Source organism: Pseudomonas alcaligenes (assembly GCF_014490745.1).
Classification (GTDB): domain Bacteria; phylum Pseudomonadota; class Gammaproteobacteria; order Pseudomonadales; family Pseudomonadaceae; genus Aquipseudomonas; species Aquipseudomonas alcaligenes_C.
Window position 1 is genome coordinate 282,030 of sequence record NZ_LZEU01000001.1, and the last position, 225,650, is coordinate 507,679.

General features: G+C 66.4%; 206 protein-coding genes and 1 riboswitch (2 of these 207 cut by a window edge). Of the genes, 110 read left to right on the top strand and 96 right to left on the bottom strand.

Annotation, left to right across the window (positions count from 1 at the left end; all coding sequences use genetic code 11):
- From tauD to tauA (A9179_RS01305), 5 genes are all read right to left on the bottom strand, one after another.
- Window positions 1-11, bottom strand: partial view of a taurine dioxygenase gene (tauD, locus tag A9179_RS01285; protein ID WP_187804056.1) — the beginning only. The gene continues 823 nt to the left of window position 1, outside the view; only the first 11 of its 834 coding nucleotides appear in the window; the start codon lies at window positions 9-11; the stop codon falls past the left edge of the window.
- A gap of 61 nt (window positions 12-72) precedes the next feature.
- A complete protein-coding gene (gene tauC / locus A9179_RS01290; protein WP_187804057.1) occupies window positions 73-903 on the bottom strand; it encodes a taurine ABC transporter permease TauC in 831 nt (276 codons plus the stop codon).
- Window positions 900-1,682, bottom strand: coding sequence for a taurine ABC transporter ATP-binding subunit (gene tauB, locus A9179_RS01295; protein WP_187804058.1), 783 nt, complete (start codon window positions 1,680-1,682; stop codon window positions 900-902). The genes tauC and tauB overlap by 4 nt, the downstream gene beginning before the upstream one ends.
- Before the next feature lie 54 nt (window positions 1,683-1,736).
- The gene (gene tauA / locus A9179_RS01300) at window positions 1,737-2,708 is read right to left on the bottom strand and encodes a taurine ABC transporter substrate-binding protein (protein WP_187804059.1); all 972 of its coding nucleotides are present in this window, start codon (window positions 2,706-2,708) and stop codon (window positions 1,737-1,739) included.
- 57 nt (window positions 2,709-2,765) lie between these two features.
- On the bottom strand, window positions 2,766-3,746 hold the full coding sequence (tauA, locus tag A9179_RS01305) for a taurine ABC transporter substrate-binding protein (protein ID WP_187804060.1): 981 nt from the start codon (window positions 3,744-3,746) through the stop codon (window positions 2,766-2,768).
- A 303-nt stretch (window positions 3,747-4,049) separates the two neighbouring features.
- Between tauA (A9179_RS01305) and A9179_RS01310 the strand changes: the two genes are divergently transcribed.
- Complete coding sequence (locus tag A9179_RS01310; protein ID WP_187804061.1) at window positions 4,050-4,631, top strand: RBBP9/YdeN family alpha/beta hydrolase; 582 nt, start codon at window positions 4,050-4,052, stop codon at window positions 4,629-4,631.
- Window positions 4,632-4,749: 118 nt separating this feature from the next.
- On the top strand, window positions 4,750-5,658 hold the full coding sequence (locus tag A9179_RS01315) for a sigma 54-interacting transcriptional regulator (RefSeq protein ID WP_187804062.1): 909 nt from the start codon (window positions 4,750-4,752) through the stop codon (window positions 5,656-5,658).
- 80 nt (window positions 5,659-5,738) lie between these two features.
- On the opposite strand, the gene A9179_RS01320 is transcribed toward A9179_RS01315, so the two are convergent.
- Window positions 5,739-6,371 (bottom strand): glutathione S-transferase family protein, encoded by a 633-nt coding sequence (locus tag A9179_RS01320; RefSeq protein ID WP_187804063.1) that lies wholly within the window; start codon window positions 6,369-6,371, stop codon window positions 5,739-5,741.
- Between the two features lie 327 nt (window positions 6,372-6,698).
- On the opposite strand from A9179_RS01320, the gene A9179_RS01325 reads away from it, so the two are divergent.
- Window positions 6,699-8,039, top strand: coding sequence for an OprD family porin (locus A9179_RS01325; RefSeq protein ID WP_187804064.1), 1,341 nt, complete (start codon window positions 6,699-6,701; stop codon window positions 8,037-8,039).
- Window positions 8,040-8,272: 233 nt separating this feature from the next.
- Here the strand turns inward: A9179_RS01325 and A9179_RS01330 are convergent, their stop codons facing one another.
- From A9179_RS01330 to A9179_RS01345, 4 genes are all read right to left on the bottom strand, one after another.
- Entirely contained in the window at window positions 8,273-9,955 is a 1,683-nt protein-coding gene (locus tag A9179_RS01330; RefSeq protein ID WP_187804065.1) for a GspE/PulE family protein, read from the bottom strand.
- Window positions 9,956-10,129: 174 nt separating this feature from the next.
- On the bottom strand, window positions 10,130-10,519 hold the full coding sequence (locus tag A9179_RS01335) for a response regulator (RefSeq protein ID WP_187804066.1): 390 nt from the start codon (window positions 10,517-10,519) through the stop codon (window positions 10,130-10,132).
- A 6-nt stretch (window positions 10,520-10,525) separates the two neighbouring features.
- Window positions 10,526-12,361 (bottom strand): sensor histidine kinase, encoded by a 1,836-nt coding sequence (locus A9179_RS01340; protein ID WP_187804067.1) that lies wholly within the window; start codon window positions 12,359-12,361, stop codon window positions 10,526-10,528.
- 265 nt (window positions 12,362-12,626) lie between these two features.
- The gene (locus A9179_RS01345; protein WP_187804068.1) at window positions 12,627-13,622 is read right to left on the bottom strand and encodes a sulfate ABC transporter substrate-binding protein; all 996 of its coding nucleotides are present in this window, start codon (window positions 13,620-13,622) and stop codon (window positions 12,627-12,629) included.
- Between the two features lie 237 nt (window positions 13,623-13,859).
- Between A9179_RS01345 and A9179_RS01350 the strand changes: the two genes are divergently transcribed.
- The 10 genes from A9179_RS01350 to A9179_RS01395 all read left to right on the top strand — a co-directional run bounded on the left by A9179_RS01350 (window position 13,860) and on the right by A9179_RS01395 (window position 24,645).
- A complete protein-coding gene (locus tag A9179_RS01350) occupies window positions 13,860-14,498 on the top strand; it encodes a peroxiredoxin (protein ID WP_187804069.1) in 639 nt (212 codons plus the stop codon).
- Window positions 14,499-14,507: 9 nt separating this feature from the next.
- Window positions 14,508-15,101 (top strand): NADPH-dependent FMN reductase, encoded by a 594-nt coding sequence (ssuE, locus tag A9179_RS01355; RefSeq protein WP_187804070.1) that lies wholly within the window; start codon window positions 14,508-14,510, stop codon window positions 15,099-15,101.
- Between the two features lie 90 nt (window positions 15,102-15,191).
- Window positions 15,192-16,154, top strand: coding sequence for a sulfonate ABC transporter substrate-binding protein (locus A9179_RS01360; RefSeq protein ID WP_187804071.1), 963 nt, complete (start codon window positions 15,192-15,194; stop codon window positions 16,152-16,154).
- A gap of 137 nt (window positions 16,155-16,291) precedes the next feature.
- Complete coding sequence (ssuD, locus tag A9179_RS01365) at window positions 16,292-17,440, top strand: FMNH2-dependent alkanesulfonate monooxygenase (RefSeq protein ID WP_187804072.1); 1,149 nt, start codon at window positions 16,292-16,294, stop codon at window positions 17,438-17,440.
- A gap of 155 nt (window positions 17,441-17,595) precedes the next feature.
- Window positions 17,596-18,390: an aliphatic sulfonate ABC transporter permease SsuC gene (gene ssuC, locus A9179_RS01370; RefSeq protein WP_187804073.1), complete on the top strand. Its 795-nt coding sequence runs from the start codon at window positions 17,596-17,598 to the stop codon at window positions 18,388-18,390.
- On the top strand, window positions 18,387-19,187 hold the full coding sequence (ssuB, locus tag A9179_RS01375) for an aliphatic sulfonates ABC transporter ATP-binding protein (protein ID WP_187804074.1): 801 nt from the start codon (window positions 18,387-18,389) through the stop codon (window positions 19,185-19,187). Before ssuC ends, ssuB begins: the two co-directional genes overlap by 4 nt.
- 173 nt (window positions 19,188-19,360) lie before the next feature.
- A complete protein-coding gene (locus A9179_RS01380; RefSeq protein WP_013793202.1) occupies window positions 19,361-19,576 on the top strand; it encodes a TOBE domain-containing protein in 216 nt (71 codons plus the stop codon).
- A 310-nt stretch (window positions 19,577-19,886) separates the two neighbouring features.
- A complete protein-coding gene (gene desA, locus A9179_RS01385; protein WP_187804075.1) occupies window positions 19,887-21,071 on the top strand; it encodes a delta-9 fatty acid desaturase DesA in 1,185 nt (394 codons plus the stop codon).
- Between the two features lie 159 nt (window positions 21,072-21,230).
- Window positions 21,231-23,141: a CASTOR/POLLUX-related putative ion channel gene (locus tag A9179_RS01390; protein WP_187804076.1), complete on the top strand. Its 1,911-nt coding sequence runs from the start codon at window positions 21,231-21,233 to the stop codon at window positions 23,139-23,141.
- A gap of 187 nt (window positions 23,142-23,328) precedes the next feature.
- The gene (locus A9179_RS01395) at window positions 23,329-24,645 is read left to right on the top strand and encodes a methyl-accepting chemotaxis protein (RefSeq protein WP_187804077.1); all 1,317 of its coding nucleotides are present in this window, start codon (window positions 23,329-23,331) and stop codon (window positions 24,643-24,645) included.
- A gap of 61 nt (window positions 24,646-24,706) precedes the next feature.
- Here A9179_RS01395 and A9179_RS01400 read toward each other — a convergent pair whose 3' ends face one another.
- The 7 genes from A9179_RS01400 to gshB form a co-directional block, all read right to left on the bottom strand.
- The gene (locus A9179_RS01400) at window positions 24,707-25,978 is read right to left on the bottom strand and encodes a dihydroorotase (RefSeq protein ID WP_187804078.1); all 1,272 of its coding nucleotides are present in this window, start codon (window positions 25,976-25,978) and stop codon (window positions 24,707-24,709) included.
- On the bottom strand, window positions 25,978-26,979 hold the full coding sequence (locus A9179_RS01405) for an aspartate carbamoyltransferase catalytic subunit (protein ID WP_187804079.1): 1,002 nt from the start codon (window positions 26,977-26,979) through the stop codon (window positions 25,978-25,980). The genes A9179_RS01400 and A9179_RS01405 overlap by 1 nt, the downstream gene beginning before the upstream one ends.
- A 9-nt stretch (window positions 26,980-26,988) precedes the next feature.
- Entirely contained in the window at window positions 26,989-27,498 is a 510-nt protein-coding gene (pyrR, locus tag A9179_RS01410) for a bifunctional pyr operon transcriptional regulator/uracil phosphoribosyltransferase PyrR (RefSeq protein WP_187804080.1), read from the bottom strand.
- A 17-nt stretch (window positions 27,499-27,515) separates the two neighbouring features.
- Complete coding sequence (gene ruvX / locus A9179_RS01415) at window positions 27,516-27,956, bottom strand: Holliday junction resolvase RuvX (RefSeq protein WP_187804081.1); 441 nt, start codon at window positions 27,954-27,956, stop codon at window positions 27,516-27,518.
- Complete coding sequence (locus A9179_RS01420) at window positions 27,953-28,519, bottom strand: YqgE/AlgH family protein (protein WP_187804082.1); 567 nt, start codon at window positions 28,517-28,519, stop codon at window positions 27,953-27,955. The genes ruvX and A9179_RS01420 overlap by 4 nt, the downstream gene beginning before the upstream one ends.
- A gap of 52 nt (window positions 28,520-28,571) precedes the next feature.
- Window positions 28,572-29,468, bottom strand: coding sequence for an energy transducer TonB (locus A9179_RS01425; protein WP_187804083.1), 897 nt, complete (start codon window positions 29,466-29,468; stop codon window positions 28,572-28,574).
- Window positions 29,469-29,555: 87 nt separating this feature from the next.
- Complete coding sequence (gene gshB / locus A9179_RS01430) at window positions 29,556-30,527, bottom strand: glutathione synthase (protein ID WP_187804084.1); 972 nt, start codon at window positions 30,525-30,527, stop codon at window positions 29,556-29,558.
- A gap of 243 nt (window positions 30,528-30,770) precedes the next feature.
- On the opposite strand from gshB, the gene pilG reads away from it, so the two are divergent.
- The 8 genes from pilG (at window position 30,771) to A9179_RS01470 (ending at window position 44,442) form a co-directional block, all read left to right on the top strand.
- Complete coding sequence (pilG, locus tag A9179_RS01435; protein ID WP_043310982.1) at window positions 30,771-31,178, top strand: twitching motility response regulator PilG; 408 nt, start codon at window positions 30,771-30,773, stop codon at window positions 31,176-31,178.
- Window positions 31,179-31,226: 48 nt separating this feature from the next.
- Window positions 31,227-31,592, top strand: coding sequence for a twitching motility response regulator PilH (gene pilH / locus A9179_RS01440; protein WP_183087484.1), 366 nt, complete (start codon window positions 31,227-31,229; stop codon window positions 31,590-31,592).
- A gap of 47 nt (window positions 31,593-31,639) precedes the next feature.
- Entirely contained in the window at window positions 31,640-32,176 is a 537-nt protein-coding gene (locus tag A9179_RS01445) for a chemotaxis protein CheW (protein WP_187804085.1), read from the top strand.
- Between the two features lie 84 nt (window positions 32,177-32,260).
- On the top strand, window positions 32,261-34,303 hold the full coding sequence (locus tag A9179_RS01450; RefSeq protein ID WP_187804086.1) for a methyl-accepting chemotaxis protein: 2,043 nt from the start codon (window positions 32,261-32,263) through the stop codon (window positions 34,301-34,303).
- Window positions 34,304-34,371: 68 nt separating this feature from the next.
- On the top strand, window positions 34,372-35,235 hold the full coding sequence (locus A9179_RS01455; protein ID WP_187808469.1) for a CheR family methyltransferase: 864 nt from the start codon (window positions 34,372-34,374) through the stop codon (window positions 35,233-35,235).
- A 24-nt stretch (window positions 35,236-35,259) separates the two neighbouring features.
- Window positions 35,260-42,930, top strand: coding sequence for an Hpt domain-containing protein (locus A9179_RS01460; protein WP_187804087.1), 7,671 nt, complete (start codon window positions 35,260-35,262; stop codon window positions 42,928-42,930).
- A complete protein-coding gene (locus A9179_RS01465) occupies window positions 42,923-43,951 on the top strand; it encodes a chemotaxis protein CheB (protein WP_187804088.1) in 1,029 nt (342 codons plus the stop codon). The genes A9179_RS01460 and A9179_RS01465 overlap by 8 nt, the downstream gene beginning before the upstream one ends.
- 23 nt (window positions 43,952-43,974) lie before the next feature.
- Window positions 43,975-44,442, top strand: coding sequence for a chemotaxis protein CheW (locus tag A9179_RS01470; protein ID WP_187804089.1), 468 nt, complete (start codon window positions 43,975-43,977; stop codon window positions 44,440-44,442).
- A 106-nt stretch (window positions 44,443-44,548) separates the two neighbouring features.
- Here A9179_RS01470 and A9179_RS01475 read toward each other — a convergent pair whose 3' ends face one another.
- Complete coding sequence (locus A9179_RS01475; protein ID WP_187804090.1) at window positions 44,549-45,268, bottom strand: 16S rRNA (uracil(1498)-N(3))-methyltransferase; 720 nt, start codon at window positions 45,266-45,268, stop codon at window positions 44,549-44,551.
- 106 nt (window positions 45,269-45,374) lie between these two features.
- Complete coding sequence (locus tag A9179_RS01480) at window positions 45,375-46,781, bottom strand: adenosylmethionine--8-amino-7-oxononanoate transaminase (protein ID WP_187804091.1); 1,407 nt, start codon at window positions 46,779-46,781, stop codon at window positions 45,375-45,377.
- Window positions 46,782-46,933: 152 nt separating this feature from the next.
- On the opposite strand from A9179_RS01480, the gene A9179_RS01485 reads away from it, so the two are divergent.
- The 3 genes from A9179_RS01485 (at window position 46,934) to A9179_RS01495 (ending at window position 49,813) form a co-directional block, all read left to right on the top strand.
- Window positions 46,934-48,406: a flavin monoamine oxidase family protein gene (locus A9179_RS01485; protein ID WP_187804092.1), complete on the top strand. Its 1,473-nt coding sequence runs from the start codon at window positions 46,934-46,936 to the stop codon at window positions 48,404-48,406.
- Window positions 48,407-48,664: 258 nt separating this feature from the next.
- A complete protein-coding gene (locus A9179_RS01490; protein ID WP_187804093.1) occupies window positions 48,665-49,219 on the top strand; it encodes a cytochrome b in 555 nt (184 codons plus the stop codon).
- 18 nt (window positions 49,220-49,237) lie between these two features.
- Window positions 49,238-49,813, top strand: coding sequence for a YceI family protein (locus A9179_RS01495; protein WP_187804094.1), 576 nt, complete (start codon window positions 49,238-49,240; stop codon window positions 49,811-49,813).
- Window positions 49,814-49,883: 70 nt separating this feature from the next.
- Here the strand turns inward: A9179_RS01495 and A9179_RS01500 are convergent, their stop codons facing one another.
- From A9179_RS01500 to ahcY, 4 genes are all read right to left on the bottom strand, one after another.
- Window positions 49,884-51,761, bottom strand: coding sequence for a DEAD/DEAH box helicase (locus A9179_RS01500; RefSeq protein WP_187804095.1), 1,878 nt, complete (start codon window positions 51,759-51,761; stop codon window positions 49,884-49,886).
- 187 nt (window positions 51,762-51,948) lie between these two features.
- Window positions 51,949-52,719 (bottom strand): substrate-binding periplasmic protein, encoded by a 771-nt coding sequence (locus A9179_RS01505; protein WP_187804096.1) that lies wholly within the window; start codon window positions 52,717-52,719, stop codon window positions 51,949-51,951.
- 148 nt (window positions 52,720-52,867) lie between these two features.
- Window positions 52,868-53,713 (bottom strand): methylenetetrahydrofolate reductase [NAD(P)H], encoded by an 846-nt coding sequence (metF, locus tag A9179_RS01510; protein ID WP_187804097.1) that lies wholly within the window; start codon window positions 53,711-53,713, stop codon window positions 52,868-52,870.
- Window positions 53,714-53,779: 66 nt separating this feature from the next.
- Window positions 53,780-55,168, bottom strand: coding sequence for an adenosylhomocysteinase (gene ahcY / locus A9179_RS01515; RefSeq protein WP_262410501.1), 1,389 nt, complete (start codon window positions 55,166-55,168; stop codon window positions 53,780-53,782).
- A 23-nt stretch (window positions 55,169-55,191) separates the two neighbouring features.
- Window positions 55,192-55,299, bottom strand: a riboswitch (S-adenosyl-L-homocysteine riboswitch).
- A 411-nt stretch (window positions 55,300-55,710) separates the two neighbouring features.
- Here ahcY and A9179_RS01520 point away from each other — a divergent pair.
- From A9179_RS01520 to A9179_RS01530, 3 genes are all read left to right on the top strand, one after another.
- Entirely contained in the window at window positions 55,711-57,300 is a 1,590-nt protein-coding gene (locus tag A9179_RS01520) for a methyl-accepting chemotaxis protein (protein WP_187804099.1), read from the top strand.
- 96 nt (window positions 57,301-57,396) lie between these two features.
- A complete protein-coding gene (locus tag A9179_RS01525) occupies window positions 57,397-57,801 on the top strand; it encodes an acyl-CoA thioesterase (protein ID WP_187804100.1) in 405 nt (134 codons plus the stop codon).
- A gap of 60 nt (window positions 57,802-57,861) precedes the next feature.
- The gene (locus tag A9179_RS01530; protein ID WP_187804101.1) at window positions 57,862-58,314 is read left to right on the top strand and encodes a c-type cytochrome; all 453 of its coding nucleotides are present in this window, start codon (window positions 57,862-57,864) and stop codon (window positions 58,312-58,314) included.
- Between the two features lies 1 nt (window position 58,315).
- Here the strand turns inward: A9179_RS01530 and ligB are convergent, their stop codons facing one another.
- On the bottom strand, window positions 58,316-59,989 hold the full coding sequence (gene ligB, locus A9179_RS01535; RefSeq protein ID WP_187804102.1) for an NAD-dependent DNA ligase LigB: 1,674 nt from the start codon (window positions 59,987-59,989) through the stop codon (window positions 58,316-58,318).
- 108 nt (window positions 59,990-60,097) lie between these two features.
- Between ligB and A9179_RS01540 the strand changes: the two genes are divergently transcribed.
- Window positions 60,098-60,346, top strand: coding sequence for a hypothetical protein (locus A9179_RS01540; protein ID WP_187804103.1), 249 nt, complete (start codon window positions 60,098-60,100; stop codon window positions 60,344-60,346).
- 220 nt (window positions 60,347-60,566) lie between these two features.
- Here A9179_RS01540 and metK read toward each other — a convergent pair whose 3' ends face one another.
- From metK to A9179_RS01555, 3 genes are read right to left on the bottom strand one after another with little or no spacing between them, the layout of a single operon-like run.
- Window positions 60,567-61,757, bottom strand: coding sequence for a methionine adenosyltransferase (gene metK, locus A9179_RS01545; protein ID WP_187804104.1), 1,191 nt, complete (start codon window positions 61,755-61,757; stop codon window positions 60,567-60,569).
- Window positions 61,758-61,770: 13 nt separating this feature from the next.
- Window positions 61,771-62,766, bottom strand: coding sequence for an ArsR/SmtB family transcription factor (locus A9179_RS01550; protein ID WP_187804105.1), 996 nt, complete (start codon window positions 62,764-62,766; stop codon window positions 61,771-61,773).
- A gap of 20 nt (window positions 62,767-62,786) precedes the next feature.
- Window positions 62,787-62,948 carry a hypothetical protein gene (locus A9179_RS01555; RefSeq protein ID WP_187804106.1) on the bottom strand — a complete coding sequence of 54 codons (162 nt, stop codon included), beginning with the start codon at window positions 62,946-62,948 and terminating at the stop codon, window positions 62,787-62,789.
- Window positions 62,949-62,979: 31 nt separating this feature from the next.
- On the opposite strand from A9179_RS01555, the gene tkt reads away from it, so the two are divergent.
- The 9 genes from tkt (at window position 62,980) to A9179_RS01600 (ending at window position 71,926) form a co-directional block, all read left to right on the top strand.
- Window positions 62,980-64,980, top strand: coding sequence for a transketolase (gene tkt / locus A9179_RS01560; protein ID WP_187804107.1), 2,001 nt, complete (start codon window positions 62,980-62,982; stop codon window positions 64,978-64,980).
- Between the two features lie 111 nt (window positions 64,981-65,091).
- A complete protein-coding gene (gene epd, locus A9179_RS01565) occupies window positions 65,092-66,138 on the top strand; it encodes an erythrose-4-phosphate dehydrogenase (protein ID WP_187804108.1) in 1,047 nt (348 codons plus the stop codon).
- 24 nt (window positions 66,139-66,162) lie between these two features.
- A complete protein-coding gene (locus tag A9179_RS01570; RefSeq protein WP_187804109.1) occupies window positions 66,163-67,323 on the top strand; it encodes a phosphoglycerate kinase in 1,161 nt (386 codons plus the stop codon).
- A 33-nt stretch (window positions 67,324-67,356) separates the two neighbouring features.
- Window positions 67,357-67,674: an MliC family protein gene (locus A9179_RS01575; RefSeq protein WP_187804110.1), complete on the top strand. Its 318-nt coding sequence runs from the start codon at window positions 67,357-67,359 to the stop codon at window positions 67,672-67,674.
- Between the two features lie 109 nt (window positions 67,675-67,783).
- Window positions 67,784-68,848: a class II fructose-bisphosphate aldolase gene (gene fba / locus A9179_RS01580; RefSeq protein WP_187804111.1), complete on the top strand. Its 1,065-nt coding sequence runs from the start codon at window positions 67,784-67,786 to the stop codon at window positions 68,846-68,848.
- Between the two features lie 56 nt (window positions 68,849-68,904).
- On the top strand, window positions 68,905-69,345 hold the full coding sequence (locus tag A9179_RS01585; protein ID WP_187804112.1) for a hypothetical protein: 441 nt from the start codon (window positions 68,905-68,907) through the stop codon (window positions 69,343-69,345).
- Window positions 69,346-69,349: 4 nt separating this feature from the next.
- The gene (locus A9179_RS01590) at window positions 69,350-69,850 is read left to right on the top strand and encodes a M48 metallopeptidase family protein (protein ID WP_187804113.1); all 501 of its coding nucleotides are present in this window, start codon (window positions 69,350-69,352) and stop codon (window positions 69,848-69,850) included.
- A gap of 231 nt (window positions 69,851-70,081) precedes the next feature.
- Entirely contained in the window at window positions 70,082-71,140 is a 1,059-nt protein-coding gene (locus A9179_RS01595; RefSeq protein ID WP_187804114.1) for a cyclic nucleotide-binding domain-containing protein, read from the top strand.
- A gap of 36 nt (window positions 71,141-71,176) precedes the next feature.
- Window positions 71,177-71,926, top strand: coding sequence for a substrate-binding periplasmic protein (locus A9179_RS01600; protein ID WP_187804115.1), 750 nt, complete (start codon window positions 71,177-71,179; stop codon window positions 71,924-71,926).
- A 190-nt stretch (window positions 71,927-72,116) separates the two neighbouring features.
- Here A9179_RS01600 and A9179_RS01605 read toward each other — a convergent pair whose 3' ends face one another.
- From A9179_RS01605 to A9179_RS01630, 6 genes are all read right to left on the bottom strand, one after another.
- A complete protein-coding gene (locus A9179_RS01605) occupies window positions 72,117-72,587 on the bottom strand; it encodes a transcription elongation factor GreAB (RefSeq protein ID WP_187804116.1) in 471 nt (156 codons plus the stop codon).
- Window positions 72,584-73,051 carry a GNAT family N-acetyltransferase gene (locus tag A9179_RS01610; protein WP_187804117.1) on the bottom strand — a complete coding sequence of 156 codons (468 nt, stop codon included), beginning with the start codon at window positions 73,049-73,051 and terminating at the stop codon, window positions 72,584-72,586. Before A9179_RS01610 ends, A9179_RS01605 begins: the two co-directional genes overlap by 4 nt.
- Window positions 73,052-73,083: 32 nt before the next feature.
- Entirely contained in the window at window positions 73,084-73,773 is a 690-nt protein-coding gene (locus A9179_RS01615; protein WP_187804118.1) for a hypothetical protein, read from the bottom strand.
- A gap of 76 nt (window positions 73,774-73,849) precedes the next feature.
- Window positions 73,850-74,224 carry a hypothetical protein gene (locus tag A9179_RS01620; protein WP_187804119.1) on the bottom strand — a complete coding sequence of 125 codons (375 nt, stop codon included), beginning with the start codon at window positions 74,222-74,224 and terminating at the stop codon, window positions 73,850-73,852.
- A 53-nt stretch (window positions 74,225-74,277) separates the two neighbouring features.
- The gene (locus tag A9179_RS01625) at window positions 74,278-74,586 is read right to left on the bottom strand and encodes a hypothetical protein (RefSeq protein ID WP_187804120.1); all 309 of its coding nucleotides are present in this window, start codon (window positions 74,584-74,586) and stop codon (window positions 74,278-74,280) included.
- On the bottom strand, window positions 74,583-74,894 hold the full coding sequence (locus tag A9179_RS01630) for a hypothetical protein (protein ID WP_187804121.1): 312 nt from the start codon (window positions 74,892-74,894) through the stop codon (window positions 74,583-74,585). Before A9179_RS01630 ends, A9179_RS01625 begins: the two co-directional genes overlap by 4 nt.
- Before the next feature lie 496 nt (window positions 74,895-75,390).
- On the opposite strand from A9179_RS01630, the gene A9179_RS01635 reads away from it, so the two are divergent.
- From A9179_RS01635 to A9179_RS01645, 3 genes are all read left to right on the top strand, one after another.
- Complete coding sequence (locus A9179_RS01635; RefSeq protein ID WP_187804122.1) at window positions 75,391-76,248, top strand: HDOD domain-containing protein; 858 nt, start codon at window positions 75,391-75,393, stop codon at window positions 76,246-76,248.
- Window positions 76,223-77,134, top strand: coding sequence for a type 2 periplasmic-binding domain-containing protein (locus A9179_RS01640; RefSeq protein WP_187804123.1), 912 nt, complete (start codon window positions 76,223-76,225; stop codon window positions 77,132-77,134). Before A9179_RS01635 ends, A9179_RS01640 begins: the two co-directional genes overlap by 26 nt.
- Window positions 77,135-77,211: 77 nt before the next feature.
- Window positions 77,212-78,078 (top strand): type 1 glutamine amidotransferase domain-containing protein, encoded by an 867-nt coding sequence (locus tag A9179_RS01645; RefSeq protein ID WP_187804124.1) that lies wholly within the window; start codon window positions 77,212-77,214, stop codon window positions 78,076-78,078.
- 100 nt (window positions 78,079-78,178) lie between these two features.
- On the opposite strand, the gene A9179_RS01650 is transcribed toward A9179_RS01645, so the two are convergent.
- Entirely contained in the window at window positions 78,179-79,363 is a 1,185-nt protein-coding gene (locus A9179_RS01650; protein WP_187804125.1) for a BaiN/RdsA family NAD(P)/FAD-dependent oxidoreductase, read from the bottom strand.
- 155 nt (window positions 79,364-79,518) lie between these two features.
- Window positions 79,519-81,702 carry a YccS family putative transporter gene (yccS, locus tag A9179_RS01655; RefSeq protein WP_187804126.1) on the bottom strand — a complete coding sequence of 728 codons (2,184 nt, stop codon included), beginning with the start codon at window positions 81,700-81,702 and terminating at the stop codon, window positions 79,519-79,521.
- Window positions 81,703-81,923: 221 nt separating this feature from the next.
- Between yccS and A9179_RS01660 the strand changes: the two genes are divergently transcribed.
- Window positions 81,924-82,670, top strand: coding sequence for a substrate-binding periplasmic protein (locus A9179_RS01660; protein WP_187804127.1), 747 nt, complete (start codon window positions 81,924-81,926; stop codon window positions 82,668-82,670).
- A 12-nt stretch (window positions 82,671-82,682) separates the two neighbouring features.
- On the opposite strand, the gene dbpA is transcribed toward A9179_RS01660, so the two are convergent.
- The gene (dbpA, locus tag A9179_RS01665) at window positions 82,683-84,056 is read right to left on the bottom strand and encodes an ATP-dependent RNA helicase DbpA (RefSeq protein WP_316851808.1); all 1,374 of its coding nucleotides are present in this window, start codon (window positions 84,054-84,056) and stop codon (window positions 82,683-82,685) included.
- Window positions 84,057-84,187: 131 nt separating this feature from the next.
- Here dbpA and torT point away from each other — a divergent pair, with 131 nt between their 5' ends.
- Complete coding sequence (gene torT, locus A9179_RS01670) at window positions 84,188-85,219, top strand: TMAO reductase system periplasmic protein TorT (RefSeq protein ID WP_187804128.1); 1,032 nt, start codon at window positions 84,188-84,190, stop codon at window positions 85,217-85,219.
- A 6-nt stretch (window positions 85,220-85,225) separates the two neighbouring features.
- Here the strand turns inward: torT and A9179_RS01675 are convergent, their stop codons facing one another.
- Window positions 85,226-86,113: an acyltransferase gene (locus A9179_RS01675; RefSeq protein ID WP_187804129.1), complete on the bottom strand. Its 888-nt coding sequence runs from the start codon at window positions 86,111-86,113 to the stop codon at window positions 85,226-85,228.
- A 175-nt stretch (window positions 86,114-86,288) separates the two neighbouring features.
- On the opposite strand from A9179_RS01675, the gene A9179_RS01680 reads away from it, so the two are divergent.
- From A9179_RS01680 to creB, 4 genes are all read left to right on the top strand, one after another.
- Window positions 86,289-87,536 carry an HD-GYP domain-containing protein gene (locus A9179_RS01680; protein WP_187804130.1) on the top strand — a complete coding sequence of 416 codons (1,248 nt, stop codon included), beginning with the start codon at window positions 86,289-86,291 and terminating at the stop codon, window positions 87,534-87,536.
- Between the two features lie 243 nt (window positions 87,537-87,779).
- Entirely contained in the window at window positions 87,780-88,001 is a 222-nt protein-coding gene (locus A9179_RS01685) for a hypothetical protein (protein WP_187804131.1), read from the top strand.
- A 79-nt stretch (window positions 88,002-88,080) separates the two neighbouring features.
- Window positions 88,081-89,187, top strand: coding sequence for an HAF repeat-containing protein (locus A9179_RS01690; protein ID WP_187804132.1), 1,107 nt, complete (start codon window positions 88,081-88,083; stop codon window positions 89,185-89,187).
- A 174-nt stretch (window positions 89,188-89,361) separates the two neighbouring features.
- Complete coding sequence (gene creB / locus A9179_RS01695; protein ID WP_187804133.1) at window positions 89,362-90,051, top strand: two-component system response regulator CreB; 690 nt, start codon at window positions 89,362-89,364, stop codon at window positions 90,049-90,051.
- Here the strand turns inward: creB and A9179_RS01700 are convergent.
- A complete protein-coding gene (locus A9179_RS01700; RefSeq protein ID WP_187804134.1) occupies window positions 90,048-93,854 on the bottom strand; it encodes a BTAD domain-containing putative transcriptional regulator in 3,807 nt (1,268 codons plus the stop codon). The genes creB and A9179_RS01700 overlap by 4 nt on opposite strands.
- A gap of 267 nt (window positions 93,855-94,121) precedes the next feature.
- On the opposite strand from A9179_RS01700, the gene creC reads away from it, so the two are divergent.
- The 7 genes from creC to A9179_RS01735 all read left to right on the top strand — a co-directional run bounded on the left by creC (window position 94,122) and on the right by A9179_RS01735 (window position 99,851).
- Window positions 94,122-95,552, top strand: coding sequence for a two-component system sensor histidine kinase CreC (gene creC / locus A9179_RS01705; RefSeq protein WP_187804135.1), 1,431 nt, complete (start codon window positions 94,122-94,124; stop codon window positions 95,550-95,552).
- Between the two features lie 77 nt (window positions 95,553-95,629).
- On the top strand, window positions 95,630-96,064 hold the full coding sequence (locus A9179_RS01710) for a CBS domain-containing protein (protein WP_187804136.1): 435 nt from the start codon (window positions 95,630-95,632) through the stop codon (window positions 96,062-96,064).
- 279 nt (window positions 96,065-96,343) lie between these two features.
- Complete coding sequence (locus A9179_RS01715) at window positions 96,344-97,003, top strand: hypothetical protein (protein WP_187804137.1); 660 nt, start codon at window positions 96,344-96,346, stop codon at window positions 97,001-97,003.
- Window positions 97,004-97,216: 213 nt separating this feature from the next.
- Window positions 97,217-98,566 carry a cell envelope integrity protein CreD gene (gene creD, locus A9179_RS01720; protein ID WP_187804138.1) on the top strand — a complete coding sequence of 450 codons (1,350 nt, stop codon included), beginning with the start codon at window positions 97,217-97,219 and terminating at the stop codon, window positions 98,564-98,566.
- 56 nt (window positions 98,567-98,622) lie between these two features.
- Window positions 98,623-98,928: a hypothetical protein gene (locus A9179_RS01725; protein ID WP_223123156.1), complete on the top strand. Its 306-nt coding sequence runs from the start codon at window positions 98,623-98,625 to the stop codon at window positions 98,926-98,928.
- Between the two features lie 118 nt (window positions 98,929-99,046).
- Window positions 99,047-99,319, top strand: coding sequence for a hypothetical protein (locus A9179_RS01730; protein WP_187804139.1), 273 nt, complete (start codon window positions 99,047-99,049; stop codon window positions 99,317-99,319).
- A gap of 7 nt (window positions 99,320-99,326) precedes the next feature.
- The gene (locus A9179_RS01735) at window positions 99,327-99,851 is read left to right on the top strand and encodes a hypothetical protein (protein WP_187804140.1); all 525 of its coding nucleotides are present in this window, start codon (window positions 99,327-99,329) and stop codon (window positions 99,849-99,851) included.
- Between the two features lie 60 nt (window positions 99,852-99,911).
- Here A9179_RS01735 and A9179_RS01740 read toward each other — a convergent pair whose 3' ends face one another.
- The 5 genes from A9179_RS01740 to A9179_RS01760 all read right to left on the bottom strand — a co-directional run bounded on the left by A9179_RS01740 (window position 99,912) and on the right by A9179_RS01760 (window position 105,280).
- The gene (locus A9179_RS01740; protein WP_187804141.1) at window positions 99,912-100,532 is read right to left on the bottom strand and encodes a glutathione S-transferase; all 621 of its coding nucleotides are present in this window, start codon (window positions 100,530-100,532) and stop codon (window positions 99,912-99,914) included.
- A gap of 53 nt (window positions 100,533-100,585) precedes the next feature.
- Window positions 100,586-101,293 carry a 3'-5' exonuclease gene (locus tag A9179_RS01745; protein ID WP_187804142.1) on the bottom strand — a complete coding sequence of 236 codons (708 nt, stop codon included), beginning with the start codon at window positions 101,291-101,293 and terminating at the stop codon, window positions 100,586-100,588.
- Complete coding sequence (locus tag A9179_RS01750; RefSeq protein WP_187804143.1) at window positions 101,290-103,215, bottom strand: DUF294 nucleotidyltransferase-like domain-containing protein; 1,926 nt, start codon at window positions 103,213-103,215, stop codon at window positions 101,290-101,292. The genes A9179_RS01745 and A9179_RS01750 overlap by 4 nt, the downstream gene beginning before the upstream one ends.
- Before the next feature lie 68 nt (window positions 103,216-103,283).
- Entirely contained in the window at window positions 103,284-104,408 is a 1,125-nt protein-coding gene (locus A9179_RS01755) for a YbfB/YjiJ family MFS transporter (RefSeq protein ID WP_187804144.1), read from the bottom strand.
- Window positions 104,405-105,280 (bottom strand): LysR substrate-binding domain-containing protein, encoded by an 876-nt coding sequence (locus A9179_RS01760; RefSeq protein WP_187804145.1) that lies wholly within the window; start codon window positions 105,278-105,280, stop codon window positions 104,405-104,407. Before A9179_RS01760 ends, A9179_RS01755 begins: the two co-directional genes overlap by 4 nt.
- A gap of 109 nt (window positions 105,281-105,389) precedes the next feature.
- Here A9179_RS01760 and A9179_RS01765 point away from each other — a divergent pair, with 109 nt between their 5' ends.
- Window positions 105,390-106,433 (top strand): NAD(P)H-dependent flavin oxidoreductase, encoded by a 1,044-nt coding sequence (locus A9179_RS01765; protein ID WP_187804146.1) that lies wholly within the window; start codon window positions 105,390-105,392, stop codon window positions 106,431-106,433.
- Between the two features lie 83 nt (window positions 106,434-106,516).
- Window positions 106,517-107,443: a LysR family transcriptional regulator gene (locus A9179_RS01770; protein ID WP_187804147.1), complete on the top strand. Its 927-nt coding sequence runs from the start codon at window positions 106,517-106,519 to the stop codon at window positions 107,441-107,443.
- Window positions 107,444-107,499: 56 nt separating this feature from the next.
- Here A9179_RS01770 and A9179_RS01775 read toward each other — a convergent pair whose 3' ends face one another.
- A complete protein-coding gene (locus tag A9179_RS01775; protein WP_187804148.1) occupies window positions 107,500-107,967 on the bottom strand; it encodes an OsmC family protein in 468 nt (155 codons plus the stop codon).
- 154 nt (window positions 107,968-108,121) lie between these two features.
- On the opposite strand from A9179_RS01775, the gene A9179_RS01780 reads away from it, so the two are divergent.
- From A9179_RS01780 to A9179_RS01795, 4 genes are all read left to right on the top strand, one after another.
- Window positions 108,122-109,297, top strand: coding sequence for a M20 aminoacylase family protein (locus tag A9179_RS01780; RefSeq protein WP_187804149.1), 1,176 nt, complete (start codon window positions 108,122-108,124; stop codon window positions 109,295-109,297).
- Between the two features lie 3 nt (window positions 109,298-109,300).
- A complete protein-coding gene (locus A9179_RS01785; protein WP_187804150.1) occupies window positions 109,301-110,599 on the top strand; it encodes an MFS transporter in 1,299 nt (432 codons plus the stop codon).
- An 18-nt stretch (window positions 110,600-110,617) separates the two neighbouring features.
- Complete coding sequence (locus A9179_RS01790) at window positions 110,618-112,087, top strand: CapA family protein (RefSeq protein ID WP_187804151.1); 1,470 nt, start codon at window positions 110,618-110,620, stop codon at window positions 112,085-112,087.
- Between the two features lie 162 nt (window positions 112,088-112,249).
- Window positions 112,250-113,341, top strand: coding sequence for a M14 family metallopeptidase (locus A9179_RS01795; protein ID WP_187804152.1), 1,092 nt, complete (start codon window positions 112,250-112,252; stop codon window positions 113,339-113,341).
- A gap of 4 nt (window positions 113,342-113,345) precedes the next feature.
- Here the strand turns inward: A9179_RS01795 and A9179_RS01800 are convergent, their stop codons facing one another.
- Together A9179_RS01800 and A9179_RS01805 are read right to left on the bottom strand one after the other, a co-directional pair.
- Window positions 113,346-114,053, bottom strand: a complete 708-nt coding sequence (locus A9179_RS01800; RefSeq protein ID WP_187804153.1) for a substrate-binding periplasmic protein — start codon at window positions 114,051-114,053, stop codon at window positions 113,346-113,348.
- Complete coding sequence (locus A9179_RS01805) at window positions 114,040-115,719, bottom strand: ABC transporter substrate-binding protein (RefSeq protein WP_187804154.1); 1,680 nt, start codon at window positions 115,717-115,719, stop codon at window positions 114,040-114,042. The genes A9179_RS01800 and A9179_RS01805 overlap by 14 nt, the downstream gene beginning before the upstream one ends.
- A 260-nt stretch (window positions 115,720-115,979) precedes the next feature.
- Here A9179_RS01805 and A9179_RS01810 point away from each other — a divergent pair, with 260 nt between their 5' ends.
- The 3 genes from A9179_RS01810 to A9179_RS01820 are packed head-to-tail and all read left to right on the top strand — an operon-like array spanning window position 115,980 to window position 119,194.
- Complete coding sequence (locus tag A9179_RS01810; RefSeq protein ID WP_187804155.1) at window positions 115,980-117,599, top strand: methyl-accepting chemotaxis protein; 1,620 nt, start codon at window positions 115,980-115,982, stop codon at window positions 117,597-117,599.
- Window positions 117,600-117,620: 21 nt separating this feature from the next.
- Window positions 117,621-118,778 carry a hypothetical protein gene (locus A9179_RS01815; protein ID WP_187804156.1) on the top strand — a complete coding sequence of 386 codons (1,158 nt, stop codon included), beginning with the start codon at window positions 117,621-117,623 and terminating at the stop codon, window positions 118,776-118,778.
- 11 nt (window positions 118,779-118,789) lie between these two features.
- Window positions 118,790-119,194, top strand: coding sequence for a phosphate ABC transporter substrate-binding protein (locus tag A9179_RS01820; RefSeq protein WP_187804157.1), 405 nt, complete (start codon window positions 118,790-118,792; stop codon window positions 119,192-119,194).
- Window positions 119,195-119,324: 130 nt separating this feature from the next.
- Here A9179_RS01820 and A9179_RS01825 read toward each other — a convergent pair whose 3' ends face one another.
- From A9179_RS01825 to A9179_RS01835, 3 genes are all read right to left on the bottom strand, one after another.
- Entirely contained in the window at window positions 119,325-120,686 is a 1,362-nt protein-coding gene (locus A9179_RS01825; RefSeq protein ID WP_187804158.1) for a DUF1329 domain-containing protein, read from the bottom strand.
- Between the two features lie 25 nt (window positions 120,687-120,711).
- Window positions 120,712-122,526, bottom strand: a complete 1,815-nt coding sequence (locus A9179_RS01830) for a DUF1302 domain-containing protein (protein ID WP_187804159.1) — start codon at window positions 122,524-122,526, stop codon at window positions 120,712-120,714.
- Window positions 122,527-123,006: 480 nt separating this feature from the next.
- Window positions 123,007-125,184 (bottom strand): malate synthase G, encoded by a 2,178-nt coding sequence (locus A9179_RS01835; protein ID WP_187804160.1) that lies wholly within the window; start codon window positions 125,182-125,184, stop codon window positions 123,007-123,009.
- A gap of 174 nt (window positions 125,185-125,358) precedes the next feature.
- Between A9179_RS01835 and A9179_RS01840 the strand changes: the two genes are divergently transcribed.
- Both A9179_RS01840 and A9179_RS01845 read left to right on the top strand, forming a co-directional pair.
- Window positions 125,359-125,826 carry a GNAT family N-acetyltransferase gene (locus tag A9179_RS01840; RefSeq protein WP_187804161.1) on the top strand — a complete coding sequence of 156 codons (468 nt, stop codon included), beginning with the start codon at window positions 125,359-125,361 and terminating at the stop codon, window positions 125,824-125,826.
- Window positions 125,827-125,836: 10 nt separating this feature from the next.
- Window positions 125,837-126,355 (top strand): glycine cleavage system transcriptional repressor, encoded by a 519-nt coding sequence (locus A9179_RS01845; RefSeq protein ID WP_187804162.1) that lies wholly within the window; start codon window positions 125,837-125,839, stop codon window positions 126,353-126,355.
- A 1,088-nt stretch (window positions 126,356-127,443) separates the two neighbouring features.
- Here the strand turns inward: A9179_RS01845 and rarD are convergent.
- From rarD to A9179_RS01860, 3 genes are all read right to left on the bottom strand, one after another.
- On the bottom strand, window positions 127,444-128,331 hold the full coding sequence (gene rarD / locus A9179_RS01850) for an EamA family transporter RarD (protein WP_187804163.1): 888 nt from the start codon (window positions 128,329-128,331) through the stop codon (window positions 127,444-127,446).
- Window positions 128,332-128,499: 168 nt separating this feature from the next.
- Window positions 128,500-129,474, bottom strand: coding sequence for a serine/threonine protein kinase (locus A9179_RS01855; protein ID WP_187804164.1), 975 nt, complete (start codon window positions 129,472-129,474; stop codon window positions 128,500-128,502).
- Between the two features lie 76 nt (window positions 129,475-129,550).
- Window positions 129,551-130,288 (bottom strand): ComF family protein, encoded by a 738-nt coding sequence (locus A9179_RS01860; RefSeq protein WP_187804165.1) that lies wholly within the window; start codon window positions 130,286-130,288, stop codon window positions 129,551-129,553.
- 102 nt (window positions 130,289-130,390) lie between these two features.
- Between A9179_RS01860 and bioB the strand changes: the two genes are divergently transcribed.
- The 18 genes from bioB to A9179_RS01950 all read left to right on the top strand — a co-directional run bounded on the left by bioB (window position 130,391) and on the right by A9179_RS01950 (window position 153,523).
- The gene (gene bioB, locus A9179_RS01865) at window positions 130,391-131,449 is read left to right on the top strand and encodes a biotin synthase BioB (RefSeq protein ID WP_187804166.1); all 1,059 of its coding nucleotides are present in this window, start codon (window positions 130,391-130,393) and stop codon (window positions 131,447-131,449) included.
- A gap of 118 nt (window positions 131,450-131,567) precedes the next feature.
- Window positions 131,568-132,737 (top strand): 8-amino-7-oxononanoate synthase, encoded by a 1,170-nt coding sequence (bioF, locus tag A9179_RS01870; RefSeq protein WP_187804167.1) that lies wholly within the window; start codon window positions 131,568-131,570, stop codon window positions 132,735-132,737.
- Complete coding sequence (locus A9179_RS01875) at window positions 132,730-133,461, top strand: alpha/beta fold hydrolase (protein WP_187804168.1); 732 nt, start codon at window positions 132,730-132,732, stop codon at window positions 133,459-133,461. Before bioF ends, A9179_RS01875 begins: the two co-directional genes overlap by 8 nt.
- Window positions 133,454-134,257, top strand: coding sequence for a malonyl-ACP O-methyltransferase BioC (bioC, locus tag A9179_RS01880; protein ID WP_187804169.1), 804 nt, complete (start codon window positions 133,454-133,456; stop codon window positions 134,255-134,257). Before A9179_RS01875 ends, bioC begins: the two co-directional genes overlap by 8 nt.
- Window positions 134,258-134,311: 54 nt before the next feature.
- The gene (bioD, locus tag A9179_RS01885; RefSeq protein ID WP_187804170.1) at window positions 134,312-134,998 is read left to right on the top strand and encodes a dethiobiotin synthase; all 687 of its coding nucleotides are present in this window, start codon (window positions 134,312-134,314) and stop codon (window positions 134,996-134,998) included.
- Between the two features lie 97 nt (window positions 134,999-135,095).
- Window positions 135,096-135,374, top strand: a complete 279-nt coding sequence (locus tag A9179_RS01890) for a hypothetical protein (protein ID WP_187804171.1) — start codon at window positions 135,096-135,098, stop codon at window positions 135,372-135,374.
- A 46-nt stretch (window positions 135,375-135,420) separates the two neighbouring features.
- Window positions 135,421-136,221, top strand: a complete 801-nt coding sequence (locus A9179_RS01895) for a putative metalloprotease CJM1_0395 family protein (protein WP_316851809.1) — start codon at window positions 135,421-135,423, stop codon at window positions 136,219-136,221.
- A 169-nt stretch (window positions 136,222-136,390) separates the two neighbouring features.
- Window positions 136,391-138,196, top strand: a complete 1,806-nt coding sequence (locus A9179_RS01900; RefSeq protein ID WP_187804172.1) for a phenylacyl-CoA dehydrogenase — start codon at window positions 136,391-136,393, stop codon at window positions 138,194-138,196.
- Between the two features lie 182 nt (window positions 138,197-138,378).
- Window positions 138,379-139,671, top strand: a complete 1,293-nt coding sequence (locus A9179_RS01905) for a GGDEF domain-containing protein (protein WP_187804173.1) — start codon at window positions 138,379-138,381, stop codon at window positions 139,669-139,671.
- A 121-nt stretch (window positions 139,672-139,792) separates the two neighbouring features.
- Window positions 139,793-141,586 (top strand): acyl-CoA dehydrogenase C-terminal domain-containing protein, encoded by a 1,794-nt coding sequence (locus A9179_RS01910; protein ID WP_187804174.1) that lies wholly within the window; start codon window positions 139,793-139,795, stop codon window positions 141,584-141,586.
- A 187-nt stretch (window positions 141,587-141,773) separates the two neighbouring features.
- Window positions 141,774-143,552, top strand: coding sequence for an acyl-CoA dehydrogenase C-terminal domain-containing protein (locus A9179_RS01915; RefSeq protein WP_187804175.1), 1,779 nt, complete (start codon window positions 141,774-141,776; stop codon window positions 143,550-143,552).
- A gap of 416 nt (window positions 143,553-143,968) precedes the next feature.
- Window positions 143,969-147,568, top strand: a complete 3,600-nt coding sequence (locus A9179_RS01920; protein WP_187804176.1) for a DUF2339 domain-containing protein — start codon at window positions 143,969-143,971, stop codon at window positions 147,566-147,568.
- Window positions 147,565-148,923 carry a DUF3999 domain-containing protein gene (locus tag A9179_RS01925; protein ID WP_187804177.1) on the top strand — a complete coding sequence of 453 codons (1,359 nt, stop codon included), beginning with the start codon at window positions 147,565-147,567 and terminating at the stop codon, window positions 148,921-148,923. The genes A9179_RS01920 and A9179_RS01925 overlap by 4 nt, the downstream gene beginning before the upstream one ends.
- Before the next feature lie 137 nt (window positions 148,924-149,060).
- A complete protein-coding gene (locus A9179_RS01930) occupies window positions 149,061-150,893 on the top strand; it encodes an autotransporter domain-containing SGNH/GDSL hydrolase family protein (RefSeq protein ID WP_187804178.1) in 1,833 nt (610 codons plus the stop codon).
- A 130-nt stretch (window positions 150,894-151,023) separates the two neighbouring features.
- Entirely contained in the window at window positions 151,024-152,034 is a 1,011-nt protein-coding gene (locus A9179_RS01935; protein WP_187804179.1) for a class 1 fructose-bisphosphatase, read from the top strand.
- Window positions 152,035-152,037: 3 nt separating this feature from the next.
- Entirely contained in the window at window positions 152,038-152,637 is a 600-nt protein-coding gene (locus A9179_RS01940) for a DUF924 family protein (RefSeq protein WP_187804180.1), read from the top strand.
- Between the two features lie 70 nt (window positions 152,638-152,707).
- Window positions 152,708-152,962: a hypothetical protein gene (locus A9179_RS01945; protein ID WP_187804181.1), complete on the top strand. Its 255-nt coding sequence runs from the start codon at window positions 152,708-152,710 to the stop codon at window positions 152,960-152,962.
- A gap of 3 nt (window positions 152,963-152,965) precedes the next feature.
- The gene (locus A9179_RS01950; protein WP_187804182.1) at window positions 152,966-153,523 is read left to right on the top strand and encodes a lipocalin family protein; all 558 of its coding nucleotides are present in this window, start codon (window positions 152,966-152,968) and stop codon (window positions 153,521-153,523) included.
- Between the two features lie 3 nt (window positions 153,524-153,526).
- Here the strand turns inward: A9179_RS01950 and A9179_RS01955 are convergent, their stop codons facing one another.
- Window positions 153,527-153,964 carry a DUF2141 domain-containing protein gene (locus A9179_RS01955; protein WP_262410507.1) on the bottom strand — a complete coding sequence of 146 codons (438 nt, stop codon included), beginning with the start codon at window positions 153,962-153,964 and terminating at the stop codon, window positions 153,527-153,529.
- Window positions 153,965-154,050: 86 nt separating this feature from the next.
- On the opposite strand from A9179_RS01955, the gene A9179_RS01960 reads away from it, so the two are divergent.
- Genes A9179_RS01960 through darH form a run of 4 tightly spaced genes read left to right on the top strand, consistent with a single transcriptional unit; the run spans window position 154,051 to window position 157,514 of the window.
- Window positions 154,051-154,914: a dialkylrecorsinol condensing enzyme gene (locus A9179_RS01960; RefSeq protein WP_262410508.1), complete on the top strand. Its 864-nt coding sequence runs from the start codon at window positions 154,051-154,053 to the stop codon at window positions 154,912-154,914.
- A 19-nt stretch (window positions 154,915-154,933) separates the two neighbouring features.
- Window positions 154,934-156,091 carry a beta-ketoacyl-ACP synthase III gene (locus A9179_RS01965; protein WP_187804184.1) on the top strand — a complete coding sequence of 386 codons (1,158 nt, stop codon included), beginning with the start codon at window positions 154,934-154,936 and terminating at the stop codon, window positions 156,089-156,091.
- A 5-nt stretch (window positions 156,092-156,096) separates the two neighbouring features.
- Window positions 156,097-156,504: a DarG family dialkylresorcinol biosynthesis protein gene (locus tag A9179_RS01970; protein WP_187804185.1), complete on the top strand. Its 408-nt coding sequence runs from the start codon at window positions 156,097-156,099 to the stop codon at window positions 156,502-156,504.
- Window positions 156,501-157,514: a BtrH-related acyltransferase DarH gene (gene darH, locus A9179_RS01975; protein WP_187804186.1), complete on the top strand. Its 1,014-nt coding sequence runs from the start codon at window positions 156,501-156,503 to the stop codon at window positions 157,512-157,514. Before A9179_RS01970 ends, darH begins: the two co-directional genes overlap by 4 nt.
- Window positions 157,515-157,534: 20 nt before the next feature.
- On the opposite strand, the gene A9179_RS01980 is transcribed toward darH, so the two are convergent.
- From A9179_RS01980 to A9179_RS02005, 6 genes are read right to left on the bottom strand one after another with little or no spacing between them, the layout of a single operon-like run.
- Window positions 157,535-158,092 carry a hypothetical protein gene (locus A9179_RS01980; protein WP_187804187.1) on the bottom strand — a complete coding sequence of 186 codons (558 nt, stop codon included), beginning with the start codon at window positions 158,090-158,092 and terminating at the stop codon, window positions 157,535-157,537.
- Window positions 158,089-159,198, bottom strand: coding sequence for a beta-ketoacyl synthase N-terminal-like domain-containing protein (locus A9179_RS01985; protein ID WP_187804188.1), 1,110 nt, complete (start codon window positions 159,196-159,198; stop codon window positions 158,089-158,091). The genes A9179_RS01980 and A9179_RS01985 overlap by 4 nt, the downstream gene beginning before the upstream one ends.
- Complete coding sequence (locus A9179_RS01990) at window positions 159,195-159,461, bottom strand: acyl carrier protein (RefSeq protein WP_187804189.1); 267 nt, start codon at window positions 159,459-159,461, stop codon at window positions 159,195-159,197. The genes A9179_RS01985 and A9179_RS01990 overlap by 4 nt, the downstream gene beginning before the upstream one ends.
- Window positions 159,443-160,630, bottom strand: a complete 1,188-nt coding sequence (locus tag A9179_RS01995) for an ABC transporter permease (RefSeq protein ID WP_187804190.1) — start codon at window positions 160,628-160,630, stop codon at window positions 159,443-159,445. The genes A9179_RS01990 and A9179_RS01995 overlap by 19 nt, the downstream gene beginning before the upstream one ends.
- Window positions 160,627-161,511, bottom strand: a complete 885-nt coding sequence (locus tag A9179_RS02000; RefSeq protein WP_187804191.1) for an ABC transporter ATP-binding protein — start codon at window positions 161,509-161,511, stop codon at window positions 160,627-160,629. Before A9179_RS02000 ends, A9179_RS01995 begins: the two co-directional genes overlap by 4 nt.
- Window positions 161,504-161,911: a hotdog family protein gene (locus A9179_RS02005; protein WP_187804192.1), complete on the bottom strand. Its 408-nt coding sequence runs from the start codon at window positions 161,909-161,911 to the stop codon at window positions 161,504-161,506. Before A9179_RS02005 ends, A9179_RS02000 begins: the two co-directional genes overlap by 8 nt.
- A 69-nt stretch (window positions 161,912-161,980) precedes the next feature.
- Here A9179_RS02005 and A9179_RS02010 point away from each other — a divergent pair, with 69 nt between their 5' ends.
- A complete protein-coding gene (locus A9179_RS02010) occupies window positions 161,981-162,535 on the top strand; it encodes a methyltransferase family protein (RefSeq protein ID WP_187804193.1) in 555 nt (184 codons plus the stop codon).
- A 131-nt stretch (window positions 162,536-162,666) separates the two neighbouring features.
- Here A9179_RS02010 and A9179_RS02015 read toward each other — a convergent pair whose 3' ends face one another.
- A complete protein-coding gene (locus A9179_RS02015; RefSeq protein ID WP_187804194.1) occupies window positions 162,667-163,098 on the bottom strand; it encodes a hypothetical protein in 432 nt (143 codons plus the stop codon).
- Window positions 163,099-163,190: 92 nt separating this feature from the next.
- Between A9179_RS02015 and pip the strand changes: the two genes are divergently transcribed.
- From pip to A9179_RS02040, 5 genes are all read left to right on the top strand, one after another.
- Window positions 163,191-164,162 carry a prolyl aminopeptidase gene (pip, locus tag A9179_RS02020; protein ID WP_187804195.1) on the top strand — a complete coding sequence of 324 codons (972 nt, stop codon included), beginning with the start codon at window positions 163,191-163,193 and terminating at the stop codon, window positions 164,160-164,162.
- Complete coding sequence (gene dtd, locus A9179_RS02025) at window positions 164,159-164,596, top strand: D-aminoacyl-tRNA deacylase (protein WP_187804196.1); 438 nt, start codon at window positions 164,159-164,161, stop codon at window positions 164,594-164,596. Before pip ends, dtd begins: the two co-directional genes overlap by 4 nt.
- Window positions 164,597-164,735: 139 nt before the next feature.
- Window positions 164,736-165,527, top strand: a complete 792-nt coding sequence (locus A9179_RS02030; protein WP_187804197.1) for a transporter substrate-binding domain-containing protein — start codon at window positions 164,736-164,738, stop codon at window positions 165,525-165,527.
- 189 nt (window positions 165,528-165,716) lie between these two features.
- Window positions 165,717-166,679, top strand: coding sequence for an amino acid ABC transporter permease (locus A9179_RS02035; RefSeq protein WP_187804198.1), 963 nt, complete (start codon window positions 165,717-165,719; stop codon window positions 166,677-166,679).
- Window positions 166,672-167,406: an amino acid ABC transporter ATP-binding protein gene (locus A9179_RS02040; protein ID WP_187804199.1), complete on the top strand. Its 735-nt coding sequence runs from the start codon at window positions 166,672-166,674 to the stop codon at window positions 167,404-167,406. Before A9179_RS02035 ends, A9179_RS02040 begins: the two co-directional genes overlap by 8 nt.
- Before the next feature lie 75 nt (window positions 167,407-167,481).
- On the opposite strand, the gene A9179_RS02045 is transcribed toward A9179_RS02040, so the two are convergent.
- The 11 genes from A9179_RS02045 to ubiE form a co-directional block, all read right to left on the bottom strand.
- Complete coding sequence (locus A9179_RS02045) at window positions 167,482-167,895, bottom strand: UPF0158 family protein (RefSeq protein ID WP_187804200.1); 414 nt, start codon at window positions 167,893-167,895, stop codon at window positions 167,482-167,484.
- Window positions 167,896-167,954: 59 nt separating this feature from the next.
- Complete coding sequence (locus tag A9179_RS02050; protein WP_187804201.1) at window positions 167,955-169,874, bottom strand: methyl-accepting chemotaxis protein; 1,920 nt, start codon at window positions 169,872-169,874, stop codon at window positions 167,955-167,957.
- Between the two features lie 96 nt (window positions 169,875-169,970).
- Window positions 169,971-170,678 (bottom strand): 16S rRNA (uracil(1498)-N(3))-methyltransferase, encoded by a 708-nt coding sequence (locus tag A9179_RS02055; protein WP_187804202.1) that lies wholly within the window; start codon window positions 170,676-170,678, stop codon window positions 169,971-169,973.
- Window positions 170,675-171,478, bottom strand: coding sequence for a twin-arginine translocase subunit TatC (gene tatC / locus A9179_RS02060; RefSeq protein WP_187804203.1), 804 nt, complete (start codon window positions 171,476-171,478; stop codon window positions 170,675-170,677). Before tatC ends, A9179_RS02055 begins: the two co-directional genes overlap by 4 nt.
- Window positions 171,475-171,828, bottom strand: a complete 354-nt coding sequence (gene tatB / locus A9179_RS02065; RefSeq protein ID WP_187804204.1) for a Sec-independent protein translocase protein TatB — start codon at window positions 171,826-171,828, stop codon at window positions 171,475-171,477. The genes tatC and tatB overlap by 4 nt, the downstream gene beginning before the upstream one ends.
- A 3-nt stretch (window positions 171,829-171,831) precedes the next feature.
- A complete protein-coding gene (locus A9179_RS02070; protein ID WP_187804205.1) occupies window positions 171,832-172,077 on the bottom strand; it encodes a twin-arginine translocase TatA/TatE family subunit in 246 nt (81 codons plus the stop codon).
- Window positions 172,078-172,099: 22 nt separating this feature from the next.
- Window positions 172,100-172,438 (bottom strand): phosphoribosyl-ATP diphosphatase, encoded by a 339-nt coding sequence (locus tag A9179_RS02075; protein ID WP_187804206.1) that lies wholly within the window; start codon window positions 172,436-172,438, stop codon window positions 172,100-172,102.
- Window positions 172,431-172,832, bottom strand: coding sequence for a phosphoribosyl-AMP cyclohydrolase (gene hisI / locus A9179_RS02080; RefSeq protein ID WP_187804207.1), 402 nt, complete (start codon window positions 172,830-172,832; stop codon window positions 172,431-172,433). Before hisI ends, A9179_RS02075 begins: the two co-directional genes overlap by 8 nt.
- Before the next feature lie 104 nt (window positions 172,833-172,936).
- On the bottom strand, window positions 172,937-174,529 hold the full coding sequence (ubiB, locus tag A9179_RS02085; RefSeq protein ID WP_187804208.1) for a ubiquinone biosynthesis regulatory protein kinase UbiB: 1,593 nt from the start codon (window positions 174,527-174,529) through the stop codon (window positions 172,937-172,939).
- Complete coding sequence (locus tag A9179_RS02090; RefSeq protein WP_187804209.1) at window positions 174,526-175,140, bottom strand: ubiquinone biosynthesis accessory factor UbiJ; 615 nt, start codon at window positions 175,138-175,140, stop codon at window positions 174,526-174,528. Before A9179_RS02090 ends, ubiB begins: the two co-directional genes overlap by 4 nt.
- A 266-nt stretch (window positions 175,141-175,406) precedes the next feature.
- Window positions 175,407-176,189: a bifunctional demethylmenaquinone methyltransferase/2-methoxy-6-polyprenyl-1,4-benzoquinol methylase UbiE gene (gene ubiE / locus A9179_RS02095; protein WP_187804210.1), complete on the bottom strand. Its 783-nt coding sequence runs from the start codon at window positions 176,187-176,189 to the stop codon at window positions 175,407-175,409.
- 114 nt (window positions 176,190-176,303) lie between these two features.
- Here ubiE and A9179_RS02100 point away from each other — a divergent pair, with 114 nt between their 5' ends.
- The 3 genes from A9179_RS02100 (at window position 176,304) to A9179_RS02110 (ending at window position 177,984) form a co-directional block, all read left to right on the top strand.
- The gene (locus A9179_RS02100) at window positions 176,304-176,582 is read left to right on the top strand and encodes a polyhydroxyalkanoic acid system family protein (RefSeq protein WP_187804211.1); all 279 of its coding nucleotides are present in this window, start codon (window positions 176,304-176,306) and stop codon (window positions 176,580-176,582) included.
- Window positions 176,583-176,690: 108 nt separating this feature from the next.
- Window positions 176,691-177,152 carry a phasin family protein gene (locus A9179_RS02105; protein WP_187804212.1) on the top strand — a complete coding sequence of 154 codons (462 nt, stop codon included), beginning with the start codon at window positions 176,691-176,693 and terminating at the stop codon, window positions 177,150-177,152.
- A gap of 10 nt (window positions 177,153-177,162) precedes the next feature.
- Window positions 177,163-177,984: a phasin family protein gene (locus tag A9179_RS02110; RefSeq protein ID WP_187804213.1), complete on the top strand. Its 822-nt coding sequence runs from the start codon at window positions 177,163-177,165 to the stop codon at window positions 177,982-177,984.
- Between the two features lie 49 nt (window positions 177,985-178,033).
- On the opposite strand, the gene A9179_RS02115 is transcribed toward A9179_RS02110, so the two are convergent.
- The 10 genes from A9179_RS02115 to A9179_RS02160 form a co-directional block, all read right to left on the bottom strand.
- Window positions 178,034-178,648, bottom strand: a complete 615-nt coding sequence (locus A9179_RS02115) for a TetR/AcrR family transcriptional regulator (RefSeq protein ID WP_187804214.1) — start codon at window positions 178,646-178,648, stop codon at window positions 178,034-178,036.
- 78 nt (window positions 178,649-178,726) lie between these two features.
- The gene (gene phaC, locus A9179_RS02120) at window positions 178,727-180,409 is read right to left on the bottom strand and encodes a class II poly(R)-hydroxyalkanoic acid synthase (protein ID WP_187804215.1); all 1,683 of its coding nucleotides are present in this window, start codon (window positions 180,407-180,409) and stop codon (window positions 178,727-178,729) included.
- Window positions 180,410-180,565: 156 nt separating this feature from the next.
- Entirely contained in the window at window positions 180,566-181,423 is an 858-nt protein-coding gene (phaZ, locus tag A9179_RS02125) for a poly(3-hydroxyalkanoate) depolymerase (protein ID WP_187804216.1), read from the bottom strand.
- A 187-nt stretch (window positions 181,424-181,610) separates the two neighbouring features.
- Complete coding sequence (gene phaC, locus A9179_RS02130; protein ID WP_187804217.1) at window positions 181,611-183,290, bottom strand: class II poly(R)-hydroxyalkanoic acid synthase; 1,680 nt, start codon at window positions 183,288-183,290, stop codon at window positions 181,611-181,613.
- A gap of 277 nt (window positions 183,291-183,567) precedes the next feature.
- Window positions 183,568-183,939 carry a gamma-butyrobetaine hydroxylase family protein gene (locus A9179_RS02135; protein WP_187804218.1) on the bottom strand — a complete coding sequence of 124 codons (372 nt, stop codon included), beginning with the start codon at window positions 183,937-183,939 and terminating at the stop codon, window positions 183,568-183,570.
- Between the two features lie 54 nt (window positions 183,940-183,993).
- The gene (hslU, locus tag A9179_RS02140; RefSeq protein ID WP_187804219.1) at window positions 183,994-185,334 is read right to left on the bottom strand and encodes an ATP-dependent protease ATPase subunit HslU; all 1,341 of its coding nucleotides are present in this window, start codon (window positions 185,332-185,334) and stop codon (window positions 183,994-183,996) included.
- Window positions 185,335-185,361: 27 nt separating this feature from the next.
- Entirely contained in the window at window positions 185,362-185,892 is a 531-nt protein-coding gene (hslV, locus tag A9179_RS02145; RefSeq protein WP_187804220.1) for an ATP-dependent protease subunit HslV, read from the bottom strand.
- Between the two features lie 96 nt (window positions 185,893-185,988).
- Window positions 185,989-186,687: an SPOR domain-containing protein gene (locus A9179_RS02150; RefSeq protein WP_187804221.1), complete on the bottom strand. Its 699-nt coding sequence runs from the start codon at window positions 186,685-186,687 to the stop codon at window positions 185,989-185,991.
- Window positions 186,688-188,427 (bottom strand): arginine--tRNA ligase, encoded by a 1,740-nt coding sequence (argS, locus tag A9179_RS02155; RefSeq protein WP_187804222.1) that lies wholly within the window; start codon window positions 188,425-188,427, stop codon window positions 186,688-186,690.
- 149 nt (window positions 188,428-188,576) lie between these two features.
- Window positions 188,577-190,796, bottom strand: a complete 2,220-nt coding sequence (locus A9179_RS02160) for a primosomal protein N' (protein ID WP_187804223.1) — start codon at window positions 190,794-190,796, stop codon at window positions 188,577-188,579.
- A gap of 160 nt (window positions 190,797-190,956) precedes the next feature.
- Here A9179_RS02160 and rpmE point away from each other — a divergent pair, with 160 nt between their 5' ends.
- The 4 genes from rpmE to A9179_RS02180 all read left to right on the top strand — a co-directional run bounded on the left by rpmE (window position 190,957) and on the right by A9179_RS02180 (window position 194,795).
- Window positions 190,957-191,172 carry a 50S ribosomal protein L31 gene (gene rpmE / locus A9179_RS02165; RefSeq protein WP_187804224.1) on the top strand — a complete coding sequence of 72 codons (216 nt, stop codon included), beginning with the start codon at window positions 190,957-190,959 and terminating at the stop codon, window positions 191,170-191,172.
- 26 nt (window positions 191,173-191,198) lie between these two features.
- Complete coding sequence (locus tag A9179_RS02170) at window positions 191,199-191,996, top strand: thermonuclease family protein (RefSeq protein ID WP_187804225.1); 798 nt, start codon at window positions 191,199-191,201, stop codon at window positions 191,994-191,996.
- Window positions 191,993-193,432 carry a M48 family metalloprotease gene (locus A9179_RS02175; protein WP_187804226.1) on the top strand — a complete coding sequence of 480 codons (1,440 nt, stop codon included), beginning with the start codon at window positions 191,993-191,995 and terminating at the stop codon, window positions 193,430-193,432. Before A9179_RS02170 ends, A9179_RS02175 begins: the two co-directional genes overlap by 4 nt.
- A gap of 94 nt (window positions 193,433-193,526) precedes the next feature.
- A complete protein-coding gene (locus tag A9179_RS02180) occupies window positions 193,527-194,795 on the top strand; it encodes a malic enzyme-like NAD(P)-binding protein (RefSeq protein ID WP_187804227.1) in 1,269 nt (422 codons plus the stop codon).
- Between the two features lie 61 nt (window positions 194,796-194,856).
- On the opposite strand, the gene A9179_RS02185 is transcribed toward A9179_RS02180, so the two are convergent.
- Window positions 194,857-197,274 (bottom strand): penicillin-binding protein 1A, encoded by a 2,418-nt coding sequence (locus tag A9179_RS02185; protein ID WP_187808474.1) that lies wholly within the window; start codon window positions 197,272-197,274, stop codon window positions 194,857-194,859.
- A gap of 181 nt (window positions 197,275-197,455) precedes the next feature.
- On the opposite strand from A9179_RS02185, the gene A9179_RS02190 reads away from it, so the two are divergent.
- The 11 genes from A9179_RS02190 to hemE all read left to right on the top strand — a co-directional run bounded on the left by A9179_RS02190 (window position 197,456) and on the right by hemE (window position 213,306).
- Window positions 197,456-198,520, top strand: coding sequence for a pilus assembly protein PilM (locus A9179_RS02190; protein WP_187804228.1), 1,065 nt, complete (start codon window positions 197,456-197,458; stop codon window positions 198,518-198,520).
- Complete coding sequence (locus A9179_RS02195; protein WP_187804229.1) at window positions 198,520-199,146, top strand: PilN domain-containing protein; 627 nt, start codon at window positions 198,520-198,522, stop codon at window positions 199,144-199,146. Before A9179_RS02190 ends, A9179_RS02195 begins: the two co-directional genes overlap by 1 nt.
- A complete protein-coding gene (gene pilO, locus A9179_RS02200; protein WP_187804230.1) occupies window positions 199,143-199,820 on the top strand; it encodes a type 4a pilus biogenesis protein PilO in 678 nt (225 codons plus the stop codon). Before A9179_RS02195 ends, pilO begins: the two co-directional genes overlap by 4 nt.
- Before the next feature lie 53 nt (window positions 199,821-199,873).
- Window positions 199,874-200,344 (top strand): pilus assembly protein PilP, encoded by a 471-nt coding sequence (locus A9179_RS02205; RefSeq protein WP_223123281.1) that lies wholly within the window; start codon window positions 199,874-199,876, stop codon window positions 200,342-200,344.
- A 53-nt stretch (window positions 200,345-200,397) separates the two neighbouring features.
- Window positions 200,398-202,509 carry a type IV pilus secretin PilQ gene (gene pilQ, locus A9179_RS02210; protein WP_187804232.1) on the top strand — a complete coding sequence of 704 codons (2,112 nt, stop codon included), beginning with the start codon at window positions 200,398-200,400 and terminating at the stop codon, window positions 202,507-202,509.
- 4 nt (window positions 202,510-202,513) lie between these two features.
- A complete protein-coding gene (gene aroK / locus A9179_RS02215; protein WP_187804233.1) occupies window positions 202,514-203,032 on the top strand; it encodes a shikimate kinase AroK in 519 nt (172 codons plus the stop codon).
- A gap of 51 nt (window positions 203,033-203,083) precedes the next feature.
- Window positions 203,084-204,187: a 3-dehydroquinate synthase gene (gene aroB / locus A9179_RS02220; protein ID WP_187804234.1), complete on the top strand. Its 1,104-nt coding sequence runs from the start codon at window positions 203,084-203,086 to the stop codon at window positions 204,185-204,187.
- Window positions 204,188-204,196: 9 nt separating this feature from the next.
- Complete coding sequence (locus A9179_RS02225) at window positions 204,197-205,861, top strand: AAA family ATPase (protein WP_187804235.1); 1,665 nt, start codon at window positions 204,197-204,199, stop codon at window positions 205,859-205,861.
- Window positions 205,862-206,108: 247 nt separating this feature from the next.
- Window positions 206,109-210,557, top strand: coding sequence for a glutamate synthase large subunit (gltB, locus tag A9179_RS02230; protein WP_187804236.1), 4,449 nt, complete (start codon window positions 206,109-206,111; stop codon window positions 210,555-210,557).
- A 32-nt stretch (window positions 210,558-210,589) separates the two neighbouring features.
- The gene (locus A9179_RS02235) at window positions 210,590-212,008 is read left to right on the top strand and encodes an FAD-dependent oxidoreductase (protein ID WP_187804237.1); all 1,419 of its coding nucleotides are present in this window, start codon (window positions 210,590-210,592) and stop codon (window positions 212,006-212,008) included.
- A gap of 230 nt (window positions 212,009-212,238) precedes the next feature.
- Window positions 212,239-213,306, top strand: a complete 1,068-nt coding sequence (gene hemE / locus A9179_RS02240; protein WP_187804238.1) for a uroporphyrinogen decarboxylase — start codon at window positions 212,239-212,241, stop codon at window positions 213,304-213,306.
- A 219-nt stretch (window positions 213,307-213,525) separates the two neighbouring features.
- Here the strand turns inward: hemE and A9179_RS02245 are convergent, their stop codons facing one another.
- From A9179_RS02245 to A9179_RS02310, 14 genes are all read right to left on the bottom strand, one after another.
- Entirely contained in the window at window positions 213,526-213,984 is a 459-nt protein-coding gene (locus A9179_RS02245) for an Sbal_3080 family lipoprotein (protein WP_187804239.1), read from the bottom strand.
- Window positions 213,985-214,116: 132 nt separating this feature from the next.
- Window positions 214,117-214,560: a YbjQ family protein gene (locus A9179_RS02250; RefSeq protein ID WP_187804240.1), complete on the bottom strand. Its 444-nt coding sequence runs from the start codon at window positions 214,558-214,560 to the stop codon at window positions 214,117-214,119.
- Window positions 214,561-214,695: 135 nt separating this feature from the next.
- Window positions 214,696-215,922, bottom strand: a complete 1,227-nt coding sequence (locus tag A9179_RS02255) for a beta-ketoacyl-ACP synthase (protein ID WP_187804241.1) — start codon at window positions 215,920-215,922, stop codon at window positions 214,696-214,698.
- Entirely contained in the window at window positions 215,922-216,650 is a 729-nt protein-coding gene (gene fabG, locus A9179_RS02260; protein ID WP_187804242.1) for a 3-oxoacyl-ACP reductase FabG, read from the bottom strand. The genes A9179_RS02255 and fabG overlap by 1 nt, the downstream gene beginning before the upstream one ends.
- The gene (locus tag A9179_RS02265) at window positions 216,647-217,099 is read right to left on the bottom strand and encodes a hotdog family protein (RefSeq protein WP_187804243.1); all 453 of its coding nucleotides are present in this window, start codon (window positions 217,097-217,099) and stop codon (window positions 216,647-216,649) included. The genes fabG and A9179_RS02265 overlap by 4 nt, the downstream gene beginning before the upstream one ends.
- Entirely contained in the window at window positions 217,096-218,295 is a 1,200-nt protein-coding gene (locus tag A9179_RS02270; RefSeq protein WP_187804244.1) for a beta-ketoacyl-[acyl-carrier-protein] synthase family protein, read from the bottom strand. The genes A9179_RS02265 and A9179_RS02270 overlap by 4 nt, the downstream gene beginning before the upstream one ends.
- Complete coding sequence (locus A9179_RS02275) at window positions 218,295-218,792, bottom strand: hypothetical protein (RefSeq protein ID WP_187804245.1); 498 nt, start codon at window positions 218,790-218,792, stop codon at window positions 218,295-218,297. Before A9179_RS02275 ends, A9179_RS02270 begins: the two co-directional genes overlap by 1 nt.
- Window positions 218,792-219,517 carry a class I SAM-dependent methyltransferase gene (locus A9179_RS02280; protein WP_187804246.1) on the bottom strand — a complete coding sequence of 242 codons (726 nt, stop codon included), beginning with the start codon at window positions 219,515-219,517 and terminating at the stop codon, window positions 218,792-218,794. Before A9179_RS02280 ends, A9179_RS02275 begins: the two co-directional genes overlap by 1 nt.
- A gap of 15 nt (window positions 219,518-219,532) precedes the next feature.
- Window positions 219,533-220,777, bottom strand: a complete 1,245-nt coding sequence (locus A9179_RS02285) for an NAD(P)/FAD-dependent oxidoreductase (protein ID WP_187804247.1) — start codon at window positions 220,775-220,777, stop codon at window positions 219,533-219,535.
- On the bottom strand, window positions 220,764-221,912 hold the full coding sequence (locus A9179_RS02290) for a cation:proton antiporter (protein ID WP_187804248.1): 1,149 nt from the start codon (window positions 221,910-221,912) through the stop codon (window positions 220,764-220,766). Before A9179_RS02290 ends, A9179_RS02285 begins: the two co-directional genes overlap by 14 nt.
- Window positions 221,909-224,236 (bottom strand): MMPL family transporter, encoded by a 2,328-nt coding sequence (locus A9179_RS02295; protein WP_187804249.1) that lies wholly within the window; start codon window positions 224,234-224,236, stop codon window positions 221,909-221,911. Before A9179_RS02295 ends, A9179_RS02290 begins: the two co-directional genes overlap by 4 nt.
- Window positions 224,226-224,822, bottom strand: a complete 597-nt coding sequence (locus A9179_RS02300) for an outer membrane lipoprotein carrier protein LolA (protein WP_394354695.1) — start codon at window positions 224,820-224,822, stop codon at window positions 224,226-224,228. Before A9179_RS02300 ends, A9179_RS02295 begins: the two co-directional genes overlap by 11 nt.
- Window positions 224,819-225,244 (bottom strand): acyl-CoA thioesterase, encoded by a 426-nt coding sequence (locus A9179_RS02305; RefSeq protein WP_187804250.1) that lies wholly within the window; start codon window positions 225,242-225,244, stop codon window positions 224,819-224,821. Before A9179_RS02305 ends, A9179_RS02300 begins: the two co-directional genes overlap by 4 nt.
- Window positions 225,237-225,650, bottom strand: partial view of an HAL/PAL/TAL family ammonia-lyase gene (locus A9179_RS02310; protein ID WP_187804251.1) — the final stretch only. The gene runs 1,116 nt beyond the window's last position; 414 of the gene's 1,530 nt are visible here — the last part of the coding sequence; its start codon lies off the right edge, out of view — the gene reads right to left on this strand; the stop codon is at window positions 225,237-225,239. Before A9179_RS02310 ends, A9179_RS02305 begins: the two co-directional genes overlap by 8 nt.

Consider the following 225,650-nt stretch of genomic DNA (forward strand, 5'->3'; position numbering starts at 1 on the left):
TTCAGGGTCATGACTAAATCTCACGGCTAGGTGCGGGAGCCGGCAGGCCGGCCACCACGAAACGAGGGCGGGTCAGTGTGTCTGCCCGTGCCAGGGCACCAGCTTGCGTTGCAGGGCGCGCAGGCCGAGTTCCAGGGCGAAGGCGATCAGGGCGATGACCAGGATGCCGAAGATCACCACGTCGGTGACCAGGAACTGGGCGGCCGACTGCACCATGAAACCGAGGCCGCGCTGTGCGGCGATCAGCTCGGCGGCGACCAGGGTCGACCAGCCCACGCCGAGGCCGATGCGCACGCCGGTGAGGATCTCCGGCAGCGCGCCGGGCAGGATCACGTGGCGGATCAGCTGCGCCGAGGTGGCGCCGAGCGACTGCGCGGCGCGCAGCTTGGCCGGGTCGACATTGCGCACGCCGGTGGCGGTGGCGATGACGATGGGGGCGAAGATCGCCAGATAGATCAGCAGCACCTTGGACAGTTCGCCGATGCCGCACCAGATGACGATCAGTGGCAGGTAGGCCAGTGGCGGAATCGGCCGGTAGAACTCGATCAGCGGGTCGAAGATGCCGCGCACGATGCGGTTGCGGCCGATGGCGATGCCCAGTGGAATCGCTGTCAGCACGGCGGCCAGCAGGCCCAGGCCGATGCGCCCGAGGCTGGCACCGAGGTGCTGCCACAGGCTGGCGTCCATGTAGCCTTCGCCAACCAGGCGCCAGCCGCGAGACAGCACGGCCTGCGGGCTGGGCAGGAACAGCGGCTCGATCAGGCCGACGGCGGTCACCGCCCACCAGGCGAACAGCAGGCCGAACAGGCTCAGGCTGCTGATCGCCAGCAGGCTCAGGGGCCGCGCGGGGCGGGGGGCGGGCACCAGCAGTTTGCCCGGCAGGGGCAGTTCGAGGCTGCTCATTGGCTTCTCCTCTGACGTTGGGCGAAGACCTGGGCCAGCACGTGCTCGCGGGTCTCGATGAAACGGGGATCGGATTTGATCGCGCGGGCACTTTCACCGGCGGCGTAGCGGCGGCCGAAGTCCAGGCTCAGGCGTTCGCCGATGCGCCCCGGATTGGGTTCCAGCAGCACCAGGTCGGTGGCCAGGAACACCGCTTCCTCGATGTCGTGGGTGATCAGGAACACCGGCTTGGCGGCGCGCCGCCAGACCTGCAGGAGCAGTTCCTGCATCTGTTCGCGGGTGAAGGCATCGAGGGCGCCGAAGGGTTCGTCCATCAGCAGCACGCGCGGGTCGGCGGCCAGCGCGCGGGCCAGGCCGACACGTTGTTTCTGCCCGCCGGAGAGTTCCCAGACGCGCCGCTGTTCGAACCCGGCCAGGTCGACCAGGGCCAGCAGCTCGCGGGCTCGCGCCTCGCGCTGGGCACGTGGTACGCCGGCCAGGCGCTGGCCGAAGGCGACGTTGTCGAGCACGTTCTGCCAGGGCAGCAGGGCGTCGTCCTGGAACACCACGCCGCGTTCGGCACCGGGGCCGCGCACCGGCTGGCCGTCGAGGCTGATATGCCCGGCGCTGGGGCTGACGAAGCCGGCGATCAGGTTGAGCAGGCTGGTCTTGCCGCTGCCGGAGGGGCCGAGGGCGACCAGCAGCTGGTCGGGCCCGAGGCTCAGGGAAATGTCGGTCAGTACCGGCTCGGCCGTGCCGGGGTACTGTGCGCTGATGCGCTCCAGTTGCAATAAGGCCATGTTCGCGTGCTCGTTAGGGAGAAAGCCCCCGCCGCGGCGGGGGCGGGGTGCCGGTCAGTCGATGTACTTGGCGCTGACGTAGGGCGAGTAGTCGGCCAGTACCTTGTCGGCCTTGCCCTGCTCCTTGAGGAACAGCGCGGTGGCGGCGATGTCCTGCGCGGTCTTGCCGCCGAGCAGCTGGGCCTGGGCCGCGGCGTCGGGGAAGGCCGAGCCGGCCAGCAGTTCCGGTACGTCGGCCGGGTTGGAGCCGGTGAGCTTGGCGATCTTCTGTACCGGCGCCGAGTCGGCAGTCCACTGCTGCTTGTGCGCGGCGTAGTCGGCGAAGGCGTCGAGGCTGACCTTGGCGAAGCGGGCCAGCACTTCCGGATGCTGCTCGGCGAAGTCCTTGCGTGCCACCCAGACTTCGAAGGTCGGGGCGCCCCAGCTGCCGACTTCGGCGGCGTCGGTCAGCACCTTGCCGTTCTTCTTGATCTCGCCGAGTGCCGGCGACCAGACGAAGGCGCCGTCGATGTCGCCGCGCTTCCAGGCGGCGTTGATCTCGGCCGGGTTGAGGTTGACGATGTGCACCTTGGCCGGGTCGATGTTCCAGTGCTTGAGCGCGCCCAGCAGGCTGTAGTGCGAGGTGGACACGAACGGCGTGGCGATGGTCTTGCCGACCAGGTCGGCCGGGCTGCTGATCTGGCTGCCGTTGCGCACCACCAGGGCCTCGGCGGCATTGATCTGCGCGGCGACGATGAAGGTGACGATCGGCAGGCCGCGGGTGGCAGCGGCGGCCAGCGGGCTGGAGCCGAGGTTGCCGATCTGCACGTCGCCGGAGGCGATCGCGGTGACCACCTCGGCGCCACTGTTGAAGCGGCGCCAGTCGAGGCTCTGGCCGATGGCCTTTTCATAGCTGCCGTCGGCTTGCGCCACTTTGGTCGGGTCGATGCCGGTCTGGTAGCCGATGGTGATGTCGGCGGCCTGGGCGGCGAGGCTGCTGGCGCCCAGGGCGAGGGCGGCGAACAGCTGGCGAAGATGGAAAGTCATGACAAGCGGGCTCCTGCCGGATGGGCGTAGCGGGCAGCCGGGCTGCCCGCGCAATGGTCAGTGGGTGACGTACTGGTTGCTGACGTAGGGGCTGTAGTCCGACAGCACGGCCTCGACCTTGCCCTGTTCCTTGAGGAAGGTGGCGGTGTCGGTGATGGCGCGGGTGGTCGGCGCGCCGAGGGCGGTGGCCTGGTCGGCGGCCAGCGGGAACACGTTGCCCTGCAGCAGCGCGGGAATGTCCGCGGCCTTGGCACCGGACAGCTTCACCACCTTGGCGATGTTGTTCTGGTCGGCCAGCCAGGCCTGCGGGTTCTGCCGGTAGTCGGCGTAGGCGTCGAGGGTGACTTTGGCGAAGGCGCGCACCACCTCCGGGTGTTTCTGCGCGAAGTCCTTGCGCACGATCCAGGCGTCGAAGGTCGGCGCGCCGAGCTTGCTCAGCTCGCCGGAGGTGATCAGCACCTTGCCGTTGGCCTTGGCCACGCCGAGGGCCGGATCCCACACGTAGGTGGCGTCGATGTCGCCACGCTGCCAGGCAGCGATAATGGCCGGTGGCGCCAGGTTGAGGATCTGTACCTTGGCCGGGTCGATGTTCCAGTGCTTGAGCGCAGCCAGCAGGCTGTAGTGGCCGGTGGAGACAAAGGGCACGGCGATCTTCTTGCCGATCAGATCCTGCGGGCTCTTGATGCCGGAGCCGTCGCGGGCAACCAGGGCTTCGGCGGCGCCGATCTGGGTGGCGATCAGGAAGGTTTCCACCGGCAACTGGCGGGTGGCCGCGGCAGCCAGCGGGCTGGAGCCGACATAGCCGATCTGCACGTCGCCGGAGGCCACGGCGGTGATCACTTCGGCGCCGCTGTCGAATTTGCGCCAGTCGATCTCGGCCTTGCTGGCCTTTTCATAGTCGCCATCGGCCTGGGCCACCTTGGCCGGGTCGACGGTGGTCTGGTAGGCCACAGTGAAGTCGGCGGCCTGGGCGGCGAAACCCAGGCTGCTCAGGGTCAGTACCGCCAGCAGGCGGCGGCTGAAGGGAATGCGGGTCATGGCAGTGCTCCTCGGCAGCGGGCAGGGCCGCTTCTAAGGAGGCCGCGCCACAGGACAGATTCGTGGTTCTGGGAAATGTCCGGTGGTCCGGTGAAGACAAGCTAAACGATCTAAAAAAATTCAAATAAATACTTTTTAGTAATTAGCTTATGAGCCATGACGCTGAGGGAAAGGACGGCTGACGGCGGTTCGGCTGTGGATCTCATATAGAGCGTAAAAGAATAAATAAATAAATTCTTATTCCTTAACATATGTTTTTCCGCCACCTAGACTGGCCGCCATGCAACGCACAAGGAGGCCCGCATGAGCAGCCAAGCCCTCAGTTATCTGATTCTTCCCGGTTGGCAGGGATCGCCGGACGAGCACTGGCAAAGCCACTGGCAACGCAACCTGCCGAACGCCAGCCGGGTCGAGCAGCACGACTGGCAACAGCCGGATCCGCAACTGTGGGTCGCCGCGCTGGAGCAGGCGGTGCAGGCCGCGGCCAATCCGGTGGTGCTGATCGCCCACAGCCTGGGCTGCGTCACCGTGGCACGCTGGGCGGCCCAGGCGCCGCTGGCCTCGCTGCGCAAGGTGCGCGGTGCATTGCTGGTAGCACCGGCGGATGTCGAACGCCCCGGTTGCCCGCTCGAACTGCAGGGCTTCGCGCCGATTTCCCGCGAGCTGCTGCCGTTCCCCAGCGTGCTGGTGGGTTCCGACAACGACCACGCCGCCAGCGCCGTGCGCGCCCTGGAGCTGGCCCGCGACTGGGGTGCCCAGCCGGCGATCCTGCCGGGTGCCGGGCATATCAACGTGAAGTCCGGCCACCAGCGCTGGGAGCAGGGCTTCGTCTATCTCTATCGCCTGCAGCAGCAGGTGGAACAGTTGCAGCGGCGCCGCGCATGACGCGCAGCCTTCGCCAGTGCCGTCGTTGTTGCGCGCCGTGGCGAATGGCGCGCCGTTACCGCGCATTGCCGAGTCGTTAGCGCCGGGCCCCGCAGGGTGGCTCGGTCAGGAGTAAAGAATGAGCCATCCCCCCCATCCCGGTCAGCCGCTGCTGACCTTCCCCGATGCCGACAAGAGCCCGCTGAGCATCCGTGCCAAGGCGCTGGTGTTCGTCGATCCGCGTTCGCGCCTGCTGCGCCAGCAGGTGCAGGATCTGGCCAGCGGCAGCCAGGCGCTGCTGATCCTCGGCGAGACTGGTACCGGCAAGGAGCTGCTGGCCCGCCACGTGCACCGCGAGAGCGAGCGTGGCGGCCTGTTCGTCGCGGTCAACTGCGGCGCGATCAGCCCCAACTGGGGCGAGGCCGAGCTGTTCGGCCATGCCGCCGGCGCCTATGCCGGCGCTGCCAGCAGCCGTGCCGGCTGGTTCGGTTCGGCCAATGGCGGCACCCTCTACCTGGACGAGATCGGCGACCTGCCGCTGAGCCTGCAGGGCAAGCTGCTGGCCGCCCTGGAGAACCGCGAGGTGCTGCGCCTCGGTGCGCAGCAGGCAACCCCGGTGGATGTGCGCCTGGTGGCCGCCACCAGCATCGACCTGGCCCAGGCCGTGGCCGCCGGCAAGTTCAACGAGCGCCTCTACCTCTATCTCAACGAGGGCCGCCTGGAGTTGCCGGCGCTGCGCGAACGGCCGGGCGACATCCTGCCGCTGGCTGAATACTTCCTCGGCCTCTATGCCCAGCGCCTGGGCCTGGCCATCCCGCAGATCGGCGCGGCCGCCCAGCAGGTGCTGGAGCTGTATGCCTGGCCGGGCAACACCCGCGAGCTGGAGAACGTCATCCACTTCGCCCTGCTGGTCAGCAGTGCCACGGAAATTCTGCCGGAACACCTCAATCTGCCCAGCGCCAGTGTGCAGCTGGCCCTGATCGAGCGTCAGCTGGCGCTGTTCAGCCCGCAGCAGCGCGAGCAGTTGCGCCAGCTGCTGGCCTCCTGACGCTCTGCCACTGGGCGGGTGAAATCCGCGTCGCCACCAATGCGGTTTCACTCGCCCTACGGCTGGCCATGCGAGGAACTTCAGTCGCCCAGCTCGGCCTGCCACCGCGCATCCAGCTCCGCCGCCCGGGCCACCGAGGGTCGCGCCGCCAGGCGTTCGACATAAGCCTTGATCACCGGCAGCTCGGGCACCAGGCCGAAGCCGACCGTCCAGCGCAGGGCAATGCCCCAGAGCAGGTCGGCGCTGCTCAGGCGCTCGCCGAGCAGGTAGGGGCCCTTCTCCAGCTGCCCGGTGAGGGTGGCCAGCATGCTGTCGTAATCGCCATAGGGGCACTGCATCTGTGGTGCGGGCGCCACCTGGCGGGCGCGGTCGCTCAGGGCCGGCTCGAAGCAGGAGCCGTAGAAGGCCAGCCAACGCAGCCAGGCGCCGCGTTGCGGATCGCCGATGGCGGGCGTCAGGCCGGCTTCCGGGTAGAGATCGCTGAGGTAGATGAACAGCGCTACCTGCTCGGTGACCAGACAATTGCCGTGCAGCAGCGCCGGCACCTTGCCCATCGGATTGAGCTCCAGGTAGGCCGCCTGCCGCTGCTGGCCCTGCTTGAGGCTGAGCAGCCGCGTGCGGTAGTCGGCGTGCAGCTCCTCGAGCAGGATCACGACGCCGGTGGAGCGGCTGTTGGGGGCGTGGAACAGGGTGACGCGACGATCCTGATTCATGGCAGGCCCTCCTGGCGCGACATGGCTGAGCGCACAACCCTAGTCCAGAGCGGCGCCGCGCGCCTTGTGCGGGAGGCCTCGGCGCCCAGTGGGCGACGAATGGGGGCGGTGGGCAGGAGATTGTTTCATATTCGTTTAAGTTTTATGTATGTAAAAAACAATTCCTTTTAGGTATTAGAGAAATCCCCTAGATTGCCCACCAAGCCGACAGCGGACCACCGCACCGAGCCCGATCACGGGGCTCCCCTCTCTCAGCAGCACGGTACCTAGAACACCGGCTCGAGCCCCAGCCTACAAGACACAAGAACAGCATCTGGAGCATCGAGCATGAACAAGTCCACCCTGGCCCTGGCCGTGACCCTCGGCGTACTCGCCCAACAGGCCGGCGCCGCTGGTTTCATCGAAGACAGCAAGGCCACCCTCGGCCTGCGCAACTTCTATATCAACCAGGACACCCGCAACACTGACGCCAACACCCAGGAAGAATGGGGCCAGGGCTTCCAGTTCAACTACATCTCCGGGTTCACCGAAGGCACCGTCGGCGTCGGCGTGGATGCCATCGGCCTGCTCGGGGTCAAGCTCGACTCCGGCAAGGGGCGCCACTACAACCCGGACTCCAGCAAGTACGGCGGCACCGTGTTCCCCACCGACAGCGATGGCCGCGCGGTGGATGACTTCAGCAGCCTGGGCCTGACCGGCAAAGTGCGCCTGTCGAAGACCGAAGGCCGCATCGGCACCCTGCAACCGAAGCTGCCGGTGGTCACCTTCAACGACGGCCGCCTGCTGCCGCAGACCTTCGAAGGCGGCCAGATCACTTCCAACGAAATCGACAACCTGACCCTGATCGGCGGTCAGCTGGAACATGCCAAGGGTCGTAGCTCGAGCAGCAGCGAAGGCCTGTCGATCGGTGGCGCCAACAACGCCAAGACCGGCCAGTTCAGCAACAAGTTCTACTACGGTGGTGCCGACTACAAGATCACCAAGGATCTGCTGGCGCAGTACTACTACGGTGAGCTGAACGAGTTCTACCGCCAGCACTTCCTCGGCCTGACCCACAACCTGGCCATCGGCCCGGGCGCGCTGAAGTCCGACCTGCGCTACTTCAAGAGCGACGCCGACGGCAAGAACGACAGCGCCGCCGGCGTGGCCGAAGGTTATGCCAGCACCGGTTACTACGGCCTGAACAGCAAGGGCAAGGGCATCACCAAGGGTGAGGTGGACAACGACACCTGGAGCGCCCTGTTCACCTACACCCTCGGCGGCCACGCGTTCAGCGCCGGTTACCAGCAGGTCGAAGGCGACAGCAACTTCCCCTACCTGAACCAGGGTGATGGTGCCACCGCCTACCTGATCACCGACCGCCAGATCGGCAAGTTCCTCAGCGCCGGCGAGCGCACCTGGCTGGCCGAGTACGGCTACGACTTCGCCAAGCTCGGCGTACCGGGCCTGAAGACCACCCTGACCTACCTGTCCGGCGACAACATCGACAGCGCCGACGGCGACAAGAAGGAATGGGAACGCGACCTGCGCGTCGACTACACCCTGCAGGACGGCGCCCTCAAGGGCCTCGGTTTCTCCTGGCGCAACGCCAGCCTGCGCGGCAACACCAGCACCGCCGACGGCGACGAGAACCGTCTGATCGTCAGCTACACCCTGCCGATTCTCTGAGGCAGATCCCGGGCAGGCCAGGTGCCTGCCCGGCAGTCACGACTTCTATAGGTGGAAGCTATTTGCCGGGCCCTGGGCCCGGCATTTTTTTGCCGCTGGGAACCCGTACGACTGGCGGTGGCGCTACCGGCAAAGAACGCTCGCGAGTGGGGCCCAGCGCCTCCATAGCCCGCCATTCAGAGCCTGCAACCGGTCTATCGACCCAGGCCGCTGTGCAGGTAGAGCTGCTCTGCTCAGGCCGGGATTTCCTTGTCCAGTTCGTCGATGGTTGTCATGCCCCGCAGGACTTTCTTGAGTCCGTCATAGCGCAACGAGCGCAGTCCCAGGCGTGAGGCTGTTGCGGAAATTTCCGAGGGCCGGGCGCCGGAAATCACCAGATCCTGAAGTTCGGGCAGGAGCTCTACCACCTCATGGATCGCGATCCGGCCCTTGTACCCGGTATGTTGGCACTTCTCGCATCCGGTGCCCCGGTAGAAGCTGACCTCGGGGTTGCCCTTGAACTCGAAGTATCGAGAAAGCTCTTCCTGTGAGGGCGTGTAGGGCGTCCGGCATGCGGGGCAGATGCGGCGGACAATCCTTTGCGCGACGACGCCCAGCAGCGCGGTAGCCAGCCATTCGTCCTGTGCGCCGAGCTGGCGCAGGCGGATGATCGACTGCATCGTGTTGTTGCCATGAATCGATGCCAGCACCAGATGGCCAGTCAGTGCCGCTTCGAAGCCGATCGTCAGCGTCTCGTGGTCACGAATCTCGCCGATCAGGATGACGTCCGGATCCTGCCGCACGAAGGCCCGCAACACTTCGACGAAACCGAGGCCAACCCCCCGATTGACCGCCACCTGGGTCGCGCCGGGCAAGACGTACTCGACCGGCTCCTCGACGGTGAGGATGTTCTGCTGTGTGGCATCCAGGCTGTTGAGGGCCGAAAACAGGGTGGTGGTCTTGCCGGCACCGGTCGGTCCGACGACCAGGATCAGGCCGGCGCGCCGAGCCAGCATGGTCTCCAGGGTGCGCAGGTTGTCCGCGCCGAAATCGAGGTCGCGCAGCTTCGGAATATCGCGTCCGGACGAGGTCGCAATGATGCGCAGCACCAGGTTCTCACCGAACAGGCTGGGCACGGATGACACCCTGAACTCCACCCGCCGGGTCGGCAGATCGATACTGAGGCGCCCATCCTGCGGCAGCCGCCGCTCGGCAATGTCCATCTTGGCCAGCACCTTGATGCGTGCCGCCACGCGCTGCTGAACCGTGTGCGCCAGCACGAAACGCGTCGCCATTATCCCGTCGACGCGAAAGCGCACGGCGGCATCGGTTTCCCGGGGCGAGATATGGATATCGCTGGCGCGCTCCCTGATCGCCAGGGTTATCAGGGCCTCGGTGAGACGGATGATTTCTGCCGACTTGGCGGCGGCATTGATGTCCTCCTCGGCCTTGCGCAATTTGTCCGTCTGCAGTGCCGACGACTCGAGGTCAGCAATATCCGTCGCGCTGGGGTAGTTGAGTTGCACCGCTTCAGCGATCACTTCCGGCAGTGCCACGACGAGGCTGATCGGGGTCTTGATGATCGCCTCGACCCGCGCCACCAGCGCCCTGTCGTCGGGGTTGGCAATGACCACGGTGACCTTGTCGCCGAGCTGGTAGACCGGCATGACGCACTGGCTTTCCGCGATGTCGCGCGGCAGGCGCGACAGCGCGGAGGGATCCACCAGCGTCGCGCCCAGGTCGATCCAGGTATGGCCGAAGCCTTCCGCCCAGGCCATCAGGCATTCCTGTTGCGGCAGCCGATTGACGGCCAGCATATGCCGCACCAGCGGCAGGGCATCTTCTTCGCCACCCATCAGGCGCCGTACTTCGTCCCGCTCGACCAGGCCGAGTTCCAGCATGCGCACGACGAAGCCGGGGTTAGCAATCGCGCTCATTTTTTCCTTGCTCCGGTGTCGTCTCTGGCGTGGCAGGAGCCGTGCCCCCGCGGCGCCTCCGGGACGCAGCCAGTTTGCGGATCTGCTCCTGGCTCAGGATGTTTCGGTTGGAAGCCGGCGTTGCCAGGGCCTCGTCCCGCCGAATGTCTTCAAGCATCTGTCCGAGGTCGTATTTCACGGCGCCAGCCCATCCGCTCGGGAGTCCCAGACCTGCTCGATCTCGCGGCGCAGATCTGCCAGCGGCAAGTCCTTGCGCAGCTGATAATCCGCCCCGGCATTGAGGCAGTCCTCGACCACTTCGGCCCCAGCCAGGGAGGACAGCATGATGATCGTCACCTCTTCGGAGCGCGTTCGCAGGGCCTGCAGGGCCGCGCGCCCGTCGAGAACCGGCATGTTGATGTCGAGCAGAACGAGATCCGGGTGGTGCTGCTCGAACAGCTCGATGGCCTCCTGGCCGTTACGCGCCTCGGCGACGACATCACAGCCCATGCCGATGAGCATGGTCTTCACGAACAGGCGGATATGATCCTCGTCGTCCGCTATGAGTGTCCTGACGTTCTTCATGGTGAATCAGGCCTCCACGGCAGTGCTACGGAAATTCGGCAGAAGTACAACGAAACGGGCCCCGCCTTCCGGCGGGCTCTCGACGTCGATGTGCCCGCCATGGGCCTCGACGATGCTCTTGACGATCGAAAGGCCCAGGCCTGTGCTTTTTTCTCCGGCTGTCGGCTTGGCACTCAGCTTCTGGAAGCTTTTGAACAAGTGCTCGCGATCCGCTTCGCTGATGCCCGGCCCCTGATCCTCGACCGCAAACTCCACGCCATCGTTTCTGTCCGCGACACGCACGGTGACGACCGTGCCGGGCGGAGAGAACTTGATGGCATTGCTGATGAGGTTGTCGATGACCTGGCCGAAGCGACTCTTGTCCACGGGTAGCGCCGCGATGTCGCTGGCGATGAACTCGATACGGATCTGCTTCTGCTCGGCCTGGGGCAGCAGGTGGGCGAGGCGCTCGCGGACGAGAGCGGGCAGATCGACCGGCGCCAGCGAGAGGGCAATTTTCCCGGCCTCGATATTGGACACATCCAGCAGGTCGTTGACGAGGTTGAGCAGCTCGTCGCTGGTGCGGTGAATGACATTGACGAACTGATGCTTCTGCTCCTCCGGCAGCTGCATTTCGAGCATCAGCTGGCTTAGCCCGCGCAAGGAGCTGAGGGGATTGCGCAGATCGTGGGCGGCAATGCCGAGGTAGCGGTTCTTCTCTTCATTGGCATGCGCCAGAAGCGCATTGACTGCCCGCAGGCGCCGTCCGGCAGCGGCCCGCCGCATCTGCGCGGCAAAGAGGAAATACAGGGCGATGCCGACGGGAATACCCATGAGCCCCACGAGCGCGCCGATGAGGAGGTAGGCACGGTCGATTTCGCTCTTCTTGCGGAGACTGCTGAAGACCCCGAGCTGGTAGCCCTGATTGCCCAGCTTGGCCATGCTGAGCAGGATGGGTTTGCCGTTGAGCACCCAGTGCAGGTCATGCAGCCGACCTTCGTAGCGCGCCAGGTTGATCGTCTGCAGGTGATCCTGGTGGTAATAGCTTTTCAGCAGGTCGTCATCGGGGCGCCTGGGCGACAGAGGCCCGACATGCTGGAGAACCAGGTCGGGGTCTCCCGACGCCACGATCATGCCGTAGCTATCGATAATGATGAACTGGTAGCCCTCGCGCGACAGGTGCTCGACAAAACGCTCCACGGGCAGCCGGGCCACGACCACCCCGATTGCTGCGCCTGCGCCGTTGTCGATCCGCGAGCTGAAATTCAGGCCCAGTTTTCGGGCCGTGCGCCCGACGGAGAACATCGAGCCTTTGGCGTTCTGCATCGCCTCCAGGAAATAGGGGCGATCGCCGGAGTACAGCCCCAGCATGGAAACCTGTTTTGCCGCATCGCTGCTGGCGATGATGTTGCCGAAGCGATCCTCGACGAAAATCAGGTCATAGCGCAGGTCGTCGACGATCTCCAGCAGACCCGCACTGGTCGAGCGCACCTGGGCGTCATCCTTGAGCAGCGCAAGACGCTGCGGCAGGGCCAGGTCAGCAAAGTCGTGGCCGAGAGCGCTGTACTTTTCGGCAATGGCGAGCACGTCGGCGCGCACGGTGAGCAATGCGGTGATCTTGCTCATCTCGAGGAAGTTCTGGCTGGCGATGCGCAATGCCGAGTCGCGGTACTGGTTCGTTTGCACGGCAAGCTCGGCGACATCAGCCTCCAGCTGGCGCCGGCCATGTAGCCAGGCGAGCACGGCCACGACGGCCAGCCACAGCAGCGCGGACGAGATGACTAGGGTGCGCAGGCGAGCCAGGCCGCGCATGAGCTGCGCATCGCCGGAAAACTCGTCATGGTCGAGCGATTTCTGGAGCATCCAAAGAGCCGCCGAATCCAGGCTTACGGGGGTGCTACGGCTGCACCTGTCCGGCCCGGGCGGAAACCTTCGCCAAACAACTGTTCACTGCGGCGGGGGAGCGTTTCTCTGGGGCCTTCATCAATCTAGTAGACGCTGGACAAAACACCGCACTCGGCCGCGCGGCCCTGCCCGTCATATCGCTGAGGCCGGCTATCCCGCCCGGCCTCTGCAGGCCCATAGCAAGAAGCCCGGCATTGGCCGGGCTTCTTGGGTTTCGGGGGCCTTACTGCGCGGTATAGATCTGGTCGAACACCCCACCATCCTTGAAGTGGGTACTCTGGATCTGCGGCCAGTCGCCGAAGGTCTTCACCACGTTGAAGAAGGTGACCTTGGGGAAGCGGTCGGCGAACTCGGCGAGGATCGCCGGGTTGCGCGGGCGCAGGTAGTTGTTGGCAGCGATGCGCTGGCCTTCGTCCGACCACAGGTACTTCAGGTAGGCTTCGGCCTCCTTGCGGGTGCCCTTCTTGTCGACCACCTTGTCGACCACCGCAACCGGTGGCTCGGCCTCGGCGGAGACGCTCGGATAGACCACTTCGAAGCTGCCGCGGCCGAATTCGCGGGCGATCATCTCGGCCTCGTTCTCGAAGGTCACCAGCACGTCGCCGATCTGGTTCTGGATAAAGGTGGTAGTGGCGGCGCGGCCACCGGTGTCGAGCACCGGTGCCTGCTTGAACAGCTTGCCGACGAAGTCCTTGGCGGCCTTCTCGTCGCCACCCTTCTCCAGCACGTAGCCCCAGGCCGACAGGTAGGTGTAGCGGCCGTTACCCGAGGTCTTCGGGTTGGGCACGACCACCTGCACGCCGCTCTTGAGCAGATCCGGCCAGTCCTTCAGGCCCTTGGGGTTGCCCTTGCGCACGATGAACACGGTGGCCGAGGTGAACGGCGCACTGTTATCTGGCAGGCGGGCGGCCCAGTCTTTCGGCACCAGGCCGCCGTTGTCGGCGAGGGCGTTGATGTCGGTGGCCATGTTCATGGTGATCACGTCGGCGGGCAGGCCGTCGATCACCGCGCGTGCCTGCTTGCTCGAGCCGCCGTGGGACATCTGGATCTGCAGTGGCGCGCCGCCTTCGGCCTGCCAGTGTTTCTGGAAGGCGGCGTTGTAGTCCTTGTAGAAGTCGCGCATCACGTCGTAGGAGACATTCAGCAGGCTTGCCGCCTGGGCGTTGGAGGCCAGCAGCAGGCCGGCGGCCAGCAGGGAGGAGGGCAGTAGGCGTTTCATCGGGCGTCCTTGGGATGGTTGATCGGAGCGACTATAGAAGGCCGTTTTTATTCTTTGAAGGAATTATTAGTTCAGTACTTATTCCATCGGTCAGGTTTTTCTGCGGGTACCGATTCCGGCGGCGGACGCCTCGCATAGATCGTAAAGTTATAAATAAATTGTTATTTATTCTTTTTATTTTGCATCGCTTCTAAGCATAGTGGGCCCCACGCAACGAACCGCTAAAGGAGCAGCAGCATGAGCATTCGCCTGGGCGACATCGCCCCCGACTTCGAGCAGGACTCCAGTGAGGGCCGCATCCGCTTCCACGAGTGGCTGGGCAACAGCTGGGGCGTGCTGTTCTCCCACCCGGCCGACTTCACCCCGGTATGCACCACCGAGCTGGGCTTCACCGCCAAGCTCAAGGATGACTTCGCCAAGCGCGGGGTCAAGGCCATCGCCCTGTCGGTCGACCCGGTCGACTCGCACCTGCGCTGGATCGACGATATCAACGAAACCCAGAGCACCCGGGTCAACTTCCCGATCATCGCCGACGCCGATCGCAAGGTCTCCGACCTCTACGACCTGATCCACCCCAACGCCAACGACACCCTGACCGTGCGCTCGCTGTTCATCATCGACCCGAACAAGAAGGTGCGCCTGATCATCACCTACCCGGCCAGCACCGGGCGCAACTTCAACGAGATCCTGCGGGTGATCGACTCCCTGCAGCTGACCGACAGCCACAAGGTCGCCACCCCGGCCAACTGGGTGGATGGCGATGAAGTGGTGATCGTGCCGTCGCTGAAGGACGAGGACGAGATCAGGCAGCGCTTCCCGCTGGGCTACCGTGCGGTCAAACCCTACCTGCGCCTGACCCCGCAGCCGAACAAGTAAGGGCCGGTCATGCATGTAGTCCTGCTGTCCGGCAGCCCCTCGGAGCGTTCGCGCACCGAAGTGCTGCTGGAACATGTCAGCCAGCGCCTGCGCGAGCACCAGGTCGAAGTGACCCTGCTGCGGGTGCGCGACTTCCCGGCTGACGACCTGCTGTTTGCCCGTTTCGAAAGTGCGGCGGTGCAGCAGTTGCAAGCGGTGGTGGCCAGTGCCGACGGCCTGGTGGTGGCGACGCCGGTGTACAAGGCGTCGATCACCGGCGCGTTGAAGGTGCTGCTCGACCTGCTGCCGGAGCGTGCCCTGGCGCACAAGGTGATCCTGCCGCTGGCCAGTGGTGGCAGCCCGGCACACCTGCTGGCCGTGGACTACGCGCTGAAGCCGGTACTGGCGGCACTCAAGGCCCAGGAAATGCTGGCCGGGGTGTTCGCCGTGGATAAACAAATCGCTTATGCGCAAGGCGACCAGCCAGCGCAACTGGACAGCGAGCTGGTCGAGCGCCTGGACGAGTCGGTGGAGCACCTGCTCGCCGCCCTGGCCCGTCGCCCGCAACCGCTCGACCCGCAGTTGCTGAACGACCGGCTGGTGAATGCCCGCTGGAGTATTTGAACCAACGCGGTACCCGTAATACCCCGCCTTACTCGCCCGCCAACGGGCAAGCAGGTAGCCAACCAAGAAACCACAGCAAAGGAGAGCGCCATGCGCACCATTACTTTGCGTCGGAGCCTGGTCGCCCTGTTTGCCGCGGCCATCTCGTTCGGCGCCATCACTCAAGCTCAAGCCGAGACCCTGCGTATCGGTTACCAGAAATACGGCACCCTGGTGCTGCTCAAGGCCAAGGGCACGCTGGAGAAGCGTCTGGCCGAGCAGGGCGTGGATGTGAAATGGACTGAGTTCCCGGGCGGCCCGCAGCTGCTCGAAGGCCTCAACGTCGGCTCGGTGGACTTTGGCGTGACGGGCGAAACCCCGCCGGTATTCGCCCAGGCCGCCGGTGCCGACCTGCTCTATGTGGCCCATGAGCCGCCAGCCCCCACCGGCGAGGCGATCCTGGTGCCGAAGACTTCGTCGATCAAATCGGTGGCTGAGCTCAAGGGCAAGAAAGTCGCCCTGAACAAGGGCTCCAACGTGCACTACCTGCTGGTGCGCGCCCTGGAAGATGCCGGCCTGAAATACAGCGACATCCAGCCCGTGTACCTGCCGCCTGCCGATGCCCGCGCCGCTTTCGAGCGTGGCAGCGTCGATGCCTGGGTGATCTGGGATCCCTTCCAGTCCGCCGCCGAACACCAGCTGCAGGCGCGCAGCCTGCGTGATGGCTCGGGCCTGGTCGACAACCACCAGTTCTACCTGGCCACCCGCACCTACGCCGGCAAGAACCCGCAGGTGATCAACGTGCTGATCGAGGAAATCCGCGGGGTTGGTGAATGGGTGAAAGGCAACGTCGACGAAGCCACCGCCCAGGTCGCGCCGCTGATCGGCCTGTCGCCGGAAATCACCCGCCAGGCCGTCGAGCGCCAGGGCTACGGCGCGCAGCTGATCACCCCGGACGTGGTCGCTGCCCAGCAGAAGATCGCCGACACCTTCACCGACCTCAAGCTGATCCCCAAGAAGCTCAGCATCAAGGACGTGATCTGGACGCCGCCAGCCAAGCTGGCCCAGCAGTAAAGCCTGCCCCTTCTCCCACCGGGAGAAGGTGGCGCGTAGCGCCGGATGAGGGGGCTGGCAATTGTGCTGCGCTCTCTACCCTCACCCCCGCCCCTCTCCCATAGGGAGAGGGGAGTAAAAAGAAAGGAGACCACTCCATGAGTCTGAACATTTTCTGGTTCCTGCCCACCCACGGCGACGGCAAGTACCTCGGCACCAGCGAAGGCGCCCGCGCCGTCGACCACGGCTACCTGCAGCAGATCGCCCAGGCCGCCGACCGCCTCGGTTTTGGCGGTGTGCTGATTCCCACCGGGCGCTCCTGCGAGGACTCCTGGCTGGTGGCCGCTTCGCTGATCCCGGTGACGCAACGCCTGAAATTCCTGGTCGCCCTGCGCCCCGGGATCATTTCCCCGACGGTCGCCGCGCGCCAGGCCGCGACCCTGGATCGCCTGTCCAACGGCCGCGCGCTGTTCAACCTGGTAACCGGTGGTGATCCTGACGAACTGGCCGGCGATGGCCTCAACCTCTCCCACGCCGAACGCTACGAAGCCTCGGTGGAGTTCACCCGCATCTGGCGCCGCGTGCTCGAAGGCGAAGTGGTCGACTACGACGGCAAGCATATCCAGGTGAAGGGTGCCAAATTGCTCTACCCACCGATCCAGCAGCCGCGTCCGCCGCTGTATTTCGGTGGCTCCTCGGATGCCGCGCAAGACCTCGCTGCCGAGCAGGTCGAGCTGTACCTGACCTGGGGCGAGCCGCCCGCTGCAGTGGCCGAGAAGATCGCCCAGGTGCGCGCGAAAGCCGCTGCCCAGGGCCGCGCAGTGCGCTTCGGCATCCGCCTGCACGTGATAGTGCGCGAGACCAACGCAGAGGCCTGGGCCGCCGCCGACAAGCTGATTTCCCATGTCGACGACGACACCATCGCCCGCGCCCAGGCTTCCCTGGCGCGCTTCGACTCGGTCGGCCAGCAGCGCATGGCCGCCTTGCACGGCGGCAGCAAGGACAACCTGGAAGTCAGCCCCAACCTCTGGGCCGGGGTCGGCCTGGTGCGTGGCGGCGCGGGTACCGCGCTGGTCGGCGATGGCCCGACCGTGGCCGCGCGGGTCAAGGAATACGCCGACCTCGGCATCGACACCTTCATCTTCTCCGGCTACCCGCACCTGGAAGAGTCGTACCGGGTCGCCGAGCTGCTGTTCCCGCACCTGGACGTCAACCGTCCGCAGGTGCCGGAAGGCCGCGGCTATGTCAGTCCGTTCGGCGAGATGGTGGCCAACGACATTCTGCCTAGGGCCGCTTCGGCGAGTTGACCCATAGACCCTCACCCCAGCCCTCTCCCAAGGGGAGAGGGAGTGATCCGCGCGGCGCCCAGATTCCCCTCTCCCCCTGGGAGAGGGGCCAGGGGTGAGGGAAGTTGACCAGGCGAGAGCCTGACGTATCACGAATATAAAAAGGAGCGTTGAGCATGTCGACGCAAAAGCTACACAAAATCGGCCTGCGCCTGGCGCCCTGGGCCCTGCCGCTGACCCTGCTGGCGATCTGGCAGATCGCCGTGGTCGCCGGTTTGCTGTCCACCCGCATCCTACCGGCACCCAGTGCGGTGATCGAGGCCGGCTGGGCGCTGCTGCAAAGCGGCGAAATCTGGCACCACCTGGCCATCAGCGGCTGGCGCGCCAGCATCGGCTTCGCCATCGGCGGCGGCATCGGCCTGGCCCTGGGCTTCATCACCGGCCTGTCGAAATGGGGCGAGCGCCTGCTCGACAGCTCGGTGCAGATGATCCGCAACGTGCCGCACCTGGCGCTGATCCCGCTGGTGATCCTGTGGTTCGGCATCGACGAGAGCGCGAAGATCTTCCTGGTCGCCCTCGGCACTCTGTTCCCGATCTACCTCAACACCTACCACGGCATCCGCAACGTCGACCCGGCGCTGGTGGAGATGGCGCGCAGCTACGGCCTGAAAGGGTTCGCCCTGTTCTGGCAGGTGATCCTGCCCGGCGCGCTGCCGTCGATCCTGGTTGGCGTGCGTTTCGCCCTCGGCTTCATGTGGCTCACCCTGATCGTCGCCGAGACGATTTCCGCCAGCAGCGGCATCGGCTACCTGGCGATGAACGCCCGCGAGTTCCTGCAGACCGACGTGGTGGTGCTGGCAATCCTGCTCTACGCGGTACTCGGCAAGCTGGCGGATGTCGCCGCCCGCGGCCTGGAGCGCGTGTGGCTGCGCTGGCACCCGGCCTACCAGGCCAAGGCAGGTGCGCAATGACTGCCCTGCACAGCATTCGCCAGGGTATTCCCCTGGCCATCGAAGGTATCCGCAAAGCGTTCGGTGAGCGTCAGGTGCTGAACGATATCGACCTGCATATCCCGGCCGGCCAGTTCGTCGCCGTGGTCGGCCGCAGCGGTTGCGGCAAGAGCACCCTGCTGCGCCTGCTGGCCGGGCTGGATGCGCCGAGTAGCGGCCAACTGCTGGCCGGCAAGGGGCCGTTGTCTGCCGCCCGCGAAGACACCCGGCTGATGTTCCAGGACTCGCGCCTGCTGCCGTGGAAGCGGGTGATCGACAACGTCGGCCTCGGCCTGTCCGGCAACTGGAAACCCAAAGCGCGCGAAGCACTGGCTGCGGTCGGCCTGGCCGACCGCGCCAATGAATGGCCGGCGGCCCTGTCCGGTGGGCAGAAGCAGCGCGTGGCCCTGGCCCGTGCCTTGATCCACCAGCCGCGCCTGCTGCTGCTCGACGAGCCGCTCGGCGCCCTGGATGCGCTGACCCGTATCGAGATGCAGCAGCTGATCGAGCGCTTGTGGCAGCAGCATGGTTTTACCGTGCTGCTGGTCACCCACGATGTCAGCGAGGCCGTGGCCATCGCCGACCGGGTGATCCTGATCGAAGACGGCGAGGTCGGCCTCGATCTGCCGGTCGAGCTGCCGCGTCCGCGTCAGCGCGGCTCGGCGCGCCTGGCCGCACTGGAAGCCGAAGTACTCAACCGCGTGCTGGCGCTGCCCGAACTGCCGCCCCAGCCGGAACCCGTTTCACCCCTGCCCACGCAGTTGCGCTGGGCCCTTTGAACCTGTTTGAAGCTGCTGCGCGTCGGCGATACCGCGTTAGAAATGGCCTCGGGCTTGCTCATTTACCGCCCGTAAACTCCGCGCCCTCGGCCATTTCTGCCTTGTCTCGCTCTAGCTCGCTAGCTTCAAACCGGTTCACCAAAACCTGTAAACCCAAGCCAAGGAGCACCACCATGACCATCAAAGCCATCAACGTCCGCAACCAGTTCAAAGGCACCATCAAGGAAATCGTCGAAGGCGACGTGCTGTCGGAAATCGACGTGCAGACCGCTGCCGGCATCGTCACCTCGGTGATCACCACCCGTTCCGTGCGCGAGCTGGAGCTGGGCGTGGGCAGCGAAGTGATTGCCTTCGTCAAATCCACCGAGGTGTCGATCGCCAAGCTCTGAGCCATGCCATGCCGCAGCTGTTCAGCCGGGGGCTGGATCGGGCGCAGCGCTGCGCCAGGTCAGACCCGGGCTGCAGTGCTGCTGGCGTGAGCCGGTGGTTGTAACTCGCAGATACACGCCAGGGCGGCGTTGGCGGTGATTTCCCGCTGGCCGGCTATGGCGGAGGACGGGGCGAGCCCGCATTATAGGCGTGCAGTACAAGTGTAAGCTCAAACCAACACTTTGCTGGTTTTATCCAGGCGCATAAGGATAATGCCCACAGGCTCGTGGTTCGGGCCGACGTCTACATCCCTGCGAGGCAACACCTTCCATGTGGTACAACGGCTTTCTCGATCTGTCGGTCTGGCAACTCATCGCCGTGACCCTGGTGATGACCCACATCACCATCGTCAGCGTCACCGTCTATCTGCACCGCTACTCGGCGCATCGCGCGCTGGAGCTGCACCCCGCGCTCAAGCACTTCTTCCGTTTCTGGCTGTGGATCAGCACTGGCCAGAACACCCGCGAGTGGACAGCCATCCACCGCAAGCACCACGCCAAATGTGAAACCGAGGATGACCCGCACAGCCCGGTGATCAAGGGCCTGAGTACCGTGCTGCGCAAAGGCGCCGAGCTGTACCAGGAAGAGGCGAAGAACCAGGACACCCTGCGCATCTACGGCAAGAACTGCCCGGAAGACTGGATCGAACGCAACGTCTACAGCCGCTTCCCTACCGGTGGCATCGTGCTGATGGCGATCATCGACCTGGCCCTGTTCGGCGCCGCCGGCATCACCATCTGGGCGATCCAGATGATGTGGATCCCGGTATGGGCCGCCGGCGTGATCAACGGCCTCGGCCATGCCGTCGGCTACCGCAACTTCGAGTGCCGCGACGCCGCCACCAACCTGGTGCCCTGGGGCATCCTGATCGGCGGTGAAGAGCTGCACAACAACCACCACACCTACCCCAACAGCGCCAAGCTGTCGGTGAAGAAGTGGGAATTCGACATGGGCTGGGCCTGGATCCAGCTGTTCAGCTTCCTGCGCCTGGCCAAGGTGCAGCGCGTGGCGCCCATCGCCCACCGCGTGGAAGGCAAGCACAGCCTGGACATGGATACCGCCATGGCCATCCTCAACAACCGCTTCCAGATCATGGCGCAGTACCGCAAGCTGGTCATCGCGCCGCTGGTCAAGCAGGAACTGGCCAAGGCCGACGAATCGGTGCGCCACCTGTTCCGCCGCGCCAAGCGTCTGCTGTCGCGCGAGACCAGCCTGCTCGACGAGAGCCACCAGGCGCGCATCGCCGCCATGCTCGAGCAGAGCCAGGCACTCAAGGTGATCTACGAGAAGCGCATCGCCCTGCAGCAGATCTGGGTCAAGACCAGCAGCAACGGCCACGACATGCTCGAAGCGATCAAGCAGTGGGTGCACGAGGCCGAGGCCAGCGGCATCCAGTCGCTGCGCGAGTTCGCTGACCAGCTCAAGAGCTACTCGCTGCGCCCGGCCAACGCCTGAGCGCCAGCGTTGTGAACAAGCCCGCCACCTGGCGGGCTTTTTCATGGGCGACGTTTGGCAATGCCTGTAACCGCATGTTTCGCCCGGCGCGCCCGGCTGTTAGAGTCGGGCGCACTGCAGTCAGTCGTCTGCAGACGTCATCCCAGGGAGGGGGCAGACATGCCACACCAGAGCATTACCTGGCGCGATCAACTGCGCTATCGCTTCGAGAACACCTTGTCCAAGGGGCCGATCGCCATCATCGGCTGGCTCGGCCTGGTCTCCTCCCTGGTGGTGGCGCTGGCCACCGCCCTGCTGATGCTCCTGCACGTGAGCAGCGACCCGAGCGATCCAGCCAGCCAGCTGGGCTTCGCCGAAGGCGCCTGGCAGAGCCTGATGCACGCCATCGACAGCGGCAACCTGGCCGGCGACCAGGGCTGGCACCTGCGCGCGCTGATGCTGCTGGTCACCCTCAGCGGCATCTTCATCGTCAGTATCCTCATCGGCACCATCACCTCCGGCCTGGAAGCGCGCCTGGCCGAGCTGCGCAAGGGCCGCTCGCGGGTGATCGAGAGCCAGCACACGCTGATCCTTGGCTGGTCGAGCAAGGTCTACTCGATCATCGGCGAACTGCTGATCGCCAACGAAAACCAGAAGCAGCCGCGCATCGTCATCCTCGCCGACCGCGACAAGGTGGAGATGGAAGACGACATCCGCGCCAAGTTCCCCAGCACCGGCAACACGCGGATCATCTGCCGCCGTGGCGACCCGCTGGATCTGGATGACCTGGAAGTGGTCGACCCGCACAGCGCGCGTTCGGTCATCGTGCTGGCGCCGGAGATCGACAATCCGGATATCTACGTGATCAAGAGCGTGCTGGCGCTGACCAACAACCCCAACCGCAAGGCCGAGCCGTACCACATAGTCGCGGAGATCCGTCATGCGCGGAACCTCGAGGCGGCGGCCCTGGTCGGCGGCGACGAGGCGCTGTTCGTCCAGGGCGAAGACCTGATCGCCCGCGTCACCGCGCAGACCTGCCGGCAGTCCGGGCTGTCGGTGGTGTACACCGAGCTGCTGGATTTCGACGGCGCGGAGATCTACTTCAAGGAAGAGCCGGCGCTGCTCGGCAAGACCTTCCGCGAAGTCCTGGTGGCCTACGAAGACTCGGCGGTGATGGGCATCATGCGCGCCGACGGCGAGCCGCTGATCAACCCGCCGATGGACACCCGCATGGGCCAGGGCGACCTGGTGATCGCCATCAGCGAGGACGACGACACCCTGGTGCTGGCCGCAGAGGCACCCACCACGCCGGACAAACGCGTGATAGTGCAGGGCGCGCGCAGCGAGCCGCAGCCCGAGCGCACCCTGATCCTCGGCTGGAACGAGAAGGCCGCGGCGATCATCCGCGAGCTGGACAACTATGTGGCGCCCGGTTCGGAAGTGGTGGTGGTGGCCCAGTGCGAAGGCGCCCGCGAGGAAGGCCAGGCCCTGGCCAAGCGCCTGCAGAACCAGGGCCTGAAGTTCTCCGCCAGCGACATCACCAGCCGCGCGGTGATCAACGCCCTGCGCGTCAGCGAGTTCAACCACATCATCCTGCTCAGCTACACCCACCTGCCGATGCAGGAGGCCGACGCCAAGACCCTGATCTCCCTGCTGCACCTGCGCAGCATCGCCGAGCAGAGCGGCAAGCCGCTGGCCATCGTCAGCGAGATGATGGATCTGCGTAACCGCGCCCTGGCCGAGGTGGCCAAGGCCGACGACTACATCGTCAGCGACAAGCTGGTCAGCCTGATGCTGTCGCAGCTGTCGGAGAACAAGGGGCTGGAGCGGGTGTTCCGCGTGCTGTTCAGCTCCGAGGGCTCGGAGATCTACATCCGGCCGATCAGCGACTACGTCAAACCCGGGGTGCCGGTGGACTTCTACACCCTGATCGAGGCTGCCGCCCAGCGTGGCGAAACGGCCATCGGCTATCGCCGCGTGGCCCTGGCCAACGACAAGGAGCAGGGTTACGGGGTCAAGCTCAACACCCTCAAGCGCGAGAAGATCACCTTCGAGGCGCGCGACCAGATCGTCGTGCTGGCCGAAGACTAAGTGTCGCCCGCCGTGCAGAGCCCGCCGCCCGGCGGGCTTTTTATTGGCCGGCTGTTGGCTACCGGCGGCGCTGACTCGCCATTCGGCGCCGGCTCAAGGAGTGTTGCCTGGCGCCGATAGGTTTGGCATCTGTTACAAGATTTTTCGGCCTATGCTGAATACTCATCTCTACGGAAGGAGGACTTCCATGTTCGGTTCCGGTCTTCGCAACGAGTTGCAGCAGTGCCAGTCCCAGCTTGCCTCCAGCCAGCAGGCGCTGGCGGCCATCAAGCAGACCATGGCCATGATCGAGTTCACCGCCCAGGGTGACATCCTCGATGCCAACGAGCCGTTCCTGACGACCATGGGTTACCGCCTGGACGAGCTGCGTGGTCAGCACCATCGCATGTTCTGCCCCAAGGATCTGCTGGCCAGCCCGGCCTACAGCCAGTTCTGGCAGCGCCTGGGCAATGGCGAGAGCTTCAGCGACCGCTTCATGCGCGTGGCCAGGGGCGGCCGGGAGATCTGGCTGGAAGCCAGCTACCTGCCGGTGCGCGACGCAGACGGGCGGGTCTGCCGGGTGATCAAGGTGGCCACCGACATCACCGCCCAGGTGCATGCCGAACATCAGCACGAGAGCCTGCTCAACGCGATCAACCGCTCGATGGCGGTGATCGAGTTCAACCTCAAGGGCGAGGTGATCACCGCCAACGACAACTTCCTGCACACCATGGGTTACCGCCTGGAGGAAGTCCGCGGCAAGCACCACAGCCAGTTCTGTGACCGCGAGGAGGCCGCCAGCGACGGCTACCGGCGTTTCTGGCAGCGCCTGAACCAGGGCGAGTTCATTTCCGATCGCTTCAAGCGCATTGCCAAGTCGGGCCAGACCATCTGGCTGCGGGCCACCTACAACCCGCTGTACGACGCCAGCGGCCAGCTCTATGGGGTGGTCAAGTTCGCCAGCGACATCACTTCCCAGGTCGAGCATCGCGAGGCCGAGGCGGCCGCGGCGCAGCTGGCCTTCGCCAGTGCCAGGGAGACCGACTCCAGTGCGGTCGCCGGGGCCGGCACGGTCGAGGAGGCGGTGTACATGGTGCGCGGCATCGCCGACGAGCTGGGCCAGGTGGCCGGCAAGGTCGGCGCCCTCAGCGAGCAGTCCGAGCGCATCAGCAGCATCGTCCAGGTGATCCGTGGGATCGCCGAGCAGACCAACCTGCTGGCGCTCAACGCGGCCATCGAGGCGGCGCGGGCTGGCGAGCAGGGTCGCGGCTTCGCCGTGGTCGCCGACGAGGTGCGCAACCTGGCGGCGCGCACCAGCCAGGCCACGGTGGAGATCAACGAGGTGGTGCGCCTCAACCACGAGCTGGCCCAGCAGGCGGTCAGCGGCATGGACGGCAGCAAGAACAAGGCCGAGGAGGGCGTGCAGCTGGTCAACCGTGCCGGCGAGGTGATGCAGTCGATCCGCAGCGAGGCGCAGCGGGTGGTGGATGCCATCGGCCAGTTCACCGAGGCCATGCAGGACTGAAGCGCCGTCCGCTAAATGAAAAGCCCGCCAATCGGCGGGCTTTTGCTTGCTGGGGCTGGGCTCAGTTGCGGAAGCTGGGCCGGCCGTCCACCAGGGTATGGCGCACCTTGCCCGGCAGGCAGTGACCGATGAACGGGCTGTTGCCACCCTTGGAGTACCAAGTTTCGCCGGCCAGGGTCTGGCCTTCGGCCTCGAACAGCAGCAGGTCGGCCGGGGCGCCCACGGCCAGGCGCCCGGCGGGCAGGCGCAGGGCCTTGGCCGGGCCGCTGGTGAGGCGGGCGAGCAGGGTCGGCAGATCGAGCAGGCCGTCCTGCACCAGGGTCAGGGCCAGCGGCAGCAACAGCTCGACGCTGCTGATGCCCGGCTCGGTGGCGCCGAAGGGTGCCAGCTTGGCATCCGCCTCGTGGGGCTGGTGGTGGCTGGCAATGGCGCCGATCACCCCGGACTTCACGGCCTCGCGCAGGCCGTCGCGGTCGAAGGCGGTGCGCAGCGGCGGCTGCACGTGGTACAGGCTGGAGAAACCGTGCAGCGCCTCGTCGGTGAGGATCAGCTGGTACATCGCCACGTCGGCGGTCACCGGCAGGCCGCGGGCCTGGGCGGCGGCGATCATCTCGGCGCCACGGGCGCTGGTGATCTGGCTGAAGTGCGCGCGCACGCCGCTCTGCTCGACCAGCAGCAGGTCGCGGGCCAGGGCCACGGTCTCGGCGCTTTCCGGAATGCCCGGCAGGCCGAGGAAACTGGCGGTGGCGCCTTCGTGGGCCAGGCCACCGGCGGCGAGGTCGGCATCCTGGGCGTGGAGAATCACCGTCAGGTCGAAGGTGGCGGCGTATTCCAGGGCGCGGCGCAGGGTACGGTTGTTGGCCATCGGTGCCAGGCCGTTGGCGAAGGCCACGCAGCCGGCGTCACGCAGGGCCACCAGCTCGGCCAGCTGTTCGCCGGCCAGGCCTTTGGTCAGCGCGCCGATCGGGAATACCTTGGCATGCCCGGCTTCCTGGGCGCGGTCGAGGATCAGTTCGGCCACTGCCGGGGTATCCAGCACCGGCTTGGTCAACGGCGGGCAGCACAGGCTGGTGACGCCACCGGCCGCGGCAGCCAGGGTCTCGCTGGCGATATTGCCCTTGCGGCTGTAGCCCGGCTCGCGCAGGGCCACTGCCAGGTCGACCAGGCCGGGGGCGGCGATCAGGCCGCGGGCGTCGATGTCCTGCTCGCTGACGAAGCCGCTCGGCGCCTGGTCGAAGGCGGCGATCTTGCCGCCGTCCAGATAGAGGTCGCGTACCTGATCCAGGCCGCTGGCCGGGTCGATGACCCGGGCTCCGAGGATACGCATACGCATCAGTTGTGCTCCTCGGCATGCAGTTGACGCTGGGCGGTCTGCCCGCTCATGGCCATCGACAGCACGGCCATGCGGATGGCGATGCCGTAGGTGACCTGGTTGAGAATTACCGACTGCGGGCCGTCGGCCACCGCCGATTCGATTTCCACGCCGCGGTTGATCGGCCCCGGGTGCATCACCAGGGCGTCCGGCTTGGCCAGCTTGAGGCGCTGCTCGGTGAGGCCGTAGAGCTTGTAGAACTCGCCTTCGCTGGGCAGCAGGCCGCCGGTCATGCGCTCGCGCTGCAGGCGCAGCATGATCACCACGTCGACGTCCTTGAGGCCTTCGGCGAGGTCGGTGTAGACCTTCACTCCGTACTGCTCGATGCCCGCGGGCAACAGGGTCTTCGGCCCGATCACGCGGATGTCCGGGCAGCCCAGGGTCTTCAGCGCCAGCATGTCCGAGCGTGCCACCCGCGAGTGCAGGATGTCGCCGACGATGGCGACGGACAGGTTTTCGAAGCTGCCCTTGTGGCGGCGGATGGTCAGCATGTCGAGCATGCCCTGGGTCGGGTGTGCGTGGCGGCCGTCGCCGCCATTGATGATCGCCAGGTTCGGGCACACGTGCTCGGCGATGAAGTGCGCGGCGCCGGAATCGGCATGGCGCACCACGAAGATGTCGGCGGCCATGGCTTCGAGGTTGCGCAGGGTGTCGAACAGGGTCTCGCCCTTGCTGGTCGAGCTGGTCGACACGTTGAGGCTGATCACGTCGGCCGACAGGCGCTGGGCCGCCAGTTCGAAGGTGGTGCGGGTGCGCGTGGAGTTCTCGAAGAACACGTTGCACACGGTCTTGCCGCGCAGCAGCGGGACTTTCTTCACGGCGCGGGCGCCGACTTCGAGGAAGGAGTCGGCGGTGTCGAGGATTTCCGTCAGCAGCTCGCGCGGCAGGCCGTCGAGCGAGAGGAAGTGGCGCAGCTGGCCCTGGTCGTTGAGCTGCAGCGAGCGCTTGGCGTCGGTGGGCATGGGCAGGCCTTAGGAATCAGAGAGAGTTTGCAGCTCGAGGGCGAGCGGCGCGGGGCCGAGCAATTTTACCCGTTCGTTGGCCGCCAGGGCGAGGGTCGCACCCAGCACGTCGGCGTGGATCGGCAGTTCGCGGGCGTCCAGGTCGAGCAGGCTGACCAGGGTTACGCTGGCCGGGCGGCCGTAGTCGAACAGCTCGTTGAGGGCGGCGCGGATGGTGCGCCCGCTCATCAGCACGTCGTCGATCAGCACCAGGTGCTGGCCGTCGATCTCGAACGGCAGCTCGGACGGGCGCACCTGCGGGTGCAGGCCGCTGCGGGTGAAGTCGTCGCGGTAGAAGGATACGTCCAGGGTGCCCAGCGGGCTGTCGAGCTGCAGCTGCTCGAGCAGGGCCTGGGCGACCCACACGCCGCCGGTGCGGATGCCGATGAAGTGCGCCTGGGCGATGCCGCGGCGCTGCAGCAGGCTCTGCAGCTCGCGGGCCATGCGTGGCAGCAGTTCGGCGGGGTTGGGCAGGGTCATGGGCATTCCTCTCGCAATCATTGCGCTGGGTGTTCGGCCAGCCAGCCTTCCAGCAGCAGGGCGGCAGCCAGGGCGTCGACCGGGTTGTCGCGGTAACCGCCACGCTGGCCCTGGGCCAGGCGCTCGCCCTTGGCCTCGAAGGTGGTCAGGCGCTCGTCGTGGGTGTGCACCGGCAGGTTGAAGCGGCCATTGAGGCGGCGGGCGAACTTCTCGGCGCGTTCGCTCATCTCGCTGGGTGTGCCGTCCATGTTCAGCGGCAGGCCGACCACTATGGCGTCCGGCTGCCATTCCTTGACCAGCGCCTCGACCTTGTTCCAGTCCGGCACGCCGTTCTGGGCTTTCAAGACGCAGAGTTCGCGGGCCTGGCCGGTGATCACCTGGCCAACGGCGACGCCGATCTGTTTGGTGCCGTAGTCGAAGCCGAGCAGCAGGCGCAGGGGCTTGGCCGGTGCGCTCATGCGTGGCCGGCCTGGGCGGTGAGCAGGCTGAGGTTGACCCCCAGGCGCGCGGCGGCGGCGCCCAGGCGCTGCTCGGCCGGCGTGTCGAAGAGGATGGCGCTGTCGGCCGGGCAGGTCAGCCAGGCGTTGTCGGCCAGCTCGGCCTCCAGCTGGCCGGCTTCCCAGCCGGCATAGCCGAGGGTGATCAGGTGTCTGTCCGGGCCGCTGCCGTCGGCGATGGCGAACAGCACGTCCTGGGAGGTCGACAGGGCCAGTTCGCCCAGCTCCAGGGTGGCCTGGAAGCTGTGCCCGGCAGGGTGCAGGACGAAGCCGCGGTCGGTCTGCACCGGGCCGCCGGCGAAGATCGGCAGGCTCTGGCAGCGGGCCGGCGGCAGGTCGTCGGGGCGCAGCTGCTCGAGCACGTCGGCCAGGCACAGGTCGTTCGGCCGGTTGATCACCAGGCCCATGGCACCCTGTTCGTTGTGTTCGACCAGGTAGGTGACGGTCTGCGCAAAATTCGGATCGGCCATGTGCGGCATGGCGATCAGGAAGTGGTGCTTGAGGTAACTGGCGACGGTTTTCATGGCGCTAGTTTCGACCCTGTTGCCGTCGGCTTCAAGCGTTGTGCGGTCGCGGTCAGTTGCTGGACAGGCGGTCGCCGCGCTCGAAGCGCCAGGTGCGGATGATTTCCAGGCGGTCGATGTCGGCCAGATCGCCGGTGAACGGGGCGAACGGCGCGGCCAGGCGCACGATGCGCAGGGCGGCCTGATCCAGCACCGTCTGACCGGATGACTCCAGCACCTGCACCTCGTAGATGGTGCCGTCACGGTTGATCGACACCAGCAGGCGCAGGCTGCCGTAGACGCGCTGGCGGCGGGCTTCCTCGGGGTAGTTGAGGTTGCCGACGCGCTCGACCTTCTTGCGCCAGTCGTTCTTGTACCAGGCGCCCTTGTCGCGCATGGTCGAGGCAGCGTTCAGGCGCAGGATCTTCGGCCGTTTGGCGTAGCGCTGCACGTCCTCGGCCAGATCCGCTTCCAGGCTGGCGATTTCCGCCGACAGCTGGGTGCTGTCGAACACCGGCGCCGGCTGGGCGTCGGGTTGCGGTTCGTCTTCCTTGTGCCGGGTGGCGACTTTCTGCGGCTGCGGCATGCGGGTGGCGACGGCGGCCTTGGTGGTCGCTTCCTTGCGCTGGCTCGGTGGCGGCGCCGCGGCCGGGGTGACCTTGTTCACCTGGGTGTCCTGGAAGGGTGCCTGGTGGGTGGTCTTGGGGATGGCCTTCTTGTCCAGGCTGCCGCTGCCCTGCTGGTTGTTCTGCGCCAGGTAATCGGCGTCCTTGGGCTTCTCTTCGCTCTTGAAGGTGGCCAGGGTGATTTCCAGGCTCTTGCTGATCGTCCCCGGCTTGGCCAGGGTGAAGCTGACGCCGAGGATCAGCGCCAGGTGCAGGATGGTGGCGACGAACAGGGTGAAGCCCAGCCGGTCGGCCGGGCGGACACCGCTGCTGGGCAGTTCGGGCGGGAGGGTGGCTGCGTTCATCGGGTACCGGCAGACATCAGATTGCCGCGCAGTCTGCCGGCTCGCCATGGCTGCCGGCAAGCGCGATGCGCCAAGCTGCCACCTGCTTCAAGCTTTCGCGGCGCGGCCGCTGGCCTGCAGCTTGGCGGCGATGGCGTCCATCAGGCGTTCGCCGATGCGGGTGTCGAAGGCCTTGTCGATTTCGCGGATGCAGGTTGGGCTGGTCACGTTGATTTCGGTCAGGTGCTCGCCGATCACGTCCAGGCCGACGAACAGCAGGCCTTTCTCGCGCAGCACCGGGCCGACTTCGGCAGCGATCCAGCGGTCGCGCTCGGTCAGTGGACGGGCCTCGCCGGTGCCGCCGGCGGCCAGGTTGCCGCGGGTTTCGCCCTGCGCCGGGATACGTGCCAGGCAGTAGGGCACCGGTTCGCCGTCGATCATCAGGATGCGCTTGTCGCCGTCCTTGATTCCCGGCAGGTAGCCCTGCGCCATGCATTGCTGGGTGCCGTGAGCGGTCAGGGTCTCGAGGATCACCGAGAGGTTGGGGTCGCCCTCGCGGTGGCGGAAGATCGAGGAACCGCCCATGCCGTCCAGGGGTTTGAGAATGATGTCACGCTGCTGTTTGGCGAACTCGCGCAGAATGTCTGGCCGGCGGCTCACCAGGGTCGGCGGCATGCAGTGCGGGAACAGGGTGGCGAACAGCTTTTCATTGCAGTCGCGCAGGCTCTGCGGGCGGTTGACCACCAGGGTGCCGGCACGTTCGGCCTGTTCCAGCAGGTAGGTGGAGTAGACGAACTCGTTGTCGAACGGCGGATCCTTGCGCATCAGGATCACGTCCAGCTCGGCCAGCGGCAGATCGGTTTCGGCTTCCAGGGCGAACCACTGCTGCGGGTTGTCGAACACCTGCAGCGGGCTCATGCGGGCACGGGCTTCGCCGCCCAGCTGGTACAGATCCTTCTGCTCCATATAGAAGAGCGACCAGCCGCGGGCCTGGGCGGCCAGTAGCATGGCCAGCGAGCTGTCCTTCTTGAAGCTGATCTGCGCGATGGGATCCATGACGATCCCGAGGCGAATGCTCATGGGGAATCTCCGCAACCTGGGGCCGGCGAAATAGAGGGCCGAAGTGGCCGTGCCGGGATGCGCAAGGGTGGCTCCAGCGCTCGTGCTGGTCAAGAAAAACCCCCTACGTCAGGGGCTTATAGATTGCGCTTGTATAGTGTGCTAAAAAGACCCGACGATCGGGTCGTAGCCCGTCGGTGGCAGGGCCTCAGGCACACTGTATAACGTAAAACAACGACTCACCGAGGCAATGGTAGGGCAGACATGGAACAGCATTCCGAGGGTTTGAAGGTCATGGTGATCGACGATTCGAAAACGATTCGTCGCACCGCTGAAACTCTGCTGAAGAAGGTAGGTTGCGAGGTCATCACTGCGGTGGATGGCTTCGATGCGCTGGCCAAGATCGCCGATACCCATCCGAGCATCATCTTCGTCGACATCATGATGCCGCGGCTCGATGGCTACCAGACCTGCGCCCTGATCAAGAACAACAGTGCTTTCAAATCCACTCCGGTGATCATGCTGTCCTCCAAGGACGGCCTGTTCGACAAGGCCAAGGGCCGTATCGTCGGCTCCGACCAGTACCTGACCAAGCCCTTCAGCAAGGAAGAGCTGCTCGGTGCGATCAAGACCCACGTGCCCGAATTCGTCCCGGTGGAACAAGCTTCCTGATTCGATCCGGCCACAAGCCGGTGATGCCTATTCCGTATGGGGAACTCCATGGCTCGTATTTTGATTGTTGATGACTCTCCGACTGAAATGTACAAACTGACCGCGATGCTGGAAAAGCACGGTCATCAGGTGCTCAAGGCTGAAAACGGCGCCGACGGCGTGGCCCTGGCGCGCCAGGAGAAGCCCGATGCCGTGCTGATGGACATCGTCATGCCGGGCCTCAACGGCTTCCAGGCAACCCGTCAGCTGACCAAAGACGCGGAAACCGCACATATTCCGGTGATCATCGTCACCACCAAGGATCAGGAGACCGACAAGGTCTGGGGCAAGCGCCAGGGCGCACGCGACTACCTGACCAAACCGGTCGACGAAGATACGCTGATGAAAACCCTGAACGCGGTACTGGCCGGCTAAAGCCGCGCCAGTCCGTCGCTCAATAACAAGAAAAGGCCAAGGCCGGCATGTCGGACGCGCAATCCCCCTTCCAGCTCCTCGTCGCTATCGATCAGCGCTGTCGCCTGCTGGCGGCGGGTCTGCCGTCGCAGCAGCGCACGGTGCAGACCTGGAGCGGTATCGGTTTCCGCATGGGCGAGCGCTATTTCGTGGCGCCCATGGGGGAGGTCGGCGAAGTTCTGCATGAGCCTCGGTATACCTTGCTGCCCGGTGTGAAGAACTGGGTCAAGGGTGTGGCCAACGTGCGTGGCCGGCTGTTGCCGGTCATGGATCTGTGTGGCTTTTTCGGTTCCGAACTGTCGCCGCTGCGCAAGCAGCGGCGGGTGCTGGTGGTGGATCACCAGGAAGTGTTCGCCGGGCTGACGGTCGACGAAGTATTCGGCATGCAGCATTTTCCGGTGGACACCTTCTCCGAGCAGTTGCCACCGCTCGAGGCGGCAATCCAGCCTTTCATTCATGGTGTCTTCCAGCGCGAGCAGCCCTGGTTGGTGTTTAGCCCGCATGCGCTGGCCAAGCACCAGGGCTTTCTCGACGTAGCGGTATAAAGCTTTTCGGTTGGGTCGGCAGTTGCCGGCCCTTTGGCGTTACATGGGAACCGTAGTGCGGTCGGTCCAGGCGGGGGCCAGATAATGAAAAAATTCAATGCAGGCAATCTGTTGGCGGGTGTGCGCAGTAACACACTGATCGCAGGGCTGTTTATCGTCCTGATCGTGTCGATCGTGTTGTTGTTCGCCAACTTCGCCTACCTCAACACCCAGTCCAACTATGACAAGGAATACATCAGCCACGCCGGTGAGCTGCGTGTTCTGTCCCAGCGGATTGCGAAGAACGCCACCGAAGCCGCGACCGGCAAGGCAGCTGCCTTCCCGCTGCTGAAAGAGGCGCGCAACGGCTTCGAACAGCGCTGGGGCTACCTGACCAAGGGCGACGAAAGCACCGGCCTGCCGGTTGCGCCGGAGTCGGTCAAGGCGCAGATGGACGACGTGCAGAAGGACTGGGACAGCCTGCGGCAGAACTCCGACGCCATTCTGGCCAGTGAGCAGACCGTACTCTCGCTGCACCAGGTAGCCGCCACCCTGGCCGAAACCATTCCGCAGCTGCAGGTCGAGTACGAGGAAGTCGTCGACATCCTCCTGCAGTCCGGCGCACCGGCCGCCCAGGTCTCGGTTGCCCAGCGCCAGTCGCTGCTCGCCGAACGTATCCTCGGCTCGGTGAACAAGGTACTGGCCGGTGACGAAGACTCGGTACAGGCCGCCGACATGTTCGGCCGCGATGCCAGCCTGTTCGGTCGCGTACTCAAGGCGATGATCGAAGGCAACCAGGCCATGGAGATCTCCAAGGTCACCGACACCGAGGCGCTGGAGCGTCTGGCCGAGATTTCCGAACTGTTCCAGTTCGTATCCGGTTCGGTGGACGAGATCCTCGAGACCTCGCCGGAACTGTTCCAGGTGCGTGAATCCGCCAGCACCATCTTCACCGGTTCGCAGACCCTGCTGGACAAGGCCTCCGGCCTGACCAGCAACTTCGAGGATCTGGCTGCCGGCCGTTACTTCAACACCCTGGCCGGTTATGTGCTGGGTGCCATCGCTCTGGCCTCGATCATCCTGATCGGCCTGGTCATGGTGCGTGAGACCAACCGCCGACTGGCCTCCACCGCCGAGAAAAACGAACGTAACCAGGCGGCGATTCTGCGACTGCTCGACGAAATCGCCGACCTCGCCGACGGTGACCTGACCGTAGCCGCGACGGTAACCGAGGACTTCACCGGTGCGATCGCCGACTCCATCAACTACTCCATCGACCAGCTGCGCGACCTGGTAGCGACGATCAACTCGACCGCCGTCCAGGTGGCCGCCGCTGCCCAGGAAACCCAGGCCACTGCAATGCACCTGGCCGAGGCTTCCGAGCACCAGGCTCAGGAAATCGCCGGTGCTTCCGCGGCGATCAACGAAATGGCCGTGTCGATTGACCAGGTATCGGCGAACGCCGCGGAATCCTCCGCGGTAGCGGAACGTTCCGTAGCCATCGCCAACAAGGGTAACGAAGTCGTACACAACACCATCACCGGCATGGATAACATCCGTGAGCAGATCCAGGACACCTCGAAGCGGATCAAACGCCTCGGTGAATCGTCCCAGGAGATCGGTGACATCGTTAGCCTGATTAACGACATTGCCGACCAGACCAACATCCTCGCACTGAACGCCGCGATTCAGGCCTCCATGGCCGGTGACGCGGGTCGCGGCTTCGCCGTGGTAGCGGACGAGGTACAACGCCTCGCAGAACGTTCCTCGGCGGCAACCAAGCAGATCGAGGCGCTGGTTAAGACCATTCAGACCGACACCAACGAAGCGGTTATCTCCATGGAGCAGACCACTTCCGAAGTAGTGCGCGGTGCCCGCCTGGCGCAGGACGCCGGTGTGGCCCTGGAAGAGATCGAGAAGGTATCCAAGACCCTCGCGGCCCTTATCCAGAACATCTCCAACGCCGCCCGTCAGCAGGCTTCGTCGGCTGGCCACATTTCCAACACCATGAACGTGATTCAGGAAATTACCTCGCAGACCTCCGCAGGTACCACCGCTACCGCCAAGAGCATTGGTAACCTGGCCAAGATGGCCAGTGAGATGCGCCGGTCGGTATCCGGCTTCACCCTGCCGGAAGGCCAGGCCTAAGCGGGAGAGGGGCAGCGGCCCGCGAGGGCGGCTGCCCGGGGCACTCGGCCATGAGCGAGGGGCACGGCATGCAGCCAAGCGGCGTCTGGGCCTTGAAACCCCTGGCCGAAATGTCGCAGACGGAGTTCCGCGACTGGCAGACCCTGCTGGAAGAGCGTACCGGGGTGGTGATCAACGAGCAGCGCCGGGCCTTTCTGCAGACCAACCTGACCGCGCGCATGCGCGAACTGGAAGTTGCCGACTACGCCACCTACTACCGCCAGGTGACCGATGGGCCGCGTGGCGCGGTGGAGTGGGCGACCCTGCTGGATCGTCTGACCGTGCAGGAAACCCGCTTCTTCCGTCATCGCCCGTCTTTCGATGTGCTGGAAAGTTATCTGCGCGGGCGTCTGGCCACCGATGAGGGCCAGCAGCCCTGGGCCCTGTGGAGCGTCGGCTGTTCCAGCGGCGAAGAGCCTTACTCGATGGCCATCTGCGCCGCCGAGGTGCTGAGCGATACCGAGAGCAGCCGGCAGTTCGGCGTGACCGGTACCGATATCAGCCTGAATGCGTTGAACAAGGCGCGCGAAGCGACATACGGCGCGCGCCGGCTGGAACAGATGGACGCGGATCTGTGCGAGCGTTACTTCGCCGCCCAGGCCGATGGCCGTTGCAAGGTAGTGCCTGACCTGGCGGAGCGCATCTGCTTCGCCAAGTTGAATGTGCTGGAACTGGCCAAGGCGCCAATGACCGGCATGGACGTAATTTTCTGTCAGAACCTGTTGATCTACTTCCGCCGCTGGCGGCGCCGCGAAATCCTCAATCGCCTGGCCGAGCGCCTGGCCCCTGGGGGCATGCTGGTTGTCGGGGTGGGGGAAGTGGTCGGTTGGCAGCATCCGGATCTGGAGCCGGTAGCTGACGAGCGGGTTCTGGCGTTTACCCGCAAGGGCTAAGAAAAGCATATGACTGGAGTCGGTATGGGTGATCGGCACGACTATGTCGCCCTGGAGTGGGTCAAAGGCGAAATCGCGGAAACCCTGAAGCAGGCGCGCCAGGCCCTGGAGGCGTTCGTCGAGAACACCCAGGACGCCACGCGCATGCGTTTCTGCCTGACCTACGTGCACCAGGTGCATGGCACCCTGCAGATGGTCGAGTTCTACGGCGCGGCCCTGCTCGCCGAAGAAATGGAGCAGCTGGCCCAGGCCCTGCTCGATGGCCGCGTGCCCAACCAGGGCGAAGCCCTGGAAGTGCTGATGCAGGCCATCCTGCAGCTGCCGGTCTACCTGGAGCGCATCCAGAGCGCCCGCCGCGACTTGCCGATGGTGGTGCTGCCGCTGCTCAACGACCTGCGCGCCGCCCGCGGCGAGAAGCTGCTGTCGGAAACCAGTCTGTTCTCCCCCGATCTGTCCGGGCGCCAGCCGGCGCTGTCCCACGAGTCCCTGGACAAACTGCGTACCGCCGAACTGCCGGTACTGCTGCGCAAGCTGCGCCAGATGCTGCAGATGGCCCTGGTCGGGGTGATCCGCAATCAGGATCTGGGCACCAACCTGGGCTACATGGCGCGTGTCTTCGCGCGCCTGGAAACCCTGTGCAAGGAAGCCCCGCTCGGCCCGCTGTGGCAGATCGCCTCGGGCATGATCGAAGGCCTGGCCAATGGCAGCGTGGTCAACGGCACCTCGGTGCGTACCCTGCTGCGCCAGGTCGACAAGGAGCTCAAGCGCCTGGTCGAACAAGGTGCCGACGGCATCAACCAGGCCGCCCCGGACGAGCTGACCAAGAACCTGCTGTTCTACGTGGCCAAGGCGCCGGCGCAATCGCCGCGCATTCGCGCACTCAAGGAACAATACCGCCTGGCCGACGCGCTGCCCGACAGCGACGTGGTCGACGAGGAGCGCGCCCGCCTGGCCGGCCCGGATCGCGACGCCATGCGTTCGGTGGTCGGTGCCCTGTGCGAGGAGCTGGTACGGGTCAAGGACAGCCTCGACCTGTTCGTCCGTAGCGACCGCAAGCAGGTGGCCGAGCTGGATGCCCTGCTGGCCCCGCTCAAGCAGATCGCCGACACCCTGGCGGTGCTCGGTTTCGGCCAGCCGCGCAAGGTGATCCTCGACCAGATCGACGTGGTGCACGCCCTGTCGCTCGGCCAGCGCGAAGCCAACGACGCAGTGCTGATGGATGTCGCCGGCGCCCTGCTGTACGTCGAGGCGACCCTGGCCGGCATGGTTGGCCCCAGCGACGATGCGCAGAACGAGCAGAGCCACCTGCCGACCACCGATGTGGCGCAGATCCACCAACTGGTGATCAAGGAAGCCCGCACCGGCCTGGAGCAGGCCAAAGACGCGATCATCGAATTCATCGCCTCGCAGTGGAACCACGAGCACCTGGCCCGCGTGCCGGAGCTGCTGACCCAGGTACGCGGCGGTCTGGCGATGATCCCGCTGACCCGTGCAGCGACCCTGCTGCAGGCCTGCAACCGCTATATCGAAGAACAGTTGCTGGTGCGCAAGGCCGTACCCAACTGGCAGAACCTCGACACCCTGGCCGACGCCATCACCAGCGTCGAGTACTACCTCGAGCGCCTGGCCGAAGACCATGCCAGCCAGGGCGACCTGATTCTCGACGTGGCCGAGGAGAGCCTGGAAAGCCTCGGTTATCCGCTCAAGGAAAAACCATCGATCCTCGACCGCATCGAGGAGCCGTATCAGGAAAGCATCGCGCCGCTGGCCGATCCGCTGCAGGACATCGAAGTCCTGGCAGCCGAAGAACTGTCCCTGGGCGAGGAGCTGGAGCTGCCCGCGCTGGACGACGCACCACTCGAACTCGACGCCGGCAGCGAGCCGACGGCCCCGACTGACGACGGCGGCCTGAGCTTCGAGTTCGGCGAGCTGTCGTTGGAAGACGCTGCTCCGAGCAGCGACAACAGCGAACTGCTGGTCTCCGACGACAACTGGAGCCTGGGTGACGTGGCCCAGGACGACAGCGGTCTCGACCTCAGCCTGGATGCCCCGCTGGAGCTGGACATGTCTGCCGCGGCGCTGCCGCAGGTGGAGAGCTTCGACGGCGACCTCGAACTGAACCTGGATGCCCCGCTGGAGCTGCAGGAACTGTCCCTCGCCGACGTGGCGCAAGAGCCCGCGGCCCCGGCCGTTGAAGCCGAGGAACTGAGCCTGGAGTCCCTCGAGGGCGACGCGGCCAGCTGGGACGAACTGGAAATCGCAGCGCTGGAGCTGCCCGAGGTCGAGCTGCCGAGCGCGCCGATCGAGGCGCCGGCCAGCGAGCCGGTGGCCAAGCCGCTGTCCATGGCCGACGTCATGGCTGCGCCGGTGCAGGCGATCAACCCGCCTGCCCAGGACGTGCCGCCGAGCCTGCTGCCGCCGCCGGCCGACGAAGAACCAATCGACGAGGATCTGCTGGAAGTCTTCGTCGAAGAAGCCGCCGAAGTACTCGAAACCATTGCCAGCTACCTGCCGCAGTGGCGTGCCGACAGCACCGACAAGGAAGCCCTGACCGAAGTCCGGCGCGCCTTCCACACCCTCAAGGGTAGCGGCCGCATGGTGCGCGCCCTGGTGATCGGTGAGCTGGGCTGGTCGATCGAGAATCTGCTCAACCGCGTGCTCGACCGCAGCATCGAAGCGGGCGAGGCGGTGCATCAGGTGGTTGCCGACGTGGTGGCGCTGATGCCGACGCTGGTCGAAGAGTTCGCCGCCAAGGCCCAGCGCCAACGCGACGACGTCGACCTGCTGGCGGCTACCGCCCACGCCCTGGCCCGTGGCCAGGTGCCGCCGCAGGCGGCCATTGCCGCTGCCCCGGCAGCAGTCGCCGAGCCCGAGGCCGGCGAAGAGATCGAAGCAGTTGAAGTGGTTGAGCTAGCCGCCGCGGAGCTGGCGGATGCCGAAGCCCATGGCCTGGATCCGCAGTTGCTGGAAATCTTCCGCAACGAGGCGGAAACCCACCTGGATACCCTGGTCGGCTTCCTCGCCGATTGCGCCCAGGAGCTGCCGCAGCCGGTGACCGACAACCTGCAGCGTGCCCTGCATACCCTCAAGGGCAGCGCGCACATGGCCGGCATTCTGCCGATCGCGGAAATCGCCACCCCGCTGGAAAAACTGGTCAAGGAATTCAAGACCAACCTGATTCCCATGGATCTGGCCGAAGCCGAGCTGCTGCATAGCGCCGAGCAGCTGTTCCGCCAGGGCCTGGAACAACTGGAAAGCCGCCCGCTGGCGCCGATCGAAGGGGCCGCCGAGTTCCTCGAGCGCGCGCACAAGCTGCACCAGGATCGCCTGGAAAGCGTCGAGAGCAGCCGCCAGGATGAACACGGCGAGAGCCGCGATCCGCAGATGATCTCGATCTTCCTCGCCGAAGGCATGGATATCCTGCTGGACGCCGAGGATCTGCTGCGCAAGTGGCACGCCCACCCCAGCGAACAGCAGGAACTGAGTGCCCTGCTGGACGAGCTGACTACCCTCGGCCGCGGAGCCGAGATGGCCGAACTGCCGCAGATCGATGAGCTGTGCCAGGCCCTGCTGGCGCTGTACCAGGCTGCCCAGGATGGCCGCCTGGCAGTCAGCGAGCGCTTCTTCAGCGAAGCCGAGGCGGCCCATGAGGCGCTGATCGGCATGATGGATCAGGTCGCCGCCGCGCTGCAGGTCAGCCCGCAGCCGGAGCGGGTCGCCGCGCTCCACGCGCTGCTCGGCGAAGCCCTGGATCCCGCCGCCCTGGCCCTGCTGGAGCCGAACGCCGATCTGCAGGTGATCGAGCTCGAAGCGCCGCAAGTGGACGAGCCGAGCTGGCTGGACGCACCGCTGGTGGAAGAGTCCATCGAGCTGGTAGCCGAGCCGCAACCGGCCCCTGTCGTGCCACCCGCACCGCAGCCTGTGGTGAGCATGCCGGAGAACCTGGACGCGGAGATGGTGGAGATCTTCCTGGAAGAGGCCGTCGATATTCTCGACAGCGCCGGCCAGGCCCTCGACCGCTGGCTGGGCGACCCGGACAACAACCTGGCGTTGTCTTCCCTGCAGCGCGACCTGCACACCCTCAAGGGCGGTGCACGGATGGCCGAGATCCGCCCGATCGGCGACCTCGCCCACGAACTCGAATCGCTCTATGAAGGTCTGGTGGATCGCCGCTTCAGCCACTCGCCGGCGCTGGCCGGCCTGCTGCAGCAGAGCCACGATCGCCTGGCCGTGCTGCTGGAACAGCTGCAGCGCAACCAGCCGCTGGTCGACCCCAGTCAGTTGATCGAAGCCATTCGCAGCTTTCGCCAGGGCGGAGCCATAGCGCCGCTGGCCGCCGTGGCCCAGCCTGAGCCCGAAGCCGAAGCCGAAGCCGAAGCCGAAGCCGAAGCCGAAGCCGAAGTCGAAGCCGAGCCTGAGTGGCTGCTGGACGAAACACCGGCTGAGCTGGCGCCAGCGCCGGAGCTGGACGAAAGCTCCCAGGAAATCGACCTGGGTGAACTGGCCGAGGTGGACTTCGTCGCCCCGGTGCTGGACGAACTGCCCGCTCTGCAGCTCGAGGAGCTGTCGCTGGCCGCTGACGCCGCGGCGGACGAAGAGCTGCAGGAGCTGCCGGCCCTGAGCCAGGACGAATGGCACCTGGACGGCGCCCTGCCGGAACTGGGCGCCGAGCCCCTGGTGGAGCCGGCCGAACAGCCGGCCGCTGAGCAGGCGACGGACGAGGAAGCCGACAAGCCGGCGGAATCGCCGGGTTTTGAGCCGCTTCCGGTCGCCGCAGAGCAGCCGGAAGCCGCCGACGAAATCGAGCAGCCGTTTGCTGCCGCCCCGCAATCCCCGGTTCCGCCCCAGGCCCCGAGCGCCGCGGCGGTAGTGGACGAGCGCGATCCGGAGCTGGTGGAGATCTTCCTCGAGGAAGGCTTCGACATCATGGACAGCGCCGGCGCTGCCCTGCAGCGCTGGATGGGCGATGTCGACAACACCCTGGAAGTCGAGGCCCTGCAGCGCGACCTGCACACCCTCAAGGGTGGTGCACGGATGGCCGAGATCCGCGAGATCGGCGATCTGGCCCACGAGCTGGAGTTCCTTTACGAAGGCGTCGGCGATGGCCGCCTGCGCGCCGGCAACGACCTGTTCGGTCTGCTCCAGACCTGTCACGACCGCCTGGCCGAGATGCTCGAGGCGGTGCGCGGCAATCGTGCGGTGCCGGATGGCAACGCGCTGATCCAGACCATCAAGCAGTTCCGCGCCAACCCCGACGAGCAGCTGAGCATGCCTTCCAGCGTGCACCTGCAGCCGGTGGTGGAAGAGGACGTGGGTGCCGAGGCCGATATCCTCGACATCTTCCTCGAGGAAGGCGACGACCTGCTGGAAGCCATGGAAGCCGCCATCGGCCGCTGGGAAGCCAGCCGCGAAGACGGCAGCGCCATCGACGAGATGCTGCGCATCCTGCACACCCTCAAGGGCGGTGCACGGTTGGCCGGGCAGAAACGCCTGGGCGACCTCAGCCACGACCTCGAGCAGCACCTGACCGAGGCCCAGCAGCAGGGCGCGCCTTGGCCGGACAGCCTGTTCCTCGACGTACAGTCCGGTTTCGAGGGCCTGCAGAAGGAACTCGATCAGCTGCGCCAGCGCCTCGACGACAGCCATGTCGCCGACCAGCAGGCCGCCGCCGAAGAAGAGCAGGCCCAGGAACCGCAAGCGGCCCAGGCGCCGGTGCCGGTCAACCTGAGCACGCCGATCGTTGCTGCCAGCAGCCTGCCGCAGACCGCCCAGGAAACCCGCGTGCTGCCGTTCGTCCAGCGCGCCGCCGAGGCCGCTGCCGAAGCTGCCGCCCGCCGTGCGCCGCAGGAGCTGGTCAAGGTACCGGCCGAGCTGCTCGAAGGCCTGGTCAACCTGGCTGGTGAAACCTCGATCTTCCGTGGTCGAGTCGAGCAGCAGGTCAGCGACTTCGGCTTCACCCTCGGCGAGATGGAAGCCACCATCGAGCGGGTGCGCGACCAGCTGCGCCGTCTCGACATCGAAACCCAGGCGCAGATTCTCAGCCGCTACCAGGCCGAGGCCGAGCGTGCCGGCTACGAAGACTTCGACCCGCTGGAAATGGATCGTCACTCGCAGCTGCAGCAGCTTTCGCGCGCACTGTTCGAGTCGGCCTCCGACTTGCTCGACCTGAAGGAAACCCTGGCTACCCGTAACCGCGACGCCGAGACCCTGCTGCTGCAACAGGCGCGGGTCAACACCGAGCTGCAGGAAGGCCTGATGCGTACCCGCATGGTGCCGTTCGACCGCCTGGTGCCGCGTCTGCGCCGCATCGTCCGCCAGGTCGCCGCGGAGCTGGGCAAGCAGGTCGAGTTCCATGTCGGCAACGCCGAAGGCGAGATGGATCGTACCGTTCTCGAGCGCATCGTCGCGCCGCTGGAGCACATGCTGCGCAACGCCGTCGACCACGGCATCGAGCCGGCCGACAAGCGTCTGGCCAGCGGCAAGTCGGAGGTCGGCAATATCCGCCTGACCCTCGGCCGCGAGGGGGGCGACATCCTCCTGACCTTGAGCGACGACGGTGGCGGCATCCGCCTCGACGCCGTGCGGCGCAAGGCGCTTGAGCGCGGACTGATGGACGAGGACTCCGATCTCACCGATCACGAGATCCTGCAGTTCATCCTCGAGGCCGGCTTCTCCACCGCCGAGAAGGTCACCCAGATCTCCGGCCGTGGTGTCGGCATGGACGTGGTGCACTCCGAGGTCAAGCAGCTCGGCGGCTCGATGAGCATCGAGTCGACCGTGGGCGAGGGCACCCGCTTCCTGATCCGCCTGCCGTTCACCGTGTCGGTCAACCGCGCGCTGATGGTGCTCTCGGGTGAAGACCTGTACGCCATCCCGCTGAACACCATCGAAGGTATCGTGCGGGTTTCGCCGTACGAGCTGGAGGCTTACTACGGCCCGGATGCGCCGCGCTTCGAGTACGCCGGCCAGGCCTATGAACTGAAATACCTCGGCGACCTGCTCAACAACGGCCAGCAGCCCAAGCTGATCGGCCAGAGCCTGCCGCTGCCGGTGATCCTGGTGCGCTCCAGCGAGCACGCCGTGGCGGTACAGGTGGACAGCCTGGCCGGTTCGCGCGAGATCGTGGTGAAGAGCCTCGGCCTGCAGTTCGCCGGGGTGCACGGCATCTCCGGTGCGACCATCCTCGGTGACGGTCGCGTGGTGGTGATTCTCGACCTGCTGGCGACCATCCGTGTGCGTCACGCGCACATGCTCGGCCAGCTGCATGCGCCGCGCCTGGCCAGCCAGGCGCCGCAGACCGCCGCGGAAGTCGAAGCCGACCGCCCGACCCTGGTCATGGTGGTGGACGATTCGGTCACCGTGCGCAAGGTCACCAGCCGCCTGCTGGAGCGCAACGGCATGAACGTGCTGACGGCCAAGGACGGGGTCGACGCCATCGCCCAGCTGCAGGAGCACCGCCCGGACGTGATGCTGCTGGACATCGAGATGCCGCGCATGGACGGCTTCGAAGTGGCCACCCTGGTGCGCCATGACGAACGCCTGAAAGACCTGCCGATCATCATGATCACCTCGCGTACCGGTGAGAAACACCGCGAGCGGGCCATGGCCATCGGCGTCAACGAGTACCTGGGCAAGCCGTACCAAGAGTCGGATCTGCTCGACAATATCCTGAAACTGGTCAAACGCCATGACTGATAGCCGCACCGCTGCAAGGATTGCCGTGATCGCCGACACCTCGCTGCAGCGCCATGTGCTGCAGCAGGCGCTGTCTGGCAGTGGCTACCAGGTCGTGCTTAACAGCGACCCGGCACGCCTCGACGAAGAGGCCCTGGCCGCCTGCGAGGCCGACTTGTGGCTGGTCGACCTGGCCCAGTCGGAAGACTCACCGCTGGTCGACAGCCTGCTCGAGCGCTCCAGCGCGCCGGTGCTGTTTGGCGAGGGCCACGCTCCGGAGCGTCATTCGGAAAACTACCCGCGCTGGGAGCGCAGCCTGTTCGGCAAGCTCAAGCGCCTGATCGGCGATCCGACCCAGGCCATCGGCCCGAGCCTGGAAGCCCTGCTGGCCGAGGCGCAGCGCCCCGGTCGCCTGGAGCTGCCGGCCGCGCTGGCGAGCACGCCGCTGGTGGCCGGCGAGCCGGCCAAGCAGGTCTGGCTGCTGGCTGCCTCCCTCGGCGGCCCGGCGGCGGTCAAGGCCTTCCTCGATGCCCTGCCAGGCGGCCTGCCGGTCGGCTTCGTCTATGCCCAGCACATCGATGCCGCCTTCGAAACCGCGCTGCCCCAGGCGGTTGGCCGGCACAGCCAGTGGCACGTCAACCCGGTACGCCATGGCGACGCGGTGCGTTGCGGCGAAGTGGTGGTGGCGCCGATCAGCCATGAGCTGGGCTTTGCCGAGAACGGCCACATGCAGATCGCCGACCGTGGCTGGCCGGAGCCCTACAGCCCGTCCATCGACCAGATGATGCTCAACCTGGCCCAGCACTTCGGTGCCCACAGCGGCGTGATTGCCTTCAGCGGCATGGGCAGTGACGGCAGCGCCGCGGCGGCCTATGTGCGCCGCCAGGGCGGCCTGATCTGGACTCAGCGCGCCGACAGCTGCGCTTGCCCGAGCATGCCGGACAGCCTGCGCGAGGGCGGTTACAGTGCCTTCAGCGGCGACCCGCGCGAGCTGGCCGAGGCGCTGGTGAACCATCTCGCCGCGCAGTGCGCCGATGCCTGACAAGGCCCCGTAAAGGATCGCTCATGAGTCAAGTCGCAACTACCCAGACCCCCAGCAACCTCACCGCGCTGCTGGTGCCGCTGGCCGATCGCACCCTGATGCTGCCCAACGTGGCGGTGGCGGAGCTGATCCCCTACCGTCCGCCGCAGGTCACCGCAGGTCTGCCGGCCTGGTTCCTCGGCCAGGTGGCCTGGCGCAACCTGCAGCTGCCGCTGCTGTCGTTCGAGGCGGCCTCCGATGGCCAGCCACAGATCGGCCCGGGCGCGCGGGTGGCGGTGATCAACGCCCTCGGCGGGCGTGACCAGGTCAAGTTCCTCGCCCTGCTGGTGCAGGGGATTCCCCGTTCGCTCAAGGTCGACGCGCACCTGGCGCGCGCCAACGAGCCGCTGGCGCCGCTGGAACTGGGTGCGGTGCAGCTCGGCGAAGCAGTGGTGAAGATTCCGGATCTGATCGGTCTGGAGCAGAAGCTGGCGGACGCCGGCCTGATCTGAACCCCTGGCGCACGCTGCGTCTGGCAGCGGGCTGCCTGGGGAGCATCCTGTGCACCTGTTATGAAAAAGCCCGCTTAACGCGGGTTTTTTTGTGCCGCTCTGTTGCTCAGAAATCGCCCCATAGCTGCTGCGCCACGGCCAGCGCCACCACTGGCGCGGTCTCGGTGCGCAGCACCCGTGGGCCGAGGCGGGCGGCATGGAAGCCGGCGGCCTTGGCTTGTTCCACTTCGCCGTCGCTGAGGCCGCCTTCCGGGCCGATCAGAAAGGCCAGGGTCGCCGGGCTGGCGTGACTGGTCAGTGGTTCGGCGACCGGGTGCAGTACCAGCTTGAGTGCGGCATCGGTCTGCTTCAGCCAGTCGGCCAGCAGCAGCGGCGGGTGGATCACCGGCAGCACCGAGCGCCCGCACTGTTCGCAGGCGCTGATCGCCACCTGGCGCCAGTGGGCCAGGCGCTTGTCGGCGCGTTCGTCCTTGAGGCGCACTTCGCAGCGCTCGGAGACGATCGGGGTGATGGCGCTGGCGCCCAGCTCGGTGGCCTTCTGGATCGCCCAGTCCATCCGTTCGCCGCGCGACAGCCCCTGGCCCAGGTGCACCTGCAGGCTCGACTCGGCCTGGCCGGCAAACTGCTCGCGCAGCTCGACCCGTACTGTCTTCTTGCCCACTTCGATCAGCTCGCCAAGGAACTCCTGGCCGCTGCCGTCGAACAGCTGCACGGCATCGCCGGCGGCATGCCGCAGCACGCGGCCGATGTAGTGGGCCTGGGCCTCGGGCAGTTCGTGCTGGCCGAGGGAGAGCGGGGCGTCGATAAAGAAGCGGGATAGGCGCATGGCACAGGAACCTGGGGTCGAGGTGCGCATTCTAGCCGCAGGGGCACACCGAGTCAGTCCGTAGGGCGGGTGAAACCCGCGGGTTGCACCGCCCTACCGTCGAGGTTCAGCCCGGATCGCGATGGTTGGGGTAGAGGTCGCTGGCGACCGCCACGCTGACCGACTCGCGGGTGGCGATATCGATGCCTTCGCTGGCCACTTCGGCGAGGAAGTCGATCTGCTCCGGGGTGACCACGTAGGGCGGCAGGAAATACACCACGCTGCCCAGCGGGCGCAGCAGCGCACCGCGCGTGAGGGCATGCTGGTAGACCTGCAGGCCGCGGCGCTGCTGCCAGGGGTAGGCGCTCTTGCTGGCCTTGTCCTGCACCATCTCGATGGCCAGGGCCATGCCGGTCTGGCGCACTTCGGCCACGTGCGGGTGATCCACCAGGTGCGCGGTGGCGCTGGCCATGCGCGCGGCCAGGGCCTTGTTCTTCTCGATGACATTGTCGTCACGGAAGATATCCAGGGTCGCCAGGGCGGCGGCGCAGGCCAGCGGGTTGCCGGTGTAGGTGTGCGAGTGGAGGAAGGCGCGCAGGGTGGCGTAGTCGTCGTAGAAGGCGGCGTAGACGTTGTCGGTGGTGAGCACCGCGGCCATCGGCAGGTAGCCGCCGGTCAGCGCCTTGGACAGCACCAGGAAGTCCGGGGTGATGCCGGCCTGCTCGCAGGCGAACATGCTGCCGGTGCGGCCGAAGCCGACGGCAATCTCGTCGTGAATCAGGTGCACGCCGTAACGGTCGCAGGCCTCGCGCAGCAGCTTGAGGTACACCGGGTGGTACATGCGCATGCCGCCGGCGCCCTGGATCAGCGGCTCGACTATCACCGCGGCAACTTCGTGGTGGTGTTCTGCCAGGGTCTGTTCCATGGCGGCGAACATGGTGCGCGAGTGTTCTTCCCAGCCCATGCCTTCGGGGCGCAGGTAGCAGTCCGGGCTCGGCACCTTGATGGTGTCGAGCAGCAGCGCCTTGTAGGTGTCGGTGAACAGTGCCACGTCGCCCACCGACATCGCCGCCACCGTCTCGCCGTGGTAGCTGTTGGTCAGGGTGATGAAGCGTTTCTTGCCTGGCTTGCCGCTGTTGATCCAGTAGTGGTGGCTCATCTTCAGCGCCACTTCGATGCCCGAGGAGCCGTTGTCGGCGTAGAACACCTTGGACAGGCCGGCCGGGGTGATCTGCACCAGGCGCTCGGACAGCTCGATCACCGGCTCGTGGGTGAAGCCGGCGAGCATCACGTGCTCCAGGCTGTCGAGCTGGTCGCGGATGCGCTGGTTGATCCGCGGGTTGCCGTGGCCGAACACGTTGACCCACCAGGAGCTGACCGCATCCAGGTAGCGCTTGCCGTCGAAGTCCTCCAGCCACACGCCGTCGCCGCGCTTGATCGGGATCAGCGGCAGGCGTTCATGGTCCTTCATCTGCGTGCAGGGGTGCCAGAGCACGGCCAGGTCGCGCTGCATCCACTGGGCATTCAGGCTCATCGGGAGGTCTCCTCAATCGGTGGAGGGCAAGCCTACCAGAACCTGTTTGTCTGGCCTTGCTGATTGACCGATCAGTTCGGCGGATTCGCCTGGCCGCTGCCGTGGCCCTCACGTATCCTGCGCGCCAGTTTTTGTTCCCAGGGAATTTCCGTATGTCCGCAGTCTGGTTGCGCGCTGGTGCGCTGATGGTTTTGGCAGTTTTCAGCAGCCTGGCGCTGGGCAAGGACAAACAGCCCACGGCGATCGTGGTGGGTGGCGGCCTGGCCGGCCTGAGCGCTGCCGTCGAGCTGCAGGACAAGGGCTGGCAGGTCACCCTGCTGGAAGCCAAACCGAGCATCGGTGGGCGTTCCGGCCTGGCTACCAGCGAGTGGATCGGCAGCGCCAAGCTGCAGCCGACCCTGCATGCCTACCTCGAGCGCTTCAAGCTCAAGGCCCTGCCGGCGCCGGAGTATGTGCGCGTACCCGGCTACCTGATCGATGGCCGCTACCAGACGGCCGCCGAGCTGGCCAAGTCCGCACCGAGCACCGCCGAGGCCCTGGCGCGCTTCGACAAGAGCCTGGACGAACTGGCCGCTTCCATCGACGACCCGCTCAACCCGCTGACCAGCCACACCCTGAAAAGCCTGGACGCGATGACCACCGCGCGCTGGCTGGACAAGCTGGCCCTGCCGCCGACCGCGCGCGCCCTGGTCGACCAGCGCATCCGCTCGCGCTACGACGAACCGTCGCGCCTGTCGCTGCTCTACCTGGCGCAGCAGGCACGGGTCTACCGCGGCCTGCCGGACAGCGAGATGCGCGCCGCGCGCCTGCCCGGCGGTAGCCAGGTGCTGGCCCAGGCGCTGGCCAAGCAGATCAAGCTGGTGAAGACCGGGGCCTGGGTCTCGGCCATCGTCCAGGACAAGGACAAGGTCACCGTCAAGGTCGGTGCGACCGGCTACAGCGCCGACTACGTGGTGCTGGCCGTGCCGCTGCCGGCGCTGGGCAAGATCAACCTGACGCCGGCGCTGACTCCGCTGCAGAACAAGGCGCTGAAGGACATCAACTACGGTTGGCGCGACCAGATGCTGCTCAAGTTCAAGAAGCCGGTGTGGGGCAAGGCGCGCCTGACCGGCGAAGTATTCAGCGACAAGGGCCTGGGCGTGCTGTGGGTCGAACCGGCGCTCAAGGGCGGGGCCAACCTGCTGGTCAACCTGGCCGGCGACAACGCCCGCCTGATGAGCGCTTTCGGTGACCGCCAGCTGGTCGACCAGGTGCTGATCCGCTTCGACACCCTCTACCCGGGCGCCCGCGAGCAGTTCCAGGGCTACGAGCTGCGCCGCTTCGGTAAGGATCCGCTGGCCGGCGGTGCCTACCTGGCCTACGGCCCGGGCGAGATCAGCCAGTACTGGCGCCTGTGGGAGCAGCCGCTGGGCCGCGTGCTGTTCGCCGGCGAGCACACCGACTCGCTGTACCCGGGCACTCTCGAAGGCGCCCTGCGCAGCGGCCAGCGCGTCGCCCGCCAGGCCGCCGACCTGTACGCCGGCAAGCCAGCCGTGGTGGCGGACAAGGTGGCCAAGGCCGAGCCGACCAAGTCGGGCCAGGACAAGGACGCCAAGCCGGGCTTCTTCTCCCGCCTGTTCAACTGAGGCTCCGAGTCGTAGGGCGGGTGCAACCCGCGCAGCGCTCACGCGGGTTCACCCGCCCTGCGAGTGGCCGCTCATCCCGCGCAAAGCGCCGTCCAGGCGCCTGGCGCGGAACCGGCGCAGGTCTGCCCGGACTAAGCTGAGCCGGGCGGCATCCCGCAAAGCTATCTGTTTACTCGATATTTCGAAGCGAAATTTTCCGCTTTAAATCGATGCGTTTGCCGCTAGGCTTGGCCCATCGATTTTTACGGAAGTCTCGCAATGCAGTGGCGCAACTCTAGCTCCCGTTACGGCCTGGTCAGCATCCTGCTGCACTGGGTCGCCGCCCTGGCGGTGTTCGGCCTGTTCGGCCTCGGCCTGTGGATGCGCGGGCTGGACTACTACAGCAGCTGGTATCGCACTGCCCCTGACCTGCACAAGAGCATCGGCATTGTCCTGTTCATGCTGATGCTGGCGCGCCTGCTGTGGCGCTTCCTCAGCCCGCCACCGGGCGCCCCGGCCAACCACGGCGCGCTCACCCGCCTGGCTTCCAAGGCCGGCCACGGCCTGCTCTATCTCGGCCTGTTCGCCCTGATGATTTCCGGCTACCTGATTTCCACCGCCGATGCCCGCGGCATCGCCGTGTTCGGCCTGTTCGAGGTACCGGCGACCCTGACCAGCATTCCCGACCAGGCCGACGTCGCTGGCCTGATCCACAAATACCTGGCCTGGGGCCTGGTGATCTTCGCCGGCCTGCATGCGCTGGCCGCCCTCAAACACCATTTCATCGACCGTGACGCCACCCTGGTGCGCATGTTCGGTCGTTCCGGCAAGTAACCCACAAGGAGATTGCACATGCTCAAGAAAACCCTCGCGGCCCTGACCCTGGGCGCGGCCCTGTTCGCTGGCCAGGCCATGGCTACCGACTACGCCATCGACAAACAGGGCCAGCACGCCTTCATCACCTTCAAGATCAGCCACCTGGGCTACAGCTTCATCTACGGCAGCTTCAAGGACTTCGATGGCGGCTTCAGCTTCGATGCCGCGGCGCCGGAGGCGAGCAAGGTCAATGTCACCATCAACACCGCCAGCGTTGACTCCAACCATGCCGAGCGCGACAAGCACCTGCGCAGCGGCGATTTCCTCAACGTGGCCAAGCACCCGACCGCGACCTTCGTCTCCACCGCAGTCAAGTCCACCGGTACCGGCACCGCCGACATCACCGGCAACCTGACCCTCAACGGCGTGACCAAGCCGGTGGTGATCGCCGCCAAGTTCATCGGCGAAGGCAGCGACCCGTGGGGCGGCTACCGTGCCGGCTTCGAGGGCAGCACCAAGCTGAAGCTGAAGGACTTCGACATCCAGAAGGATCTCGGCCCGGCGTCCCAGGAAGTGGAGCTGATCATCTCCCTGGAAGGCGTGCGCGAATAAGCCGAAGGGTTTTTCGCAGACATGAAAAAGCCGGCGCTGAGCCGGCTTTTTCATGGGCGGGGGAAACGCCTCAGTCCTGCTTGCGGGTCAGCAGCGCCGGCTTCTCGCCACGCGGGCGGGAGTTGGACAGGCTATCCAGCTGCTCGGCCGTCGGCAGGCGCTCACCCTTGCGGATGATCAGCGGCTGCTTGCTGGCCCGCGAGTCCTGCACGGCTGGCTCCTGGCGCTCGCTGCGCGAGTCGTCGCGCCGGCCGCCGCCATTGCCGCGACCCTGGCCACCGCCGCTGCGGCCTTGACCGCCCTGACGCTGACCACCGCCGCCACCATTGCGGCCTTTCTGACCGCCCTGGCCGCCACCGCTACCCTGACGGGCGCCTTGGCCAGCGCCGCCACTACGGCCTTGACCGCTCTGACCCTGGCCTTGGCCGCCACGACGCTGGTTGCGTCCGGGTGCCTTCGGCGGGTTGGGGCTGACGTAGTCGGCACGGTTGCCGAAGTTGTCGAACTCGTCGTCGAGGAACTCTTCCGGGTCACGCTCCGGCGGCAGAGCCTGAGGCTGCGGGCGGGCGGCACGCTGCTCGCGCGGTTCACGCGGCTGGCGCGGCTGCTGTTGCTGTTGTTCGCCGTTGCCCTGGGGCTGGCCTTCACCTTTACCCTTGCCGCGGCGGTTGCGCGAACGCTTGGGTTTGCCTTCGCCGCCACCGGCTTCGGCATTGTTGCGCTCGCGTTGCGGGCGGTCGGCGCGCGGCTGGCGCTCCGGACGCGGGCCGCGCACTTCCGGCTTTTCCGCTTCGACGCTGGCCGGGTCGAAGCCCAGGGTGTCGCCATCGGCGATCTTCTGCTTGGTCAGGCGCTCGATGCCCTTGAGCAGCTTCTCTTCGTCCGGCGCTACCAGCGAGATCGCCTCGCCGCTACGGCCGGCACGGCCGGTACGGCCGATGCGGTGCACGTAGTCTTCCTCGACGTTGGGTAGTTCGAAGTTGACCACGTGCGGCAGCTGGTCGATATCCAGGCCGCGGGCGGCGATATCGGTGGCGACCAGGATGCGTACCTGGTTGGCCTTGAAGTCGGCCAGGGCCTTGGTGCGCGCGTTCTGGCTCTTGTTGCCGTGGATCGCGGCAGCGCTCAGACCGTGCTTGTCGAGGTACTCGGCCAGGCGGTTGGCGCCGTGCTTGGTGCGGGTGAACACCAGCACCTGCTCCCAGGCACCCTGGGTCACCAGGTGGGCGAGCAGGGCACGCTTGTGGCTGGCCGGCAGGCGGAATACGCGCTGCTCGATGCGCTCTACCGTGGTGTTCGGCGGAGTGACTTCGATGCGCTCCGGGTTGTGCAGCAACTTGCCGGCGAGATCGGTGATGTCCTTGGAGAAGGTTGCCGAGAACAGCAGGTTCTGCCGCTGTGCGGGGAGCTTGGCCAGCACCTTCTTGACGTCGTGGATGAAGCCCATGTCGAGCATGCGGTCGGCTTCGTCGAGCACCAGGATTTCCACGTGGGCCAGGTCGACGGCCTTCTGGCCGGCCAGGTCGAGCAGGCGGCCGGGGCAGGCGACCAGTACGTCGACACCTTTGGCCAGGGCCTGTACCTGCGGGTTCATGCCGACGCCGCCGAAGATGCAGGCGCTGACCAGGGGCAGGTCGCGGGCATAGACCTTGAAGCTGTCGTGTACTTGCGCAGCCAGCTCACGGGTCGGGGTCAGAACCAGCACCCGCGGCTGACGTGGGCCGTGGCGGTGCGACTTGTCTGGATGGCCGCCGGGGAACAGGCGTTCGAGAACCGGGAGGGCGAAACCGCCGGTTTTACCAGTACCCGTCTGGGCGGCGACCATCAGGTCGCGACCTTGCAACACGGCGGGGATGGCCCGCTGTTGCACCGGAGTGGGCTGGGTGTAGCCGGCAGCTTCTACGGCACTGGCTAGAGCCTCGGAGAGACCGAGGGAAACAAAGGACATGAGTCATCCTGTCTGTATAGGGCGAAGGCCCGATGGGGAAATTGCCTGGCTTGAATCGCTCTCATAGGGCGCGATCCCGTCCGGTCCTGCTGGGCGATGGGTTGCCGAGCATCCGGGCGTAAGCCTGGCGGGAGCCCCGAGTATAACAGAGCAACAGGGCTGCGCAGCTACCTGCCCGTCGGCTGGCTCAGCGGGCGGTCGAGGCCACATGGTTGTCCGGGTTGGCGTAACGGGCCTGCAGGCGGGCGTAGCTGTCTTCCCGTTTGAAACGCTGCAGCTCGCGGGCGAAATCATCGGCCAGGGCCTGCAGGCGCGGGTCGCGGCGCAGGGCCAGGTACAGGCGGTCGCTGCCCAATGGCGTGGGGTTGTAGCCGAGCTGCTGGTCGAGGCCGAGCTGGCTGGCGAGGAACAGGCCGGCACGGCGGTCGTTGACCACCAGGTCGACGCGATTGCGCAGCAGCTTGCCGAAATTGGCCTCGTGGCTGGGCGCTTCCTCGCGGCTGAACAGCCTGGAGTTGCGGAACTTCGTGTTGTTGTACCAGTAGCCGGGGGAGGTACCGATCAGCAGGTCGCGCAGGTCGTCCAGCTGGCGATAGGGATAGGGTCGGTTGCGGGCGAAGAACAGCACGAACTGCACGTCCGACAGCGGCTCCTCGACGAACAGCATCTGCGACTCGCGTTCGGGGATGCGGAAAATGTCGAGGATGGCGTCGGCCTGGCCCTGCTGGAGTTCCAGCAGGCAGCGCTTCCACGGCATGAACTGCCACTGCGCCTCGACGTTCAGGCGGCGCAGCACTTCGCGGGTGATCTCGTAGTCCAGCCCGGCCGGCTGGCCGTTCTCTTCATAGACGTAAGGCGCCCAGGCCTCGGTGACGATGCGTAGCGGTTCCGCCCGTGCCGCGAGGGCAAGGCTGCATAACAAAAGGGCGGCAATTATCTGGCGCTGGAATACTGGCATATGGCCAGAATACGAGGTTGGCCCGCATCAGGGAAGTCAGCAGTTGGTCGAATATTCGCCAGTTGAATGGCGATCATTCACGCGGCAGGAGTTGCGTGCGGGCAAGAAAAAGCCGGGCATGCCCGGCTCGTTCGAATCTGCACAAGTCTCAACGCGGCAGTTTGAGATTGTTCCAGATGGCCAGGCTCGGCTCGGCCTGGTTCAGCGTATAGAAGTGCAGACCCGGTGCGCCGCCCTGCAGCAGGCGTTCGCACATCTCGGTCACCACCTGCTCGCCGTATGCCTGGATGCTTTGCAGGTCGTCGCCATAGGCTTCCAGCTGCTTGCGGATCCAGCGCGGGATCTCGGCGCCGCAGGCGTCGGAGAAGCGCGCCAGCTTGCTGTAGTTGGTGATCGGCATGATGCCCGGCACGATCGGTAGATCCACGCCCAGCTTGCGCACGCGCTCGACGAAGTAGAAGTAGCAGTCGGCGCTGAAGAAGTACTGGGTGATGGCGCTGTCGGCGCCGGCCTTGGCCTTGCGCACGAAGTTGGCCAGGTCGTCCTCGAAATTGCGCGCCTGCGGATGCACTTCCGGGTAGGCGGCGACTTCGATATGGAAGTGATCGCCGGTTTCCGCGCGGATGAACTCCACCAGCTCGTTGGCGTAGCGCAGCTCGCCGCTGGCCATGCCCATGCCCGACGGCAGGTCGCCGCGCAGGGCGACGATGCGCTTGATGCCGGAGTTCTTGTACTGGCTGAGCAGGCTGCGCAGCTCGTCCTTGCTGTCGCCGACGCAGGACAGGTGCGGCGCGGTCTGCACGCCCACTTCGCCATCCAGCTGCAGCACGGTGTTCAGCGTGCGGTCGCGAGTGGAGCCACCGGCACCGTAGGTGCAGGAGAAGAAATCGGGGTTGTAGGTCGCCAGCTGACGGGCGACGTTCAGCAGTTTTTCATGCCCGGCTTCGGTCTTCGTCGGGAAGAACTCGAAGCTGTAACGGCGTTCTTGAGACATGGGGATTCCCTTTAGCAGCAGGCTGCAGGTGCGCGGGCACCTGCAGCCTGTGGCTTGCAGCGGCGATTAGTAGCGGTAGGCGTCCGGCTTGAACGGGCCTTCCACGGTCACGCCGATGTACTCGGCCTGCTTGCTGGTCAGCTGGGTGACCACGCCACCGAAGCCCTTGACCATTTCCAGGGCCACTTCTTCGTCGAGTTTCTTCGGCAGCACTTCCACGGTCAGGCGGGCGGCTTTCTTCTCGGCGGACAGGTTGGCGAACTTCTGCTCGTACAGGAAGATCTGCGCCAGTACCTGGTTGGCAAAGGAACCGTCCATGATCCGGCTCGGGTGGCCGGTGGCGTTGCCCAGGTTGACCAGGCGGCCTTCGGCCAGCAGGATCAGGTAGTCCTCGTTGCGCGGGTCGAAGGTACCAGCGCCGGTGCGGTGGATCTTGTGCACCTGCGGTTTGACCTCTTCCCAGGCCCAGGTTTTGCGCATGAATGCAGTGTCGATCTCGTTGTCGAAGTGACCGATGTTGCACACCACGGCGCGCTTCTTCAGGGCCTTGAGCATGTTGGCGTCGCAGACGTTGACGTTACCGGTAGTGGTGACGATCAGGTCGATCTTGCCCAGCAGGGCCTTGTCGATGCTGGCTTCGGTGCCATCGTTGAGGCCGTTCAGGTACGGCGAGGCGACTTCGAAGCCGTCCATGCAGGCCTGCATGGCGCAGATCGGGTCGATCTCGGAAACCTTCACGATCATGCCTTCCTGACGCAGGGACTGGGCCGAACCCTTGCCCACGTCGCCGTAGCCGATCACCAGGGCCTGCTTGCCGGACAGCAGGTGGTCGACGCCGCGCTTGATGGCGTCGTTGAGGCTGTGACGGCAGCCGTACTTGTTGTCGTTCTTGCTCTTGGTCACCGAGTCGTTGACGTTGATCGCCGGGACTTTCAGGGTGCCGGCCTTGAGCATGTCGAGCAGGCGGTGCACACCGGTGGTGGTCTCTTCGGTGATGCCGTGGATCTTGTCCAGCATGGCCGGGTAGCGCTCGTGGATGATCTGGGTCAGGTCGCCGCCGTCGTCCAGGATCATGTTGGCGTCCCACGGCTGACCGTCTTTCAGGATGGTCTGCTCGATGCACCACTCGTACTCTTCTTCGGTCTCACCTTTCCAGGCGAACACCGGGATGCCGGCGGCGGCGATGGCGGCAGCGGCCTGATCCTGGGTGGAGAAGATGTTGCAGGACGACCAGCGCACTTCGGCGCCCAGCGCGATCAGGGTCTCGATCAGTACGCCGGTCTGGATGGTCATGTGGATGCAGCCGATGATCTTGGCGCCTTTCAGCGGTTGCTCACCGGCGTACTTGCGACGCAGGCCCATCAGTGCCGGCATTTCCGACTCGGCGATGATCAGCTCTTTGCGGCCCCAATCGGCCAGGGAAATGTCGGCGACTTTGAAATCGTTGAAAGCCATGCAATAGCACTCCATTCGTTGTCTGCGAATGGGCGCCGTTGATGCGTATGGTTAACGCCCCATCCGAGCCTGACAGCTGGAAGCCTGATTCGAAACAGGTCTTTCAGTCTGCTGCAGCGCCCCTCGGACAGGTGGCGGGAGCGACCGGAGCTGTGCCGGCCGCGTGAAGCCCGGCGATTATAGCCAGGCCGAGGCGCCAGCCCAAGGCTTTCCGTCGGCGGTCGCGGGAGTTGCGTTGACACGGCTCGGCCGGTGCTTGCCGCTGGCGCAATCGCGGCAAGGCACTGTGACGGTGCGCCCGGCCGCGGCCGGCTGCTTGCAGGCAGCCATGGTCGTAGAGCCTGGCCGGGCAGGGCGGCGCGGCGCCATGGCAGCGGCGTGCTCCGGGCTGTGGCGCGAGCACCGCAAGTGGGCTGGCGCCTGCCCTGCGGCGGGGCGCAGCCCTTGGTCGGATGGCGCGGCCGGCGGCTCTCCCGGCCGCAGTGGGCGGACTAGTGTTTCTCTGCGGCAGGGTTGCCGCAGCTACCAGTCCGGAGGGCGCCATGTCTCCCACCCAACTCTTCGATCGCCTGCTGTGCTCGATCGGTTTGCGTACCCTGAATCAGCAGTTCCTGTTTTCCTATGCGCTGATGTTCCTGCTGGCCGTCGTTGCCTCGGTGGCGCTGTACCTGAGCATGTCGGTGTCGCCGGAGACCATCAACGTGGCCGGCGCCCAGCGCATGCTCAGCCAGAAGATGACCAAGGAGGCCCTGCTGCTGCACCAGGGCGCCATTCCCCGTAGCGCGCTCGACGCCACCATCGCCCAGTTCGACCAGGCTCACCGCGATCTGCTGGCGGGTAACCGCGCGCGCAATATCAGCGCCATCCAGGTGCCCGAGGTGCAGGCGCAGATGGCTGCGGTCGGGCGCCTGTGGGCGGATTTCCGCCCGCGCCTGGAGCAGGTCGCCGGCGGTGCTCAGGATGTCGACCTGCAGGGCCTGGAGGCGGCCTCGGTGACCCTGCTGAAGGAAATGAACAAGGCGGTCGGCCTGCTGGCCAGCCATGTGGAAAGCTCGCAGCGGCGGCAGATGTGGCTGGCCTTCGCCTGTGTGCTGGGCATCCTGGTGCTGGTGGTGCTGGGCCGCCAGTTCGGCCTCAGCCCACTGATGCGCGATCTGCGCGCCGTTGAGGTGGCGCTGACCCGGGTCGGCGGCGGTGACTTCACCAGCGGGCTGCAGGGCGGCCAGCAGGATAACGAGATCGGCCGCATCTTCGCCGGCTACAACCGCATGCAGGAGCAGGTGCGCACGCTGCTGGCGCAGGTCAAGGACAGCGGTGAGCGCACCGGTTGGCATGTCGATCAGGCCGCCAGCGCGGCGGGAGCGGCGGGCGCGGATGTGCGCCAGCAGCATGAGGATCTGGATCAGGTGGCCACGGCGATGAACGAGATGAGCGCCACCGTGGCCGAGGTGGCCCGCCATGCGGTGGGCGCGGCCGACTCGGCGCGTGGCGCCGACGGCCATGCGCGCACCGGGCAGCAGGCGGTACGCCGCAGCGCCGAGCTGATCGAGGCGCTGACCGGCCAGCTGCAGCGCAGCGGCCAGCAGATCGAGCGGCTGGAGGCGGAGACTGCCGGCGTTGGCCAGGTGCTGGAGGTGATCACCAGCATTGCCCAGCAGACCAACCTGCTCGCGCTCAATGCCGCCATCGAGGCGGCGCGGGCTGGCGAGGCCGGGCGCGGCTTCGCGGTGGTCGCCGACGAGGTGCGCACCCTGGCCAGTCGTACCCAGCAGTCCACCGGCGAGATCCAGGCGATCATCCAGCGCCTGCAGGACGGCGCGCGCCAGGCGGTGCTGGCCGTACGCCAGAGTGCCGGCATGGCGCGCGAGAACCAGACCCATATCGGCGAGGCCACGACGGTGCTGGAGCACATAGTCGGTGCGGTGGACAGCATCAGCGCGATGAACGCGCAGATCGCCACCGCCGCCGAGGAGCAGAGCCAGGTGGCGGCGGAAATCGACCAGCGCATCGTGCATATCTCCGGCCTGGCCGAGCGCAGCCATGGCGACACCGACCGGGTGGTGGAGGCCAGCTCGGAAATCCAGGCCGAGGTGCGCCGGCTCAACGAGCGGCTTGGGCATTTCCGTACCTGAGGCTGGCTATCGCGGCGATTGAAATCCTTGGCGCGACAGTAGCGCCGGGGTGCTTCATCCTGTCTCTCGAAACTGACCAGGCAGACAGGAGTGGTGATGAATTTCCACACACGCAAATGGGTCAAGCCCGAAGACCTCAACCCCAACGGCACCTTGTTCGGCGGCAGCCTGCTGAAATGGATCGACGAGGAGGCGGCGATCTACGCGATCGTCCAGCTGGGCAGCCAGACGGTAGTGACCAAGCTGATCTCCGAGATCAACTTCGTCAGCTCGGCGCGCCAGGGCGACATCATCGAGCTGGGTATCACCGCCACCACGTTCGGCAAGAGCTCGATCACCCTGCGCTGTGAGGTGCGCAACAAGATCACCCGCAAGAGCATCCTGACCATCGACCGCATGGTCTTCGTCAACCTGGGGGCGGATGGTCTGCCGGCGCCCCATGGCAAGACCGAGATCACCTACAGCCGCGACCGTTTCCGCGACGAGCCTGCGACAGCCTAGCGCTTGGCGGGCGGGCGCAGACTGGTAATACTGTCGCCCCTCCGCCCCAACCGGCTGCCGATGATGAAGTCCAAACTGCTCCTGGCCCTGCTGGCCTGCACCCTGATTGCCGGCTGCGACCGGGTCGATCCCAATTCGCCGCTGGGCAAGCGCCAGGCGATTTTCAAGCAGATGCTGAAATCCAGCGAAGAGTTGGGCGGCATGCTGCGCGGGCGAATCCCCTTCAATGGTGAGCAGTTTGCCGCCGGCGCCAAGCACCTCGATGAACTGGCGCAGCAGCCCTGGCAGCACTTTCCGCAGCAGCGCGAGGAGGGTGGCGACAGCGATGCGCGTGCCGAAGTGTGGCAGCGCCAGGAGCGCTTCCAGCAGCTGGCCCACGAGCTGGAGCAGGCCACTGGCGCCCTGGCGGCGGCCACTGCCCAGCCGCCACTGAAGGCGGAAACCCTGGCGCCGCTGGTGCAGCGCGTGGAAGACGGCTGCGAAGGCTGCCACAAGGAATTTCGCGTCTACTGACCTAAAAGCCGGCCACGCCGGCGGCTTGCAGCTGCCGGCGTAGCGCCAGCACTTCCGGGTGGTGGAAAAACGCCACCAGTTGTTGGGCGCGCTGCGCGCCGATGCCATTGAAGCTATCCCACTGCTGCGCATCCCGGGCGGCCAGGCTGTCCCAGTCGCCGTCCAGCGGCGCCGCACCGCTGGGCGGCAGGCCCAGGGCCTTGAGCCATTGGCCGAATGGCCGCTGGCGTGCGCCGGCAAAGCTCTGCTGCAGGGTGTTGGCGCTGCGCGCGGCGAAGCCGGGAGTGGTGGCCAGTTCCTGCGGCTTCAGCGTTAGCCAGTCGAGCAGGCCATTCAGTTTGCCGGCCGCCTGCAGCTTGTCCCAGGTGCCGGCACCAACGCCGGACAGCTGCAAACCCTGCTTGCCGCCGAGCCACACCAGGCGCGCGCGGAACTGGCTGGCGCAACCGGCATCCGGGTGCCAGCAGCTCAGCGCGTCATAGTCGGCGGCGCGCGGCGCCTGTACCGCTGCCCGTTCGGTGCTGCGCCAGACCACGCTATCCAGGCGGGCGATGGTCAGCCCGGCCAGGGCGATGGCCACCTGGTCGCCGGGGCGCGCATCGAGAGCCTGCCAGCGCTGCAGCGAGCCGAGGCTGACGCGCTGGATGCTGCGCCCATCCAGCTGCACCGGCTGCAGTTGCAGCACCGGGGTGATGCGCCCGCTGCGGCCGATGTTGAACTGTACCGCGCGCACCTCCGTCAGCGCCTGGGCCACCGGGTATTTCCACGCTGCCGCCCATTGCGGCGGTTCGGCAGCCCAGCTGCTGCCGGCCGGGCGCCTGCCCTGGCGCAGCACCACACCGTCGCTGGCAAAGGGTAGGGCGCTGCGGTACCAGTGCTCGCGCCAGTGGCGGGCGGCGGCCAGGTCGGTGATCGGCTGGGTGGCCTCCACGCTGTCGACGAAGCCCAGGCGGCGTAGGCCGGCCAGGCGTTCGGCCATGCTCTCCGGGCCGTTCGGCCAGTCCCAGACGAACAGGCCGATCTGCGCCGCCGTCCGGCTATCCAGGCTGTGGCGTGCCAGGGCGCCGGCCACTTTGCCGCGCGCCCCGGCGCCGCCATCGCGGGCCTGCACATGGCCGGGCAGGCGCCAGTACAGCTCACCCTGCAGGAGTAGCTCGCCGGGCTCGGCCAGCTGCTGCGGAATGGCGGCGATCAGGCGTGCCTGGCTCGTCCAGTCCTGGCCGAAGCGGCCGTCGCCACGGCTGAGGGCCTGCTGCAGGACGCCGTCGCGGTAGACCAGGGTCACCGCCACGCCATCCACCTTGGGCTGGATCCACAGCTCGTGGCGTGGCTGCAGCCACTGCTGCACGGCGGCCTCGTCGCGCAGCTTGTTCAGCCCGGTCTGCGCCACCGGCAGGCGTACCTCGCCAGCCGTACCTTGCAGTGGATTGGCGGGAGCGGAGGCCTGGGCAGGGAAGCAGGCCTGCCAGTCGTCCAGACGTTGACGGGCCTGGTCGTACAGCTCGTCGCTGATCGGCGACTGGCCCTGGCGGTGGTAGGCCGCATCCCATTCGGCGATCTGCGCGCTGAGCGTCGTCAGCTCGCGCTGGGCCCGTTCGGGCGGCCAGGCGGGGCAGGGGGCGGCAAAGGAATCGAGGGCGAACGGAAGAAGGTATAACGCGATCCAGCGTGGCATATGAGCATCCTTGCTCGATAAGGGTGGCAATAGCCTAGTCGCCCTGTGGCGTGGTGGCTGATAGCATTGCGCCGCCATGCAGGGAGTCTGCTCAACAAGGAGGTATCTATGGCGACTATCGGTTTCTTTGTGCTGCTCGGCGGCTGGATCTGGTCGGTGGCCCGGGGGATTCAGGTGTCCATGCTGTGCGTGGTACTGAACTTCATTTTCCCACCCCTGGCCCAGGGCATCTTCTCGCTGTACGAGCCGCCCATCCGCGCGCCGCTGCTGACTATGGCGGCGGGCACGGCGCTGATGTATTTCGCCGGCGCATTGCGCTTCGCCGACAGCGGCCTGGGTTTCTCCTTCAATCTCTGAGTGCGTAGGGCGGGAGCAACCCGCATGACCCGGTCGCGGCTTTCACCCGCCCTGCTACTAGCCCGCTAACATGCCCATTACATGTTGTTTGCTCGGACGAGCTGCCACCTAAGCCCAGTATTCGCATGCCAGTGCGTAAGCTGGGTGAAGCCCGCGTGAGCCAATCTCCGCCAACAAAAAGCCCCGCACTAGGCGGGGCTTTTTGCATGGCTGGGAAACCTTACAGGCCGGCAGCGGCGCGCAGGTCGGCGACCTTGTCGGTCTTCTCCCAGGTGAAGGTGCTGAAGGTGTCGTTGCCGACAGTCTTCTGCTGCGGAGTGCGGCCGAAGTGGCCGTAGGCTGCGGTTTCCTGGTACATCGGGTGCAGCAGGTCGAGCATCTTGGTGATGGCGTACGGACGCAGGTCGAACACTTCACGCACCAGCTTGATGATCTTGTCTTCGGCGATCTTGTGGGTGCCGAAGGTGTTGATCGAGATGGAGGTCGGCTGGGCCACGCCGATGGCGTAGGACACCTGGATCTCGCAGCGGTCGGCCAGGCCGGCGGCCACGATGTTCTTGGCGACATAACGGCCGGCGTAGGCAGCCGAACGGTCGACCTTGGATGGATCCTTGCCGGAGAAGGCGCCGCCGCCGTGACGGGCCATGCCGCCGTAGGAGTCGACGATGATCTTGCGGCCGGTCAGGCCGCAGTCGCCCACCGGGCCGCCGATTACGAAGTTGCCGGTCGGGTTGATGTGGAACTGGGTGTCCTTGTGCAGCAGCTCGGCTGGCAGGGCGTGCTTGATGATCAGCTCCATCACGCCTTCACGCAGGTCGGCCAGCGACACTTCCGGGTTGTGCTGGGTGGACAGCACCACGGCGTCGATGCCGATCACTTTGCCGTTCTCGTACTGGCAGGTGACCTGGGACTTGGCGTCCGGGCGCAGCCAGGTCAGCAGACCGGACTTGCGCGCTTCGGCCTGGCGCTCGACCAGGGCGTGGGAGAAGCGGATCGGTGCCGGCATCAGCACGTCGGTCTCGTTGCTGGCGTAGCCGAACATCAGGCCCTGGTCACCGGCACCCTGGTCTTCCGGCTTGGCGCGGTCGACACCCTGGTTGATGTCCGGGGACTGCTTGCCAATGATGTTCATCACGCCGCAGGTGGCGCCGTCGAAGCCGACGTCGGAGCTGGTGTAGCCGATGTCGCAGATCACGTCACGGACGATCTGCTCGAGGTCGACCCAGGCGCTGGTGGTGACTTCGCCGGCGACGATGGCGACGCCGGTCTTGACCAGGGTTTCCACGGCCACGCGGGCGTGTTTGTCCTGGGCAATGATGGCGTCGAGGACGGCATCGGAAATCTGGTCGGCGATCTTGTCCGGGTGGCCTTCGGACACGGATTCGGAGGTAAACAGGGAGTATTCGCTCATTTCAAAATCCTATTCATTCCTGGGTTTGCTTCGCATCCGGCTTGGCGAAGTGCCGTACCTGAATCTGAAAGCCGTTCTTGAGGCCCACATAGAGGCTCTCGCCGGGCGTGAGCCCCGCGGCATCGGCCCAGCGGGCCAGATCTTCCTGTTCGAAGCCGAGCCAGAGATCGCCGCAGGCCGTCCTGGCCCAACTCTGGTCATGGCTGCACAACTCGGTAATCAGCAGGCTGCCGGTCGGTCTGACCAGGCGCGCCAGCTGCTTGAGCGCCTCGGCCGGGGCAGCGAAATGGTGCAGCACCATGTTCACCACCACGCAGTCGGCGGCATCGATCTCATCATTCAGGGCATCGGCGAGCTGCAGCTCGACGTTGCCCAGTTGTTCTTTATTACAGCGCTGGCGGGCCAGTTCGAGCATCGCCGTGCTGTTATCCAGCGCCACCACCTTGCCGAAACGCCGGGCCAGCTCGGGCAGGAAACCGCCATCGCCGGGGCCGACTTCCAGGGCCGTGGCGCCAGCGCTGAAGCCCAGGGCATCGAGCAGGGCCAGCACGCTGTCGCGGTACTGCGGCAGGCCGGCGATCAGATCCTGCTGGGCCTGGAACTTGTCCGCCGTCTTGGCGAAGAAGTCGCGGCTGGCGGCGGCGCGCTGGGCATGCACGGCGGCGATGCGCGCCTGCACGTCCTCCGGCAGCTGCAGTTCGTCGACTTCCGCCAGCAGCGCACCATGCAGGGTGCCGCCGAGCAGCTCGCTGTGTGGCAGGGCGCGGCGGTAGAACACCGCATTGCCTTCGCGGCGGGTGGCCACCAGGCCGGCCTGGGCCAGCACCTTGAGGTGGTGGCTCATACCCGACTGGCCGATGGCGAAGATCTGCGCCAGCTCCAGTACGCCAAACGAGTCGTTGGCCAGCGCGCGCAGCACGTTCAGGCGCAGCGGGTCGCCGCCGGCCTTGCACAGGGCGGCGAGCTCGTCGGCAGGCTCGAAACGGAGCTGGGGCACGCGCATATTCATAAGGGCCGCAGTCTAGTCGGTCACTTTTCAGTCAGCAACAGCAATATCAAAACTTTTTGATATTGCCCGGTGAGCCGGCCGCAATGCCCTGTACAGGCGCTGCCGGGCGGCTTTCGTCGATCTTTCATTGCCCCGCAGCGCCTGGCTGGGCGAAAATGCGCGCCTTTTTCCGCCTCTTTCATTTAGCAACAGTCCTTCCCAGGAGATTTAGCGATGCCCAGCCGTCGTGAGCGTGCCAATGCCATTCGTGCCCTCAGCATGGATGCCGTGCAGAAAGCCAACAGCGGCCACCCGGGTGCCCCCATGGGCATGGCGGACATCGCCGAAGTGCTGTGGCGCGACTATCTGCAGCACAACCCGAGCAACCCGAACTGGGCCGACCGCGACCGCTTCGTGCTGTCCAACGGCCACGGCTCGATGCTGATCTATTCGCTGCTGCACCTGACCGGCTACGACCTGGGCATCGACGACCTCAAGCAGTTCCGCCAGCTGCACAGCCGCACCCCGGGCCACCCGGAATACGGCTACACCCCGGGCGTCGAGACCACCACCGGCCCGCTGGGCCAGGGCATCGCCAACGCCGTCGGCTTCGCCATCGCCGAAAAAGTGCTGGGCGCGCAGTTCAACCGCCCGGGCCACGACGTGGTCAACCACTACACTTACGCCTTCCTCGGCGACGGCTGCATGATGGAAGGCATCAGCCATGAAGTCTGCTCGCTGGCCGGTACCCTGGGCCTGGGCAAGCTGATCGCTTTCTACGACGACAACGGCATCTCCATCGACGGCGAAGTCCACGGCTGGTTCACTGACGACACCCCGGCGCGCTTCGAGTCCTACGGCTGGCAGGTGATCCGCAATGTCGACGGCCATGACGCCGACGAGATCAAGACCGCCATCGAGACCGCACGCAAATCCAGCGACCGTCCGACCCTGATCTGCTGCAAGACCATCATCGGCTTCGGTTCGCCGAACAAGCAGGGCAAGGAAGAGTGCCACGGCGCCGCGCTGGGCAACGATGAAATCGCCCTGACCCGCGCCGCGCTGGGCTGGAACCACGGCCCGTTCGAGATTCCTTCGGAAATCTACGCCGAGTGGGACGCCAAGGAAGCCGGTGCTGCCCGTGAAGCCGCCTGGAACGACAAGTTCGCCGCCTACGCCGCCGCCCATCCGGAACTGGCTGCCGAGCTCAAGCGTCGCCTGGCGGGCGAGCTGCCGGCCGACTTCGCCGAGAAGTCCGCTGCCTACGTTGCCGAAGTCGCCGCCAAGGGCGAGACCATCGCCAGCCGCAAGGCCAGCCAGAACGCGCTGAACGCCTTCGGCCCGCTGCTGCCGGAATTCCTCGGCGGTTCCGCCGACCTGGCCGGTTCCAACCTGACCCTGTGGAAAGGCTGCAAGGGTGTCGAAGCGGCTGACGCTTCCGGCAACTACCTGTTCTACGGCGTACGCGAGTTCGGCATGAGCGCGATCATGAACGGCATCGCCCTGCACGGTGGTTTCATCCCGTACGGCGCGACCTTCCTGATCTTCATGGAATACGCCCGTAACGCCGTGCGCATGGCCGCGCTGATGAAGCAGCGCGTGCTGTTCGTGTTCACCCACGATTCCATCGGCCTTGGCGAAGACGGCCCGACCCACCAGCCGATCGAGCAGCTGGCCAGCCTGCGTGGCACGCCGAACCTGGACACCTGGCGCCCGGCCGATGCGGTGGAATCCGCAGTGGCCTGGAAGTACGCCATCGAGCGCGCCGACGGCCCGTCCGCACTGATCTTCAGCCGTCAGAACCTGCCGCACCAGGCCCGTGACGCCCAGCAGCTGGCCGATGTGGCCCGCGGTGCCTATGTGCTGAAAGACTGCGCCGGCGAGCCGGAACTGATCCTGATCGCCACCGGTTCGGAAGTCGGCCTGGCCGTACAGGCCTACGACAAACTGAGCGCGCAGGGCAAAAAGGTACGCGTGGTGTCCATGCCGTCGACCAGCGTGTTTGACCAGCAGGACGCTGCCTACAAGCAGGCCGTACTGCCGCTGCAGGTGGGCGCGCGCATTGCCATCGAGGCCGCGCATGTGGACTTCTGGTACAAGTACGTGGGCCTGGAAGGGCGCATCATCGGCATGACCACCTTCGGTGAGTCCGCCCCGGCGCCGGCGCTGTTCGAGGAGTTCGGCTTCACCGTCGACAACATCCTGGAAACCGCCGCCGAGCTGCTGGACGCCTAAGTGCCAGGTGGTGGTGGATGGCTGCGGCCATCCACCCTACGTGACTCCACCCTTGCGTAGGGTGGAAAACCCGCGAAGCGGTTTTCCACCTGCCAGACCGACGAAGAAACCATGGCCAAACGCCCCTACAAAGTCGCCCTCAACGGATACGGCCGTATCGGTCGTTGCGTGCTGCGCGCCTTGCACGAGCGCGGCGCTGCGGCCGGTTTCGAGATAGTCGCGCTGAACGACCTGGCCGACCAGGCCAGCATCGAATACCTGACTCGCTTCGACTCCACCCACGGCCGCTTCCCCGGCGAAGTGCGGGTCGACGGCGACTGCCTGCACATCAACGGCGACTGCGTGAAGGTGCTGCGCCAGGCCACCCCGGAAGGCATCGACTGGGCCGGCCTGGGCATCGACCTGTTGCTGGAGTGCTCCGGCGTCTACCACAGCCGCGCCGATGGCGAGCGCTTCCTGGTGGCCGGCGCGCCGCGGGTGCTGTTCTCCCAGCCGATGGCCAGCGAGGCTGACGTCGACGCCACCGTGGTTTACGGCGTCAACCAGGCCTGCCTGTCCGGCGCCGAGCGGCTGGTGTCCAACGCCTCCTGCACCACCAACTGCGCGGTGCCGCTGCTCAAGCTGCTCGACGAGGCGCTGGGCCTGGAGTACGTCTCCATCACCACCATCCACTCGGCGATGAACGACCAGCCGGTGATCGACGCCTACCACCACGAAGACCTGCGCCGCACGCGCTCGGCCTTCCAGTCGGTGATCCCGGTGTCCACCGGCCTGGCCCGTGGTATCGAACGCCTGCTGCCGGAGCTGGCCGGGCGCATCCAGGCCAAGGCCATCCGCGTGCCGACGGTCAATGTCTCCTGCCTGGACATCACCCTGCAGGTGGCGCGTGACACCAGTGCCGCCGAGATCAACGCCTTGCTGCGCCAGGCCGCCGAAGCCGGCCCCCTGAAGAATCTCGTGGCCTATACCGAGCTGCCGCACGCCAGCTGCGATTTCAACCACGACGCCCATTCGGCGATTGTCGACGGTAGCCAGACCCGCGTGTCCGGCCCGCGCCTGGTCAACCTGCTGGCCTGGTTCGACAACGAATGGGGCTTTGCCAACCGCATGCTCGACGTCGCGGAACACTTCCTCGCCGTTTCGACTGTTTCCAACTAACCAGCCCCTTGTGAAGGACTGACCATGACCGTTTTGAAGATGACCGACCTCGACCTCGCCGGTAAGCGCGTGCTGATCCGCGAAGACCTCAACGTCCCGGTGAAGGACGGCGTGGTGAAGAGCGACGCGCGCATCCTCGCTTCCCTGCCGACCATCAAGCTGGCCCTGGAGAAGGGCGCGGCGGTCATGGTCTGCTCGCACCTGGGGCGTCCGACCGAAGGCGAGTTCAGTGAAGAGAACAGCCTGGCGCCGGTGGCGGCCTACCTGAGCAAAGCCCTGGGCCGCGACGTACCGCTGGTCAAGGACTACCTCGGCGGCGTCGAGGTCAAGGCTGGCGACGTGGTGCTGTTCGAGAACGTGCGCTTCAACAAGGGCGAGAAGAAAAACGCCGACGAACTGGCCCAGCAATACGCTGCCCTGTGCGACGTGTTCGTCATGGACGCCTTCGGCACCGCCCACCGCGCCGAGGGTTCGACCCATGGCGTGGCCAAGTTCGCCAAGGTCGCCGCGGCCGGCCCGCTGCTGGCTGCCGAGCTGGACGCCCTGGGCAAGGCCCTGGACAAGCCGAACCGCCCGATGCTGGCCATCGTCGCCGGCTCCAAGGTGTCGACCAAGCTCGACGTGCTGAACAGCCTGGCCGAGATCTGCGACCAGCTGATCGTCGGCGGCGGCATCGCCAACACCTTCCTCGCCGCCGCCGGCTACCCGGTCGGCAAGTCGCTGCATGAAGCCGAGCTGCTGGACACCGCCAAGGCCATCGCCGCCAAGGTCAGCGTGCCGCTGCCGGTCGACGTGGTAGTGGCCAAGGCCTTCGCCGAAGACGCCGAAGCCACCGTGAAAGCCATCGCCGACGTCGCCGAAGACGACATGATCCTCGACATTGGCCCGCAAACTGCTGCGCAGTTCGCCGAGATGCTCAAGGCCTCGCAGACCATCCTGTGGAACGGCCCGGTTGGCGTGTTCGAGTTCGACCAGTTCGGCAACGGCACCAAGGTACTGGCCCAGGCCATCGCCGACAGCGCGGCGTTCTCCATTGCCGGCGGTGGCGACACCCTGGCCGCCATCGACAAGTACGGCGTGGCCGCGCAGATCTCCTACATCTCCACCGGTGGTGGCGCCTTCCTCGAGTTCGTCGAGGGCAAGGTACTGCCGGCCGTGGAAGTGCTGGAGCAGCGCGCCAAGTAAGCCAATCCACCTGCGGCTGGGAAGGAGTTGCCCATGATCAGACAAGGATGCATCACCCTGGCCCTGGCCGCCCTGCTGGGCGGCTGTGCCAGCCAGCCGTCAGCCAGCGACGTGTGGACGCGCTGGGTGTGCGACAGCCAGGCCGAAGTGCTGTGGCGTCCGGTGGGCGACGACGCGGTCGACCTGCGTCTGGGCGGCGGCGATATCGTTCATCGCCTGCAGCGTGAACCCTCCGGCTCCGGCGCGCTCTATAGCGACGGCATGCTGGCCTTCCACACCAAGGGTGACGAGGGACTGGTCTACCGGGTGGCCGACGACGACCTGATCGGTCGCGGCTGCAAGGCGCAATAAACGAATAGTTGGGATGAGGGCCGACCCCTTATCCCATGAAACTTGAACATGGCCCGCCCCTGCGGCAGGCTTGCACGATTAACGACCCTTACCGGGAGACAGGAAAACCATGGCACTCATCAGCATGCGCCAGATGCTCGACCACGCCGCCGAATTCGGCTACGGCGTGCCGGCCTTCAACGTCAACAACCTCGAGCAGATGCGCGCGATCATGGAAGCGGCCGACAAGACCGACTCCCCGGTGATCGTCCAGGCTTCCGCCGGTGCCCGCAAATACGCCGGCGCGCCCTTCCTGCGCCACCTGATCCTGGCCGCCATCGAAGAATTCCCGCATATCCCGGTGTGCATGCACCAGGACCACGGCACCAGCCCGGACGTGTGCCAGCGCTCGATCCAGCTGGGCTTCAGCTCGGTGATGATGGACGGCTCGCTGAAAGAAGATGGCAAGACCCCGGCCGACTACGACTACAACGTGCGCGTGACCCAGCAGACCGTAGCCTTCGCCCACGCCTGCGGCGTGTCGGTAGAGGGTGAGCTGGGCTGCCTGGGCAGCCTAGAAACCGGCATGGCCGGTGAAGAAGACGGCGTTGGCGCCGAGGGCGTGCTGGATCACAGCCAGCTGCTCACCGATCCGGAAGAGGCCGCGGCCTTCGTCAAGGCCACCCAGGTCGACGCCCTGGCCATCGCCATCGGCACCAGCCACGGCGCCTACAAGTTCACCAAGCCGCCAACCGGCGACGTGCTCTCCATCGAGCGCATCAAGGAAATCCACAAGCGCATCCCCAACACCCACCTGGTGATGCACGGTTCCTCCTCGGTGCCGCAAGAGTGGCTGAAGGTGATCAACGAGTTCGGCGGCGACATCAAGGAAACCTACGGTGTGCCGGTCGAGGAAATCGTCGAAGGCATCAAGCACGGCGTACGCAAGGTCAACATCGACACCGACCTGCGCCTGGCCTCCACCGGTGCCATCCGCCGCATGATGGCCGAGCACCCGAGCGAGTTCGACCCGCGCAAGTTCTTCGCCAAGACCATCGTCGCCATGCGTGACATCTGCATCGCCCGCTACGAAGCCTTCGGCACCGCCGGCAACGCCTCCAAGATCAAGCCGATCAACCTGGAAGGCATGTTCCAGCGCTACGCCAGCGGCGAGCTGACCGCCAAGGTCAACTAAGCGCAGCTGCTGACAAAAGCCCCGCCATGCGGGGCTTTTGTTTTTGGGGGAAGACCATGTCGCTACGTTTGCCCGGCGCCCTGTGCGCCCTTCTGCTACTCGCCGGCTGTGCTCAGCAGCCGCCAACCGTTGCGCCGACCGCGCCGCAGCCTGCACCGCCGAGCGATCCGCTGCGCTGCGTCACGCGCGCCGAGTGCACCACCAAGGTCTCGCGCACCCTGCTGTTCGTCTTCGACTACGCGGCTGCCGGCGGTGCCCTGGTAGAGCGCGATGGGCGCCTGCTGTTCACCCCGGATACGGTGACAAGCGGTGATTGGCCGGCGCTGCAGATTCGCTTGGCCGCGGCGGCTGACAGCCACTTCGAATTCAGCAGCGCATGTCGGGCGCAGGGTTGTCGCTATCAGGATGAGCAGCTGCGCCGGGTCTACCGCAGCTACCTGGCCGGTGCACCCTGCTCGCTGCTGCTGGACAGTGCCATCCGCGGCTGCCGAGAATAGCCCCATGAATGCCCTCAAATACCTCCAGGCCTACTCGCCGCATGTGCAGCAGCAGGTGCTGCAGATGATTGCCGACGACCGCCTGGGTGATTACCTGGCCAAGCGCTATCCCAACCGCCACCAGATCCAGAGCGACAAGGCGCTGTACGGCTACACCACCGAGCTCAAGCAGGAATACCTGCGCAGCGCGCCGGCCATCGACAAGGTGCTCTACGACAACCGCCTCGACCTCACCCACCGCGCCCTCGGCCTGCACACGGCGGTATCGCGGGTACAGGGCGGCAAGCTCAAGGCGAAGAAGGAAATTCGCGTGGCCGCGCTGTTCAAGGAAGCCGCGCCGGAATTTCTCAACATGATCGTGGTGCACGAGCTGGCGCACCTGAAGGAGGCCGAACACAACAAGGCCTTCTACAAGCTGTGCCAGTACATGCTGCCGGACTACCACCAGCTCGAATTCGACCTGCGCCTGTACCTGACCTGGCGCGATCTGACGCCTGCCGGCTGAGCCGTACAAAAAACCGACAGGCGGCCGCAGGCCTTTCCCGCTGCGGCCTGTAGCCGTTCATCACCGGCTTATCCACAGGGCCATCCCCAGTCTCTGTGCACAACCTGGCGCGGGCGAGCCGAGCCGACCAGCGACGTCTCGGAACTGATGGCCAGGGGCTATGGTTAAAGCATGCCATTGGCAATGGACTCTCCCCCGTGCACGGCTGCGCGCCTTCCGTGGAGCCCCCTGATGAACAGCGTCCCGTCCACGCTGAGCTGCGAGCAGCTGAGCAGTTTCAGCCCGCTGGATTTCCTTACCCCAAGCTATCGGCAGCAGCTGCATGCCAGCCTCCAGTACCTGCAGCGCCCGGCCGGCACCCTGCTGCTGCAGAAGGGCGAGCGTTCGCTGGCGCAGTACTACCTGCTGGAGGGCAAGGTGGCGGTGGACAGCGGCCCCGGCAAGCAGACCGTCGAGGGCGGCACGCCGCAGGCACACCTGCCGCTCAACCCCGGCGCGACCAACCCGGCCTCGGTGCGGACGCTGACCGAGGTGCGCCTGTTCGCCGTCGAACACCAGCTGCTCGAGCGCCTGCTGGCCTGGAGCCAGGAGGCCGCCTACCAGGTGTCCAGCCTGGGCGGCGAGATGCTCGAGGAGCAGCACGACAGTGGCGAGGACTGGCTGGCCCGGCTGCTGGCCACGCCGCTGTTCGGCCGCCTGCCGCCGTCGCACCTGCATGCCCTGCTGGCGCGCTTCGAATACCAGGAGGTCAAGGCCGGCGACAGCGTGGTGCGCTATGGCGAACCCGGCGAGCACTTCTACGTGATCAAGCGCGGCCGCGCGCAGATCAGCCTGCCACCGGCCTACCGCGAGCAGCCGGCGCTGGTGCTGGGCTGCGGTGACTTCTTCGGTGAGGAGGCACTGGTCAGCGGCTCGGTGCGTGCGGCCAGCATCAGCATGCTGGAGGACGGCGAGCTGGCGCGCCTGCACCGCGACCACTTCGTCGAGCTGGTGCGCCCGACCCTGATCCCGCGGGTCAGCGGCGAGCAGCTGCGCAGCCTGGAGCAGCAGCCCGGGCGCAAGTACCTGCTGCTGGACGTGCGCCTGGCCGTGGAATACCGCCAGGGCCACCTGCCGGACAGTTTCAACCTGCCGGTGGCCAACCTGCGCACCCATGCCGACAGCCTGGATCGGGCCACCAGCTACATTGTCACCCCGGAGGCCGGCATCCGCAGCGAGCTGGCGGTGCACCTGCTCAACCAGATGGGCTTCGATGCCTACCTGTTGAGGGATGACTCGGCGGCCGCCTGAGCACCGCCGGGGCGCGCGTGCCGAGCGAGGACTGCCATGCTGCGTAGGCGCCTGTGGCTGCTGATTGTCTGTCTGTTGCTCGGTGGGCCGCTGCAGGCCCGTGAGTGGCTGGTGGTGGGCGCCGCCTTCCCGCAGGTGTACGAGCAGGGCGAAAACGGCCAGTTCCATGGCCTGGCCACGGATGTGCTGCGCCTGCTGGCGGCCGAACTGGGTGATGAGCTGCGCTTCGAGCTGTATCCCTGGGCCCGCGCCCAGCGCATGGTCGAACTGGGTGCGGCGGATATCCTGGTCGGCCCCTACCGTACCGCCGAGCGCGAGGCGCGCTTCGCTTTCGCCGCCGTACCCTTCTACCAGGATCGCATGGTGTTCTATGCCCGCCGCCAGGCATCGCCGCGCTGGGATGGCGACTTCGCCAGCCTGGCCGGGCAGCGTATCGCCGTGGTGCGTGGCTGGGCCTACGGCACGCGCTTCGAGGCGGCGCGCGCGCAGTTGCAGCTGGATACCGTGGAGAGCGTGCCCAACGGCCTGCGCATGCTGGCTGCCGGGCGCATCGAGCTGCTGGCCAGCAACCAGCGCAACACCCGGGCACCGCTGGCCGAGCTCGGCCTGGACGGCCAGCTGGTGCAGCTGCAGCCGGAGTTCGACGTGCAGCGCGGCTACTTCGCCTTCCCCCGCGACAGTGCCCATGCCGAACTGCGCGAGCGCTTCGACCGGGCCTTCACACGTGTCGTCGAACAGGGCCTGCTGGCCCGCCTGGCGGCGCCGCTGGAGGTGGAGGTGCCGTAGCCCGGCGTACGAATCGCCCGCCGGGTGCGCTCTGTGCACCAGCAGCCAGCTCGGGTGGCGCACCCTGCGGGATAGCATTCATTGCCACCCCAGGTACTCGAACACCCGTCATTCCCGCGCAGGCGGGAATCCAGTGTGCTATGCGAGCAACGCCTGGGCTCCCGCCTGCGCGGGAGCGACGGGGTGGCCGCTACTCCGCGTGCTCGATCAGCCAGCGCTGCTGGCCGATGCCGACCTCGTCGCCGGGGCCCTGGCCGAGCAGTTGCTGGCCCAGTGGCGCGCGCGGAGTGATCAGCATGATCTCGCCAGCCTCGCCTGGCAGCTTCAGGCCGGCACCGTCCGGGCCGAGCAGCAGGCACTGGCGCTGGCCGTCGCGGCCCAGCAGATGCACCAGCGTACCGAGCTGGATGCCCTGTTCCTCGTCATAGTCTCGCGGCACCAGGTTGCGCCAGGCGGCCAGCGCCTGGCGGATCTCCTCGACCCGCCGCGACTGCCCGGCCGCCAGGTACGAGGCCTCCAGGCCACGGGTGTCGTACTTGTTCTCGGCCTTGCTCTCTTCGTTGGTGGCCGCCTGGTGGGCCGCCTCGGCGGCGCGAATGGCCAGCTCCAGGTCAGCGGCCAGGCGCGCGCAGACCTGCTGGTGCAACTGCTGCTTGTTCATCGCGCGGCGCTGGCCGGGCGGCGCATGCCGATGTGCGGGATATCGTCTTCCAGATACACCTCGCCCACCGCCACGAAACCGTAGCGCCCGTAGTAGCCCTGCAGATGGGCCTGCGCCGACAGATAGATCGGCAGCCCCGGCCAGCGCTCGGCGCAGGCCAGCAGGGCGCGTTCCATCAACGCATGGCCGAGGCCGCTGCCGCGCGCCTCGGGGGCGATCACCACGCGGCCGATCACCACGTCGCCGCCCTGGGTGCTCGGGTCGAGCAGGCGCAGATAAGCCAGCAGCGCGCCATCCTGCCAGGCCAGCAGGTGGCAGGTATCGGCGAGCAGATCCTGCCCGTCCACATCCAGGTAGGGGCAGTTCTGCTCGACCACGAACACCCGGCTGCGCAGGGCGAGCAGGGCGTAGAGCTCATGGAGGCTGAGTTCGCTGTGGTGTTTGCTGTGCCAGGTGAGAGTCATGCTGAATGGTTGCCGCGCTTGAAGAATGCTCGCTAGCTTACCGCGCCTGCTGTGGGGGCACGCCACAGCTTTGCGCCGAGCCAGAGCATCCAGGCCAGCAACAGCAGATTGGCCGGCATGTTGATCAGCATGGCCAGCTCGGAGAAGCCGCCATAGGCCATCACCACACCGGCGCCGGCAGTAGGAATACCGCCGGCCATGGCAAGCAGGGCAAAACCGCGAGAGGCGTCACGGCTGGCCAGCAATCCGACGCCAAAGACCGTGGCGGTAAAACCCATGGCCAGGCAGAACATGCTGGCCAGGCCGATCTCGATCTGGCGCACGGCATAGGTCGCCTGGAACAGAGCGCTCTTCTGCTCTGCTGGCGCCGCGCTCCAGGCATCGACCATGGTTTTCAGCGCCACGCCATCCACCGCCTGCAGCGCCGCTGCCAGGGTCAGGCTGGCTATCGCTCCGGCGCCCGCCACCCTTGGGAAGTGGCGATGCCCGGCGGCCTGCAGTTGTCCGACAAACAGCAGCAATGCCACCACCATGGCGGTGACACCAACCAGTTGCAGCAGGTGGCTGGCGACCCAGTGATGATCCGCCGCGTACTCCGCGAAGGCCGCAGCTGGTGCATTCGGGTCTGCCTCCATAGGGTGCAGGAAGGTACCGCAGAACAGCAGGATTACCCCGATTACGGCGCTGAGCGATCCCGCTTTATTCACCAGGTTGGCTTGCATGGACGGCTCCGTTGTCCCGTGTCGAGGAATTGATGATAGGCAAGGTCGGTATCTGGCGAGGCGCTGCTAGCAGTATCTAGCAGTTGAGTTCCAGCGACTTGGCCCGGCGGTAAGTAGCGAAGGCGAGGAAGAAGGACGCGGCACCGAACAGCAGAAGGAACCACTCGGGAGTACCGGATTCGGCAAACCGGTAGATGCCGAAGCTGCTGAAGAGCAGGCCGAAGACCATCCAGATCACCACGCCCAGCGGGAACACCTTTTTCGCCCCGCCGAGGCCATACATGCGTTTTGCCCGGCTGCTCATGATGAAGGTGTCGCTGGCCTCATCGGCGCAGCTCTCCGAGCAGGTCACGGCAAAGCCTTTGTCGATTGCGCAGCTCGGGCAAACGCCCTTGCCGCAGGATTTGCAGATGGCGATGGCGGCGTCGGTATGGTGGTTGAAGCAGTTCATAAGGTTGTCTCATCCATGAAGTGGTTTTTGCTGCAGTTGGCGGCCCGAACCGGTCAGGCGTCGAGCTCGCGCAGCCGGGTTTCTACTTTTGCCTTGTCGACAAAGTTGCGGAAGAGCGGCCAGTTCCTGTGGGACTGTTTCTTGATAAAGGCATGCGCGAACAGCATGCCGAACACGAAGAAGATCACTATCAGGGCTACATGAGGCCAGCTCGGCGTGCCGAACAGGTAGAAGAAGGACAGGGTGATGACGGCCACGGATAGCCAGAGCGGCACCTCGCGCCACCACGTCATTGTGCGCATAGGCGCATCCAGTTCCTTTAACAGCTGCTGGAGCAGCTTGCGTTCCTGTTCAGGGCTCACGGGGTTCTCCATAGGGGGATGGCAAAGGGAATAAGGCCGTAAAAGGAAACCATTGCCGTTGCCCACCATGATGGTCTGAAGTCGTTCATGGAGTGCTTGACGAATATGACGAACAGCAGAACCGGCCAAATGAAGATAGCCCCGCCAAACCCCAAGAATTTATGGCTGGATAAGCTGGCCGGTAATAACAGATAGAGCGTGCCTGTGATAATGGCGACGGCGCTGAACAGGATGCAGGCAATCCCTTGGGGCGTCGACAGTAGCGGGCCTTTCAGGATGGTGGATATTGGTTGCTGCGAGAAATTCATCTATTACCTGATGCTGGAAAATGGTCGTCCATAGGGCGAATTGAAGTGTCGTAGATATATTTTTATCTGGTCAGAGCGAAGAATTTCTCCGCATCGCTGTATTCACCCGTTGTGCAGTTGGTTCTCAGGATTGTGTACTGAACGCTATGTTCGGCTACTTGATAGTCTCAGAGGGCTGCAGCGAAGCCACTACTACTTTCCCCGCAGGTGGGATATTTGCCTTCGGTGTATGGATGGCCTGTGGAGAATAGTTTTTCGGTTTTCACGTCTATGCTATTGATGGTGACCCGCTCAGGTCTTCATAGATGTTTCCACTGCGAAGCATCTGACCGGTAACAATGGGCATTAGTCTGCCGTCCATAACCGCCGTATCCGGGCTGTCGTCACTCCCGCGAAGCTACTGATTCGCCTGCACCCTGTCCATTGCCGGCCTCTGCGCTTGCCTGCCGACATCCCAGCGCCACCTACACTGCTTCTGGGGACTGGGAGGTGTGTAGTGGGCATTGAGTCGTCCGAATACTCGATCTATCGGCAAGTGGTGTCGCAGTTGATGAATGGCGAGGAGCAGTTGCCGAGCCTGCCGATGCTGACGCTGGATATTCGCCGCGCGCTGGCCAGCGACGAGGTGCGCTTGCCGGTGCTGGTGCGTTTGATCGAGCGCGATCCGGCGCTCTCGGCCTTGCTGATGAAACATGCGTCCTGCGCCATCTATCGCCATCCGGTGCCGCCCAAGACCCTGCAGGACGTGATCAACCTGCTGGGCATGGCCGAGGTGGATCGGATCACCATGGTGCACAGCATCAAGAGCCTGTTCACCCTGCACAGCCCGGCGCACAAGCGTCTGTTCATGGAGTTGTGGGAGCGCCTGATCCTCAAGGCCAGCACCTGCGCCATGCTCGCCCGCCTGCTCGGCCATGTGGCGCCGGAGCATGCGCTGCTGGCCAGCCTGCTCAGCGAGGTGGGCACCCTGGCGGTGCTCTCGGCGTTCAAGGGCGAGGCGCAGATTCCCGCCGGCGACCTGTATTACAAGCTGTGCCGCGAGTACAGCAAGTCGCTGGGAGTGATAGTGCTGAAGAAGTGGGCGGTGGATGACGAATACATCGGGGTGATCCGCGCCGCCGGCAACTGGGGCAGCAGCGAGGGCCGCGAGCTTGGGCTGATCGATCTGGTCAACCTGGCGCTGTTCCATGCCGTGCGCGAGCGCAACGCCAGTGCCGAGCTGCCACCGCTGTACGAGCTGGCGGCCTACCACAAGCTGCTGCCGCCGCTGAACTTCATTGGTGACAACGGCGAGTTGGAACTGGTGGTCAGCCACCGGGCGGATATCCATGCCATTGCTGCGACTTTGCGCTGAGCGGCATCCGGCGCCCGCAGTGTGCCTGGCCCTGCTGCTGTCTTCTGGGCTGGGCAGTGCGCCGCTGCAGGCCGAGGAAACCTGGGTGGTGGCGGTGGCCGACCTGCCGGGGCTGGTGCGTGGCGAGGGCGCCGCGCCGCTGCTGGCTATCATCCAAGCGCTGGATCGCGAGCTGCCGGACGTGCGCCTGGAGCTGCGCATCGTGCCCTTCGCCCGTTCGCTGCTGCTGGTGCAGCAGGGCGAGGCCGAGCTGCAGATGCCCTTTCTCGAGCAGCCCCTCGCCCCGCCGGGGCTGCACTACGGCCGCGAGGCGTTGGGTGAGGTGCGTTTCGCCCTGTACACCCGCCGCCAGCTACACCTGACCCGTGCCGAGCTGCTCGATCCGCGCTGGCATCTGACGGCGCAGCGCCTGGCCGGCAGCGGCCTGATTCCGGAGCAGCAGGCACGCCTGGGCGAGTTGCTGGGGCGCAGCTGGCGTCTGGATCAGCTGCAGGCACGGGTCGGCCCGCAGCATGGCCTGCAGGCCCTGGCCTATCCCTACCGGATCGAGACCGACCGCGCCCATGTCGATGCCCTCGGCCTGCCCGCGCTGCCCGGCAACAGCGTGGCCAACAGCCTGGAGAAGCTGTTGCATGGGCGCATTCAGGGCTATGTGTTCGCCGTCAATGTGGTCGACCCGGCTATCGATAGCCTGGGCCTGCGCGGGCAGCTGCGCGCGGTGCATTTCAATGATTATCCGGCGCGCTGGCTGCGGGCCGACAACCCGCGCGGGGCAATGGTCGACCGGCGCATCAGTGCCGCGTTGCAGGCAATCAAGGCCAATGGCGAGTACCAGCGCCTGGGGACGACCTTCTACCGGCAGATGGACTGGCAGCCCTGGCCCTGAACGCTGGCACGCAGGGCCATGGCGGTTGCCGGCGGAGCTGCTAAGGTCGGCTCTCCCTGACCGCGTCGAGACCCGCCATGCCCGCTCCCTGCATCGTCATCCCCCTGCCGCGCCGCGACTTCGACCCCAGCGAGGCGGCGCTGAGCTGGCAGCTGCTGCGCCAGGCCGGTTTCCGCGTGTGTTTCGCCACCCCCGATGGCCTGCCGGCCGAGCCCGATCCGCTGATGCTCAGTGGCGAGGGGCTGGATGCCTGGGGGTTGGTGCCCGGTCTACGCCGCCTGCGCCTGGTCGGCCTGCTGCTGCGCGCCCGCAGCGATGCGCGCGCGGCCTGTGCGGCGATGCTGGCTGATCCCGATTACCGCCAGCCGCTGCGCCACGAGCGCCTGCGGGTGGAAGACTTCGCCGGCCTGATGTTGCCCGGCGGGCACCATGCGCGGGGCATGCGCGAATACCTGGAAAGCCCGACCCTGCAGGCGTTCGTCGCCGACTTCTTCGCCCGCGGCAAGCCGGTGGCGGCGGTCTGCCATGGCGTGGTGCTGGCGGCGCGCAGCCAGGGCGCCGATGGCCGCTCGGTGCTGTACGGGCGCAAGACTACCGGGCTGACCTGGAAGATGGAGAAGACCGCCTGGGATCTGACCCGCTTCTTCGCCCGCTGGTGGGATCGCGACTATTACCGCACCTACCTGGAGGCGCCGGGCGAGCCGGCCGGCTACATGAGCGTGCAGGCCGAGGTCAGTCGCGCCCTGGCCAGCCCGGAGGATTTTCTCGATGTGCCGAAGGGCGCCGCGGACTTCTGGCGCAAGACCAGCGGCCTGCACCGCGACTCGCCCGCCGACCTGCGCCCGGCCTGGGTGGTATGCGACGGCAACTATGTGTCCGGACGCTGGCCGGGCGACATGCACGGGCTGATGGCGCGCTTTATCGAGCTGCTGCCCAGGCCATAGGCACAAGCCGTAGGAGCGAGCTCTGCTCGCGAAGCGGTGGAGGTGTTGCTTCGCGAGCAGAGCTCGCTCCTACCTTGGGCTGCCGCGGGTTGCGCCCGCCCTACACGAACTGCGCGGCGGCGCTGGCCGAGGCCCAGGCCCACTGGAAGTTGAAGCCGCCCAGGTGGCCGGTGACATCCAGCACTTCGCCGATGAAGTACAGGCCCGGCGACCTCTGCGACTCCATGGTCTTCGACGACACCTCGCGGGTGTCGACGCCGCCGAGGGTGACTTCGGCGGTGCGGTAGCCCTCGGTGCCGGCCGGGATCAGCGTCCAGCAGGCCAGGCGCTCGGTCACCGCATTCAGCTCGCTCGGGGTGTACTGCTTGAGCGGCTTGGAGACGAACCACTGCTCGGCCAGCAGGTTGGCCATCTTCTTGGTGAACAGTTCGCCGAGCACGGTCTTCAGTTCGCTGTTGGGCCGCTCGCGCTGCTGCTCGGCCAGCCACTCGGGCAGGTCGAGGTGCGGCAGCAGGTTGATCTGCACGCTGTCGCCGGGCTGCCAGTAGGAGGAAATCTGCAGGATCGCCGGGCCGGACAGGCCGCGGTGGGTGAACAGGATATTTTCCTTGAAGCTCTGCCCGTTGCAGCTCACCACGCAGTCTTCCACCGAGGTGCCGGACAGCTCGCCGCACAGCTCTTTCAGTTGTGGCTCGGTGATGGTGAACGGCACCAAGCCGGCGCGGGTCGGCAGCAGCTCGTGGCCGAACTGGCGCGCCACCTGGTAGCCAAAGCCGCTGGCGCCGAGGGTGGGGATGGACAGGCCGCCGGTGGCGATCACCAGCGACTCGCAGTCGAAGCGGCCGGCGCTGGTGAGCAGGCGGTAGCCGGCGTCGGTCTTGTCGATCTGCTCGATCCTGGTGTCCAGGCGCAGGTCGACGCCGGCATCGCTGCATTCGGCCAGCAGCATCTCGAGGATGTCGCTGGACTTGTTGTCGCAGAACAGCTGGCCGAGCTTCTTCTCGTGATAGGGCACGCCGTGCTTGGCCACCAGGCCGATGAAGTCCCACTGGGTGTAGCGCGCCAGGGCCGACTTGCAGAAGTGCGGGTTGCCGGAGAGGAAGTTGCCCGGCTCGCTGTACATATTGGTGAAGTTGCAGCGCCCGCCGCCGGACATGAGGATCTTCTTGCCGGCCTTGTTGGCGTGGTCGAGCAGCAGCACCTGGCGCCCGCGCGCGCCAGCTTGCGCCGCACACATCAGGCCGGCGGCACCGGCGCCAATGATGATGACCGGGAAGAAGGACACGGCAGAAACCTCGGTTATTCGCAGAAGGCGCGCATTCTAGCGGAAAGCGCTGGCGAGTCTGTGGGCGGTCGTCGGGCGGGGCAGACGAAGCCTGTAGGGCGGGTGAAACCCGCGGCGGTGGCGCATGAGAACGCGGGTTTCACCCGCCCTACGGCTCAGGCTGCCTTGGCCGCTTCCGGCTGCTTCTGCAGGTGCGCCACCAGGGTGCGCAGCGGGGCCAGCTGGCGGCAGATCAGGCCGAGCTGCACCTGCACCAGGCGGTGGCCTTCGTCCATCTCGTCCGGCAGCTGTTCCAGCTCCTCGGCCAGGCTCTGGTCGAGTTCGTCGTGCACCGCCACCGGCTGGTGCTGCTGCAGGCAGGCGGCGATGTTATCGAGGGCCGTGCTGATATGCGCCACGGCGCGCTCGTGCAGGGCGTCGCTGGCGTCGTCGGCCAGGCTCTCGCGGTGCGCGCCGAGGCCGGACAGGTAGCTGAGCAGGGTGTGCGACAGCACCAGGAAGCGGAAGCCGGTCTCGGCGTCCTTCCGAAAGTGGCCGGGCTCCATCAGCATGTTGGACAGGGTGGTCGACAGCGCCGCGTCGGCGTTGTGTGCATTGCGCCGGGCCAGGCGGTAGCTGAGGTCGTCGCGCGCGCCGGACTCGTACTGCTGCATGATCTGCAGCAGGTAGCGGCTGTTGCAGCTGAGGGTGTTGGCCAGCACCTGGTTGAGCTTGCGCCCCTGCCAGTCGGGCAGGATGAAGAACACCGCCAGGCCGGCGATCAGGGTGCCGAAGGCGGTATCCACCAGGCGCGGCCAGAACAGGGTGTAGGCATCGCTGATCTGGTTGAAGCAGAGCATCACCACCAGGGTCATGGCGCTGGTGGCCAGGGTGTAGCGGTCGACCCGGTTGATGAAGAAGGCCACCCCGGCGAGCACGGCGAACAGCGACTGCAGCAGCGGATCGGGGAACAGGCTGATCAGTGCCCAACCCAGCACCAGGCCGAGCACCGTGCCGGCCACCCGCTGCACCAGACGCAGGCGGGTGGCACCGTAGCTGGGGCGGCAAACGAACAGGGTGGTGAGCAGGATCCAGTAGCCCTGCTGCGGGTGCACCCAGTGCAGCAGCAGGTAGCCGGCGGCCAGGGCGATGGACAGGCGCACGGCGTGGCGGAACACCAGCGAGGTCGGCGAGAAATGCTGGCGCAGGCGCTCGAAGGCGTCCTTGAGGCTCTGCGGCGAACGGTCGAGCAGGGCGCTGTCCTGTTCGTCGGCCAGGGCGTCCGGGTTGCTGGCGCTGGCCAGCTTGCGCTCCAGGGTCGCCAGGTTGCCGGCCAGGGCGGCCAGCGAGCGCAGCAGGCGGCGCCAGGCCGGGTTGTTCTGCTCGCGCAGGTAGGCCATCGAGGCGTCGAGGTCGGCCATGGCCTGGCTGTTGTCGTTGTAGTCGAACGGCTGGCGCATGCGAATCGCCCGGCCCAGAGCCTGGCAGGCCTTGCCCTGCTGGCTGAGCAGGCGGCCGCAGCGGAACATCACGTCGCTGTGGAAGAAGGCCTCGGCCAGGGCGTTGTAGGGGTAGTGCGAGGAGCTGGCGCGCTCGTGGATGTCCTGGGCGATGAAGTACAGCTTGAGGTAGCGGTTGGTCTTCTGCCCGCTGCGCTTGCGGCTCATGCGGTTGAGGATGATGTCCTTGGCCAGGTTCAGCGCGCTGACCACCCGCCCGTTCTGCTGGGCCAGCAGCAGGCGCTTGCCCTCCACGTCGAGCTGGCGCAGCGGCTCGAACAGCGAGGCCTTGAGGCGCAGGTAGGCGCCCAGCTCGACGAACACCCGCGCCAGCGCCTGCTGCACCGGCTGCTGGCTGAACAGTGAGCTCCAGATCACCCCCAGCAGGCCGTACCAGGCGGCGCCGGAGATCAGCAGCAGCGGTTCCTGCCAGAAGCTGCCGAGGCTGCCGCCACGGTGTTCCAGGCCGATCGCCGTGTAGATCGCCAGGATCAGCGTGGCCTGGGCCACCGCCGCATAGCGCTCGCCGATGCCACCGAGCAGGGTCATGGCGAAGGCCGCCCCGGCCAGGCCGATGCCGAACAGCCAGGGTGTGGGAAACAGCAGCTGCACCGCGCTGGCGGTGGCGGCGAAGCAGGCCAGGGTCACCAGTAGCGCCTGCAGGCGGCCGCGCCAGTGGTCGTCGCTCTCGGCCAGGGCGCTGGCGATGCAGCCGAGGAACAGCGGAATGACGAAGGCGATGCGATCGAAGTACCAGCACAGTGCCATCGAGCCGGCCAGGGCGATGAACACGCGGATGCCGTAGGTAAATTTCTCGCGGGCCCAGAGGCGGCGCAGGGTGTGCTTGAACGATGAGGGCATGGGCGAACGGCTACCCGCCTGGAAGATAAAGGGATGGCTGTGTCGCAACAGACGGCCGGATAACCCGGCAAGGCACCATTTTATTGACCTTTCGATCAGCGTGGCCAGTGCTTCACAGGGTAGCCTGCCGGTCGTCGTTGCGGAGCAGTCGGCAGACGGTAGCGGAGAAAATCCCGCAGGCTGGCTAGGCTTGAAACATTCCCCGTAGTTGGACGTTGGGTATGCCAGTCATCCGTCGCCTCGTGCTGCTGTTCGCCCTGTTCCTGGCCGGTTCGGCCATGGCCGAGCACCTGCGCCTGGCGGGCGACTCCTGGCCGCCGTTCACCGACCAGCGCCTGGCCAACAACGGCCTGGCGGTGGATCTAGTGAGCACCGCGCTACAGCGTGCCGGCTACACCACCGAGTATGCCGAGGCGCCCTGGGCGCGGGCGCTGTACGGTCTGCAGCAGGGCGACTACGACCTGCTCGTGGCCGCCTGGTACAGCGACGAGCGCACCCGTTATGGGTTGTTCTCCGAGCCCTACCTGATCAACCGCATTCGCTTCCTGCAGCACCAGCGTACCCATATCCGTTTCGATAGCCTGGCCGACCTGCGCCCGTACAACATTGCCGTGGTGCGCGGCTACAGCTATTCCAGCGATTTCGACCAGGACGCCAGTCTGCAGAAGGTGCCGGTGCTGGAGTTCGCCATGGGCGCGCGCATGTTGGCGGCCGGGCGGGTGCAGCTGGCGGTGGAGGACGAACTGGTGGCCCAGCACTACCTCAACCGCGAGCTGAGCGAAGTGAAGAGCGGCCTGGAGTTCCTGCCCAAGCCGCTCAGCGAGAACGGCCTGCATATCCTGGTGCGGCGTAGCCATCCGCTGCACCAGCAGATCGTCCAGGACTTCAATCGGGCCATCGCCGCCATGCGCGCGGACGGCAGCTACGCGCGCATTTACCGGCGCCACGGCCTGCAGCTGCAGGAGTAGGGCGCGCCGGCCTCAGAGCATGCGCACCTTGAGCGAGCGGCCCTTGATCTTGGCTGAGTTGAGGCGCTGCAGGGCCTGGCGGGCGAGGTTGCGATCCACCGCGACATAGGCCTGGTAATCGAAGATGGCGATCTTGCCGACCTTGTCACCGGCGATGCCGGCCTCGCCGGTGAGGGCACCGAGGATGTCGCCGGGGCGCAGCTTGTCCTTGCGCCCGGCACCGATGCACAGGCAGTGCATCGGTGGCAGCAGCGCCTCGCCCTTGTCCTTCAGTTCACCGAGCAGCTGCCAGGTCAGCGGCGCGCCCTGCAGCTCCTCGATGGCCTGGGCGCGGCTGGCTTCGGCCGGCGCCACCAGGCTCAGGGCCAGGCCCTTCTCGCCGGCGCGGCCGCTGCGGCCGATGCGGTGCACGTGCACCTGGGCGTCACGGCTCAGCTCGACGTTGATCACCGCTTCCAGGCCGGCGATGTCCAGGCCGCGGGCGGCCACGTCGGTGGCTACCAGCACGCTGAGGCTGCGGTTGGCGAACAGGGTCAGCACCTGGTCGCGATCACGCTGTTCCAGGTCGCCATGCAGGGCGGCGGCGGAAATCTTCTCCGCTTCCAGGTGGGCGGCCAGTTCGTCGCACTGCTGACGGGTGGCGCAGAAGGCCACCACCGGCTGCTTGCGGAAGTGCCGCAGCAGGCGTACCACCGCCTCCAGGCGCTGGCGCGGGTCGATCTCGTAGAAACGCTGCTCGATCTGCGCGTCGTCGTGCAGGGCCTCCACCTCGACCCGCTCCGGGCTGCGCAGGAAGCGCGCGGCGAGCTGCTCGATGCCGGCCGGGTAGGTGGCGGAGAACAGCAGGGTCTGGCGCTTGCTCGGGGTCTGCTCGATGACCTCGGCAATGCTGTCGAAGAAGCCCATGTCGAGCATGCGGTCGGCTTCGTCGAGCACCAGGGTGTTGAGCCCGTCGAGCTTCAGGGTGCCCTTGCGCAGGTGTTCCTGGATGCGTCCCGGGGTGCCGACTATGACGTGGGCGCCATGCTCCAGCGAGCCGATCTGCGGGCCGAAGGGCACGCCGCCACAGAGGGTGAGGATCTTGATGTTGTCGGCGGCGCGGGCCAGGCGGCGCAGCTCCTTGGCTACCTGGTCGGCCAGCTCGCGGGTCGGGCACAGCACCAGCGCCTGGCAGCCGAAGAAGCGCGGGTTGAGCGGGCTGAGCAGGCCGATGCCGAAGGCCGCGGTCTTGCCGCTGCCGGTCTTGGCCTGGGCGATCAGGTCGCGGCCGCGCAGGATCAGCGGCAGGCTCTGTGCCTGGATCGGCGTCATCTCGGCATAACCGAGGGCGTCGAGGTTGGCCAGCATGGCGGCGGACAGCGGCAGGGTGGAGAAGGCGGTGGTCACGGGGCAAACCTGCAAGGGGGAATGGCGCGCAGTGTATCAGGCGCGCTACGGCCCCCCGTGGGAAAAACGACCGTCAGCGCCTAAGCTGCAGGACACTCCACTCCATTGCCCCCCGGCTAAGGCTGCCCTCGATGCGTGTGTGCAAGGCCCTGTTGCTGTGCCTCTGGCTGACCAGCCTGAGCGCCCTGGCGGAGTGGTTTCCGGTACAGGTGCAGGCTGACGGTCAGCTGCTGCAGTACCAGCCGCTGGCGCATGCGGCGCAGCCCTGGCGCATCTGTGCCTTGCTGCCGCACGGCAAGGATCGCTACTGGTGGGGCGTGGCCTGGGGCCTGGATGGCGAGGCCGCGCGCCAGGGCGTGCGCCTGGGCATCTACGAGGCCGGCGGCTACGAGAACCCGCAGACGCAGATCGCCCAGTTGCAGAGCTGCCGCGATCAGGACGCCGATGCCTATGTGATCGCCTCGATCAACATCCACGACCTGTGCCCGCAGATCGCCGCGCTGCGCGCCGAGCGCAAGCCGGTCATCGACCTGGTCAACCGCCTGGATTGCCCGGGGATCAGCGCCCGCTCGCAAGTGGACTTCGCCGAGATGAGCCGCGCCGCGCTGGCCTATATCAATCGCAGTCGCGAGGCCGGCTCGTTCAGCATCGGCTGGTTGCCGGGGCCGCAGGGGGCAGGTTGGGTGGCGGATCTGGAAAGCGGCCTGCAGCAGGCCCTGAAGGATCAGCCGGTGACGCTTTACCACGGCGGCTATGCCCCGGTGGATCGCGCCAGCCAGGCCCAGCTGGTGCGCCGCCTGCTCGCCGAGCACGGCGATGTCGACTACCTGCTGGGTAATGCCGAGGCGGCCGGCTTTGCCGCGCAGTTGGTGCAGACCTCGGGCAACCATTATCGCGCCCAGATCCTGGCGACCTACACCACCGAGCGCATCCTCGAGCAGATCCGCGATGGCTTCATCCTGGCCGCGCCCACCGATTCCCCGGTGCTGCAGGCGCGCATCGCCATCGACCTGGCCGTGCGCGCCCTGGAGCACCGGCTGCAGGTGAACAAGGTCAGCCCGTTGATCGAGATGCTCGACCGCCGCAGCCTGCCGGGTTTCGACATCAGCCGGCTGATGCCGCCGGAAGGGCACTGGATGATCCGCCGCGACCTGCCGCAGTAGCCTGGTCTAGAACTGCTGCTTCAGCTCGGCGATCCGCGTGTCCTTGGCTTCCCACAGGGCGCTGACCCAGCCTTGCACCAGCTGGCGGAATTGCCCGTCGTTCTCGTAGTCGCCGGCCCATAGCTGCGTATCCAGCTCGCGGGTCTGGATGTCGATGATGACTTTCGGCAGTTGCCCGCTGAGCAGCGCCCAGAAGCCCGGCGGGCGGTTGCCCGGGTAGACCACGGTGACATCCAGCAGGGCATCGAACTGTTCGCCGAGGGCGGCCAGGGCGAAGGCCACGCCGCCGGCCTTGGGCTTGAGCAGGTACTGGTAGGGTGAGCTCTGCTGGGCCTGCTTGGCCGGGGTGCAGCGAGTGCCTTCGAGGTAGTTGACCAGGGTTACCGGCAGCTCCTTGAAGCGTTCGCAGGCGCGCTTGGTGATCTGCAGATCCTTGCCGGCCATCTGTGGGTGCTTGGCCAGGTAGGCTTTGGAGTAGCGCTTCATGAAGGGGTAGTCGAGGGCCCAGAAGGCCAGGCCGAGGAACGGCACCCAGATCAGCTGCTGCTTGAGGAAGAACTTGAAGTAGGGCGTCTTGCGGTTGAACGCCTGCACCAGCGCCGGAATGTCGACCCACGACTGATGGTTGCTCACCACCAGGTAGGAGCGGTCGTTGCGCAGGCCCTCGCCGCCGCGGATGTCCCACTGGGTGGGGGTGAGCAGGGCGAAGATGGCCTTGTCGATTTCCGCCCAGCTTTCCGCCACCCACATCACCCCGCGCGAACACAGGTTGCGCAGGCGCTTGCCCGGCAGTACCAGCTTGAGCAGGGCGATCAGCAGCAGCGGGCCGATCAGGGTCAGGGTGTTGAGCAGGAGCAGCAGGAGAATGCTGGTGGCGGTTAGCAGGCGGCGCATGGGCGGGTTCCGTTCGGCCATGGATGAGCGGCCATGATAACCGCCGGTCTGCCGGTTGCGTTCCGCCTCGCTAACTATCGTCGAGTTGACTGATATCAATGTGCCCTCAGGTCGATCCATCGCATATCATGCTTCACTCACTATTATCTGTTTTCTTTGCCGGTTGGCCTTCATCGTGCTGAAGCGTATTGCCGTCTCCGAGCTGTGCCTCGGTATGTACATTCACGAATTCTGCGGCTCATGGATGGATCACCCGTTCTGGAAAGGACGTTTCCTGCTCGACAGCGAGCGCGACCTGCTGCGCATCCACGCCAGCGAGGTCAGCGAGGTGTGGATCGACGTCGGCAAGGGCCTCGACTTGGCGCCCGGGCAGAGCAGCCAGACGGTCGAGGAAGTCGAGGCGGAAACCGAGGCGCGCCTGCTGGCGGTGGAGGCGGCCAAGCTGCCGCTGGAGCGCAGCGGGCTCGACCAGGAGATGCAGCGCGCCCTCAAGCTCTGCGCCCGTTCCAAGGCGGCGGTGGTGGAAATGTTCAGCGACGTGCGCATGGGCCATGCGGTGGAGCTGGAGCATGCCGCCGAGCTGGTCGAGGAAATTTCCGACTCGGTGCTGCGTCACCCCAATGCGCTGATCAGCCTGGCGCGCCTGAAGACCAGCGACGAATACACCTACATGCACTCGGTGGCGGTGTGCGCGCTGATGATCGCCCTGGCCCGCCAGCTCGGCCTGGGGGCCGAACAGGTGCGCGAGGCGGGCATGGCCGGGCTGCTCCACGACATCGGCAAGATGGCGATTCCCGACACCATCCTGAACAAGCCGGGCAAGCTCACCGACGCCGAGTTCGGCACCATGCGCAGCCACCCCGAGGCGGGCAGCCGCATGCTGCGCGACAGCCGCTACGTCAGCGCCCTGGTGCTCGACGTGTGCCTGCACCACCACGAGAAGTTCGATGGCACCGGCTATCCGCACCGCCTGGCCGGCGAGCAGATCAGCCTGTTCGCGCGGATGGGTGCGGTGTGCGACGTGTATGACGCGATCACCTCGGATCGCCCGTACAAGAAGGGCTGGGATCCGGCCGAGTCGATCCGCAAGATGGCCGAATGGAAGGGTCATTTCGACGACAAGGTGTTCCAGGCCTTCGTCAAGTCGGTGGGCATCTACCCGGTCGGCGCCCTAGTGCGCCTGGAAAGCGGCCGCCTCGGGGTGGTCATGGAGCAGCACGAGAAGTCGCTGCTGACGCCGCGGGTCAAGGTGTTCTTCTCGGCCCGGGCCAAGCTGCCGATCCCCCAGGAAATCATCGACCTGGCCAAGCTGGCCGGGCGCGACAAGATAGTCGGGCGCGAGTCCGCCGAAGACTGGGGCTTCAAGAACGTCGAAGAACTCTGGTCGGGCATCCCGGCCGGCAAGGCCTCGCTGTTCGACTGAGCCGGCCTGACCGGCCTGGCATGCGCCGCCGTCCCGGGCGGCGCATGCACGCTGCCTCCCTCCTGCATTTCCTGTCCCGCGCCACGGCCGCCGACGAGCGGTAACGCTGGCGAACGAACCGTGAACGCTGCCTCCCTAGAGTCCGCCCCATGCCCGGCGCGCACCGCCTTGCGCAATGGGCATGACCAGCCGCCAGCAGGGAATTCGGTGGCGCACCATCTTCAGGAATCGAGGAATCGCAGCATGAACACCCTAACTAGCAACACCCTGACCCTGTTGTTCAGCGCCGTGCTGGCGCTGCCGGCCCTGGCCAGCGAGCAGCCTGGCAGCGCCCAGGGCAGTGTGACTGCGCCGCGCGAGGGCACTGCCGCGCCGGTCGAGCAGGCGACCCTGCAGGTGGCCGAGCAGGAGACCAGCGGCAAGCGCCACTGGCCGACCTCGCCGCACGCGCCCAAGCAGGACTGATGGGGGCCTGCGCCTGCCCGGCGCCGGAGTGCCGGGCAGGCCCCAGGTGGGAGTTGGAATTCGCCAAGGAAGCAGGTCGATGAGCCGGATGGCAGAAATACAGGAACAGGGCTGGTGGGGGCGCAGCCAGGCAATGGCCGCGCCCGAGCTGATCGGCCTGGAACAGATCGGCAGCAGCCATGGCCGCTGCTACACCCAGGTCACCGCGCTGAGCGGCGATGGCCGCTGGGCCGTGGGCATGAGCGCCGATGCCGACGACGTGCTGCACCTGCGCGCATTCGTGTGGAGCGCCGAGCGCGGCCTGAGCAGCCTCGGCAGCCTGAATGGCGGGCGCTACTCGACGGCCGAGGGCATCAGCGGTGACGGCCAGGTGATAGTCGGTACCGCCGAGGACGGCGCGCTGGCGGGGGCGGACCGAGCCTTTCGCTGGACGCGCCAGAGCGGCCTGCAGAGCCTCGGCACCCTCAATTACGGACGTTATTCCCAGGCCTTCGCCTGCAGCGGCGATGGCCAGGTGGTGGTCGGCGATGCCGCCGATGGCGCCGCCGGGCAGGCCTGCCGGGCCTTTCGCTGGACGCCGGGCGGTGGCCTGCGCAGCCTCGGCACCCTGCGCGAGGGCCTGAGCAGCCATGCCTGTGCCGTCAGCGCCGATGGCCGGATAGTGGTCGGCTATGCCGACGATGGCACCTGCGCCCATGCCCGGCGCGCCGTGCGCTGGAGCGAGGAAGACGGCCTGCAGAGCCTGGGCACCCTCAACGGTGGGCATTACGCCATGGCCACGGCGATCAGCGCCGACGGCCGCAGCATAGTCGGGGTGGCTGGCGACGGTGCCGCCGGTGGCGCCCTGCGTGCCTTTGTCTGGCGCGCCGAAAGCGGCATGCGCAGCCTCGGCACCTTGCGTGGCGGGCAGTTCTCGCGGGCCTGTGCGGTGAGCGGCGACGGTACCCTGGTGGTCGGCGTGGCCAGCGACGGGCGCGACGACGAACAGGAGCGCGGTTTCGTCTGGACGGCCGGCGGCGGCATGCGCACGGTCGAGGCCTGGCTCTACGAACAGGCCCTGGCCGCCGCCGCGGTGCCGGTGGTGCAGGTCAGCGGCATCAGCGCCGATGGTCGCGTGCTGGTCGGCCAGCTGGACGGCGAGCGTGCCTTTATCGCCGGCAGCCGCCCGCATGGCCCGGCGGGCTGAGCGGGCGCAACCGAGTCATGGGCCGACAGGGACGTTGCCCACCCCCATTGGCCGCTTGGCCGGTGCGTGTCTGGGCGACTGCGGTCGCCCATTTTTTTGCCGGCGGTACGGCGATTGACGGGCGCCGGCGCATCCGGCACCGTGCGGCCAAGCCACCCAGTACGCACGGACGCCATGCCGCACATCCTGATAGTCGAAGACGAAGCCGCGATCGCCGATACCCTGGTCTACGCCCTGCAGGGCGAGGGTTTCACCACCACCTGGCTGAGCCTGGCCGAGCCGGCCCTGGAACTGCAGCAGCGCAGCCCGGCGGATCTGCTGATTCTCGACGTCGGCCTGCCGGACATCAGCGGCTTCGAAGCCTGCAGGCGCCTGCGCCGTTTCTCCGAAGTGCCGGTGATCTTCCTCACCGCGCGTGATGCCGAGATCGACCGGGTGGTGGGCCTGGAGATCGGTGCCGACGATTACGTGGTCAAGCCGTTCAGTCCGCGCGAGGTGGCGGCACGGGTGCGTGCCATCCTCAAACGCATGGCGCCGCGCCAGGCCGAGCCGGCGGCCGTGGAGGCGGCCACGCCGTTCCGGGTGGACGGCGAGCGGGTGCAGATCCACTACCGCGAGCAGTTGCTGGTGCTGACCCGCCACGAGTTTCGCCTGTTGCAGGCCCTGCTGGCGCAGCCGCAGCGGGTGTTTTCCCGCGAGCAGCTGCTGGATGCCCTGGGCGTGGCTGCCGATGCCGGCTATGAGCGCAATATCGACAGCCACATCAAGAGCCTGCGCGCCAAGCTGCGCCAGGTGGCGGCCGACGCCGAGCCGATCCAGACCCACCGCGGCCTGGGCTACAGCTACAACCCGCAGAGCGCCTAGCCGAGCAGGGCGCGGGCGGCGCGCTGGTCGGCGCCCTCGTCCTCGGCCGTGAACTCGGCCAGCACGCTTTGCAGGTGCTGGCGCTGCTGCGCCGATGGTTGCCAGCGCTGGCGCAGGCTGGCCAGGCGCAGGCGCAGCGAGCCGGCACCGAGGCTCTCGGCCAGGCGCTGGGCTTCGTCGAGCAGGGCGCCAGCCGCTTCCCCCTGACCCTCGTCGAGCAGCGCCGCGGCCTGCAGGCGCAGCACTTCCGCCAACAGGTAGCGGTCGCTGCGCTGCTGGGCCATGCGCACCACCTGCGGCGCCCGCTGCAGCAGCTCCTGGCGGCGGCCGAGGCGGGCCAGGGCATCGAGCTGCAGGGTGCTCAGGGTCACCTCGATCACCGGCATGCTGCTGCGGTTGCCATCGATGCCCAACTGCAGGTCGCGCAGGCCCTCGGCGTCGCCCAGCGCCACCCGCGACCAGCCGACCATCACGGTGGCGATGTCTTCCCACAGTTGCAGGCCCTTGCCGTGGCTGTGGCGCAGGGTTTCCGCGGCCATCTGCGCCACGCTCGGGGCGTCGTCCAGCAGGCAGTGCAACATGCTGGCGAACACCAGGGCGTGGCAGATGGCGTTGGCCGTGCCCTGGCTGCGCACGTCGGCGAGCAGCTCGGCGCACAGCTGGCGGGCGCGCGCGGGATGGCCCTCGACCCACAGGCCGAGGCACAGGTAGGCGCGGCTGTGCACCAGCGGGTCTTCGCCGAAGCCGAGCAGGCAGGCCTGGCGGGTCGGCGCGTCGCACAGCGCGACTATGGTCTCGGCAATCGCCCGCGACTCGGCCAGCGGCCGGCTCCAGAAGGCACCGCCGAGGTGGCACATGTGGCCGAGCAGCTGCAGCGGCAACTGCCCGCTGTGCTGGGCGGCGGCCAGCACCTGCTGGCCGAGCAGGGTGGCCTTGTCGAAGGAGTCGCAGCAGCCCCAGACGCCGACCAGGGCGCGGAACGAGGCCTCCGGCTGTTGCAGCTGTTGGCCCAGGGCCAGGGCGCGGGCGAAGGCGGCGTGGGTACTGGGGGCGCCGTAGCCGGCCGAGGAGTTGAGGGCGCTGCCCAGGGCCAGCTGCAGGCCGAGTTCCTCGCCGTCGCGTTGCGCCGAGGCCGGCAGCTCGGCCAGGCAATCCAGCGCCCGTTGCAGGTAGGCGGCCGCCTCGCGGTTGGCGGAGAAGCGCCGGGCGGTCTCGCCGGCCTGGCGCCACAGCGGCAGGGCCTGCTCGGCGCGACCGGCTTCGCTCAGGTGATGGGCCAGCTGCGCCGGTGCCTGCTGGCTGCGCGCCGGGAAGCGGCTCTGCAGGGCATCGGCGATGCGCCCATGGGTTTCCCGGCGCTGGCTGCGCGGCTGGGCCAGGTAGGCGGCCTGCTGGATCAGCGCATGCTTGAACTGGCAGAGGCTGGCCTGGCTGCCCGGCTCGATCAGACCGGCGCGCAGCAGGGCGTCGAGGTGGCTGCGCAGCAGCGCCGGGCTGCCGGGGTACAGCGCCTCGATCAGCTCGCGGTGGAACTCGCGGCCCAGGCAGGCGGCCAGCTGGATCGTGGCGCGGGCGTCGCCGAGGCGGTCGATGCGTGCCATCAGCAGGTCGTTGAGGGTCAGCGGGATGCTGCTCTGCTCGCCGCTGTCGGCCACCCACTGCACCAGCTCCTCGATGAACAGCGGCACCCCGTCGGCCAGCGCCAGCACCTGGCGCAGCTGGGGTTCAGCGAGCTGCTGCGGCAGGCCGGCGATCAGCTCGCGGGCCCGCTCCGGGGCCAGGTGCGGCAGGCGCAGCAGGTGCACGCCGAGTTCTTCCCAGCGCTGCGTGGCGAACTCCGGGCGGGCGCTGAGCAGCAGCAACAGCGGGCGCTGGCCGGGCTCGCGCAGCAGTCGCTCGAGCAGCAGCAGGGTCGAGGAGTCGGCCCAGTGGGCGTCTTCCAGCACCAGCAGCAGGGGCTGCTTGCGCCGCACCCGGATCAAGCCGAGCAGGGTCTCCAGCATGCGCGCGCGCCACACCTCGCTGCTCAGCCCGGTCACCGGCGAGCCGTCCGGCAGCGGCAGGCCGAGCAGGTCGGCAATCAGGTCGAGGCCCTCGGCGGGCAGCGCGAAGATGCCCTGCAGCACTTCGCGCAGCCGCTCGTAGCGCTGCTCCGGGCTGCTCTCCGGGGCGAAGCCGCAGAGGTAGCCGATCAGCTCGGCCAGCGGGAAGAAGGGTTCGCTGCTGTGGCTTTCCAGGCAGCGCAGCTCCACCTGCTGGCCCGGCAGGGTGGCGCTGAGGCGCTTGCGCAACTCGTGGATCAGGCGTGATTTGCCGACCCCGGGGTCGGCCTGCAGCAACACGGCATCGCTGACCCGGCTCGCGCCGACCTGCTGCCAGCGCTGCAGCAGTTGCTGCAGTTCGCCGTCGCGGCCGGCCAGGGGCGTCAGCTGCGGCTGCACGGCCAGGCGATGGCGTGCACCGCTGGCCGCCTCGGCGCGGAACAGCGGGCCGGCGCTGGCCCCCGGCCCGGCCAGGCGCTGCGCCAGTGGCAGGCAGCGGTAGTAGCCCTCGACCAGCTTGTGGGTGACTCCGCTCAGCACCACCTGCTGGTAGTCGGCGTGCTGGCGCACCTGCACGGCGATGTCGGAGGTGAAGCCGCTGGCATCGGGAAGCCGCTGGCCCGGCGCGGTGACGATCAGCCCGGTGTGCAGGCCGCAGCGCACCTGGGCCGGGGCGCAGATCTCGGCCAGGGCGAGGGCGGCCTGCACGGCGTTGCGGGCGGCATTTTCCCGCGCCAGCGGGTAGCCGAAGTAGGCCAGCAGGCCGCCGCCATGACTGGCCAGGGCGTGGCCGCCGTGGGCGCGGATCACCTGCAGGCACTGCGCCTGGGGGGCGGCCAGGCGGGCCAGGGCTTCCTCGGGGTCGCTGCAGGCGGGCACGGAGAGTTCGCAGTAGAGCACGGTGACCTGGCGCAGCTCGGCTGGCGGTGGCGGCACGGCTACTGCGCAGGCTTCGGCCAGCGGCACTTCGGCGCGCAGCTGGCCCTGGCGAATGCTCTGCTGCAGAGCCTGGCATTCCTGGCTCGGGTGCACGCCGAGTTCCTTCCACAGCTGGTTGCGGAAGCTCTCGTACTGCGACAGGGCGGCGGCGCTCTGGCCGTTGCGCGCCAGCAGGCGCATCAGGCGTTGCTGGCCGCTTTCCTGCCAGGGGTCGAGTTCCACCAGGCGGCGGGCGTGGGGCAGGGCCTGCTGCAGCGCACCCTGCTGTTCGTAGTGATTGCTCAGGTGCTCCAGCAGGGCCAGGGCGTGGCAGCGCAGCGACTCGCGCTGCAGCAGCAGCCAGTCCTCGAAGTCCGGACAGTCGGGCAGGTCGAGGCCGGCGAGGAAGTCGCCGCGGTACAGCGCCACGGCTTCCTCCAGCTCTGCGATGCAGCTCGGGCATTGCTGGCAGGCCGGCTGCTGCTGGCAGCGCTGCGGCGGCTGGCGCAGGCGCAGGGCGTCGATGTGGCCGTGGGGCAGGAAGCGCAGGCTGTGCTTGCTGGCGTCGAACAGGCTGAGGCCGGTGGGGCCTTCCAGCACCCGCCGCAGATCGGCCAGGGTGCGCCGCAGGTTGCCGCGCCAGGCGCTGCTCGGGCTGGACTCCCAGAGCAGGGCGGCAAGGGTTTCGCGGCTGTGTTCGCGGGCGTGCTCCAGGCTCAGGTAGGCGAGCAGGGCGCGCATCTTGTCGTAGTTGAAGCCGGCGAGCGGCTGGGTGTGCCAGAGGGCGCTGAAGTTGCCGAGCAGGTTGAGCTGGAACGGCGCGGCTTGGGTGACGGCATCCATGTCGAGTTTCCCCGCCAGCAGGCGCGGACGCTGTGGCGCGTTGGGCAGATCCGATTCAGTTGTGCGGTATGCTGGCCGTCATCAGGTCGGCTGGCCCCGGCAGGGGCGGCTGGCCATCACCGCGGCCTTATTCTGCCACCAGAAGCGCGCGGGCCGCGACCGCTTCTTGACCCGTCGGCCAGCCTTTGGTCGCCTGTGCACAAGGAAGTCATGCATGTTGCTGCAGCCCCCGTCGTTTCTCCTTCGCCGCCGTCCGGGAGTGTCGCGATGCCGCTAGGTGTACGGATCTTTCTGGTCTACTTCCTGTTCGTCGGCCTGGCCGGCTGGTTCGTGCTGAGCACGGTGATGGACGAGATCCGCCCCGGGGTGCGGCAGAGCACCGAGGAAACCCTGGTCGACACCGCCAACCTGCTGGCGGAGATCCTCCGCGACGAGGTGAAGAGCGGCCAGCTGGCCCAGAGCCGCCTGCCCGAGCTGCTCAAGGCCTATGGCAAGCGCCAGCCGCAGGCGCAGATCTGGGGGGTGGAGAAGAGCGCGGTCAACCACCGCATCTATGTCACCGACGCCAAGGGCATCGTCCTGCTCGACTCCAGCGGCGTGGCCCTGGGCCAGGACTACTCGCGCTGGAACGATGTCTACCGCACCCTGCGCGGCGAGTACGGCGCGCGCTCGACCCGCGAAGACCCGCAGGACGAGGACAGCTCAGTGATGTACGTGGCGGCGCCGATCAAGGATGGCGAGCAGATCATCGGCGTGGTCTCGGTGGCCAAGCCCAACCGCAGCCTGCAGCCTTATATCGATCGTTCGCAGACCCGCCTGACCTGGCTCGGCGCCGGCCTGATCGGCCTCGGCCTGCTGATCGGCGGGGTGCTGTCCTGGTGGCTCAGCGGCTCGCTGCGCAAGCTGACCCGCTATGCCCAGGCGGTCAGCCAGGGCCAGCGCGCCGAACTGCCGGCCCTGCGCGGCGGCGAGCTGACCCAGCTGGCCGAGGCGGTGCAGAAGATGCGCACCGAGCTGGAGGGCAAGAACTATGTCGAGCAGTACGTGCACACCCTGACCCATGAGCTGAAGAGCCCGCTGGCGGCCATCCGCGGCGCCGCCGAACTGCTCGAGGGCGAGATGCCGGTCGAGCAGCGCCAGCGTTTCGTGGCCAATATCGCCAGCGAGGGCGCGCGCCTGCAGCAACTGATCGAGCGCCTGCTCAACCTGGCCCTGGTCGAACAGCGCCAGGGCCTGGAGGAGCGGGTGGCGCTGAGCCCGCGCGAATTGGTCGAGGAGCTGCTGCAGGCCCAGGCCGCGCGCATCCAGGCCGGCGCCCTGCAGGTGGACAACCGCATCGATGCGGCGCTGCGGGTGCAGGGCGAGCGCTTCCTGCTGCGCCAGGCGCTGGCCAACCTGCTGGACAACGCCCTCGACTTCACCCCGCCTGGCGGACGGCTGAGCTTCAGCGCCGAGAGCGGCGAGAACCTGCTGGAGCTGCGCCTGTTCAACCAGGGCGAGGCGATTCCCGACTACGCCCTGGCGCGCCTGACCGAGCGCTTCTATTCCCTGCCGCGTCCCGGTAGCGGGCGCAAGAGCACCGGCCTGGGCCTCAACTTCGTCCAGGAGGTGGCCGGCCTGCATGGCGGCAGCCTGCAGGTGGGCAACGCCGCAGGTGGCGTGCTGGCGTGTTTGCGATTGTCGACGGCGCTTGCCTAGCGGGCGGATGCGCCGGGCTTGGCTATTCTTGGCGAGGGCAGGCAGCCCGCAGAACAACAACTCCTGGGAGGCAGTGGATGAAAACAGTCGCCGACATCCTCAGATCCAAGCATCACACCAGCATTTTCAGCGTCAGCCCGACCACCACGGTGCTCGAGGCGGCGATCCTGATGGCGGACAAGGGCATCGGTGCGCTGACCGTAATGGAGAACGGCCAGCTGGTGGGCATCGTTACCGAGCGCGACTACGTGCGCCGGGTGGCTGCCCTGGAGCGTTCCGCCTATGCCACCAATATCGAAGAGATCATGACCTCCAACCTGTTCGTGGTTGGCCCGCGCGACAGCAACCAGTACTGCATGCAGCTGATGACCGAGAAGAACCTGCGCCACCTGCCGGTGGTGGAGAACGGCCAGCTGATCGGCCTGCTGTCGATCCGCGACCTGGTGCGCGACATCACTTCCGAGCAGGAAAGCCTGATCGAACACCTGCAGCAGTATATCCGCGGCGCCTGATGCCGCTGGCGGCGCGGGCTCGACGCGCCGCCGCCCCCCTTCTACGGGCCGGCCGGCCCGGTTTTGGCCCGCTGCCAGCCCCGCCTGGATTGCCCTGCACACCCCTTCGGACGTCCCATGTTCCCGTAGGTTGGCGCTATCCGCCTGATCGACAAGGTTTTTTCCAAGTATCGATTTGGTTGATTCTTTCTATGCCGCGGCTCAGTTTTTTAATCGAATTGCTCCGGGAGAAGATGAGCTCGCAGACAAATTCTTCCCCCAACACCCGGAGCACTGATCATGAAAAAGCACATCCTCGCCGTTAGCATCATCCTCGCCAGCCTGTCGGGCGCTGCATTTGCCGAAGGCGGTTCGCAACATGTAGGCGGCATCGCCGAGAGCGGTTACGAGCACGTTGGCCAGGGCGTCCGTGTCGCCGAAGGCGGCGCGCAACATGTAGGCGGCATCGCCGAAAGCGGTTACGAGCACGTTGGCCAGGGCGTCCGTGTTGCCGAAGGCGGCTCGCAGCATGTAGGCGGCATCGCCGAGAGCGGTTACGAGCATGTTGGTCAGGGCGTCCGTGTTGCAGAAGGCGGTTCGCAACATGTAGGTGGCATCGCCGAGAGCGGTTACGAGCGTGTCGGCCAGGGCGTACGTGTTGCCGAAGGCGGCTCGCAGCATGTAGGCGGCATCGCCGAGAGCGGTTACGAGCGTGTCGGCCAGGGCGTCCGTGTCGCCGAGGGTGGCTCGCAGCATGTAGGCGGCATCGCCGAGAACGGTTACGAACGCGTTGGCCAGGGCGTCCGTGTTGCCGAGGGTGGTTCGCAACATGTCGGTGGCATCGCCGAGAGCGGTTACGAACGCGTTGGTCAGGGCGTCCGTGTTGCTGAGGGTGGTTCGCAACATGTCGGTGGCATCGCCGAAAGCGGTTACGAACATGTCGGTGCCGACGTAGCTTGAGAGCGTGACACGGCAGATACGTACCCCAGGTAAACCGCTTCACCTCTGAGAGCAGTTCCATGCCTTACTGCCCCACCTGAAGGCGCCCCTTAGCGGGCGCCTTCGTCATTTCTGCGGCTCCACACAAGCTCCACAGAGTCTCCATATTCGCCGCATGCCGGCGCCATGGGCACGCCACAGACTTTCTGCACATCCACCGCAGGGAGTTCCGTGATGAACCGCAACCTACTACTCAAGCTCGGCGCCATCGGCGCGCTGATTCTCTTGTTGATGATCCCCATCCTGCTGATCGACGGCATGATCAGCGAGCGCCAGGATCTGCGCGATGGCGTGGTGCAGGACATCGCCCGCAGCTCCAGCTACAACCAGCAGATCACCGGCCCGGTGCTGGTGGTGCCGTACCGCAAGACCGTGCGCGAGTGGAAGACCCACAACAAGACCGGCCAGCGCTACCTGGAGGAAAGCGAGGAGCATGGGCGCCTGTACTTCCTGCCCGAGCGCTTCGTGTTCAACGGCGAGGTCAGCACCGAGCTGCGCGCCCGCGGCATCTACCAGGCGCGCCTGTACCACAGCAGCAACCGCATCAGCGGGCGCTTCGACATCCCGGCGCAGCTGGGCATCGACGAGGACTTCGCCGACTACCGCTTCGACACGGCCTTCCTCGCCGTGGGCATCAGCGATATCCGCGGGATCAAGAACGACCTGCAGCTGGAGCTGGGCAGCACCAAGGTCGGCTTCCTCCCTGGCAGTGCCGAATCGCGCCTGGGCGCCGGCGTACATGCCCCGCTGCCGGCGCTGAACGTGGTCGCCGGGCAGAGCCTGGACTTCGCCTTCGACCTCAAGCTGCAGGGCACCAGCCAGCTCGACATCACCCCGGTGGGCCGCGAGAGCCTGGTCGACCTCAAGGCCAACTGGCCGCACCCGAGCTTCGTCGGTGAGTACCTGCCGAGCGAGCGCGAGATCGACCAGAACGGCTTTACCGCACGCTGGCAGACTAGCTTCTTCGCCACCAACCTGGAAGAGGCCCTGAGCGATTGTGTCGGTGAGGGCGAATGCATGGCCTTCAACGAGCGCCACTTCGGCGTCAGCTTCGTCGACCCGGTCGACCAGTACCTGAAGAGCGACCGCGCGATCAAATACGCCCTGCTGTTCATCGGCCTGACCTTCGCCGGCTTCTTCCTCTTCGAAGTGCTCAAGCGCCTGGCCGTGCACCCGGTGCAGTACGGCCTGGTCGGCCTGTCGCTGGCGCTGTTCTACCTGCTGCTGCTGTCGCTGGCCGAGCACATGAGCTTCGAGCGCGCTTATGCCTTGGCGGCCTCGGCCTGCGTGCTGCTGATCGGCTTCTACGTCAGTCACGTGCTGCACAGCTGGTTGCGCGGTGCCGGTTTCACCGCCGCCCTGGCCGCCCTCTACGCGATGCTCTACGCCCTGCTCAGCGCCGAGGATTACGCCCTGCTGATGGGTTCGCTGCTGGTGTTCGGCCTGCTCGCCAGCGTCATGGTGCTGACCCGCAAACTCGACTGGTACGGCATCGGCAAACCGGCCGCCGGCCCTGCCGCCTGACCCTCGTCCACATGCAGGCGGGCGCGGCGGTTGCCGCGCTCGCCCGGGAGATCGCGATGATTCGTTTACTGATGCAGTTTTCCGCCTGCTTTGCCCTCGGCCTGGTGGTGGCCGGCGCGGTGCTGGTCGGCCTGATGTTCTTCGGCCTGTTCGACCTGATCCACGGCCTCAACCTGACCGGCAAGCCGCTGGCCGGCCTGGCCCTGACCCTGCTGCCGGCGTCCTTCTGGAACGACCTGACCGGCGTCCCGGATGCCGCCGCCAATGCCGACGTGCAGTCGTTCCTGCAGCTGTGCACGGCCCTCGGCCAGGTCGCCCTGGTGCTGGGTGGCGGCTTCTTCCGCCTGTGGTACTGGCGATGAGCGGGCATGTCGGTTTGCGTGAAGACGCGCGCCTGGGGCATCTGCTGGCGCGGCGCATAGCCCGCCTGTTCCTGCCGCCCGTGACCCTGAACAAACCGTTGCACAAGGAGGTGCCGCCATGTCGCTAGTCCGTCTGCATGCCTGGGATTTCAGCGTGGGGGTGATGAGCGGCAGCACCCTGGCCTACCTGCTGGCCGTGCTGCTCGGCCTGCTGCTGCCATCCTGGCCATTCAATGCCTTCTTCACCCCGCTGGCGCTGGTCAGCCTGGCCCTGCAGGGGCCGTCCTGGCGGGTGGCCGATGCGGATCGCGGCGCCTGCCTGCGCGGCGGCCTGCAGCTGGGCATGGCGCTGGTGCTGGCGCTGTGGCTGGCCTACCTGCTGTGGTTCTGAGGTGCCCATGAGCCTGTCTGTCATCGCGCTGCTGCGCCTGCTCGGCCGTCTGCTCTACCGCGCTGTGCTGCTGCACTGCTGGCTGCTGCTGGTGCTGTACCTGGGGTTCAAGTTCGTCGAGCGACAGTTCTCCATCGCCAGCTTGCCGGCCAGCATCGAGCCGGCCGGGGTGGTGCTGATCGGCGGCGAGAGCGGTCTGCGCGAAGGCTGCGGGGTGGTGGTGTTGCGCATGGCGCCGGCCCTGCAGCGGCGCCTGGCCAGGCAAGGACTGGCCGCCCTGGAAGAGGCGCGGCAGGCACGCGGCTATCCCGACGAGGCCTACTACAGCTATGCCCCCTGGCAGCCGACGCCGGTACCCGATGAGGACTCGCAGGTGGCCCTGGGGCTGAACTGCGCCGAGGCCGACGAGGCGCTGAGCCAGCGCATCAATCGCGCGCAGAACAGCCCGGGCGCGTTCTACAGCAGCAAGGACGAGGGCCTGCTGCTGGTGATCCCCGAGGAGGGGCTGATTGTCTTCGGCTACTTCGGCTAGCACCAGGACAAGGCCGGCGTGCCTTGCCTGGCGTTAGCTCGCGAGGCTGTGCGCAGGTGCTTAGAGCGGCGCGGTGGCCTGCAGCGACGGGCGCTGGCTGACCTCGGCGAACCAGCCGGCCAGCCCCGGGAAGCGCTGGCGCCAGCCCAGCTCCGGCTGGCGCAGGTCGAGGTAGCCGAGGGCGCAGGCCAGGCCGATGGCGGCGATATCGAAGTGACTGCGGATTTCCGCCAGGGCCTCGTGCTCGAAGTAGCTCAGGCTGCGTTCGATCTTCTCGCTCTGGCCGTCCAGCCAGGCGTCCCAGCGCTTGTCCGCGGGGCGCAGGAAGCTCTCGTAGCGGCTGAGCACGGCGGCATCGAGGATGGCGTCGGCCAGCGAGGCCAGGGTCAGGCGCCGCCAGCGCGCGCTGCCGCTCGCTGGCAGCAGTGGGGCGCCAACATGCTGCTGGTCGAGGTATTCGCAGATCACCCGGCTGTCGTGCAGCACTGAGCCGTCGGCCAGGCGCAGGGCGGGGAGCTTGCCGGCCGGGTTGCTGGCGACCACGCCGGCATCCGGGTTGATCGGGGTGAGCTGGGCATTCTGCAGGGCCACACGGTCGAGTTGGCCGGTCTCGTGGAGAACCACCATCACCTTGCGCACGAAGGGCGAGGAGGGCGAGTGGAACAGGGTCATGGTGCTCATGGAGTGCCTCGGGGCAGACGGACGGACGGACGCCCACTATAGCGTTGTCGCGCTCATAGCGAAGGGGCTTGCAGGCGTTGGCGGCGGGCCTGCACGGCGCGTTGCAGGGCGGCCAGGCCGTCGAGCCCCTGGCGCTTCGCGCGGCTGAGCAGGATCAGCGCCAGCTCGGCGGTGGCCAGGGCGTCGGCGCTGGCGTGGTGGCGGTTGCTGACCTGCAGCTGGAAGTGCTGCAGCCAGTCGTCCAGGTCGTGGCAGCGCGGCGGCGCTTCGGCGCACAGCAACGGCGCCAGTTCGGCGACATCGAGGAACGGATGGCGCAGGCGCAGGCCGAGGCTCTGCTTCAGGGCGCGGGCCAGCATGTGCTGGTCGAAGGCAGCGTGGAAGGCCAGCAGCGGGCTGTCGCCGAGGAACTCCATGAAACCCAGCAGCGCCTCGGCCGGTTCGCTGCCGGCGGCGATGGCGCTGGGCGCGAGGCCGTGGATCAGGGTGCTGGCGCTGGCCTGGTGGCCGGCGCGGCACAGGGTGGCTTCGTACTGCTGGCTGAAGTCGATGGCGCCGTCTTCGATCACCACCGCGCCGATGGCCAGCAACTGATCGCGCTGCAGGTCGAGGCCGCTGGTTTCCAGGTCGAGGACGACGATGCGCTGCTGCTGCAGCGGCCGCTCGTCGAGGCCCGCCGGTGCCTGCAGGCGGGCGCAGCGCTGCTGCTGGCGCTCGTTCAGTGGCGGGGCGCCGCGCTGCAGCCAGGTAAACAGTTTCATAGCTGGTAGCGCAGGCTCAGGCTGGCCTGCAGGCGCTGGGCCTGGCGGAACGACTCGCGCAGGATGCGCCGATCCAGGTGGTTGAGGCTGTCCGGATCGAGGCGGTTGGAGAACGGCAGGTTCTGGCTGGCCTGCTGCTGGTGCAGCTGCAGGCGGGTCTGCTGGATGAAGTGGTAGGCCTCTTCAAAGGCAGCGCCGTCCAGCGCGTCGATGACCCCGCGGCGCACCAGTTCGGCGAAGCGCTGCTGGGTATTGCACTCGCTCACGCCGTGGGCCAGGGCTAGCACGCGGGCGCCGTCGACGAAGGGGGTGAGGCCCTCGGCCTTGAGGTCGAGGGTGTCCTTGTCGGCGCCCTTGCGCGCCACCACGAAGTCGCGCAGGCGCCCCAGCGGCGGGCGGAACTGCAGGGCGCTCAGCGCCAGGTGGCGCTGGAACAGGCTGTGGTCGGCGATCTCGGCGAGCAGGTGCTGGCGCAGCAGGCGGGCGCCCAGTTCGTCGCCCCAGACCACGCGCAGGTCGAAGTAGATACTCGATTCCAGCAGGTTCTGCGCCGTTGCCTCGCGTACCTGGCGGCTGAAGCGGCGTGTCCATTCATGGCGCGACAGGCACAGCTGCGGGTTGCCGGCCATGATATTGCCGCTGCACAGGCTGAAGCCGCAGCGCGCCAGTTCCTGGTTGATCCGCTGGGCCAGCGGCAGCAGGCGCTGGCGGATGGCCTCGGCCTGGTCGTCGGCGGCCTCGAACAGGATGCCGTTGTCCTGGTCGGTGTGCAGGGTCTGCTCGCGGCGGCCTTCGCTGCCGAAGCACAGCCAGGTAAACGGCACGCCGGGGTCGCCCATTTCCTCCAGCGTCAGCTCGATCACCCGGCTCACGGTATGGTCGTTGAGCAGGGTGATCAGCTGGGTGATCTGCGTCGAGCTGGCGCCGTGGGCCAGCATGCGCTCGACCAGCAGGTGGATGTCGTGGCGCAGCGCGGCCAGCGTGTCGATGCGCGGCGCATGGCGGATGGTGCGGGCCAGGTGCACTAGGTCGACCCGTTGCAGGGAGAACAGGTCGCGCTCGCTGACCACGCCGAGCAGGCGCCCGTCCTCGACCAGGCAGACATGCGCGATATGCCGCTCGGTCATTGCCAGGGCGGCGTCGAAGGCGCTGGCGCCGGGAGCCAGGTGGAACGGCTGCTGGGTCATCAGCGCGCTGATCGGCTGCTCCAGCGAGCTGCCGGCGGCCACCACCCGGCGCAGGTCGCGCAGGGTGAAGATGCCTTGCGGGCGGTTGTCGGCATCGACGATGACGATGCTGCCGACATGCTGTTCGTGCATGCGCCGCACCGCCTCGCGGGTCGGCGTGGCGGCCATGCAGCTGACCGGCTGCTGCATGGCCAGCTCACGCAGTGGCGTGTCCAGCGAGTACTGCGCGCCGAGGCTTTCCGCCGCGCGCAACTGCACCTGCTGGTTGACCTGGTCGAGCAGGCTGGACACCCCGCGCAGGGCGAAGTCGCGTAGCGGCGCGGACTGGGCGAACAGGCGGGCGAAGGCGTCCTTGGGTAGCAGCAGGCAGAAGGTGTCTTCGCCGGCCAGGTGCTCGGTGCGGGTGGCGCGCTCGCCGAGCAGGGCGGCGAGGGGGAAGCATTCGCCGCCGGCGATCTCGAAGGTACTCTCGCTGCCGCGCCGTGCCGAGTGCGGGCGCTCGCCCACCACCCGGCCCTGCTTGACGATATAGAAGTGCTGCACCGGGCCGTCGTCCGGGCGGATGATGCTTTCGCCGGCCGCGTAGAAACGCAGCAGGCAGTGCTCCACCAGGTAGGCCAGGTGGGCACTTTCCATCTGGTTGAACGGCGGGTACTTGCGCAGCAGCTCCATGGTGCCATGGATGTTCTGCAGCACCGCGCTCTTGCTGGCGGCCAGGCCTTGCTTGGTCTGCATCGGGCGTTCCCTTCTAGCGGGGAGGTTGCCCGCATGGTGGGCGCTTTTGCGCCGCGCCGCCAATAGACCTAGGTCGCAGGCCGGCTGCGACAGAGCAGGGCAGCGCTGCCCAGGGTGGCCGCCGCCACCAGCAGCGCCGGGCTGAAACTGTGGCTGCGGGTGTACAGCGCGGCGGCCAGCAGCGGCCCGGCGATCTGCCCCAGGCCATAGGCGGCGGTCATGGTTGCCGGCATGTTGAAGCGCACCTGGCGGGCCCAGGCCTGCGCCGCCGGCATGGCGATGGTCACCGTGCCCATGAAGGTGGCGCCGACCAGAATGGCGCTGCCCAGGCTGGCCCAGGCCGCGTGGCTGAATACCGGCAACAGCACGCCGGCGGCCTGCAGCAGCAGGTTCAGCGCCAGGCTGCGCGGCGTGCCCAGGCGTTGCCGCGCGGCATGCCAGAGGAAGCACGAGGGAATCGCGCCGAGGCCGAAGGCGGCCCAGATCTGCAGCGGGTCGATGGTGCCGAGGCTGCCCTGCAGCAACAGTGGCAGGTAGGTGGCGGTGATGATGTAGCCGAAGCCGGCCAGGCCGTAGATCAGCACCAGGCGCCGTGGCCCCAGACTGTCGGGGGTGGCGGCCTCCGCGCCGGCCCCGGCCTTGCTCGGCACGGGTTGCCGGCGCAGTTGCCACCAGGCCGGCACGCCGAGCAGCAGCGCGGCGAGCGCCAGGCCCAGCCACAGCGCCTGACTGTGCAGGCCAGCGGCGTGGCCGCTGGCGATCAGCTCGGCCGACAGCAGGATGCCCAGGCCGACCCCGGCAAACAGCAGCGGTGCCTGGCGTGGCTGGCCGGCGGCCTGCAGCAGCCACAACGAGGCGCCGACCAGGGCCATGGCGCTGAACAGGCCGGCGGTGAAGCGGATCAGCAGGATCAGCCCCGGCTGCTCGATCCAGGCCAGCGCCGCCAGGCACAGCAGGGTGCCGCCCAGCGCCCACTGGCACAGGCGCGAGGCCTCGCTGGCGCCGCTGCGCGCCAGCAGCAGGGCGCCGAGCAGGTAGCCGGCATAGTTGGCCGAGGCCGCCAGCGAGCCGGACTGCAGGCTGAGCAGGCCGTCGGCGAGCATCAGCGGGTAGAGGCCGGTAAAGGCGAAGCGGCCGAAGCCCATGCCGATGGCCAGCAGCAGCGCGGCAGCGAGTGGCGCGGCCAGTTTCATGGGGCTTGCAGCGTGGCGCGCCACTGCTCGAAGGCGGCGCTGCGGTAGTCGCCGCGCCAGACCAGCAGGGTGTCGACGCTGAGCAGCGGCACGCATTGCACGGCCGGCGGTTCGCGCAGCAGATCGAGCAGCGAGCGCGGCACTATGCCGACGCAGGAGCCAGCCGCCACGCAGGCGAGGATGGTGTGGTAGGAGCCGACTTCCTGCACCCGTACCGGGCTGCCGGCACTGTTCAGCCAGCTCTGGGCGATCTGCCGGTAGGTGCAGCCCTGGGCGAAGCCGGCCAGGGTACGCAACTGCACGTCCTCGGGGCCGTTGACCGGCGGATGGCCGGGCGGCAGGAGCAGCAGCAGTTCCTCGCGGAACACTGCCTGGCTGAGCAGGCCCTGATCCAGCTCCTCGACCACCCAGCGCTGGCCCGCCCAACTGGTCGGCGCGGCGATCAGCGCGCAGTCCAGGCGCCGCGCCAGCACGGCGTCGAGCAGTGGCTGGCTGGGCCCGCTGCTGACCTCCAGGCTGACCTGCGGGTAGGCCTGGTGAAAGCGCGCCAGCGGCGTGGGCAGGCGCGCCGCCGCGGTGCTTTCCATGCTGCCCAGGCGCAGGGTGCCGCCCGGCTGCTGCGGGTGCATGGCCTGGCGCGCTTCGTCGGCCAGGGCCAGCAGGCGTTCGGCGTAGGCGAGGAACTCCTGGCCCTGCTCGGTCAGGCGCATGCGCTTGCCTTCGCGGAAGAACAGCGCCACGCCGAGGTCGTCCTCCAGCTGGCGGATGCGCGTGGTCACGTTGGACTGCACGCGCTCCAGGCGCTGGGCGGCGCGGGTGACGCTCTGCTCCAGGGCCACGGTGCGAAAGATGGTCAGCGTCGAGAGATCCATGGGCTTTCAATAATCTCTTAAAGAGAATAATGTTTTTAAAAGAATCTCTTTTTGAGATTTAAAGGTCAAGCCGGGTATCGCCGGCGGCAACATCACAGGAGTCAGGCCCATGGCTGCGTCGCGCATCACCGAACTGCTCGCTATCGAGCACCCGATCATCCAGGCCCCGATGGTCGGGGTCTCGACCCCGGCGCTGGCCGCCGCGGTGAGCAATGCCGGCGGCCTGGGTTCGCTGGGCCTGGGCGCCAGCACGGTGGAACAGGCCCGTGCGCTGATCGGCGAAACCCGTGCGCTGACCGCGCGGCCGTTCAACCTCAACCTGTTCTGCCACCGCCCGGCCCGGGCCGACGCTGCCCGCGAGGCGGCCTGGCTGCAGCGCCTGCGCCCGCTGTTCGACGAGTTCGCTGGCGAGCCGCCAGCGCAGCTGCGCGAGATCTACCGCAGCTTCCTTGATGACCCGGGCATGCTCGAGTTGCTGCTGGAACAGCGCCCGGCGGTGGTCAGCTTTCATTTCGGCCTGCCGCCGCAGGCCTGGATCGACGCCCTCAAGGGCGCCGGCATCCGCCTGCTGGCCTGCGTCACCACTGGCCATGAGGCGAGCCTCGCCGAGGCGGCCGGGGTCGATGCACTGGTGGCCCAGGGCATCGAGGCCGGCGGCCATCGCGGCGTATTCGCCCCGGAGCAGGGCGATGCCGGCATCGGCACCCTGGCCCTGGTGCGCCTGCTGTGCTGCCAGTCGGCGCTGCCGGTGATCGCTGCCGGCGGCATCATGGACGGCGCCGGCATCCGCGCCGCTCTGGCCCTGGGCGCGGCGGGCGTGCAACTGGGGACGGCCTTCGTGCTGTGTCCGGAGTCGGCGGCCAACGCTGCCTACCGGGCGGCGCTGCAGAGCGAGCGGGCGCAGTGCACGCAGATCACCGCGAACATTTCCGGGCGGCCGGCGCGCGGCCTGGTCAACCGCCTGTACGGCGATTTCGCCACGCCGCTGCCGGACTATCCGATCGCTTATGATGCGGCCAAGGCCCTGCATGCCCTGGCCAGCGCCCGCGGCTGCCACGACTTCGCCGCCCACTGGGCGGGGCAGGGTGCACCCCTGGCGCGCGCCCTGCCGGCCGCCGAGCTGATGGCGTTACTGATTGCCGAGATGCTGTGAAGATTTGTTGCCAGATGGCGCATGGGGCCCGTATTTTGCTTTGAAAATCCGCGTGTTACCCCGAATTCACTAGTGATTTAGCCATGAAGTTGCATCAACTGCGCGCCATAGTCGCGATCTGTGAAAGTGGCAGCATCCAGGAGGCCTCGCGCCTGCTGCACATTTCCCAACCGGCCCTGTCGAAGGGCATCAAGGAGCTCGAGGCCGAGCTGGGCGTGCCGTTGCTGGTACGTTCCAACCGCGGCATCACCGCCACCGAGTTCGGCGAGCGCCTGGTGCGCCGGGCCCGACTGATCCTCGAAGAGGTGCGCCGGGCCCGCGAGGAAATCGACACCCTCAAGGGGGTGATGGACGGCAAGGTGGCGATCGGCGTGTCGCCGGTGACGCCGGGCGCGCAGTTCATCAGCAGCCTCAACCGTTACCGCAAGCGTTACCCCAAGGTGCAGGTGCAGATCCACGAGCTGCGTCCGTCCAAGCTGATGGAGGGTCTGCGCGAAGGCCAGCTCGACCTGGTGCTGACCTCGCTGCCGGAGTCGCGCAGTGCCGACGGCTTCCACTGGACCGAGCTGTACGCCCAGCCGGCGGTGCTGGCGGTGCGCAAGGGTCATCCGCGGCGCGATGCGCGCTCGCTGCGCGAGCTGGTCGACGAGGAGTGGCTGCTGCAGGACTCTCTGGAGCAGTCCAAGGTCGGCATGATGTTCGTCGACAACGGCATCGACTACCCGCACAACGTCACCGAGTGCGCCTCGGTGGTGCTGTTTTCCGAGCTGGCGGTCAATTCCGATGCGGTCAGCTACTGGTCGCAGCGCCTGCTCGACCATGTGCAGAAGCTCGGCCAGGAACTCGACGCGCTGAACCTGGTGGAAGCGGTGCCGCCAATGAACATCTCCCTGGTCTGTCGCGACCAGGAACTGATGACCCGCGAGGCCAAGGCCCTGGCCGACGAGCTGATCTACGCCCACACCAGCCCGCACGCGCGCGCCCAGGATGGCGCATCGGCCTGCAAATAGGCGCTGCCGCCAGCAGGGTGCGGCGCGCCCCCTGCTGACGAGGCGCTGCCCCTGTCTCAGCTTTCCAGCTGCGGCTCGCAGAGCACTTCGCTGGTCACCGAGTTGGCGATGAAGCACTGCTCGTGGGCGGCGTGGTGCAGCCCGGCCAGCACCTCGGCGCTGGGTGGCGTACCGCTGAAGCGTACGGCCGGGCGCAGGGTCACGCGGGTGATGGCCAGCTTGCCGGCGGCATTCTTGCCCATCCGCCCTTCGGCGGCATCGCGGTACTGGTCGACACAGAAGCCGGCCTCGCAGGCCAGGCCGAGGAACCACAGCATGTGGCAGCTGGCCAGGGCGGCGACGAAGGCTTCTTCCGGGTCGACCGCGCTTTCCACCGACATCGGCAGTGGCACCACGCTGGGCGAGGAGGAGCCGGGCACCTCGACGCCGCCGTCGAAGCGCCACAGGTGGCCGCGGCTGTAGCGGTTGTCGAGGAAGGGTTGGTCGGCGCGCTGCCAGAGGACTTCGGCGTGATGCAGGGCCATGGGGACTCCTGTAGCTGACGGGCTGCTCAGCATACTCCGCAAGTCGCTGTCGGGTTGATAACCAAGCCTGATAGGCATGTGCAGAGGTGATTATTCAGCACCAGGCACCTGCGGCATGCTGCGCGGCATTCCAAGAACAATGGCGGGACGTGGCATGCAGTTGGTTACGCAGATTCTTGAGTGGCAGGGCGAGTTTACCGACATTCGCCGGCTGATTCACCAGCATCCCGAACTGGGCTTCGAGGAGCAGCACACCAGCACCCTGGTGGCCCGCTACCTGCGCCAGTGGGGCTACCAGGTGCATGAAGGCATCGGCGGTACCGGCGTGGTCGGCGTGCTGCACAACGGCAGCGGCAGCAAGCGCATCGGCATTCGCGCCGACATGGACGCCCTGCCGATCCATGAGGAAAGCGGCGTCGCCCACTGCAGCCAGCATGCCGGCAAGATGCACGCCTGCGGCCACGACGGCCACACCGCGATCCTGCTCTGCGCGGCGCGCTACCTGGCCGAGACCCGCGCCTTCGACGGCACCCTCAACCTGATCTTCCAGCCCGCCGAGGAGACCCTCAAGGGCGCCAGCCGGATGATCGAGGACGGCCTGTTCGAGCGCTTCCCCTGCGATGCCGTCTACGCCCTGCACAATATGCCGGGGCTGCCGGTGGGCCTGTTCGTCACCCAGGCCGGGGCCATGAGCGCCTCCTCCGACGTGGTGACCATCAAGCTGCTCGGCGTCGGCGGCCATGGCGCCATGCCGCACAAGGCCAAGGATCCGGTGGTGGCGGCCGCCGAACTGGTGCTGGCGCTGCAATCGATCGTGGCGCGCAATGTGCCGGCCGGCGAAGTCGGCGTGGTCACCGTCGGCTCGCTGCAGGCCGGCGAGGCGGCCAACGTGATTCCCGACGTGGCCACCCTCAAGCTCAGCGTGCGGGCGACCAACCCGCAGATCCGCGCCCTGCTGAAGAAACGCATCACCGAGATCGCCCAGGGTGTGGCCAAGACCCACGACATCGAACTGGATCTGGACTACGACGAGCGCATTGGCGTGCTGATCAACACTCCGGCCGAGACCGCCCTGCTGCAGAACGTGGCGCGTAGCCTGGTGGGTGAGCAGGCGGTGCTGACCAGCGTACCCAGCGGCTACCTGGGCAGCGAGGACTTCGCCTCGATGCTCGAGGTGCGCCCGGGCTGCTACATAGTCACCGGCAACGGCAACAGCGGGCCGAGCGGCTGCATGGTGCATAACCCCGGATACGACTTCAACGACCAGGCCATCCCCTTCGGCGCCAGCCTCTGGGTGCGCCTGGTCGAAACCTACCTGAACGAGGCCTGATCCATGCAGTCCCCTTCCAACCACCGACGCGGCCTGATCGTCGCCATGCTGCTGGCGGTGATGGTCATCAGCGTGCTGGACAAGACCATCTTCGCCTTCGCCGGCCCGCAGATCATCGACGAGCTGCAGCTCAGCCCCGAGCAGTTCGGCTTTATCGGCAGCGCGTTCTTCTTCCTCTACTCGGTCTCCGGGGTGCTGGTCGGCTTCCTCGCCAACCGCCTGCCGAGCCGCTGGATTCTCTCCGGCATGTCGGTGGTATGGATGGCCGCCCAGCTGCTCACCGCCATCAGCACCAGCTTCTACGCCCTGGTCGCCAGCCGCATGCTGCTCGGCGCCGGCTGCGGGCCGGGCACGGCGGTGACCCAGCACGCCTGCTTCAAGTGGTATGCGCCGCGCGACCGCGTGCTGCCGGCCGCGTGGATCCAGGTGGCGATCATGTCCGGTGCCATCCTCGGCGCCCTGTCGCTGCCGCTGCTGATCCAGCACCTGGGCTGGCGCGTGGGCTACCTGCTGCTGGCCGGCGTCGGCCTGGTGTGGCTGGGCCTGTGGCTGCTGGTCGGCCGCGAAGGCCAGCATGACGACACGGGCGGCGCCACGGCCGGCGGCACCACCTCCTACCGCCATCTGCTGCTCAACCGCACCTTCGCCTTCGTCAGCCTGGCCGGCTTCTGCACCTACCTGCCCACCGCGCTGATCTACAGCTGGGTGCCGACCTATCTGCAGAAGGGCCTGGGCATGACGCCGATGCAGTCCGGCTATGTGGTGATGGCCGCTACCCTCGGCGTGATCATCCTCAACCTGCTGATGTCGACCCTGTCGCAGCGCGCCATGCAGCGTGGCGCCAGCGTGCGCCTGGCGATGGCCGTACCGATAGCCGCCGCCTGCCTGATAGGCGGCGTGGCGATGAGCCTGATGGGCTTCGTCGAGCAGGGCATGGGCCTGACCATCGCCCTGTATCTGGTCGGCGGCTCCATCGTCAACCTGGTGCCGGCCTTCGCCAACTCGGCGGTGGCCTACATCGCGCCGCCCAAGCAGCGCGGCAGCATGCTGGCGATCCACATCGGCCTGATGACCAGCGCCGGGATGATCGCCCCGCACCTGGTTGGCCAGACCATCGGCTGGGAAGGTGGCGACCTGGTCAAGGGCTTCGAGCTGGCGATCGGCCTGTTCGGCCTGGTGCTGATCGTCGGCGGCCTGCTGGCCCTGCTGCTGGTCGATCCGGAGCGCAGCCGCCGCCAGCTGGCCGCCCTCACGCAACCCCACCACGAATCCATCACCGTGCCGGCTCCCAGCCAGGCCTGAGTCAGGAAATCTGTCCCGATGCACAAACGAGTTCCCTCGCCCCAGCAGCGCCCCGAACGTATCGGCCTGCAGGACAACTGGCGCGACGCCGACGTGGAAGACGGCTTCTGCGTGGTCGCTGTCGGCGACATCATCATCACCCATGCGATCGCCGCCAAACTGGCGCGCAAGTCGCCCGAGCTGCTCGCCATCCTCAAGCGCGGCGACGCGGTGGTGGGCAACTACGAATGCACCGCCATCGACTTCAACAGCTACGACGGCTACCCCGAGGCGCTGTCCGGTTTCTCCTGGCTGATCAGTGATGCCGACGCGCCGGCCGACCTGGCCAGCCTCGGCTTCAACCTGATGGCGCGGGCCAACAACCACGCGCTGGACTGGGGCGTGGCCGGCCTGCGCATGACCGACGCCCTGCTCGACGAAGCCGGCATCGCCCATGCCGGCACCGGTGACAGCCTGAGCGCCGCGCGCGCGCCGGCCTTTATCAACACCGACAAGGCGCGGGTGTCGCTGATCTCCTACGCCACCACCTTCGAGGCCAACGCCCCGGCCGCCGACGGCCTCGGCGTGGTACCGCCGCGTCCGGGCATGAGCCCGCTGCGCACCACTCCGCATCGCCTGGTCAGCGCCGAAGACTTCGCCGTGCTCAAGCGCCTGGATGCCCAGGAGGCCTTCCAGGATCACTACCTGCTGCGCACCCTGCATGGCGAGCACAGCGTGCACCTGGGCATGGCCCTGCATTACCGGGTCGACCCCAACGCTGCGCCGGGCACCGTGCGCCTCCACTACGAGTGCGACAAGCTCGACCAGGCCGACATCCTGCGCAACCTGCGCCAGGCCAAGCAGTCCAGCGACTTCACCATCGTTGCCCAACACACCCACGAGCCGGACAACCTCTGCCAGGAAGTGCCCAACTACCTGCCGGGCCTGGCCCGCCAGCTGGTCGACAGCGGTGCCGACATGCTCTGCGGCCACGGCCCGCACCAGATCCGCGGCATCGAGGTCTACAAGGGCAAGCCGCTGCTCTATTCGCTGGGCAACTTCTGCTTCATGGACAACAGCATGGCGGTGATGCCGGCGGACAAGTGGGAGAGCCGCGAGTGGCTGGCCGCCGAGGCGTTCGTCGGGCCCAAGGGCATCACCAACCCGCGCATCTCCACCCCGGCCGAGTTCCTCGAGTGGAAGCGCGTGGTCGGCATCTTCAGCGAGCCGATCTGGTTCGAGAGCGTGGTCGCCGAGTGCCACTTCAAGGCCGATGGCACCCTCAAGGAGCTGCTGCTGCACCCGATCGAGCTGGGCTTCGCCGGGCGCGACGCCGAGCGCGGCATTCCACGCCTGGCCTTCGACAGCGCGGCCAACGACAACCAGGCACGGCGCATCCTCGAGCGCCTGCGCGAGTTGTCCGCCGAGTTCGGCACGCAGATCGAGCTCGAGACCGTGCCGTTCGGCGAGCGCCAGAGCAGCGTCGGCCGCGTGATCCTCGCGTCATAACCCGGCACTGATGCCAGGCGGCCTACAAGGTCGCCGGCATGGGGCATGGCCCCGCACTGCAGAACCTCATGCCGTCGTCCGGCACCGGCCACAAGCCTGTGCCGCGGGCCCGGCCGTGCCCGCCAAACCCGGCGGGCACTCTTTCCGCACAAGGAACCTTGCATGGATCTTTCCAGCTTCTCGCAAAGCTACGCCGAAGCCCGGCAGAAATTCCTCGATGCCTGCGCCGCTGCCGGCCTGAGCGTCGAATCCCATGTTCACCCGCTGCGCGGCCGCGATGGCGAGGAGCTGGCGATGGACGTCGCCCGCCTGGGGGCGGCGGACGCCGCCAACCTGCTGATCCTCAGCAGCGCCTGCCACGGCGCCGAGGGCTTCTGCGGTTCCGGCATCCAGGTCGAGCGCCTGCGCGACAGCGCCTGGATCGAGCGCTGCAAGCGCGACGACCTGGCCGTACTGTTCATCCACGCGCTCAACCCCCACGGCTTCTCCTGGCTGCGCCGGGTGACCGAGGACAACGTCGACCTCAACCGCAACTTCATCGACTTCGCCCAGCCGCTGCCGGACAACGCCGACTACCGCGCCGTCGCCCACTTGCTGCTGCCCAAGCGCCAGCCGCCCACCCTGCTCAGCACCCTGGGTCTGATCGGCTACGCCCTGCGCCACGGGCGCATGGCCCTGCAGGGCGCCATCTCGCGTGGCCAGCACAGCGACCCCGAGGGCATGTTCTTCGCCGGCACCGCGCCGACCTGGAGCAACCTCACCCTGCGCAAGGTGCTGGGCCAGCACGCCCAGCAGTGCCGGCGCATCGGCTGGATCGACATCCACACCGGGCTCGGCCCGCGCGGTGTCGGCGAGCGCATCTACAAGGGCCGGCAGACGCCGGAAGACATCGCCCGCTGCCGCCGCTGGTGGGGCGAGCAGGTCACCAACAGCGCCGAAGGCAACTCGGTATCGGCCAAGCTCAACGGCACCATCGACAACCTGGCCCTGGAGCTCTGTGCGCAGGCCGAATACAACGGCCTGACCCTGGAGTACGGCACCCTGCCGGGCCTGCAGGTGCTCAACGGCATGCGCGGCGACCACTGGCTGTACCGCAACCCGCAAGCCCCGGCGGCCCAGCAGCAGCGGATCAAGCAGCGTCTGCGCGATGCCTTCTACGTCGATGCCGACGACTGGAAGCGGCAGATTCTGGAGCAGGCGCACAAGGTGCTGGAGCAGACCCTGAACGGTCTGGCCTCGCCACTGCCGAACTAAGGCCTTACTGCAGGCTCAGGCCGTGGCGCTGGTACAGCGCCAGCACCCAGCCTTCGCGGTACATCTGCCGCAGGTTGTCGCGCAGGCGCTGGGCCAGCGCCGGGTCGAGACGGGGATGGCAGGCGATGTCTTCCATCAGGGTGAGGAAGGGCAGCACCTCGCGCGGCGGCGGATTGGCCGGCAGCGCGGCGACCACTGCCGAGCTGGTCGCCCACAGCCGCGCGCGGCTGCGCTGCAGCATGCTCAGGTTGAGCGATTCCTTGTTCGAGTAGACCACCTCCAGGCCGACCCGCTGCAGGTAGTCGCCGGCCCCGGAACCCTGGTGGCTGAGGATGCGCAGGCCACGGGCCTGCTCCAGGCTGCGCAGCTGCAGGGGGTCGTCGGCCTTGGCGTACAGCCCCAGGCGCGAGATCAGCAGCGGGCCGATCCAGGCGTAATAGGGTTCGCGCTCCTGCTGGCGCTCGACCAGCAGCACGCAGCTGTCCGGTTGCTGCTGCACCTGGTGCAGGGCCCGTTGCAGGGGCAGAAAGCTCAGTCGATAGGAGGTCTGCGTGCGGCGCAGCAGCTCGGCGGTCAGCTCGATCACCAGGCCCTGGCCGTTGCCATCGGTACCCTGTTCCACCAGCGGCGGGCGCTCCCAGGCGAACAGCTGCAGCTCGGCGTGCAGCGGCAGGCTCAGCACCAGCAGGAGCAGCAGGCTAATCCCACGCATGCAGGGCCTCCTGGTAGGGCAGGGTGCGTCCCGGCGGGTGTTCGTTGTCGCGCTGCGGCCAGGGTGCGCCGGGTTGCAGCAGCCAGAACTGCGGGTTGCGTGGCGGGTTGAGCTGCGGCGCGCAGGCATGCTGCTGGCGCTCGCCGACCGTCTGTAGGTGGCGATCGAAGGCCGTGGCCAGGTTGTGCAGGGCTTGCGCCACGCTGAGCTGGCCGGCCACCGCCGGGTGCAGCTCGCGCCACCACAGGCTGGCCATGCCGGCATAGTCCGGCACATTGGCCCCGGTCGGCGTCCAGCGCCGCGCTGCCGCGCTGCGGTAGAACTCCACCAGGCCGCCGAGGCGCGGCGCCTCGGCGAGCAGGGCCGGCGAGTCGAGGTCGCTGCGGCGGATCGGCGTCAGGCCGACCAGGGTCTTGCGCAGCGAGGCACTCTTCGAGGTAACGAACTGGGCGTACAGCCAGGCGGCCTGACGCTGGCGCAGTGGGGTGCTCTTGAGCAGCGTCCAGGCGCCGACATCCTGGTAGCCGGATTTCATCCCGTCCTGCCAGTAGGCGCCGCGCGGCGAGGGGGCGACCCGCCACTTGGGCTTGCCGCCGGCATCCACCACGGCGCTGTCGGGGCGGGTGTAGTCGGCGGTGAAGGCGGTGTACCAGAACACCTGCTGGGCGATATGGCCCTGGGCGGCGACGTTGCCGGCCTGGTTGAAGTTCATCTGCTGCGCTTCGGGCGGCGCGTAGCGTTGCAGCCAGTCGATGTACTGCTGCACCGCGTAGACCGCCGCCGGGCTGTCCAGGGCGCCGCCGCGGGCCATGCTGGCACCGGCCGGGCGGCAGCCTTCGACGCGGATGCCCCAGTCGTCCACCGGCAGGCCGTTGGGCAGGCCGCTGTCGCCGACCCCGGCCATGCCCAGCCAGGCATCGGACAGGCGCCAGCCCAGCGACGGGTCGTAGCCGCCGTAGTCCATGTGCCCGTAGACCCGCTCGCCATCGATCTCGCGCACCTGCTCGCTGAAGAACGCGGCGATGTCCTCGTAGGCCGTCCAGTTCTGCGGCACGTCCAGCTCGTAGCCATAGCGCTGCTTGAACGCCTGGCGCAGTTCCGGGCGCTCGAACCAGTCCTGGCGGTACCAGTAGAGATTGGCGAACTGCTGGTCGGGCAGCTGGTACAGCTTGCCGTCCGGGGCGGTGACGAAGGGCAGGCCGATGAAGTCGGCCAGGTCGAGGGTCGGCGAGGTGACGCCGGCACCTTCGCCGTGGATGAAGTCGGACAGCACCAGGGCCTGGTCGTCGCGAAAGTGCTGGCCGAGCAGATCGCTGTCGCTGATGTAGGCGTCATACAGCGGCAGGCCGGTTTCCTGCTGGGTGCGCAGCTTGTTGACCACGTCGTCTTCACCGCTGATCTCGTGGATCACGCGGATGCCGGTGAGCTGGCTGAACAGCGGGGCGAGGACGTTGGCCTCGTACCAGTGGGTGGGGATGTGCTCGGCGATCACCCGTACCTGCAGGCCGGCAAAGGGCTTGCCGGCTGCGGCGAACCAGTTCAGCTCGGCGCGCTGCTCGGCGGCGCTGAGCGAACTGGGCTGCAGTTCAGCCATGGCTTCCTGCAGCGGATCGGCGGCGTGCGTGGCAGCGCTCAGCAACAAGCCGAGCCACATCGCGGCGCGCATTCAACTCTCCTTCTTGTTATGCGGCTAATCCTAGCCTTGCCCGCCCCCCGCCGTCACACAGGAATTCACTGAGCGACAAATGGACGCATTTTCGGCAAAAACAGGCGCGACGGCGGAATTCTGGCTATAGCAATAGCGGGCGCTGCCGAAAACCATCTAAGACCACCGCATTAAAGAGTGGTCATGGCGTGACCGATATGTGGCTTTTAGCCACTGTGTGGTTTCCGCTACAATCCGCGCCCCCGATTTGGGTACTAACCATGAAAAACCTGTCGTTGACCCTGAAGTTGTCGCTGCTGCCGGCTGTTGCCCTGCTCGGTTTGCTGCTGTTCGTGGGCTATACCTCGTTGCAGCTGTCGGCCAACGACTCGCGTCTGGTAACCCTGGAAACCCACAGCTTTCCCACCCTGGAAAAAGCCGATGCGGTGATTTTCCAGTTCTCCCGCCTGCCCGGCCTGCTTAACAGCGCAGTGGCCGCCGGCGAGCTGGAGACCTTGGGCGATGCGCGCAAGGTGCTCGAAGAGATCGCCAGCAAGCAGCAGGAACTGGACAACCTGGCGCGCGGCAACAGCCAGCGCAGCGAGGAACTCGCAGCCTGGCGCTCGGCCATCCAGCGCTATGCCGACAACGCCTTGTCCGCCTCCGAGCAACTGATCAAGGGCAGCGCCAGCTTCGAAGACCTGCGCCCCAACCTGGATCGCATGGCCAGCGACCTGAGCGCCGCGCAGAAGGTCGCCAGCACCTTCCGCAGCAACGCCTACGAGGACTTCCAGGCCGCCCTGGTGCAGACCCGTACCGACAACGCCACCACCACCCGTGTCGGTTTCATCCTCACCGCGCTGCTGGTCGGCCTGGTCGGCCTCGGCGCCTGGGTGATCATCCGCGGCATCATGGGCAACGTGCATGGCGTGATCGACTCGCTGAAAGCTATCGCCCGTGGCGACGGCGACCTGACCCGGCGGGTCAACGTCGACTCGCGCGACGAGATCGGCGAGATGATCCAGTTGTTCAACGGCTTCCTCGACAAGCTGCAGGGTACTATCCGCCAGATCATCGAGGCGGCCAGCCCGCTCGGGCAGATGTCCCAGGAGCTGTACCGCCTGACTCAGGGCGCGGAAGAAAACGCCAAATCGCAGCAGGGCCACACCGACTCCATCGGTCGCGACATCCAGACCATGACCAGCAGCATCCAGGAAGTCGCCCAGCGCTCCCAGCAGGCCTCGGAGGGTGCCGGCGATGCGTCGCGCCAGGCCGATGCGGCGCGCACCAGCATCGGCAGCCTGTCCAGCAGCATCAGCGACCTCGGCAGCAGTGTGATGGGCGCGGTGCAGGCCATGCAGCAGCTGGAGGAAGAAACCCAGCAGGTCGGCTCGGTGCTCACCGTGATCCGCAGCATCGCCGAACAGACCAACCTGCTCGCGCTCAACGCCGCTATCGAAGCGGCGCGGGCCGGTGAACAGGGCCGCGGCTTTGCCGTGGTGGCTGACGAGGTGCGCAATCTGGCGCAGAAGACCGCCGCCTCTACCGCCGAGATCCAGCAGATTATCCAGCGCCTGCAGAACAGCGCCAACGGCGTGCTCAACGTGATGACCGCCAACGGCGACAAGGCCCAGACCAGCATCGAGCGCTCGGTGGAAGCCACCCGCATGCTGGAAACCATCGCCGAGGCGGTAGGCCAGATCGACCAGCTCAATGCCGGTATTGCCCAGCTCACCCAGGAGCAGATCGGCCTGTCCAGTTCCATCCAGCAAGACACCCAAGTGTTGCAGCAGGACGCACAAGCAACCGCCAACGGGGCCGAAGCCACCGCACGCCTAGGCGAGCAGCTGGTCAGCACAGGGGATCACCTGCGCGCGGCGACAGCCCAATTCCGCGTTTAACTTTCAACGGAGCATCACCGCATGACCCATGTTCGAGTCCTCGGTATGGCGATCTGCCTGGCCAGCGTCCCGGCGTTCGCGCTGGAGCAAGGCGAATACACCCTCAACGGTTTCGGCACCGTCGGCGTCACCCACCTGGGTGGTGAAGACGATGGCCGCAGCTACGGCCTTTCCGGTCAGACCAACGATTCCTGGCGCGGCGATCAGCTGAGCAAGTTCGGCGGCCAGCTGTCCTACGGCATCACCGACACCGTCGGCGTGACCGTGCAGGCCACCGCCAAGGCTTACTCCGACCAGTGGAAAGCGAACCTGGAATGGGCCTACCTGTCCTGGCAGAGCACCGACAACCTGATGGTGCGCGTGGGTCGTCTGCGTACTCCGGTGTACATGTACTCCGAGAGCATCGACGTGGGCTTCGCCTACCCCTGGCTGCGCCTGCCTGACGAGGTCTACAGCCAAGTCCAGCTGTCCAACTACGAGGGCGCGGATGCGGTCTACAACCTGCCGCTGTCCTTCGCCACGCTGTCTTTCCAGCTGGCCGGTGGTGTCGCCAAGAACCGTGACTACTACCTGTACGACGACAAGTTCGACATCGACTACTCCAAGGTCTTCGGCCTGAGCACCAGCCTGGCCACCAATGACTTCGGCACCTTCCGCGTCGGTTATACCGAGGCCGATATCGAGACCGAGATCGCCGGCAGCTTCATCGACGTCTTCGGCCGTCCGAGCTCGGCCACCCTGCTGGCGCTGGACAAGGACAAGGGCAAGTTCACCTCCGTCGGCTACCAGTACGACAACGGCACCTGGCTGACTGCCAACGAGTGGACCAGCCGGGTGATCGAGAACGACGGCAACAACAGCACCGATTCCTTCTACCTGATGGCCGGCCGTCGTTTCGGCGACTTCCTGCCGCACCTCACCTACGCCCAGCTGGATGAAGACGAAGGCCGCCAGAACTCCTGGACCCTTGGCCTCAACTACAGCATCCTGCCGACCGTGGTGCTCAAGGGCGAATACAAGCGCGTGGACACCAGCGGTGGCTACGACGGCGTATTCGTGCGCGACGCTCAGGAGCTGTACGACAACACCGTATTCGACCGCACCAACGGTCTGCTCGGCGTTCCGGCCCGCAACTACGACGGCGACATCATCAGCGCCGGCGTCGACTTCGTATTCTGAGGAAGGTGTACATGAAGCAATCCATTCGTACGCTCCTCGCCGCCGTCAGCCTGGGCGCCGCTGCCCTGGCCCAGGCCGAGGTCGCCGTGATCGTCAATGCCGGTGCCAGTGCCGCACCGTCGCAAGCCGATGTGGCCAACATCTTCCTGGGCAAGAACAAGTCGCTGAAAGGCGTCGACCAGAAAGACTGGAACCCGACCAAGGAGAAGTTCTACGCCGGGGTCGCCAACAAGAACGAGTCGCAGCTCAAGTCCTACTGGTCCGGCCTGGTGTTCACCGGCAAGGGCCAGCCGTTGCCGAGCGTGGCCGGCGATGCCGAGGTGGTGGCCAAGGTCGCAGCCGAAGCCGATGCCATCGGCTATGTCGACAAGGGCGCGGTGACCGACAAGGTCAAGGTGCTGTTCACCCTGCCGTGATCGGTTGAGGTGGCAAAGAAAGCCGGCGGGTCACCCTGCCGGCTTTTTTTTGCCTGGCATTTGGCGCGGGCAAAAAAACGGCGACCGAAGTCGCCGTAAAGAGTACGCGTGGAGTGTCGCGTCCTGGTGATTAGCGGATGCCCGAGGCGCGCAGCGCGTTGGGGGTGAACTGCTTGCGGCTGTAGCGCACGCTGAAGTCGTAGGCGTTCTTCTGTTCGTTGAACAGGGCGCCGACGGCGTAGCGACCGGACAGCACGTCGTAGTGGGTCTCGGCGCTGAACTGCGGTACCTGCTGGTCGTAGAAGTACACGCCATGACCCTCGGAGACTCGCCACAGCTGGCCGCGACCGTCGTAGGCGTCGGCCTCGGCGGCTTGCCAGCTGTCCTCGTCGATGAACAGGTCGCGGCGCGAGTAGACGTGGCGCTGGCCCGGCTTCAGGGTGGCGGTCAGGTGCCACACGCGGTGCAGCTCGTAGCGGGTGTGCTCGGGGTTGAGGTGGCCCGGCTGGATGATGTCGGTGTACTTCAGCTTGGGCGAGCTCAGCTTGTAGCTGTTGTAGGGGATGTACATCTCCTGCTTGCCCACCAGCTTCCACTCGAAACGATCCGGCGAGCCGTTGAACATGTCGAAGTCGTCCATGGTGCGCATGCCTTCGGCGCCGGGGCTGTCGTAGGCGATCTGCGGGGCGCGGCGCACGCGACGCTGGCCGGCGCTGTACTGCCAGGCCATGCGCGGTTCCTTGACCTGGTTGATGGTCTCGTGAACCAGCAGCACGCCACCGGCCAGACGCGCCGGGGCGAGGAACTCTTCGCGGTACATGTACAGCAGGTTGGCCATCTCCGCCGGAGCGTAGTCGCTCAGGCCGACCGGGTAGGCCAGCTGCTGCTTGATCAGGCTCGGCGTGAAGGCGCCGTTGGCCTGCGGCGAGGCCTGCACCACCAGGCGCTGGAACGACAGGCCGCGGTAGCGCCCGATGTGGTTCCACACCACTTCCAGGCCGTTCTGCGGCACGGCGAACGGCAGACCGCCGCTGCGGTAGTTCTGCAGGCCGTTGCCGCCTTCGGCGAGCTGGGTGTCGGCGGCGTTCAGGCGGCTGGTTTCCAGGTACTGCTTGGGCATGGTCACCGAGCGATGGCTCGGGTAGACGGGGATGCGGTAGGTCTGCGGGTAGCGCTTGAACAGGGCGAGCTGGCCAGGGGTCAGCTTGGCCTTGTACTGCTCGACGTTCTCGGCAGTGATGGTGAACAGCGGCTGGTCGGCGGCGTAGGGGTCGCTGAGGAAGCCGTCGGCGTCACGCTGGCCGGCGTCCTGGCCGAGACCGCCGGTCCAGGCCGGGATGCTGCCATCGGCATTGCCGGCTTTCTCGGCGCCGACCGGAGTCAGGTCGGCACCCAGGCGGGCAACCTGGTCGGCGGGTACGGCGGCCATCACCTGGCCGGCGAGCAGGCTCAGGCTGAGGCAGCCGGCCTGGATCAGTTGCTTGTGGATCATGGTTAACCTCATGTGCTGCAAGGCCTCAGAAGCTCACGCCGAAGCTGAGGGCGAGGAAGTCGCGATCGGTGTTGGTGTTGAAGTCGCCGCCGAAGTAGTTGGTGTAACTCAGGCTGGCGGTGTAGGTGGACAGGTAGTCGGCATCCAGACCGACGCTCACCGACTTGTTACCCTCGGTGAAAGTCGGGCCATAACCCTCTACGTCGTGGGCGAAGGCCAGGTTGGGCTTGAGGTTGACCCCGGCGATGGCGTCGTTGAACTCCAGCTGGGTACGCAGGCGGTAGCCCCAGGAGTTCTGGGTGTAGAAACCCTTGTCGGTGCACTGGTCAGGGTTGGCGGTGTTGAGCAGGGCGGTGCACAGCTCGTTGCCATTCAGGCCCAGGGCCGAGGCGTAGCTGGGCAGCTGGCCCATGCCGTAGACGCTGCTGCGGCCGAAGCGCAGGTCGCTGCCGTCGGTGGCGCCGAGGTTGCCGATATGGCTGTAGCCCACTTCGCCGATCAGGGTCAGGCGGTCGCCGCCGAGTACCTGGTCGAAGGTGTGCACGGCGCTGACCTGGGCCTGGGTGAAGGGCATGCGCTTGTAGCCCTGCACCAGCTCGCCGTAGCCGGCGTCGGCCCACTCGCTGTCGTAGATCGCCAGGCCGTCGATGCCGAGCAGGTTGACCAGGCCGCCGACACTGGCGGCGGTGGACACGTCAGTGCCGTTGAGCGACAGCGGCATGTTCGGCCGGTGGCTGATCTCGCCGGACAGCGCGGTGCCTTCGGGCAGGGTGGTGGCGAAGCTGATGCCGTACAGACGGATGTCTTCCGGGTAGGCCAGGTAGTAGGTGGAGCTGGCCGGGCCGGGGGCACCGGTGACGGCGCTGAAGTTGGCCTTGCCGCCGGTCCACATGCTTTCCGGGGTGCGGCTGTGGTAGTTCATGGCGTAGAAGCCGAACTCGGTGTCGTTCAACTCCGGCACCAACCAGCGCATGGCCACGCCGAACTGGCCGCCGTCACGGGCTTCCTGATCCTTGCCGCGCGGCACCCAGCCGTACACCGAGGGATCGCGGTCGTAGTCGCTGCCGTAGGTGGTCATGCCGACGTCGCAGCCCTGGGCGGCGGTGTCGGTACCGAAGAAGGTGCCGCAGTTGTCGAGGACGGTCTTTTCCCATTCGATCTGGTAGAAGGCCTCGGCGGACAGGTTCTCGGTGAGGCCCTGGGTGACATACAGCATGTTCACCGGGATCAGGCCTTCCTTGATCTCCGAACCAGGGCGGCGCAGGGAAGCGACGTCGGCCGGGTTGATGGCGTTGATGCCGTTCTGGATGAAAGTACTTTCACCCCAGCTCACCACCTGCTTGCCGGCGCGTACGCTGCCCGGCAGGTCACCGATCAGGTAGTTGTGATAGACGAAGGCATCCAGCAGCTGGGTGCCGGAGGACTTGGCGGCGCGGTCGCGGCCACTGTCGTCGATGTCGTAGTTGAGGCGGTGTTCGTCTTTGAGCTCGAAGTCGTACCAGTATTTGCCACGCAGGAAGATGCCGGTGTCGCCGTAGCTCAGTTGCAGGTCGTGGACGCCTTTGAAGATCTTCGAGAAGGTCTCGCCCTTCTTGAAGTTCAGGCGGCCGTCGTCGCTGGTGCGAGTCGAGGCCGTGCCGCCGTTGGCCTTGCCGATGAATTTAGGATCGGCATCGTCCATCGCCCAACTGGCGCCGATGGACAGCGACGAGTCGAACTTGCCCTCGATTTCCCCGATGTTGAAGCTGGCGGCCTGTGCCGGTAGCGCGCTTGCCATTGCTACAGCCAGAGCCAGGGCGTGGGGATACATGGCCCCCATGCCTGTTGTTGTTCTTGTCATGTTCATCTCCGCCTTGGAACCTGCTTGAAAAGGAACCCGCGACAGGCGTCGCACGGTATGCGCCTTCAATGCAGCCTGTGGTCAGGTGCCGAGGCATCCTAGGTGGCTGTCATCTTCCTGACTTCTGAAAAATCCTTATGCCCATAGCCAAAGGTGAGGCTGATCCGTAGGCGCTGCCCAACGGGCTGCCGCCGGTGCCTGTTAAGGTTCCGTAGATTGTTTTTAACTTATTGAAATAAATGAAATTTATTGTGATTCACGAGATGTCGTGGGAGTGCCGCGGCGAGCGCTGCCAATAACCCGGGGTTATCCCGATAAGCAGGTTTCCCCGTTGCACCGCTTGAGGGCGCGGCCACTGTGCTGGCGATTTCGGCCTGGCTGGGCTGTGCCGGGATAGCCTGGGGGCGAGCCCAGGGCCAAGCCGTTAGCCGGCCATAAAAAAACCGCCCCGGAGGGCGGTTCTTTTACTGCCGTGGCGAATTACAGACCGTTGGCGGCCTTGAACTCGCGGCGGCGGCGGTGCAGAACCGGCTCGGTGTAGCCGTTCGGCTGCTTGGTGCCTTCGACCACCAGCTCCAGGGCAGCCTGGAAGGCGATGTTGCTGTCGAAGTTCGGCGCCAGCGGACGGTACAGCGGGTCGTTGGCGTTCTGACGGTCAACCACCGGCGCCATGCGCTTGAGGCTGGCGACGATCTGCTCTTCAGTGACGATGCCGTGACGCAGCCAGTTGGCCAGCAGCTGGCTGGAGATGCGCAGGGTGGCGCGGTCTTCCATCAGGCCGACGTCGTTGATGTCCGGCACCTTGGAGCAGCCGACGCCCTGGTCGATCCAGCGCACCACGTAGCCGAGGATGCCCTGCGAGTTGTTGTCCAGTTCGTTCTGGATTTCCTCGGCCGACCAGTTGGTGTTCGGCGCCAGCGGGATGCTCAGGATGTCGTCGAGGGAAGCGCGCTCGCGCTTGGCCAGTTCGGCCTGGCGGGCGAACACGTCGACCTTGTGGTAGTGCAGGGCGTGCAGCGTGGCGGCGGTCGGCGACGGTACCCAGGCGGTGTTGGCACCGGCCAGCGGGTGGGCGATCTTCTGCTCGAGCATGCCGGCCATCAGGTCGGGCATGGCCCACATGCCTTTGCCGATCTGCGCGCGACCTTGCAGGCCGGTAGCCAGGCCGATGTCGACGTTCCAGTTCTCGTAGGCGCTGATCCACTTCTCGGCCTTCATGGCGGCCTTGCGCACCACGGCGCCGGCTTCCATGGAGGTGTGGATTTCGTCACCGGTGCGGTCGAGGAAACCGGTGTTGATGAACACCACGCGCTCGCTGGCGGCCTTGATGCAGGCTTTCAGGTTGACGGTGGTGCGGCGCTCTTCGTCCATGATGCCGACTTTCAGGGTGTTGCGCGGCAGGCCGAGAACGTCTTCGACGCGGCTGAAGATTTCGCTGGTGAAGGCGACTTCTTCCGGGCCGTGCATCTTCGGCTTAACGATGTACACGCTGCCGGTACGGGTGTTCTTGCGGCTGGTGTTGCCATTCAGGTTGTGGATGGCGATCAGGCTGGTGAACAGGCCGTCCTGGATGCCTTCCGGAATCTCGTTGCCCTGGGCATCGAGGATCGCCGGGTTGGTCATCAGGTGACCGACGTTGCGCACGAACAGCAGGCTGCGGCCGTGCAGGGTCAGCTCGCTACCGTCGGCCTTGGTGTAGACGCGATCCGGGTTCATGGTGCGGGTGAAGGTGCTGCCGCCCTTGCTGACTTCTTCAGCCAGGTCGCCCTTCATCAGGCCCAGCCAGTTGCGGTAGACGATGACCTTGTCATCGGCATCCACGGCGGCGACGGAGTCTTCGCAGTCCATGATGGTGGTCAGCGCGGCTTCCATCAGCACGTCTTTGACGCCGGCGGCATCGGTCTGGCCGATCGGGCTGGAAGCGTCGATCTGGATCTCGAAGTGCAGGCCGTTGTGCTTGAGCAGCACGGCGACCGGCTTGGCGGCGTCGCCCTGGAAGGCGATGAACTGGGCGGCGTTCTTCAGGCCGGCCTGGTTGCCGTTCTTCAGGGTTACGGCCAGTTGGCCGCCGACGATGGCGTAGGCGGTGGCGTCGACGTGGGAAGCACCTTCCAGCGGAGCGGCTTCGTCGAGGAAGGCGCGGGCGAAGGCAATGACCTTGTCACCACGAACCTTGTTGTAGCCCTTGCCCTTCTCGGCACCACCTTCTTCGCTGATCGCGTCGGTGCCGTAGAGGGCATCGTACAGCGAACCCCAGCGGGCGTTGGAGGCGTTCAGGGCGAAGCGCGCGTTCATCACCGGTACCACCAGCTGCGGGCCAGCCAGACGGGCGATTTCTTCGTCGACGTTCTGGGTGGTGGCCTGGAAGTCAGCCGGTTCCGGCAGCAGGTAGCCGATTTCCTGGAGGAAGGCTTTGTACGCGGCGGCGTCATGCGCCTGGCCGGCACGGCCCTGGTGCCAGGCGTCGATCTTGGCCTGGAAGTCGTCACGCTTGGCCAGCAGAGCGCGGTTTTTCGGGGCCAGATCATTGATCACGGCTTCGGCACCCGCCCAGAACTTGTCGGCAGCGATGCCGGTACCGGGAATGGCTTCATTGTTGATGAAGTCGTAAAGGGCTTTGGCGACCTGCAGGCCACCGACTTGAACGCGCTCAGTCATTGCTTGCCTCACTTGATTCCAGACAGCTCTAAATCCGGGCCGGACGGCCATGTAGTACGAGCCGCGGGATACTACATGACTCGGCGGGAAAAATCAGTCACGGTCTGCAACCGCCCGCCCGGTGGCGTCATGGGCCTGGCTATACTGCGGCGATCACAGCAGAAGGAGTGGCTCATGTCGGTAGTACGCGCGGTGGTGGATGACCTGGACGAACTGGTCGGGTTGTTCGCCGCCTATCTGGAGTTCTACGAGGTGCCTCGGGCCGCGGGGGAAATCGCCAAGTTTCTCGGCGCGCGCCTGCAACGCGGCGACTCGACCCTGTTCATCGCCCGCGACGGCCAGGGCGTGGCGCAGGGCTTCGTGCAGCTCTACCCGTTCTTTGCCTCGCTGCACATGGCCCCGGCCTGGCTGCTCAGCGACCTTTATGTAGCCCCGGCGGCGCGCCGCCAGGGCATTGCCGAGGCGCTGATGCAGGCCGCCCGCGAGCATGGCCAGGCCACAGGCGCCTGCGGCCTGCAGCTGGAAACGGCGAAGACCAACCTGGGCGGCCAGGCGCTCTATGAAAAGCTTGGCTATGTGCGCGATGAGGTGTTCTATACCTACTGGCTCGACCTGACAGGTTCAGCCTCCAGCCCTGAATAAGGAGTGGCACGTGGATCATCTGGTACTCACGATCATCGCCCCGGATCAGCCGGGCCTGGTTGAACGCATCGCCCAGTGCATCGCCGCCCACGGCGGCAACTGGCTGGAGAGCCGCATGTCGCGCATGGCCGGGCAGTTCGCCGGGATCCTGCGCGTGGCGGTGCCGGCCGAAGGCTATGACGAGCTGGTCGAAGGCCTGCAGGGCCTCAACGCCCACGGCATCCGCGTGCTGCTGGCGGAAAGCGGTATCGAACCGTCCTGCACCTGGAAACCGATCCACCTGGATCTGGTCGGCAACGACCGCCCCGGCATCGTCCGCGACATCACCCGCCTGCTGGCCGAGCAGGGCATCAACCTGGAAAGCCTGACCACCGAGGTGATGCCGGCGCCGATGAGCAGCGAGCCGCTGTTCCACGCCGAGGCATTGCTGGCCGTGCCGCTGACGCTGTCGCTGGATCTGCTGCGCGAGCGCCTCGAAGGCCTGGCCGACGACCTGATGGTGGAGCTCGACCTGCGCCCCGAAGAATAAGTTGTGGCAGATATCCCCGTTTAACGGGGATGACTCTGTGGACAGTCTGGGGAGCCCCGGCGCACGCACTAGTGCCCCGGGGCTTTTGTTTGCCTGGTCGAAAAAACGGCAGGGTCGCGGCGTTGTGCACAAAGTCCGGGGATGCTTCTGTGGATAAACCCGGTATAGCAGGCTCCAGCCCAGCTACGACGCGGCTTGCCGCCGGTTGGCTGATTTCTGTGCAGGTCTGCGGCACGTCACCCCTGGCTGTGCGGCGGTGAGTAAGTGCTGGTGGATATCCCCGGAAACGGTGGATGACTCTGTGGGCAAGCTGGGTGGCGATGGCCTCGGCACTAGAGCCCCGTGGCTTGTAGCGCAGTGGTCAAAAAACCGTCCCGCCTCGCGTGGTTGTGCACAAAGTGCGGGGATGGTTCTGTGGACAAGGTCTGGATGACCGGCTCCAGGCCAGGAGCTGTGCGGCCTGCAGCCTGCTGGGTGTTTTCTGCCCAGTGGCGCCGGGGGTATTCGTCTGGCCCGGGGCATGGCGCGGCAGCGGTGGACAAGTGCGGGCGATATCCCCGGATTGCGTGGATGGAGCTGTGGACAAACTGGGGAGTGCGGGTGGCTGCCCTAGTCTCCCGCGGGATGCCGCGTTTAGGTCAAAAAATCAGCTAATTCAATGGCTTGTGCACAAAGTCCGGGGATGGATCTGTGGACAAGGTCTGGATGACTGGGCCCAGCCCAGGTGCCGTGCGGCTTGCAGCCTGCTGGGTGTTTTCTGCCCAGGCTGGCCGCCAAAGGCGCGCCGGTTCTGCACCATGCCGCGGCGGCGGTGGACAAATGCGCGGGATATCCCCGGATTGCGTGGATGGAGTTGTGGACAAACTGGGGAGTGCGGGCCGCTGCCTTAGTCTTCCGTGGGGTTGCGCGTTGCGCTCAAAAAAGCAGCGGATGCAACGGCTTGTGCACAAAGTGCGGGGATGGATCTGTGGACAGGCTTGGGATGGAACGCGCCAGCCCAGGGGGCATGCGGACTGGCGGTAATTGCCGGTTTTCTGCACAGGGCCGGCAGCTGGCCTGCTGCACTCGGCACCTGTACCGGCGAGGGCTCAGGCGCGGCGGCGCAGGCTCAGCCAGATATCCAGGCTGTACACCAGCAGGCCGGCCCAGATGCAGGCGAAGGCCAGCAGTTTGCTCGGGTCGAAGTGCTCGCCGAACAGCAGGGTGGCCTGCAGCAGCACCAGGGTTGGCGCCAGGTACTGCAGGAAGCCCAGGGTGGTGTAGGGCAGGTGACGCGCAGCGGCGTTGAAGCACACCAGCGGCACCAGGGTGATCGGCCCGGCGGCGATCAGCCAGAAGGACTCCGCGCTGCCCCAGAAGTCGGCCTGCACGCTCAGGGCGGCGGGGTGCATCAGCAGCCAGCCGAGTGCCAGCGGCAGCAGCAGCCAGGTTTCCACCACCAGACCGGGCAAGGCTGCCACCGGCGCCTGCTTGCGGATCAATCCGTAGAAACTGAAGCTCAGCGCCAGCGCCAGCGAGATCCACGGCAGGCTGCCGGCCTGCCACAGCTGCTGCAGCACGCCGAGGGTAGCCAGGCCCACGGCCAGCCACTGCAGGCGGCGCAGGCGCTCGCCGAGCAGGAGCATGCCCAGCAGTACGTTGATCAGTGGGTTGATGTAGTAGCCGAGGCTGGCTTCGAGCATGCGCCCGTTGTTCACCGCCCACACATAGACTAGCCAGTTGCAGGCGATCAGCAGGCCGCTGGCGGTCAGTACCGCCAGGCGTTTGGGATTGTCACGCAGTTCGCGCCACCAGCCGGGATGTTTCCAGAACAGCAGCAGGGCGGCGCCGAACAGCGCCGACCAGATTGCCCGGTGGGCGATGATCTCCATTGCCGGCACGGCGGCGATGGCTTTGAAGTAGAGCGGGAACAGGCCCCAGATCAGGTAGGCGGCGATGCCGAGCATATAGCCGCGGTTGGGGTGGGCGGAGAGCATGGAAGTCCTTGGTGGTTAGGCAGCTAACTAAAGACTCCTGATTCTAGTGCCGGCAGGTGGAGCTTGTCTGTGCGATCAGCTTTGCCCGGCGGGGGCGCGTTCGCGAATGTCGTAAGCCAGGCTTTACGCCTGGGCCATGGGGCGGGTGCAGCCGCGGTCGCAGGGGAATCAGAACAGCTTCAGCGGCTCTTCATCCAGCGCCGCCAGTTGCTCGCGCAGGGCGAGGATCTGGTCGCCCCAGTAGCGCTCATTGGCAAACCAGGGGAAGGCCAGGGGGAATGCCGGATCGTCCCAGCGCCGGGCGATCCAGGCGCTGTGATGCATCAGGCGCAGGGCGCGCAGGCCCTCGATCAGCGGCAGCTGGCGCGCATCGAAGTCGTGGAACTCGTTGTAGCCGTCGACCAGCTCGGCCAGCTGGCTCAGGCGTTCGTGGCGCTCGCCGGCCAGCATCATCCACAGATCCTGTACCGCCGGGCCCATGCGGCAGTCGTCGAGGTCGACGATATGGAAGGCCTCGTCGCGGTGCAGCAGATTGCCCGGGTGGCAGTCGCCGTGCAGGCGGATCGGCGTGTAGCGCACCCGGCCGAACAGCTCGTCCAGGCGCTTGAGCAGGTCACGGGCTACCGACTCGTAGGCCGGCAGCAGGCTGCGCGGGACAAAGCCGCCATCGAGCAGGGTGCTCAGCGAGTCGTGGCCGAAGTTGTCCACGGCCAGCGTCTCGCGATGCGCGAACGGGCGGCTGGCACCGACTGCATGAAGGCGGCCGAGCAGCTGGCCGAGGCCGTACAGCTGGTCGAGGTTGCCCGGCTCCGGCGCGCGGCCGCCACGCCGCGGGAACAGGGCGAAGCGGAAACCGGCATGCTCGAACAGGCTCTCGCCATCCTGCTGCAGCGGCGCCACCACCGGCACCTCGCAGTCGGCCAGTTCCTGGCTGAAGGCGTGTTCCTCGCGGATCGCCGCATCGCTCCAGCGGTCGGGGCGGTAGAACTTGGCGATCAGCGGCTGCGCATCCTCGATGCCGACCTGGTAGACGCGGTTCTCATAGCTGTTCAGCGCCAGCACGCGGGCGTCGCTGAGGTAGCCGAGGCTTTCCACGGCATCCAGTACCAGGTCGGGGGTGAGGGTGGCGAAGGGATGCGACATGGGCGACTCCGGTAGCGGGGCGCAGAGTGTAGCGCCCCGGCCGCTGGCGGTCGTGTGCAGTCTTCAGAACAGGCTTTCAGTTGTCACCGGGCTTGGGCGTGCGCGCCAGGCAGTAGACATCCACCCGCGCCGCCCCGGCCTTGCGCAGCAGGCGGGCGACGGCCTCGGCAGTGGCGCCGGTGGTCAGCACGTCATCGACCAGGGCCACGTGGCGGCCCTCCAGTTCGGCTGCCGGGTGCAGGGCAAAGGCCTGGCGCAGGTTGCGCTTGCGCGCGGCGGCGTCCAGCTCCTGCTGGTGCGCGCTGTCGTGGGGGCGCTGCAGCCAGTGGCGCTGCACGGGCAGTTGCAGGCTGGCGGCGAGCCAGTCGGCCAGCATCTGCGCCTGGTTGAAGCCGCGCTGGCGCAGGCGCCGCGCCGACAGTGGCACGGCCAGCAGCAGCTCGGGGCGCGGCAGGTCTTCGCCGAAGGCATGTTGCAGATGATGTGACAGCAGGGTGGCGAGCAGACGTCCCAAGGGCCAGCGTGCCTGATGCTTGAAGCGGGTGACCAGGCTGTCGAGCGGGAAGCTGTAGCGCCAGGGTGCCTCCACCCGGGCGAACGCCGGTGGTCGGCGCAGGCATTCGCCACAGGTCAGATCCGCGCCCGGCAAGGGCAGGGCGCAGACCTGGCAGTGTCCGCCGAGCCAGGGCAGCTCGCCCTCGCAGGCACTGCACAGGGGGGTAGCGCCATCCGCCGGCTCGTCGCACAGCAGGCAGATTTGTTTGTTTTTTAACCAGATGTAAACCGGGTTGTCGCGATATGGTTGACAGCGCATAGTCCTTCCCTGACGATGCCGAACAGCCGTTTTCAGCCCAAGAAGCCGATCCAGAACGCCGTGCGCGACCCGTGCACGGTGCTACAGAACAAGGAATAGCCCATGAGCGCCAGCCTCGCTTCCGTTACCCGTCACGATTGGTCCCTCGCCGAGGTGAAGGCGCTGTTCGAGCAGCCGTTCAACGACCTGCTGTTCCAGGCGCAGACCGTGCACCGTGCGCATTTCGACGCCAACCGCGTGCAGGTCTCGACCCTGCTGTCGATCAAGACCGGCGCCTGCCCGGAAGACTGCAAGTACTGCCCGCAGTCCGGCCACTACAACACCGGCCTGGACAAGCAGAAGCTGATGGAAGTGCAGAAGGTGCTGGAGGCGGCCGCCGAGGCCAAGGCCATCGGTTCCACCCGCTTCTGCATGGGCGCGGCGTGGAAGCACCCGTCGGCCAAGGACATGCCCTACGTATTGAAGATGGTCGAGGGCGTGAAGGCCCTGGGCCTGGAAACCTGCATGACCCTGGGCAAGCTCGATCAGGAGCAGACCCGCGCCCTGGCCGAGGCCGGCCTCGACTACTACAACCACAACCTCGACACCTCGCCGGAGTTCTACGGCAACATCATCACCACCCGCACCTACGCCGAGCGCCTGCAGACCCTGGCCTACGTGCGCGATGCAGGGATGAAGATCTGCTCCGGCGGCATCCTCGGCATGGGCGAGTCGGTCGACGACCGCGCCGGCCTGCTGATCCAGCTGGCCAATCTGCCGGAACACCCGGAGTCGGTGCCGATCAACATGCTGGTCAAGGTCGAGGGCACGCCGCTGGCCGGCGAGAAGGACGTCGATCCGTTCGACTTCATCCGCATGCTCGCCGTGGCGCGGATCATGATGCCGAAATCCCACGTGCGCCTGTCCGCCGGCCGCGAGGCGATGAACGAGCAGATGCAGGCCCTGGCCTTTATGGCCGGCGCCAACTCGATCTTCTACGGCGAGAAGCTGCTGACCACCAAGAACCCGCAGGCCGACAAGGACATGCAGCTGTTCGCCCGTCTCGGCATCAAGCCCGAGGAGCGCGAGGAGCACGCCGACGAGGTGCACCAGGCCGCCATCGAACAGGCCCTGGTCGAGCAGCGCGACGGCAAGCTGTTCTACAACGCCGCCTCGGCCTGAACGCCCTTCTCCCCTCGGGAGAAGGTGGCGCGTAGCGCCGGATGAGGGTGTTTCCCTTGTCCCCGGCCCCTCTGCCAATGGGAGAGGGGAGCCCGATCTCCAGTTCGCGAATATCGCCATGCCTTTCGATCTCGCCAGCCGTCTCGCCGAGCGCCGCGCCGCTCATCTCTATCGTCAGCGCCCGCTGCTGGACGGCCCGCAGGGGCCGCTGGTACGGGTCGATGGCCGCGAATTGCTGGCCTTCTGCTCCAACGACTACCTGGGCCTGGCCAATCACCCCGAGGTGATCGCGGCCATGCGCGCCGGCGCCGAGCAATGGGGCGTCGGTGGCGGCGCCTCGCACCTGGTGATCGGCCACAGCACCCCGCACCACCAGCTGGAAGAGGCGCTGGCCGAATTCACCGGCCGGCCGCGCGCGCTGCTGTTCTCCACCGGCTACATGGCCAATCTGGCAGCGGTGACGGCGCTGGTCGGGCAGGGCGACACGGTGCTGGAAGACCGCCTCAACCACGCCTCCTTGCTGGATGCCGGCCTGCTCAGCGGCGCGCGCTTCTCCCGTTACCTGCACAACGATGCGGTCAGCCTGGCCAAACGCCTGGACAAGGCCGAAGGCAATACCCTGGTGGTGAGCGACGGCGTGTTCAGCATGGACGGCGACCTGGCCGACCTGCCGGCACTGTGTGCCGAGGCGCGCAGCAAGGGCGCCTGGGTGATGGTCGATGACGCCCACGGCTGCGGCCCGCTGGGCGCCACCGGCGGCGGCATAGTCGAACACTTCGGCCTGGGCCTGGATGATGTGCCGGTGCTGGTCGGCACCCTGGGCAAGGCCTTCGGCACTGCCGGCGCCTTCGTTGCCGGCTCGGAGGAACTGATCGAAACCTTGATCCAGTTCGCCCGCCCCTATATCTACACCACCAGCCAGCCGCCGGCGGTGGCCTGCGCCAGCCTCAAGAGCCTGGAGCTGCTGCGCACGGAAAGCTGGCGCCGTGACCATCTGAACCAGCTGATCGCCCGCTTCCGCCAGGGTGCGGCCGAGATCGGCCTGAGCCTGATGGCCAGCCCGACACCGATCCAGCCGATCCTGGTCGGCGACAGCGAGCGTGCGCTCAAACTCTCCGCGCTGCTGAAAGAGCGCGGCCTGCTGGTCGGCGCCATCCGCCCGCCGACTGTGCCGGTCGGCGGCGCGCGCTTGCGCGTAACCCTGTCCGCCGCCCACAGCGAGGCGCAGCTGGAGCAACTGCTCGAAGCCCTGGCCGAGTGCTGGCCGCAGGTGCAGGCCGATGCGTAATCCGCTGATCCTGCTGGCCGGCTGGGGCCTCGGCAGTGCGCCGCTGCAACCCTTGGTGGCGGCGCTGCAGGGGTTGGATCCGCACCTGCGCATCCAGCTGGAGCCATTGCCGGCGCTGGCGCAGGCCGATGTGCCGGCCTGGCTGGACGAACTGGATGAGCGCCTGCCGCAGGATTGCTGGCTGGGCGGCTGGTCGCTCGGTGGCATGCTCGCCAGTGCCCTGGCAGCGCGGCGTGGCGAGCGCTGCCGCGGCCTGCTGACCCTGGCCAGCAATGCCTGCTTCGTCGCCCGCAGCGACTGGCCGGCGGCCATGCCGGCGGAGACTTTCGCGCTGTTCCGCGATGCTTGCGCCGAGAGTGCCGAAGCCACCCTGCGCCGTTTCGCCATGCTTTGCGCCCAGGGCAGCGCCGAGCCGCGCGCGCTGGGGCGCCTGCTGTTCGGCGGGGCGCCGCAGCCCGATGCGGCGCAGCTGCTGGCAGGGCTCGAGGTGCTGGCCGAGCTGGACAGCCGCCAGGCCCTGCAGGCCTTTGTCGGGCCGCAGCTGCACCTGTTCGCCGCTGCCGACGGGCTGGTGCCGGCGGCTGCCGCCGGTGAGCTGCAGAGCCTGCTCGGCGATGTCGAGACCGGCCTGATCGAGGCCGCCAGCCATGCCTTCATGCTGGAGCGCCCGCACGAAGTGGCGGCGGCGATCCAGGCTTTCCTGCACGAGGTGGGTGATGACTGACTGGCACGAGCAGGGTGGCCTGCCGGACAAGCGCCGGGTGGCCGCCTCCTTCTCCCGCGCGGCAGACAGCTACGACAGCGTCGCCGCCCTGCAGCGCGCGGTGGGCATCGAGCTGCTGGCGCGTCTGCCGGCGCAGCTGGCACCGCAGCGCTGGCTGGATCTGGGCTGCGGCACTGGGCATTTCAGCCGGGTGCTGGCGGCGCGTTTCCCGCAGGCCGAGGGCGTGGCCGTGGATCTGGCCGAAGGCATGCTGCGCCATGCCCGTCCACTGGGCGGCGCGCAGCGCTTCGTTGCCGGCGATGCCGAGCATCTGCCGCTGCGCGACGGCTGCGTCGACCTGCTGTTCTCCAGCTTGGCCGTGCAGTGGTGCGCCGACTTCGTCAGCGTGCTCAGCGAGGCGCGGCGGGTGCTGCGTCCGGGCGGCGTGCTGGCCTTCAGCAGCCTGTGCGTCGGCACCCTGCAGGAGCTGCGCGACAGCTGGCAGGCGGTGGACGGCTTCGTCCACGTCAACCGCTTCCGTCGCTTCGCCGATTACCAGCAGCTGTGCGCCGCCAGCGGCCTGCAACTGGTGGATCTGCGCCGCCAGGCGCATGCCCTGCATTTCGCCGATCTGCGCCAGCTGACCCATGAACTCAAGGCGCTCGGCGCGCACAACCTCAACCCCGGGCGTCCCGGCGGCCTGACCGGGCGGGCGCGGATTCGCGCGCTGGTCGAGGCCTACGAGCGCTTCCGGCAGCCACAGGGCCTGCCGGCCACCTACCAGGTGGTCTACGGCGTGCTGAGCAAGCCGCTGTAGCACGCCCTGACAACCGCTTCGTGAGCCCGGCTCGCCACCACGGAACTCCTCCCCATGAACCAGGCCTATTTCGTCACCGGTACGGACACTGAAATCGGCAAGACCACCATCGCCGCCGGCCTGCTGCACAAGGCGCGGCTGGCCGGCCTGAGCACGGCGGCGGCCAAGCCGGTGGCCTCGGGCTGCGTGCAGACGCCTGCCGGCCTGCGCAACGACGACGCCCTGGCCCTGCTCGGCCAGTGCTCGCTGACCTTGGGCTACGCCGAGGTCAACCCGTTCGCCTTCGCGCCGGCCATCGCCCCGCACCTGGCCGCGCGCGAGGCTGGCGTCGAGCTGGATGTGGCGCACCTGCTGCCGGCGGTACGGCGGGTGCTGGACAAGGCGGCCGACTTCACCCTGGTGGAAGGCGCCGGCGGCTGGCGCGTGCCGCTGGCCGGCGACGAGAGCCTCTCCGACCTGGCCGTGGCGCTGAATCTGCCGGTGATCCTGGTAGTCGGCGTGCGCCTGGGCTGCATCAACCATGCTGTGCTCAGCGCCGAGGCGGTCATCCGCGACGGTTTGCACCTGGCCGGCTGGGTGGCGAATATCGTCGACCCGCACACCTCGCGCCTGCAGGAAAACCTGGCGACCCTGGCCGAGCGCCTGCCAGCCCCCTGCCTGGGACAGGTGCCGCGCCTGGCCGAGGCGAGCCCGGCGGCGGTAGCGGCCTACCTGCAACTGGCACCGCTCGGCAGGGAGTAATAAGCCGGTAGTCGGCCATAGCCTTTTGCTTGTACGTTTTTTGAGCATTTTCTGCTTCAATGAACAGCGTCAGTCCGTCCCTGTCGGGAGTCGTTGTATGGAAATCACCGCTAGTGCCTTCAACTCGGGCCTGAACGCCATCCAGGCGGGGCAGCGCCGTGTCGATCAGGCGGCCGGCGAGATTGCCGGGGCTGCCGTGACGCCCCAGGAACCGAGCGAGGCCGCCCAGGCCCCGGCCTTCGGTCGTGATGTGCAGGCCGACCTGGCGCAGAGCCTGGTGGCCCTGCAGGTTGGCAAGGTCGAGGCGCAGGCCGGTGCCAAAGTGGTCGAGACGGCCGACGAAGTTCTGGGCACCCTGATCGATACCCGCGCCTGACGGCGCGTCTATCCGGGACTCGCCCGCCAGGAGGGCGAGGAGGAAGATGATGCAGATCGGCAGCGCCACGCCTTATGTCGCGCCCTTGCCGTCCGCGCAGTCGGCACGCACCCTTTCGTCCGATGAATCTGTTGCTGCACTGGCCAACCGGCGCGGTGCCATGCCCGATGCCGCTTCCGTTGCCGGTGCCGCCGTTACCCCGGGACAGTCGGCGCAATTGCGCGACGAGCGCGAACAGCCTGCCGACTCGGCAACCCCCACCTCTTCCACAGCCAGTGAAGACGCCGAAGCGGACGAACCCTCGGCTGCCAGCCAGGCGCAGCAGCAGCGCCAGGAGCAGCTGGACATTGCCGAGCTGGCTGGGCGCGACCGCGAGGTACGGGCCCACGAACAGGCGCATTCGGCTGTCGGCGGTGCCTATGCCGGTTCGCCGACCTACAGCCTCAAGCGTGGCCCGGACGGGCGCTCCTATGCCGTGGGCGGCGAGGTCAGCGTCGATGTCAGCCCGATCCCCAACGACCCCGAAGCCACCCTGCGCAAGATGGAAGTGGTACAGCGCGCGGCGCTGGCGCCGGCCGACCCCTCCGCCCAGGATCGCCGGATCGCGGCCCAGGCCGCGGCCCAGGCCGGCGTGGCACGCGGCGAGATCGTCCAGCGCAATCGTGATGAAGCGGCCGCCGTCCTCGAGGAGCGCCGTGCGCGCAACGAGGCGCAGCGTGAGGAGCAGGCTGCCAGCGAAGAAGAAGACGCCAGCCAGCAGTCCGCCGCGCCAGCGCCTAGTCTTGATCTGTACCGCAACCTGGCCCAGTTGCAGGAGCCCGTCGCGGCAGTCGATCTGCTCGCCTGAGCGGTCGCGGGCGGGTGCTTGACAAGGGTAGGGCGTAAACGTATGTTTCAAACGCCTGTTTGATTGCTGCGCCAGCTATGGCTGCCGGGCTATGGGAGAAATCCCGCAAACGACCGTGTCTGAACCGGTCAAATAAACACTAAGGAATCCACCGTAGAGGTTTACCGCTATGCCTGAGTACAAGGCCCCCTTGCGTGATATCCGCTTCGTTCGTGACGAACTGCTCGGCTACGAAGCGCACTATCAGAGCCTGCCTGGCTGCCAAGACGCCACCCCGGACATGGTCAGTGCCATCCTGGAAGAAGGCGCCAAGTTCTGTGAGCAGGTAATCGCCCCCCTCAACCGTGTGGGTGACCTCGAAGGCTGCACCTGGAGCGAGTCCGGCGTTAAGACCCCGACTGGCTTCAAAGAGGCCTACCAGCAGTTCGTCGAAGGTGGCTGGCCGAGCCTGGCTCACCACGTCGACCACGGTGGCCAAGGCCTGCCGGAGTCCCTGGGCCTGGCCCTGAGCGAGATGGTCGGTGAAGCCAACTGGTCCTGGGGCATGTACCCGGGTCTGTCCCATGGCGCGATGAACACCATCGAAGCCCACGGTACCGACGAGCAGAAGCACACCTACCTGACCAAGCTGGTATCCGGCGAGTGGACCGGCACCATGTGCCTGACCGAGCCGCACTGCGGTACCGACCTGGGCATGCTGCGTACCAAGGCCGAGCCGCAGGCTGATGGCTCCTACAAGGTATCCGGCACCAAGATCTTCATCTCCGCCGGCGAACACGACATGGTCGATAACATCGTCCACATCGTGCTGGCCCGCCTGCCCGACGCCCCGCAAGGCACCAAGGGCATCTCGCTGTTCATCGTGCCGAAGTTCAACGTCAACGCCGACGGTTCCGTTGGTTCGCGCAACGCCGTTTCCTGTGGCTCGATCGAGCACAAGATGGGTATCCACGGCAACGCCACCTGCGTGATGAACTTCGACGGCGCTACCGGCTACCTGATCGGCCCGGCCAACAAAGGCCTGAACTGCATGTTCACCTTCATGAACACTGCTCGCCTGGGTACCGCTCTGCAGGGCCTGGCCCACGCCGAAATCGCCTTCCAGGGCGGCATCAAGTACGCCCGCGAGCGTCTGCAGATGCGTTCCCTGACCGGCCCGAAAGCGCCGGACAAGGCCGCTGACCCGATCATCGTCCACCCGGACGTGCGTCGCATGCTGCTGACCATGAAAGCCTTCGCTGAAGGCAACCGTGCGATGGTGTACTTCACCGCCAAGCAGGTCGACATCGTCAAGTACAGCCAGAACGAAGAAGAGAAGAAAGCCGCTGACGCGATGCTGGCCTTCCTCACTCCGATCGCCAAGGCGTTCATGACCGAAGTCGGCTTCGAAGCCGCCAACCACGGTGTGCAGATCTACGGTGGCCACGGCTTCATCGCCGAGTGGGGCATGGAGCAGAACGTGCGTGACAGCCGTATCTCCTGCCTGTACGAAGGCACCACCGGCGTCCAGGCCCTCGACCTGCTGGGTCGTAAAGTGCTGATGACCCAGGGCGAAGCCCTCAAAGGCTTCACCAAGATCGTGCACAAGTTCTGCCAGGCCAACGAAGCCAACGAAGCCATCAAAGGCCTGGTTGCACCGCTGGCTCAACTGAACAAGGAGTGGGGCGACCTGACCATGAAAGTGGGCATGGCTGCCATGAAGGATCGCGAAGAAGTGGGTGCCGCTTCCGTGGACTACCTGATGTACTCCGGTTATGCCTGCCTGGCCTACTTCTGGGCCGACATGGCGCGCCTGGCTGCCGAGAAGATCGCTGCCGGTACCGAGGACGAGGCTTTCTACAAAGCCAAGCTGCAGACCGCACGCTTCTACTTCGAGCGCATCCTGCCGCGTACCCGTACCCATGTCGCCACCATGCTGTCCGGCGCCAACAACCTGATGGACATGGCCGAAGAAGACTTCGCCCTGGGCTACTAAGCCCAAGTCCGACCTCAGGTCAGAGAAACCGCGGCCCTCGGGTCGCGGTTTTTTTTCGTCCGAAATAAGGCAGTTGGTCGCCTGATAAGGGCTTTTATACGCAAATGCGGATGATCCGCACGCCACATCCGGGCAAAATGCCGCATCCCGTCGTCCTGCCCAGCCGGAGTGGAGAACCTGCCGTGCCCAACTTCGCCGCCATGCGCCTCAGCCATTTCCTGCCGACGCTGCTGCTGCTCGTCGCCGGCGTGCTGGTGGCTCGGCTGACGACCCTCAACGAATTCTTCCTGTCGCTGTTCAACGTGCTGCCGACCTTGGTGCTGCTGCTCGGCGGCGCCTTCTGCGTGGTCTACGGCCGCCAGCGCGAGCTGTCGGTGCTGGTGGCGGTGTACCTCGGCTATTTCCTGTTGGATACCCAGACCGACTACTACCGTGCCGCCGGCAAGGTGCGCGACGACGCGGTGCTGGTGTTCCACCTGTGCAGCCTGCTGCTGCCGCTGCTTTATGGCCTGTACGCCGCCTGGCGCGAGCGCAGCCATCTGGTGCAGGATCTGGTGGCGCGCGCCGCCGTGCTGCTGGCTCTGGGCAGTACCGCCCTGGCCCTGGCGCGGCGTTATCCGCAGGAACTGCAGGCCTGGCTGAGCGACCTGCAATGGCCGCTCTGGCATGCCCAGTGGATGAGCCTGATCCAGCCGGCCTACCCCCTGTTCCTGCTGGCGTTTGGGCTGTTGCTGGTGCAGTACCTGCGCCAGCCGCGGCCGGTGCATGCGGCCCTGTTGCTGAGCCTGTGTGGCCTGCTGTGGATGCTGCCCAAGACCTTCCTGTTGCCCCATGCGCTGCAGGTGATGAGCAGCCTGTGCATGCTGGTGGTGGTCGCCGCGGTGGCCCACGAGGCCTACCAGATGGCCTTCCGCGACGAGCTTACCGGTCTGCCGGGACGCCGCGCGCTGAATGATCGCCTGGAGCGCCTGGGGCGCAACTATGTGATCGCCATGGCCGACGTCGACCACTTCAAGAAATTCAACGACACCCATGGTCACGATGTCGGCGACCAGGTGCTCAAGCTGGTGGCCAGCCGCCTGCGCAAGGTCACCGGCGGCGGCAAGGCTTACCGCTATGGCGGCGAGGAATTCACCCTGGTGTTCCCCGGCAAGAGCATCGAGGAGTGCCGTCCGCACCTGGAGGCCGTGCGCGTTGCGGTGGAGGGCTATGCCCTGCAGCTGCGCGACAAGCAGCAGCGGCCCAAGGACGACAAGCAGGGCCGCCAGCGGCGCAAGAGTGCGGCGAGCGGCAGCGTGTCGGTGACCATCAGCATCGGCGTGGCCGAGCGTGAAGCCCATCAGCGCGGCGCCGACGAGGTGATCCGCAATGCCGACAAGGCGCTCTACGCGGCCAAGAAGGCCGGGCGCAACTGCGTGGTGGCCCAGGGTGAGAACCGCCGCGGTGCGGTGCGGGTGAAGACCGAAAGCGCGTAAATGGTCAGGTTATGGCGCTGCATTCAGCGCGCGTAACGTCGTTGTCCGCCGCCTCAGCGGGGCAGTAGGGTCGCTCCATCAGCCGTGCCGCCGTGGCGCGTGACCTTGCGGAGATCCTGCCATGCCCGACTACAAAGCCCCCCTGCGCGACGTGCGTTTTCTGGTCGATGAAGTCTTCGATTTCCCCGCTACCTACCAGGCCATCGGCGCCACTGATGCGACGCCGGACATGGTCAGCGCCATCCTCGAAGAGGGCGCCAAGTTCTGCGAGCAGGTGCTGGCGCCGCTGAACCGCAGCGGCGACGAGGAAGGCGCGGTGTGGCAGGACGGTGTGGTGACCACGCCCAAGGGCTTCAAGGAAGCCTTCGCCCAGTATGTCGAAGGTGGCTGGAACGGCCTCTCGGCCGATGCCACCTACGGTGGCCAGGGCCTGCCGCATTCGCTCGGCCTGCTGATCGCGGAAATGGTCAGCTCGGCCAACACCTCCTGGGCCATGTACCCGGGCCTGACCCAGGGCGCCATGTCGGCCATCCATGCCCACGGCAGCGAAGAGCAGAAGCAGACCTACCTGACCAAACTCACCGCCGGCACCTGGACCGGCACCATGTGCCTGACCGAGCCGCACTGCGGCACCGACCTCGGAATCATCAAGACCCGCGCCGTGCCCCAGGCCGATGGCAGCTACGCGATCTCCGGCACCAAGATCTTCATCTCCGCCGGCGAGCACGACATGAGCGAGAACATCGTGCACCTGGTGCTGGCCAAGCTGCCCGATGCGCCGGCCGGCACCAAGGGCATCTCGCTGTTCATCGTGCCCAAGTTCAACGTCAACGCCGACGGCTCGGTGGGTACGCGCAACGCCGTGTCCTGCGGCTCGATCGAGCACAAGATGGGCATCAAGGCCTCGGCCACCTGCGTGATGAACTTCGACGAGGCCAAGGGCTACCTGATCGGGGGCGCCAACAAGGGCCTCAACTGCATGTTCACCATGATGAACCACGCGCGCCTGGGCACCGGCATGCAGGGTCTGTGCAACGGTGAGGCGAGCTACCAGGGCGCCGTGCGCTATGCCCACGACCGCCTGCAGATGCGCGCCCTGACCGGGCCGAAGGCGCCGGACAAACCGGCCGACCCGATCATCGTGCACCCCGACGTGCGCCGCATGCTGCTGACCATGCGCGCGTTCAACGAAGGCAACCGTGCCCTGGCCTACTTCACCGCGCAGCTGCTCGACCTCAGCCACAGCCCGGATGCCGAGGAAGCGGCGGCCGCGGAAAACCTGCTGAGCCTGCTCACGCCGATCTGCAAGGCGTTCATGACCGACACCGGCCTGGAGGTCACCAGCCTGGGCATGCAGGTGTTCGGCGGCCACGGCTACATCCGTGAGTGGGGCATGGAGCAGCTGATGCGTGATTGCCGCATCGCGCCGATCTACGAAGGCACCAACGGCATCCAGGCCCTCGACCTGCTCGGGCGCAAGGTGCTCGGTAGCCAGGGCAAGCTGCTCGGCGGCTTCACCAGGATCGTCCACAAGTTCTGCCAGGCCCAGGCCGAGCACCCGCAGCTCAAGGCGCAGGTGGCCGAGCTGGCGCAGCTCAATCGCCAGTGGGGCGAGCTGACCCAGCGCGTCGGCATGGCGGCGCTGAAGAACCCGGACGAAGTGGGCGCCGCCTCGGTCGACTACCTGATGTACTCGGGCTACGTGGTGCTCGCCTACTTCTGGGCGCGCATGGCCGTGGTGGCCCAGGCGCAGCTGGATGCGGGCACCGCCGAGGTCGGCTTCTACCAGGCCAAGCTGGCCACCTGCGACTTCTACTACCGGCGCCTGTTGCCGCGTGCGGCGGCTCACCTGGCGGCGGCGGATGCCGGCAGCGAATGCCTGATGCGCATGCCGGCCGAGCAGTTCCTCGCCTGACCATCGGTCAGTGCCCGCAAAGGCCCGCCCCATGCGGGCCTTTTGCGTGATCAGGGAGGGTTTTATGTCGTGACCATTTGGTCGCAACGTGAACCTATGTGTCTGAAAAGGTGTTCGGCTAGACTGCCGTACCTGCCCCAACCGGCCTTTATCAGGCCGTTCAGTTGCTTCGCTCGAGGATTACTCCATGGCCGATTACAAAGCTCCCCTGCGCGACATGCGCTTCGTTCTCAATGAAGTCTTCGAGGTGTCCAAACTCTGGGCCCAGCTGCCAGGCCTGGCCGAAGTCGTCGACGAAGACACCGCTGCCGCCATCCTCGAAGAAGCCGGCAAGGTCACCGGTGGCGTGATCGCCCCGCTGAACCGCAGCGGCGACGAAGAAGGCTGCTCCTGGAACAACGGTGTGGTGAAAACCCCGGCCGGTTTCCCCGCGGCCTACCAGACCTACGCCGAAGGCGGCTGGGTTGGCGTGGGCGGCGCGCCGGAGTTCGGCGGCATGGGCATGCCGAAAGTGATCGGCGCCCAGGTCGAGGAAATGGTCAACTCGGCCAACCTGTCCTTTGGCCTGTACCCGATGCTGACCGCTGGCGCCTGCCTGTCGATCCTCAACCACGCCAGCGAAGAGCTGAAGCAGCAGTACCTGCCGAACATGTACGCCGGCGTCTGGGCCGGTTCCATGTGCCTGACCGAGCCGCACGCCGGTACCGACCTGGGCATCATCCGCACCAAGGCCGAACCGCAGGCCGACGGCAGCTACAAGATCACCGGCACCAAGATCTTCATCACCGGCGGTGAGCACGACCTGACCGAGAACATCGTCCACCTGGTGCTGGCCAAGCTGCCGGACGCCCCGGCCGGCCCGAAAGGCATCTCGCTGTTCCTGGTGCCGAAAGTCATGGTCAACGCCGACGGTTCGCTGGGCGAGAAGAACTCGCTGTCCTGCGGCTCGATCGAGCACAAGATGGGCATCAAGGCTTCGGCCACCTGCGTGATGAACTTCGACGGCGCCACCGGCTGGATCGTCGACGAGCCGAACAAGGGCCTCAACGCCATGTTCACCATGATGAACTACGAGCGTCTGGGCGTAGGCATCCAGGGCTTGGCCCTGGGCGAGCGTTCCTACCAGAGCGCCATCGAGTACGCCCGCGACCGCATCCAGAGCCGCGCCCCGACCGGCCCGGTGAACAAGGACAAGGCTGCCGACCCGATCATCGTGCACCCGGACGTACGCCGCATGCTGCTGACCATGAAGGCGCTGAACGAGGGCGGTCGCGCCTTCTCCAGCTATGTCGCCATGCAGCTGGACACCGCCAAGTACAGCGAAGACAAGGACACCCGCAAGCGCGCCGAAGAACTGGTCGCCCTGCTGACTCCGGTGGCCAAGGCCTTCCTCACCGACATGGGCCTGGAAACCACCATCCACGGCCAGCAGATCTTCGGCGGCCACGGCTTCGTCCGCGAGTGGGGCCAGGAGCAGCTGATCCGCGACTGCCGCATCACCCAGATCTACGAAGGCACCAACGGCATCCAGTCGCTGGATCTGATGGGCCGCAAGATCGTCGGCAGCGGCGGCAGCTTCTACAAGCACTTCAGCGATGAAGTGAAGGCCTTTATCGGCAGCGCCGATGCCTCGCTGGGCGAGTTCACCGCGCCGCTGCAAGCCGCCATCGCCAACCTCGACGAGCTGACCGCCTGGGTCATCGCCCAGGCCAAGACCAACCCGAACGAAATCGGCGCGGCCTCGGTCGAGTACCTGCAGGTATTCGGCTACACCGCCTACGCCTACGTCTGGGCGCTGATGGCCCGTGCCGCACTGGCCAAGCAGGGCGACGACGAGTTCTACGTGAGCAAGCTGGGTACCGCGCGTTTCTTCTTCGCCCGCCTGCTGCCGCGTATCCACTCGCTGACCGCCTCGGTCAAGGCCGGTAGCGAGTCGCTGTACCTGCTGGACGCTGCGCAGTTCTGAGAATCGGCCGACGATCTGCTGCGCGTCGGCCATGCGTCGTTGAGGTTGGGTTCAGAATGCTCATTCACTTGATGTGAACTGCGCTTCTTCACCCAACCTCGCCTAGCCTGGCTCTAGCTCGCAAGATCCTCGATCCGATTCGGCGTCGAAATGAAAGCCCCGCTTCGGCGGGGCTTTTTTATGCCTGTGTTTTGCCGGGTCGGCATGTCGGGTAGGGCGGGTGAAACCCGCGTTGCCCATGTCGCGGTGTTCCCCCGTCCTGCAGGCTGGGCGGATCGTGAGCAAGCGAAGCGTTGTGTCTGTGCACCAGTTGGCCTACGTCTCTGAGAAGTAGCCCCGAGTGCGCCGATATACTCGAGTTACCCCAGTAGGTGCACGGGGAAGGGATTTCGCCTCAATGGCTTGGGAACGAACGCATGCAATGGATTTTCATGCTGGTTGGGCTGGTGCTCGGTGCGCTGGCCGATGAGTCGATCACCGGCGCGCTGCTTGGCGGCGTGATCGGTTTGGGGCTGGGCCAGGCGCTGCGCCTGCACGGGCTGGCGAGCGAGAACGCGGCGTTGCGCAAGGAGCTGAAGGGCTTCGCCGAGCGCTTCGAGCGCGGCACCACGGCCATGCACGAGCGCCTGCTCAAGGTGGAGCAGGGCGCTTCGTCTGCGGCGCCGGAGCCTGTCGCGCCGGTGGTCGAGGAGCTGGTCGAGCCGCCGGCACCTGCCGCCGCAGCACCGGCCACGGCCGAGACGGCGCCCGAGGACGAGCTGGTCTGGGAGCTGCCGGAGCTCGTTGCCCCCGTGGCCCAGGCTGCGACCCCTGAGCCTCGGCCTGTGGTCGAGCCACTGCCGCAGACGCCTCGGCCCAACCCGCCGCGCCCGGCGGTCAAGGTACCGCGCGAGCCTTCGCCAATCGAGCGGGCCATCGATATCGCCCAAGCCTGGCTGCTTGGCGGCAATACCGTGCTGCGGGTTGGCGTGGTGCTGCTGTTCCTCGGCCTGGCCTTCCTCCTGCGCTACGCCACCGAAGGCATGGTGGTGCCGGTGGCCCTGCGCTACGCCGGGGTGGCGGCCAGCGCCATCGTTCTGCTCGGCCTGGGCTGGTGGCTGCGCAAGCGCAACGAGAACTACGGACTGATGTTGCAGGGTACCGGCATCGCGGTGATCTACCTGACCACCTTCGCCGCCATGCGCCTGCATCCGCTGCTCGACCCGCAGATGGCCCTGGCCCTGCTGGTGCTGGTGACGGCCTTCTCGGCCATCCTCGCGGTGACCCAGAACGCCCTGGGCCTGGCGGTGGCGGCAGCGCTCGGCGGCTTTGCCGCGCCGATCCTCACCTCCACCGGCAGCGGCAACCATGTGGCGCTGTTCAGCTACTTCATCCTGCTCAACGGCGGCATCCTCGCCATCGCCTGGTTCAAGGCCTGGCGCCTGCTCAACCTGGTCGGCTTCTTCGGCACCTTCGGCATCGGCTTCGCCTGGGGGCTGCGCTCCTACACGCCGGAGCTGCTGTGGAGCACCGAGCCGTTCCTGATCCTGTTCTTCCTGATGTACGTGGCCATCGGCCTGTTGTTCGCCCGGCGCAAGCTGCGCGAGGGGGCGGATGCGCCGCTTGAGCGTGAGCTGCTGCTGCGCTGGTCGGCGGGCAAGGCCGACTATGTCGACGGCACCGTGCTGTTCGGCCCGCCGCTGGTGGGTTTCGGCCTGCAGTACGCGGTGGTGCAGCACATCGAATTCGCCGCGGCCTTCAGTGCTCTGGGCCTGGGGTTGTTCTACCTGCTGCTGGCGCGCCTGCTCGCCGGACGTACCGCGGATCGCGCCCTGCTGCTGGTGGAAACCTGCCTGGCGCTGGGCGTGGTATTCGGCAGCCTGGCCATTCCGCTGGGCCTGGATGCGCGCTGGACGTCCGCTGCCTGGGCGGTGGAGGGCGCCGGTATCTACTGGCTCGGCCTGCGCCAGGGACGGCCGCTGGCGCGCGCCTTCGCCCTGTTCCTGCAGTTCGCGGCGGCGTTGGCTTTCCTCGGCGGCATCGACTTCTCCATTCCCGGTGACACGGTGCTCGATGGCGCGCCGCTGGGCGCGCTGATGCTTGGGGCGGCGCTGCTGTTCAGCTTCTGGCAGCTGCGTCAGGCGCCCGAGGGTATCCCGCGTACCTGGGAACGGCGCGCCCCGCAGCTGCTGGCCGCGGCCGGGCTGGGCTTTCTCTACCTGATCGCGCCGCTGTGCCTGGGCGCCGAAGGCACCGCCATTGCCTGGGCGCTGGCCGGGTTGGCGACCCTGTTTGCCGGCCTGCGCCTGCAGTCGCGGACTTTCCTGTTCAGTGCCTTCGCCATCCAGCTGCTCGGCGGCGTGCTGTTCCTCGCCCGCCTGCGCGGCGCCGATGCGGATGGCGCCGGCGTGCTCGATTCGGGCTGGCGCGGCCTGCTGGTCTGCTCGCTGATCGGCTTGGCGCTGGTGGCCGGCATGCTGATCGCCGCGCGCGACAAGCTGGTCAGCCAGGATCGCCGGCTGATGCGCGGGCTGTCCCTGGTGCTGCTGGTGGGGCTGCTGTTCCTCAACCTGGCGGCGCTGTTCGTGCTGTCCTGGCAGAGCGCCAGCGCGGTGTGGGCCGGCAGCGGCCTGCTGGTGCTCTGGCTCAGCCTGCGTCTGCAGCTGCGCGCCAGTTTCCTGTTCGGTCTGCTGCTGCAGGTAGTCGGCGGCATTGCCTTCCTCGCTGCCAGCCCGCTGTTGCTTGGCCAGTTGCCCAGTGAGGGGCTGCGCCCGCTGGCCCATGCCGGCTTCTGGACGCCGCTGGTGCTGGCCCTGGCCGCCCAGGTCGGCGCCTGGCGCCTGCGCCATGTGCTGCTGCGCCAGCAGGCCGGGGCGCTGGATGGCCTGAGTCTGCAACGTCTGGCGCAGCTGCTGCTGGCCTGGGGTGCCGGCTGGTGGGTGCTGGCCCTGAGTGGCGAGGTACTGCGCTTCGTCGAGCCGGCCTGGCAGGGCGCCGCGCTGTTGAGCCTGGCGGCGGCCAGCGTAGCGCTGTGGAGCTGGCTGGCCGGGCGCCTGCACTGGCGCAGTCTGGCGCTGTTGTGCAGCCTGCTGGTGCCGGCGGCCCTGGTCATTCTGCTGCACCTGGCGCACGCCACCTACCACCCGGCGGCGAATTTCGGCTGGCTCGGCTGGGGTCTGCTGTTCGCCGTGCACCTGCTGTCCCTGCGTCGTCTCGCCGAGCTGCTGCCGGCCGGTGTGCGCAGCGCCGCCCATGTGCTCGGCTGCTGGTTGATCCTCGGTGTGCTGGCGCTGGAGTTGCGTTACCTGCTGATGCTGCTGGCCGAGCAGTACAACGCCTGGCGCTGGCTGGGCTGGGCGGTCTTGCCGAGCCTGTACCTGCTGCTGATGGCGGCGCCGCGCCAGTTGCCCTGGCCGGTGGCCGGCTATCCGCGCGAGTACCGGGTACTGGCCGCCGCACCGCTGGCCGCGCTGATGCTCGGCTGGTTCTGGCTGGCCAATATCGCCAGCGACGGCAATGCCGAGCCGCTGCCCTATCTGCCGCTGTTCAACCCGTTGGAGCTGGGCCTGCTGCTGGTGCTGCTGGCCATCTACAGCTGGCTGCGCAGCGGCCTGCCGCAACTGGGGCTGGCCCCGGTACGGGTGGAGCAGGGCGCGCAGCTGGTGGCGGGTATCTCGCTGTTCGCCCTGTTCACCGCCGCCGTGTTCCGTACCGCGCACCACTGGGGCGGGGTGCCGTTCCAGCTGGATCTGCTGCTCGACTCGATGCTGGTGCAGGCCGGTCTGTCCATCGTCTGGACGCTGATCGCCCTGCCGCTGATGATCGTCGGCCACCTGCGCGGGCGCCGCGAGCTGTGGCTGGTCGGCGCGGCGTTGATCGGCGTGGTGGTGGCCAAGCTGTTCTTCGTCGAGCTGGGTAACCGCGGTGGCCTGGAACGCATCATTTCCTTTATCGGCGTCGGCGTGCTGCTGCTGATCGTCGGCTATTTCGCTCCCTTGCCGCCGCGCAAGGCTGAATCCGCACAGGTGAATGCATGAGCCGCTGGGTGAGTTGTGGGTGGTTGCTGGGTGCCGCCCTGCTGCTGGCGCCCTGGGCGCAGGCCGAGCAGGCGGCCGACTATGCCGTGCAGGTGCCGCTGGAGGTGTCCGGCGAGGGGCCCTGGTATCGCCTGGAGCTGCCGATGGCTTTGCAGCTGGCGGCCAGGCATGCCGACCTGCGCGATCTGCGGGTGTTCAACGCCGAGGGCGAGGCGCTGGCCTATGCCCTGACCCCGGCCAGCGCCTTGCCGACCGAGCAGCGACAGGAGGCCACGCTCAGGTGGTTCCCGCTGATGGGCGCGGCGGATCAGGCGGCACCGGCCATTCGCGTGCAGCGCAGCACCACGGGCACCCTGGTGGAAGTGACGCCGGAGGTTCAGGGCAGCGCGGAGCAGGTGCGCCGTGGCTGGCTGCTGGATGTCAGCGCCTTCGACCAGCCTCTGCACCGCCTGCGCCTGGACTGGAGCAGTGCCGAGGACGGCTTCCAGCGTTTCAGCATCGAGGCCAGCGACGATCTGCAGCACTGGAGCAGCTGGGGCGAGGGCCAGGTCGCCCGCCTGAGCTTCGCCAACGAGCGCATCGACCAGCGTGAAGTCGAGTTGCCCGGCGCCAAGGCACATTACCTGCGCCTGCTCTGGCTGGCGCCGCAGCAGGCGCCGACGCTGCTTGCGGCGCAGGCGGTGAGTATCGAGCAGGCCCCCGGGCAGCCGCCGCTGGTGTGGTCGACGGCATTGCCGGCGCAATCCGGCAAGCCCGGCGAATACAGCTGGGAGCTGCCGCTGAGTCTGCCGCTGGAGCGCCTGAAGATTGCCCTGCCGCAGGCCAATACCTTGGCGCCGGTCAGCCTGTCCGCACGCCAGGATGGCAGTCCGCAGTGGCGCGCGCTGACCCGTGGCCTGCTCTATCGCCTGCCCCAGGATGGTCAGGAAGTGGTGCATGACGAGATCGAGCTGTACGGCCAGCCGGTGCGCCAGCTGCGTCTGCAGGTCGATCCACGTGGCGGTGGCCTGGGTACCGAGCAGCCGCAGCTGCAGGTGGCCATGCGTGCCAGCCAGGTGGTGTTCCTCGCCCGTGGCTCGGCACCTTATAGCCTGGCCATCGGCAAGGCCGACGGACAGTCGGCGGCGCTGCCGCTGGGCACGCTGGTGCCCGGATATCAGCCGACCCGCCTGGCCAGCCTGGGCGTCGCCCGGGCGCCGGCCGAGCTGCCGGCACAGACGCAGCAGGCCGCCGCGGCGCCCGCCACCGACTGGCAGCGCATCGGCCTGTGGGCGGTGCTGCTGGCCGGCGTGGCACTGCTTGGCGGCATGGCCTTCAGTCTGCTGCGCAAGCCCGGATCGACACACAACGGCTGAGCCGAAAGTAGCGGGGATCGTGCGTGATCCCCGCTTTTGCCTGTTGATCTGCTAAGAAAAGGGTGAATTGGTCGACAATTCACGCTAGATTCACCGAGTTACGCCATACGTCCAATAACAATTACAAGGACCTCTCGATGAAGCGTGTTCTGACTTCTCTGGCAGCAGCCTGCCTGCTGGCTTCTGCAGCTCTTCCGGTACAAGCGGCCGACTCTCCTTATTCAACCATGATCGTGTTCGGCGACAGCCTGAGTGACTCGGGCTGGTTCACCGATGCCGATGGCCATGTGCGCTTCACCAACCGGGTCGGGCCTACCTATGGAGCTGGCGAGGCCTATGGGCCGGTTGCGCCGATGCTACTGGGCGGACAGTTGGGCGTCAGCGAAGATGACCAGCAGGCCGCCAATGCTGGCGGTAATAACTGGGCTGTAGGTGGTTATCGCACCGACCAGATCCTGACGACAGTCAACAACAACTACCTGGCTGCCAACGGTTTCCGCGCCGATCCCAATGCGCTCTATTACCTGACAGGCGGTGGCAACGACTTCCTGCAGCTACAGGTCACCAGCACCGCAACGGCTCAGGCAGCCGCGGGGCGCCTGGTTGACAGTGTCGAGTCGTTACAACAAGCCGGGGCGCGCTACATCATGGTCTGGCTGTTGCCCGATGTGGGCAAGACACCAGCTATTTCCGGTACAGGTCTGGCTGCCACCGTTTCTGCGCTGGGCCAGGACTTCAACGCCGAACTGGTGCGCCAGCTCGCCAGCGTGAATGCCGAAGTCATCCCACTGAACGTTCCGGCGATGCTTTCCGAGGTACTGGCCGATCCTGGTCGCTATGGGTTGGCCACGAACCTGACCACTGCCCAGCTGATCGGTACTTGCTTCTCCGGCTGCAGCAACGAGAACCCCATCTACGGCATCAACGGCAGCAACCCCGACCCGACCAAGCTGCTGTTCAACGACGGCGTGCACCCGACCATCACCGGGCAGACCCTGATTGCCGACTACGCCTACTCGCTGCTGGCGGCGCCCTGGGAAATCAGCCTGCTGCCGGAGATGGGCCTTGGCACCCTGAAAAGCCACCAGGATCAGCTGCGTGCCCAGTGGCAGGCTGACTGGGAAGGTTGGCAGGCGGTTGGCCAGTGGCGTTCGTTCATCAACGCCGGTGGTCATCGGCAGAGCTATGACGTCTATTCCAGCGATGCCGATGGCAATGGCTACAGCCTGAATGTCGGCACCAGCTACCGCTTCGACGACGCCTGGCGCTTTGGCCTGGCGGCCGGTTACTACGAGCAGAGCCTGGAAGCCGGCAATGCCGACTCCGACTACGACCTGAAGAGCTACCTGGGCAGCGCCTTCGCCCAGTACCAGCAGAACCGCTGGTGGGGCGAGCTGGCCGCCACGGTCGGCTACCTCGATTACGACGACCTGACCCGCAAGTTCGACATGGGCCCGACCACCCGCAGCGAACAGGGCGACACCGACGGCAATCTGTGGGGCCTGAGCGGCCGCGTCGGTTACGACATCGCCCAGTCCGTCGACAGCGCCTGGCACCTCAGCCCGTTCCTCAGTGCCGACTATGCGCGGGTCGAGGTGGACAGCTACAGCGAGGACGGCCAGGACTCGGCGGCGCTCAACTATGGCGACCAGAAGCGCACCTCCAAGCGTCTCGGCGCCGGCCTGCAAGGGCTGTTCGACCTCAATGCGCAGACCCGCCTGTTCGGCGAAGTGGCGATGGAGCGCGAGTACGAGGACGACAGCAGCGACGTCGACATGTCCCTGCGCAGCCTGCCGACCATCGACTACACCCTGCAGGGCTACACCCCGGACGACCGCACCTGGCGCGCCAGCCTGGGCGTGCGTCACCAGCTGACCCCGGAACTGTCCCTGCGTGCGGCCTACAACTACCGCAACGCCGACGACAGCGACCAGCAGGGCCTCAACCTGTCCCTGGCCCTGGACATCTGAGTCACCTGCCGGCGGCCCCGCAACGGGGCCGTCGCATGGCCTCTCATCCGCTGCCGGATGCGACAGAGGCGCCAAAGCCTGCAAACGGTTAAACTGCGCGCGATTTCGACTTCCCTTCCGGAGCCTCTCCATGTCGCGCGTCACCCTCAGCCGCTATCTGATCGAACAGACCCGCAGCCACAACACCCCGGCCGATCTGCGCTTCCTCATCGAAGTGGTCGCGCGCGCGTGCAAGGAAATCAGCCATGCCGTGTCCAAGGGCGCGCTGGGCGGCGTGCTTGGCAGCATGGGCACCGAGAACGTTCAGGGTGAGGTGCAGAAGAAGCTCGACGTGATCTCCAACGAGATCCTCCTCGAGGCCAACGAGTGGGGCGGTCACCTGGCCGGCATGGCGTCCGAGGAAATGGACAATGCCTACCAGATCCCCGGCAAGTACCCGAAAGGCGCCTACCTGCTGGTGTTCGACCCGCTGGACGGCTCCAGCAACATCGACGTCAACGTCTCGGTCGGCACCATCTTCTCCGTGCTGCGCTGCCCGCCACAGTACCTGACTCAGAACGACAGCCTCGATGAGCAGGCCTTCCTGCAGCCGGGCACCGAGCAGGTTGCCGCCGGCTACGCCATCTACGGCCCGCAGACCATGCTGATGCTGACCCTGGGCGACGGCGTGATGGGCTTCACCCTGGATCGCGAGATGGGCAGCTTCGTGCTCACCCACGACAACATCAAGGTACCGGCCAGCACCGCCGAGTTCGCCATCAACATGTCCAACCAGCGTCACTGGGAAGCCCCGGTGCAGCGCTATGTCTCCGAGCTGCTGGCCGGCAAGGAAGGCCCGCTGGGCAAGAACTACAACATGCGCTGGATCGCCTCGATGGTGGCCGACGTGCACCGCATCCTCACCCGCGGCGGCCTGTTCATGTATCCGCGCGATGCCCGCGAGCCGGAGAAGCCGGGCAAGCTGCGCCTGATGTACGAGGCCAACCCGATGTCGATGCTCATCGAGCAGGCGGGTGGCGCCGCCACCAACGGCACCCAGCGCATTCTCGATATCCAGCCGGAGTCCCTGCACCAGCGCGTGGCGGTGTTCCTCGGCTCGAAGGAAGAAGTCGAGCGCGCCACCGCCTACCACCAGGCCTGAGCCATGCCGGCCTGGCAGCCGTTGCTGGACTGGTGGTTCGGCACTGCCGCCAGTGCCGCCGAGGTTGCCGCCCAGCGCCAGGCGCTGTGGTTCGGCTACCGCGCCGAGCAGGATGAGCAGGCGCGCCAGCGCTTCGCTGCATGCTGCGAGCAGGCCCTGGCCGGCGAACTGCAGGCCTGGGCCGAGCAGCCGCAGGGCTGGCTGGCGTTACTTCTGCTGCTTGACCAGCTGCCGCGCATGCTGCATCGCGGTACGGCCCAGGCTTTCTCCGGTGATGCCCGCGCGCGCAGCCTGCTGAGCGCTGGCCTGGCCCGCGGCTTCGACCGGCAATTGCCGGCGATCCGTCAGGTCTTCGTCTATCTGGTGCTGGAACATGCCGAGGAGCTGGCCGCCCAGGATCAGGCCGTGGCCGCCTTCACCCGTCTGCATGAGCAGGCCCAACCCGCCGAGCGCGAGCTGTTCGCCGGCTTTCTCGAGTTTGCCCAGCGCCACCGCGAAGTGATCGCCCGCTTCGGCCGCTTCCCCCACCGCAATGCCCAGCTCGGGCGTGCCACGACGCCGGACGAAGAAGCGTTCCTGCGGGAACCTGGCTCACGCTTCTGACGTCCAACCGGCGCATCTGCCCGAGGCTTGTGCCAAGCTCTGGCTTTCCCTTTTCTCCAGGAGTCGCTCCATGTCGCTGCGCAATCTCATCGTCCTCACTGCCTGTGTCCTGCTCGCCGCCTGCAGCAAGATCAACCAGGAGAACTACTCCAAAATCAAAGCCGGCATGGCCAAGGGCGAAGTGGAAAGCCTGCTCGGCAGCCCGACCGAGTGCAGCGGGGCGATCGGCCTGACCAGCTGCACCTGGGGCGACCAGAAGACCTTCATCAGTGTGCAGTTCGCTGGCGACAAGGTGATGATGTTTTCCGGCCAGGGCCTGAAGTAATCCATGCGCCTGCTTGCCTCATCCCTGTTGTGCGTTGTGCTGGGTGGCTGTGCCGCTGCGGGCGATGCCCTTGCGCCGCCGCAGACTGCCGGCCAGGTTGATCTGCAGCGTTACCAGGGCACCTGGTACGAGCTGGCGCGTTTGCCGATGTTCTTCCAGCGCAATTGCGCGCAGTCCGAGGCGCAATACCAGCTGCAGAGCGATGGTAGCGTTGGCGTGACGAATCGCTGCCGTACGCTCGCAGGCGAGTGGCAGGAAGCCAGGGGCAGTGCCGTGGCTCAGGTCGCGGGCCATACCGACAAGCTGTGGGTGCGTTTCGATAACTGGTTCAGCCGGCTCTTCCCCGATACGGTCAAGGGCGACTACTGGGTACTTTATCTGGATGACGGCTACCAGACCGCCCTGGTTGGCAACCCCAACCGCGAGTACCTCTGGCTGTTGTCGCGCAGTCCGCAGGTGTCGGCGCAGACCCGCGAGACCCTGCTGGCGCAAGCCAAGGCCCGTGGTTATGACACTGCCGAGCTGATCTGGCGCATAGCGGATGCGCAGATCGATCGGTAACCCTCAGCGTTTGCTGCGCAGGCGCACCACGATCTCAGTGTCGCCCTCGGCATGCTCGAACAGGCATTGCCGCGGCGTCGGCTTGCCGTTGAGCAGGCTCGGATTGGCGGAGAAACCCACCGGCTCCAGCGGGATGCCGCGCGGGCTGAGGTCGAGGCGGCCATTGCCGTTGCTGTCCTGGTACAGCTGCAGGGCGTAGCGCCCGGGCGGCAGGTTGCGCAGGCGCAGCGGCGCCTGCTGGCTCTCGATCTGGCGCAGGATGCGGCCGTCCCAGTCCGGCTGGTCGGCGAACACCAGGGCCAGGTGCAGCGCGGCGCCGTCCTGCTGGCCTTCGAGGCGTACCAGGATGTCGCCGGCGTGCAGCGCCGGGCAGACCAGCAGTAGCGCCAGCGGCGCCAGACGGCACAGCGCGGTTACGGTTTGAAGAATTCTCTGTGGCATACTCCGGGCATTCTGCAGGGAATCGGCAAGGGATGCGTCAGGTTTTAGTGGTTCATTTCTCACAGACAGGCCAACTGGATCGGCTCATGCACTCGGTCTGTGCACCGCTGCAGGCGCACGCCGATGTTCAGGTGGATTTCCTCGCCCTGCAACCGGCCGAGCCTTTCCCCTTCCCCTGGCCGTTCCTCGGCTTCTTCCGCATCTTCCCGGAAACCGTGCTGATGCGCCCGCAGCCGCTGCTGCCGCTGGCGGTGGATGCCGGCAAGCGCTACGACCTGATCATCCTCGCCTACCAGGTGTGGTTCCTCTCGCCTTCGCTGCCGCTGAGCAGTTTCCTCGCCTCGCCCGAAGCGGCTCGGCTGCTCAAGGACACCCCGGTGGTGACCCTGATCGGCTGCCGCAACATGTGGCTGATGGCCCAGGAGAAGGTCAAGGCGCGCCTGAGCCAGCTGGGCGCGCGGCTGGTCGACAACATCGCCCTGACCGATGCCTGCGGTACCGCCGCAAGCTTCCTGGCCACCCCGCTGTGGCTGTTCACCGGCCGGCAGAAACCCTACGCCTGGGTGCCGCGTGCCGGCATCGAAGAGGCCGAGATCGTTGCCGCCAGCCGTTTCGGTGAGGCCATGGCGCAGCGCCTGACGGCCGACGGGTTGCCCATCACCGAACCCATGCTCAAGGGCCTCGGCGCCGTACGCATCGACGAAAAACTGATCGGCAGCGAGAAGGTCGGCAACCGCAGCTTCCAGTTGTGGAGCCGCCTGCTCAGCGCCCTCGGCCCGCAACAGAGCCGGCGCCGCGGTGCCGGCCTGGTGGTGTACATCGTCTTCCTGCTGTGCCTGATCATTACCGTGGTGCCGCTCGGCGCCCTGCTCAAGAAACTGCTGACTCCGCTGTTCAGGGAACGAACGATGCGTGAAAAGGCCTACTTCGCCGGCCCGTCCGGCGAGTGAAGTGACCCGAGGACTCGCTGTGGTGCAACCCGTTTTCATCAATCGCATCAGCGCCTACCTGCCTTTCGACCCGGTCGACAACGAACAGATGGAACAGCGCCTCGGCCTGGTCGGCGGCCAGCCGTCGCGGGCGCGGCGCCTGGTGCTGCGGCGCAATGGCATCCAGCAGCGCCACTACGTGATCGACCCGGCCAGCGGCGAACCGGCCATGAGCAATGCGCAGATCAGCGCCGCGGCCGTGCGCGGCTTGGCCGGGCCGGGCTTCGACCTGGCCACGCTGGACTGCCTGGTGGCCAGCACCTCCTCGCCGGATCAGGTGATGCCGGGGCACGCGGTGATGGTGCACGGCGAGCTGGGCAACCCGTCCTGCGAGGTGGTGACCACCGCCGGCATCTGCCTGTGCGGAATGACCGCGCTGAAGTACGCCTGGCTCAGCGTGGCCAGCGGCGAAAGCCGCAACGCGGTGGCCTGCGGCTCGGAAGTGGCTTCCACGCTGATGCAGGCGCGCAACTTCAACGCCGAGTACGAGAGCCGCGTCGACGAGCTGGAAAGCCATCCGGAAATCGCCTTCGAGAAGGACTTCCTGCGCTGGATGCTCTCCGACGGCGCCGGTGCCGTGTGGCTGCAGGGCCAGCCCAACGCCAGCGGCCTGAGCCTGCGCATCGACTGGATCGACGTGCTGTCGTTCGCCGACCAGATGCCGCCGTGCATGTACGCCGGCGCCGACATGCAGGACGGCCAGCTGGTCGGCTGGAGCCGTTATGACGCCGATGAGCGTGGGCGGCGCTCGGTGATGGCGATCAAGCAGGACGTCAGACTGCTCAACGACAACATCGTCAAATACACGGTGGAAGAGGCCTTGCGCCGCATCATGCAGCGCCGCGAACTGCGCGTGGCCGACATCGAGCACTTCCTGCCGCACTACAGCTCGGAGTACTTCCGCGAGCCGCTGGCCGCCGGCCTGGCCAACGCCGATCTGCCGATTCCGCAGGAGCGCTGGTTCACCAACCTGACCAGCAAGGGCAACACCGGCGCCGCGTCGATCTTCATCATCCTCGAAGAACTGTTCAATGGCAGGCGCCTGCGCAGCGGCGAACGCCTGCTCTGCTATGTCCCGGAAAGCGGGCGCTTTTCCAGCGCCTTCATGCACCTGACGGTGGTCGGCCATGGGGATTAAAAACCATGAAGCTTGAAGACGTTCCCCAGGATCACAGCTCCACCTACGGCGGCCAGCGCAAGCTGGTCTATGCGGTCGACGCCGCGGGCCAGTACCAGGGCGCGCGCAGCGATGGCTGGGAGCCGGAGGCTTTCGCCACCCAGCTCGCCGTGGCCGAGCTGGAAGAGCTGGAGGCCGAGGCCGAGGCGGCCTGGCGGCGCGGCGAGCTGTCGCCGCTGAAATTCCTCATGTACCGCTATCGCCTGGATGAGCCGGCTCTGGCGCAGATCACTGGGCTGTGGCAGTGGCGCATCCGCCGGCATTTCCGCCCGACCACCTACCGGCGCCTCGGCCGCGCCATCCTGGCCCGCTACGCCGAGGCCTTCGGCCTGCCGGTCGAGCACCTGAGCGCCTACCAGAAGGAACCGGCATGAGCAGCTTCGAAGCGCATTTCCAGCACCGCCAGAGTGCCCACTGCGAAAGCGGGGTGATGGCCAGCCTGCTCAGCCACGCCGGCCTGCCGATGAGCGAGCCGATGGCCTTCGGCCTGGCCTCGGGGCTGGCCTTTGCCTACCTGCCGATCGTCAAGCTCGGTGGCATGCCGCTGATTGCCTACCGCATGCCGCCCCGGCATCTGATCAAGACCCTCAGCAAGCGCCTCGGCGCGCGCCTGTACAGCCGTACCTTTGGCAACCCCGAACAGGGCCGCCGCGAGCTGGACGAGGCGCTGGCCGGCGGACGCCTGGCCGGTCTGCAGAGTTCGGTGTTCTGGCTGCCGTACTTTCCGCCGGAGATGCGCTTCCACTTCAACGCGCACAACCTGCTGGTGTACGGCCGCGACGGCGACGACTACCTGATCAGCGACCCGGTGTTCGAGCACCCGGTGCGCTGTGCCAGCGAGGATCTGCAGAAGGCCCGTTTCGCCAAGGGCGCGCTGGCGGCCAAGGGCCTGATGTACTGGCTGGATGACGTGCCGCTGGAGCAGGACTGGGAGAAGCTGATCCGCCAGGCCGTGCTCGGCACCACGCGCATCCTCGACGGCATGCCGCTGCCGTGGATCGGCATTCGCGGTATCCAGCACCTGGCCAAGCAGGTCGAGAAGCTCGACCCGACGCAGAGCAAGTACAACCGCCTGTACCTGACCCATATCGTGCGCATGCAGGAAGAGATCGGCACCGGCGGCGCTGGTTTCCGCTTCATGTACGCCAGTTTCCTGCAGGAGGCCGGCGACAGGCTCGGTGCTGCCGAGCTGGGCGAGGCCTCGCAGCGCCTGACCGCCATCGGCGACGACTGGCGCCAGTTCGCCTCGGCCTGCGTGCGCGCCAGCCGCAGCAAGGGCGAAGCGCCGGACTTCCGTCCCATTGCCGCGATGCTGCGTGGCATCGCCGGTCAGGAGCGCGCGCTGATGCAGGAACTGGGCGCCTGGAGCAAGCGCAAGGGCTGAGCCGCAGCAGCGGCCCGCCTTTACAGGGCGAGCCGGCTGACCTCGCTGCCCGCCGTCAGTGCAGCGAAGTCGGCGCCCGGCTGAGCTGGCGCGCTACCTTCCAGCAGCACCGCCTGCACACGGAAATCACCCAGATCCTCGACCAGCAGCAACAGCGCCTGGCTGCAGTTGCCGGCGGCCAGATCCACGGCGGCCAGGCGCTGCAGCTGCGGCCACACCCGCGGCCCTGCGCCGATAAACAGGTTCGGCCCTTCCAGGCCCAGTTGCTGGGCGACATGGAAGCCGGCGGCATTACTCACGCTGTTGACGAACTCGAAGGGCTTGGGCTGGCGCTGCTGTACGCACACGGCATCGAGCAGTGCGCCCATGGTCGGCCGTGCCGGGTAGCGTGAGGCCAGGTACAGGCCGCAGTCGCTGCGCACGTTGTCCTTGAGCAGGGCGGCGCCAAGCAGGGCCTGGAAGATCAGGCGGTCGATGCGGCGTGGCGGGCTGGCCAGGTATTGGCCGAGGGCGGCCTTCAGCGCCTTGTCGTCGAGCTCGGCGCTGCCGTGGATCTCGCTGGCGGCGATCAGCTTCATGCGCGCTCTCCTTCTCGGCAGCCCTGCAGCACCAGGCTGGCGTTGTTGCCGCCGAAGCCAAAGAAGTTGGCCAGCAGCAGGGCGTCGGGGGCGAGCGCCGTCGGCTCGCTGGGCAGCGGCAGCAGCGCCGCGTTGGCATAGTCCAGCGCTGGTAGCGCGCCCTGGCGCAGGGCGGCCAGCAGTAACAGGGTTTCGCTCAGGCCGCAGGCGCCCAGGGTGTGGCCGAGCCAGGGCTTGAGCACGCACAGCGGCGGCAGCGCGGTACCGAACAGGCGGCGCATGCCGTTGCTCTCGGCATGGTCGTTGGCGCCGGTGGCGGTGCCGTGCAGCTTGCTCAGGGCGATCTGCCCGGCAGTCACGCCGGCGCGCTGCAGGGCCTGGCGCATCACCCAGTCGATATGGCTGCCGTCCTCGCGGGTGGTGGTCAGGCTGCTGGTGTCGCAGGCGCTGAAGCCGCCGAGCAGTTTGGCCAGCGGCGCCGGGCCGGGGTCGGCGGCGAGCAGGGCGGCGCAATAGGCTTCGCCCAGCACCAGGCCATCGCGCTCGGGGTGGAAGGGCCGGTAGGCGCCGCTGGGGCTGGTCAGGTCGAGGGCACCGAAGCCCTGCTGGGCCAGCTGGCTGGGCGTTTCGCAGGCCAGCACCAGTACCCGGGCGAACTGCCCGGCGCCGATCAGCCCGGCACCGTAGAGCAGGCCATTGGCGGCGCTGGTGCAGGCGGTGTTGAGGGTGAAGGCGTCGGCGAAGCCATGGCGCTGGCGCAGCTGTTCGGCCAGCAGATCCAGCGGCGTGGAGTGCTCGAAGCGGAAGCCGCCCTCGGTGGCCACGCGCGCTTCCAGCTCGCTGATATCCAGCGCGGTGCTGGCGACTATCAGCAGGCAGTCGGCGGCTGGCGTGTCGCCCAGGGTCTCGCCCAGCAGGCGATCCAGGCGCGCGTCCAGCGCTTCCTCGGTGGCGACGGCGAAGTAGGGCCGTGGCTGCTGCAGCTCATGCAGGAGGAAGGGCCGTGGCTGCGGCCGACGATCGGCCAGCAGGTTGCCCGTCGCCGCATCCAGGTCGGCGCCCAGGGCGCTGTGCAGGGCGCCGCGCTGCAGATAGACCGGGGTCACCGGGACTGCCGGATAAAGGCGGCGATATCGGCGATGCTGGCGAGGATCTTGCGCCCGTCCTTGGCGCCTTCGATGCGCACGCCGTAGTGCTGCTGCAGGGCCAGGGACACCTGCAGGGCATCCAGGCTGTCCATCTGCACCCGGCTCTTGCTGCCGAACAACGGCTCATCGTCGGCGATGCTCTGCCAGTCGATGTCGTCTTCCTTGTCACACTCACGAATCAGCAGTTGCTTGAGTTGTTGTTCTAGTAATGCGTCGTCCATTGCGTTTGCTGCACTCGTTGTCGGAACAGGAGCCACCCGGCGCCGCCGAGCAGTGCTGCGAACAGCAGCAGGCGGGCGCAGTAGGGGGCGATGTCGGCCAGGCTGCCCTGGCCCACCAGCAGGGTGAGGAAGGCGTCCAGTGCCCAGCTCATCGGCGAGATTTCGGCCAGCTGGCCCATGGCCGCCGGCATCACGCTCTTGGGCACCATGATGCCTCCGATGGCGGCGAGGATGATATTGATCCCGCCGCCGAGCAACAACGCCTGCTCGGCGCTGCGCGCCAGGGCCGCCAGCAGCAGGCCGAGGCTGCAGGTGGCCAGGCTCAGGCTGACGGCCAGCAGCAGGTAGGCAAGCGGGTTGCCGGGCAGGCTCAGGCCCTGCAGGCCGAGCAGCGGCAGAGCGTAGACACCGACGGCCAGGAGCAGGGCGAACTGCACCAGGTTGATGGCGAAATAGGGCAGCAGCTTGCTCAGGGCCAGGCTGGCCAGGTTCAGGTCGAGGGCGCGCAGGCGCAGCAGGGCGCCGCTCTGTTGCTCGCGCTGGAAGCCGCCGGCCATCGGTAGGGTGACGAAGAACATGCCGAAGATCAGCCAGGCCGGCACGCTCAGCTGGCTGGCGTTGGCGCGGCCGCTGAGGTCGCCGCTGGCCAGCTGCTCGCTTTCCTCGATATGGCTCTGGGTGCGTTGCTGCACCAGTTGCAGGCGTTCGGCCGCGCTCAGCGCCGGGTCGATGGCGCCGCTGTCCTGCAGGTAGGCGAGCAGGCGGGTCTGTGCCAGGGCGATGTTCACCGCGCTGCGCAGGTACTGGCGTGACAGCTTGTCCAGCTGCGGCGGAAAGCTCAGGGCCGGGCCTGGGGCGTCGTTGTCCAGCAGGCGGCTGGCGAAGTTCGCCGGCAGGCGGATTTCGGCGACACGTTCGCTGCTGGCCGGCAGCAGCTGGCTGTCGGGCAACTGGGCCTGCAAGGCGTCGCTGAAGAAGCGGCTGGAGTCGCTGGGCACCGCCGCGGCCAGCACCAGGCGCAGGGCCGGCGGTTTGTCCTGCAGGTAATTGGACATGGCGCCGGCCATCAGCACCAGGAACAGGGTCGGCATGATGAACAGCACGGCCAGGGCGTGGGGGTCGCGCAGCAGCAGGAGCAGTTCCTTGCGCAGCAGGGCGCGCAGTCTCATAGGCGGCCTCCGTTGAGCTGCAGGTACAGCTGCTCCAGCGAGGGGCGGCCGAAACGCAGCAGGTCGGGCAGCCCCGGCTGGTTGGCGAGGAAGCGGGTGATCTCCAGCAGCTGCGGGCCGTCCAGGGCGGCGACGCGCAGGCCGCCCGGCAGCATCTCGACCGCCAGGTGCAGGCGTGCCAGCAGCTCGTGCAGGCCGGTCGGCGGCGCTTCCGGCCACTCCAGCAGCAGGCCGTGGCCGGCGTCGAGCAGCTGGCGCTTGTCCAGCGCCAGGCGCACCCGGCCCTCGTGGAGCAGGAGGATGCGCTGGGCGACGCGCTCGATCTCGTCCAGGTAGTGGCTGGTGTAGATCACCGCGTGGCCCTCGGCGCCGAGCTGCTCCACGGCGGCCAGCAGCAGCTGGCGGCTGGCGGCGTCGACGCCGACCGTGGCCTCGTCGAACAGGTACAGGCGCGCCGGCTGCAGCAGGCCGATGGCGAAGTTCAGGCGCCGTTGCTCGCCGCCGGAGAGCTGCCCGGCGCGGCGCGCCAGCAGGCCTTCCAGGGCGGTGCTGGCGATGCTCAGGGCCAGGCGCCTGCTGCGCTCGGCGCCGCGCAGGCGGTAGAGGTCGGCGAACAGTTCGAGGTTCTCGCGCACCTTGAGCCCGGCGTAGAAGGCCAGCTGCTGCGGCACCAGGCCGAGGCTGCGCTCGCCGTCCCAGCGGATTTCACCCTGCTGCGGGGGCAGCACACCGCTGAGCAGGGCGAGCAGGGTGGTCTTGCCGGCACCGTTGCTGCCGAGCAGGCCCAGGCACTGGCCGGGCTGCAGCTGCAGGTCGATATCCTGCAGTGCCGGGCTGGCGGCGCCGGGGTAGCGGAAGCCGAGGCCGCGCAGTTCAAGCATGCTGCAGCACCAGCAGGAGCTTGCCGTCGAGCAGCAGGCGCTGCTCGGCGTGGATGCTGAAGGCGTACAGGGCACCGCCTGGGCTCAGGGCTTCCTGGCGGGCGGCGACCTGCAGCGGGCCTGTGCGCTGCGCGGGGTCGAAGTGCAGCTGCAGCTGCGAGAGTTTGCCGACCAGGGCCATGTCGATGGCGCTATCCTCGCCATATAGGGCACCATGCGCGGCGCATAGCTGGGCCGCGGCCTCGAACAGCAGGCAGGGCGAGGCGTCCGCGCCGAAGGCGTCGAGGTGGTGCCAGGCACTGAGGCCGCGGATGCTGCCGGCGTCGTGGTCGAGCAGGCAGTCCAGCCACAGGGCGGGGCCCTGGTGCGGCAGCAGGCTGTGCAGTCGGGTGCGATCCATTGCAAGGGGCCGTGATGGTCTGGCCGGCAGTGTACCAAGTCGCCGCGGAACAACGGCAAGGGGAAGAGGATGCTGAAGTTGCAGGCTGTGGCCTTCGTACTGGGTTCGCTGGCGCTGCTGGGGGTTTCCTGGCGGGCGCTGAGGAATCCGCAGGCCCACGGCTTCTACCGCTTCTTCGCCTGGGAGGCGATGCTGGCGCTGCTGGTGCTGAACGCGCCGGTGTGGTTCGTCGATCGCTACGCCCTGCACCAGCGGGTCTCCTGGCTGCTGCTGTTCACCTCGCTGCTGGCGCTGTTCCTCGGCCTCTACCAGCTGCGCCGCTTCGGCCGGGCCACGGCGCAGCGCCAGGATACCGAGCTGTATGCCTTTGAGCGCACCTCGCAGCTGGTCACCAGTGGCATCTACCGCTACATCCGCCATCCGCTGTACTGCTCGCTGCTGCTGCTGGCCTGGGGCATCGCCTGCAAGCAGCTGAATGGCCTGACCCTGGCGCTCGGCCTGCTCAGCAGCCTGTTGCTGTTCGCTGCGGCGCGACGCGACGAGGCCGAGTGTCTGGCCTATTTCGGCGAGGCCTACCGGGACTATATGGCGCGCAGCAAGCGCTTTATCCCCTTTCTGTTCTAACTCGGCTTGTCTGGGATCTTTTGAGCTAGAGCCAGGCAAGGCGAAGGTGGGCGAGGGCGCGGAGTTTACGCGTGTAAATGAGCAGCCCGAGCCCAGCTTCAACGCAGCATGGCCGACGATCAAGAGATCCCTTATTCCCAGTCCAGGCGCGCCAGCTTCCACTGGTCATCTTCCAGCCACCACTCCAGGGTCACGCTGTAGTGGCTGGCGCTGTCCGGAATCAGGCCTTCGGCGCCGGTCAGGGCGATCTCGGCGCGGGTGTGGCCCTTGCTGCGGTAGGTCGCATCCACGGCGCTGCTCTTGCTCAGGGCCAGCACCCGCACCTGCTTGTGGCGCAGGAACAGCAGGGCCATGGTGCGCTGCGCCCACTGCCGGTCGTACTGCTGCTGGGCGCGGAACTGCGGGTGCAGCTGCTCTATCACGGCGCTGGCGCTCTTGGCTTCGAGGTTGTCCTGCAACTGTTGTACGGCGGCTTCCACGGCGGCCTGCGGGTCGCTCGGGGTGCAACCGCCGAGCAGGACGCAGATCAGCAGAAAAGCCAGGGCAATTCGCTTGGCTGGCATGCTCAACTCCCGATTCATGGTTATGATGCCCGGCACGGTCGGCCATCGGCAGATGGTCACAGGGAACTTACGCACAGACTCGGGAGTGCGCCATGCTGACTTTGTATCCGGAGATCAAACCCTACGCCCGCCACGAGCTGGCGGTGCAGGAACCGCATGTCCTCTATGTGGACGAGAGCGGTTCGGCGGACGGTTTGCCGGTGGTGTTCGTCCATGGTGGGCCGGGAGCCGGTTGCGATGGCGCCAGCCGCCGCTACTTCGATCCCAACCTGTACCGCATCGTCACCTTCGACCAGCGTGGCTGCGGGCGCTCCACTCCCCATGCCAGCCTGGAAAACAACACCACCCAGGCCCTGGTGGCCGACCTCGAGCGCATCCGCGAACACCTGGGCATCGACAAGTGGGTGCTGTTCGGCGGCTCCTGGGGCTCGACCCTGGCCCTGGCCTATGCCCAGGCCCACCCGGAGCGGGTGCACGGCCTGATCCTGCGCGGCATCTTCCTGTGCCGCCCGCAGGAGATCAGCTGGTTCTACCAGGAAGGCGCCAGCCGGATGTTCCCCGACTACTGGGAGGATTACCTGGCGCCGATTCCGGCCGAGGAGCGTGGCGACCTGGTACAGGCCTTCTACAAGCGCCTCACCGGCCCCGACCAGATCGCCCAGATGCACGCGGCCAAGGCCTGGTCGACCTGGGAAGGGCGTACCGCCACCCTGCGCCCCAACCCGCAGGTGGTCGACCGCTTCAGCGAGCCGCACCGCGCCCTGTCGATCGCCCGCATCGAGTGCCACTACTTCGTCAACAATGCCTTCCTGGATGACGACCAGCTGCTGCGCGACATGCCGAAGATCGCCCACCTGCCGGGCGTCATCGTGCATGGCCGCTACGACGTGATCTGCCCGCTGGACAACGCCTGGGCGCTGCACCAGGCCTGGCCCAACAGCGAGCTGCAGATCATCCGCGATGCCGGCCACGCCGCCGCCGAACCGGGCATCGTCGATGCCCTGGTGCGCGCTGCCGACCAGATGGCCCGGCGCTTGCTGGATCTGCCCCCGGAAGACGCATGAAACTATTGATCCAGCGCGTGCGTGGTGCGCGGGTAGAGGTGGCCGGCGAGATCGTCGGCGCCATCGACCAGGGCCTGCTGGCGCTGGTCGGCATCGAACCGCAGGACAGCCCGGCCAGCATCGCCAAGGGCCTGCAGCGCATGCTCAGCTACCGCGTGTTCAGCGATGCCGAGGGCAAGATGAACCTGTCGCTCAAGGATGTGCAGGGCGGCCTGTTGCTGGTTTCGCAGTTCACCCTGGCCGCCGACACCAAGAGCGGCCTGCGCCCAAGCTTCTCCAGTGCGGCACCGCCGGCTCTGGGCGCCGCGCTGTTCGAACAGCTGGTCGAGCTGGCCCGCCAGCAACATCCGCAGGTGGCCACCGGGCGTTTCGGCGCCGACATGCAGGTGCACCTGGTCAACGACGGGCCGGTGACCTTCCTGCTGGACGTCTGAGGGCATTTGCAGTTCGTCCGCTGGCGCGTCTCTTGCTTTCTCGCAGCTCGCCATCTTTGCTGATGCCGGTTAGCATGCGCCGCACATTTTTGTTCGGCGGTTCGGTAACCGCTGCCCCTTTATCCAACGAGGATTCGTAATGAAGAAGTTTCTCGCCTCTCTCATGCTGTCCGCCTGCGCCCTGAGCGGCCTGGCCCAGGCCGGCACCGTCGACGATGCGGTCAAGCGCGGCACCCTGCGCGTGGGCATGGATCCGACCTACATGCCGTTCGAGATGACCAACAAGCGCGGTGAAATCATCGGCTTCGAAGTCGACCTGCTGAAAGCCATGGCCAAGGCCATGGGCGTCAAGCTGGAGCTGGTTTCCACTTCCTACGACGGCATCATCCCGGCCCTGCTGACCGACAAGTTCGACATGATCGGCTCCGGCATGACCCTGACCCAGGAGCGCAACCTGCGCGTCAACTTCACCTCGCCGTTCATCGTGGTCGGCCAGACCCTGCTGATCCGCAAGGAGCTGCAAGGCGAGATCAAGTCCTACAAGGATCTGAACGCCAGCAAGTACCGCATCACCTCGAAGATCGGCACCACCGGCGAAATGGTCGCCAAGAAGCTGATCGCCCAGGCCCAGTACCACGGCTTCGACAACGAGCAGGAAGCGGTGATGGACGTGGTCAACGGCAAGGCCGATGCCTTCATCTACGACGCCCCGTACAACGTGGTGGCGGTGAACAAGGCCGGCGCCGGCAAACTGGTGTTCCTGCCCGAGCCCTTCACCTACGAGCCGCTGGCCTTCGGCCTGAAGAAGGGCGACTACGACAGCATCAACTGGATCAACAACTGGCTGCTGCAGATCCAGAAAGACGGCACCTACGATCGCATCCATGCCAAGTGGTTTGAAAACACCAACTGGCTGAAAGACATGGAGTAAGCCCCACGATCAGCTGCGCGTCGGCCCTACTGCGTTAAAAACAGGTTCGGAATGCTCATTTACAGCACGTAAACTCCGCTTCCTCACCTGTTTTTGCCTTGTACGGCGCTAGCTCGCAAGATCGTGACCTGGCTTAAGTTCAACCAGCGCGCAGGCCCCGGCCTGCGCGTTGTCATTTTGGAAAACACCGTGGCTAAACAGAACAAAGCCCTGTGGCCCTGGCATCTGCTGACCGCTCTGATTCTGGTCGTGATTGCCGGCTGCCTCTGGTACTCCACCTCGCTGATCTCCTACGAGTGGCGCTGGAACCGCGTACCGCAGTATTTCGCCTACCACGCCGAAGAGGCGCAACGCGCCGCTGACTATGCGCGGGTCGAGGCGATCGGCGACGAAGGCGGCAAAGCTCGCGTGACTCTGGTGCAGGAGAGTGGTGGCGAGCAGATCCTGCTGGTTGACCGCGACAGCCTGCAGTTCAGCCAGGGCGACGATGTCGCTGAAGGCGATGTGGTCGGCGTGACCCGTCACTGGGCCGCCGGCCCGCTGCTCTGGGGGCTGTGGACCACCCTGTGGATCTCCGTGCTGTCCGGCGCCTTCGGTCTGCTGATCGGCCTGGTCACCGGGCTGTGCCGGCTGTCGAAGAACCCGACCCTGCGCGACCTGTCGACCCTCTACGTCGAGCTGGTGCGCGGTACGCCGCTGCTGGTGCAGATCTTCATCTTCTACTTCTTCATCGGCACCGTGCTCAACCTGTCCCGCGAGTTCGCCGGGGTGGCGGCGCTGGCGCTGTTCACCGGCGCCTATGTCGGCGAGATCGTGCGTGCCGGGGTGCAGTCGATTGCCCGTGGCCAGGACGAGGCGGCGCGTTCGCTGGGCCTGTCCGCCGGCCAGTCGATGCGCCACGTGATCCTGCCGCAGGCGTTCAAGCGCGTGCTGCCGCCGCTGGCCGGGCAGTTCATCAGCCTGGTCAAGGACACTTCGCTGGTCTCGGTGATCGCCATCACCGAACTGACCAAGAGTGGCCGCGAGGCGATCACCACCTCGTTCTCCACCTTCGAAATCTGGTTCTGCGTCGCGGCGCTGTACCTGGTCATCAACCTGCCGCTGTCGCAAATCGCCAGCCGCCTGGAGCGGAGGCTCGGCAAAAGTGATTGAAGTCCGCAACCTGATCAAGGTCTTCGACGCCCGTGGCCACGAAGTGCGCGCGGTGGACGACGTCACCACCCGCGTCGAGCGCGGCGAAGTGGTGGTGGTGATCGGCCCGTCCGGCTCCGGCAAGTCGACCTTCCTGCGCTGCCTCAACGGCCTGGAAGAGCTGGACTCCGGCTCGGTGAGCATCGATGGCGTCGATCTGGCCAACCCCAAGACCGACGTGAACGCCTATCGCCGCGAAGTCGGCATGGTGTTCCAGCACTTCAACCTGTTCCCGCACATGACCGTGCTGGAAAACCTGTGCCTGGCGCAGAAGGTGGTGCGCAAGCGCAACAAGGCCGAGCGCGAGGAAAAGGCCCGTGCCCTGCTGGCCAAGGTCGGCATTGCGCAGAAGGCCGACGAGTTCCCCTCGCGCCTGTCCGGCGGCCAGCAACAGCGCGTGGCGATTGCCCGGGCGCTGTGCATGGAGCCCAAGGTCATGCTGTTCGACGAGCCGACTTCGGCGCTCGACCCGGAAATGGTCGGCGAAGTGCTGGACGTGATGAAGCAGCTGGCCGTGGAAGGCATGACCATGGTCTGCGTCACCCACGAGATGGGCTTCGCCCGCGAAGTGGCCGACCGCGTGCTGTTCTTCGACCATGGCAAACTGCTGGAAGACGCGCCGCCGGCGCAGTTCTTCGACCGACCGCAGGATGCCCGGGCTCAGGCCTTCCTGCGTCAGGTGCTGTAACGAAAACCGCCACATCAGTGGCGGTTTTTCATGGCGTAGGGCGGGTGAAACCCGCGGGTGCTCCCACCCTATGGTTCAGCCGACCGGCTGCAGCTCGTGCTCTTCCAGCCAGTCCAGCGCCAGCTCGTGCAGGCGCGCGCGCTCGAAGCTCTGCCAGGCCTGCAGCAGCGGCGGGTAGCCCATCAGGATGTGGTTGAAGGTGCGCGCCGGCTTGCGCCCGACCAGGGCCTGTTCCAGCGCGGCGTAGGCCTGCGGGTGGGCGACTTCCTGGAGGAACTCCTGCATCAGCGCCAGGTGGGTGCCGGCTTCCAGCGGCTCGATGGCGACGAAGCGTTCCGGTTCCTCGCGCAGCAAGGCCGCCAGCTCGCTGTCGCCGTCGTCATCCAGCAACAGCAGCACTTTGCCGCGCAGCAGGTCGAAGTAGTGCTCGAGGCCTTCACTGTCGAGGGCGACGGCCAACTGGTCGAGGTCGATGGTCAGGGGGCGCATGGCGCAGGCCTCGGGCAGCGGGAGATGCTCCGATCCTACGCCCGCAGGGGCGCCCGCTGTCAAACGCGGAAGCGGCTGACCAGCTGTTGCAGCTCGTTGCCCAGGCGCGCCAGCTCGATGCTGGAGGCGGCGGTTTCCTCGCTGGCCGAGGCGGTCTGCTCGGAGATGTCGCGCACGTTGATCACGCTGCGGTTGATCTCCTCGGCGACGGCGGTCTGCTCCTCGGCGGCGGCGGCGATCTGCTGGTTCATCGACTGGATCGACGACACCGACTGGGCGATGGCGCCCAGGCGGCGGCCGGCGCGGCGGGTCAGCTCGACGGTGCTTTCGGTCAGTTCGCGGCTGCTGTCCATCAGGTTGGCGGCCTGCTGGGTACCGTTCTGCAGGGCGGCAATCAGCGCCTCGATTTCCTCGGTGGATTTCTGCGTACGCTGGGCCAGGCCGCGCACCTCGTCGGCGACCACGGCGAAGCCACGCCCGGCATCACCGGCACGCGCGGCCTCGATGGCGGCGTTGAGGGCGAGCAGGTTGGTCTGTTCGGCCACCGCCTTGATCACGTCGAGCACGCTACCGATCTTCTGGCTTTCTTCCTTGAGGTGGCTCACCGCGTCGTTGGAGCGGCCCACTTCGCTGGCCAGCTTGTCCATCTGAGTGACCGCGTCGTTGACCGCGGCTTCGCCTTCCTTGGCCTGGCGGTCGGCGGCGCTGGCCGCTTCCGAGGCTTCTTCGGCGTTGCGCGCGACTTCCTGCACGGTGGCGGTCATCTCGTTCATCGCGGTGGCCACCTGGTCGGTCTCGACCTTCTGGCTGTTGACCCCGGCGCTGGTCTGCTCGGTGACGGCGGAGAGCTGTTCGGCGGCGCTGGCGATCTGGGTCACGCCATCGCGGATATGGCCGATCAGCTCGCGCAGGCTCAGGGTCATGCGCTGCATGCTCTGCTGCAGCTGGCCCATTTCGTCGCGGCGGGTGACGCGGATGTCCTGGCTGAGGTCGCCGGCGGCGATGCGTTCGGCGCTGCTCAGGGTGTACTGCAGCGGGCGGGTGATCTGCGCGGTGATCAGCGCGGCGGCGCACAGGCCGATCAGCAGTGCCAGCACCGAGGCGCCAGCCAGCAGGGTGCGCGCCTGGCCGGTTTCCGCGAGGCGCTTGGCGCTCTGCCGCTCGAACAGTTGCTCGCTGACCTTCAGCACCCGTTCGCCGTGCTGGCGCATCTGGGCGATGTGCTCGGCACTGCGCTGCATGGCGCTGCCGAAGTCGCTGATGGCGGTGCGGTAGTTCTGCAGGGCGGCAGCGGCCTTGGTCAGGTCGGAGTCATCGCTGCCAATGGTCTTGCCCAGCTCCTGCAGGCCCTTGAGGGCTTCGTCCACCGCGGCGAAGGCCGCCTGCTGCAGGGCTGGGTCGCTGCTGTAGGTGTAACCGCGCACCTGGAAGCGTGCCTGCTGCACGCTCAGGCGCAGCACGCTGAGCTGGCGGAACTGTTCCAGACGGCTGGCGTCGTCGAGGGTGATGTCGCTGAGCACGCGCTCCTCGATCTGCACCAGCAGGGCCACCGCCGCGTCGGCGCTAGCGCCGAGCTTGCTGCGGGCGGCTTCGCGGGCCTGGTAGTCCTGGGTGAGCTGGGCGAAGGTACTGCGGTAGTCGTCGGTGGCGGCGGCCTGTTCGGCCATCAGCTTGAGGTCGACGGGGTCGCTGAGCAGGCCCTTGAGCTGGTCGCCGAGGTCGCTGATGGCCTGCAGGTTGTCCGTCACTGCCTGGCTGGTGGCCGGCTCCTGCTTCATCTGGTAGGCCAGGCGGCTGATGCCCAGATCCTTGGTCAGCTCGCTGAGGCGGGCGCTGGCGCCGAGCTTGTCGCCGCGCTCGACCGTGGCGCTCAGGCTGTGCCAGCCGGTGACCGTGATCAGCAGGGTAAGCAGCAGCACCAGGCCGAAACCCAGGGCGAGTTTGTGTTTGACGCCGAGATCACCGAACCAGCTGAGCATGGAGGACTCCTGACCGAACCAATGCAGAGGGCCGGGTGCTGTCCCGGCGGGTAGCCGCTATATCGGCTGAGCCTATGTTCTCTTAAGGGGCGCTGTTTAGAACAGGCGGGCGAGCAGGGCGCTGACAGCGGTTTCCACGCGCAGGATGCGTTCGCCGAGCTGCACGGGCTGCAGGCCGGCCTCGTGCAGCTTCTCCACTTCGTAGGGAATCCAGCCGCCTTCCGGGCCGATGGCCAGGGTGACCGGCTCGCTGAGGGCGCGCGGGCAGGCGGGGAAGTCGCCAGGGTGGCCGACCAGGCCGCGCGTGCCGGCGGCGAGCTGGGGCAATCTGTCCTCGACAAAGGGCTTGAAGCGCTTCTCGATGACGACCTCGGGCAGCACGGTGTCGCGCGCCTGTTCCAGGCCGAGGATCAGCTGTTCACGGATCGCTGCCGGTTCGAGGAAGGGGGTCTGCCAGAAGCTCTTTTCCACCCGGTAGCTGTTGAGCAGCACCAGGCGTGGCACGCCCATGGCGCTGACGGTCTGCAGCACGCGGCGCAGCATCTTTGGCCGCGGCAGGGCCAGGAGCAGGGTCAGCGGCAGTTTGGCGGGGGGCGGCTGGTCGAAGCTGACGCGGATATCCGCCTGCTCGGCGCTCAGGGTCTCGATACTGCCGCTACCCATCAGTCCGCCGAGGCGGCCGACGCGCAGGCTGTCGCCGGCCTCGGCGCGGTGCACTTCATGCAGGTGCTTGAGGCGCCGGCCCTGCAGCACGACGCGATCCGCCGCAACGAAGTCGGCGTCTTCCAGCAGCAGCAGGTTCACGGCAGCGGGGCGGGCGGCTGGTCGTCGGAAGCGGCCTCTGCTTCTTCGTGCTCGCTGCGCTTGCGCACCAGACCGCCGAAGAACAGGCCGATCTCGAACAGCATCCACATCGGCACCGCCAGCAGGGTCTGCGAGAAGATGTCCGGTGGGGTGAGGATCATGCCGACCACGAAGCAGCCGACGATCACGTAGGGCCGGCTCTTCTTCAGGCTGGCGATGTCGACCAGGCCGATCCACACCACCAGGAAGGTCGCCACCGGGATCTCGAAGGCCACGCCGAAGGCGAAGAACAGGGTGAGGACGAAGTCCAGGTACTCGTTGATGTCGGTCATCATCGCCACCCCTTCCGGGGTCACGCTGGCGAAGAAGTGGAAGATCAGCGGGAACACCAGGAAATAGGCAAAGGCCATGCCGCCGTAGAACAGGAAGATGCTGGAGATCAGCAGCGGTACGGCGATGCGCTTCTCGTGCTTGTACAGGCCCGGCGCGATGAAGCCCCAGACCTGGTGCAGGATGATCGGGATGGCGAGGAACAGCGCGCACCAGGCGGTTAGCTTGAACGGCGTGAGGAACGGCGAGGCGACCCCGGTGGCGATCATCGTCGCGCCTTCCGGCAGGTAGGCGCGCAGCGGTGCCGAGACGATGGTGTAGATGTTCTGGGCGAAGTAGAACAGCCCGGCGAACACGATGAAGATGGCGATCACGCAGCGCAGCAGGCGGGTGCGCAGCTCGGTGAGGTGCGCCACCAGCGGCATGTCGCCGCTCGGGTCGACCTGGGGTTCGGGGGCTTGCTGGGTCATGGCTGGCGCGGCGGCTCCGGAGTGGCCGGGGGAGTGGCGGTGGGCGCGGTTGCGGCCTGCGGCGCGGCGGGCTGGGCCGGGCTGGCCTCAGCCTCGACAGTGGGCGGCGGCAGGATCGACTGCTTGAGCTCGCGCTCCATCTGCAGGATCTGCTCGTTGTGCAGCTGGCGACGAATCTCGTCGGCGCCGATCTCGCGTTCCACTTCCTGCTTGATCGCATTGAAGCTGCGCTTCAGCCGACCGATCCACAGACCGGCGGTACGCGCAGCCCCGGGCAGGCGCTCGGGGCCGAACACGATCAGCGCCACCAGACCGACCAGCAGCAGCTCGGAAAAACCGATCTCGAACACGGCTTAGTCCTTGCGCGCCGGCTCTTCGACTTTGTGCGCCGTGGCGTCGATGGTCTGCGGCTGGTGCAGCTGCTCGCTGGCGGCCGGGGCCGCTTCGGCCGGTTTGTCTTCTTCGGTGTTCATCGCCTTGCGGAAACCTTTGACGGTTTCGCCGAGGTCGGAGCCGAGGGTCTTCAGGCGCTTGGTGCCGAAAACCAGCACGACCACGATGAGAATGACGATCCAGTGTTTCCAGTCGAAAATGCCCATGCAATCAATCCTCGAAAAATGATCAGTCGGAAGTGGTGGGGCGTGCCGCTTTCTCGGCATGCCCGGAAAGCCCGAAGCGCCGATCCAGTTCGTCCAGCACGGCCTGTGGGTGCTGGCCGAGGGCGGCGAGCATGACCAGGCTGTGGAACCAGAGGTCCGCGGTTTCGTAGATCAGGTCGCTGCAATCGCCGTTGATGGCCGCGTCCTTGGCCGCAAGAATGGTTTCGACCGACTCTTCGCCGACCTTCTCCAGAATCTTGTTCAGGCCCTTGTGATACAGGCTGGCCACGTAGGAGCTGTCCGGCGCCGCGCCTTTGCGCGCCTCCAGCACCTCGGCCAGGCGGGTGAGGGTGTCACTCATGCTTGTGTCCCGTGTGGTAGATGGCATGCGGGTCTTTGAGTACCGGATCGACGGTGCGCCACGCGCCATTTTCCCACACCCGGTAAAAGCAACTTTCGCGCCCGGTATGGCAGGCAATGCCGCCCAGCTGTTCGACCTGCATCACGATCACGTCGGCGTCGCAGTCCAGGCGCAGCTCGTGCAGCTTCTGCACATGGCCGGACTCCTCGCCCTTGCGCCACAGCTTGCCGCGCGAGCGCGACCAGTAGATGGCGCGCTGCTCGGCGGCGGTGAGGGCCAGGGCCTCGCGGTTCATCCAGGCCACCATCAGCACGCGGCCGGTCTGGTGATCCTGGGCGATGGCGGGAACCAGGCCGTCCTCGTTCCAGCGAATTTCGTCGAGCCAGTCGGTCATTTCTGCATCCGCCCGTGTCGGGCACTTTCGTGGCGCGCGAGGCGCGCGGGTTGTGCACCTTGGCGGTGCAATGAGCTAAGTGTGCCAGTAGCGGCCGACACTGGCTATCGGCGCAGGATCAGCAGCAGGCCGGCACCCAGGCTGAGCCAGGCACTCCAGGCCAGTGGGCTGAGCACCAGGCCCTGGCTGACCCCCCCGGCCAGCAGCGCGGCGCCGAGCAGACGCAATGGCCAGCCCTGGCTGCTTGCCTGTGCGGGCTGCGGGGCCACGGTCTGCGGCTGGTTGAGACGCTCCAGGGTGTCGCGGGCCATCTGCGACAGATGTGGCACCTGCTCGGCCTGCTGCTGCAGGTTGCGCAGCAGCTGCAGCGGGCTGACCCGCTCGCGCATCCAGCGCTCGAGGAACGGCTGCGCGGTGCTCCACAGATCCAGATCCGGGTACAGCTGGCGGCCCAGGCCTTCGATGTTGAGCAGGGTCTTCTGCAGCAGTACCAGCTGCGGCTGCACTTCCATATTGAAGCGCCGTGCGGTCTGGAACAGGCGCAGGAGAATCTGGCCGAAGGAAATATCCTTCAGCGGCTTCTCGAAGATCGGTTCGCAGACGGTGCGGATCGCTGCCTCGAAGTCGTTGACCCGGGTCTCGGCCGGCACCCAGCCGGAGTCGATGTGCAGCTGCGCCACCTTGCGGTAATCGCGCTTGAAGAAGGCCAGCAGGTTGCGCGCCAGGTAGTCCTGATCCTCGGCAGTGAGGCTGCCGACGATGCCGCAGTCGATGGCAATGTACTGTGGGCTCCACGGCGTGCGGGTGGCGACGAAGATGTTGCCGGGGTGCATGTCGGCGTGGAAGAAACTGTCGCGGAACACCTGGGTGAAGAAGATCTCCACGCCGCGCTCGGCCAGCAGTTTCATGTTGGTGCGCTGGTCGGCGAGCACCGCCATGTCGGTCACCGGTACGCCGTAGATACGCTCCATTACCAGCACCTTGGGGCGGCACCAGTCCCAGTACACCTGCGGCACGTAGAGCAGCTCGGAGCCTTCGAAGTTGCGCCGCAGCTGGCTGGCGTTGGCCGCCTCGCGCAGCAGGTCGAGCTCGTCGTAGATGGTCTTCTCGTAGTCGCTGACCACTTCCACCGGGCGCAGGCGGCGGGCATCGGCCGAGGCCTTCTCGGCGATGCGTGCGGCGAGGAACAGCCAGGCCAGGTCGGAGCGGATGATCGGCCGCAGGTTGGGGCGGATCACCTTGACCACCACTTCCTCGCCGCTCTTCAGCTGTGCCGCATGGACTTGCGCCACCGAGGCCGAGGCCAGCGGTGCCACATCGAAGCGGGCGAAGACATCGGCCACCTTGGCCCCGAGCTGCTGCTCGATGCGCGCCACGGCGTGTTCCGGGTCGAACGGCGGCACCTGATCCTGCAGGCGCGCCAGTTCGTCGGCGACATCCGCCGGCAGCAGGTCGCGGCGGGTCGAGAGCAGCTGGCCGAACTTGATGAAGATCGGCCCGAGGTCTTCCAGGGCCAGGCGCATGGCCTCGCCACGGCTGTACTGCAGGGGTTTGCGCGGCAGCCAGCGCCACGGCAGGAGCAGGCGCAGGGCGCGCATCCAGGTCGGCAGGGGCAGGGTCAGCAGCAGGTCGTCCAGGCGGTAGCGGATGACCACGCGCAGGATGCGCAGCAGGCGGCGGGTGGCGAGCAGCTTCATGGAGTGGTGTGAGCCTTACGGGCAAGACGGTCGATGCGGGCATCGAGGCGGTCGAGGGCCAGCTTGAGCTGGTCGAGTTCGTTGAAACGGGCCTGGGCCTCGCGCTCGCCGACCAGGCTGCGCGACTCCTCGCTGAGGTAGTCGGCAAGGGTCAGGCGCAGGCTGTCGAGGCTGTCGCCGGCCCACTGCACGCGGCTGCGCAGATGGCTGCCGAGCAGCTGGCTGCCGACCGGGCCGAGCCAGCGCGCCAGCTCGTATTCCCAGTCCAGTTCGAGATCCTGGAGGATGGCTGCCAGCTCCAGCAGCACGGCGCTGTCGCCATCCAGCTCGACCTCGGGCTGGTGCAGCACGGCGGTCTTGTCCTTGGCCAGGGCCAGGCGCAGCAGGCTGGCGGCCGGGGCACGCAGGCAGCAGTCGGCGCCTGCAGCCTGGGCCGCCAGCTGCAGGCCGTGCGCCCCCGGGCGGATGAACAGGCGCAGGGCCGGACTGCGGCAGTCGACTTCGATCAGCGTGCCGTCGAGCCGGGCCAGGCGCGGCAGCGCCGTGCTGTCCATCGCCAGCACACGATTGAGGCCGTGCTCGACGCCGGCCAGCAGCCCGGTCAGCAGCATGAGGGTCTGATCCCGTTTCGGCGCGAGCCGCGTTGCTGCGTCAAATCGCGCCAGGCAAGGCGCGGGACGCAGGTAATGGTCATTCCCTTGCCAAGTCCCGCAACGCCGCATGGCGCGATTTGCCGCGCAACCCGAAGGGCCGGGCCAGTTTTTGCGCGGCGCTGCGTTATTCGTCGTTCATTTGGAACAGCCAAACCTCTCTCCTCATGCCTTGCTCCGCGCAAAAACTGGCTCCGGCGCGGCCGCGAGCGAAACGGGATCAGACCCTATGGCTTGATGCCGCGGTGCAGGGCGACGATGCCGCCGGTCATGTTGTGGTAGGTCACGCGCTCGAAGCCGGCGTCGACCATCATCGCCTTGAGGGTGTCCTGATCCGGGTGCATGCGGATCGACTCGGCCAGGTAGCGGTAGCTGTCGGCGTCGTTGCTGATCAGCTTGCCGGCCAGCGGCATGAAGGCGAAGGAGTAGGTGTCGTAGGCCTTGGCCAGCAGCTTGTTGCCCGGCTTGGAGAACTCCAGCACCAGCAGGCGGCCACCTGGCTTGAGCACGCGCAGCATGGAGCGCAGGGCGTTTTCCTTGCGCGTCACGTTGCGCAGGCCGAAGGCGATGGTGACCACGTCGAAGTGGTTGTCGGGGAACGGCAGCGCCTCGGCGTCGGCCTGGACGAACAGCACGTTGCCGGCCACGCCCTTGTCCAGCAGGCGATCACGGCCGACCTTGAGCATCGAGTCGTTGATATCGGCGAGGACGACTTCGCCCTGCGGGCCGACCAGGCTGGAGAACTTGCGGGTGAGGTCGCCGGTGCCGCCGGCAATATCCAGCACGCGATTGCCCGGGCGCACGCCGGACAGCTCGATGGTGAAGCGCTTCCACAGGCGATGCAGGCCGCCGGACAGCACATCGTTCATCAGGTCGTACTTGGCGGCTACCGAGTGGAACACCTCGGCGACCTTCTCGGCCTTCTGGCTTTCCGGTACGTCCTGGTAGCCGAAGTGCGTGGTCTTCTCGAGGGGCTCGTCCTGGGTTGGAGCCTTGCGCGGATCGTTCATGTCGCGGTCACCGGAATCAAAGTGGCGGCCATTCTAAACCCGTGGCCGGCCTTTGTCTTGGCGCCGGGCGGGGCGCTATAGTCGCGCGACATCCGGTCGCTGTTGGAGCCCTGCATGACCCGTATCACCGTTGAACGCGCACATTCCCTCGGCCGTGCGGCCGCCCGCGAAAAGGCCGAGGCCCTGGCCGAGCGCCTGGCGCGCGAATACGACGTGAAGTACCGCTGGAGCGGCGACGTGCTGGAGTTCAAGCGCAGCGGCGCCGATGGCAGCATCGAGGTGAGCGACGCTCACGTGCGGGTCAGCCTCAAGCTGGGCCTGCTGCTCTCGGCCCTGGGCGGTACCATCAAGCGCGAGATCGAAGAGACCCTGGACAAGCACCTGCAGGCCTGAATCGACGGCCGTGGCGGCCTAGTATGTGATTTCTAATTTTTCTGACTACCTTGGGTTCAAGTCCTGGCAAAGGGCCAATTTTTCATCACTCGGAACCTGAGGTGCAGCATGGCCACTAAAACCGCCGTTAAGAAGAAAGTTGAAGCCGTAGTCGAAAGCAAAGCTACCGTACTGACTGACGTGAAGGCCTATGCCCGCAAGGTTTGGCTGGCCGGTCTGGGCGCCTACGCAAAAGCAGGTCAGGAAGGGCTCGATTACTTCAAGGAGCTGGTCAAGGCCGGCGAAGGCGTCGAGAAAGAAGGCAAGAAACTGGTGAGCAAGCAGGTCGAGGCTGCCAACAGCCAGATCGAAACCCAGGTTGCCAGCGTCAAGTCGAGCGTCAAATCCAGCGTGTCGGAAGTGAAGGGCAAGGTCGAAGTGCAGTTCGACAAGATCGAAAAGGCCTTCGATGGCCGCGTCGCTGCCGGTCTGAATCGCCTGGGTATTCCCTCCAAGCAAGACGTTGAGGCACTCTCTGCTAAGCTGGACGAGTTGAATGCATTGCTTGAGCGTGTCGCGCGTACTCAATAAGGAGAGCAGGATGGCTGTCAAAAAACCTACCGCTGCAAAACCTGCAGCCAAGAAGCCCGCGGCTAAGCCCGCAGCGAAGAAAGAAAGTGGCTCCTGGATCGGCGAGATCGAGAAGTACTCGCGGCAGATCTGGCTGGCCGGTCTCGGCGCCTACTCCAAGGTCAGCAAGGACGGCACCAAGCTGTTCGACGGCCTGGTCAAGGATGGCGAGAAAGCCGAGAAGCAGGCCAAGACCGAAGTCGACAAGCAACTGGGCGCGGTGAAAACCTCGGTGGGCTCCACCGTCGGTTCGGCCAAGTCGAAAGTCGACGAAGTCAAAGGCAAAGCTCTGGGCAAATGGAACGAGCTGGAAGAGGCTTTCGACAAGCGTCTGAACAGCGCCATTTCCCGCCTGGGCGTGCCGAGCCGCAATGAAGTCAAATCGCTGCAGACCAAGGTCGACAGCCTGACCAAGCAGATCGAAAAACTCACCGGCGTGTCGGTGAAGTCGGTCAAGCCGGCCGCCAAGCCGGTTGCCAAGGCCGCTACCAAACCGGCCGCCAAGCCAGCAGCTAAACCGGCTGCGAAACCTGCAGCCAAGCCGCTGGCCAAGGCTGCCGCCAAGCCGGTTGCTAAACCAGCTGCCAAGCCGGCCGCCAAACCGGTTGCCAAGGCCGCGGCGAAACCTGCCGCCAAGCCTGCGGCGAAGCCGGCAGTGAAGAAACCGGTCGCCGCCAAACCGGCTGCCGCCAAGCCTGCTGTGGCTGCCGCGGCCAAGCCGGCCGCCGCTCCGGTGGCCGCTCCGGCCGCCGCACCCGCTGCTGCACCGGTGGCACCTGCTACCCCGTCCTGAGTTTTCGGCAGGATAAAAACGCCCGGCCCAGTGCCGGGCGTTTTGCTTTCTAGGCCTGCAGGTAGCGACGGGCGAGCTGCTCGGCGGCGTGTCGCGAGTCGTCGCTGAGGTGCGGTGCAACCAGCATCATCACCTGGTATACCACCAGGCGCACTTCGCCGTCGGCGCCGAGGATGCGCTGGTAGTCGAGGGAGAACAGCAGGGTCAGGGTGATCTGCTCGACCAACTGGCCGAGGGCCTGGGTGTCGCTGCGCAGCTGGTCGAGGGCGGCCAGGTGTGCCAGCAGCGCGGCCAGGGTGCGCTTGAGTTGGTTGAGCCACTGGCGGATGCCACGGGCCAGCTTGGGCAGGCGCCCGGCGAGGTTGGACAGATCCTGGAACAGGAAGCGGTACTGCGCCAGGCGCTCGACGATCAGGTGCAGGAACAGCCAGTAATCCTCCACGCCCAGTTCGGCTTCGACCGGCGGATCGAGCAGCGGCGCCAGCTCCGTCTGGAAGCGCTCGAACAGCGTCATCACCAGCGGTTCCTTGCCGTGGAAGTGGTAGTACAGGTTGCCCGGGCTGATGCCCAGTTCGGTGGCGATTTCGAGGGTGGAGACGTTGGGTTCGCCCTGCTCGTTGAACAGCTGCAGGGCGCATTCGAGGATGCGGTCGCGGGTCTTCATTCCATGATCTTGTGATGGCCGCCGGAGTATCGACGATAACTGGCCGGGGGAGTCCCCGGCCAGTGCTTTCGATGCGTCTCAGCGCACGTGTACGTAGGTGCCGGGAGCGGCCTCCATGGCCGGGTACTTGCTGCTACCGACGCTGAACACGGTTTCGTGCTGTTCGCCGGAACGCGCCTGGATCCACTCCAGCCACTGCGGCCACCAGCTGCCTTCCTGCTTCTTGGCGTCGTAGAACCAGGCGCGCGGATCGCTGCTGAGCTTGCCGTTTTCCAGGTAGGTGGCCTTGGGGTTGCCCGGCGGATTGAGGATGCTCTGGATGTGGCCGCTGTTGGACAGCACGAAGCGGCGGTTGCCGCCGAGCAGCAGGGTCGAGCGGTACACCGCATCCCAGGGCGTGATGTGGTCGTTGATGCCGCCGACGCTGAAGCTGTCCAGGTTGACCTTGCTCAGGTCGATCGGTGTGCCGCAGGTTTCCAGGCCGCCGCTGCGGGTCAGCGGGTTGTGCTTGAACAGGTCGAGCAGGTCGCCATGCAGGGCCGCCGGCAGGCGGGTGTTGTCGTTGTTCCAGTAGAGGATGTCGAAGGCCGGTGGTTCCTTGCCCAACAGGTAGTTGTTGACCCAGTAGTTCCACACCAGGTCGTTGGGGCGCATCCAGGCGAACACCCGGGCCATGTCGCGGCCATCCAGCACGCCGCTCTGGTAGGAGCGGCGCTTGGCCGACTCCAGGGTCTGCTCGTCGGCGAACAGCATGGCCGGGCTTTCCACCTGGGCATCCAGCAGGCTGACCAGGTAGGTGGCGCAACCGACCTTGCGCAGCTGGCGCTTGGCCTGCAGATGGCCTTGCAGGGCGGCGATGGTCAGGCCGCCGGCGCAAGCACCGAGCAGGTTGACCTCCTTGCTGCCGCTGATGGCGCGGCACAGGTCAGTGGCTTCCTCCACCGCCTGCACGTAGCTGGACAGGCCCCATTCGCGATGCCGCGCATCCGGGTTGCGCCAGCTGATCATGAATACCTGCAGGCCGTTCTTCAGGCAGTACTGGATGAAGCTCTTGTCCGGGCTGAGGTCGAAAATGTAGAACTTGTTGATCTGCGGTGGCACCACCAGCAGCGGGCGCTCGTACTGCTTTTCGCTCATCGGCTTGTAGTGGATCAGCTCGAACATCTCGTTGCGAAATACCACCGAGCCCGGAGTGATGGCCAGGTTGCGGCCGACCTCGAAGGCCTGCTTGTTGACCTGGCTGGGCATGCCGCTGTTGTTCAGCAGGTCGTCGAACAGATGGCGCATCCCGCGAATCAGGCTGGAGCCACCGCTGTTGAACAGCTCCTTGACCGCCAGCGGATTGAGCAGGGTGTTGGAGGGCGACAGGGCGTCGTTGAGCAGGGCGAACAGGAAGTGTGCGCGGGTGCGGTCGTCGGCTGACAGGTCGCTCTCGTCGATCCACGCCTTGAGCTGCTGCTGCCAGGCCAGGTAGGCCTGCAGGCTGCGCCGGTAGAAGGGGTTGAGCTGCCAGGACGGATCGTGGAAGCGGGCATCCTGCGGGTTGACCTTGTGCGGTGTGTCGCCAAGCAGGACGCGCCCCAGCTGCTTGCCGAAGGCGAACAGGTGGCGCGCGCTGTGCACCGGCTGGCGCAGGCCCTGGAAGGCCAGGCCGCGCAGGGTGGAGGCCATGTCGCGACCGCGCAGGCCGACCATGGCGCTTTGCACGTTCATGTAGTTCGCGGGTACCGGCAGGGATCCCGGTGCAGTCTTTTCACGCATGGGGCAGGCTCCGTCGTCAAACCGTCAACATGTGACAGCAAGGCTTGTACCAAGGCGCGCCGGAAGGCATTCCAGACTGCCGCGCTCAAAATCCTTTTACTCCGGCAGGGGCCCTGGTGGGGGCTAGCCTGCCGGCGCAGCACTACAGTTGTGCGATCAGTGACCGCGAATGGGCACGGGTTGCGGGTGCATTACCGCGCGATGCCGCTCTTCCTCGAGGAACTTCATGATGATCGGCGCCACGGCTTCGGCGCGCGTCACGAGGAACAGGTGGCCGTCATCGATGATGTGGAATTCCGAGTTGGGGATGCGCCAGGCCAGCAGGCGCATGTTGACCAGTGGAATCAGTGGGTCGTCGTCACCGGCCAGTACCAGCGTAGGCTGCTTGATCCGATGCAGCCAGTGGATGCTGGTCCAGCCGAGGCCGGCGAACAGCTGCCAGTAGTAGCCCATCTTGCCGCCGGAACGCACCTTGCTGGCATGTGCCAGGGCCAGCTTGGGGTCACGGCGGAAGGCGCCGCCGTAGATGTCCGGAGCGATATGCACGCCGTAGGATGGCTGGATATAGCGGCGCGGGCTGGCCATGCGCCAGAGCACCTTGGGCTTGCCCGGTACCATCACCGCGCCGGCCGAGGTGGCGGCCAGCACCAGCTTCTTGCAGCGTTCCGGGTAATCGTGGGCGAACTGCTGGGCCAGGGCGCCGCCCCAGGACACGCCGATGGCATTGACCTGGCCGTAGTCCAGGTAGTCGAGCATGCGTGCAGCCAGCTTGGCCAGGCCGGGGAAGCGGTACGGCGTGCTCGGCGTGGAGGAGCCGCCGACGCCGGGCACGTCGAAGGCGATCACCTCCAGTTCCGGGTCGAGGGCCTGGACGAAGGGCATTACCAGTTCGAGGTTGGCGCCGATGCCGTTGAAGATCAGCAGCGGTGTGAGTGTGCTGTTGCCGGGACGAACCGCCGTACGGATGGTCTGGCCGTCCAGTTCGATGGTGCGGAATGCAAAAGGTTGCGGCATGCGCTAGGCCCTATGGTCTGATCCGTGGAGAGCCGTTATCCAGCGCGGCTCTCCAGTAACCCACCGGGGTGGGCAGGCGCCACCCGGGCCGCAAAGGGCCGGGGTGGCGGGCGGCACTTCCGGGTGCCGCGGGCAGTACTGCGCAAGGTGCAGCGAGACAGGCGTCGTTGTTGCGTCGGGCAAGGTTTCAGCGCTCGTGCACATAGGTGCCGGGCGAGGCTTCGCCGGCCTGGTAGTTCTTGTTGCCGAGGGTGGTCGGCGCCTTCTTCAGCTTGCCCGAACGCTCGGCCAGCCAGGTCTGCCAGTGCAGCCACCAGGAGTCGGCATGCTTGGTCGCGCTGGCCTGCCAGGCGCGAGGGTCATGCGGCATCTCGGTGTTGGTCATGTAGCGCGCCTTGGGGTTGCCCGGCGGGTTGAGAATGCTCTGGATATGCCCGCTGTTGGACAGCACGAACTCGCACTTGCCACCGAACAGGTGGGCCGACTTGTAGCAGGAGTCCCACGGCGTGATGTGGTCGGTGGTGCCGGCCACGCAGAAGAGGTCGCAGGTGACCTGCTTGAGGTCGATCGGCGTGCCGCAGACTTCCAGTGCGCCGGCGCGGGTCAGCGGGTTGGTCTTGAACATCTCGATGAACTCGCCATGCAGGGCGGCCGGCAGGCGGGTGGTGTCGTTGTTCCAGTAGAGGATGTCGAACACCGGCGGCTCGTTGCCGAGCAGGTAGTTGTTGACCCAGTAGTTCCAGATCAGGTCGTTGGGGCGCATCCAGGCGAAGACTTTGGCCATGTCGCTGCCTTCCAGCACGCCGGACTGATAGGAGCGGCGCTTGGCGGCTTCCAGGGTCTTCTCGTCGGCGAACAGGGCGACCTGGGTGTCGAGCTTGGTGTCGAGCACGCTGACCAGCAGGGTCAGGGCATGCACCTTCTGCTCGCCGAGGGCGGCATAGTGGCCGACCAGGGAGGCGGTGGTCAGGCCGCCGGAGCAGGCGCCGAGCATGTTGACGTCCTTGCTGCCGGTGATCGACAGAACCACGTCGATGGCTTCCTTGAGCGCCTCGATGTAGGTCGACAGGCCCCACTCGCGCTGGGCCTTGGTCGGGTTGCGCCAGCTGACCACGAAGGTCTGCACGCCATTGCGCAGGAGGAAGCGCGCCACGCTCTTCTCCGGCGACAGGTCGAACACATAGAACTTGTTGATCTGCGGCGGTACCACCAGCAGCGGGCGCTCCTGCACCTGCTCGGTGATCGGCTTGTACTGGATCAGCTCCAGCAGGTCGTTGCGGAACACCACGGCGCCATCGGTGATGGCCAGGTTCTTGCCGACCTCGAAGGCGTCCATGTTGACCTGACTGGGCATGCCGCCGTTGTGCACGATGTCCTTGGCCAGATGGGCGAGACCGTCGAGCAGGCTTTTGCCGCCGGTTTCGAAGAAGCGTTTGACCGCCGCCGGGTTGGCCATGGTGTTGGTCGGCGCCATGGCTTCGGTCATCAGGTTGATGACGAAATGGCCGCGGCTGGTGTCCTGCTCGGAGAGCTTGCTGTCCTCGATCCAGTCGTGCAGTTCCTTGCGCCAGGCCAGGTAGGTCTGCAGATAGCGGCGGTACAGCGGGTTTTGACTCCAGGCCGGGTCGGCGAAGCGGCGGTCGCCTTCTTCCGGCAGCAGTTCGGATTGGCCGAGCAGCACGTTCTTCAGTTCGAAGGCGAAGTGGCTGACGTGCTTGGCGCTGTGAAAGGGTTGCTTGATGGCTTGCAGCATCACCATGCGGGCAGAGGTAAGCAGGTCTTTACCGCGTATACCGATCACCGGGTTCAGGCCCAGGGTGTTTTCCGAAGCTTGGCGGTGCAGGTCTTCGTTGTTCTTTTGACTCATCTACGACGCTCCATTGTCCTGAGACGAATACCGGCATGACTGTGTGCTGACACAGGGCTAGGGGCTGGTACTGCTCGGGTTACCGGGTGCGGAACGATCTCCGCGCTTTCTTCGCATCTGCAGTAGGCAAATGCATGGAACCTGCCAGTTCCTTGGTTACCCGAGTTTCCGTTTTTGCGCAAGTTCGCTAAGGCTGATAGCGAGGCGCGCGGGAGTATGCCTAGGGCAATTAGAAAGTGCGCCCTAAGCGTGAAGGGAATATTGCGCGAGGGGCGTGCTAGAGCAGCAGGCGCACGACCGATTCGTTCGGGTCGCGGGATTTGCCGGCGGCGGCCAGTTCGCCGAGGTAGTCCTGCCACAACTCGTCGTGGCGGATGGCGAGCTGATAGAGATAGTCCCAGGTGAACAATCCGCTGTCATGGCCGTCGTCGAAGCACAGTTTCAGTGCGTAGTTGCCGGCCGGCTCCAGGCTGCTCAGGCCGACGCCGAGCTTGCCGGTTTGCAGTATGGGTTTGCCGTGGCCCTGGACTTCCGCCGAGGGCGAATGCACGCGCAGGAACTCGGCGCTGAGGTTGTAGCTCTGCTCGCCATAGCGCAGCTCCAGGGTCTTGGAGGCCTTGTGCAGTTTGATCGCGGTGGGCATGCGCATGGAGGGAACCTGGGAGACGGGTGGACAATGCCGGGCATTATCCACCCGCTGCCATCAGAGGATATAGCGCGACAGGTCTTCGTTCTGCGCCAGCTCGCCGAGGTGGCCGTTGACGTAGGCGGCGTCGATGCGGATCGGCGTGCCGTTCTGCTGGCCGGCCAGGTCGCCGGCGCTGAACGAGACTTCCTCGAGCAGGCGCTCGAGCAGGGTGTGCAGGCGCCGGGCGCCGATGTTCTCGGTCTTCTCGTTGACCTGCCAGGCGATCTCGGCGATGCGCTGGATGCCGTCGGCGGCGAACTCGATGTGCAGGCCCTCGGTCTTCAGCAGCTCGGTGTACTGCTCGGTCAGTGCCGCGTGCGGCTCGGTGAGGATGCGCTCGAAGTCCTGCGGCGACAGGGCCTTGAGTTCGACGCGGATCGGCAGGCGGCCCTGCAGCTCGGGCACCAGGTCGCTCGGCTTGCTCAGGTGGAAGGCGCCGGAGGCGATGAACAGGATATGGTCGGTCTTGACCATGCCCAGCTTGGTGTTGACCGTGCAGCCCTCGATCAGCGGCAGCAGGTCGCGCTGCACGCCTTCGCGGGACACGTCGGCGCCGCCGACATTGCCGCGCTTGGCGACCTTGTCGATCTCGTCGATGAACACGATGCCATTCTGCTCCACCGCTTCCAGGGCCTTGGCCTTGAGTTCCTCCTCGTTGACCAGGCGCGCGGCTTCCTCGTCGCGTACCAGTTTGAGGGCTTCCTTGACCTTGAGCTTGCGGCTCTTCTTCTTGCCCTTGCCCAGGTTGGAGAACAGGCTCTGCAGCTGGTTGGTCATCTCCTCCATGCCCGGCGGGGTCATGATCTCGATGCCGGCCGCTTGCTCGGCTACTTCGATCTCGATCTCCTTGTCGTCCAGCTGGCCTTCGCGCAGGCGCTTGCGGAACAGCTGGCGGGTGTTGGAGTCCTGGCTCGGCGCCGGATCTTCATTGAAGCCGACCCGTGCCGGCGGCAGCAGGGCGTCGAGGATGCGTTCCTCGGCGGCGTCTTCGGCGCGGGCCTGCACCTTGTGCATTTCCTGCTCGCGCAGCAGCTTGATCGCCGCATCGGCGAGGTCGCGGATGATCGACTCGACGTCGCGGCCGACATAGCCGACCTCGGTGAACTTGGTCGCTTCGACCTTGAGGAACGGGGCGTTGGCCAGCTTGGCCAGACGCCGGGCGATCTCGGTCTTGCCGACGCCAGTGGGGCCGATCATCAGGATGTTCTTCGGCGTCACTTCCTGGCGCAGCTCGGCCGGCAGCTGCATGCGCCGCCAGCGGTTGCGCAGGGCGATGGCCACGGCGCGCTTGGCGTCGTCCTGGCCGATGATGTGGCGGTTGAGTTCGGAAACGATCTCGCGGGGCGTCATGGACATGCAGGCTTGCTCCAACGGAAGCCGCGCTTATTCAGCGCAGTCTTCTTCCTCGATTGTCAGGTTCTGGTTAGTGAAGACACAGATGGAGCCGGCAATGTTCAATGCGGTCTCGGTGATTTCACGGGCGCTCAGATCGGTCTTCTGCAGCAGGGCCAGGGCCGCGGCCTGGGCGAAACCGCCGCCGGAGCCCATGGCGATCAGGCCATGCTCGGGTTCGACCACATCGCCGTTGCCGGTGATGATCAGCGAGGCGTCCTTGTTGGCTACTGCCAGCATGGCCTCCAGGCGGCTCAGCGAGCGGTCGGTGCGCCAGTCCTTGGCCAGTTCGACGGCGGCGCGCACCAGGTGGCCCTGGTGTTTCTCCAGCTGGCCTTCGAAGCGTTCGAACAGGGTGAAGGCGTCGGCGGTGGCCCCGGCGAAGCCGGCCAGCACCTGGCCGTGGTACAGGCGCCGTACTTTCTTGGCGTTGCCTTTCATCACGGTATTGCCGAGCGATACCTGGCCGTCGCCGCCCATGACGACTTTGCCGTTGCGGCGCACTGAAACGATGGTGGTCAAGGGGAGAGTCTCCACACAGCGGGGCGAAGTGCCCGGATGAAGACTTAGGTGGGGTGGCCCGCCCGGCTTTTCAACCGGGCGGGCACAAATCGCGGATCAGCGGGATTGGCGCTGCTGTAACAACAGATTGCTGTAGCCGCTGGCAGCCAGCTGCTTCTGCGCCGCAGCCAGTTCCTCGCGGCTGGCGTAGGGGCCGACCAGCACGCGGAACCAGGTTTCCTCACGTACCTTGCCCGACTCCACCTGCACGTTCTGGCCGAGCAGGATCAGCTGGGCGCGCACCTTGTCGGCGTCCTCGCGCTTGCGGAACGAGCCGGCCTGGAGGAAGAACTGGTTGCTCACCGGTGCCTTGGCCACTACCGGCACCGGAGGCGGGGTCTGGCCATTGAGCAGGGCCTCGGCGCGGGCGGCGTCGATCTTTGCCGCTTCCTCCGGGGTCACCGGCTTCTGCTCTTCCGGCTTCGGCGCATCGGCCGGCGGCAGGGCGTCCGGTGGCACTATGACCTCGGACTCCGGCAGCAGGGTGTAGAAGTCGTACTTCGGCTTGACCGGCTCGGCCACGGTTTTTTGCGGCGACTTGGTCTCGCTCGGCTTGCCGCCCTGGTGCTGGGCCTCTTCCGGCTTGGCACGCTGGATGCCGTTGCGCCCCGGTTCGAGGCTGAACAGGAACATCATGAAGCCGCCGATCACCAGGCCGCAGGCCAGCCATACCCAGCCCGGCACCGGTTTCTTCGCCGGCGCCTGGTAGCGGCTGGCGCCACGTTTGGGGGCCGGCTTCTTCTTCGTTGCCGCCACTTACATGCGCTCCAGGGTGTCCAGGCCGAGCAGCTCCAGACCCTGCTTGAGGGTGCGGCCGGTCAGCGCGGCCAGGCGCAGGCGGCTGTTGCGCACGGCCTCGTCCTCAGTGGCGAGGATCGGGCAGTTCTCGTAGAAGCTGGAGAACAGCCCGGCCAGGTCGTACAGGTAGGCGCACAGCAGGTGCGGGGTGCCCTTGTCGGCGACGTTGTTGAGCAGCTCGCCGAACTGCGCCAGCTTGCCGCCCAGGGCCTGCTCCTGCTCGGCGACCAGGCTGATCTGCCCGCCGATCTGGTCGACGCTCTTGCCCAGCTTGCGGAAGATGCTGGCCACGCGGGTGTAGGCGTACAGCAGGTAGGGCGCGGTATTGCCCTCGAAGCTGAGCATCAGCTCGAAGTTGAAGCTGTAGTCGCTGGTGCGGTGCTTGGACAGGTCGGCGTACTTCACCGAGGCGATGCCGACCACGCGGGCGATCTGGCGCAGCTCGTCCTCGCCCAGCTCGGGGTTCTTGTCCTTGACCAGGGCGTAGGCGCGCTGCTCGGCTTCGTCGAGCAGTTCGACCAGCTTCACCGTGCCGCCGTCGCGGGTCTTGAACGGGCGGCCGTCCGGGCCGTTCATGGTGCCGAAGCCCATGTGTTCCATCTCGAAGCTGGCGGGCACGAAACCGGCCAGGCGCGCGGCGGCGAACACCATCTGGAAGTGCAGGGCCTGGCGCTGGTCGACGAAGTACAGGGCGCGGTCGGCCTTCAGGACATTGGCGCGGTAGCGGGTGGCGGCCAGGTCGGTGGTGGCGTACAGGTAGCCGCCGCCGGCCTTCTGCACGATCAGCGGCAGCGGGTTGCCCTCGGCATTCTTGAACTCGTCCATGAATACGCACTGGGCGCCGTTGTCCTCGGTCAGCAGGCCCTTGGCCTGCAGGTCGGCGATGACGTTGGGCAGGTCGTCGTTGTAGGCACTTTCGCCCTTGACGTCGGCCATCGACAGTTTGACGCCGAGACGGTCGTACAGGGCCTGGCAGTGGCTCAGGGAAATGTCGTTGAAGCGGTGCCACAGGCGCAGGCACTCGGCGTCGCCAGCTTGCAGCTTGACCACCAGTTCGCGGGCACGGTCGGCGAACTCGGCGGAGTCGTCGAAGCGCTTCTTCGCCGCGCGGTAGAAGCCTTCCAGGTCGGCCAGCTCGCTCTCGGCGGCGGCCGGGTTTTCCTGCATATAGGCCAGCAGCATGCCGAACTGGGTGCCCCAGTCGCCGACGTGGTTCTGGCGGATCACACTGTCGCCGAGGAGCTCCAGTACACGCGCCACGCCGTCACCGATGATGGTCGAGCGCAGGTGGCCGACGTGCATTTCCTTGGCCAGGTTGGGGGCCGACAGGTCGACCACCACGCGCTGGGCCGGGCCGGCCTTGCGCACGCCGAGCTTGGCGTCGGCCAGGGCCGCTTCCAGGCGCTGGGCCAGGGCGGTGCTGTTCTGGAAGAAGTTGAGGAAGCCGGGGCCGGCGATCTCCACCTTGCTCACGCCGGCATCGGCGGGCAGGGCGGCGACCAGCTTCTCGGCCAGCTCGCGCGGCTTCATGGCGGCCGGCTTGGCCAGCATCAGGGCGATGTTGCTGGCGAAGTCGCCGTTGCTCTTGTCCTTGGTGTTCTCCACCTGGATGGCCGGGCTCAGGCCGTCGGGCAGCACGCCCTCGGCGACGAGACGGGTCAGGGCTTGCTGGATCAGGTGGCGAATCGTGTCTTTCATGGTCTGCTCGGTCGGCCGCGGCTGGTCGAAAACTGCGCATTATAGAGGCAGGCATTCGTTACAGGCGAGTGTGCAGGCTATGCGGTGCGCAGCGGGGGCGCGAATGGGGCGGTGAAATGCCTTGGGGCCACGCCAATCCGGGCGTGGGCTCAGAACAGATCGATCGGGTCGACATCCAGCGACCAGCGCACCGCGCGCCCGCCCGGCATGGCTTCGAGGATTGGCAGCCAGGCGGCCAGCAGCTTGTGCAGTGGCGCGCGGCTGGCGCACTGCAGCAGGAGCTGGGCGCGATGGCGGCCGGCGCGACGCTCCATCGGCGCCGGCACCGGGCCGAGCAGCTCGATGGCCGGCAGGCCCAGCTCGGCCTGCAGCTGTTCGGCATAGTCGCAGGCGTCGTCGAGGAAGGCCTCGGCCTGCCCCGGCTTGTGCGCCTCGGCGCGCAGCAGGGCGAGGTGGGCGAAGGGCGGCAGGCCGGCGCCGCGGCGCTCGCTCAGGGCCTGCTCGGCGAAGGCCGGGTAGCCCTGGTCGGTGAGCTGCACCAGCAGCGGATGGTCGGCCAGATGGCTCTGGATGATTACCTTGCCCGGCTCCTCGGCGCGTCCGGCGCGCCCGGCGACCTGCACGATCAGCTGGGCCATGCGTTCGCTGGCGCGGAAATCCGCGGAGTACAGGCCGCCGTCGGCATCGAGGATCGCCACCAGGGTGACGCGCGGAAAGTGGTGCCCCTTGGCCAGCATCTGGGTGCCGACCAGGATGCACGGCTCGCCGCGGGTGATGGTGCTGAACAGCTTGTCCATGGCGCCCTTGCGCGCCGTGCTGTCGCGGTCGATGCGCAGCACCGGGAAGTTGGGGAAGAGGATGTTCAGGCGCTCTTCGGCGCGCTCGGTGCCGGCGCCGACCGGGCGCAGGTCGACCTTGGCGCAGTCCGGGCACTGCCGCGGCGGGCGCTCGGCATGCCCGCAGTGGTGGCAGCGCAGTTCGCCGGAGCGCTGGTGCAGGGTCATGCGCGCGTCGCAGCGCGGGCACTGGCTGATCCAGCCGCAGTCGTGGCACAGCAGGGTGGGGGCAAAGCCGCGGCGGTTGAGGAACACCAGCACCTGCTGGCCGGCCGCCAGGGTCTGGCCGATGGCCTGCTGCAGCGGGCCGGAGATGCCCGAGTCGAGCGGCAGGCTCTTCACGTCCAGGCGCAGGAAGCGCGGTGCCTGGGCGCCGCCGGCGCGCTGGCTGAGCTTGAGCAGGGCGTAGCGCCCGGCGTGGGCGTTGTGCAGGCTTTCCAGCGACGGCGTGGCCGAGCCGAGCACGATCGGCAGGTTTTCCTGGCGCGCGCGTACCAGGGCCAGGTCGCGGGCGTGGTAGCGCAGGCCTTCCTGCTGCTTGTAGGAGGCGTCGTGCTCCTCGTCGATGATGATCAGTCCCGGGTTCTTCAGCGGGGTGAACAGCGCCGAACGGGTGCCGATGATGATGTCGGCCTCGCCGTCGCGGGCGGCCAGCCAGGCGTCCAGGCGTTCGCGGTCGTTGACTCCGGAATGCAGCAGGGCGATGCGCGCGTTGAAGCGGCGGGCGAAGCGGTCGACCGTCTGCGGGCCGAGGTTGATCTCGGGGATCAGTACCAGGGCCTGCTTGCCGGCTTCCAGGCAGTGGCGGATCAGCTGCAGGTAGACCTCGGTCTTGCCGCTGCCGGTGACGCCATATAGAAGGAAGGCGCCGAAGCTGGCCATGCCCGACTGGATGGCGGTGAAGGCGGCGCGCTGCTCGGCATTGAGGGGAAGCTCCGGTTGCGCCAGCCAGCCGCCATGGCGCACCAGCGGCGCGCTACGGCGCACCTCGACCTGCACCAGGCCTTTCTCCAGCAGCAGGTCGAGGCTGTCCTTGTTCAGCTGCAGCTTGCTCAGCAGGCCGTGGGCCACGCCGTGCGGGTGCTGCGCCAGGGTGCGCAGGGCCTCGCGCTGGCGCGGCGCGCGGGCCAGGCGCGGGTCGTCGAGGTGGGCGTCGGCGCTGGCGTGCCAGAAGCGCTCCTGGCGCGCCTCGGCCGGTTCGCCCTGGCGCAGCAGCACCGGCAGGGCCCAGCTGAGGGTGTCGCCGAGGCTGTGCTGGTAGTACTGGGCCGTCCACAGGCACAGCTTGAATAGTGCCGGTGGCAGTGGCGAGTGACGGTCGAGCAGGGCCAGGGCCGGCTTGAGCTTGTCGGCCGGTACTTCGCTGTGCTCGCTGACCTCGATCAGGATGCCGATCACCTCGCGCCGGCCGAAGGGCACGCGCAGCCGTGCGCCGGGTTGCAGGACGCTGCGCGGTACGCCGGCAGGTGCGCGGTAGTCGAACAGGCGGCGCAGCGGCGAGGGCAGGGCGAGGCGCAGAATGGCGTCGGGCACGGGTTACTCCAGGGTGAGGCGGCGATGCTACCACGGCCGTGCGTCGCCCTGAGTGGCGGGCGGCTTGCGTGAATGCCGTGCTCTGGTATGATCCGCGGCCTATTTCCGTGCGGTACCCGGCAACCAGCCAGGTGGCGGCACACCAACCGAGGAAAATGCGATGAAAGCCGATATCCACCCGCAATACGAAGAAATGGTTGCAACCTGCAGCTGTGGCAACGTGATCAAAACCCGTTCCACCCTGTGCAAGCCGATGAACCTGGACGTGTGCTCCGAGTGCCACCCGTTCTACACCGGCAAGCAGAAAATGCTGGATACCGGCGGCCGTGTTGATCGCTTCAAGCAGCGTTTCGGCATGTTCGGCGCCAACAAGTAAGCGTCCGAGCTGTCACGGAAGGCCTCATGGGTTGTTCCGCGTTGTTGAAAAAGGCGTCCCGAGTGGGCGCCTTTTTCGTTTCTGTCGTCTGGCTGGCACCGCTGTGGGCGGCCTGCCCCCTGCCTGCTGCGCTGGCGCCGCTCAAGGTCGAGCGGGTGGTCGACGGCGATACGTTGCGCCTGAGCGACGGCCGCAGCGTGCGCCTGATCGGGATCAATGCGCCGGAGCTGGCTCATCACGGGCGCTCGGCCGAGCCTTTCGCCGAAGCGGCGCGTCAGCGTCTGCAGGCGCTGGTGACGGCGAATGACGGTCAGGTTGTCCTGCAGGCCGGGCGGCGTGCCCGCGACCACTACGGGCGCAGCCTGGCCCATGCCTACGATGCCCGCGGGCGCAACCTGGAAGCACAGTTGCTGGGTGAGGGGTTGGGCTATCAGGTGGCCTTCGAGGCGGATGCGCTGGTCGACTGCCAGCGCGCCGCGGAGCGCCAGGCGCGCTCTGCTCGCCTGGGCTTGTGGCGGCACGCGCAGGTGCAGGCGCCGGGCGATATCCAGCAGGGCGGCTTTGCCCTGATCCGCGGGCGCATCGAGCGGGTGCAGCGCAATCGCGGCGGGCTGTGGCTGGAAATGGCTGGCTCGCTGGTGCTGCGCGTCGAGCCGCAGCGCCTGGCGCAGTTCGATGCTGCGGCCCTGCAGCGCCTGGCCGGGCGCCAGGTCGAGGCGCGCGGCTGGGTGGTTGACCGGGCGCGGCAGGGCGGCGTAAAAGCGGATCAGGCCCGCTGGATGCTGTCGCTCACCCATGCGGCGATGCTCGAGGTGCTGCCATGAAGCTTCGTGTTGCGCTGGTACTGCTGTTGCTGCTGCAACTGGGTGGTTGTGCGGTCAACCCGGCCACCGGGCGCACCGATTTCGTGATGATGAGCGAGCAGCAGGAAATCGAGCTGGGCCAGCGCTACAGCCAGGAAGTGCTGCAGCAGTATCCGCGCTACCCCGACGAGCAGCTGCAGGCCTACGTGCAGCAGGTCGGCGAGCGGGTGGCGCGGCATTCCCACCGCAGCAACCTGGCCTACAGCTTCACCGTCATCGACTCGCCGGAAATCAACGCCTTCGCCGTGCCCGGCGGGCATATCTACATCCATCGTGGACTGATGGCCTACCTGAGCTCCGAGGCCGAGCTGGCGGCGGTGCTGGGCCACGAGGTCGGGCATGTCACGGCGCGCCACAGCGTGCGCCAGCAGAGCCAGTCGACGGCCTGGAACATCCTCGGCCAGGCGGTGGCGATTGGCTCCGGCGTCGGCGCCGCCGGTGACCTGACCAATGCCCTGGGCGGCGCCTTCGTGCGCGGTTACGGCCGTGACATGGAACTCGAGGCCGACGGGCTCGGTGCCCAGTATTTGGCCCGTAGCGGCTACGACCCGCAGGCGATGATCGAAGTGGTCAAGGTACTCAGGAGTCAGGAGGACTTCGCCCGCGATCAGGCCGCAGCCAAGGGCCAGGAGGTGCCGCCAAGCGGCTACCACGGTCTGTTCGACACCCACCCGGACAACGACACGCGCCTGCGCCAGGTGGTGGCCGCCGCCGGGCCGCTGGCCACCGGGCGGGGCGAGGTCGGCCGCGACAGCTACCTGCGCCGCCTCGAGGGTCTGCCGTTTGGCGACTCGGCCGATGCCGGGGTGCGCCGCGGCCAGCGCTTCTATCATGTCGGCCTGGATTTCAGCCTGGCGATTCCCGCGGGCTGGGCGCTGATCAATCGCCCGGATGCGCTGATCGTGCACAGCGCCGATCAGCAGGCCTTCGTGGTCATGAGCCTGGAGCCGCTGCGCCAGAACCAGGATGCGACGCAGTACCTGCAGCAGCGCGCCGGCCGCCAGCAGCTGGTGCAGCAGGACAGCTTCCAGCAGGCCGGTCTGGACGTCGCCAGCGCGGTGGTGCCAGGGCAGGCGGCCAAGCGCGTGGCTGCCATCGTGCGCGGCAAGCAGGCATTCCTGTTCGTCGCCGCGGTCAAGGGGCATGCCTCGCTGGAGAGCCAGGACGACCACTTCATGGCGGTGATCCGCAGCTTCCGCCCGTTGCAGAGCGGTGAGCGCCAGCTGGGCGAGCCGCGACGCCTGCACCTGGTGCGGTACCAGGCCGGGCAGAGCCTCGATGCCCTGGCCCGGGACATGGCCGACGAGGATCAGCCACTACTGCGTCTGCGCCTGCTCAACGGTCTCTATCCGGATGCCCAGCCGCAGCCCGGCGATCAGCTGAAGGTGGTGCGCTAGGGCGTCGCAGCCCCCGCCGGCCGGCTTGTGGGGCGGTGTCATCTTGCGTATGCTCGCTCGCCTGCGTTTCACAGCAAAAGCGGAAATAGCCAACATGTCTGATTTGAAAACTGCCGCTCTCGAGTACCACGCCCAGCCCCGTCCGGGAAAACTGAGCGTCGAACTGACCAAGCCCACTGCCACTGCACGCGACCTGTCCCTGGCCTACAGCCCGGGCGTGGCCGAGCCGGTGCGGGAAATTGCCCGCGACGCCGAGCTGGCCTACCGCTACACCGGCAAGGGCAACCTGGTGGCAGTGATTTCCGACGGCACCGCGATTCTCGGCCTGGGTAACCTCGGCCCGCTGGCCTCCAAGCCGGTGATGGAAGGCAAGGGCGTACTGTTCAAGCGTTTCGCCGGTGTCGACGTGTTCGACATCGAAGTCGATTCGGAAAGCCCGCAGGCCTTCATCGACACGGTCAAGCGCATCTCCATCACCTTCGGCGGCATCAACCTCGAAGACATCAAGGCGCCGGAGTGCTTCGAGATCGAGCGCGCCCTGATCGAGCAGTGCGACATTCCGGTATTCCACGATGACCAGCATGGCACCGCCATCGTCACCGCCGCCGGCATGCTCAACGCCCTGGAAATCGCCGGCAAGACCCTGGAGCAGGCCAAGATCGTCTGCCTGGGTGCCGGTGCTGCCGCCATCTCCTGCATGAAGCTGCTGGTCAGCATGGGCGCCAAGGTCGAGAACATCTTCATGCTCGACCGCAAGGGCGTAATCCACGCCGGCCGCGACGACCTCAACCAGTACAAGGCGGTGTTCGCCCACCAGACCGACAAGCGCAGCCTGTCCGACGCCCTCGACGGCGCCGATGTGTTCGTCGGCCTGTCCGGTGCCAACCTGCTGAGCCAGGAAGACCTGCAGCGCATGGCAGCCGACCCGATCGTGTTCGCCTGCTCCAATCCGGATCCGGAAATCAAGCCGGAGCTGGCCCATGCCGTACGTTCCGACGTGATCATGGCCACCGGCCGTTCGGACTACCCGAACCAGGTCAACAACGTGCTGGGCTTCCCCTTCATCTTCCGCGGTGCTCTGGACGTACGTGCCACCCGTATCAACGAAGAAATGAAGATCGCCGCGGCTCTGGCTCTGCGCGACCTGGCCAAGCTGCCGGTGCCGCAGGATGTCTGCGACGCCTACGGCGGCATCTCGCTGAGCTTCGGCCGCGAGTACATCATCCCGAAACCGCTGGATGGTCGTCTGATCACCGTGGTAGCCGATGCCGTGGCCAAGGCCGCGATCGAAAGTGGTGTGGCGACCCTGCCGTATCCCAAGCACTACCCGCTCAAGTCGGTGGACGATGTGTTCAACGGCTGAGTAAGCCGAGCATAAAAAAGCCCCGCTGATGCGGGGCTTTTTTATGGGCGGCGATTGCCGATCAGAACAGATCGATCGGCGCTGCCTCGTCGGCCGGCAGCGGGCTGCCGGGCAGGCCCAGGCTGGGGTCGAGCTCGCTCATCGGCGGCGGCGAGTCCTCGCTCTTGAACAGCTCGAAGTAGGCATCGGGGGCGCCGGGCGAGGCGGCGCGGCCGGTAGTGGGGTCGATGCGCAGAGTGAGCAGGCCGGCCGGCTCGGCAGGCGGGTGCTCGGGCTTGTCCTTCAGGGCGGCGCTCATGTAGTTCATCCAGATCGGCAGGGCCACGGTGCCACCGTATTCGTGGCGGCCGAGGCTTTCCGGCTGGTCGAAACCGGTCCACACAGTGGTCACGTAATCGGCGTTGTAGCCGGAGAACCAGCTGTCCTTGGATTCGTTGGTGGTGCCGGTCTTGCCGGCCAGGTCGGCGCGACCCATGGCCAGGGCGCGCCGGCCAGTACCGCGCTTGATCACGTCCTGCAGCATGCTGGTGAGGATGTAGGTGGTGCGCTCGTCGACTATGTGCTCGGCGATGATAGGTTCAATGGTGCTGGCGTTCGGTGCCTCGGCCTGCAGGGCGTCGTTCTGCTGGTTGACGCTGGTGGCACTGGCCTCGGTGCGTGGCGGGTTGGCGATGAACAGCGGTTTACCGGTGCGATCGTAGATGCGCTCGACCAGGTACGGCTGCACCTTGTAGCCGCCATTGGCGAAGGTGGCCCAGCCGCCGGCGATCTCCAGTGGGGTGAGCCCTGCGGTGCCGAGAGCCAGCGACAGGTTGCGCGGCAGCTCGTCACGCTTGAAGCCGAAGCGGCTGACGTAGTCGAGGGCATAGTCGATGCCGATGCTCTGCAGGACGCGAATCGACACCAGGTTGCGCGACTTGTACAGGGCTTCGCGCAGGCGGATCGGGCCGAGGAAGGTGTTGTTGTCGTTCTTCGGGCGCCAGGCTTCTTCCATGCCGGCTTCCTGGAACACGATGGGGGCATCGTTGACCAGGCTGGCGGCGGTGTAGCCGCGGTCGAGGGCGGCACTATAGATGAAGGGCTTGAAGCTGGAACCGGGCTGGCGCTTGGCCTGGGCGGCGCGGTTGTAGTTGCTCTGCTCGAAGGAGAAGCCGCCGACCAGGGCGCGGATGGCGCCGGTCTGCGGATCCAGCGAGACCAGGGCGCTCTGCGCTGCCGGGAACTGGCGGAACAGCGCCGCGCCGCTCTCGGCGTCGGCCTCGATGCGTACCAAGTCGCCGATCTGCACTACGTCGGCCGGCTGCTGCGGGCGGGGGCCGAGGCTGTTGGTGTTGAGGAAGGGGCGCGCCCATTTCATGCTGTCCCAGGCGACCGGTTTTTCCTGGCCGTCGCGGGTCAGTACCAGGATGCCGCTCTTCTCGACCTGGCTGACGATGACCGGCTCCAGCCCGCCGAGGGTCTTGTGCTTGGCCAGCTCCTGCAGCCAGGCTTCGCGCGTCAGGCCGGGCAGGCGGGTTTCCGGGCCACGGTAGCCGTGGCGCTGGTCGTATTCGATCAGGCCCTGGTGCAGGGCCAGGTTGGCGGCGCTCTGCAGTTCGCTCGGTACTGTAGTGGTAACCCGGAAACCTTCGGTGTAGGCCTCGCTGCCGTAGCGGCCAACCAGGTCGGCGCGAGCCATTTCGGCGATATAAGGGGCGTTGAGCTCCGGCGGCTGCACATGGTGCTGGGCATCGATCGGCTCGGCCATGGCTGCGGCATAGCGAGCCTGATCGATGGCGCCGAGCTTGAGCATGCGACCGAGGATCCAGTCGCGCCGCTCTTTGCTGCGCTCCGGGTTGACCAGCGGGTTGAAGCGCGAAGGCGCCTTGGGCAGGCCGGCGATCATGGCCATCTGGCCGAGGGTGACGTCGCGAATCGACTTGCCGTAGTACACCTGGGCAGCGGCCTCGATACCGTAGGCGCGGTTGCCGAGATAGATCTTGTTGACGTAGAGCTCGAGGATCTCATTCTTGCTCAGCTCGCGCTCGATCTGCAGGGCCAGGAGGATCTCGCTGATCTTGCGCGAGAAACTGCGCTCGTTGGTGAGGAAGAAGTTCTTCGCCACCTGCATGGTGATGGTGCTGCCGCCGGTTTGAATATGGCCGCTCGACAATAACTGCGTGGCAGCGCGCATTAGGCTGGTGAAGTCGACGCCATAATGGTTGGCGAAGTTATCGTCTTCGGCGGCCAACAGGGCGCGGATGAAGTCTTTGGGGATGTCGTCGAAACGAATGGGGGAGCGACGCATCTCGCCGAATTCGGCGATCAGTTTCTCGTCGGCGCTATAGACCCGCAGCGGGATCTGCAGCTGGATGCTGCGCAGCGACTCGACGGAGGGCAGGCCAGGACTAAGATAGAGAAACGCGCCGCTGAAACTGAGCAACAGACCACAAAAAACGGCGACACAAGACCACCAGAAAAACTTCAGCAGGCGCATCAGGACTCTTGGATTTCCAGATAAAAGAATGGGTTAAGTGTTGCGCGGTGCAAAAAGAGAAAAACTGTTCACATTATAAGCGGTTTTTTTGCCGGGTCGCCATTTGCGCTTCTGTCAAGACTGTTATTTAATGTGGAAAAACACAAATAGTCCGTAAGTCGCGGATGCCAATAGGAAATCGGTCGTGCTAGGGCTCTTCAATAAGAAAGCGAATACGCTTCTGGGGATCGACATCAGTTCGACCTCGGTCAAGCTCCTCGAATTGAGTCGCTCGGGAAGCCGCTACAAGGTAGAGGCCTACGCTGTCGAGCCGCTCCCACCTAACGCTGTTGTCGAGAAGAACATTGCTGAGCTGGAGGGGGTCGGTCAGGCGCTTTCCCGTGTGCTGGCCAAGGCCAAGACTGGAGTGCGGTCGGTAGCCGTGGCGGTGGCCGGGTCGGCGGTGATCACCAAGACCATCGAGATGGAGGCGGGGCTCAACGATGACGAGCTGGAGACCCAGCTGAAGATCGAGGCCGACCAGTACATTCCCTATCCGCTTGAAGAAGTGGCCATCGACTTCGAGGTGCAGGGGCCTTCGGCGCGCAACCCGGAACGGGTTGAGGTGCTGCTGGCAGCCTGCCGCAAGGAGAACGTCGAGGTGCGCGAGGCTGCCCTGGCTTTGTCCGGGCTCTCCGCCAAGGTTGTTGATGTCGAGGCCTATGCACTGGAGCGTGCCTACGACCTGCTGCAAAGCCAACTGGGCAGCGGTCATGACGAGCTGACGGTGGCGGTGGTCGATATCGGCGCCACCATGACCACCCTGAGCGTGCTGCACAACGGTCGCACCATCTATACCCGCGAACAGCTCTTCGGTGGCCGTCAGTTGACCGAGGAGATCCAGCGTCGCTACGGGCTGTCGGTCGAAGAAGCGGGCCTGGCTAAGAAGCAGGGCGGCTTGCCGGATGACTACGAAAGCGAAGTGCTACAGCCGTTCAAAGAAGCGGTGGTGCAGCAGGTATCCCGTTCGCTGCAGTTCTTCTTCGCTGCTGGTCAGTACAACGATGTCGACTACATCCTGCTGGCTGGCGGAACCGCTTCGATTCCCGATCTGGATCGCCTGATTCAGCAGAAGATCGGCACTCCCACTCTGGTCGCCAATCCCTTCGCCGACATGGCGCTGGGTAGCAAGGTGAATGCGGGTGCGCTAGCCAGTGATGCGCCGTCCTTGATGATTGCGTGCGGCCTGGCGATGAGGAGTTTCGACTGATGGCACGGATAAACCTTCTACCTTGGCGCGAGCAGCTGCGCGAGGAGCGCAAGCAGCGCTTCCTGGTGGCTCTCGGCGCGACCCTGCTGATTGCCGGCGGGCTTGTCTTCCTCGGAGGCCAGTACTTGGACGGGGCCATTGCGCAGCAGACCGCGCGCAATGATTTCGTGCGCAAGGAAATTGCAGTCCTGGATGCGCGGATCAAGGAAATCAGCGAGCTCAAACAGAAGCGTCAGCAACTGCTGGAACGGATGAAGATCATTCAGGATCTGCAGGGTAACCGTCCGATCATCGGGCGTATTTTCGACCAGTTGGTGCGTACGCTGCCGGATGGCGTGTACTTCACCGAGCTCAAACGCACGGACAAGACCATCGCAATCATTGGTGCGGCCGAGTCGAACAATCGTGTTTCCAGCTTGATGCGCAATTTGGATTCCTCCGATTGGCTGGCATCTCCGACCTTGACCCAGGTTAAGGCTGTGACTGCGGGTGCCGTCGATCAAGCGAACGTCTTTCAGTTGACCGTGCAGCAAACTCAGCCAGGTGAGGAAGCAGAGGTTGCGGCAAGTGGTAAGGCTGCCAATGACAAAAAGAACCCAGGCAAAAGCGGCGGTAAAAAGCCATGAGTCTTGCTGAATCCATCGAGGCGTTGAAAAAGGTCGATCTTTCCGACCTGGATGTTAATAACCTGGGTTCCTGGCCTTCTGCGGTCAAGGCAATCGCCTGTGTACTGTTGCTGGCTGTTGCTCTGGGGCTTGGTTACAACTTCTATCTGAAAGATCTGCAGGGGCGCCTTGAGCAAAGACGTGGCGAAGAGAAGACTCTTAGGGAGCAGTTTGCCCAAAAAGCTTTTCAGGCTGCGAATCTGGAAGCCTATAAAGTCCAGATGAAAGAGATGGAGGAGTCGTTCGGTACATTGCTGCGCCAATTGCCGAGCGATACCGAAGTTCCAGGGTTGCTTGAAGACATCACCCGTACCGGGCTGGGCAGTGGTCTGGAGTTTGAAGAGATCAAGCTGCAGCCAGAGGTGATACAGCAGTTCTACATCGAACTACCCATCCAGATTTCCGTGGTCGGTGGATATCACGACCTGGCCACGTTCGTCAGTGGCGTGGCCAGTCTGCCGCGCATCGTGACGCTGCATAATTTTGAAATTAAGCCGGCTGAAGAGGGCAGTGTTTCAAAGTTGCGCATGAGTGTTCTGGCTAAGACTTACCGCTACAACGATGCGGGGCTGAAAGCTGATGTTGCGCCACAGAAAAAAGGGCCACAGAAGCCAAACAAGGGGGCTAAAAAGTGAAAAGTAGATATTTCCTTTTCAGCCTTGTTGCATGTTCGGTTTTGTCGGGCTGCATGGGGGGAGAAGACTTCTCTGATTTGCAGGCCTATATGGATGAGGTTCGCGCACGTCCCAAGGGCTCGATTGAGCCGCTGCCGAAGTTCCAGCCATATGAAGCTTTTACATATAGTGCTGCGGCTCTGCGCAGTCCTTTCCAGCCGCCGGTGAAGATTGATATAGCCAGGCAGCAGAAGGGCTCGAAAGACATCAAGCCGGATGAAACACGTGTTCGCCAGTTCCTTGAGGGTTTCAATATCGAGACTTTCGAGATGGTTGGAACCCTGGCCAATGATGGATCGGTGTTTGGCTTGGTGCGCGGGGCTGGCGGAGTGCATCGAGTGAAGATCGGTGACTACTTGGGGCGCAATTATGGCCGCATCGTAGCCATCGATGAGGCAAAGATTGAGGTTGTCGAAATCGTTCCTGATGGTGAGGGGGGGTGGCTTGAGCGTCCTCGTAGCATCACCCTCAAAGAACGCTCTTAATGGCGGGGTTCGATATGAAAAACAATTACAGGTCTGCTAAACGGAACAAGCTAATGAATAGCTCTCTTTCTCGCCTGGGCGTTGCTCTTCTTGCGGCTTTGTTTGCCCCTTCTCTTCTTGCTGCTAATTTACAAACGCTTGATGTAGCGGCGTTGCCTGGGGATAAGGTTGAACTGAAGCTGGGTTTTGATGAGCCCGTGCTCTCTCCGCGCGGTTATACCATTGAGCAGCCGGCGCGTATTGCGCTGGATTTGCCGGGTGTGACCAATAAGCTGGGCTCCAAGAATCGCGAACTGGGTGTAGGTAATGCGCGTAGCGTAACTGTCGTCGAGGCAAAGGATCGTACTCGCCTGATCGTCAATCTCGCGACGCTGGTTCCGTACAGCACTCGTGCGGAAGGCAATAACCTGTTTGTAGTCGTTGGTGATGCATCTGGGGCTCGAGCTGACTCCCAAGTGGCTGTGAGTGCTCAGCCCAAGCCTGCAGGTGCTCCTCTTTCGGTCGGGCGCGCCATTGGTGGTATCGATTTCCAGCGTGGCGAGCAGGGGGAGGGCAATGTGGTCATCGAGCTCTCCGATCCGTCGGTGAGTCCGGATATCCAGGAGCAAGGCAACAAGATTCGTGTTGATTTTGCCAAGACACAGCTGCCGGAAAACCTGCGCGTAAAACTCGACGTGAAGGACTTCGCTACTCCTGTGCAGTTCGTTACGTCTTCGAGTCAGGCTGATAAGGCCAGCGTCCTAATCGAGCCAACGGGCTTTTACGATTATCTTGCCTTCCAGACTGATAACAAGCTGACGATCAGTGTCAAGCCGCTCAGTCAGGATGATGTCGAGAAGCGCAAGAGTGAGCGTTTTGCATATACCGGTGAGAAGCTTTCTCTCAACTTCCAGGATATCGATGTCCGCTCGGTGCTGCAGCTGATTGCTGACTTCACCGATCTCAACTTGGTGGCCAGCGATACGGTGCAAGGTAACATCACCTTGCGTCTGCAGAATGTGCCGTGGGATCAGGCGCTGGATCTGGTGCTGAAGACCCGCGGCCTCGACAAGCGCAAAGTCGGTAACGTGCTGCTCATTGCTCCGGCCGATGAAATTGCGGCGCGTGAGCGCCAGGAGCTTGAGGCCAAGAACCAGATTGCCGAGCTTGCTCCGCTGCGTCGTGAGCTGATCCAGGTCAACTATGCCAAGGCTTCGGATATTGCTGCGCTCTTCCAGTCCGTTGCCGGTATTGAGGGGGATGCGGCCAAGGCTGAGCGTGGTTCGGTAACTGTTGATGATCGCACCAATAGCATCATTGCCTACCAAACTCAGGAGCGCCTGGATGAGCTGCGGCGCATCGTCACTCAGCTCGATATTCCGGTTCGTCAGGTAATGATCGAGGCGCGCATCGTGGAGGCCTCTGTTGGTTACGACAAGAGCTTGGGCGTGCGCTGGGGTGGGGCTTCTGTTGGAGACAAGTGGACTGTCTATGGCAAGGATGGCGCACAGGCTTTCGATGACGACGGCAACTTCGTTCTGCCGGGCACTGATACCGTTGGCGACTACACCTTCGACGATGCGACAACCAATGTTCCATTTGTCGATCTTGGTGCCAGCAATAGTACTTCAGGTATCGGTATCGGCTTCCTGACCGACAATGTCATTCTCGATTTGCAGCTCACGGCGATGGAGAAGACCGGTAACGGTGAGGTGATTTCGCAGCCGAAAGTCGTGACCTCGGACAAGGAAACCGCCAAGATCCTCAAGGGTACGGAAGTGCCTTATCAGGAGTCGAGCTCCAGTGGTGCTACCTCGGTTTCCTTCAAGGAGGCGGCGCTGTCCCTTGAGGTGACTCCGCAGATTACTCCGGATAACCGCATCATCATGGAGGTTAAGGTCAACAAGGACGAGCCTGACTACGCTAATGCTTTGAACGATGTACCGCCGATTACCAAGAATGAGGTAAACGCCAAGGTATTGGTAAACGATGGCGAGACCATTGTGATCGGTGGAGTGTTCTCCAATACCCAAAGCAAGGCAGTCGAGAAGGTGCCATTCCTTGGCGACCTTCCCTTCCTGGGGCGCCTCTTCCGTAAAGATACGGTTACGGATACCAAGAATGAGCTGCTGGTATTTGTTACCCCGCGGATCATGAACAACCAGGCCATTGCGGTGAGTCATTGATCTTGTGAGGAACCTGATTCTGGTTGGCCCGATGGGCGCTGGTAAAAGCACCATCGGGCGTTTGCTGGCGAAAGAGCTGAAGCTGCAGTTCAAGGATTCGGACAAGGAAATCGAGCAGCGTACCGGTGCCGATATTCCCTGGATCTTCGATGTGGAGGGCGAGCAGGGTTTCCGTGAGCGTGAGCAATCGATGATTGCGGAGCTCTGCATGCTCGATGGCGTGGTCATTGCCACCGGTGGTGGCGTGGTGCTGCGTGTCGAGAATCGTCAGGCGCTACGTGCGGGGGGGCGAGTGGTCTACCTGCATGCCTCCGTCGAGCAGCAGCTTGAGCGCACCTCGCGGGATCGCAATCGCCCGCTGTTGCGCAATGCCGAGCCGGAAAAGGTTCTCAGCAATCTGATGCAGATTCGCGATCCGCTATATCGCGAAATTGCCGATGTGATAGTCGAAACCGATGAGCGGCCACCGCGTATGGTGGTGCAAGAGATCATCGAGCGCATCAGCGAGCTTCCTGCCCGTTAAAGCGCGAGCCTAACTGCGCTATCCTAGTGCCCTTTTTATCTCGGGGGCGTCATGCAGACTCTCACAGTCGATCTGGGCGAGCGTAGTTATCCCATCTATATCGGAGTCGGGCTGCTGGCCCGCTCCGACCTGTTTAAGCAGCATCTGGCCGGGCGCCAGGTGGCGATTGTCACCAACGACAAGGTTGCTCCGCTCTATCTCGAGCAGTTGCTGAAGACGCTTGAGGGCTGCGAAGTCACTTCGGTGGTTCTTCCGGATGGTGAGTCCCATAAGAACTGGGAAACCCTGCAGTTGATCTTCGATGGCATGTTGGTGGCGCGGCATGATCGCGGTACCACGGTCATCGCCCTGGGTGGTGGCGTGGTTGGCGATATGGCGGGCTTTGCTGCGGCCTGTTACCAACGTGGTGTGGCTTTCATTCAGGTGCCGACGACCCTGCTGTCGCAGGTCGACTCCTCGGTGGGTGGCAAGACCGGGATCAACCACCCGCTGGGCAAGAACATGATCGGTGCCTTCTACCAGCCGCAGGCGGTGATGATCGATACGGCGGTGCTGCAGACCTTGCCTGCTCGCGAGTTGTCTGCAGGGCTGGCCGAAGTGATCAAGTACGGACTGATCTGCGATGCCCCTTTCCTCGATTGGCTCGAGGCCAATGTCGTGGCTATGCGCGAGCTGGACATGACGGTGCTGGCGCAGGCCATCGAGCGTTCCTGTGCGGCCAAGGCGAGGGTGGTTGGGGTTGACGAGCGGGAGTCCGGACTGCGGGCGATTCTCAACCTGGGCCATACCTTCGGTCATGCCATCGAAACTCACATGGGCTACGGCGTTTGGCTGCATGGCGAGGCGGTGGCGGCGGGGACGGCCATGGCGCTGGAAATGTCGGTGCGCCTGGGCTGGATTAGCGAAGCCGAGCGTGATCGCGGTTTGCGTCTACTGCTCAAGGCCGGCCTGCCGGTGATCCCGCCCGAGGAAATGACTCCGGGGGATTTTCTCGAGCACATGGCGGTCGATAAGAAGGTACTTGGTGGGCGTCTGCGCCTGGTCCTGCTCAAGCAGGTCGGTGAGGCGGTGATAACGGATAAGTTTCCGCACGAGATCCTCGAAGCCACCTTGCGCGCCGATTACCGCGCGCTTGTGGCACAGCTTGGAGAATAAGAGAGTTCCATGACCAGTCTGCATGCTGACGAGGCTTTCCTCGGCCATTACCAGTTCAGTCACGATCCCTTCGCCGCTCGGGTGCCCGGGTTCCGCTTCTTCCCTGCCCAGCGCAAGCCGGTGCTGGGGCAGCTGCATCACCTGGCTCGCTATAGCCAGTTGCTGTTGGTGGTCAGCGGCCCCAAGGGCAGCGGCAAGACGCTGTTGCGCCAGGCGCTGGTGGCGAGCACCAACAAGCAGGCCGTGCAGTGCGTGGTGGTCTCGGCGCGTGGAGCCAGCGACGTGGGTGGTGTGTTGCGCCAGGTCGCCCAGGGGCTGGGCGTGCAGAGCATGGATCTGCGCAGCATCCTGGCTCAGGTGGCCCAACTGGCGCTGACCGGTCAGGAGGTCTACCTGCTGGTGGACGACGCCGAGCAGCTGGCCGATGCCGCCCTGGACAGTCTGTTCAATCTGGCAGCGGGTACTGCCGAGGCGCGTCCGCATGTCTTCCTATTCGGCGAGTTGGCGCTGGTGCCGCGTCTGGAGTTGCTGGCCGATGGCGAGGAGCGTTTCCATGCCATCGACCTGCTGCCCTACAGCGAGGACGAAACCCGCGAATATCTGGCACAGCGTCTGGATGGCGCGGGGCAGGGCATCGATCTGCTGACGGACGATCAGGTGAGCGATATCCACCTGAGTTCTGGTGGCTGGCCGGGGGCGATCAATCAGGCGGCGCGCGATGTGCTGATCGAGAGCATGCTGGCGCAGCGCAATGCAGCTGGCTCCGCCGGCGGTGGCCTGGCTCTGCCGAAGAAGCACCTGCTGGCCCTGGCTGTGGTGGGCCTGGCGTTGGGTGCTGCCTGGTTCATGCAGGGCAAGAGCGGTATCGATCTGCCGGCGCCGGGCAAGACTGCGGTGGACTTGCTGCCGCAGGCGGCGGCACCGGTCAGTGCCGAGCCGTCGTCTGAGGCGCCAGGCGAGGCGGCGGGTTCCGCTACCTCGATCGAGTTCGCCGGCAGCAATCAGCCGCTGCCATTGCCGCTGGTCGGTGAGGCTCAGCCGGTGATCCGCGAGCCGCTGGCCCAGGCCTCCGGTATGGATGAAGGGGACGAGGCGAGCGCTGGTACTGCTGCGCCGGCAGGAGCGCCTGTGGCGCTGCCATTGCCTGCGCCGACTTCTGCCGCTGTGGCGCCGGCTGTTAGTGCGCCGACTGTGGCGGTTGCGCCGCCGGTGGCTACTACTGTGGTGCCGCCGGTCAAGCCGGAGCCTGTGGCGGTGCCGACTCCGGTTCCGGCCCCTGCGCCCGCTCCGGTGGCGGCCAAGCCGGTGGTCAAGCCGGTTGCCGCGCCGGCGCCGAAGCCTGCAGTGGCGGTCAGGCCTGTGGCCAGTGCTGCGCCCGCGGCTGCTACGGGTGACTGGTATGGCAGCCAGCCGGCCAGCAGCTATGCCCTGCAGATTCTGGGCACGCGCTCGGAAGGCAGTGCCAAGGCGTTCGTCGCCAAGAACGGCGGCCAGTACCGCTACTTCAAAAAGCTGCACCAGGGCCAGGCACTGTACGTGGTCACTTACGGTCAGTTCGCCAGCCGCGCGGCCGCCCAGGCGGCGATCAAGTCGCTGCCGGCGGCGGTGCAGGCCGGCAAGCCCTGGCCGCGCAGCTTTGCCAGCATCCAGCAGGAGGCAGTGCGGGCGCGTTAATGGCCTGCGAATTGCCTGTCTTTTGGTGACTGGCGGGTCTAACACGAACCGTCGGTCACCGCCTTTCGCTTAGGCGACAAAACAGTTCATCTGGCCGTCACTAATGGTTTGTGACGGTTCGGATGGCTATGTACAATAGCCCCCCTTTGCCTGCGCCAAGCTGGGGCACAGCCCTGCGCGGTCGGCAGCTAGGTCGATGAATTAGAAAGCAATTTGCCTTAATAAAGGCAGCCTGGTGAGAGTGTCTATGAAAGCAGGTCTGTACCATCCTGATGAGTTCAAGGATAACTGCGGCTTCGGCTTGATCGCCCACATGCAGGGCGAGGCAAGCCATCACTTGCTGCAAACCGCCATTGAAGCCCTGACCTGTATGACCCACCGCGGCGGTATCAACGCCGACGGCAAGACCGGTGACGGTTGTGGTCTGCTGATTCAGAAGCCGGATCTGTTCCTGCGCGCCATCGCCCAGGAGCATTTCGGCCGCGAACTGCCGCAGCAATATGCGGTGGGCATGGTCTTCTTCAACCAGGACCCGGCCAAGGCCGAGGCCGCTCGCGAGAACATGAACCGCGAGATCGCCGCCGCCGGCCTGACCCTGGTCGGCTGGCGCAAGGTGCCGGTGGATACCAGCGTGCTCGGCCGCCTGGCCCTGGAGCGCCTGCCGCAGATCGAGCAGGTGTTCATCGGCGGTGAAGGCCTGGACGACCAGCAGTTCGCCATCAAGCTGTTCAGCGCCCGCCGGCGCTCGTCGGTGGCCAACGCCGCCGACACCGACCATTACATCTGCAGCTTTTCGCACAAGACCATCATCTACAAAGGCCTGATGATGCCGGCGGATCTGCAGCAGTTCTATCCGGATCTCGGTGACGAGCGCCTGCAGACTGCCATCTGCGTATTCCACCAGCGCTTCTCCACCAACACCCTGCCAAAATGGCCGCTGGCGCAGCCGTTCCGCTTCCTCGCCCACAACGGCGAGATCAACACCATCACCGGCAACCGCAACTGGGCGCTGGCGCGCCGGCTGAAGTTCGCCAATGACCTGATCCCCGATCTGGAAGAGCTGGGCCCGCTGGTCAACCGCGTCGGCTCCGACTCCTCGAGCATGGACAACATGCTTGAGCTGATGGTTACCGGTGGCATCGACCTGTTCCGCGGCGTGCGCATGATCATTCCGCCGGCCTGGCAGAACGTCGAGACCATGGACTCTGACCTGCGCGCGTTCTACGAATACAACTCCATGCACATGGAACCGTGGGACGGCCCTGCCGGCGTGGTGCTGACCGACGGCCGCCATGCTGTCTGCCTGCTCGACCGCAACGGCTTGCGCCCGGCGCGCTGGGTCACCACCAAGAACGGCTACATCACCCTGGCGTCGGAAATCGGCGTGTGGGGCTACCAGCCGGAAGACGTGATCGCCAAGGGCCGGGTCGGCCCGGGGCAGATCCTCGCAGTGGACACCGAGACCGGCCAGGTGCTGGAAACCGATGCCATCGACAACCGCCTGAAGTCGCGCCACCCCTACAAGCAGTGGCTGCGTCAGGGCGCCGTGCGTATCCAGGCCAGCCTGGAAGACCGCGACCATGGCTCGCCGTTCTACGACAGCGACCAGCTCAAGCAATACATGAAGATGTTCCAGGTCACCTTCGAGGAGCGTGACCAGGTGCTGCGTCCGCTCGGCGAGCAAGGCCAGGAAGCCGTCGGCTCGATGGGCGACGACACGCCGATGGCCGTGCTGTCGCAGCGCGTGCGCTCGACCTTCGACTACTTCCGCCAGCAGTTCGCCCAGGTCACCAACCCGCCGATCGACCCGCTGCGCGAGTCCATCGTGATGTCCCTGGAAATCTGCCTGGGCGCCGAGCGCAATATCTTCGACGAGTCGCCGGCCCACGCCAGCCGCGTGATGCTGAGCAGCCCGGTGATCTCGCCAGCCAAGTGGCGCGCGCTGATGAACCTCAGCACTCCGGGCTTCGAGCGCCATGTCATCGACATGAACTACGACGAGTCCGTCGGTCTCGAGGCGGCCGTGCGCAACATGGCCGACCAGGCCGAGGAAGCCGTGCGTGCCGGCAAGGTGCTGCTGGTTCTGACCGACCGCCACATCGCCCCGGGTAAGCTGCCGGCGCATGCCTCGCTGGTGACCGGTGCAGTGCACCACCGCCTGACCGAGAAAGGCCTGCGTTGCGACTGCAACATCCTGGTCGAGACCGCCACCGCCCGTGACCCGCACCACTTCGCCGTGCTGGTTGGTTTCGGTGCCTCCGCGGTGTACCCGTTCCTCGCCTATGAAGTGCTGGGCGACCTGATCCGCACCGGCGAAGTGCTGGGCGATCTGTACGAGGTGTTCAAGTACTACCGCAAGGGCATCTCCAAGGGCCTGCTGAAGATCCTGTCGAAGATGGGTATCTCCACCATCGCCTCCTACCGCGGCGCCCAGCTGTTCGAAGCGGTCGGCCTGTCCGACGAGGTGGTCGAGCTGAGCTTCCGTGGTGTGGCCAGCCGCATCAAGGGCGCGCGTTTCGTCGACATCGAGGCCGAGCAGAAGCTGCTGGCCAACGAGGCCTGGAACAACCGCAAGGCGATCCAGCAGGGTGGCCTGCTCAAGTTCGTCTACGGTGGCGAGTACCACGCCTACAACCCGGACGTGGTCAACACCCTGCAGGCCGCCGTGCAGCAGGGCAGCTACGAGAAGTACAAGGAATACGCCGCCCTGGTCGACCAGCGCCCGGTGTCGATGCTGCGTGACCTGCTGCAGGTCAAGCTGGCCGACCAGCCGCTGCCGCTGGATCAGGTCGAGTCGTTCGAGTCGATCCTCAAGCGCTTCGACTCCGCCGGTATTTCCCTCGGCGCCCTGTCGCCGGAAGCCCACGAGGCCATCGCCGAAGCGATGAACCGTCTCGGTGCGCGTTCCAACTCCGGTGAGGGCGGCGAAGATCCGGCCCGCTACGGCACCATCAAGAGCTCGAAGATCAAGCAGGTGGCCACCGGCCGCTTTGGCGTGACACCGGAATACCTGGTCAACGCCGAAGTGCTGCAGATCAAGGTGGCCCAGGGCGCCAAGCCCGGTGAGGGCGGCCAGCTGCCGGGCGGCAAGGTCAACGGCCTGATCGCCCGTCTGCGCTATGCGGTACCCGGCGTGACCCTGATCTCGCCGCCGCCGCACCACGACATCTACTCGATCGAAGACCTGTCGCAGCTAATTTTCGACCTCAAGCAGGTCAACCCGCAGGCACTGGTCTCGGTCAAGCTGGTGGCGGAAGCCGGCGTCGGCACCATTGCCGCCGGTGTGGCCAAGGCCTATGCCGACCTGATCACCATCTCCGGCTACGACGGCGGCACCGGCGCTTCGCCGCTGACCTCGATCAAGTACGCCGGCAGCCCGTGGGAACTCGGCCTGGCCGAAACCCACCAGACCCTGCGCGGCAACGACCTGCGCGGCAAGGTGCGGGTACAGACCGACGGCGGCCTGAAGACCGGCCTCGACGTGATCAAGGCCGCCATCCTCGGCGCCGAGAGCTTCGGCTTCGGTACCGGGCCGATGGTTGCCCTGGGCTGCAAGTACCTGCGCATCTGCCACCTGAACAACTGCGCCACCGGCGTAGCCACCCAGAACGACAAGCTGCGCAAGGATCACTTCATCGGCACCGTCGAGATGGTGATGAACTACTTCACCTACATCGCCGAAGACACCCGCGAGTGGCTGGCCAAGCTCGGCGTGCCGAGCCTGGGCGAGCTGATCGGGCGTACCGACCTGCTGGAAATGCTGGCCGGCGAGACCGAGAAGCAGCAGCACCTCGACCTGTCGCCGCTGCTCGGCAGCGCGCACGTGCCGGCCGACAAGCCGCAGTTCTGCGAAGTCGACCGCAACCCGCCGTTCGACCAGGGCCTGCTGGCCGAGAAGATGGTCGAGCTGGCCAAGGACGCCATCGCCGGTAAATCCGGTGGCGAGTACGCACTGGACATCTGCAACTGCGACCGCTCCATCGGTGCCCGTGTCTCCGGCGAAATCGCCAAGCAGCACGGCAACCAGGGCATGAAGGACGCGCCGATCACCTTCCGCTTCAAGGGCACTGCCGGGCAGAGCTTCGGCGTGTGGAACGCCGGCGGCCTGCACCTGTACCTGCAAGGCGATGCCAACGACTATGTCGGCAAGGGCATGACCGGCGGCAAGCTGGTCGTCGTGCCGCCGCAAGGCAGCCCGTTCAAGACCCAGGAGTCGGCCATCATCGGCAACACCTGCCTGTACGGCGCCACCGGCGGCAAGCTGTTCGCCGCCGGCACCGCCGGTGAGCGTTTCGCCGTGCGCAACTCCGGTGCCCACGCCGTGGTGGAAGGCACTGGCGACCACTGCTGCGAGTACATGACTGGCGGTTTCGTCTGCGTGCTGGGCAAGACCGGCTACAACTTCGGCTCGGGCATGACCGGCGGTTTCGCCTATGTGCTCGACCTGGACAACAGTTTCGTTGACCGCGTGAACCACGAACTGGTGGAGATCCAGCGCATCAGCAACGAAGCCATGGAAGCCTATCGCAACCACCTGCAGCGCGTGCTCACCGAGTATGTTGCGGAGACCGCCAGTGCCTGGGGCGGCCACCTGTTGGAAAACCTGGACGACTACCTGCGCAAGTTCTGGCTGGTCAAACCGAAAGCGGCAAGCCTGGGCTCCTTGCTCAGCAGCACCCGCGCCAACCCGCAATGATTGCGCCTGAAGTAGTTTGATGAGGTTTTGAAATGACTGAACGTCTGAACAACGACTTCCAGTTCATCGAAGTCGGGCGCAAGGATCCGAAGAAGAAGCTCCTGCGCCAGCGCAAGAAGGAGTTCGTGGAGATCTACGAACCCTTCAAGCCGGCCCAGGCCGCCGACCAGGCACACCGTTGCCTGGGTTGCGGCAACCCGTACTGCGAGTGGAAGTGCCCGGTGCACAACTTCATTCCCAACTGGTTGAAGCTGGTTTCCGAAGGCAACATCCTGGCCGCCGCCGAGCTGAGCCACCAGACCAACACCCTGCCGGAAGTCTGCGGCCGCGTGTGCCCGCAGGATCGTCTGTGCGAGGGTGCCTGCACCCTCAATGACGGCTTCGGCGCGGTGACCATCGGTTCGGTGGAGAAGTACATCACCGACACCGCCTTCGCCATGGGCTGGCGTCCGGACATGTCCAAGGTCAAGCCGACCGGCAAGCGTGTTGCCGTGATCGGTGCCGGCCCGGCCGGCCTGGGCTGTGCCGACGTGCTGGTGCGCAATGGCGTGACCCCGGTGGTGTTCGACAAGAACCCGGAAATCGGCGGTCTGCTGACCTTCGGCATTCCCGAGTTCAAGCTGGAGAAGAGCGTGCTGGTGCGCCGCCGCGAAGTCTTCACCGGTATGGGCATCGAGTTCCGCCTGAACACCGAGATCGGCAAGGACATCACCCTCGACCAGCTGCTGGCCGAGTACGATGCCGTGTTCATGGGCATGGGTACCTACACCTACATGAAGGGCGGCTTCCCCGGCGAAGACCTGCCGGGCGTCACCGATGCCCTCGACTTCCTGATCGCCAACGTCAACCGCAACCTCGGTTTCGAGAAGGCGCCGGAAGACTTCATCGACATGAAGGGCAAGCGCGTGGTGGTGCTCGGTGGTGGCGACACGGCGATGGACTGCAACCGTACCTCCATCCGCCAGGGCGCCAAGGCCGTGACCTGCGCCTACCGTCGTGACGAAGAGAACATGCCGGGCTCGCGCAAGGAAGTGAAGAACGCCAAGGAAGAGGGCGTGAAGTTCCTCTTCAACCGCCAGCCCATCGCCATCGTCGGCGAGGACAAGGTGGAAGGCGTCAAGGTGGTCGAGACCCGTCTCGGCGAGCCGGACGCCCGTGGCCGTCGCAGCCCCGAGCCGATCCCGGGCTCCGAGGAAATCATCCCGGCGGAAGCCGTGCTGATCGCCTTCGGTTTCCGTCCGAGCCCGGCGCCGTGGTTCGAGCAGTTCCAGATCCAGACCGACAGCCAAGGCCGTGTGGTGGCGCCGGAGAAGGGCCAGTTCAAGCACCAGACCAGCAACCCGAAGATCTTCGCTGGTGGCGACATGGTGCGCGGTTCCGACCTGGTGGTGACGGCGATCTTCGAAGGCCGCAACGCCGCCGAAGGCATCCTCGACTACCTGCAGGTCTGATAGTCGCTCGCCCCCAGTGGCGCGCGGCAAATCGTCGCGACAGACAAAAGGCACGGCACTCGCCGTGCCTTTTGTTTTGCGGTCTGCGAAAATGCCCGCACTTTTTCTGCGCCAAGGCGCGTGGGCCCCTGCGATCCGGGAGCCCGCCCGGAGTAGGGGGACGCCAACGAGCGCTGCCTGCATACTCCCGCCCGAACGCCTCCCTGCCGAACTTTCCAGGAACCCTGCCGATGTCCGTGCTGAAGAACGACCGCTTCCTCCGTGCCCTGCTCAAGCAACCCGTCGACGTCACGCCGGTGTGGATGATGCGCCAGGCCGGTCGTTACCTGCCGGAATACCGCGCCACCCGGGCCAAGGCCGGTGACTTCGTCAGCCTGATGAAGAACCCCGAGCTGGCCTGCGAGGTCACCATCCAGCCGCTGGATCGCTACCCGCAACTGGACGCGGCGATTCTGTTCTCCGACATCCTCACCATCCCCGACGCCATGGGCCAGGGCCTGTACTTCGAGACCGGCGAAGGCCCGCGCTTCAAGAAGGTGGTGAGCAGCATGGCCGACATCGAGGCCCTGCCGATCCCCGATGCCGAACGCGATCTGGGCTACGTGATGGACGGCGTGCGCACCATCCGCCGCGAGCTGAACGGCCGCGTGCCGCTGATTGGCTTCTCCGGCAGCCCCTGGACCCTGGCCACCTATATGGTCGAAGGCGGCTCCAGCAAGGACTTCCGCAAGTCCAAGGCGATGCTCTACGACAACCCGCAGGCCATGCACGCCCTGCTCGACAAGCTGGCGCAGTCGGTCACCGTCTACCTCAACGGGCAGATCAAGGCCGGCGCGCAAGCGGTGCAGATCTTCGACTCCTGGGGCGGCAGCCTGTCGGCAGCGGCCTACCAGGAATTCTCCCTGGCCTACATGCAGAAGATCGTCGACGGTCTGATCCGCGAGCATGACGGCCGCCGGGTGCCGGTGATCCTGTTCACCAAGGGTGGCGGCCTGTGGCTGGAGTCCATGGCCGAGACCGGTGCCGAGGCCCTGGGCCTGGACTGGACCTGCGACATCGGCAGCGCCCGCGCCCGCGTCGGCAGCAAGGTGGCCCTGCAGGGCAACATGGATCCGAGCGTGCTGTACGCCAACCCGGCGGCGATCCGCGCCGAGGTGGCGCGCATCCTCGCCAGCTTCGGCCAGGGCAGCGGCCAGGTATTCAACCTCGGTCACGGCATCACTCCGGAAGTCGATCCGGAGCACGCCCGCGCCTTCTTCGAAGCGGTGCATGAGCTGTCGGCGCAGTATCACGGCTGATCGTCAGCCAATAAGAATGCCTGTTGCAGCGGCGTGTCCTTCTCTGGATCTCCGCCTAGGCGGGGATTACGAGGCAGAGGGAAAGTCCTCCAGACAACCGTCATTCCCGCGCAGGCGGGAATCCAGAGGCGGTTGCCAGATTCAGAGAGTGGGGGCTTGATCACGCAACATGTAACGGGACATAGCCAATAAAAGGGCCGCTCATGCGGCCCTTTTCTTTTACGGCGTCGCTCTCGGCACTTCAGCCAGCATCTGGTCGATCACCGGGGTCATCTTGGTTTCCGTGCTCTGCCACTTCTTCACCGCCAGCAGGCCGCGGCCGCGGAAGCGGTAGTAGGCGCTGGCGAGCAGCTGTCCTTGCGAGTCGCGGATATTCAGCTCGGCCAGTGACAGGTAGGTCACCACCGACCAGGAGCGCTTGGCGGTGTAGGTGAGCACGGCCGGGCACTGGCTGTCGCTGGCCTGCTGGATGCGTCGGGTGCGGATGCCGTGACGGGCGAAGCCGCGCTCCACCACGCCGAGAAAGTCGTCGACCTGCACCGCCGGGTTTTCCTCGATGCACACCTGGGGGCTGGCGGTTTTCAGCGGCTCGACGCGAATCACCGTGCAGGCGCTGCTGAGGCTGCACAGGGCGAGGAGCAGAGGCAGGCGGAACAGATGCTGCGGGATGCGGGGCATGGGCGGCTTCCTGAGGAATAAGCGCCTGACATGCCGCCTGGCGGCCACTACGTCAGCGACGGTGATGTCCGCCCGCCGGCTGGTCGGTGCGGCGGGCGAACCGGGCCGGCGCGAGCGCCGGCAGGCCGCGTATTACTTGACGTTGGCCAGGTCGGCCTTCAGCGCAACGCCCGCCATGATGGCGCCGGCATGGCACTCGTAGTTGCTGGCGTTGGAGTAGGGCACGTTCTTGTAGTTGCTCATGATGTTGACCACGGCATTGGCGCCGGCCTGCTTGGCCGCGTTCTGCAGGCGGATCAGCGCCGATTGCAGGGCCCAGGAGCAGGCACCTTCGTCGCTCTTGTTGAAGGCGTTGGTCTTCTGGCTGGTGGTGACACCGGATTTGACCACGCTGACGGTGCCGGCCGGCTTGGTGCCTGCCAGGTAGAACTTGACGCTGCCATCCAGGCGCCCGGCGTTGGTGGCTTCCTGCACGGCGGCCTGGAAGTCCGGGTACAGGGTGGTATCGCGAGCCTGGCTGATGGCGGGAACGGCTGCGAGGATCAGTGCAGCGAGGGTCCAGTTTTTCAGTTTCATGGTCGTCTCCTTGACGATGAGTGCTTCACAGGGTTTTCGGGATAGCAGGTGCAGGGTGCCGGCGGGCGTTCGACCCAGCGATTGTAGTCACGCTGCTGGTGGCCGTTGCGCCGACCTGGCCGCTGGGCGTCATGCTCAGCTCCAGCGCCGGAAGATCAGCGAGGTGTTGACCCCGCCGAAGGCGAAGTTGTTGTTCATCACGTACTGGTGGCTCATCGAGCGGAACTCGCCGCGCAGGTAGTCCAGCTCGCCGCATTCCGGGTCGACGTTGTCCAGGTTGAGGGTGTAGACGTAGCTGTCGCTGTTCATCATCTCGATGCTGAACCAGGACTCCAGCGCACCGCAGGCGCCCAGGGTGTGGCCGAAGAAGCTCTTCTGCGAGCTGATCGGCATGCGCGGGCCGAACAGGCTGCTGGTGGCCAGGCTCTCGGCCACGTCGCCCTGGGCGGTGGCGGTGCCGTGGCCGTTGACGTAGCCGATGGCCGCCGGTTCCAGGCCGGCATCTTCCAGGGCCAGCTCCATGGCGCCACGCATGGTCGCCTGCTCCGGCTTGGTGGCGTGGATGCCGTCGGAGTTGCAGCCGAAGCCGACGATCTCGGCGTGGATGGTCGCCCCGCGCGCCAGGGCATGCTCCAGTTCTTCCAGCACCAGGATGCCGGCGCCCTCGCCGATCACCAGGCCGTCGCGGCCGGCGTCGTAGGGGCGTGGCGACAGGTGCGGGGTGTCGTTCTTCAGGCTGGTGGCGTAGAGCGCGTCGAACACCATGGCCTCGGTCGGGCACAGCTCCTCGGCGCCGCCGGCCAGCATCATCTTCAGGCGGCCGAACTTGATCGCCTCGTAGGCGTAGCCGATGCCCTGGCTGCCGCTGGTGCAGGCGCTCGAGGTGGGGATCAGGCGGCCCTTGAGGCCGAAGAAGATGCTGATATTGGCCGCCGTGGTGTGCGGCATCATGCGGATATAGGAGTTGGCGTTAAGGCCGTCTGCTACGGAATTGAGCAGCATATTGCCGAACGCCTTGATCTCGTCGGTGCTGCCGGTGGACGAGCCGCAGGCCACGCCCATGCGCCCGTCCTGGATGCACGGGTCGCCGAGCAGGCCAGCGTGCTCCAGGGCGCGCTCTGCGGCGTACACCGCCAGCTTGGAGACGCGGCCCATGCTGCGGGTCTGCTTGCGCGTCCAGTGCTTGGGCTGAACGAAGTCGTCCACCGGGCCGCCCAGGCGGGTGTTCAGCTCGCTGAAACGATCCCACTCGTCCATCCGGCGGATACCGCTCTTGCCCGCCCGGAAATTGGCCGAGATGGTCGGCCAGTCGCTGCCCAGCGAGGTGATACCGGCCATCCCGGTGACGACTACACGTTTCATCAACACAACCCACCGTTAACCGCGAGAACCTGGCGGGTAATGTACGCCGCCTCTTCCGACATCAGGAAATTCACTGCCCCGGCCACTTCCTCCGGGGTGCCCATGCGCGCCGCCGGGATCATCTTGAGGATCTCCTCCACCGGCACCTGCTCGTCGAGGATCTCGGTGTCGATCAGCCCCGGCGCCACGCAGTTGACCGTGATCTTGCGCTTGCCCAGCTCGATGGCCAGGGCCTTGGCCGCGCCGATCACGCCAGCCTTGGAGGCGCTGTAGTTGACCTGGCCGCGGTTGCCGATCAGCCCCGATACCGAGGTGATGCAGACGATGCGCCCGGCCTTGCGCCGGCGGATCATCGGCATGGTCAGCGGGTGCAGCACGTTGTAGAAGCCATCCAGGTTGGTGCGCAGCACCTGATCCCAGTCTTCTTCGCTGAGCGCCGGGAAGGCGCCGTCGCGGGTCAGGCCGGCGTTGCACACCACGCCGTAGTAGGCGCCGTGCTGCTCGATATCGGCTTCCAGCGCCGCGCGGCAGGCGCTGCGGTCGGAGACGTCGAACTGCAGGATGCGCGCCTGTTGGCCCAGCTCGGCGATCTGCGCCTGCACGGCCTCGGCTTCGTCGCGGCGCGAGCGGCAGTGCAGAACGATGTCGTAACCGCTGCGTGCCAGACGCAGGGCAATGGCCCGGCCGATGCCGCGGCTGGAGCCGGTGACCAGAATGGTTTCAGTCATTGCATTTGCTCTTGTAGATAGCTCGCCACCTCTGGGGGGCGGAACACGTTGAGGCGGGCGAAGGCTTCGATACCTGGGCCGGAAAGCTGGCACTCGAACACGCCCATGCCGTTGTCGTCCTGCAGCGAGCGCAGGGCCTTGATATGCAGCGTGCTACCTGCGGGGAAACACTCGACATTGCACTCGAACTTGCGCGTGCCGAGCAGGAAGCCCAGCTCCACCGGCAGGCCGGCCTGGCGTGCCTGGCAGCCGGCATAGGCGGCAATGCTCTGCGCCATCAGCTCGACGCCGACCCAGGCCGGCAGGCTGCCGTCGGCCTGGCTGAACAGGCCGCCCGGGCGCACGGTGAGACGGGTCTCGATATCTTCGTCGCCGAAGCTGACGACTTCGTCGATCAGAATCATGTCGGCGGCGTGGGGAATCAGTTCGGCGATCGGCCAGCGGCTCATGGCGCATCCCCCGGCTTATCACCCAAAATCAGACTGACATTGTTGCCGCCGAAGGCGAAGGAGTTGCTCATCAGCCGGCGCTGCGTCGTACGCCGCAGGCGCGTGCCGCGCTCGGTCAGCTGCAGCGGCGGCAGAGCCGGGTCGGCCTGGCCGTCCCACAGGTGCGGCGGCAGCAGGCCGTCAGGGTTGTGCTCGCTCAGCACCAGCCAGCAGAAGGCTGCTTCCAGCGCGCCGGCGGCGCCCAGGGTGTGGCCGGTCAGCGGCTTGCTCGAGGAGCAGGCCAGGCCGGCGGGGAACAGTGCGCGCACGGCCTGGCTTTCCATGGCATCGTTGTGCGCGGTGGCGGTGCCGTGCAGGTTGAGGTAGTCGATCTCTTCGGCCGTCACGCCGGCGCTGCTCAGCGCCTTGCGCATCGCCGCCTGGGCGCCGAGACCCTCGGGATGGGGCGCGGAAATATGGTGGGCGTCGGAGCTGGCGCCGCCGCCGAAGAAGGCGATCGGGCTGCTCTCTTTGGTCATCAGGAACAGGGCCGCACCCTCGCCGATATTGATGCCGTGGCGATTCACCGAAAACGGGTTGCACGGCTCGGCGGACACCGCCTCCAGCGCCGAGAAGCCGTTGAGGGTCAGGCGGCACAGGCTGTCCACCCCGCCGCAGATCACCGCGTCGCACAGGCCCTGCTGCAGCAGGCGATGGGCGCTGAGCAGGGCGCGTGCGCTGGAGGTGCAGGCGGTCGACTGACAGTACACCGGGCCGGCGAGGCCCAGCCATTCGGCGAGGAAGCTGGCCGGTGCGGCCAGTTCCTGCTGGGCATAGTGGTAGTGCGCCGGCAGGGCGCCGTGGTTGACGTACTCGGCGATGCTCTGGCTGGCTTCGTCGATGCCCGAGGTGCTGGTGCCCAGCACCAGGCCGACGCGGGTCGGGCCGTACTGGGCGATGGCGGCGCGCAGCTCGCTTTCGATCTGCAGGGCGGCAGCCAGCAGCAGCTGGTTGTTGCGGCTGGCCGGCTGACTGCTGGACGTCGGCAGGGGCGGCAGTGCGTCGCGCACGGCGCCGACGGTCAACACGCGTTCGCCAACCCAGCCGTGCTCGCCGCGCATGCCCGAGGCATCGCCGGCCAGCAGGGCGCTGGCGACCGCCTGTTTGCCGTTGCCGAGGGCGCAAAGCAGGCCGAGGGCGTTCAAATAACTGGGCATCAACGGCCTTCTTCTTGGGGCAGGACACTGACCTGGTAGGCCAGGTCGCTTGCGCTATTCAGGGTAAAGTCCAGCGGCGCACGGTAGCGGATTAGCCAGCCCGGGTTAAGCCGACGCTGACCATCGGCGCTGCGTTGCCAGCTACCGGCCGGGTAGTCCTGCAGCGCCGCCTCGTTGCTGAGGGCGAACAGCAGGGCGGCGAACAGCTCGCGGGCCTCGGCGTTGGGCGGCAGCAGGCCATCGTTGCGCCACTCGCCATCCTGCAGCAGCTGGCGCGCCAGCGGCACGCCGAGCGGGTCGAACAGCGACCAGCGCAGCGCCGTGCCTTCGGCCTGCAGCACCAGCAGCCAGTCGCGCTGCTCGCCGGCCTGCTGGCGCTGGATCTGCAGGCTCAGCGGCAGCGCGGCGACCAGCGTCGGCGCAGTGTCCGGCACGGGCGTATGCCCGGCGCAAGCGCCGAGCAGCAGGCACAGTCCGAGCAGCCAGGCGCGCAGCATCAGGCGCTAGGCTCCAGCGGCTTGCGCGCCACCACGTTGACCAGGGTCTCGTCGCGCTGGCCGAACGGCTTGGCTTTCATGATGCCCCAGCGCTCGAGCAGACCGAAGTCCTTGGAGCGGCTCCACCACAGATAGGGGTAGGAGGTGTTGCGTTCCTCCAGCTCGAAGCCCTGCGCGCGCAGCATGCCCAGGTACTCCTCGGCGCTCTTCTGCACATGCATGGGGTGGCGGAACAGCCAGCGGATCACCCAGGTGTCGATATAGAACTTGGTCGACTCGGCGAACAGCAGCCGGCCGCCCGGCTTGAGCACGCGCCAGAACTCGGCCAGGGCCTGTTCCTGCTCGACCAGGTGGTGGAAGGTCTGGTGGCAGAACAGCAGGTCGACGCTGGCGTCGGGCAGGTCGATGGCCGCGCAGTCGCTGGCGATCAGCTGCACGTCGAGGCCCAGGCGCTCGGCCTCGGCGCGTGAGCAGTCGAGGCTGTGCGGGTCGGCATCCAGGCCGATCATCCGCGCCGGGGCGAAGGCCTCGTTGAGCAGGCCGAACGAGCGGCCCTGGCCGCAGCCGGCATCCAGCAACACCGGTGCCTGCGGCAGCGGGCCGTCGAACAGGCGCTTGAGGTCGTTGATCGCCACGCGCAGCACATGGTGGTGCCAGACATGGCTCTGCAGGAACCAGAAACCGAAGCGGGTTTCCTCGACATAGGTGGCGGCGGCGCGTTCCATCGGCGGTGGCTGTCCTTAGTTCATGGCGCAGAGTTCGGCGAGCACGCCCAGGCGGCGCTTGGGCTCGGCGACATAGGGGTTCTTCTCGTCCCAGGCGTAGCCGGCGAGGATCGAGCAGATCATCCGGCGGATCTCCGGCGAGGCCTTCTCGTAGAAGATCACGTCCTGGAACGAGCCATCGTACCAACCCTGCACATACACGCGGAACGTATCCACGCCGCGCTTGAGCGGGATGACGAACTGGTTTTCCCAGTCGATCTGTTCGCCGTTCAGCTGGCGATGCAGCAGGCCGGCGGCCATGCTCGCCGAGCGCATGGCGATGGTCACCCCGGAGCTGAACACCGGGTCGAGGAATTCGGCGGCGTTGCCCAGCAGGGCGAAGCCCGGGCCGTGCAGGCGTTTGACGTTGGCCGCATAGCCACCCAGGGCACGTGCCGGGGTGTCCCATACGGCGTTCTGCAGCACCTTGGCCAGGCTCGGGGTTTCCGCGACAAACTGTTTGAGGCAGGCGTCGAGATCCAGCGGACGACCTTCGTAGCGCTTGGCATCGGCGACCACGCCCAGCGAGCAGCGGCCGTTGCTGAACGGGATGGTCCAGAACCACACGTCACGCAGCGTGGCGTGGGTGGTGACGAGGATCTTCTCGCGGTCGAAGGCCGGGTCGTCGATGCGGTCCTCGATATGGGTGAACACCGCCTGGCGCACCGGGAAGTCCGACGGCAGGTCGAGGTCGAGCAGGCGCGGCAGCACGCGGCCATAGCCGCTGCCGTCGAGGACGAAGGCGCACTCCACCTGGTACTCGTGGCCATCGGCCAGGCGCTTGACGGTCAGGCGCGGGCAGTCGCCGCTGAAGTCGGCGGCAACGATTTCTTCCTCGTAGCGCACTTCCACGCCCTGGCGCGCGGCTTCGTCGGCCAGGATCTGGTCGAAGTGGGCGCGCTGTACCTGGAAGGTCGAGCCTTGCCCGGCGGTGAACTTGTCGCGGAAGTCGAACTGGGTGTAGCGCTCGCCCCAGGCGAAGGCCGCGCCGTGCTTGGTCTGGAAGCCGGCGGCGTGCACCGCTTCGAGCATGCCGGCCTCCTCGACGAAGTCCAGGCAGTGCGACAGCAGGCTCTCGCCGATGGAGAAGCGCGGGAAGCGCTGGCGCTCCAGCACCAGCACGTCGTGGCCGTTGCGCTTGAGCAGGGCGGCGGCGATGGCGCCAGAGGGGCCGGCGCCGATCACCACAACCTGGCGTTGTTCGACTTCAAGAGACTTCATAGCGGCTTCGTGCCTCGTTGTTGTTGGCATGTCTGCCGAGCAGCGCCGGCAGCAGGGTGGAAAACAGGCTCATCAGCAGCAGGCCGAAGTAGATCAGCGAGTCGATCAGCTGCAGCTGCAGGAGCAGATTGAGGAAGACGATTTCGGTGAGGCCGCGGATGTTCAGCAGCAGGCTCTCGCGCCACTTCACCCGCGCCGCGGCGCTCGGGTCGGCCCAGTGCAGACCGAGCCAGCTGCCGAGCACTTTGCTCAGTACCGGCAGCGCCAGCAGGATAGCGATGACCAGCCAGGAGTAGTCTTGACCTATGCCATGGAAGTCCACGCGCAGCACGCCGAACGTCAGGATCAGCGGTACCGCCAGGCCGTTCATCAGCAGCTTCCAGGCGCGCTCCGGCAGCGGCAGCACGAAGGGCTGTTTGAGGCCGGCCAGGCACAGCATGTAGGCGATGCCAAACACCAGGGCGTTGAGCTTGAGTTGCTGGAACAGCAGCATCAGGGCGAAGAACGGCAGGCTGTAGAACAGCGCATGGCGCAGCTTGAGCAGGCGCAGCGCCAGCGGCAGGGCAGCGGCCAGCAGCGGCCACAGCAGCGCGGCCGGGTGGCTGCTGCCCTGAGCCAGACCGAACAGGCTCCAGCACAGGAAGTCCATGAGGATCGCCGCGTGCAGCAGGCGCTTGGTGTCCGCCGCCGGGTAGCCGATGCTCTGCAGGAACAGGTAGAGCACCGGAATGGCGGTGATCGAGAACAGCAGGCCGATGCCCACCGAACTCAGCCAGCTGCGCTCGCCGGGCAGTAGCCAGAGCGAGCAGGCCAGGCCGGCCAGCATCGGCACCAGGAAGCTGGGCAGGGCGATTTTCACGCAGGCCGGGCTCAGATCCAGGTCGATCACGTCGCTGAGGATGTAGCCCAGCAGCAGGGCGAAGCACAGGCCGTAGGCCAGGTTCAGCCAGGTCGGCGCCAGCAGGTCCTGGGCGCTCAGCTGCCAGTGCGGCTCGACCCACAACAGCAGCAGGGTGGGAATGGCGATGGCCGCCACCAGCAACTGGCCGACGATGGGAATCAGCCGGCGCCCGCCGATCAGCGCCACCAGGGCGTAGCCGGCCAGGGCCAGCAACCAGAAACCGAGCACGCTCACGCGGCCACCTCCTTGTGTGGAGTTGCCGCAGCCCAGGGCGACAGCAGGAAACAGAACAGCAGGCCTAGGCTGATGGCCAGGCCGAAGTTGGCGATGGCCGGGGTCTGGCTGAGCAGCAGCAGGCCGAACGACAGCCAGGCGGTGAGCGCCGAGAACAGGGTGCCGAGCAGGCTCACCGCCGGGCCGCCGATGTTCTCGCGCATCAGGATGGCGTAGTCGACGCCGATGGCGGTGATCAGCAGCAGGCCGAACAGGCTGAACAGGGTCAGCGGCTGGCCCAGCCAGCCGAGGCAGGCCAGCGCCGCCAGGGCCGAGAGCAGTGGCAGGCAGATCACCCGCAGCGCGCCGCCGAGGCCGAAGGGCAGGCACAGCAGCAGGAGAATGGCGGCGCTGGAGATCAGCTTGAGTTCGGCGGCGCTGAGCTGGGTGGCGGCGAACAGCTGGTTCAGCTCGCCCAGGCGATCGACTGCCTGCACGCCGTCCAGACTGGCTGCCGCCTGCAGCAGCAGGGCAGGGTCGGCGAGCCCTTGCAGGCTGACGATACCGGCCACCCCGTCTGCATTGCTACCCAGCCATAGCGGGCGCCAGGGCTCGCCCAGCGGGCCGGCCAGGGCTTGTTGCAGATCCGCTGGCGGCGCGTGCAGCAGCTCATCCAGCTCGGCACGCAGGGCCGCTTCCGGCAGGCCGAGATCGAGCAGCGGCTGCCAGTGCTGCGGCAGTCTGGCCAGTGCCGTGCGCAGCGGCGCCTGCTCGTTCGCAGGCGCCACCAGCTGGCTAAGGGCGCGGTAGCCGCGCAGCTGGCCGGCGGCCACCGCCGTATCCAGGCGTGCGCTCAGGGCGGCCTGACGCTGCAGCAGTTGCTGCTGGTTGGCACCGCGCACCAGGAAGAACTGGCTGGTGGGCTGCTGGCCGCTCAGCTCGGCGATGCGCTGGGCTTCGCCGAGCAGGCGCGGCTCGTTGCCCAGCCACTGGCGCAGGTCGTTCTGCGTGTGCAGCTGTCCCAGGCCGCCGGCACAGAACAGCAGCAGGGCGACCAGCCATGGCCAGCTGCCGGTGCGTGCCAGCAGCTGTTCGCGGCCGTGCACCAGGCGCTCGGCGGCGCGGCGCAGGCTGGCTGGCGGCGCCAGGCGCAGGCCATGCAGCCAGGCTGGCAGCAGGCACACCGAGCACAGGTAGGCGCCGATCAGTCCGGCGGCGGAGAACAGGGCGATCTGGGTCAGCGCCGGGAACGGAGTGAAGGCCAGCGCCAGGTAGCCGGCCAGGTTGGTGCCCAGGCTCAGGGTCAGGCCCGGCAGGGTCTGGCGCAGGGCGCTCCAGCTCGACCACTGACCATCGCCCCAGCTCTTGCTCAGGTAGTGCTGCGGATAGTCGGCGGCCACGCCGATCAGGCTGGCGCCGAGTACCAGGGTCAGCGCGTTGATCTGGCCGAACACCAGTACGCAGGCGGTGCAGCCGGCCAGCAGGGCGACGCCCACCGGCAGCAGGCTGACCAACACGCGCGGGCGGCGGAACGCCAGCAACAGCAACAGCAGGGTGCCGAGGGTGGCGCCGCCGCCGATCAGGCTGATCTCGCGGGTGGCCTTGGCCTGGCCGGCCGCCGCATACAGCACGCCGCCGGCGGCGAGCAGCTGACCGCCCTGGGCGGTGACCTGCTGGCGCAGCTCGGCCACTGCGGCGGCAATGCGTGGTGGCGCCTGCATATCAAAGGCGCCACCCTGGCTGCGTACGCGCAGCAGGGCCCAGGTCATGTCGCCGTCCTGCAGCAGCAGGGCGCCGCTGCCGAGGTCGGCCTGGATACGGCTGCCGGGATTCAGTGCCTGCTGGGCGCGCAGGCCGAGGCCAAGCCAGTCCTGCTCGGTGGGCAGCAGGCCGAAGCCGGCGAAGGTGTCGAACAGCTGCGCGGCGCGCTGCTGGATAAAGGCGTCCGGCTGCTCGCTCAGCAGCTGGCGGTCACTGGCCGGCAGCAGGGCCAGGCGACTGGTGCGCAGCTGCTGGCGCAGGGCTGTGAGGTCGGCCTGCAGGTTCCACTGCACCTGGGCGAAGCGCTTGCTGGCCTGCCACTGGCTGGCGGCCTGCTGCACCAGGGCGATGGCGCGCTCGCGTTGCGGATGGCCGATCAGGATCAGCAGTTCGCTGTTGAGCGGCTCCTGCATGCGCTGCTCGGCCTGTTGCACCAGCTCATCGCTAGCGCCCTGGGGTAGCAGGGCGAGCATGCTGGCCTGCACTGGCGGGCCATCGCGCCACTGCCAGGCGGCCAGCGCCAGCAGGGCCAGCAGCAGGACGCCAAACAGGCGCGGCAGGGCTTTCTGCAGGTCAGTGGACAAGGTCGGCGCGCTCCTGCGCAGTCAACGCGTCGCCAGCCTGGCTTTGCGGCAGCTTGAGGACGGTGCGGTCGCCCTGGGTCTCGATCAGTTCGATGCGCTCGACCAGCGCGCCGCCGTCGATGCGGATGCTGCTGAAGATCTGCCTGAGCAGCACGGAGTGGGGCGTGAGTTCGAGCTGCCAGGCGTTGTGTTCGCCGCTGAGCTTGAGCTCGAAGTCGCGCTCCAGGCCCGAGCGGTCACCCTTGAGCACGGCGAGGAACAGGCGGCTCTGCTGGGCGGCCACATCCTGGCCCGGTTGTTGTTGCCAGCCCTGCGCGGTGCGGCGGGCGATGCCGCTGTCGTCGATGCGGTAGTCCTGCTGCAGCGGCTTTTGCAGCAGCCAGAGCAGGCCATGCTCGCGCGACAGGCTGAACTGGCCCTGGCTGGTCAGCGGTGTGGGCAGGGCGCGGAGGTGTTTCTCCTGCACGAACGGGCCGCGCACCACGGCGGGCTTGGCCAGCTGGGCGCTGAGCTCGGCCAGGTCGAAGGCGTGGGCTGCCGGCATCAGCGCCAGCAGCAACAGGCCCAGGCAGGCGCGCAATTTCACCCGAGGATCCTGGCGACGGCGTCGGTGAGCACCTTGGGCGAGGCCAGCAGCATCTCGCGGGTGGCGATTTCCACCGCCACCTGCACGCTGCTGCCGCGGGTCATGCGCTCGCCGGTGGCCACGTCGGTGATCAGGTAATTGATCTTCAGGCGGTTCTCCCACTCGACCAGATCGGCGCGCACCTTGATCCGCTGGCCGAACTGGGCGCCGCGGATATAGCGCAGCTGCAGGTCGATCACCGGCCAGGCGTAGCCGGCGTCGCGCATCTGCCGGTAGTTGTGGCCGAGCTTGTCGAGCAGGGCGCAGCGCGCCTCTTCGAAGTATTTGACGTAGTGGCCGTGCCAGACCACCTCCATCATGTCGACGTCGAAGAACGGCACGAGGATTTCAACGTCCGCCTGCAGTACGCCTTCCTTACGCATACAGCCCCCAGTGGCGGCTGCGAATGCGTGCCAGGCACAGGCGCAGCTCGCCTTCCAGGGCGCGATCTTCGATGACTGGCGGGAAGTCCGCGGCCAGCTGTTCGCGCATGGCGGCCAGCGGCGCGGGGATGTCCTGCTTGCCGGCGCGTTCGCGCAGCCACACGCCCTGGTTGGCGGCCAGCAGGGTGGCGGCGGCGACCTGTTCGGTCAGCTCCAGGCTGCGCAGGGCGTCGCGCGCGGCGATGGTGCCCATGCTTACCTTGTCCTGGTTGTGGCACTCGGTGGAGCGCGAGAACACGCTGGCCGGTATGGTGTTTTTCAGCGCTTCGGCGGTCCAGGCGCTGGTGCCGATCTGCACGGCCTTGAAGCCGTGGTTGATCATCGCGGTTTCCGCCGGGGCGCCGGA

Bases quoted from the DNA above. Each gene is read 5' to 3' on its own strand.
- A9179_RS01330 (WP_187804065.1), bottom strand. From the start codon at position 9,955: ATGAGCGCGATTGCTAACCCCGGCTTCGTCGTGCGCATGCTGGAACTC.
- A9179_RS01470 (WP_187804089.1), top strand. From the start codon at position 43,975: ATGAGTCAAGTCGCAACTACCCAGACCCCCAGCAACCTCACCGCGCTG.
- A9179_RS01395 (WP_187804077.1), top strand. From the start codon at position 23,329: ATGTTCGGTTCCGGTCTTCGCAACGAGTTGCAGCAGTGCCAGTCCCAG.
- A9179_RS01760 (WP_187804145.1), bottom strand. From the start codon at position 105,280: ATGGATCTCTCGACGCTGACCATCTTTCGCACCGTGGCCCTGGAGCAG.
- A9179_RS01775 (WP_187804148.1), bottom strand. From the start codon at position 107,967: ATGGCCCTGCATCACGCCGAAGTCCTCTGGCAGCGCGCCGACCAACCC.
- A9179_RS01710 (WP_187804136.1), top strand. From the start codon at position 95,630: ATGAAAACAGTCGCCGACATCCTCAGATCCAAGCATCACACCAGCATT.
- A9179_RS01875 (WP_187804168.1), top strand. From the start codon at position 132,730: ATGCGTAATCCGCTGATCCTGCTGGCCGGCTGGGGCCTCGGCAGTGCG.
- A9179_RS02135 (WP_187804218.1), bottom strand. From the start codon at position 183,939: ATGCGCATGCCCACCGCGATCAAACTGCACAAGGCCTCCAAGACCCTG.
- A9179_RS01320 (WP_187804063.1), bottom strand. From the start codon at position 6,371: ATGAATCAGGATCGTCGCGTCACCCTGTTCCACGCCCCCAACAGCCGC.
- darH (WP_187804186.1), top strand. From the start codon at position 156,501: ATGAGCAGCTTCGAAGCGCATTTCCAGCACCGCCAGAGTGCCCACTGC.
- A9179_RS01425 (WP_187804083.1), bottom strand. From the start codon at position 29,468: ATGAACGCAGCCACCCTCCCGCCCGAACTGCCCAGCAGCGGTGTCCGC.
- bioD (WP_187804170.1), top strand. From the start codon at position 134,312: ATGAACCAGGCCTATTTCGTCACCGGTACGGACACTGAAATCGGCAAG.
- ahcY (WP_262410501.1), bottom strand. From the start codon at position 55,168: ATGGCTTTCAACGATTTCAAAGTCGCCGACATTTCCCTGGCCGATTGG.
- A9179_RS01860 (WP_187804165.1), bottom strand. From the start codon at position 130,288: ATGCGCTGTCAACCATATCGCGACAACCCGGTTTACATCTGGTTAAAA.
- A9179_RS01740 (WP_187804141.1), bottom strand. From the start codon at position 100,532: ATGAGCACCATGACCCTGTTCCACTCGCCCTCCTCGCCCTTCGTGCGC.
- A9179_RS01675 (WP_187804129.1), bottom strand. From the start codon at position 86,113: ATGCGCCGCCTGCTAACCGCCACCAGCATTCTCCTGCTGCTCCTGCTC.
- A9179_RS02030 (WP_187804197.1), top strand. From the start codon at position 164,736: ATGAAGAAGTTTCTCGCCTCTCTCATGCTGTCCGCCTGCGCCCTGAGC.
- A9179_RS02180 (WP_187804227.1), top strand. From the start codon at position 193,527: ATGTCTGATTTGAAAACTGCCGCTCTCGAGTACCACGCCCAGCCCCGT.
- ruvX (WP_187804081.1), bottom strand. From the start codon at position 27,956: ATGAGCGCACCGGCCAAGCCCCTGCGCCTGCTGCTCGGCTTCGACTAC.
- A9179_RS01855 (WP_187804164.1), bottom strand. From the start codon at position 129,474: ATGTCGCATCCCTTCGCCACCCTCACCCCCGACCTGGTACTGGATGCC.
- A9179_RS02275 (WP_187804245.1), bottom strand. From the start codon at position 218,792: ATGCTGCGCGCCTGGCTGCTCGGACTGTGCCTGCTGCTCGGCGCTTGC.
- tauA (WP_187804059.1), bottom strand. From the start codon at position 2,708: ATGACTTTCCATCTTCGCCAGCTGTTCGCCGCCCTCGCCCTGGGCGCC.
- A9179_RS02110 (WP_187804213.1), top strand. From the start codon at position 177,163: ATGGCTGTCAAAAAACCTACCGCTGCAAAACCTGCAGCCAAGAAGCCC.
- A9179_RS01755 (WP_187804144.1), bottom strand. From the start codon at position 104,408: ATGAAACTGGCCGCGCCACTCGCTGCCGCGCTGCTGCTGGCCATCGGC.
- A9179_RS02205 (WP_223123281.1), top strand. From the start codon at position 199,874: ATGGGGGGAGAAGACTTCTCTGATTTGCAGGCCTATATGGATGAGGTT.
- A9179_RS02070 (WP_187804205.1), bottom strand. From the start codon at position 172,077: ATGGGCATTTTCGACTGGAAACACTGGATCGTCATTCTCATCGTGGTC.
- fabG (WP_187804242.1), bottom strand. From the start codon at position 216,650: ATGACTGAAACCATTCTGGTCACCGGCTCCAGCCGCGGCATCGGCCGG.
- A9179_RS01990 (WP_187804189.1), bottom strand. From the start codon at position 159,461: ATGGACGACGCATTACTAGAACAACAACTCAAGCAACTGCTGATTCGT.
- A9179_RS01400 (WP_187804078.1), bottom strand. From the start codon at position 25,978: ATGCGTATGCGTATCCTCGGAGCCCGGGTCATCGACCCGGCCAGCGGC.
- rpmE (WP_187804224.1), top strand. From the start codon at position 190,957: ATGAAAGCCGATATCCACCCGCAATACGAAGAAATGGTTGCAACCTGC.
- A9179_RS01745 (WP_187804142.1), bottom strand. From the start codon at position 101,293: ATGAAACTGTTTACCTGGCTGCAGCGCGGCGCCCCGCCACTGAACGAG.
- A9179_RS01970 (WP_187804185.1), top strand. From the start codon at position 156,097: ATGAAGCTTGAAGACGTTCCCCAGGATCACAGCTCCACCTACGGCGGC.
- A9179_RS01345 (WP_187804068.1), bottom strand. From the start codon at position 13,622: ATGAAACGCCTACTGCCCTCCTCCCTGCTGGCCGCCGGCCTGCTGCTG.
- A9179_RS01810 (WP_187804155.1), top strand. From the start codon at position 115,980: ATGAAAAACCTGTCGTTGACCCTGAAGTTGTCGCTGCTGCCGGCTGTT.
- A9179_RS01690 (WP_187804132.1), top strand. From the start codon at position 88,081: ATGAGCCGGATGGCAGAAATACAGGAACAGGGCTGGTGGGGGCGCAGC.
- ligB (WP_187804102.1), bottom strand. From the start codon at position 59,989: ATGCCACGCTGGATCGCGTTATACCTTCTTCCGTTCGCCCTCGATTCC.
- tatC (WP_187804203.1), bottom strand. From the start codon at position 171,478: ATGACCCAGCAAGCCCCCGAACCCCAGGTCGACCCGAGCGGCGACATG.
- A9179_RS02000 (WP_187804191.1), bottom strand. From the start codon at position 161,511: ATGCTTGAACTGCGCGGCCTCGGCTTCCGCTACCCCGGCGCCGCCAGC.
- A9179_RS01460 (WP_187804087.1), top strand. From the start codon at position 35,260: ATGGGTGATCGGCACGACTATGTCGCCCTGGAGTGGGTCAAAGGCGAA.
- A9179_RS01340 (WP_187804067.1), bottom strand. From the start codon at position 12,361: ATGCTCCAGAAATCGCTCGACCATGACGAGTTTTCCGGCGATGCGCAG.
- A9179_RS01955 (WP_262410507.1), bottom strand. From the start codon at position 153,964: ATGCCACAGAGAATTCTTCAAACCGTAACCGCGCTGTGCCGTCTGGCG.
- A9179_RS01685 (WP_187804131.1), top strand. From the start codon at position 87,780: ATGAACACCCTAACTAGCAACACCCTGACCCTGTTGTTCAGCGCCGTG.
- A9179_RS02105 (WP_187804212.1), top strand. From the start codon at position 176,691: ATGGCCACTAAAACCGCCGTTAAGAAGAAAGTTGAAGCCGTAGTCGAA.
- A9179_RS02115 (WP_187804214.1), bottom strand. From the start codon at position 178,648: ATGAAGACCCGCGACCGCATCCTCGAATGCGCCCTGCAGCTGTTCAAC.
- phaC (WP_187804215.1), bottom strand. From the start codon at position 180,409: ATGCGTGAAAAGACTGCACCGGGATCCCTGCCGGTACCCGCGAACTAC.
- A9179_RS01550 (WP_187804105.1), bottom strand. From the start codon at position 62,766: ATGAATATGCGCGTGCCCCAGCTCCGTTTCGAGCCTGCCGACGAGCTC.
- ssuD (WP_187804072.1), top strand. From the start codon at position 16,292: ATGAGTCTGAACATTTTCTGGTTCCTGCCCACCCACGGCGACGGCAAG.
- A9179_RS02050 (WP_187804201.1), bottom strand. From the start codon at position 169,874: ATGCTCAGCTGGTTCGGTGATCTCGGCGTCAAACACAAACTCGCCCTG.
- A9179_RS01915 (WP_187804175.1), top strand. From the start codon at position 141,774: ATGGCCGATTACAAAGCTCCCCTGCGCGACATGCGCTTCGTTCTCAAT.
- A9179_RS01575 (WP_187804110.1), top strand. From the start codon at position 67,357: ATGATCAGACAAGGATGCATCACCCTGGCCCTGGCCGCCCTGCTGGGC.
- A9179_RS02255 (WP_187804241.1), bottom strand. From the start codon at position 215,922: ATGAAACGTGTAGTCGTCACCGGGATGGCCGGTATCACCTCGCTGGGC.
- A9179_RS01945 (WP_187804181.1), top strand. From the start codon at position 152,708: ATGTCGCTGCGCAATCTCATCGTCCTCACTGCCTGTGTCCTGCTCGCC.
- A9179_RS02285 (WP_187804247.1), bottom strand. From the start codon at position 220,777: ATGAAGTCTCTTGAAGTCGAACAACGCCAGGTTGTGGTGATCGGCGCC.
- A9179_RS01750 (WP_187804143.1), bottom strand. From the start codon at position 103,215: ATGCAGACCAAGCAAGGCCTGGCCGCCAGCAAGAGCGCGGTGCTGCAG.
- A9179_RS01835 (WP_187804160.1), bottom strand. From the start codon at position 125,184: ATGACTGAGCGCGTTCAAGTCGGTGGCCTGCAGGTCGCCAAAGCCCTT.
- A9179_RS01335 (WP_187804066.1), bottom strand. From the start codon at position 10,519: ATGAAGAACGTCAGGACACTCATAGCGGACGACGAGGATCATATCCGC.
- aroB (WP_187804234.1), top strand. From the start codon at position 203,084: ATGCAGACTCTCACAGTCGATCTGGGCGAGCGTAGTTATCCCATCTAT.
- A9179_RS01590 (WP_187804113.1), top strand. From the start codon at position 69,350: ATGAATGCCCTCAAATACCTCCAGGCCTACTCGCCGCATGTGCAGCAG.
- A9179_RS01450 (WP_187804086.1), top strand. From the start codon at position 32,261: ATGAAAAAATTCAATGCAGGCAATCTGTTGGCGGGTGTGCGCAGTAAC.
- bioF (WP_187804167.1), top strand. From the start codon at position 131,568: ATGCCTTTCGATCTCGCCAGCCGTCTCGCCGAGCGCCGCGCCGCTCAT.
- A9179_RS01790 (WP_187804151.1), top strand. From the start codon at position 110,618: ATGCACAAACGAGTTCCCTCGCCCCAGCAGCGCCCCGAACGTATCGGC.
- A9179_RS01630 (WP_187804121.1), bottom strand. From the start codon at position 74,894: ATGAATTTCTCGCAGCAACCAATATCCACCATCCTGAAAGGCCCGCTA.
- A9179_RS01770 (WP_187804147.1), top strand. From the start codon at position 106,517: ATGAAGTTGCATCAACTGCGCGCCATAGTCGCGATCTGTGAAAGTGGC.
- A9179_RS01315 (WP_187804062.1), top strand. From the start codon at position 4,750: ATGAGCCATCCCCCCCATCCCGGTCAGCCGCTGCTGACCTTCCCCGAT.
- A9179_RS02090 (WP_187804209.1), bottom strand. From the start codon at position 175,140: ATGCTGCTGACCGGGCTGCTGGCCGGCGTCGAGCACGGCCTCAATCGT.
- ssuE (WP_187804070.1), top strand. From the start codon at position 14,508: ATGCATGTAGTCCTGCTGTCCGGCAGCCCCTCGGAGCGTTCGCGCACC.
- A9179_RS01960 (WP_262410508.1), top strand. From the start codon at position 154,051: ATGCACTCGGTCTGTGCACCGCTGCAGGCGCACGCCGATGTTCAGGTG.
- pilO (WP_187804230.1), top strand. From the start codon at position 199,143: ATGAGTCTTGCTGAATCCATCGAGGCGTTGAAAAAGGTCGATCTTTCC.
- A9179_RS01595 (WP_187804114.1), top strand. From the start codon at position 70,082: ATGAACAGCGTCCCGTCCACGCTGAGCTGCGAGCAGCTGAGCAGTTTC.
- metK (WP_187804104.1), bottom strand. From the start codon at position 61,757: ATGAGCGAATACTCCCTGTTTACCTCCGAATCCGTGTCCGAAGGCCAC.
- pilQ (WP_187804232.1), top strand. From the start codon at position 200,398: ATGAATAGCTCTCTTTCTCGCCTGGGCGTTGCTCTTCTTGCGGCTTTG.
- A9179_RS01485 (WP_187804092.1), top strand. From the start codon at position 46,934: ATGTCCGCAGTCTGGTTGCGCGCTGGTGCGCTGATGGTTTTGGCAGTT.
- A9179_RS01480 (WP_187804091.1), bottom strand. From the start codon at position 46,781: ATGAGCCTGAATGCCCAGTGGATGCAGCGCGACCTGGCCGTGCTCTGG.
- A9179_RS02015 (WP_187804194.1), bottom strand. From the start codon at position 163,098: ATGCCAGCCAAGCGAATTGCCCTGGCTTTTCTGCTGATCTGCGTCCTG.
- A9179_RS01555 (WP_187804106.1), bottom strand. From the start codon at position 62,948: ATGAAAGAGGCGGAAAAAGGCGCGCATTTTCGCCCAGCCAGGCGCTGC.
- A9179_RS01495 (WP_187804094.1), top strand. From the start codon at position 49,238: ATGCTCAAGAAAACCCTCGCGGCCCTGACCCTGGGCGCGGCCCTGTTC.
- A9179_RS01380 (WP_013793202.1), top strand. From the start codon at position 19,361: ATGACCATCAAAGCCATCAACGTCCGCAACCAGTTCAAAGGCACCATC.
- A9179_RS01995 (WP_187804190.1), bottom strand. From the start codon at position 160,630: ATGAGACTGCGCGCCCTGCTGCGCAAGGAACTGCTCCTGCTGCTGCGC.
- A9179_RS01940 (WP_187804180.1), top strand. From the start codon at position 152,038: ATGCCGGCCTGGCAGCCGTTGCTGGACTGGTGGTTCGGCACTGCCGCC.
- desA (WP_187804075.1), top strand. From the start codon at position 19,887: ATGTGGTACAACGGCTTTCTCGATCTGTCGGTCTGGCAACTCATCGCC.
- A9179_RS01925 (WP_187804177.1), top strand. From the start codon at position 147,565: ATGAGCCGCTGGGTGAGTTGTGGGTGGTTGCTGGGTGCCGCCCTGCTG.
- A9179_RS01360 (WP_187804071.1), top strand. From the start codon at position 15,192: ATGCGCACCATTACTTTGCGTCGGAGCCTGGTCGCCCTGTTTGCCGCG.
- A9179_RS01730 (WP_187804139.1), top strand. From the start codon at position 99,047: ATGTCGCTAGTCCGTCTGCATGCCTGGGATTTCAGCGTGGGGGTGATG.
- gltB (WP_187804236.1), top strand. From the start codon at position 206,109: ATGAAAGCAGGTCTGTACCATCCTGATGAGTTCAAGGATAACTGCGGC.
- tkt (WP_187804107.1), top strand. From the start codon at position 62,980: ATGCCCAGCCGTCGTGAGCGTGCCAATGCCATTCGTGCCCTCAGCATG.
- A9179_RS02195 (WP_187804229.1), top strand. From the start codon at position 198,520: ATGGCACGGATAAACCTTCTACCTTGGCGCGAGCAGCTGCGCGAGGAG.
- A9179_RS02305 (WP_187804250.1), bottom strand. From the start codon at position 225,244: ATGCGTAAGGAAGGCGTACTGCAGGCGGACGTTGAAATCCTCGTGCCG.
- bioC (WP_187804169.1), top strand. From the start codon at position 133,454: ATGACTGACTGGCACGAGCAGGGTGGCCTGCCGGACAAGCGCCGGGTG.
- A9179_RS01795 (WP_187804152.1), top strand. From the start codon at position 112,250: ATGGATCTTTCCAGCTTCTCGCAAAGCTACGCCGAAGCCCGGCAGAAA.
- torT (WP_187804128.1), top strand. From the start codon at position 84,188: ATGCGTGTGTGCAAGGCCCTGTTGCTGTGCCTCTGGCTGACCAGCCTG.
- A9179_RS01405 (WP_187804079.1), bottom strand. From the start codon at position 26,979: ATGCCCACCGACGCCAAGCGCTCGCTGCAGCTCAACGACCAGGGCCAG.
- A9179_RS01520 (WP_187804099.1), top strand. From the start codon at position 55,711: ATGTCTCCCACCCAACTCTTCGATCGCCTGCTGTGCTCGATCGGTTTG.
- tauC (WP_187804057.1), bottom strand. From the start codon at position 903: ATGAGCAGCCTCGAACTGCCCCTGCCGGGCAAACTGCTGGTGCCCGCC.
- tauB (WP_187804058.1), bottom strand. From the start codon at position 1,682: ATGGCCTTATTGCAACTGGAGCGCATCAGCGCACAGTACCCCGGCACG.
- gshB (WP_187804084.1), bottom strand. From the start codon at position 30,527: ATGAGCATTCGCCTCGGGATCGTCATGGATCCCATCGCGCAGATCAGC.
- A9179_RS01815 (WP_187804156.1), top strand. From the start codon at position 117,621: ATGACCCATGTTCGAGTCCTCGGTATGGCGATCTGCCTGGCCAGCGTC.
- pip (WP_187804195.1), top strand. From the start codon at position 163,191: ATGCTGACTTTGTATCCGGAGATCAAACCCTACGCCCGCCACGAGCTG.
- A9179_RS01540 (WP_187804103.1), top strand. From the start codon at position 60,098: ATGGCGACTATCGGTTTCTTTGTGCTGCTCGGCGGCTGGATCTGGTCG.
- A9179_RS01585 (WP_187804112.1), top strand. From the start codon at position 68,905: ATGTCGCTACGTTTGCCCGGCGCCCTGTGCGCCCTTCTGCTACTCGCC.
- A9179_RS01610 (WP_187804117.1), bottom strand. From the start codon at position 73,051: ATGACTCTCACCTGGCACAGCAAACACCACAGCGAACTCAGCCTCCAT.
- A9179_RS01930 (WP_187804178.1), top strand. From the start codon at position 149,061: ATGAAGCGTGTTCTGACTTCTCTGGCAGCAGCCTGCCTGCTGGCTTCT.
- phaC (WP_187804217.1), bottom strand. From the start codon at position 183,290: ATGAGTCAAAAGAACAACGAAGACCTGCACCGCCAAGCTTCGGAAAAC.
- A9179_RS02045 (WP_187804200.1), bottom strand. From the start codon at position 167,895: ATGCGCCCCCTGACCATCGACCTCGACCAGTTGGCCGTCGCCCTCGAC.
- A9179_RS01640 (WP_187804123.1), top strand. From the start codon at position 76,223: ATGCCATTGCTGCGACTTTGCGCTGAGCGGCATCCGGCGCCCGCAGTG.
- tauA (WP_187804060.1), bottom strand. From the start codon at position 3,746: ATGACCCGCATTCCCTTCAGCCGCCGCCTGCTGGCGGTACTGACCCTG.
- A9179_RS02010 (WP_187804193.1), top strand. From the start codon at position 161,981: ATGCTGAAGTTGCAGGCTGTGGCCTTCGTACTGGGTTCGCTGGCGCTG.
- bioB (WP_187804166.1), top strand. From the start codon at position 130,391: ATGAGCGCCAGCCTCGCTTCCGTTACCCGTCACGATTGGTCCCTCGCC.
- A9179_RS01310 (WP_187804061.1), top strand. From the start codon at position 4,050: ATGAGCAGCCAAGCCCTCAGTTATCTGATTCTTCCCGGTTGGCAGGGA.
- A9179_RS01700 (WP_187804134.1), bottom strand. From the start codon at position 93,854: ATGGATGCCGTCACCCAAGCCGCGCCGTTCCAGCTCAACCTGCTCGGC.
- A9179_RS02245 (WP_187804239.1), bottom strand. From the start codon at position 213,984: ATGCCCCGCATCCCGCAGCATCTGTTCCGCCTGCCTCTGCTCCTCGCC.
- A9179_RS02250 (WP_187804240.1), bottom strand. From the start codon at position 214,560: ATGAAACTGAAAAACTGGACCCTCGCTGCACTGATCCTCGCAGCCGTT.
- yccS (WP_187804126.1), bottom strand. From the start codon at position 81,702: ATGCCCTCATCGTTCAAGCACACCCTGCGCCGCCTCTGGGCCCGCGAG.
- metF (WP_187804097.1), bottom strand. From the start codon at position 53,713: ATGTCTCAAGAACGCCGTTACAGCTTCGAGTTCTTCCCGACGAAGACC.
- A9179_RS02270 (WP_187804244.1), bottom strand. From the start codon at position 218,295: ATGCCCAGTTATTTGAACGCCCTCGGCCTGCTTTGCGCCCTCGGCAAC.
- A9179_RS01805 (WP_187804154.1), bottom strand. From the start codon at position 115,719: ATGCGCGCCGCGATGTGGCTCGGCTTGTTGCTGAGCGCTGCCACGCAC.
- A9179_RS01785 (WP_187804150.1), top strand. From the start codon at position 109,301: ATGCAGTCCCCTTCCAACCACCGACGCGGCCTGATCGTCGCCATGCTG.
- pilH (WP_183087484.1), top strand. From the start codon at position 31,227: ATGGCTCGTATTTTGATTGTTGATGACTCTCCGACTGAAATGTACAAA.
- A9179_RS01465 (WP_187804088.1), top strand. From the start codon at position 42,923: ATGACTGATAGCCGCACCGCTGCAAGGATTGCCGTGATCGCCGACACC.
- hisI (WP_187804207.1), bottom strand. From the start codon at position 172,832: ATGACCGACTGGCTCGACGAAATTCGCTGGAACGAGGACGGCCTGGTT.
- pyrR (WP_187804080.1), bottom strand. From the start codon at position 27,498: ATGACCCTGCCCAACCCCGCCGAACTGCTGCCACGCATGGCCCGCGAG.
- A9179_RS01900 (WP_187804172.1), top strand. From the start codon at position 136,391: ATGCCTGAGTACAAGGCCCCCTTGCGTGATATCCGCTTCGTTCGTGAC.
- A9179_RS02005 (WP_187804192.1), bottom strand. From the start codon at position 161,911: ATGGATCGCACCCGACTGCACAGCCTGCTGCCGCACCAGGGCCCCGCC.
- A9179_RS01420 (WP_187804082.1), bottom strand. From the start codon at position 28,519: ATGAAAACCGTCGCCAGTTACCTCAAGCACCACTTCCTGATCGCCATG.
- pilG (WP_043310982.1), top strand. From the start codon at position 30,771: ATGGAACAGCATTCCGAGGGTTTGAAGGTCATGGTGATCGACGATTCG.
- hslU (WP_187804219.1), bottom strand. From the start codon at position 185,334: ATGTCCATGACGCCCCGCGAGATCGTTTCCGAACTCAACCGCCACATC.
- A9179_RS02265 (WP_187804243.1), bottom strand. From the start codon at position 217,099: ATGAGCCGCTGGCCGATCGCCGAACTGATTCCCCACGCCGCCGACATG.
- argS (WP_187804222.1), bottom strand. From the start codon at position 188,427: ATGAAAGACACGATTCGCCACCTGATCCAGCAAGCCCTGACCCGTCTC.
- A9179_RS01325 (WP_187804064.1), top strand. From the start codon at position 6,699: ATGAACAAGTCCACCCTGGCCCTGGCCGTGACCCTCGGCGTACTCGCC.
- ubiE (WP_187804210.1), bottom strand. From the start codon at position 176,189: ATGAACGATCCGCGCAAGGCTCCAACCCAGGACGAGCCCCTCGAGAAG.
- A9179_RS01840 (WP_187804161.1), top strand. From the start codon at position 125,359: ATGTCGGTAGTACGCGCGGTGGTGGATGACCTGGACGAACTGGTCGGG.
- A9179_RS01830 (WP_187804159.1), bottom strand. From the start codon at position 122,526: ATGACAAGAACAACAACAGGCATGGGGGCCATGTATCCCCACGCCCTG.
- creC (WP_187804135.1), top strand. From the start codon at position 94,122: ATGCCGCTAGGTGTACGGATCTTTCTGGTCTACTTCCTGTTCGTCGGC.
- A9179_RS02075 (WP_187804206.1), bottom strand. From the start codon at position 172,438: ATGAGTGACACCCTCACCCGCCTGGCCGAGGTGCTGGAGGCGCGCAAA.
- A9179_RS01895 (WP_316851809.1), top strand. From the start codon at position 135,421: ATGATGCAGATCGGCAGCGCCACGCCTTATGTCGCGCCCTTGCCGTCC.
- A9179_RS01910 (WP_187804174.1), top strand. From the start codon at position 139,793: ATGCCCGACTACAAAGCCCCCCTGCGCGACGTGCGTTTTCTGGTCGAT.
- A9179_RS01530 (WP_187804101.1), top strand. From the start codon at position 57,862: ATGATGAAGTCCAAACTGCTCCTGGCCCTGCTGGCCTGCACCCTGATT.
- A9179_RS01765 (WP_187804146.1), top strand. From the start codon at position 105,390: ATGGCTGCGTCGCGCATCACCGAACTGCTCGCTATCGAGCACCCGATC.
- epd (WP_187804108.1), top strand. From the start codon at position 65,092: ATGGCCAAACGCCCCTACAAAGTCGCCCTCAACGGATACGGCCGTATC.
- A9179_RS01615 (WP_187804118.1), bottom strand. From the start codon at position 73,773: ATGCAAGCCAACCTGGTGAATAAAGCGGGATCGCTCAGCGCCGTAATC.
- creD (WP_187804138.1), top strand. From the start codon at position 97,217: ATGAACCGCAACCTACTACTCAAGCTCGGCGCCATCGGCGCGCTGATT.
- ssuB (WP_187804074.1), top strand. From the start codon at position 18,387: ATGACTGCCCTGCACAGCATTCGCCAGGGTATTCCCCTGGCCATCGAA.
- phaZ (WP_187804216.1), bottom strand. From the start codon at position 181,423: ATGCCGCAACCTTTTGCATTCCGCACCATCGAACTGGACGGCCAGACC.
- A9179_RS01935 (WP_187804179.1), top strand. From the start codon at position 151,024: ATGTCGCGCGTCACCCTCAGCCGCTATCTGATCGAACAGACCCGCAGC.
- A9179_RS01505 (WP_187804096.1), bottom strand. From the start codon at position 52,719: ATGCCAGTATTCCAGCGCCAGATAATTGCCGCCCTTTTGTTATGCAGC.
- A9179_RS02235 (WP_187804237.1), top strand. From the start codon at position 210,590: ATGACTGAACGTCTGAACAACGACTTCCAGTTCATCGAAGTCGGGCGC.
- ubiB (WP_187804208.1), bottom strand. From the start codon at position 174,529: ATGAAGCTGCTCGCCACCCGCCGCCTGCTGCGCATCCTGCGCGTGGTC.
- A9179_RS01445 (WP_187804085.1), top strand. From the start codon at position 31,640: ATGTCGGACGCGCAATCCCCCTTCCAGCTCCTCGTCGCTATCGATCAG.
- A9179_RS01715 (WP_187804137.1), top strand. From the start codon at position 96,344: ATGAAAAAGCACATCCTCGCCGTTAGCATCATCCTCGCCAGCCTGTCG.
- A9179_RS02100 (WP_187804211.1), top strand. From the start codon at position 176,304: ATGACCCGTATCACCGTTGAACGCGCACATTCCCTCGGCCGTGCGGCC.
- A9179_RS02280 (WP_187804246.1), bottom strand. From the start codon at position 219,517: ATGGAACGCGCCGCCGCCACCTATGTCGAGGAAACCCGCTTCGGTTTC.
- A9179_RS01950 (WP_187804182.1), top strand. From the start codon at position 152,966: ATGCGCCTGCTTGCCTCATCCCTGTTGTGCGTTGTGCTGGGTGGCTGT.
- A9179_RS01475 (WP_187804090.1), bottom strand. From the start codon at position 45,268: ATGCGCCTATCCCGCTTCTTTATCGACGCCCCGCTCTCCCTCGGCCAG.
- A9179_RS02170 (WP_187804225.1), top strand. From the start codon at position 191,199: ATGGGTTGTTCCGCGTTGTTGAAAAAGGCGTCCCGAGTGGGCGCCTTT.
- A9179_RS01570 (WP_187804109.1), top strand. From the start codon at position 66,163: ATGACCGTTTTGAAGATGACCGACCTCGACCTCGCCGGTAAGCGCGTG.
- A9179_RS01500 (WP_187804095.1), bottom strand. From the start codon at position 51,761: ATGTCCTTTGTTTCCCTCGGTCTCTCCGAGGCTCTAGCCAGTGCCGTA.
- dtd (WP_187804196.1), top strand. From the start codon at position 164,159: ATGAAACTATTGATCCAGCGCGTGCGTGGTGCGCGGGTAGAGGTGGCC.
- A9179_RS01490 (WP_187804093.1), top strand. From the start codon at position 48,665: ATGCAGTGGCGCAACTCTAGCTCCCGTTACGGCCTGGTCAGCATCCTG.
- A9179_RS01660 (WP_187804127.1), top strand. From the start codon at position 81,924: ATGCCAGTCATCCGTCGCCTCGTGCTGCTGTTCGCCCTGTTCCTGGCC.
- A9179_RS02225 (WP_187804235.1), top strand. From the start codon at position 204,197: ATGACCAGTCTGCATGCTGACGAGGCTTTCCTCGGCCATTACCAGTTC.
- A9179_RS01800 (WP_187804153.1), bottom strand. From the start codon at position 114,053: ATGCGTGGGATTAGCCTGCTGCTCCTGCTGGTGCTGAGCCTGCCGCTG.
- A9179_RS01725 (WP_223123156.1), top strand. From the start codon at position 98,623: ATGATTCGTTTACTGATGCAGTTTTCCGCCTGCTTTGCCCTCGGCCTG.
- A9179_RS01735 (WP_187804140.1), top strand. From the start codon at position 99,327: ATGAGCCTGTCTGTCATCGCGCTGCTGCGCCTGCTCGGCCGTCTGCTC.
- fba (WP_187804111.1), top strand. From the start codon at position 67,784: ATGGCACTCATCAGCATGCGCCAGATGCTCGACCACGCCGCCGAATTC.
- hemE (WP_187804238.1), top strand. From the start codon at position 212,239: ATGTCCGTGCTGAAGAACGACCGCTTCCTCCGTGCCCTGCTCAAGCAA.
- ssuC (WP_187804073.1), top strand. From the start codon at position 17,596: ATGTCGACGCAAAAGCTACACAAAATCGGCCTGCGCCTGGCGCCCTGG.
- A9179_RS01390 (WP_187804076.1), top strand. From the start codon at position 21,231: ATGCCACACCAGAGCATTACCTGGCGCGATCAACTGCGCTATCGCTTC.
- A9179_RS01780 (WP_187804149.1), top strand. From the start codon at position 108,122: ATGCAGTTGGTTACGCAGATTCTTGAGTGGCAGGGCGAGTTTACCGAC.
- A9179_RS01980 (WP_187804187.1), bottom strand. From the start codon at position 158,092: ATGAAGCTGATCGCCGCCAGCGAGATCCACGGCAGCGCCGAGCTCGAC.
- A9179_RS01600 (WP_187804115.1), top strand. From the start codon at position 71,177: ATGCTGCGTAGGCGCCTGTGGCTGCTGATTGTCTGTCTGTTGCTCGGT.
- A9179_RS02175 (WP_187804226.1), top strand. From the start codon at position 191,993: ATGAAGCTTCGTGTTGCGCTGGTACTGCTGTTGCTGCTGCAACTGGGT.
- A9179_RS01455 (WP_187808469.1), top strand. From the start codon at position 34,372: ATGCAGCCAAGCGGCGTCTGGGCCTTGAAACCCCTGGCCGAAATGTCG.
- rarD (WP_187804163.1), bottom strand. From the start codon at position 128,331: ATGCTCTCCGCCCACCCCAACCGCGGCTATATGCTCGGCATCGCCGCC.
- A9179_RS01825 (WP_187804158.1), bottom strand. From the start codon at position 120,686: ATGATCCACAAGCAACTGATCCAGGCCGGCTGCCTCAGCCTGAGCCTG.
- creB (WP_187804133.1), top strand. From the start codon at position 89,362: ATGCCGCACATCCTGATAGTCGAAGACGAAGCCGCGATCGCCGATACC.
- A9179_RS01820 (WP_187804157.1), top strand. From the start codon at position 118,790: ATGAAGCAATCCATTCGTACGCTCCTCGCCGCCGTCAGCCTGGGCGCC.
- A9179_RS01620 (WP_187804119.1), bottom strand. From the start codon at position 74,224: ATGAACTGCTTCAACCACCATACCGACGCCGCCATCGCCATCTGCAAA.
- A9179_RS01525 (WP_187804100.1), top strand. From the start codon at position 57,397: ATGAATTTCCACACACGCAAATGGGTCAAGCCCGAAGACCTCAACCCC.
- A9179_RS01350 (WP_187804069.1), top strand. From the start codon at position 13,860: ATGAGCATTCGCCTGGGCGACATCGCCCCCGACTTCGAGCAGGACTCC.
- A9179_RS01920 (WP_187804176.1), top strand. From the start codon at position 143,969: ATGCAATGGATTTTCATGCTGGTTGGGCTGGTGCTCGGTGCGCTGGCC.
- A9179_RS01645 (WP_187804124.1), top strand. From the start codon at position 77,212: ATGCCCGCTCCCTGCATCGTCATCCCCCTGCCGCGCCGCGACTTCGAC.
- A9179_RS01890 (WP_187804171.1), top strand. From the start codon at position 135,096: ATGGAAATCACCGCTAGTGCCTTCAACTCGGGCCTGAACGCCATCCAG.
- A9179_RS01605 (WP_187804116.1), bottom strand. From the start codon at position 72,587: ATGAACAAGCAGCAGTTGCACCAGCAGGTCTGCGCGCGCCTGGCCGCT.